This is a genomic window from Allopusillimonas ginsengisoli (assembly GCF_004153455.1).
Lineage (GTDB): Bacteria > Pseudomonadota > Gammaproteobacteria > Burkholderiales > Burkholderiaceae_B > Allopusillimonas > Allopusillimonas ginsengisoli.
On record NZ_SDQE01000009.1, the window covers coordinates 1 to 179601 of the forward strand.

Genomic DNA, 179601 nt, shown 5'->3' on the forward strand with positions numbered 1-179601 from the left:
TATGGATGGAAAGATCAATATCGACGACCTCATTACACACACCCTGGCGCTGGAACAGATCAATGAAGGCTTTGAACTCATGAAGCGCGGTGAATCCATACGCTCGGTTGTCATGTACTGAACACGTCCGGCCAGAATGGCGCATCATTGCGCCGACGCCTGCCCGGTTGTCACGCCGGGCATCAATCCGCCGGCCTTCACGCCGGCAATCTGGAGATCAAGGAATGCTGCAGCAAACTCTGGAACTTGTCAGCGAACACCGCTGCTTCGATGGCGTTCAACGGTTCTACCGTCATACGTCCACCACCATCGGATTACCGATGCAATTCTCGGTATATCTCCCACCCGCTGCCGTGCAGGGGAAACCGTGTCCTGCCGTATTTTTCCTAGCGGGGCTGACATGCACCGAAGAAACGTTCATGATCAAGGCAGGCGCGCAGCGTACGGCTGCACGAGAGGGGCTGATACTGATCACGCCAGACACCAGTCCGCGCAATGCGGGTGTGGCCGGTGAAACAGAGCATTGGGATTTTGGCGCGGGAGCGGGCTTTTATCTCGATGCCACCCAGGCCCCCTGGAACCGGCACTACCGTATGTACAGCTATATCGTGAACGAATTGCATGATCTTGTCAGCGCCTCGCTGCCCGTGCGTGACAACCGAATGGGCATCATGGGGCATTCCATGGGCGGGCACGGCGCGCTGGTGCTTGGTTTGCGCAATCCTGACCGCTTTCGGTCTGTTTCCGCATTTGCACCTATTGCAGCACCCAGCCATTGCCCCTGGGGGAAAAAAGCGTTCAGCGGCTATCTGGGCGACGACAAAAGCGCCTGGCAAGATTACGATGCAACGGCACTGATGCAAGGCATGAACCATGCCCCGTTTCCGGATGGCATTCTGATCGATCAGGGGCTTGCCGATCAGTTTTTGGCTGAGCAGCTTCATCCCGAACGATTCAAGCAGGCCTGCGAGGCGGCAGGCCAACCTTTGATGTTGCGCGAACATGAAGGGTACGACCACGGCTATTACTTTATTTCAACGTTTATCGATGACCATCTGATGCATCATGCCCGGGCATTGAAGCCGGCGAACTGATCGTGGTCGCGCAGTTGCCAAAGACGCAGCGCCATATGCACTTCCAGCGCCCGTCCGGCCTCGCGCCGGGATCCTAGCAGGGTGTCTATTGTCTCGAGCCGTTGCCTGAGCGTGTTGATATGCACAGACAGCGTACGCGCTGTCTGTGCTGCGTTATAGCCGTGGTCAAGATAGGCGAGCAAGGTGTGCGCCAGCGCGACGCGGCGGGCATCACGCGCCTGCGGCCCAGCGTAAAACCGGCCCAGGGTGGCCACGAGAAAATCGTCGATGGCTGTGGCGTCTGCCCGGTTAAGCAACGGCGTATAGAGGGCGAGCTGGTTCTCGCTGAACACTTCGCCATGCCTGTCCAAGGCTTCGAGCAGCGCCAGACATCGCTCGGCCACGTCAAACGACAACAGCAGGCTGTCCGGATTATTTACAGCATTCGTCATCACACCGGAGAATGTGCCGCGATAACGGCGCAGGCAGGCCAAAAGCGTTTCACGTGCCAATGTCATCTGCGTGTCATTGGCCAGCACAAGCAAGGCGTCTCCAATGCAGTCGAACAGCGAGCTGGACGCTCCCAGCCGGTTTTGCAGTTCCCGGCATAAATAGGAACAATAATCTCTGTCGGTTCTGATCAACAGTAGCCGCATGGGCCGGCGTACATCAACGCCATATTGCCCTGCCTGTTCCGCAAGCCGCTCGAAGCGGCCATGAGGACCATGCACAAGGCCACGAAGGATCACCGGCGCGTCGGACATTAACGAAGAGTCCCGCTGCGCCTTAAGCAAAAGCACGACACCGGTCACCATGGCGCCCCGCTCGAAAATCCGCGCGGTGACGTCGTTCAATGGCTCAGCGGTATAAAGTATGAGGCCCCCCAGCAGCCCTTCGCCGCCGACCACAGCACAGACTGTGCATGACGACGAAGGCGCTTCACAACTGGCGGCGCGTCCTGTCCGGCGGCTTTCCGCCAGCGCCGCGTAAACCGCATCGTCTACCCAGCGATCATCTCTTGCGGTGTCCCGAACCCCCTCCTCGACACTGCAGAGCATGATCTCTCTCCCCCCTTCATCGCACACTACAATACGTCCATTCAGTCGTCGAGCCAAGGTTGCACACAAATCGGGCAAATCGCCACCACGCGCCACTAACGCAGTCAGTTGCTCATGCGCTTGCGCCGCGGCCCGGGTATCTGCCGTCTGGCGCAGCAACAATTCATTTGTCGCCTCCGCCCGCGCCAACGCATCCTGAGCCTGTTCAAACAGACGTGCATTGCCGATCGCTACCGAAGCCTGCGCGCCCAGCGTAGAAAGAATGGATTTTTCCCAAGCCGTATAGCTGCGGACGTAGCGATCGCCCACAAACAGCACGCCGGAAACCTCGTTGTCGGTCAACAAGGGCACACCCAGTATGGAGGCAATGTTTTCATCGCGCATAGCGTCATCAATGTAGCGACTGTGATTAAACCGATGATCCCCTGCATAATCAGATGACGAGTAAGGGCTGCGATGCCGCGCCACATATCCGCACACCCCGGTATCCAGGCCGATGCGGATGCTGCGAAAACGCTCTGAAAACGCGCCGTCCGTTGCCCGGACATAGAAATCGCTACGCTCGGCGTCGTAAATGGACAAATAGCCAACATCACAGCCCAGCAGCGCCCTGGCCCGCTGGACGATGGCTTGCAGGACATTATCCGCATCGGTAATGCGCGTGAGATCCTGCGCTGTTTCGATGACGGCCATCAGGCCCCGTTCCCGCTGCTGATGCTGCGCCAGCCTGTCTTTGATCGTTAACCCCATCGATAGGCGCTGCAATAGCTGAGCCTTGCTGTCCCCATCGGGCAGGCGCGCCAGACGATCCTGCAAGGCGGTCCAGTCTTGCCTTCCGGCATCGCGATACAGCAATCGGATGATCTCCGCGTCGAACGGAATCTCGATAAGGTGGGCACGCATAGCCCGGCTTGCGCGGGTGCTGGATTGCTTGTCAACCATGATGTCTGATGATCCGATTATGTGAAAACCATATATAAATAGTAGGCATTAATGTTTTATTAATCCATATATTCTTTGTGTTTTCCTTCCTACACTGCTTCTATCCCTCGATGGCCGCATGCCCATCAAGCCTCTCTTCCCTCCTCCAGGACCCGCTCGCATGGACTCCCGTCTCCCTGATTTCCGCTCCCTCACCCCAGCCCAGCGCCTGGAGAAGATCGCCAGCCTTGCACCGCTGGAACTCGATGACGTCCAACGACTGTCTCAGGCTGGCGCACTTCCCCTGGAAACCGCCAACGGCATGATTGAAAATGTCATCGCCACCTTTGAACTGCCCTACGCGGTGGCGGGTTACTTTCAGATCAATGGAGACGACGTGCTTGTACCCATGGTGGTCGAAGAGCCCTCCGTGGTCGCAGCCGCATCCTATATGGCCAAGATTGCGCGGGCGCATGGTGGATTCCAGACATCAAGCACGGACCCCATCATGCGGGCGCAGATACAGGTCACTGGCGTGCGCGACCCTTACGGCGCCCGATTGGCCATTTTGCAGCACCGCCAGGCCATCATCGATCATGCCAACAGTCGGGACCGCATCCTTGCCGAATTGGGCGGAGGCTGCAAAGATATCGAAGTGCATGTGTTTCCAGCCACTTCGCGCGGCGCCATGGTGGTGGTTCACCTGCTGGTGGACGTGCGTGACGCCATGGGTGCCAATACTGTCAACACGATGGCAGAGGCTGTCGCCGGGCGTATCGAACAGATCACCGGTGGCCGCGTCCGATTGCGCATTCTGTCCAATCTTGCTGATCTGCGCCTTTCTCGCGCCCGTGTGCAAATCCCCGCCCAAGCCTTGGACAGCGCCGACTATCCAGGCCAGGATGTCATCGAAGGGATTGTCGATGCCTATGAATTCGCCGCGGTGGACCCGTATCGCGCCGCGACGCACAACAAAGGCATCATGAACGGCATAGATCCAATCGTGGTTGCCACGGGTAACGACTGGCGCGCCGTCGAGGCGGGCGCCCACGCCTATGCTTGCCGCGGGGGCCGCTACACCTCGCTCTCTACCTGGGAGATCGCCGCAAATGGAGACCTGATCGGTACATTGGAAATGCCCATGCCTGTCGGTTTGGTCGGCGGGGCCACCAAAACCCATCCCCTGGCCCGGCTGTCGCTCAAGATACTTGGCGTCCAGACAGCGCAAGCATTGGGGGAAATTATGGTCGCCGTCGGTCTTGCCCAGAACATGGCAGCCTTGCGCGCCCTTTCCACCGAAGGCATACAGCGGGGACACATGACGCTGCACGCTCGCAATATCGCCCTGACCGCCGGCGCGCAAGGCGACGAAATTGCCTGGGTGGCGAACGAGATGGCTGCAGCGCGGGATGTGCGCACCGATTTCGCTCGCGAACTTTTACAGAAACGGCGCGGCAGCGCCGCACAAAGCACTTAATCATCAATTCCAACAGCAAGCCAGGCCAATGAGCCGGCGCATCCACAATCAGGAGACAATACATGAACGCCAGAATTTCAAGACCCGCCGTCGCCGCCGCCATAGCCGTGCTTGGCTTGACCGCCGGTTCGGCCACGGCGGCGGACGCTGACGCCGTCCGCATCGGGTTCATTACCGACATGTCTGGCCCATACGCGGACACCGACGGCCCCGGAGGCCTGGAAGCGATCAGAATGGCGATACAGGACGCCGGGGGAACTGTGCTTGGCAAAAAGGTAGAGGTCTTGTCGGCGGATCATCAAAACAAACCCGAGATCGCCTCAGCACGCGCACGGGAATGGATAGATCAGCAAGGCCTGAGCATGTTGATTGGCGGCGTGAACTCGGCCGCCGGTCTGGCCATGAACACTATCATCAATCAGAAACGCGTTCCCTATATCAACATCGGGGCTGCCACCGCTCGCCTCACCAATGAAGACTGCACACCCTACACCGTTCACTATGAATACGACACGGTCGCATTGGCCAAAGGCACCGGTTCAGCAGTGATCAAGCAAGGAGGAAAATCCTGGTACTTCCTGGTTGCGGATTATGCGTTCGGACATTCCCTCGAGGCCGACACCAGCGCGGTCATCAAGGCCAACGGCGGAACCGTGGTCGGATCAGTGAGGCATCCCCCCACCTCTTCCGACATGTCCTCGTACATATTGCAGGCCGCCGCGTCCGGCGCGCAGGTGCTCGGCCTGGCCAACGCCGGTTCCGATACCATCAATGCCATCAAAGCCGCCAACGATTTTGGTCTTGCAGACAAGATGAAACTGGTTGGGCTGTTGATGACCATCAATGATATTCACGGCCTGGGCCTGCCTGTCGCCCAAAAACTGCTGATGACTGACAGTTGGTATTGGGACAAGGATGACGCATCGCGTGCCTTCGCCCAGCGTTTCAACAAAACCATGCACAAGATGCCTAGCACCCATCAGGCGGCTGCCTATTCGGCCACGGCGACTTATCTTAAAGCGGTGGAAGCGGCCGGTACCACCGACGCCGACAAAGTCATGACGCAGCTCAAGAGCATGAAGCTGGACGATATGTACAGCAAGGGCTATATCCGTGCTGACGGTCGCTATATCCACGATATGTATCTGATGCAAGTCAAAACGCCCGAAGAATCCACGGGCTCTTGGGACTATATGAAAACCGTGGCCACCATCCCTGGCGAAGAGGCATTTACAAGCCCGCATGACTCAACCTGCCCGCTCATGAAAAAATAGCGCCAGGCCCTGCCAAGCAGGGCTTGGCCTGATAGACTAAAATCAATGGCCCGTTCGCACGGGCTTTTTGTTTATTCACGGTTTATCAGCGAAAAATCAGCAGCCTATGGCCGTTTTTACCCCCGTCAGCGACAGCGATGCACGCGAGCTCCTGGCCCGTTACTCTCTCGGAGACTTCGTTTCCCTGCGCGGCATCACCGCGGGGATCGAGAACACCAATTATTTTCTCAGCACGACGCGGGGAGAATATGTCCTGACGCTGTTCGAAGTGCTTACTCACGCGCAGTTGCCCTTCTATATTGAGCTCATGCACCATCTGGCCACCCGGGGCATCCCCGTGCCAGAGCCGCAGGTGCTGCGTGACGGCGGCCTGATTACCACATTGCACTCAAAGCCTTGCGCAATTGTGTCACGCCTGTCGGGCGGCTATGAGCCGGCGCCCAGCACCACGCATTGTGAGCTGGCAGGCCATACACTGGCCCGCGCGCACCTGGCTGGCCATGATTTTCATATCCAGCAGCCCAATCTGCGCGGCCTGTCCTGGTGGCAGACCACCATGCCTGCCGTGCTACCCTTTCTGGATGCCGCTCAGGCGTCGCTGATCGAACAGGTGCTGGATGAACAGACGCAATTCGCCGCCACCGAAACCTACCAGGCCTTGCCTCGTGGCCCCGCGCATTGCGACTTGTTTCGCGACAACGTTCTGTTCGACGGCACGTTCGAAATGCCACGCATGGGCGGGATCATCGATTTTTACTTCGCCGGCTGCGATACCTGGCTGTTCGATGTCGCGGTCAGCGTCAACGATTGGTGCATCGAACATAGCACGGGCGTACTCGACGAGCCTAAGCTTAATGCCTGGCTGAATGCCTACGCGGCTGTGCGGCCCTTTACCACAGAAGAAAAACAGGCCTGGCCGATGCTATTGCAGGCCGCAGCCTTGCGATTCTGGATATCCCGGCTTTACGATTATTTTCTGCCTCGTCCGGCACAGACACTCAAACCGCACGATCCGCGCCATTTCGAACGCATACTGCGGGAACGCCGCAATACCGCGCCACGCTCACTATAGGGGAAGGCTTACATGCAAGCAGCCAAGCTGCCCATCACCGCCGGATGGGGCTGGATACAGGACGGATTCACATTGTTCCGTCGCCAGCCCATGGCTATGTTTTTCTGGAGCATGGTCACTGGCCTGCTGATCACGCTCAGCTATCTGATTCCCATTTTCGGCCAGATGGCCCTGATCGCCTGCACGCCCCTGCTCACCTTTGTTACCCTATGTGCCTGCCGCAATATTGCCGCAGGCCGTCCCATGCTGCTGCCCATGTGGCTTGCGCCACTGAGTGACAAAGAAACCCGAAAACGTTTGCTGGCATTGGGGCTCAGTTATTTGCTGGTGAGCCTGGCGGCAGGATTCATGGCAACACTGCCCTTTATCAGCCAGTTGACCAGCGCTATCGATCCGCAGGGCGCGATCGACGAGGCCGCCCTGATGACCGCAATGCGAGGCCCTTTTCTGACATTCGCGATGCTGTACATCATTGTGTCCGGGTTTTTCTGGCATGCGCCGGCCCTCATAGGCTGGCATGGCATCCCCATGCGGCAAGCCTTGTTCTATTCCATGGTGGCCTGCTGGCGCAACAAACTGCCCTTTCTTGCCTATGGCATCAGTTGGGCAGCCATATTCTTTCTGATCCAGTTCATTGGCAACTTTATCAGTAACGCGGGTGTATCGGCAGGTGCCGTACAGCTTCTGCTTACACCCGTCAATATTATCGTGGCCGCCGTGCTGTATTGCAGTTTCTATCCTGCCTACATCAGCGTTTTTGGTGCCAACTACCACGCCGAGCGCTAGGAACGATGGTTCAGGCCAAGCGCCTCATGAATCTGGATCAAATAATAGGGATGCGCTGCGCAGTGGCCTGCCGGTAACTCGATCACCAGCCTGGCCTGGCGACACCAGGCCGCTCGCCAGGGTTTCAGTCGCTGTACGCATCTCAGTTCCCGCCCCCTGCCGTCCAGAAACACCACATCGATTTCGGTACGCAGCCAGCAGGTATGTATCGCATTGCAAGGGGCAAGGCACACGCCGTGACCGGGCGCCAGCCTGCCTTTGCCATAAAGGCCGCGCAAGCGACGCCAGAACGTATCGGCGCTATACAGGCTTAGCCTTGTCCCGAATGCTGACCGTGATCCTGTCGCGCCCGACATCAAAAATCCGTGTTGTGAATTACTGCCTCGCCGCTCAGAATCCCGTTTGCAGCAGACGCGTCGCAATAGGAAAAGCAATGATGAGAAAAGAGCAGGGAAAGATGCAGATCACCAACGGAAACAGCATTTTTACCGGCGCTTCAAGCGCCAGCCTCTCTGCGCGCAGAAAACGCGCTGCGCGATGCTGTTGCGCCTGGGCGCGAAACAGAGGCCCCATACTCATGCCCATTTGCTCTGCCTGAGCAATCAGTGACACCAGGCTTTGCAAGGCGGGCAACCCGGCTCGACCACCCATCAACTGCAAGGCCTTGATGCGAGGCACGCCTGCGCGCATGTCCGACAGCGCATGCTGCAACTCGCTGCGCAAAGGCCCCGGTGGACCATGCCAGGCCGCCTGTTGCAGCGCACCTTGCAAATTCTGGCCAGCTTCCACGCATAGCGTTGCCATGTCCAGCATGAAAGGAAGCTCCCGAAGCATGCGGGCCTGACGCTGACGGGCCCGCTCTTGTAGGCGCTGATAGGGTAACCAGCCACCGCTCAATCCGATCAGTGCCGCCACGGCAAGACTTGTTCCCAGGCTGGCCTTCGTTCCGATCAGCATAGTTATCAATGATACGGAAAAAAACACGATCAAACTGAATAACTGCAGCGCAATAACATGCTCGGCCTGCCATCGCTCGCTCGCAAGGCCAGCCGTGGATACTGTGCGCTGAACTATCCGCTTTGCACGATCGGGCAGCAAACGGCGGGAGACAGGCATCAACGCCACAACCCAAGGCCATACCATGCTCAGCAGCCGATTATCGCCTGGACCGACCCCGCCGTTCGTGCGTAACGCCATGCAGCGCCGGCCCACCGCCCACGCAAGCAGGGAGAACGACAAGCCCGTTGCGATGACACTCATCCACCACATAAGCGAACCATCAGATTTCAATGTCTACAATACGCCTGATCAGCAACATCCCTGCAGTCATCAGCAGGAGGATAAACCCGACCATCACCCATCCGCCGGGTGTTTCCCACAAGGGCCGCATGGCGTCCGAGTCGAGCATATACAGTGCCAGCGCCAGCGCAAACGGCATGCAAGCCATAAGCCAGGCCTGCAAACGCCCCTGCGATGTCAAGGCCTGTATACGCGCCGCCATATGAATGCGTTCACGCAATGTCTGGGCCACGCCATCCAGTGTCTGTGCAATAGCGCCACCACTGCGTGATGCAATCACCAGCGCTGATACGACCAGATTGCTGCCTTCTGTAGGCATCCGTTGCCGCAAGCCGAGTAACGCCGCTTCCCAGGAGACGCCCATGCGCTGCTGCCTGAGTATCAATGCGAATTCCTGCGCCAGGGGCGCAGGCGATTGGGATACGATATCCCGCAATGCGGGTTGCAGCGCGGCCCCCGCGCGCAAGGCGGCTGCAAGCGACATGAGCAGATCCGGCAACTGAATCTCGAAGGCCCGCAATCGTCGCCGCCTGGCAAGTGCCACGAGATATCTTGGCGCGGCCAGCGCAAGCACAGCAACGCCAACCGAAAGCGCGACGCTGCGGGTCAAGAGCAATGCGACCAGCCCAAGGCCTGCGCATACTAGGAGATTGGCCACCCACAGGCGCGAAGGATCCAGAAACAGAAAAAAATCCGCCAAACGCGCCGCGACGTCCTGGCCAAACGCTTTGCGATAGGCCCGCCAGGCGCTGAGCATGCCGCGCATCACGTACCATCCCAAGATTGCGCCAGCCGCGGTGGCTCCGGCAATGACTAATGCAATCAAGCTGCTCCCCCTGCCTGCCGCATCCCCTCGGATACGATGGTTAAGCCTTGTTGCGACTGAATCCAGGGGGGAAGCGCCTCATCGGCACCCGATTCGGTGTGCTGAATGAATAAGTCCATAGGCAGGGAAGACACGCCTGTTTCGTCCAGAAAGCATTCGGGCGCCACCCCGCAGCCCGTAAAGGCAGGCAAAGGCCGAGCCTGGTAGCGGAATATCTCCTGCGTCTGAATGCGGCCGCTTTCCAGACCGGTCACCTCGACAATGGAGGAAATCACGCGCCGACCGCCGGCCAGGCGCGCTTGTTGAACAATGAAGTCAATGCTTGCGGCGATATGCTCCCTGACAGCAGCCAGCGGCAAGTCCATGCCCGCCATGAGTATCATGGTTTCAAGCCGAGCGAGCGCATCGCGGGGACTGTTGGCGTGCAAGGTTGTCAAGGAACCTTCATGGCCGGTATTCATGGCCGCGAGCATATCAAAGGCCTCTCCCCCTCGACACTCGCCTATCACAATGCGGTCAGGACGCATGCGCAATGCATTCCTGACCAGATCGCGGATCTCGATACGCCCTTTGCCTTCCGCGTTGGCCGGCCTGGACTCCAGCGATACCAGATGCTCGTGGGCCAGCCTAAGCTCTGCGGCATCCTCAATAGTGATCACTCGCTCATGCTCGCCTATGCAATTGGAGAGGATGTTAAGCAGCGTGGTTTTGCCCGTACCGGTGCCTCCCGATACGACGATGTTTTTTCGGGTGCGCACGCATGCCGCCAGAAATTCTCCCATACGGGCATCGAGCGCGCCAGACCTCAGCAGGTCGCCCATGCCTGGACGCGACTGTGGAAACTTGCGAATGGTCAGGCTGGCGCCGCGCAAGGCCACTGGCGGAATGACGGCGTTGATTCGCGAACCATCCTCGAGGCGCGCATCGACCATGGGCGAGCTTTCGTCTATGCGACGCCCCAGGGGCGAGACAATGCGTTCTATGATGGCGCGCACGGCATCCTCGCTGCTGAAACTGCCTGCATATCGACACAGGCTGCCTTCCTGTTCGACAAAGATTTCATCGTACCGGTTGACCATGATTTCGCTAATGGTCGGATCCGCCAGCAAGGGCTCCAGCGCACCCAGGCCGACGGCTTCGTTTAAGACATCCCGCAGCAGCGCGCGCTTGTCGAGCGTGGCGGGAAGATTGATGTCAGCGTGAATGAGGTCCGACAGCACCTGTGATGCCTCTTCTCTCAGAGCTGCGTCACTCAGCGTGGCGATATCGCGCCGGCGCAGATCAAGCGATTCAAGCAAAACTGTGTGCAATCGCTGCCGATGGCTGGACATGTCATCCATCAATGGTGAATCAAGCACGCACGGCGACACTTGCTCTTGAGGATGGGGGCATTGAAGCCACGACGCATCGCGCCCCACGGCAGAATCAGCAGTGATGTCCAGGACGTCAGGCCCGTTATCGTGGAAGGCCATGGCTGACGGCGAAACATCATCGGCATGAGGCAACAGAATCCGCAGCACGCACGGACCAATGCCAATGTCATCAGTTTCCTTCAAAGGGCCGTAACTTGCGACGCGCTCGCCGTTGACCCGTGTTCCGCCGAGTGATCCGAGATCCTGGATATATAACCCCATATCGCACTGTGTCAGGCAGGCATGGCGCCGCGCCACCCGCCAGGAATCGAGAACCAGCCCGCACGACTTGCCGCGACCTATATGCAGCGGCAACGGCCGACTCAGGCGTTGCTGTGATCCATCCTCAAAACGAACGTCAAGATGCACCATGCTCTACTCCGTGAATAAATATTCGTTGCGCCCCACTACAGACTGTTCCATCGCCGCCTTGCTGTCTGTAAACCATTGTGTGCCCGGCCCTTCCCATGGATTCCAGGCCGATGCCTCTGCGTGTGAGACAACCGCAGGAAGAGACGTATGATCCCCAATGGAAGTATTGAGACGGGGCGGATGCGGAAACATCTCCTGCAGGATGCCCTGGCCATTACGTAGGCGTGCATCCATGCCAGGGTGATCTGCCGAAACCAGTTGCGGCGTTACGAAAATGGCGAGCTCGGTTTCGTTGCGCTGATGACGTGACGAGCCAAAAAGATGCCCCAGCAGCGGTATGCGCGACAGGCCCGGCAGACCATCGCGCTGCATTGCCGCCTCGCGCGACAGAAATCCCGCCAACACCAAAGTCTGCCCCGACCGCACGTTGAACTCTGTTGCCGCTTTCCGGGTTTTAAGCGATGGCCCTGTTGAGACCGACAGGCTTTGATCCACGGCGCTGACCTCGACTTCGATGCGCGCGCGCACGACACCGTTGCGCTCAACTTGTGGCGTGATCCGCAGTGAAACGCCGTAAGGCTTGAAGACTGTGCGGCTATCGCCATCTTTGTCTGTCGTGGCATAGGGCACTTCACCGCCCGCCAGAAATTCGGCTGTCGCCCCACTGCGGGCCAGCAACTGGGGCTGAGCCAATACAACCGCCTCGCCCTGCTGTGCCATGGCCTGTATCCTGGATGTCAGCATGGCATTGATGCCGAAATAGCCTGCCGCCACGCCTGGCTGCAATGGAAAGGACAAAGGATTGTCACCTGGGCGGGCTGACAGACCGCCACTGCCCGCATCCCACGTACCGCCCACATGCATGCCACCTGCAAGTGGCGAAGACCATCGCATCCCGATGTCGCGAAACTGCGATCGCGGGATTTCCACCACCTGAACATCGAACAACACCATGCTTTCCCATCCGACCTGGCCGGTGAGATCGACCAGTTGAGGATAGCGCCTTGCGAGTTCCGCGATTCGAACGCGATCGTCGTCCGTTAAATCATCGCCTTCGACAATCAATTTGTCGCCGGTTACTGTGACCCGTGCCTGGGGTATACGGGACAGCAGGCTGCGCAACTCCTCTTGCGCCTTGCGCGTCCCTTCCGGTGCAACCATCACTTGATAGGTTCGCCGGTGGCCATCCCGGGTCCAGATCTGCAAGGCACTGGATCCTTCATTGCGCGCAAAAACAATGACCTCTTCCTCATCAGTGGCAACAGCGTGCATGACATGCCCATCGCCCACGGCAACCCGGGCCACTTGAGGAACACTCAATACCCTGACCTCACCCACCTGCAAATCCAGGTCATCGGCCCACGCCGGCGCGCACGCCGACACACCGAACACAAACAGAACAGCCACGTAGTGTTTCCATATGGATAGCATTTGTGTATCCCTGCTAGTCTTCCGCCGCGTGTGGAAAAACAGGCCCCGGCACTTCATTCTCTTCCAGCCCTGCGGTAGACGAAACACTTGCCTGCGCTTGCGCGGTGTGCATCCACTGACTGGACAGTGGCGGGACATAGGGCAGCTGGAACAGGCCCTTGTGCTGCGCAGTCTCGGAACGAGGTGCGACCAGGGCAGGCAGATTCCTGACTGCCTGGTTGCCATAGATAACCCTGGCCTTGCCTGAAGCGCTCGCAGACTGCTTGGCCACGCCAAGCAACCCGGCAAGGTCGCCACGCGCCGCCACCTGGGTTGACCCGGTATCCTGCGGAGAACGAAGCACCGCGGTGATGACACCGCTCTCGCGCGCGGCGACAAGCTTGATAGCGTCTTCTGGCGCAGCATCCAGCGTGATCGTGCTGTAGTCTTGTTCAGCCGTATGATCGAGGTTCTGCGCGTCAGTGCTTGAACCCGTCGCAAGCACCATCACTCCCTGCAACAGTGGCGCAGTCAAGCGCCGCCGTTGATAATCAAAGGACACATAAAGATCGATCAGATCGCCGGGCTGCAGCAAACCCGACTGCGAATTGAGCGCATCCACCGGCAAGGTAATCGCGCGACGACCTGTGGATAGTTGCTGTGAGAGCGAAATCATACGGCTTGCTTCCAGGTGAGCGGACAAGACGGCGTCGCCTGCGAGCAAGGGCGCGGCCAATGTCATGCCAACCACATCGTGCAGGCGTTCCATGGGGACACTGTCACTCGCGACGTAATCAACCGGAAAGTTTCTGAAAGCAAGGAGCTCTGGTCTTAATACGGTACCTGCCGGTAAATCCTGGTTGGCGACGATCCGCTCGACCATGGCCACACGCGCCTGCGCTTCTATTGTCGAGACTTGCTGCTGAAGATAACGCTGGGCAGCCCACGCGGCGCACAAGCCAGCCGCCAACGCCACAACGAGCATCGGGAAACTTCGATGAAATACTGACAGACGCATACAATGAATTAATCAATGTGAATATATACAACGGCACCCGCCGCCCTGGCCTGTATGAACAGGAAAAGTTCGTTGCCATGCCGCCGCCAGCGCTGATGGCCCTCTGTACTGCTGCAGCCGGTCTCGCATAGCCATGCCTGTTTGCGCAACGCTGATGCAATGTGCGCGGCCAGCGCGGCCGGCCGCATGTCGATGGCGTAGATGCTTTGGTTCGGCCCCGACGCACCGGCTGGATCTGCAACATGGTGCAGCAAACGTCGAGCGCCGGCAGGCAGCCAGGACAAGGGAGATGGCGCGGGGTGCGGTGAATGCGAGCCCGACGCCGTGGCGTCGGAAATGACCAAGGAGGACACGCGCCCGACGGCACCGCTTGAAACCGGCTCGATCTCGGCCAGCCAATGCGCGTTGCCGGCATAACCCGAAAGACGTATCAGACCGGGGCTGGTCACGATGTGCTGGAACAGATCAATGCGCCCCGACAGCAGGCGTGCCGCCTCGATAGCTGAGTTCCGTGACCGGAACAATTGAACACGCAAGGGAACACCATTCACGGTGGACGCCTGACTGTCATTCCATACAAAACCGGCTGTGGACAAGTTGTCCAGGCTTGCCCAGAGATCGTGCAGTGGTTTCGCGTTTACCCATGTCGACATGCACACGCCGACACACAATAACAGCGCCCATACGCCGTTCATACATGGGGCTCGACGGCGCTCAATCATCATGGCGACCTCTTCGAAGGGACACGCGGCCAGCGTATGAACGAACACCCACATGATCAGCATAGGCACGCCCACGCAACAGGCCAGTGGGCATCCTGCCGGACCACGGCCGCACCCAGTCGAACTGGGGCGCTGGCCGCGACCAGCCCTGATCGATGGTGCCGAGCGCTGATTCAAGGCCACGGCCCACACGCACCGATTGATCTGCTGCGTGCCGCCAGCCCAGGCGAGAGGCGGCCAAGCGATCGGCTGCAATAAAAGCTGATCCTGCATGCCCCGCACCGGACAAGATTGAAGTATGACGAGCCATTATGGGCGGCGCCAGACCTTCGAATACAGCATGTATGCTGCGAGGTAACACGCGCACAGTGAAGATGCCTTCATCCTTGATTTTCCAGTCTGCCCTCAAGGCATCGGCCAGTTCGCTGGAGCCACCGGGCTGCGCATGCGACGGCAGCATTGCGCCCTGATCAAGGACGGCGGCCAGATTGGCCTTATCCGCAGCAGGCGGGCTGGCCAGGTGATGAGGAAGGATGGTGGTTGTGGCAGGCAGCAAGGCGTGGCCCTGGAGATCACGCCATTGATGCGCGGGGCCATCGAAATGCCGCGCGAGCGCCTGTTCCTTGACGGCCTTTTGGTTGTTCAAGGCAGGGCTTCGCGTAAACAGGAATGCCGTCAGACTACTCGCATGTTGAGCGGACAAACCGATATCCTGCAGCCTGCCCAACCACCCCAGCGCCAGCCAGAACGCCGCCAGCACAGTGATGACGACCAACCCTTCGGCCAAGGCCTGGCCGCACTGCAACGCGGCAGGCAATGGTCTGCGCAGTGATTGTTTGCCCTGCGCGTTTGACGACTGAAGGTACAGACTCATGGACGCACGCTCCAAACAGGCGCCAGCCTCGCCTGCCAGTACGGAGTAAATAGATTAGGTAGCTCGGCGCGTCCATCTTTGCGGGGTTCGGGGAGATCAAAGAAGGTTTCCGCAGCGCTGCGGGCATGGACGTGAAGGCCATCCAGGCCCGGGTGCCGGAACGTCAAGCCAAAACGTAGCACCCCAGCCGCACGCGCGGAGTTGACGTCGTAATAGTCTGGTAAGCCTTGCGTCGCCCATCTGTCACGCTGCCTGACCGCTCTGAAATTGGCGCGCCGATTGCCTTGATGCCTGAATAGCCCTGCGGTAATGCCCTGGCTGGCAAAGCGCCAGAAATCTTCGGCCTGGATACTGTCTGCGGGTGGACGTACGGCGGATCCCGCCATAAACCGGGATGTGCCGGCTGCCATCCACGCCCAGCCCATGGGATATTCGCGGTAGTAACAAAATACTTTACGATTGAAGCGCAGAGCGTGAAAGGATTGGGTATCGATGGACTGCCACAGACCTTGCGCAGTCAGCAAGGTAGCGCCGCGCCGGCGAAGCTGATGCCGCAGATGAGGGCAAGCAGGCCACACCTGCCAGGGATTAACGGCAGTGAAATCCCTGCGCCCCAGGAATCGATACAACCCAACGGACTGCATGACCAGGTTGCGCAGGCGCTGAGGCGATCCGGTATTGCCCTGGAGGGCCTGGATGTAGCCCGGCAGGTTGTCGTCATCGAAAGACAGATCAAACTGCGACGGTGGGTACGCTGGATAGTTGCGAGCCAGCACTGCGTTGATGGCCTCGGCGCGCGCCTGGGCAATGCCATTGGCCACACCGTGCTGTACCGCAGACAACAACTGATGTATCGTCTTTTCGTGTGCCGCATAGGCATCTGCCAGTTCGCCATGGCTCTCGGCGTGGCGCTGCAGACCTGCTGCCCGCAACGACGCGCGATAAGCCGCCCCGTGCTCAGGGCCAAACAGCATGGAGATCAGATAGCCTGGCGGGTTTCCGCGCACATGGCTGGATGCCTGCATTCCGCCAAATTTGGCCCAGGAACCGAGGGTGACCAGATGTGCTAGGGCAACCTGGTGCGCAACATAGCTGCGATTGACATAGGCAAGCATGTTCAGGGCCCTGGCTTGCACCAGTGCGCCGCTATAGGCGGCCGCATCCAGCACATGCATTTGGCGGGATCGCGCTGCCGCCGTCTGGCTGACCACGAAGTATCGCGACAGCGCCAGCGCAAGCAGGCCAGCCAGCAACATACCCAGCACAAGCACTTGCCCGCTTTGGCAATCAAGCAGCTTTGGTTCGGGTTTAGCTACGCAATCCTTCATTTGCCGGCACCAGCGTTACCTGTAAAGGACTTGAGCGTTTTGGAGGAAGTCTGGGAGGCAGCGGTTTCTGCCGCGGAACGGGCAGCGCGAGACTGTCGGGCGCCGTCTTCGCCTGCGAGTTCCCGCGCCATGGCGGCTGTCTGGGAGCGCACAACCTGACCGAAGGATTGATAAACAGCAATGGCGGCGACGGCGACCAACGCGACCACGATCACATATTCGGACATGCCTTGTCCGCGTTGAGACTGATGACGAAACGGCATAGCGGGCTCCGGAAAATTGACAGGTGCCCAGTGTGCCGCGAGCCAGGCTGGCTGGCTATTCGCAGATACCGATCTGGCTGAAAAGATCAGGGTGGCAAATGGAACACATCACCATCGAAACCCAGTTCTGCTCCTTTCAGATCGCTAGCGGGATGCGCGATGAGAAAAGCGTCCAGATCATGACCGATATGTGTCAAGACTGCTTGCCTGGGTTGCAGGGCCGCGATCGAATCCAGCGCGCGTGGCAGATCATTATGGTTGCGTGGCGGCTGAGAGGCAGGCGCGTGCGTGCAATCGAGCACCAGCAGGTCCACCTCATGCTGGCGCAGAAACAGCAAGGTGTCCTCGGGCAAGCCCACGGTGTCCGTCAGGTAAGCAATAGACCGGCCCGCCTGCTCCAGCAGAAACCCAAAGGTCAAACGAGAATGCGCCAGTGGCACAGGGGTCAGGCGCAGGTCGCCCAGCACCAGCGGAACAAACGCCCGCAGCGAAGTGGAAAAATCCAGTATGCCCGGATGCTTGTAGAGATCGGCCAGACCCTCCGGGTCGGGCGGCCCCAGCACCGGGATCTTCAGGCCGGTCCCCCAACGCAGGTGCAACAGGCCCTGGGCATGATCGGCATGATAGTGTGTGAGCATGATGCCGCTCAGGCTTCCCGGCGGAAAGCGTTCAGTAAGATCGGTCAGACCGGCATCTATCAGCCATCGCTGCGTACCCGTCTCCACCAATGCCGAACAGGGGCCGCGTCGGTAACGCGCCGTGTGCCGCGCCCGCTGGCAGGCCATGCACGTGCAGTTGTAAACCGGCACCTGGGCGGCACTGCCTGTCCCCAACAACGTGAATGTCATTGACATGTGTTCCCCGCGACAAGACGTGTAGCGTCAGATCTCAGCCTGCCCTTGCTGCAGGCGTCGATACAGCGCATGCACAGCCTCCTCCGGATTGCCCGAATTGTCAATCCACAGCATCGACTTGGCGATAGACTCGGGGAACATGTGGAACGTGCTGTTGCGTTCGAGTCTGGACTGTATTTGCGCCGCCGATTCGCGCCCGCGTCTGAGCAGCCGCTCACGCAACAAGTGTGGGCTGACGTTGAGCAACACGGGCACCAGATCGCGATAGCGCGCCATGGCCGTGGGCAAGTAAGCACGTGAGCCATTGACGAAAACGTCCTGACCTGCCGCCAACCGGTCGTTTACATGGCGCAAGACGCCATAGGCCAGCCCATGCGCGCGCCAGGCCATGGCAAGCAAGCCGGCAGCCTCCATTTGCGCAAACTCGTGCTCCGTCACTGCCAGAGCGCCCGCTTCTGCCAGATGCGCGTCCCGGGTGATAACGCGAGGGGCAAGAAATGCCTGGTTGCCCATCAAACGTAGAACGCCCTGCAGCACCGTATCCTTTCCCGCGCCAGACGGTCCCATGAGATAAACGAGGCGGCCCGGCATCAGAACACGCGTTGTCCGCCGCGCCACACCTGCCCAACCACAAAACCCTTGCCGTGAGGCCGGGTTCGAACAAGATCGGCACGCATGCCGCTGCGGATCTCACCGCGATCCGCCAAGCCCGCGGCGCGCGCAGGCGCCAGGCTAATGGAGGCAACGGCCCTGGGCAGATCGTACCCTGGGACGTCGTGCGCCAGGATGCCTGCCGCCTGCAACAGGCTGGAAGGGTAATAATCGCTGGAAAGGATATCGAGCACGCCTTGCCCTGCAAGGTCTGCCGCGGCGACATTACCCGAATGCGATCCGCCGCGCACAATGTTGGGCGCGCCCATCAGCACCTTGAGCCCCAGTTGATGGCTGGTGCGGGCAGCTTCGACAGTTGTCGGAAACTCGGCAATGCTCATGCCCAGGTCCGCCGATTCACGCGCATGCGCGACGGTTGCGTCGTCATGGCTGGCAATCGATAGCGAGCGCTGACGGCATTCCTGGACAATTGAGCGCCGATAGCGATCACTGTAGCGGCGGGAGTTCTGTTGATGCGTGTCAATGAAGGCATCTATTTCCCGATCCGTCAGGTGATATTTTCCCTGGTAGTACTCACGATACTTTTCGATCTTGACGAACTGGCGCTGGCCGGGTGAATGATCCATGACGGAAACCAGCTGTACCAAGGGAGACTGAACCAGCTCATTGAACAGCGTCAGTGTTTGCTCGTGACTGAGTTCGCAGCGCAGGTGCAAACGATGATCCGCCCGCATATGGCCATCCTCGCCCGCGTGACGGATGGCGCGCAGCATGATGGGCAACTGACGCATGCGGTTGCCGCGAGGGCTGACGTCGCCGATGGACAACGCATCGAAGACCGTTGTGATACCGGCCGCGACCACCTGCGCGTCATGCGCGAGCACCGCAGATTCGGATGGCCAATCCACGCCGGGCCTGGGATTCATGTATTTTTCGAGATTGTCGGTATGCAACTCCACGAGTCCGGGCATCAGGTAATCCCCTTCAACGTCCTGGGCGCCGGGCAGGCTGCTCTGGCTGCTGCATACGTCGTGGATCATGCCATCGCGCACTGCGATGGTGCCCGATATGATCTCTGTCGCCGTGACAATTCGCGCGTTGGTAAAAATCTGCTCAGCAGACATAAGCGTGCTCCCCTGGCGTCATATCCAGATAGCGATCAGCGATCGCCATTCGTGTTCTTTCATCGTGCGAGATGGCAATGAGGGCGGAACCCTGTGCCTTGACTTCATCAATAAGCGCCAGCACAACCCGCCGGTTGGCGTCGTCCAGCGATGCAGTCGGTTCGTCCAGCAGCATGATGGGCCACTCAACCATGAAGCTGCGAGCGATATTCACGCGCTGCTGCTCTCCGCCCGAGAACGTGGAAGGCGCCAACGGCCATAATCGCTCCGGGATACCCAAACGCTGCAACAGCGAGGCGGCACGCTCGCACGCCAACTCCGGCTCGACGCCGCGCGCAAGCGCTGGCTCCATCACCACGTCCAGGCAGGCCACGCGCGGAATCACACGCAGGAACTGGCTGACGTAGCCCAGCGTGCTGCGGCGCAACGCCAAGGTCTGGCGTGGCTCAGCGCCCACCATTTCAATCATGTTGCCCTCGTGCAGTATCCGGATGCTGCCCGAGGCGGGAAGATAGTTGCCATACAGGGTACGCAACAGCGTGGACTTACCGGCCCCCGAACGCCCATGCAGCAGCAGACATTCTCCCGCCTTGACTTCAAATGCCAGGCTATGCAGCACATCGAGCATCGCACCTTGCTGGTGATGCAAGGTAAAAGTCTTGGCCAGGCCGCGAACTTGCAGGACGCTATTCATGTGTATACCTCAAGGTTGCAGGACAGAAGACACCAACAACTGGCTGTAGGCGTGTTGCGGATCATCCAGTATCTGGTCGGTCAGACCGGCTTCGACGACACGCGAGCGACGCATCACCATCAGACGATCCGCCAGCAGCCTGGCGACGGCCAGATCGTGCGTGACAAGGACCACCGCCAGTTGCAGTTCCCTTACCAGGCCACGCAACAAATCCAGCAAATGCGCCTGCACCGACACATCCAGGCCACCGGTAGGTTCGTCCATGAACAGCAACCGCGGGCGCGACACCAGGTTGCGCGCAATTTGCAGGCGCTGCTGCATGCCACCTGAGAATGTGCGCGGCAGATCGTCTATGCGGTGGGGATCTATCTCCACCTGCGCCAGCCAGTCCAGCCCCGCCTGCCGCAACCTGCCGTAGTGACGCATTCCCTGCGCCATCAATCGCTCGCCAATATTCGCGCCGGCAGAAACGCTCATGCGCAGACCATCACGCGGATTCTGTTCAACACATCCCCATTCCGTGCGCAGCAAGGCGCGTCGCTGCGCATCACTAGCCTGGTAAATCTCAAGCTGCTCGCCTGCGGATGTTCTATAGAACACCGATCCGCAGTCCGGCCGTACCTTGCCGGACAACACGCTAAGCAGCGTTGATTTTCCCGAACCAGACTCGCCGACAATGCCCAGCACTTCGCCCGGATAAAGCTCAAAGCTGACAGCCTGACAGCCAGTATCAGGCGCGTAGAGACGCGTTAGATTGCTTACAGACAGCAAGGGTGTCATTGTGCCGCCTCCTGGCGCTGTTGGCGTTGATGGCAGTAATCGGTATCAGAGCAGATAAACACTCTGGTGCCATGGTCATCCACAATGAGTTCATCCAGATAGGATGTGTTGCTTTCGCAATGCGCGCAGGCCTGATTCCAGACAGGCAGTTCAAACGGATGATCTTCGAAATCCAGGCTGACCACGGGACAATAGGGCGGCAGCGCATACAGGCGCTTTTCCCGCCCCGCTCCAAACAACATGAGCGCCGGACTCATATGCAGCTTGGGATTATCGAACTTGGGAATGGGTGAGGGATCCATGACGTAACGTCCATCAACCATGACGGGATAGGCATAGGCTGTGGCAATGTGTCCATACGTCGCAATGTCCTCATAGAGCTTTACATGCATCACGCCATAGTCATTCAGCGCATGCATGTTTCGCGTCTCGGCATCCGAAGGCTCGATGAAACGCAATGGCTCGGGGATAGGCACCTGAAAGACCAGGATCTGCCCTTTGCGCAAAGCTGTCTCAGGAATGCGGTGGCGGGTCTGTATGATGCTGGCCTCCGTCGTTTTTTCTGTCGTTCGCACACCGGCCGTTCGCACAAAGAAGCGACGTATCGACACTGCATTGGTGGTATCGTCTGCGCCCTGGTCTATTACCTTCAGCACGTCCTGGCGGCCGAGCACGGCCGCTGTAACTTGCATGCCGCCCGTGCCCCAGCCATAGGGCAAAGGCATCTCTCGCCCGCCAAAGGGCACTTGGTAACCGGGAACCGCTACCGCCTTGAGCAACCCTCTTCGCAGGCTGCGCTTGGTCTGTTCGTCGAGGTAGGCAAAGTTATAGCCAGCCGCATCGGCGCTATCGCCGTGGGGGTGCATCGTTGTCACGATTGTTCCTCCTGCGTTGAAACAGCGGGGGTTTCGCCCTTCTCTTTCGTTGCCGCAGCGCGTCTGAGCTTGCGTATCAGATCAAGTTCAGATTGAAAGTCTACGTAATGCGGAAGCTTCAGGTGGGAGACAAAACCCGCCGCCTCCACGTTGTCGCAGTGCATCAGCACAAACTCTTCCTGTTGCGCAGGCGATTCAACGTCTTCCTGGTATTCGGAAGCGCGCAGCGCGCGATCAACAAGCGCCATACCCATGGCCTTGCGTTCCGCATTGCCAAAGGCCAGTCCGTAACCACGCGTAAACTGAGGCGGTTGGGTTTTGCTGCCTACGAATTGATTGATCATTTCGCACTCCGTTACCTCAATATCACCGATCGGCACGGCGAATCCGAGTTCTTCGGGCTCGATCCACACTTCGACCTGACCGACGCGTATTTCTCCCGCAAAGGGATGGTTGCGCCCATAGCCGCGTTGGGTGGAATAACCCAATGCCAGCAAAAATCCTTCATCCCCCCGCGCCAGTGCCTGCAGGCGCTGCGGGCGCGTAGTCGGAAAGTCCAAGGGATCGCGTGTGATGTCAGGCACATCACCATGGCTGTCGGACTCACGCCCCAACAGGCCCTCCTTTGCGAGTAATGACGCAACGCGCGGCAGCGCGCTGTCCGTTTCGATGGGCTGTGCCGGTCCGGAGCGCGCCTGCGCCTGAGGCACGCATGGCGTGCTGTCATTCGACCTGAGCAGAGTGAAATCCAACAGGCGATGGGTGTAGTCGAACGTGGGCCCAAGCACTTGCCCGCCCGGCAAATCCTTGAACGTCGCGGAGATGCGTCGCTCGGCCCGCATCGCGCCGGTGTTCAGCGGCACGCTGGCCATGAATCGTGGCAGTGTGGTCCGGTATGCACGCAGAAGGAAAATCGCCTCAAGCATATCGCCCGCGGCCTGCTTGAGCGCGAGCGCCGCCAGCTCGGGATCGAACAAAGACCCTTCACTCATAATGCGCGCCACCGCGAGCGGCATCTGCTCACGCAACTGAGCTACCGATAGCTCAGGCACGGCGGGATCGCCCCGTCTGCGCGCAGCCAATAGCGCGTGCGCATTGTCGATGGCTTTTTCACCGCCTTTAACGGCTACGTACATGTGGACGTCTCCTGGATAGTGTGCAGGACACGCGTGCTGCGTGGCAGCGCCGCCAACTGCCGGCCTGCTGTAAAGAAATAATCCAATCCTCGCGGAAAAGCCTGCGCGCTGCGCTGGGCCCAGAACGCGGCAGGCAACGGAAGGCGCATGCTGCGATTATCGAGAATGCCAGGCCCCTGCCAGGTGGTGGCACGACCATCGTCCAAACTATTCAGTTGAACGATGGCGGTGCAGGAAGTATGAGGATCGCGATCCGTGCCAACTCGGAAATCGCTCAATCGGCCCAGGTCGTCTGGCGTCAACAACGCAAACGCGGCCTGCCCGGGTGTCGCCACAACGGGGCAGCCACAGTGAAATGCCAGATTGGCGCGGACCACCGGGTTATCAAAGGTAGGCGCGAGCCACACGGCCGTCTCGCTGTCGAACAAGGTCAGGCACAGCGCATAACTGGCGGCGCACAGCGGTGCAAGCGCAGGCGCGGCGCCGATATCATGGCAGGTGCCGGGTTCGGACATGGCGCTCAATGCGTGCCGAAAAACCTTTTGCGCCGCATCGACAGGCGCATCAAACGCGGGGGTCAACATGCTGTCGCTCATCAATCCTCCCCTCGTACCAGCGTGGTGAAATCCACCTGGGTGCCGGCTGCTTCCATGGCGCGCTTTGCCGCCAGCGTCTGCTGCTCGGTACGCAACGGTGCGATCAACGCTTCCTGCCAATACTGCGCCTGAGCCCCCTGCAACAAGGCATCGGCCAGCGCGGCCAACTCCGCGCGTAGGTGCGAGCGACCCGCAATATAGCTGTGCCCAGTCGTGCCGTCGTCCAGTTGGACGACACAACGCGTAACCGTCATCTCGCCAAGATTGAACGATGCGCCATCGCCGCCCATGCGTCCACGAACCATCACCATTCCGGTTTCGGGGGTGCGGACATAGCGATGGCCGTGTGCACGCAACGCGACGCTGTGCGCCTCCAGGCTCGCGCCCGCCCGGCTCAGTATCTGCATCCATCGCTGGCGCTGCGTTGTCGGCGCAACGGATGGAAAGGTTGAGTTGGTCATGCAATACTCCGGTCTGGAACCTCATTCATAGACAGCCGCCCTTGTGCTCCAGTGTTTGATCTGAGTGTGGATAAATCATATGAAGTGCTTGCGCAAACGCTGCGACATAATGTCGATGACGCTTACCGCCACAATAATGATCAGAAGAATGGCGCAAGTCTGGGCCAGTTGAAAACCGCGGATTGCTTCCCAGAGCGTGACGCCTATACCGCCTGCCCCCACCATTCCGACGACGGTGGCTGAGCGCACGTTGGATTCAAATCGGTACAAGGAGTAGGAAATCCACAATGGCAGAACCTGCGGTATCACGCCATAGATGACTTCCTGCAGCGCGCTTGATCCGCTGGCCCTGACACCTTCCACCGGCCCATTTTCAATCGCTTCGACCGCTTCAGCGAACAGTTTGGCGAGGACGCCAGTGGTGCCCACAAACAGCGCCATGACGCCAGCGAAAGGTCCCAACCCAACCGCCACGACAAACAACATCGCAAACACCATTTCGTTGATGGACCGGAAGGCATCCATGGCGCGCCGCACGGGCTGGCACAGCCACCACGGCGTAATATTTTCCGAACAGAGTATGCCCAAGGGGATGGAGCAGACGATGGCCAGCGCAGTCCCCCAGATGGCTATTTGCACCGTCACCATCATCTCGGACAGGTATTGCCGCCAGTATCTGAAGTCGGGCGGGAAAAAATCCGCAATGAACTCCTTCATATTGTCAGCATCGCGCCATAGCATGGCGGGATTCATCTCGGCCCCCTTCCAGGCCCAGGCCAGCGCGGCAGCCAGCAGTACCCAGCCCAGCCATGCCATGCGCGAGCGTCTGGGTGGGGCAGGCAACGTCCTGAGCGATAGGTTGCGGTCCCGTGTCGCCGGGACAATCCCATCTTGAAAGTCTGATGTTGTGCTGTGACTAGTCGTCATTAACGTGATTCCAACAGGCATAGCCTGGCGCCCCAGACGCCAGGCTTGCATCCGGTCGCTCAGTGCGCACTGGCCACGTTCTTCTCTACTGCGGCCATCTGACTGGACAAGGTCTCGAGTTGGGCGTCAATCTTTTCGACCTTTGCTTTCTTTTCCTTGTCATCCATCGTGCTGTCGGCAAGCACTTGACTGCGGGACTTGAACAATTCGAGCTGGCGTATTGGCAACAGTTGATCATCGCTGGAGGAACGGAACTTGCCCCACTGCAAACCTGCAAGCACTTTCAGCTCATGCTCGTTGGCGCCATAACTGGCGAAGAAATGACGTAGCTTGTCTTTGGTTTCCTCCGGCAGGTTTTTGCGCCAGACAATGGGATCGGCTGGAATCAGCGGCGATTTCCATATCACTTTGAGTTGCGCCGCCTTGGCCGGATTCGTTTGCTCCAGACGGTCCATGCCCTCGGTATTGAATGTAGCGACATCCACCTGCTTGTTGGCGACGCTCAGCGCATTGACCTCGTGGCTGGCGTTCAGCGTGCGCTTGAAGATCTTGGACGCATCCACATTGTTTTTGGCAAAAACGTAGTAACCAGGAACCAGAAAACCGGAGGTTGAGTTGGGGTCGCCATTGCCAAAGTTCAGCTCACTGGCCTTGGCCAACATGTCTTCAACGGAATTGATGGGGCTGTCCTTGTGCGCAATCAGAATGCTCCAGTATCCGGGCGAGCCATCCGCGGCAACGGTTTGCGCAAACACCTGGCCACCGGCGCGATCGACGGCTTCCATGGCCGATTTATTGCCATACCATGCAATGTCGACCTTATCAAAACGCATGCCCTGAATAATGCCGGCATAGTCTGGCGCAAAAAACGCCTTGATCTCCATACCCGTCTTGTCGCTCATTTCTTTCAGGAATGGCGTCCAGTGTTCCTTCAGGTTCTGTGAAGATTCCGTAGAAATGATGCCGAAATTGAGCGTCTTGAGCGACTCGGCACCAGCCGTGCAGCACAGTGCGGCGCCAGCCAACGCAGAAGCCATCAGCGCCTTGCGCATGTGTTTGAACATAAAATACTCCAGTGAAGAGAAGACCGATCCTTCGGCACGCATTTATAAGAAGCGGACAACCTGAATCAGGCCGCCGCAAGCGTCAGCCCGTGGCGTTCGGATCCTGTCGACCTGGCGGGCGTCAGGAGCGAAGCGGAGGTGTCGCTGCCATATAGTTGATTGAGAAACGAGTGGCTCAGCGCATTCACCGATCCATCAAAATGAATGCGGCCATTCCTTAACGCAACGACACGCTCGCAATAGCGAGTGGCGTAATCCACCTGATGCAACGTGACCACCACGGTCTTGCCATCGGTTTCGTTGATGTCACGCAGAATGTCCATGACCTTGCGTGCAGACTCGGGATCCAGCGATGCGATGGGCTCATCCGCCAGAATCACTTCGGCCTGCTGGGTGAGCGCACGGGCGATGGCAACGCGCTGCTGCTGTCCCCCCGATAATGTCGAGGCTCGCTGCCAGGCATAGTCAGCCATGCCTACGCGCTCAAGCGAGGCCATGGCCAGTGCCTTGTCGTGAACACTGAACCTGCCCAGCGTGCCGCGCCAGCGTGGAATTCGTCCGAGGCGTCCCATCAGCACATTCCCCAGCACACTGACCCGGCCAATGAGATTGAACTGCTGAAAGATGTAGCCGATCTCGGCACGAACACGGCGCACCTGCCGGTCCAGGCGCCCATTGCTTTGAACACTTCGACCCAGCATGGCGACATGGCTGTCTCCGCCCTGATCAGCACATGCCAGCCCGCTCAGGTGACGCAGCAGTGTTGATTTGCCTGATCCCGACGGTCCAATCAACGCCACCATTTCGCCCGCGCACACGTCCAGTTCCAACTCGTGCAGCGCTTGCTTGCCACCAAAACTCTTGATCAGCCTCTCAACGCGAATCACTGTATCCATGCTGCATGCACTCCCGGCCACCAGGCATCATTGCCTCGAATGACTTGCATGGTAGGGAGAACAGATGACCCTCAGATTAACCAGGCGTGAAGATTTGATGACACACTATGACACTTAATCACCTGCATGGCTCATTCCATTTTCGCCAGTGATTCCGTCTGCCTGAATCGTTCAGCGCAGGCACGTTTGCCAGTGAAAGATAAAAACGGAAAACAAAAAAGCCACGGCAAATGCACTGCACCCCAAAAACTGGATGGATGTCCAATTTTTGGGGTGCAGTGTAAAAGCCTGGCTTTTTAGGCCGATGGCCAGCAACGAGCAAGCTTGGAATGCCCGCCCGGTGCGAGCTGAATTTGGCTTATGCGGGACTACCCACCTTGACGTGCAGCTCTCCCAGTCCGGCGATCGCACCCACCATGACGTCTCCTGTCACCACAGGGCCAACGCCTTCTGGTGTGCCGGTAAATATCAAATCACCCGCCTTGAGCTCAAACAGGCTGGACAAATAGGCAATGGCTTCTGGCACGTTCCAGATCATTTGCGACAAGTCGCCGGACTGATGTGCCTGGCCATTGACGCTGAGCGTGATGGCACCTGCATCCAGCGGCCCTGTATGCGCTAGCGCATGCAAAGGACCAATGGGCGCAGACAGATCAAAGGCTTTGCCAACTTCCCAGGGCCTGCCCTGCTTCTTGGCTTCGCCTTGCAAGTCGCGACGCGTCATGTCCAGCCCGATGGCATAGCCCCATATACATTCGGCGGCCTGTTCGACACTGAGATCACGTCCACCCTTGCCCAGCGCAACAACCAGTTCAATCTCGTAATGCAGATTAGTGCTGCGTGGGGGATAAGGCATGACGCCTTGACTGCCGTCGGCCACACTGAGCAACGCATCGGCCGGTTTGCAGAAAAAAAATGGATCTTCACGGCCGGTGAAACCCATTTCCTTGGCGTGTTCAGCGTAGTTTCGTCCCACACAATAAACGCGCCGAACAGGAAAAACCAATTCGCTGCCGGACACCGGCAGCGCCACCGGGGGATGAAAAGGAATCACCGATTCCACTATTTGCTCCCTTGCGCATAACGTGCGGCGCTATCCCGAATCTCCGTCAACGCGGCTTCGGGGCCGTCCCAGCCCTGCACCTTGACCCACTTGCCTTTCTCGAGATCCTTGTAATGCTCGAAAAAATGCTGGATACGCTGGAGCTCCAGCTCGGGAACATCCTGAACCGTCTTGATCTTGCCATAGGGAGGATAGAGCTTGTCCACGGGAACGGCCAGCAACTTGGCATCTCCGCCCGCCTCATCTTCCATCTTGAGCACACCGATGGCACGGGCACGGATGACGCAACCAACCTGTACCGGGAACGGTGCCAGCACCAGAACATCGACAGGGTCGCCATCATCGGAGATGGTCTGGGGGATATAGCCGTAGTTGCATGGGTAATGCATGGCTGTCAGCATGAAGCGATCGACGAATACGGTACCGCTATCTTTATCAACCTCGTACTTGACGGGATCGGCATTCATGGGGATTTCGATAACAACATTGAATTCGTCCGGCAATTTGGCGCCGGCGGGTACTCGATCTAAGCTCATGCTTGGTCTTGCCTTGTGTTAAATATAAAAAATCTTGTGTTTGAAAATCAGTCGCGCCGCTTGCTGCGCCCCGCGAGATCTGTCGCTTCGGAAAGATCCACGCCCGGTATGGGTGCGCTGTCAAAGTATTCGTCCAGCCCGGCGTTATCGCCCGCTGCGGCTACATTGCCAGAGGCAGCAGACGCCGTGGCCGCCGATGCGGGCGGGCCAGCCGATTCTACGCCACCGCCATCCGCATCGAAGAAATCGGCTGCGCTGGCCGCCATGGGAGGCGGCATATCACGCAGAACCTGGGTCTGCTGGACCATGCCGGCATCCACCAGCGTGGGATCATTCCGCACATCGGCCGCGGGCAAGTAACGATTGATGGCAGGCAACACAGGCATCGTACCTGCCACACCCGCAGCCAGACGCCAATGCTTCATGGCGTCGCCAGTGCGACCCAGGCTGTCGTAGAGGCTACCCAGCAGGGCGTGGATACGCAAGTCGCTGCGAAGCTTCATGCTACGCAGCAGATAATGCTCCCCGGGCCCCCAAAGTTCACCCGTCAAGCACAGTTTGCCGAGCGCGGCCAGCAATGCCGGATCGTCGGGATGGGATTTCAGCCACCCTTCGGCCTTGCTTAAACGACGCGCCACCTGCTCGGAAGGACATTGTGCATAGGCGCTCAGCAAACGCGGCTCGAGCTTGACATTGAGCGCCGCCTCCAGGATCTTGGCCGCTTCTTCCTGATTGCCTGCAGCGGTCTGAATAGTTGCGGCAGCCAGGGCAATGTCGGGGAGCGTGCGTTCATCCGACTTGAGATCGCCCCAGATGGCTTTGTAGCCGTCGATACCGGCCAGTTGCAGCCGCGCAGCGGCCGACATCTCTATCAGTTGGCGCGCTTCCGATTTTTCGATGGCGCCTCGCCGCAGCAGCAGTCGGGTGAGCTCGTAGATGCGCTCGTGATTGTGCAATTGACGATGAGCGCGCAACAAAAGGTGAGTGCTCTGCAGATGCGCTGCGCTGGCATCCTGCATGGGTTTGAGCAGTTCAAGCGCCTCCTGCGGGCGATTCTGATCCAAATACATTTCAGCCGCGACAGTGGTTGTCGCTTCGCGCAGGCGCGTATTGTCCTTGGCGCTGGCAGAGGCGAGCGACAAGGCTTCATCGCGACGCGAAAACTCGCCAAGGTGGTGACACGCTCGCGCCGAGGCCAGGCCCGCGAGCACTTTTCGTCCGTCAGAGCGCGTACGCCCGATGAGCTTGGAAAGGTCTTTGTCCGCATCCGCATAACGGCCTTCAAGCACCTTTATCCAACCGTTTTCCAGAAGCTCATGATCCCGTTTCTCGGCACGCAGGGACCGCCACGAACGGAAACGCTCAGGGCCGGCGCCTATCCACGCAAACATCCGCAAAACGATGTAGAGCACGACAAAGCTGGCAACCAGCAACAAAACCGCCAGTGTCAATGACAATTCGATGCGCCAGGGTTGGGCGATGATGAGTACGTTGCCGCTGTGTTCGCGCAACACCAGCGCCAGGCAAACGGCAATGACAAAAACAATGAGGGTCCAGAACCAGGTTTTCATGGGATGCCCTTTACGACCGGTTCAAGGAAAAAACCGTTGCCCGGGCGTGCGCTGCTCCGATTGAAGCCGTGCTGCCCGCCATGACAGGCGATCCAGGCGCGCGTGCGGACGATCCACCCTCCACACGCTCGGGCGCCGAATCAGGCAGTTGCGGCGCAGCGTCGTCAGACTCCGGCACATCCGCCCCTGATTGTGGCACATCGGATTCGGGTTTCGGCGCTTCTGCGTCTGGCTGCGGCGTATCGGCCCCCGATTGCGGCCCGCCCTGTTCTGGCGCGCCGGTATCGGGCAATGCCTCGTCGCTGTTTGGCGTGGGGGCAGCCTCTGGCGAAGCCCCGTTCGTTGCGTCGTCGCCAGACTCGGCAGGTGCCTCGCCGGTTCTGTCGAGCTGGTCGGATTCGCCTTGCGCCTTGCGGTCTCGTGCTTCGCGGAGCACTTCAATGGCCTGGAGGCTATTGTCGACGGTAGGCACGCGGACATCAATGGGCGTGTCCGCAAACTGCCGAGCCAGTTTCAAGGCCTGCCGGGTCTGCGCAGATTTTGGATCGAAGCGACGCTCAACCGCCTGGAGCAGCGCATCGGTCTCGGTTTCCCATATACCGGGCTGATGCATCATGAGCGCGAGTTGCGCGGTCATGGTGCGAAGACGCAGATTGTCGCGGAACCGGGTTGCCTGATCCGGCGACATCAGCAGCGCCGATGCGTCGTCCACCCGGCGCACATCGATGAAATCGCCTAGGTCCTGACGGACCGAACGCCAGGCCTGGGTGGCCCAGGCGCTCGCCGTGTCCAGGCCTTGGCGCCACCAAGGGCTTTGGGCGGTGCTGGCAGGTGCTTCCGTGCCTTGCGATGCGCCGGGCTTGGTCTGGGCATTGGAAGGGGATTGTTCTGGCTCGACAGGCTTGGGCGCCGCTTCGTCTGGCACGAGCAGGGGAGCCTGGCTGACAAGGTTGCTGAACTCTTCAAGCTGAGACGAAATCAGTGCAACGTCGATGGTCGAGGCAGCGCGAAGCCGGTCCAGATCGCCATTGATCGTCTGCTGCAGCGACGCCAGTCCGGGCCGATTGGCGCGTGCCAATTGGGCCTGGGCAGTTTCCAGTGAAATGATGGCGTTGGCGACATTGCCGCCCAGCTGCAACTGTTGCTGTGCGATGGTCAGCAGATGATCTATATCGTTCAGCAGAACCAGTTCGGAGCCGCTATCCGTGATCAACTGAAAGGCTTGCTCCAGGCCATCGATCTGCTCGCGCGAGTCGCGCAGCTCTCGCTGCAATGCAGTGATCTGTTCATGCTGCCGTTGGGCCTGGGCCAGCGCTTCTTGCGCTTGCTGGCTGGCCTGCTGGGCTGCGCTTGCACTATTGCCCGCTTCTTGCCGGAGCTGGGTTGAGAATGCCGTGAACTGCTGCTGCTGATACCAGAGCGCCGCCGCCAGGACGAGCGCGACGACCACGACAACGATCAGCACCATCCCCGCCAGGCCACGGCGTTTCGTGGCAGCTTTGCCGGCCTGTGACGCAGGGCGCGCCGCTGGCTCGGGCCTTGATGTCGCGTTGGATGTCGCGGAAGCCGTTTCCGGCTGCTTGTTTTGCGGGAGCTCGGTGTTTTTATCTGTCATGGCGCGATTGTAATCCTAGGAGCTGGCTGTACACACTGCCGTCTGGAGCATAGCCCGAAAAACAGACTCTTCGCCAGGCTGGCATATTTTTACCCTTGGCGGCTCCACCTTACCAGATGCCGCCAGTACCGATTGTAAGCGTGCCGCGATCCTTTGGTGTATCGCAACAAAGTGCGACCGCTCCCATTCATGCCATAAAGCCAGACGGCGCATGTTGTCGGCCACCGCCTCCACACCCTCGCTGCTGGTCAGCAAGAAAATACCCGTGCATCCTGCCTCGAAGCACTCGCGAAGCGCACTGCTTTGGTCAGGATGCCAGACTGAAGGGCCGCGCCGATATACCGCGAGCCTGTCCACCGCCACGCCCGCCTGCTCCAGGCGCTCGCCCAGCCAGTCCCTGCCGGTTTCTCCCCGTACAATGAGCGCTCGCTTCATTGAGGACGCACGGCCCTCCAGAAGCGCCCAAAGACTTTCCGAATCCTGGCTGGACGATTCATCATCGGGATACAGGATAGCGTGAGCAGGTATATCGCCCATTGCCTGCAGCGCGCATGCGGTCGCTCCGCCCACCGCGGCCGCCAGCGTTGACGAGGGCCAGGTGGCCTTTGTGTACAGACGCCGCCAAGCACGAAGGTAACATCGTACGGCATTGCTGCTTACAAACATCACAAGATCATAACAATCCGGTGTGTGACCGGGCGCCAGAACATCCAGAACGGGAGTGATCAACAAGGCTGGCGCCTGAATGACGCGCATGCCTTCATTCTGCAGGCGCTGGGCCAGCGCGCCATTTTTATCTTGTGGACGCGTCAGTACCGCGCAGATATTGGCCAATGCGTCTGACACAGTAATGCGCCTGCTAGGAAACAGCCCCTGCGGCCGATAATCGGGCGAGGATGGGACGCGCGCCCTGCTCCAGCAGCGTTTGCGCCGCCTGTTCGCCCAATTGTTCCGCGGCAGCGACGGGCCCTTTCGTGGTCGCGGTCAGTACGAGGGAACCATCCGGCTCGCCCACCAGGGCTCTGACCTGAATTTGATCGCCTTCTATCTGGGCATAGGCGGCGAGCGGAACCTGGCAAGACCCTCCAAGCACGCGTGACACCGCGCGCTCGGCCAGTGCGCACGCTGCAGTTTCTGCATGAATAAGCGGGGCCAGCCAACGATGCAGATCTTGACGGGAGGCGAGCACTTCTATGCCCAGCGCACCCTGCCCCGCCGCAGGCAAACTTTGCTCGGGGGATAAATGACTGCGTATGCGATCCTGCAGGCCCAGCCTGCGGAGTCCCGCCGACGCCAGAATAATGGCGGCATAGTCGCCTTTGTCCAGCTTGGAAAGCCGGGTGTCAAGGTTGCCGCGCAGAGGCCTTACCTCGAGTTGGGGATAGCGCTGGCGCAGTTGCGCTTCGCGTCGCAAGCTGGAGGTGCCGACCACGGCTCCCGCAGGCAGTGCGTCGACGCTGCCGTAATCGTTGGAGACGAAGGCATCGCGGGGATCATCCCGTTCCATGACGACCGGGAGCGCAAAAGGGTTTTGCAGATCGATAGGAACATCTTTAAGGGAGTGAACCGCAAGATCTGCACGACCGTCCAGCAAGGCGGTTTCAAGTTCCTTGACGAACAACCCCTTGCCGCCTACCTTGGACAGACTGCGGTCAAGAATCTGGTCGCCGCGCGTGGTCAAGGTGAGCAGGCTGATGTCGCAATCGGGATAGAGCGCGCGCAGCCGATCGCGCACATGCTCGGCCTGCCACATTGCCAACCTGCTCGCGCGGGTCGCAATGACAAGCCTGGAGGGTGCTTCTGACATAGGAATCAAATAAAGTAATTGGCAACGACCGCAGCGACAATGCCGACAATCGCGAGTATCAACAAGCCCTGGAGCAGGGACAAGCCCGACTCATAGGGTTTTTTGCGAGAAGAGGATTTAAACAGACCCATGTGAAATTTCCTTGGACGCCCGACGGCCTGCCAGGATCTTGCCGAGCAGAATGACCAAAAGGGCGCCTACAACTGAGGCTGCGATCTCGACCTTGTGGTCGATCGCATCAAACATCTGGACCACAGCGACATCCGAAATCAGCATGCCGCCCGCAATCCAGCCCAACAGGCCGGCGCCGAAAGTCACAACGAGCGGATAGCGGTCGATAAGCTTCAGCACCAACGTACTGCCCCAGATGATAATGGGCACGCTGACGAGCAGGCCAAAAATAACATAATACAACTGATGGTCCATATGCGTATTCTGGGCGGCCCCGGCAATGGCAATCACGTTATCCAGGCTCATGATGAAATCGGCAATGATAATGGTCTTGACCGCGCTCAACACCGAACTGCTCGCCTTCACGTTGCCATGCTCATCCTGATCGGGGAGCATCAGCTTGACCCCTATCCACAGCAGCAGAATCCCGCCCGCCACCTTTAGATAAGGAATTTCGAGCAGCGTCAGGGCAAAGGCGATGAGCACTACTCGCAAGACAATTGCGCCGGCGGTGCCCCATAAAATCCCCTGCATGCGCTTGCTGGTGTGCAAATTTCGACAGGCCAGCGCAATAACGACGGCATTGTCGCCGCCCAAAAGGATATCGATAAGAATAATCTGGAATACGGCGCCCCAATGAAGCGTCTCGAAAAACTCAAGCATCTGAATTTCCAATAAGCTGGGGCCTCTGGCTTTGCCGGTTGGTCCCTGTCAAGAGAAACCCCGGGGCGGCATACCCGCTCCGGGGCCGATAAGATTCAGCCTATTGTAATTCAGCTACGCGTCAGACGGACGCTCGCGCTCTACAGAGTTTTCCTGTTGCCAAAACAATCACTGCGCCGGCCAGCCCGACCGCCACGGCAAAATGATGCACCGAGGTATGCAGTTGATGGGTAACGTCATTGACGGTGCCTACCAGCGCCGGATCGCTCACCAGCATTTCACCAGCGATATAACCCAGCAATGCAGCGCCCAGCCACACGATCACGGGCAAGCGTTCAATGACTTTCAACAACAGCGTACTGCCGAAGATAACCAGCGGAATGCTGATGGCCAGCCCTATGACCAGCAACACAAAATCGCCGTGCGCCGCGGCGGCAACGGCCACTACATTGTCCAGGCTCATGACCAGGTCAGCCAGCAATATGGTGCGTATGGCGGCCAGCAGACTGCCGTGTTCCCTGGCGTTACCCGTGTCGTCGCCTTCTGGCAGCAACAGGCTGACGCCGATATACAGCAACAGCAGCCCTCCGACCACCTTGAGCCAAGGCAGCAGGAGCAGTTGAGCCGCGACAATGGTAAGAATGATGCGTAAAACAATGGCGCCGGTGGAGCCCAGCGCAATAGCCGTTTTTTGCTGATTGGCGGGCAATGAGCGCGCCGCCAGTGCGATAACGACCGCGTTATCACCCGATAAAAGTATGTTGACCCAGATGATTTCCAGCAAAGCCAGCCAGAATTGTGTCGATCCGACATCCATTTTTCATTTTTCCTATCATGAAGATCCCCCTTCAGAAAAGTCAATGAAACAGGCTGCGTTGTGCTTTTTTTGTACGCGTTGCGCTATCTTGAACCAGTCGACGGCAGCCAGCCGGCCACCCTGGCACAGGCACGGCGAACCCCTGGTAGAGGTTCGCCGTGTCTGGTTACCCACATTCAATGCTTGAGGATTATCACAGCACCGATTTAAGCAGGCGACCCATTTCGGAGGGATCGCGTGTTGTGCGGATACCGCACTCTTCCATGATCTTGAGCTTGGCATCGGCGGTGTCGTCGCCGCCAGAGATCAGGGCGCCCGCATGGCCCATGCGCTTGCCTGCAGGCGCGGTAACGCCTGCGATAAAGCCGACCACAGGTTTTTTCATGTTGTCTTTGGCCCAGCGAGCGGCTTCGACTTCATCCGGTCCGCCGATTTCACCAATCATGACCACCGCATCGGTGTCTGGATCGTCGTTGAACATCTTGAGGATGTCGATGTGCTTCAGACCATTAATGGGATCGCCGCCAATACCCACTGCCGTCGATTGGCCAAGCCCAAGCTCGGTGAGTTGCGCAACCGCTTCGTAGGTGAGCGTGCCGGAGCGGCTTACCACGCCAATGCGACCCTTCTTGGAGATATGGCCCGGCATAATGCCGATCTTGATCTCGTCGGGAGTGATCAGGCCTGGGCAATTGGGCCCGAGCAACAGGGTTTTCTTGTTTTCGTCGCGCATGCGGTTACGGACTTCAAGCATGTCGCGCACGGGAATACCTTCGGTAATGCAGATCACCAGATCAAGATCGGCCTCGGCGGCTTCCCAGATGGCAGCCGCGGCGCCTGCGGGCGGCACATAGATAACCGAAACGGTCGCCCCCGTTGCTGCCTTGGCTTCTTTGACGGTGCCGAAAATGGGCACGCCCTCGAAGTTTTCGCCCGCTTTCTTGGGATGTACGCCAGCCACGAAAGCATTCTTGCCATCGGCGTACTCGCGGCACATATGGGTGTGGAACTGGCCGGTCTTGCCGGTGATCCCTTGTGTGATGACTTTGGTGTCTTTGTTGATCAGAATCGACATTTACAAATCCTCAGAATGCTTATTTCGCGGCGGCCACGACCTTGGTCGCAGCTTCGGCCATTGTGTCGGCGCTGATGATGGGAAGACCCGAGTCAGCCAGCAGCTTCTTGCCCATCTCTTCGTTCGTACCCTTCATGCGCACAACCAGCGGCACGGTGAGGTTGACCGCCTTGCACGCGGCGATCACGCCTTCGGCAATGACGTCGCAGCGCATGATGCCGCCGAAGATATTGACCAGAATGGCTTTGACGCCCTTGTTGGCCAGCATGATCTTGAAGGCTTCGGTAACCTTCTCCGCTGTGGCGCCGCCGCCCACATCCAAAAAGTTGGCAGGTTCGCCGCCGAACAGTTTGATGGTGTCCATGGTGGCCATGGCCAGGCCTGCGCCGTTGACCAGGCAACCGATATTGCCGTCGAGCTGGATATAGGCCAGGCCAAATTTGCTTGCTTCGATTTCAGCTGGATCTTCTTCAGCCAGGTCGCGATATTCGACGATTTCCGGATGGCGATACAAGGCGTTGGAATCGAAATTGAATTTGGCGTCCAGGGCAATGATGTCACCCGAGCCGGTTAGGATCAACGGATTGATTTCGGCCAACGAGGCGTCGGTATCCCAGTATGCCTTGTACAGTTTCTGGAATTCGGCTGCTGCCTTGGCAACCGACGCGTCTGGCACACCGATGCCGCGCGCCAGCTCAGCCGCTTCAGCGTCCGTCAGGCCGGTCTTGGGATCAACGAAGACTTTCAGGATTTTCTCGGGCGACTCTTCCGCAACGACTTCGATTTCCATGCCGCCTTCGCTGGAGGCCATCACGCAAACTCGCTGCGAACCACGGTCGGTCACGATACCCACGTAGTATTCTTTCTTGATGTCGGCGCCCTCTTCGATGAGCAGGCGACCTACCTTCTGGCCTTCCGGGCCTGTCTGGTGGGTAATCAGCTGCATGCCCAGGATTTCCGACGACAACTGGCGAACCTCGTCAATGGAACGCGCAAGCTTTACACCACCGCCCTTGCCTCGCCCACCTGCGTGGATCTGCGCCTTGACGACCCAGACCGGACCGCCCAGCTTTTCTGCCGCAGCCACCGCTTCGTCAACCGAAAAAGCAGGAATCCCGCGCGGCACGGTGACGCCAAACTGCTTCAGCAGTTCCTTGCCTTGATACTCGTGAATTTTCATGTGTTACCTGTCAGAACGTAAAAATAAGAAAGAACGCGCCGATGCCGAAAAACACCGAAGCCCGTATGGGTATTACCTATTCGCATTTTGCCTCTGTGTTCGGTGCGATGTACCATCGGGGATAGAACTCGCGCGCGACTTCGCCATCTATGCGCAAGGCATGACAGCCATCCAGCTGGAAGGGTTTTTTTCCTGAAACGCCCGCTTCCCTATCCTTGCGCCGACGATTGGCCATGCTTTGTATGGCCACCGTGGGCAGCACATAGGAAAGCTCTGTCATGTGCGTACAGCCGGCCGTGCGCCCAAAGCGTGCCTTGACGGCCTCACGGAACTTGCGCAGGAGATTCAGGCCGATCAGATCGCGGTAATCCGGCGCAATGGACATGCAATGCGGTCCGTAGGGCGCAGCGTCATAGGCCGCGACAGCATCAATGATCGTGAACTGGTCATTGATGGTGACGCGCAAGTGCATGTGATGGACGGGGTCGCCGGCACGGTGCAGGGTGCCGGCTCTTTCGGAGAAGTCGTAGGCCTTGACGTCGATGAGTTCGGCCTCAAGGTCCCAGCAGCCGTCCTCCCGGGCGTACGAGTCCACACGTATGGAACGTGTATGCAGAGGCTCGCGCGCGATCTCGGGAGGAGGCAAAGGCATTTGCTGATACAGATTGGGCGGTAAACCCATTAAGTATAGCGCAGTGTCTCCGCTGCTTTGACCATGGCAACCAGCGCGGCCTCTGTTTCGGGCCAGCCACGCGTCTTGAGGCCGCAATCCGGGTTCACCCACAGCCGTTCGGCCGGCAGCCGGGCAGCGGCTTTCTTCATGAGATCCACCATCCATTCCAGTTTGGGTACGTTGGGCGAGTGTATGTCGTACACCCCTGGACCGATATCATTCGGATAATGAAAGTCTTCAAACGCACCCAGAAGCTCCATATTGGACCGGGACGTTTCAATGGTGATCACATCGGCATCCATGGCGGCAATGGCTTCAATGATGTCATTGAATTCCGAATAACACATATGAGTATGTATCTGCGTGTCGTCCCGGATGCTGCTGGTGGACAATCGGAAGCAATCCACCGCCCAATCCAGGTAGGCTTGCCAGTCGCTGCGACGCAGCGGCAGGCCTTCGCGAAACGCGGGCTCATCGATTTGAATAACGGTAATGCCCGCTGCTTCGAGATCGGTTACCTCGTCGCGCAAGGCCAGCGCCAGTTGACGACATGTTGTCTCGCGTGGCTGATCATCGCGCACGAACGACCATTGCAAAATGGTGACCGGGCCGGTCAACATGCCTTTCACCGGACGATTAGTCAGCGATTGAGCGTAGGCTGACCAACCCACGGTCATGGGGGCAGGCCTGGCGACATCGCCAAAAATAATTGGTGGCTTCACGCAGCGCGAACCATAGCTCTGCACCCAGCCATTCTGCGTAAAGGCAAAGCCACCGAGCAGCTCGCCAAAGTATTCAACCATATCGTTACGCTCTGGCTCGCCATGAACCAGCACATCCAGCCCCACTTTTTCCTGAAAGCGGATGACGTGTTCGATCTCGTCCTGCATTGCCTTCTCGTAGGCACTGTCACTCAGTGCGCCCTGCTTCCATTCACGCCGAAGCTTGCGGATTTCGGTGGTCTGGGGAAATGAACCGATCGTAGTCGTCGGAAAGGCCGGCAGGCCAAGTTTTATCTGTTGGAGTGCGATCCGCTCGGTAAACGGCGTACGTTCCCGAGACAGGGTGTTGGACTGCGCCAAGCGCTGCTGCACCACCTTGTTATGAATACGTGCGGAGCGATTGCGGGCTGCCAGCGCATCACGCTGAGCCTGCAGCGATTGTTGCGTCACGGCATCTTCCTTGCCATCGAGCGCGACGGCGAGCAGACGCAACTCGTCCAGTTTCTGGGTAGCAAAGGACAGCCAGCTTTTCAGTTCGGCATCCAGCGTCTGCTCTTCAGCCAGATCCACCGGCACATGCAGCAGCGAGCAGGATGGAGCCAGCCAGAGTCGGTCACCCCGCTGGGCGACGACTGGTGCAAGTTGATCCCGGATGCGGTCGAGATCGGTACGCCAGATGTTGCGACCATCCAGTACGCCCAGAGACAGCACCTGGTCTGGCGCTACGACGGAAAGGATGTCATTCAATTGCTCGGGCGCGCGCACCAAGTCCACATGCAGGCCCTGGACGGGCAGACCCTTGAGCACGTTCAGATTATTGCCCAGTCCACCAAAATAGGTGGCCAGCAACAGCCTGGGCCCGGCCGTGGCCGTGGCCGTGCTGCTGAGCTGTTGATAGGCTTTTGCGTAGGCATTCTGCCAGACATCGGGCAGATCCAGCACCAGGATCGGTTCGTCGATCTGTACCCATTCCACCCCAAGTTCGCCCAGTCGCTGCAGGACCTCGGCATAGACAGGCAGCAAGGCGTCCAGTAACGCCAGCTTGCCCGGATCACCTGCGCCTTGCGAAAACGCATCACCCTTGCCCAGCCACAGCCAGGTCAGCGGGCCAGGAATGACAGGCTTGACCTGATGGCCTGCGGCCTGCGCTTCGCGCACCTGATCAAACAGATAGCTGCGCGCAATGCGATAAGTTTGCTGGGGAACAAGCTCAGGAACGATGTAATGGTAGTTGGTATCAAACCACTTGGTCATTTCGCATGCGGCGGCTGGCGTACCGGTGGGCGCCCGCCCACGGCCCATGCGAAACAGGGTATCCAGGCCCACCTCTTCACCCGAAGGCTGGCCGAAACGGGCGGGCACAGCGCCCAATAGCGCTGTCCATTCAAGAATATGGTCATACCACGCGAAATCACCTACCGGGACATACGCCAGGCCGGCATCGGCCTGCGTTTGCCAATGGCGTAAGCGCAGCGCCCGGCCGGTGGCCTCCAGCTCATCCGCATCCATTTTCTCTGCCCAATAGGCCTCGACAGCACGCTTCAGTTCACGCTGGACGCCAATTCTAGGAAAGCCCAAATTATGAGTAATCGTCATTTTAAAACCATAATAGTTGAATTTTTTTACAGACAGCTATTGTCTACGTATAATCCTTCCAGGCAAAATCAAATGCGACAACCTTAGTATGAGAATTACTCATTTAATTATTGTCTGCGCCACAGAACCCGCTCGCGCCCTGTGCCCACTTATCCTCCATCAAGATAAACCGCCCTATGCTGGAAATTCGTCACCTGGAAACGCTTACCGCCATCCGCGATGGCGGCAGTCTGCAGGAAGCCGCCGAAAGGCTGCATGTCACCCAGTCTGCACTCTCGCATCAATTGCGCGATCTTGAGGTACGCCTTAAAACGCCTTTGCTGAATCGGCGTACGCGCCCGGCCAGATTAACGACGGCGGGTCTGCGCATCCTCGCCGTCGCGGACGAGGTGTTGCCCAGAATCAAATCTGTCGAGCGCGAGCTCCAGCGCCTGGCTGCGGGGCGCAGCGGTCGCTTGCATTTGGCCATCGATTGCCACTCGTGTTTCCAGTGGCTGATGCCGGCGCTTGACGTCTTCCGGCACGACTGGCCAGAAGTCGAGCTGGATCTGTCTGCTGCCTTTTCTTTCGCGCCCTTGCCAGCGCTGGTTCGGGGCGACCTGGACGTGGTGATTACGTCCGATCCACAGCCCATGGACGCCGTGGAATACCTGCCACTGTTTCGTTATGAGCTGGTACTGGCCGTGGCTGCCGCCAACCCGCTTGCCCAGTACAAACATATCGAGCCACAGCAATTAGCCGACCAGGTGTTGATCACGTATCCGGTAGAACGCCAGCGGCTGGACATATTTACCGCTTTTCTGGACGAGGCAGGCGTGGAGCCTGCAGCACTGCGCAAGGCCGAGCTAACGCCAGTGATCATGCAATTGGTGGCGAGCCAGCGGGGCGTGGCCGCCCTGCCCAACTGGGCATTAACGGAATATCTTAGCCAGGGCTGGTTGCGCATTTGCCACCTGGGTGACCAAGGCGTGTGGCGCATGCTGTATGCAACCATACGCGCCGAAGACATGCAGGCTGATTACGTACAGGCATTTGTAAAGCAGGCGCGGGAGACCTGCTTCACCACACTGACAGGCATCAAGGCGGCACGCTAGCAGCTAAGCGCCATAAGGAATATCGCCGAGAATGCGACGTATGACATCAACCGCAAAGCCGCGCGAAGCGAGAAATCGATATTGGCGCGCGTAGTCTTTGGGGTCTGCAGGAAGGTAGCTGAATTTTTTTTCCCAGACAGCCTGCGCCCTGTCCCGTTCGGTTTCGCGTAATTGTTCGCCGATGTCAGAGACCGCGTCATCACCAAGACCATGTTGCCTGAGTTCCTGCATGATGCGACTGGCGCCCTGACGACCCGCGCGACGATGAACCAGGCTCTGTGCAAAACGCTCGTTGGATAACCACTGGCCCTGTTCGAGCTCATCCAGTACGCGTTGAAGCTGGGTGTCGTCGTCTGCATAAGGCGCAAGCTTGCGCTGCAGTTCGAGACGAGAGTGCTCGCGACGGGAAAGATAGCCAATCGCCCGGCCCTTGAGGCTCAGACCGGGCCTTTTTCGGGAGGCTGGCGCAGTATCGCTGCCCTGGGATTCTTCAGGGTCGCTGTCCCGCCCCTGGTCTTGTGTCGACGCCCGACCTGGCTTGTGTGCGTGCGCCGAGGCCCGATTCATCAAGGTGTCGCGAGTGCGGGACACGGGTTCCACTGGCGTGGGCGCCATGGTTTCGAAGCCGTTGTCCCGAGTACTCATGTGTCGTGACGGAAGAGATTATTCTTCCGCCTCTTTGGCAGGCACCGGTTTGGGTGCGGAAGGCGCCACCATGGCGGTAACCCCAAGTTGCTCACGCACGCGGTTTTCGATTTCGAACGCCATCTCGCGGTGTTCCTTGAGATATTCGCGCACATTATCCTTGCCCTGGCCAATGCGGGTGCCGCTGTAGCTGAACCATGCACCCGCCTTGTCGACAATGCCCGCCTGAACGCCGAGATCGATGATTTCACCTTCGCGGGAGATACCAGCGCCATACATGATGTCGAACTCCGCCTGCTTGAAGGGGGGAGCCACCTTGTTCTTGACCACCTTGACGCGGGTTTCGTTGCCGACCACCTCGTCGCCCTTCTTGATCGCCCCAATGCGGCGAATATCCAGACGTACAGAGGAATAGAACTTGAGGGCATTGCCGCCGGTGGTGGTTTCGGGATTGCCGAACATGACACCGATCTTCATCCGGATCTGGTTGATGAAGATAACCATGCAATTGGCGCGCTTGATGGTCGCGGTGAGCTTACGCAAGGCTTGGCTCATGAGACGGGCCTGAAGGCCGGGTAGCGAATCACCCATGTCGCCTTCGATTTCGGCCTTGGGCACCAGCGCGGCGACTGAGTCGATGACAATCAGGTCGACCGAACCGGAGCGCACGAGCGCATCGGTGATCTCCAGGGCCTGCTCACCGGTGTCAGGCTGAGAAATAAGCAGGTCGGCAAGGTTGACCCCCAGCTTGGAGGCGTATTGCACATCAAGCGCATGCTCGGCGTCGATAAACGCGCATGTGCCGCCGATTTTCTGCATTTCGGCGATGACCTGCAGCGTGAGCGTGGTCTTGCCGGAAGACTCGGGGCCGTAGACCTCGATAACGCGACCGCGCGGCAGACCGCCGACGCCCAGTGCGATATCAAGCCCCAGCGAGCCGGTAGACACCACCTGGATGTCGTGTTCGACGGCATTGTCGCCATAGCGCATGACCGAGCCCTTGCCAAACTGTTTTTCAATCTGGGATAAGGCCGCGGCCAGCGCCTTGTTGCGTTCGCCGGCGGTTTTGCTGTTTCTGTCGTCCATGTGATCCTTGACTATATAAGGCGAGAATTTGGAAACGCGCCGGCAGGCGGCGCGGAGTATTGGGTATATCGAAAGGATAGAGCAATTATTGCATCAAATTATACTGTATAAATAAACAGATATCCAGTGTTGCATCGTTAACCCTGACTGGTCAGCGACCGGTACACATGTCAGAATGGGGTATTGCCCCATGGCCATTCGCAGCCATACACAGTACAAGCAAACACAAAAATGCGCATTCTGATCGCTGAGGACGACAGTATTCTTGCTGATGGACTTTCCCGTTCGTTACGATACGACGGCTATGCCGTCGACGTTGTGAACGACGGATCAAGCGCCGACTCCGCCCTCAAGCTGCAAAGCTTCGACCTCCTGATCCTAGACCTGGACTTACCGCTGATGCACGGCCTGTCGGTATTGCGCCAGCTGCGTCACCGAAACACCCCTATCCCGGTATTGATTCTAACGGCAGCCGACTCGGTCGAGCAACGCGTCAAGGGCCTGGATCTTGGCGCCGACGACTACATGGCCAAGCCTTTTGCCCTGTCCGAACTCGAGGCGCGAGTGCGTGCCCTGACACGCCGCAGCGCCGGGCGCTCAAGTACGCTGCTCACCTACAAGCGCCTGAGCTTCGACCTTAATGGACGCATTGCCTGTATCGACGGGCAGCCTCTGGATCTGTCTGCCCGGGAAACCGAGCTGCTCGAAATCCTGCTGTCCCGTTGCGGGCGGATGATCAGCAAGAATCAGTTTGTCGACTTGTTGTGCGAATGGGGCGAAGAGGTCACGCCCAACGCCATCGAGGTCTACATCCACCGCCTGCGCAAAAAAATCGAACCCAGCGGTGCCAAGATCGTTACCGTGCGTGGACTGGGCTATTGCCTGGAACCCGAAAGCCGCAACGAATCGGTGGCAGCCTGACGCGCCCGGTACATATGCTGATCGACCCGCGCATCCTGGAGGAAACCGCCGACCAGGCTGCGGGCAAGGTGCGCTGGTTCAGCAAGCAAAGGCGCCGCAAGCACAACGGCGCCTTGCTGAACAAAATCATCATCTGGATGTTCGGCCCCTTGTTCCTGCTGTGGACTATCGGCCTGGTCATTACTTACTTCATCGCGCAGAACATCGCGGACGCGCCCTACGACCGGGCGCTGTCAGACCATCTTCGCATGCTGCGGCACGAGGTAGAGCAACAATCCATTTTGTCTGGACTGCAGCTTTCGCCCTCTGCCATCACTATCCTGCAAGGCGACCCCGGCCACTTCATACATTGGGAAATTCGTGACGCCAACGGAAACTCCCTGGCCGGGAATCGCGATATTCCGTTGCCGGATAACTGGACCTATGAGCGGGATCAGATTCGCATGCGCAACGAAACGCTGGAGGGGCACAGCATCCGGGTGGCCTATATCTGGGGTGGCCGCGATGCGACCGGCATGCCGTTTCTGACGGTCGTCGCCCAGTCCAACGAAATGCGGGCAACCCTGCAGCAGGAAATTCTGACAGGAATGCTGACGCCTCAACTGATTGTGCTGCCGCTCGCCGCCCTGTTGGCCGGGCTGGGGCTGACACAGGGCCTGGAGCCTTTGAGCATCCTGCAAGAGCGAATACGCGCGCGGCGCGCCAATGACACTTCTCCCATCAGCGCAGAGCTTGCGCCGGCCGAAATCGTTCCGTTGATTGCCGCCATGAACAGCCTGCTGGCGCGGCTGGCGGCGGCCAATGACGCCCAGCGACGGTTCGTCGCCAACGCTGCGCATCAATTGAAGACGCCTCTGGCCGGCATGCGCACCCAAGCCGAATTGGCGCTGCGTGAAAATGCGCCTGAAAAAATGGACGACAGCCTGAAGCAACTGGTGCGCGGCTCCGAACGCGCAACGCGACTCGTCAACCAATTGCTCGCACTGGCCCGGGCCGAGAGCCCCGATACGCCAGTACAGGGCAATATGATGGATGTCGACCTCAATGACCTGGCTGAAACCCAGACGGCGCAATGGGTGCAGTCAGCGCTGGATAAACAGATAGACCTTGGCGTTGAGCGCTCACCCTTTGATATCCACATAGACGGCAACCGCCTGATGCTGGCCGAACTGCTGAACAACTTGATCGAAAACGCGATTCTTTACAGCCCTGAACACGGCCGGATCACGGTACGCGTGGGAGGCGATCCGCTATCCGCCTACCTGGAGGTTCAGGATTCCGGGCCCGGCATTCCCCTTGCGGAGCAACAGCGTGTCTTTGATCGTTTTTACAGAATGCTCGGAACAGACAGCGACGGCAGCGGGCTGGGACTTTCGATCGTCAAGGAAATAGCCGATCTGCACAAAGCCAGCCTCGCGTTTATGCCGACCAACCAAGGCACATGTCTGCGCATAGTTTTCAGCCAGATCGACGGAATCAAACGGCAATGGGCTTAAACACCGATTACCTGCACAGAGAACAGGATATTGACGCGTATCAACGACGGTTCGCCCATGCGCGGAGGCTTGCATGAGTGCCATTATCTCCCCCGTTCCCGGCGACAACCCTCATACGGGTGCCCCGGACGCAACCAACCGTCCCATGACGCCGGAGGAGCGCCGGGTCGTTTTTGCCTCATCGCTGGGAACGGTATTCGAATGGTATGACTTTTATCTTTACGGCTCGCTCGCCGCCGTCGTTGCCGCCCATTTTTTCTCGGGCGTCAATCCCACGGCAGGGTTTGTTTTTGCCCTGCTCGCCTTTGCTGCGGGATTTGCCGTCCGCCCGTTCGGCGCCCTGATATTCGGTCGACTGGGCGATATGGTTGGCCGCAAATATACTTTTCTCATCACCATACTGATCATGGGCATGTCCACCTTTCTGGTGGGCGTGCTGCCTTCCTACGCGTCGATCGGTATTGCCGCCCCGGTGATTCTGGTGGTCTTGCGCCTGCTTCAGGGGCTGGCCCTGGGCGGCGAATATGGCGGCGCGGCAACTTATGTGGCCGAGCACGCGCCCCAGAACCGCCGCGGATTCTACACCAGCTGGATACAAACGACCGCCACCATGGGGTTGTTCCTGTCGCTGATTGTCGTGCTCGGATTTCGTGTCACCTTAGGAGAGGAAGCATTCCTGAAATGGGGCTGGCGGCTGCCCTTTTTGATCTCCTCCGTTCTGTTGCTGATCTCTGTATGGATACGGATGAGGCTCAATGAATCGCCTGCCTTTCGTAAAATGAAAGAAGAAGGCGCAGGATCAAAAGCCCCCATTACGGAGTCATTCGGCAAATGGGGAAACCTAAAAATCGTACTGCTGGCCTTATTCGGACTGGCCGCGGGACAAGCAGTGGTCTGGTACACCGGGCAGTTCTACGCGCTTTTCTTCCTGACCAAAACCCTTGCCATTGAACCCAATACAGCCAACATCATGATAGGGCTGGCCTTATTGCTGGGCACCCCGTTCTTTGTCGTGTTCGGCGCGCTGTCCGATCGTATCGGCCGCAAACCCATCATCATGACCGGTTGCCTGCTCGCTGCGCTGTCATATTTCCCGGCGTTCAAGGCCATCACTCACTTTGCCAACCCGGCGCTGGAAACCGCATTGGCCAACGCCCCCGTTACCGTCATCGCCGACCCCGCGACCTGCTCGTTCCAGTTCAACCCGGTAGGCACCACATCCTTCACCAGTTCCTGTGACATCCTGAAAGCTTTCATGGCCAGCAATGCCGTCAATTACAACAACCAGGCCGCGCCGCCAGGTACGGTTGCACGCGCCAAAATCGGTGAGCATGAGTTCGAGTCATTCGAAGGGCAAAACCTGAACAGAGCGGCATTCTCCGCCCGCTCTACCGAACTGACGCGCTCGTTGACTGACGCCATCCGCAGCCACGGCTATCCAGCCCGGGCCGATCCCAGCCAGATCAACTACATCATGGTGGTATTGCTGCTGACCTTTCTGGTGATACTTGTCACGATGGTATATGGGCCTATCGCAGCCATGCTGGTGGAGATGTTCCCGACCCGGATACGCTATACGTCAATGAGCCTGCCCTATCACATCGGCAATGGATGGTTCGGAGGCTTTTTGCCGCCAGCGGCCTTTGCCATCGTTGCAGCAACAGGCAATATCTATCATGGACTGTGGTATCCCATCGCCATTGCTGCCCTGACATTCGTCGTCGGCTGCCTGTTCGTCAAAGAAACACATAACAACAACATTAACGCCTAGGCAGGTCCGAATTCAGGCGAACGTCAGTGTGGGTCTATAGAATTAATCTCATAGAAAGGGCTTCCGTACGGTGCTTGACGTCTGATCCCCCGGTCAGCTCCAGGCGGTTCTTTTTATCACCTGTATTGCGCCCCCCGCGAGCCTTTTAGCGCAACACAGCGTGCTCCTCTGATGGCCCGGTGCTTCGGCATTCCGGGCCATTTTTTTTTATGGGCTTACAATCGTCCTTTCTCATTTTTCACGGATTGCCTCTCGGGCTTCTCGCATGACCCATCCCAGAGCAGCCGTTTACCAAGATATCAGCATATGTGGTTCAAAAATCTCCGGATCTATCGCCTGTCTCCCTCCTGGAACTGCTCCCTGGACACGCTTGAAGACGCACTGTCCAAGCAGGCCTTCAAGCCTAGTGGCAGCCGCGACATGCAAAGCCTGGGCTGGACGGCGCCCCGAGAAGACAGCGGCCTGGTCTATGCGCTGGACGGACAGTACCTGCTCAATCTGCGCGCTGACAAAAAGCTGTTGCCTACGACCGTCATCAATCAGGTTGCCAAGGCCAAAGCCCAGGAAATCGAAGAGCAGCAAGGCTTCAAGCCTGGTCGCAAGCAAATGAAGGAGATCAAGGAGCAAGTGACGGACGAGTTGTTGCCCAAGGCCTTCAGTATTTACCGCGACACCCGTGTTTGGCTGGATACACGCAATCACTGGCTGGTGATTGATGCGGCCGCGGCGGCAAAAAGCGATGAGGTGCTGGGCCTGCTTGCCAAATCGCTGGAAACCTTCCCTGTCACGCCACTGCATGTAGAGCAATCCCCAGCGGCGGCCATGACAAACTGGCTCATCAGCGACGAGGCGCCCGCAACGTTTTCCATCGATCAGGACACTGAGCTGCGCTCTACCAGCGATAGCGGCGCTGCGGTGCGCTATGTGCGCCAGACGGTCGAGATCGACGACGTGCGCAAGCACGTTCAAGCAGGCAAGCAGTGCACCCGCCTGGCTTTGACATGGGCCGACAGAGTGTCCTTTGTGCTGACGGAAAACCTGGAGATCAAACGTGTTGCGCCGCTTGATGTGCTCAAAGAAGGCCAGGACAGCGCATCACATAATGAAGCGGAACAGTTCGATTCGGACTTTACCTTGATGACTGGCGAACTGAGCAAACTGATCAGCAGCCTGGTGGACGCGCTGGGCGGCGAGCGCAAGCCCGCCTGACCCTGGTCAGCCTCACTCAAGCAAGCGCCCTGCAGGGCGCTTGCTTGGTGTTGCACGTGGCGGCATCTCGCAAGGTGCGAGGGCTCAGTCCAGCCCGTGGAACACGCTGTCGTCAGGCCCGATATGGGACGGAGGGCTCCAGGTGACATCGCGCAGCGAATGCTGAACCAGCCCTTCAACCCCCAGCAGCACGGCGAAAATAGCCATGCGTACCGGGATGCCGTTGTCTGTTTGCCGAAAAATTGCCATGCGGGGGTCGTGATTCAGATCAACGCTCAAATCATTGGCGCCTTCGCGGCTATCGCGCGGCAAGGGGTGCATGACAATGACGTCAGGGCCGCAGCACTTGTCGATGATCGCCTTGTTCACCTGAAAATCAGGGCGATAGCCCTCGAGCTCTTCTGCTGAGAAACGTTCCTTTTGCACGCGTGTTGCGTAGATAACGTCCGCGCCTTGCAAACCCTGCTCCAGCGAATTGGTCTGCTCGATGACATGACCGCGCGTGCTGGTCTGCTCGAGAATATAGTCAGGCATTTCAAGCCCGACGGGTGAAATCAGCGTGAACTTCAGGCCGCGATACAGCGCCAGCAGCTTGATCAATGAATGCACTGTACGGCCGTATTTAAGATCGCCCACCAGCGCAATATGCGCGCCGTCCAACAACTTGCCCAAGCGGGAAAACTCGGTGAGGATGGTATACAGATCCAGCAATGCCTGGCTAGGATGCTCGCCTGGACCGTCTCCGCCATTGACCACCGGAATATTGGTCGCTTGCGCGAATTCGGCCACCGACCCTTTTTCGGGATGGCGGATGACCATGGCATCCACATAGCCGCTCATCACGCGGCTGGTATCGTAGATGGATTCGCCCTTGGCCATGGACGAAAACGTAAACCCGGTGGTATCGCACACCGATCCGCCAAGCCGGCAAAACGCAGCACCAAAGCTGACGCGGGTACGGGTGCTGGCTTCGAAAAACAGGTTGCCCAACACCGCGCCCTCGAGCACGCGCGATACTTTCTGGCGCCTGGCGATGGGCTGCATCTGGTCGGCAATACGGAAAAAATCCTCGACCGATTCGCGCGTGAACTGATCCACCGATAGCAACTGATGCCTGCCCTCGTAGGCGATACGATTGCGCAAAGGACCAGACTGCGTGCGCTGCGCATACTTTTGCAACAAGGCCCCGTTTTCTACGATCTCGGTCACAAACCGGCTGACCACTTCGGGCATGGCTCGAAATTCCTGCGAACCTTCGGGCAAAAGCCACGTATCCAGCGCACGCCGCTTAACGCCGATGCGTCCAGCGAACACATCGCGGGTGAGATTGAGGCGGCGCATGGCGTCACGCAGGAAAACCTGTTGCGATACGGTCATGATGATGTCCCTAAAGAAAATAAAATATACGCAGTGCGTATATTTTATTTTCTTGGAACAAATTCAGCGAGGCTTTTTTCAGACATGGACAAGAAAACAACAAATGCGTCCCGGCCATGGATCAGTATGTCGATTCCATTAAAAGCTGAAAAAACCAGCAGCCCGCGAGAAATCCGAACAGGCTCAGCATGTACGCAATCGTCGTACAGGCCAGTGGCACCCAGTGAGTGCGACGCAGCGTACCTTTGATCGCCTGATGTATCAGACTCACTTGCACGGAATATGACCACATCAAGCCCAGCGCAGCCAAGGCCATGCCTCCCAAAAAAGAAACCAGGGGAAACCTCATCCACAGGGCTGGCAGTCCGATCTCTATGACGCCTATCGAACAGCAGAGAATAAGCAGTACGCCGAGCCCGTTCAACCAGGCCAGAAACTTGAATCCAAGGGTCAACGATCGACCAAGGACAGTGATTGCGTTATCGCCAGGAACAGGCGTTGTGTTCATCTAACGGCTCCGGAAAGCCTTTGTGCCTCCCGGAATCCAGGAAACATTCAGGCATGATTGCCATCATAACCGGACGCTCACTGACCAACTGCGCAAGAGACTTAAAAACCGGCGCCCTATGCAAAAAAAAGGCTTCGCCATGAAAAACACCCCAAAAGTTGGATTGATGTCCAGCTTCTGGGGGTCAGTTCAAAGCGAAACGCCCTTTTCTTGGGTCAATCAGACCCAGGCAACCGGCAGGCTTGTCCTCCGGCACTCACCCAACGCCGCAATGCACGCTGGGCTGTACCCGTTGCTGTGCCGGGCAGTACTACTGCGCGCCCGTAGCGCCCGTCGTTCCGGTACTGGAAGGCGCTGCGCCAGCGGGGGATGCTGCAGCGCCTTCGTCGGCAGATCCGTCCTGAGGAACGCCCGCGATCGCCCGAGCCGCCGCAGTGGCATTTTGCTCTGTGCCCACGGCAAATACCAGATGATCAGAATTGACCGGTGTCGTGTACGCCGGTGCGGCCAACATGGTGCTGCCGACAACCAGCGCCAGCCGTTTGTTGGGATTTTTAGTGGTCGCATCCACAACCTTGGTTTTCCCGGCGTCGTTCAGCTGCAGCGCCAGCAAACCCTCGCCAGATTGGTTGGAGCCCGCCTGGATGCCGCTCAGATCAGCACGCGTAATGATCGGTTGAGGGTTTACGTAAAGCAGGCCCGAGTTGATGTCGACAGGCGTCCAACCGGACTGCACAGCGGTATCGGCCAAAAAGACAGCCACGCGCGCACCCTGCGCTTGCGCTGGCTGCACAGACTCAGGTTGAGCCGTCGCCTGTTGCTGGGTTGTGGTCGCGTCCGGCGCAGGCGATTGCGCCGCCTTTTGCGTAGGCGCGGTTTGGCAAGCTGCCAGTATGACCAGACTAAAAGGCGCAACAATTCGGCCCAATGTTCTCACAGTTTTCATGAAACTTCCCCCAGCTAGGTATGACTGAACAAAAAGTGTACCAGCAACAATCGCTAAACCAAGTCAAAATCTGTCAATTTGTTCTGATACGTAGGGTCAAATTGCACAAAACCTGATCGACGCCTCAAACTGCCTGCAGCTACTCAGTGACTGCCGGCACTGACCAGGCCTCGAACCTCGATACTGACGGCATCCACGATCCGGCCTCGTCCATCCACAAGTTCAATACGATGCCGCCCAGGTCGCGGCAGCCATGGCAATTGCCCTCCGCTGCCCAGCGGCTGCGCGTCGACGCGCCAGGTTACCCCTGCGGCCGGCACGCCGGCAATATCCGTCGCCTGCAGCCAAAGCCTCTGCTTGTCCCACGGGATGTCAGGGTCCAGGGCAAGAATTGCCCCATCTGCCGGACGAGCAATGCGCGGCTGGGTTTGTTCCGGTGTCATGAGCCCTTCAGCCAGGCTGACATGCGTGACCACGGTATCGCCCAGAAAGACATCTTGCCTCGTGGGCTCCAGCATATTGTCGAAACTTACCGTCGCGCTGTGCACCGAGTCTGGCATGGGAGTCTGACGACTGGGCATCTCACGATGCAAGTGTGTCATGACATCGTGCCAGATCGGCCCTGCCCCCGAAACACCTGAAACGTCGTGCATGCTGGCCCCGCCGCTGTTGCCCACCCACACCCCAACGGTGTAACGCGCCGACCACCCCAGACACCAATTGTCACGCATATCCTTGCTGGTGCCCGTCTTGACGGCGGACCAGAAGGGTGTGGACAAAGGACTATCCAAGCCAAATGTACGCGCGCGCGCTTGCCTGTCCGACAGGATGTCACCCACAATCCAGGCTGCGCCGGCCGACATCACCGGCACGCTCTCCGTAACCGCTTTCTGGGCCATATCAATCTCATGCCCAGCGGGCCGGAGAAACGCTGGCTCTGAATAACTGCCCAGATTTGCCAGTGATCGATACGCATTGGTCAACGACAACAGCGTTACGTCCGCGCTACCCAGAGCCAGGCTGTAACCATAAAAGTCTCCACCCTGATCCAGCGGCAGGCCCAAACGAACCAGACGACGGGCAAACACATCCGGCGTGACCATCATCAATGTGCGAACCGCTGGAATATTCAGCGAAGACGCCAACGCTGTACGCACGGTCACCCATCCCGCAAAACGCTCGTCGTAATTTTGAGGGATGTAAAGGCCATTGCCTGTGGCCAGATTGAGCGGCGCATCCTCAAGCAAAGATACCGTCGTGAGGCGTTGCTGCTCAATCGCCTGCGCATAGAGAAAGGGTTTGAGCGAAGAGCCCGCCTGGCGCAAGGACCTGGCATGATCCACGTCGGCCGCAGCAGACAATGTGCCCGATGAGCCTACGTAAGCAAGAATCTCTCCTCTCTCGTTATCGAGCACGACGACTGCGGCGTCCCGGACGTTCTCCATGCCCAGGGCATTCAATCGCCGTTGGACGGACTCAATGACAAAGCGTTGCAGATCCCCGTCCAGCGTTGTGCGCACCCGTCGTCCTGCCCGCGGCGGCACCTTCGCATGCTGCAGGGCAAGCCTTGCATAATGGGGCGCCAGGCTGCGACTGTCGGCCCATGAAGCCGATTTGCGCTGGAGCGCAAGATAAATAAAATCTCCCAGGCCTGCACATTCGCCAGGCGCGCCCATTTCGCGAAGCAAAGCGCAAGCACGCTGCGTAAGCACAGATGGCGAAGCATTTGGCCCGCGCAATAACACGGCGGCCAGCGCCGATTCTCTCAAATCAAGTCCGCTGGCCCGCTTCTGAAACAAGACGCGTGACAACGCATCAACACCCACCAGCTCTCCTCGGAAAGCAGCAAGGTTGAGATAGGCTTCGAGAATCTGCGGCTTGGTCCAATGCCGCTCAAGCGCCAAGGCGTCTAGCGCCTGGTCAATTTTCTGGACAACACTACGCCCTCCGGGGCCGCGCTGGTAGGCATCGTCAACCAAGGCCAGCAACTGCATGCTGATGGTTGACGCGCCGCGCAAGTGCTCATGAAGCACATTGTCCCAGGCCGCGCCCAGCATGGCGCGCCAGTCCACGCCAGCATGGCTGTAAAAGCGCCTGTCCTCCGAAAGAATGACCGCACGCTGCAACGCCACGGATACATCATCAAGCGCTACCCAGTCACCACGCCGGACGGCGAAGTCACGCCGCACCCGCTCAATCAGCCGCCCCTGACGGTCCAGCACCTGAATATCGGATGCCGCGTAGTCATGCTTGACGTGTACATAGTCAGGCAAGGCGAATGCTGGCCCGCACAGGGCCAGCATCAAGGCTGCCAGCCATTGCTTCACGAACCAGCCTCGGGCGCCGGCCGGACGACCACCGCATCCGGATTGGGCAGCTCGCCATAGACATCGGGTTGGTACAAGGCTTCCATCCGTGTTGAGGGCAAGAGGAAGCTGCCAGCCGTGTTGAGCCGCACGGTGTACTCGATCACCGAGTCACCTTCTGGCAAAAAATCGTAATAAGCTCGATACGCCTCAAAACTGCGCTCGACATAGCTTGGCGAGGATCCATAATCGCCCTCTGCCTCACCTGCCGTCCCGATAGCCGAATCACGCCCCAAGCCACTACCCAGAATTGTCGCGCCGGCAGGAATGGGGTCGCTCAGCACAACCCAACTCATGGGGGCATCAGCATGGACGTGGATCCTGACGCGATAAACATCCCCCCGGGACCACTCCCCAGGCGCGGACTGGCTCACTGGCACAACCTGCCGCGTCAGCTTGTAGCCTGCGACCACCGGCTTTGCCGGCGGCACCGCGGCCAACGACCGTATCGAAGCCCAAGGTCTGCCCGTGCCTTCCTGAGACAGGATCAAGCTGTCTTTGCCCGACGTCATCCAGGGCAACAGCACATCGCCCACGCGCACACCCTGCTCATTCTGGACCGTTTTGCTCCACTCTATCCTGTGTTGGTCGCCGGATGCAAAATCAAGACGCACCGTGCCGTCCACAGGCGTGCGTTCAAATTTCGCGGCGAATTTCTCCATCGCCAAGGTACCCAGCAAGTTGGCGCTGGTCGTACTCCACGCGCCTTTGCGCTGCATGGATAACAACCCAGCCGCCAAGCGCGGCATGTCCGCATCCCAGGCTTTGTCATCCATGGCAATGAGCATGAATTTGGCCATATTGGCCTGAGCGCCGAGCATCAGCCACCAACTGTCATTTTGCTCATTATCGGCAAACACAAGCGCTGTACCGCTGCCCGACATACGCGCACGCAGAATGTGGCCAGCCTGCTCATAATGCGCCGAACGTTCAGCAATGCCCGAAACGCGCTGAAGCACGGCCATCCAGTCGATCACTGCGGAAGTTGGCCAACGATCAGGGGCGATGGCGATGCTGTCCAGCATGCGCGGCTTGACCATGTCATAACGCGATAAGGCTTCAAGCGCCATCAGCTTGCGCATGTCCAGATCCTTGCGCGGCGCCCAACGTTGTCGCGACAATTTGCCTTGCACAAACGCCTGCAGGCCGGATGTCATGCGATCAACGGACGACTGCGGTATGGCGAAGTCCAGGCCCAACGCCTGGGCTTCGAAACTGGCGCTGAGCAAGTAAGCCGTCAGTACCTCGCTGCCTTCCCGGGCGCCGGGAAAATAACTTGCCAAGCCATCCGCATCCAGGTAGTCGGGCAGACTACCCATCAAGTCGCGCCAGACAGCCTCCTGCCCAAGGCCTATGGCCTGCGCAGCGCGCTGCTCCAGGCAAGTATAGGGATACGCCTGCAGCCATTCGCGCACACCCGGCAGGCCTCCCGCCAGGGACGACTGCACATGTACCTGCAGCCCCCCCCGCGCACGGCCATTGGTATTTTTCAGCGCGCCTGACGGCACCGATATCGGCAGTTCAACGGCCGGCGCATCGGCATCCAGGGACAACAGCGTTGCCTGGCGGGTGCGTACCGGAACCGCCGGCACCAACTGCTGTTTGAACACCAAGCGGTCCGAGGCAGGCTTCTTGCCCTTGTCAGCGGCATGCCTGCCAGGCGCGGATGCCGTGGGTGACGGACGGTCGGCGTCGCCCGTACCGGCAACTTGCTCACGGCTCGGGGCCGCCATGGCGGCAGTGTTCCCCGTTTCGCTTGCGTCAAGCGTCCACGCCAGCGTCGTGGACTCCGTGAGCAAGTTACTCTGCGGCGCCTGGATATCCCAACGCACGACACGCGCCTCACCGGGCGGCACCGACACCTCTTGCTCAGGCAAAAGGCCCGCCTCAACGCCTTTCCCTGTGTAAGACGCCTTGATGTTCAGCGATAGTTCGCGGGCAGTCGTGTTGCGCAGTGTCGCAAGCGCCTGGTAATGGTCTCCTTCCCGTACCAAGGCGGGCAACCCTGGAATGACTTGCAAGTCTTGCGTGCTCACAATATCCGTTGCGCCAGTCCCGAAACGCTGTTCGCCGAAATCAGCAATCGCGACCAGCCTGAAGCGCGTCAACGAGTCATTCAGTGGAAACGTAAGCGTGGCACGACCATTCTCATCAAGGTCAACAGACGACTCCCAGAGCAGCAGCGTATCGAGCAACTCACGCGTTGGGCTAGCCCCCCCACCGCCTCCAGCAGGCAGTGCCTTGCGCCCGAAGTGTCGGCGGCCGACCACTTGCATTTGCGCGGTGGCGGTGCGCACACCATAGCTTCTTTCCTGCCGCATCGCAGACAGGATGTCCCAGCTGCTATTGGGCGCAAGCTCAAGCAGTGCTTCATCAACCGCAGCGAAAGCGATCGTGCCCCGCGCAGCAGGTTTGCCGTCCGGCGTACGCACCTGGATCGTGGCGGTGACGTTCTCGCGTACCTGGTAGGATTTTTTATCTGTCTTGATATCCACCATCAGTTGATCTTCATCATCCGCAACGCGTATTTCCGCAAGGCCAAACCTGAACGAAGGCTTGGACAAATCCACAAACGGTGTCGGCGCCGCATAGGGTTCGCCCTTGCGTTGAAAGGCGTGGTACCAAGACGTCGGCTCGCGCCAGCCCCAATCGAAGAAACTGCGCCACCCCAGGTCTCTCAAACGCCCCCGCAAAGCCAAAACCGACACGTACACGTTCGGGCCCCATTCAGCCTTGACGGGCAGCTTCACCGTCGGATTGTCGCCATCCAACGCCACAACGTGTGTTTCCAGTACGCCCTCGCGCTCCACTGCTACCAAGGCAGTAGCATGGCGAAAAGGCATGCGCACCTGAAACTCTGCGGTTTCGCCGGGCTTCCACTCCTTGCGCGAGGGAATGATATCGATACGATCATCATTGGCGCCCGCAAACCACAGATCATCTGCGCCGGTAACCCAGATCTTTGTGGACGCCTTGGATTCACGCCCCTGCGCATCTTTGGCGGTGGCGATCAACGCCACCGAACCCACCTGATCCAGCGTGATCTTGCAGGCGAGCTTGCCGTCTGCCCCAGTTTGCCCCTCACACACCTGACCCAAATCGCGCAGCTCGGTATGATTGTCGTAGCTATAGAAGCCCCCCACCATGCGCTTGCGTGTCGAGTACGTGACATGAGCCACGGCGCGCACTGTCATGGGCACATTAGCCTGAGGCTGACCGGTCAATGACACAGCTAACGCATGCACGGTTGCCGGAGCCCCGGCCTCCAGCCAATACCCGGCATTGATGCCCGCTTGCAGCGCTGCCGGCCAAACTTGTGTGACCTGCGTCAACGTCTGCAACGATCCGTTCGGGTCGAAGAAGCTGGCCTCCAGAAGCAGTTCCTGCGGCTTGTTCACCGAAGGAACGCGCTCGATGTTCAGGCGCCCACCGCCTTCTGCGTCCAGGACCACTTGTTTCTTGTCAAGAAACAGGTTCTGCCTGACCTCATCCTGATCGCTTGCGCGCTGATCATCAGCATTTTCAGCGGGTGCAGAAAAGGAAAAATCGTCGTAATCACGAAACCCCACATAGCGATCCCGCACAATCCCCGACAAACTGACCGGCAACTTGCCTGCGGGCCCTCCCGACACGTAATTGATCTGCACATCCGCCATCAGGCTTTGTGGCGCCACCAGCGATGCCCCCTCGCCTTCCTCGCCGGAGGTGACCTTGACGTGCCCCGACAGCAAAGGCAGCTTGAATGCTTCCACGCGAAACTCGCTGCTGCCATACCAGCCATTGTTATCGTCAGTCAACATAACGCTATACGCGCCAAGCTTGGCGGTGCGCGGAATAGCCAGTGCGCTGGTGGCGTACATGCCACCCGTTGCGGTCGGGATCCATGCCACCGGCTGCTCATAGCGTTGATCGGAACCCTGGTGCTGGATCACCAGCTTGGTCGGCAGCATCGTGTGCTCGTCTACCTGAGGCACCTGGAGGCCGTTTCGAACCTGCTGACGGATAAAATGCTTCATGGAAACCGTTTCGCCTGCGCGCAGCAAGGTTCGATCAAAAACGGTATGGGTCAACGTGCTGGGCTGACGGCTCGTATCCGTGGAAACATTAAAACGCCAGGACTCTATGCCGCTGTCCCACTCCGATAGCGCAAAGGAAAAATCTGCCTGCCCACGTGCCAGCGGGTGCCGCGCGTCAATGCGGGCAGATGCATAAATGCCGCTGAGCCCAGTGCTCTCGCAATACCCCGAGGCTTCGGCCAGGTTGGCGCTCTCGTACCAAATCCCTTGGTCGTTTGTTGTTCCCTGCGCCAGCGACCTTCCATCGCAACTCAGCACGGTCACCGCGGCGCCAGGCACAACCTTGCCGTCGTCCAGCGTCGTGACCCACACCAAGGTATCGTCCCTTCCCGTCTTGATGTGTACCGCCAGATTGGTGAGCAACGCAGTTGTACGCACATACATAGGGGCTTTTTTGCCAAGCAGCGACTCACCAAGGCGTGGCGATTCAATCTCCAGCACATGAAAGCCTGGCGCCTGAAACGGGACCCCGATCACTTCGAATGGCCGATCGCCTTGTTTATCCGCGCCCGGCAAGGTCAGCCTGCGCGCACCGGAAACGCCGTCCAGTGCCGATATGCTGCGGGTATCGATCCTGTCGCCCGACGCAGAGCGCATCTTGCGTCCCGCCTTGACATCCTCAATCTGCCCGCGTGTGAGGCTTCTTTCGTCGAGTCGCTGCACACGGGCGTACCAGTTGAGCACTTCGGCATCGTCCTGCGTGTTGTAGTCACTCAAGCTCCCAGCCGAAACGGCCAGATCCCGCGTCATCAGATCTGGGGCTACCTTGCGCACTGTCAGTGCCATGGTGGCAGGATGGTCTGTTTCATCGCCACCAGGAGGAACCGCCGCAAAGCGCTCAATCACGCCAAATGGCGACGCCGAAAACTTGACCAACGGTGGAAACATCGCCGTTTTGAATGAAAGCGGAAATCGTTCCGCATTATCGAGCGTTCTACCCGCATCATCCTTAAGCCCTTCAGGCAGCGCCAGAGAAAAATCCGCGTCGGCGGCAAAAGGCCCTTTAAACGTTATGCGGGTGACGCCACTGCGATCCTCTGCATTTTGCGGATCCACATCAGATGCCACGATCGTGTTGCCCGGCCCTGTCAGCTTGATGCGGGCAGCATCGTCGCGCGAAATCGGCGCAGAGAAAGCCAGGCTGACCGGTGTAACCGGCGTGCAGGGCATACTCGCGTTCTCGCGCTGGCACGTAAAACTAGCCGTGAAAGGTTTGCGCACCCGATAGTCGACATTGACAGCCTGCGTGCTGGCAACCGCTGGCCGTTGCGGCGTGTGCGGGGTTGACACACCCGCCCCAATACTCAAACGGACGCGCGCCTCGGCGGGCAAAAGACGTTTACATTGCGCCAGTTGCGTTGCTGGCGAATCCATGTCGTTGCTGTGCGAATAATAGAGACTCTCGAGCAGGTCTGTACGTGGCTGTCCCGTAATCAGGCGCACGGGTACCGCTTCGCCCAGGCCTTCGACCAGACAATGCGTATGCGCCAGCACCGAAGCGGGATCAACGTCGCCATTGAACGACAAGACGAAAACCTGGTCTTCGGCGATGACGTTGCCATAGGGACGCTCCACCTGCGCAATCGGCCCGCCAGTCCCGAAACTGAATGACGCAGGACCTGTAATGGGCTGGTTGTCAATAGTATGGAATGCCGGATTCAAAACCGCCGAGCAGCTGACGCCTGGGCCCGGCTCCTGCTCGAACACGTACGACCAGCGTCGCGCGTCCAGCCAGCGGCCATGGCCCTTCAAGCTCGGGTCATTGCACGAAACCCTGACCGGCGCCGGCCCTTGTCCCTCGCCAAAGGCCATGACATCGGTATCGAACGACAGGCTCAACTCCTGAATTTGCGCCACGGTACCCTGTGGGGAAAACTGGGCGATACGCGCGGCCCAAACCGGACTCATCAAAAAACTGCATGTCAGTATTGCAGAAGCCAAGCGATACACGGGAACTCCCCAGCCCGACACGTGATCGGGCGCAACATAAATATTGCTGAAGGGGTCGGCATTGCCAAAGACCAGGACTATACGGCGCCCGCCCCCTCAGCCTGGATCTAGCTTTATTCCGACGAATAGTACCCTGTGCGATCAGTTTTACAACAGCCCCAGCCCAGGGGATGTATGCGCACCTGGCGGTTTGTGCGTGATGGTTTACACGTGATATCAGGCACTGCCCAGGCGCCGCGAAGGCAGCGTTGCGAGCAACAACCCGGCAAGCGCCAGGACAAATGCAAGCCACTGCAGGCCAGATAAGGACTCGCCCAGGATCACAACACCCACCAGCGCAGCACTCACGGGGAGCATCACGGTAAACACGCCGGCTCTGGAGGCCGGAACACCCCGCAGGCCAGTCATCCACAGCCACACCGTCCATACACTGGCGGCCAAACCGTAGAACACCAACAACACCCAAATCCCGAGATCGACCGCCAGAAAATCGAAATGCCAGGCCGCATAAAGCCCAGCGGGGGTCGTGAGCACAAATCCCCATAGGTTGATGACTGCACTGATCCGCCGCGGGCTCAGTACTGCGGTCAGCTTCTTGCCTATCACTGCATAAGACGCCTCGCAACATACTGCCCCGAACAGCAGTAGATTGCCCAGCCAGACATGCGATGAAGGTTGCCGTGTGTCGGTGACCACGTGATCCCCGCCCAGGGACAGCAGACCTATGCCTATCACGCCGCAAGCAACCGCCACCCATACTCTGCCGCTGATATCTTCCTTCAGGAAAACGCGGCTCATCAATGCAATGGCGGCTGGAATGAACGACAGAATCACACCTGCTGCAACGGCGCCGGTCAGCCGGACACCACTGATCATGCACAAGGTGAAAAGGAAGTTGCCCAGAAACGACTCTAAGAATATAAGAGTGCGTACGCGGGCTGTCAGCGGTGGTTCGTTGGCCGGCTTGCGCAGCCAGCAGAGCATTGCCAACCCACCTATCCCGAAACGCAGCCAGGCCAGCAGAAACAGGGGAAAAATGACCGCCAGCGGCTTGGTCAAGGCGACGTAACAGCCGACCAGCGACATACTGGTTCCCAAACAGGCGTAAGAGGTCAGACGCGATAAAACGGGCAGTCTTGAAGACCCCACGGCTGCCGATGCGTCGCGATGCCCGCCCATTGAATACCCTTATCCAGCATGATGGCAAACGCCTAGTGTAACGAATGCCAGAAGCTGTCGCATACCATCATCCCTACACCAGCATTGCATCAATAATGCGTTGCCTCAATCGAGGTCCTGGGTACCTGCGCCAAGTGCGGTAAGCCGAATCAGGCTCTTGAGATTAGCACTCATGACTTTTGCTACCGCGCGCGCGGCCTCAGCATCCTGCGGGTGGGCCAGGCAGTCCAGTATTCGTTCTATTTCCCCACCGCTCAGCACGACTTGATGCTTGATATGTTCGCCATTGTCGGGAATATAGGCGGAGACACGTACCGTGATTTTTCCAGACTCGTCGACCTGCACCTCCGGCTGCCCCGGAAACTGAGTGCGCAAGGCGCCAATGACGGGATCTGCTTTTTCATCTGTTTTTACAATTTTCACTACGCTCTCCTGCACCACAGCGGTGCCGATTGCATCATATGCTGCCGGTGCCGCTGTCCGCAATAGCGCTTACCCAAGGTAAACCATGATTACGCTGCTCCTGGCTGCGCCGGTTTCGGCGCCATGCGGGCACCCAAAGAGCGCAACGTCTCAACTGATCGTCCCGAATCAAGGGGACCATCTGTAAAAACGTTGCGCCGCATACAAGCATGAATAGGTGCCGGGAACTCAGGACCGGCTGATCCCATGGCCTCGGCCAAAGCAGTCGAACGAAATTTTGCAAACTATGCGATGCAGCCAGGCGCGCCAGGCCTTGCGCTGTGCTGGCTCGGCACCTGCCACGGCCATAAGCACCAATAGAAAAAGCGCGCCAGCGCCTAGCGTAGCGGCGGTCACCACAAGCAGAGGAACAAGCAATTGGTTCATGTCGCACCCCCTTAGTAATTACCCTGATTCTACGTTAAATCTGCCTGTTTGCGAACTGGGAGATATTCGCGGCCTACAGCAATTTACGCGCCCATTCTCATTACCGCCATTGCCAATCCCATACCAGCAATCGAACACAGGACCGATACGAGCACATATGCCGCCGCATAAATAAACTGCCCCCGATGCATCAGCGTCATGGCTTCCAGGGAAAATGCCGAAAACGTCGTGAATCCCCCGAGCACACCGGTCGCCAGAAACAACTGAAACTGACGTGACATCCCGCCCTTTTGCGCCACATATTCGACTAGGACACCCATGAGGATAGACCCGATGATATTGATCGACATGGTTCCGTATGGAAAACCTCCCAGACTCGCCAGTCTTGCGAAGGCAGTATTCATGGCATGGCGCGCCATGCCGCCAATTCCGGCGCCCAGAAAAACAAGTAGATACCCCATCAGGCCCTCATGCCATGGTTGACAGGCGTTGCCGAACAAAATATCGGCAGGCAAAGGCCGCAGCTTTCCGCAGACGCCGTCATCTGTCAAATAGGAGTCATCAGCCAGCATGGCGGTTATGTGGAGGAACCCCATCTCCGCATGTCAGTTTACTCTCGCACAGCGCTAAAAGCTCTGGCCAAAGAAAAGCCCCTGAGGCGGCGACAAGACCCTCAGGGGCTAACTGCGGTTGATAATGGCCGCAGAACCCATATCTTAGGACAGATTCTGCTTCCAAGCATTTGAAAAAGCACCATAATCATTTGATTATCAAACAGGGAAAACCCTAGATTTTTTCCCTCGTCGCAGATCCGGGCCCAGGCGGCTCCTTCCCCAACAGGGTTGTAGATTAAACGGCCCGTGTTACTCTGGTTTGCATTATCATGCGATGCGCTTTTTACCATCATGCGACGCTTTTACTATCATGCAGCGCACTTTTTACTTATCGTGCGGCGCCCTTTTCTTCTTGCCTGATATCGAGCCTATTTGAACTCCCACATCCAGCACCTCATTACCACAGGGCTACTCCGCCTGCTGTGCGCACTTCCCTATTCATTCGTGGCCTGGCTGGGGGAGCAACTCGGATCCCTGCTTCATTGTATGCCCGGCAAACGTCGACGCATCGTGCAAACAAATCTGAAGCTGTGTTTTCCTGACCAAACCGATCTACAACGCCAATTGCTTGGCAAACAGATTTTTCAGCAAGTCATCCGCAGCTATCTGGAACGTGGCCTGCAATGGTACGGCAGTGCGGCGCGATTGACGGCTCTGACCGAACTACACAGTGCCATTCCTCTGCAGGATACCTATGAGCAGCCTACAATTTTCCTGGGATTTCATTTCGCTGCCATCGAAGCTGTATGCATGTATTACTCCACGTTGCACCCTGTGGCTTCGCTCTATAGCCCGATGTCAGACCAGACAACCAATGGCATCGCCCACCGCCAGAGGGCGCGCTTCGGAACTGAAATGGTGCCGCGCCACAGTAGCGCGCGAAACACCCTAAGGATACTGCGATCCGGAAAACCCATCATGCTCGCCGCAGACATGGATTTTGGATTGCGCGATTCGGTATTCGTCTCATTTTTTGGTGTGCAAGCCTGCACATTGACGTCTGTTTCACGTCTGGCCGCGCTCAGTGGCGCCAGAGTCGTGCCCTTCGTTGCCGAAGTGCGTGACGGATACCAGGGGTATCGGCTGCGTATTTTTGAACCGCTGGCAAACTTCCCGTCGAATGACGTCGCGGCAGATGCGCGCGAAATGAATCGTTTCCTGGAGGCCCAGATCAGACGCATGCCAGACCAGTATTACTGGGTGCATCGCCGATTCAAGCGGCGCCCGAACGGCGAGAAATCCGTGTATTAAAGTCCCAAAGGCGACGTATGCATTGCGGATTCACCAGTGATACGATAGGAGCAGGCAGCCGGTGCAATAACGCAAGAGCAAATACGGCATGCTGGAATATAAGGAAGAGATATGGAGGCGGCGCTTATATTGGGCGTCTACGGTATCGCTTTGATTATCGTGACACTGACACTTCACACCAGGCATGTTGTGTTGATTCCCCTGGCCTACATCTGGAGTGCGGATTTCGGAATCGTGCTATTTGCGGTCCAGGAGTTTCTTGTTGATGCGGACCGAGACATCACGCATATTCTGCTGGCCTTGGCATTCACCGTTTTTGCAGTCTATGTAACCATCAGAAGAAAGTCCGGCAGCTTTGGTCCGCCCTAAGGAGCTCAAAGCAAGCGCTCGCCAGGCGGAGTGTCTGCAAGTGCCCCTGCACAAAAGAAAAAGCCTCTGCGAAGGCGTACCTGCAGAGGCAAAAAACACTAAGCTCAAATCTTACGTACTACACGCGAAGTATAGTGGAATCCATTACGATTGGCTATCGTTTTCGCTCTTTATCCCTATGCCGGAATTAAGTGCTTTGGCCTGTATCGCCACTTCGGTCGAAATATTCACCGCCAGCAGGGATAACAGCAACTCAAGATCGGCTTTCAACCCTGCATACTGCGTCGCGACCTCCTGCGCCTGCCTTGTGAGTGCGTGATCAGCAGCCTTGACTGCAAGATAGCTGGTGGCCTCATAGCGGCCCTCATTAGCCTGATAGGCTTCAATGTAGTCCAGGCGATATTGAACGTAGAGCGCCACATTCATCCGGAACGTTTCTATATCCGCATAAATATCGTGTATGGACTGGCCCAGTGCTGAATCCTCAAGCAACGCCAGTTGATACATGCTCCGTCTATACACTTGGAAGCCATGGCTGCTCAAGGGTATATCGGGAAGACGCTTCCCTTCCGTCAGAGGGTCAAGCAGGTGTTCGAAGGTGACAAGCCTTTTGCTCAAATAAGACTCAAGCTCAGCGTGAATCGATTTTAGTACCCTCTGATCCTGCGCTCGCTTGGTGTCGGCATCATGTTTTCGTTGGGCCTCTACTTTGCGCTCACTCATTGCCGCTTGGTGATGCGCTACGCCGATCGCGGCCAAAATGGCGCCGATTGATCCTATCGCCTGCACCCACGCAGCCGTTACACCACTGGCAACAAATCCACGAAATCCAGGCGACAGCGTGGCAGCGACGCCAATGACAATTATCAGTGCCGATACAATCACCACCCACTCACGCCAGCCCAGTAATCCCCTTTTAGCGTCTACGTAGCGCACGTCACCTTCGCAATGGGCGAATCCGTGCTGCTCTCCCGAAGGAATGATCATGTCCACTCCCCAATGTCCGTTGATGCGGGCTGCCAGACATGACGCAACATTTGTCTGACAGCCTGATGATTTTGGACTTATCGACACGGCACCGTACGCCATAGAGCGCGCGTTCCTGAAACTGCCTGTTTATATTCGCTGATGATCAGCATTTGATTCTAAATGGGATACCCACCCGCAGCCAGAGAGAAAACCCTTTCCGCCAAAACGCGTACCTCGCCCCGGCTCGCTGCCAAGAAGATCAAACGCTGCGGTGTCGGTCATGATTTGCTTTCCAGGTTTGGCCACGGGTTGCCTCAGGCGATGCGCAGCACTGACCGCCGATTCACCGTACGCCATAGACCTTGCGGCCGGCAAAATAGGTCGCCAGTACCTGGGTATCCTTCAAAGACTCAACATCGACATCCAGCACATCGCGGTCAACAACGATGAAGTCCGCCAACTTCCCTTCCACCAGTGAGCCGATTTGGCTCTCCAGGCCGATGGCCTGCGCGGCGTGGCGAGTATAGGCCAGTAGCATGTCGGCTCTATCCATACGTTCGGCCGCATTCAGTCCTCCTCCAGGGCCCTGGCGCGTCATCGCGCGATGCATAGCCTCCCAGGGGTTCGGTGTGGAAATTGGCCAGTCGCTGGCGCCTGCAATGACGGCACCGTGGTCCTGCAAAGACTTGGCGGGGTACTGGCGCATGAATTCCGCTTCACTGATGTAAGGCTTCACCAGGTCAAGCAAGTAGTTGTCTAATTCTGCCCAGTGCAATTGCATCACGGCGATAACGCCCAGCCGCTCGAAACGCGGATAATCCCTGTCATCCACCAACTGAAGATGCGTGATGGAATGGCGGATACCGCTCTCGCGCTTTGTTCGCGCAACCTCAAAGGCATCAAGGGACTCCTGCACCGCGCGATCGCCCAGCGCATGGATGTGCACCAGCAAGCCGCGTGCGTCCGCCGCGTCCACGAGTGCGCGCCAGCCTTCGGTTTGCAGCAGCAACGCTCCCTGCTTGCCGGAATTGCGGTACTTGCCCAGCAAGGCCGCGCTTTGCGCGGGATACTCCAAAACGCCATCGGCAAAGATCTTGATGCCCGGCAACGTCAAATTAGGAATACCGAGAAATTGCTCGCGCACGGAGGCCAAGTCATCAAGATCGGCCGTGTCGCTCTGCGGGCTCGCAACCAGCAAGGCCGCAACATGTGCTGTCAGCGCGCCGGCTTGAGCCAATTCGCGGTACGCGGGGAGAATACCTGTGCCAGTACTGCGTGCCCGACGCGAGAATAATGCCTCGCCCGGGCCTGCGTTGGCCGCCGCATCCATCCAGGCGGTGACGCCATAACGATTGTAGGTTTGCACCGCGAACCTGCCTGCCTCCAACAAGGTGCGTGTATCCGGCTTGGGCAATTGCAGGGTGACCTGATCTATACCCGCATCGATGAGAATGCCATTGGGTTCGCCATCGCTGCCGACGCCTATCGCGTGCCGCAGGTGCTTGGCAAGATCCTGTACGTACCGGGCGTCAATGCTCGCCTTGGCACGCATTGCCCGGTTGGCCCAACCTGTGTGCAAATCGGAGCCCATCAGCAGCAAGGGCTGCGATGCCCACACATCAGTGTCGAACGCCTCACTGAGCGCCTGGGGGTTGTCCAATGTACTCGGGTTCACGCCAAAAACAACCAGGGGTCGTTCCGCTCCGTACTGATCCGCTTTCAGCCAGGCCTGCGCTCGCTGCCTCACCGTTTCAATGTCCAGTTCCGTGTCATTCAGATTTGGCGACTGCGCGGCAAGCCCGGCAATCACCGCATGCGTATGGGCGTCGATCAATCCCGGCAAAACCCGCTTGCCTTCGAGATCCACGACATGCGTGCCCGCCCCTTTGCGCGCCAGCACCTCCTCTTGACGACCAATCGCCACGATACGCCCTTGCTCTACCGCAAATGCTTGCGCAAAAGGCTGAACTTCATCCGCGGTGTACACCTTGGCATTGATGAAAATGCTGTCCGGGGACGCCTGCACCGTGACCGACGATAGTGCCAATAGCACGGCAAGCACTTGCGACAACCGTGGTCTGTATGCAAGCATGAGCGTTCCTCCCGTTATGACGCATTTTTTTTGTAACGCTTGTCACGTTACTGATTTGGGGACGAGTGTATCACCGGGACGCACAGCACTACAGCATGGTTGCCGGGGCTCATCCCCGGGAAACAATCCCGCACTATGTCACCACCACACAGTCCGTGTTGCATGGGCCAGCCACCTACTCACCCGCTGTGGCCACACCGCTCATATTCGATTGCGTGCCAATATTCGTCGAACCCTCCGTCAACGGCAAACAGGCTTGTTGCTGCGCGCCGCCAGGCGCGCTGCTTGCTGGTCATGAACTCCCTTTCATGTAAATTGTTATAGCGAAAGTTGTTATGGCGAAAGCAACAATGCCTGAACGCTTAGCTGGTCGGCATGCCGCAAAAAGGCCCGACTTGCGCTACGGCAACAGACGCCTGACCATACTTTCGTTCCAGGAGAATAGAATGCCCGACCACGACAGCCCTCCCACACCGCCTAAAGCCAAAAATCCTTTCAAGGCAGTCGGAAAAATTGTCGGTCCCTACGACCACGATCAAGTACACCCTGGTCCACACGACCCCAATCGCGAACCGCGTACGCGGAACCAACCGGAAAATGGAGAATCCGAGCAGGAGACTGCCGGCAATCAAAATCCTGGAAGCAAGGTGTAAGGGTTTACAAAAACCCAGCCCGCTGAGCGTGGACTGTCCTTTCGCTCTGGCGCTGACTGAATATCAAGCATGACTAGCTTTAGTTCCATAACCAGTCCATACTGAAAACTACATCAACGCGCTAACACGCTCAGGGCTCCCCGCCGCGTATGACGCTTTCTCCCAGAGCCCTGCCCAATTGCACGCTCAACAGCGTACGGCCTGTATAACTTGTTGCCAAACAAGTGAGGCTCACCGAGGCATCCTTCTCCGACATTCTCACGTCGCTGTGCCTCCAGGCCGAACGCATGGAGATCACTATGACTAGATTTCATCGAATTGAACCATTCGAGCCGCGTGGACTGCAGACAGCAGATAAGAACAGTCGTCCTTCTCCACCCCTTTCACCTGATGAGAAGGTACGCAACAAAAAGCGAGCAGACGAACGACAATATATTCTTCGCCGGCTACGCGAAAGATTTCCTAGTCTGCCTTATTGAGTGCCCACGGCATCCTCCCCAACTGATGCCAATCAGCCGATGAAGAATCACTGCAGTACGCCTTGCGCGCGCCGGCCTGCAAACCTCTACGTTGCCAGCACGTGAGCAATCTCTCCGCTCAACGGTACATATTCCTGGTACTCCGCCACGAATGCTCAGATCCAGTTGAACTTGCGTCGTCGACTCCGACGCAAGGACCAAAAGGCTGGCAGCCACAACGGTTTGTTGGTTCGCGCTGCCACACTTGCGGACCCGCGACGAATTACCTTAGCGCTTTGAATCTTCGGGTTTAGTGGCGGTCAGGCTTTCTTTCGGACTTTCAATCGCATTGTCCTCGTCCACGTTGACATCATCGGCCGTCGAGATATTGGGCCGCGTATCGGGCTTGCGCGGTGAAATGGCCGTAGGTTTCTCAGCCGGGACGGGGTCTTTCTGCTTGCTCATGTGCCACCTGTCGGGTTAATCCGGCGCACCATCGCGCCGCACTGTACTTCGAAGCAAGCCGCGTACCTGCGCCTCATCATCAATGCCGATTGTTGTACTCGTCACGGACAGAGGCGCCTTTTTAATTGATTAACAGCATACATGTACGAAGCGCAGGTCGCATTAGAAACACTCCAAGAGGCCATCATTGAGCAGTTGCTACAAGAAAGAAATTCCGATAAAAACCAAAACTTTTCAGAGAGTTCCGCCAAATCTGATTTGCATGCAAAAAAAACCAGCCCTCATCAGTCTCGTCGCTCAGTCTAGAACGGCATGAGCCGATTCAACCACCCACACGGCAAATGGTCCAGACATACGCGCACCTCTCGCCCCCGCACCTAGCCAGTCACGCAAGAACTGTCATGTTTTGGTCACATCAGCAGACTGACAAAGAAAAAGCCGCGTGAATCGCGGCTTTAATGTCTTGATTTTACTAAGTAATTCTGGTGCCCCCCCGCAGAGTCGAACTGCGCACCAACGGATTATGAGTCCGCTGCTCTAACCAGGCATGAGCTAGAGGGGCGAATCAGGCTGCTGCACAGCAGCTTGATAGCCAGCAATTATTACATAAACACGGAAAACCTGCCTAGACGAAAGGATGCCAGATACAGAATCGTCGGCCGGCGCCGCACAAGAATGAGGGGGCCTTTAGCGTAGAGTCCGCAAGCTGACAGCCACGGCGCAGGCACGCTATTTGCTACCTAGCGTATCAATAACTCAAGAAACGCTACTCCTCAGGAGCACTGGCATGTTTTATGACTTCATTCCTTTCATGCTGTACGGGTTGGCCGTGGGGCTTTTTCTGATTCTCGGACTTGTTTACTGGCTTGACACCGGGAGCCCACGTACAAAGAGCGCCTTATCCAGCACGAGGGCGCTCTATGACATCCCGGTAGGCCAACTGATCTTTCTGCGCATGGGCATTCCCGTGGCAGTTGCCTGACCGAAATGCCTGCATGACGCGAAGCATGAGGGGCGCGCATCAGGCAGACGAAGGGCCCGCCTGATGTTTCCCTTGTTTACTTTACGGGCAATGCGTAGGCGATGACATCATCGCCTATTTTTGTTCCCAGCGAACCATGGCCTCCCGCTACCACCAGCAGATACTGGCGACCATCCTGACCCGTGTAGGTCATGGGCGTTGCCTGCCCACCGGCTGGCAGCCGGCTTTCCCACACCTGCTTGCCCGTAGTGACGTTGTAGGCCCGCACGTAGTTGTCCAAGGTGCCTGACAAGAAGGCTACGCCGCCGGCAGTCATGATCGGCCCGCCCAGCGATGGTACGCCCATGCGGAACCCCAAGGGCAGCGGTGAACTATCCCGAACGGTACCGTTCTTGTGCTTCCATGCGATCTTGCCTGTCGTCAGGTCCGCTCCCGCGACGTACCCCCACGGTGGCGCTTGGCACGGAAGTCCCAGCAGCGAAAGAAATGGATGCAGTTGCACCGCATAAGGCGCGCCAAAATTTTCGTTCAGCGCGGGCAAGCTCCCCTTGGGCGGTGTGCCGCCTTGAACGTACATCGTTTCGTCATCTTGCCGTGGCACAAGACGCGAAACAAAAGCCAGGTAGGCAGGCGTTGTAAAGGCCACCTGACGCTGAGGATCAACAGCAATCCCTCCCCAGTTGAATACACCGAAATTTCCGGGATACACCAAGGTTCCCTGCGTGGAGGGTGGCGTAAACCTTCCTTCGTAGTTCAGGCGCTTGAGCGCAATGCGACAAGCCATTTGATCGAACAGGGTTGCGCCCCACATATCGGCGCCGGTCAGAGGAGGCGGATCAAAGGAAAGTGCTGACACTGGCTGCGTGGGCGCCAATGTTTCTCCCTCTTCGCCAGCCTGTGGCGCGGCTTTTTCGGTTACCGGCAGCAGTGGTACGCCGGTGCGGCGGTCCAGCACAAACAGCTCGCCCTGCTTGGTCGCCTGCACCAGCGCTGGAACAGTTTTACCGTTAATGCTCAAATCAATCAGACTGGGCTGTGCTGGTACGTCGTAATCCCATAAATCATGGTGCACCGTCTGGAAGACCCATCGGACCTTACCGGTATTGACATCTAAGGCCACGACCGAGGATGAGTACTGCTCATCGTAATCACTGCGGTCGGCTCCCCATTGATCCGGCGGTACATTGCCCATGGGCACATAGACAAGCCCCAGTTTCTCGTCGACACTGGATATCGACCAACTGTTGGGAGAATTGGCGGTGTAGGTTTGGTCAGGCGCCAGCGGCGCGGTTGCATCGGGATTGCCGGCATCCCAGTTCCAGACCAGGCCACCGGTATGTGCATCATAAGCACGAATCACGCCGGAGGTTTCTTTGGTCGAAGCATTGTCCAGCACGGTACCGCCAACGATAATCAACGAACGTGTCACCACCACGGGCGAGGTCGAATAATAGCCTCCCGGTCGTACATTCGGCATATTGGCCCACAGGTTGATTTGACCCGTGCCCCCGCCAAAATCCTTGCATATCGCACCATCGTCGGGATTCAGGGCGATGATGCGACCGTCGGCCGTCGGCATGAACAACATGCTGCGACATTCAGTTGAAACCGGCCCATTCTGCGCCGCAATAGGCTGCCCTTTGGAGGCAGGCGCTGGTTGCAGGGGCGTCATGGCATCGCCCCCGGTGCCGGACTGATCCGAATAACCTGGCTCTACGAACCGGGGCGCACCCTCAAAATACGATAGGCCGCGGCAGGTCAAGTGCTGCAAAGCCAATTCGCCCTGAATCTTGGTGTTATAGCGCCATATTTCTTTACCTGTGGTGGCATCAAGCGCTATGACAGACTGATGGGGTGTGCACAGATACAGACGCTCACCGATCTTGAGAGGCGTTACCTCAAAGGTGGTCTCTACAGGATCTGTTTCGGTACGCTGTGTATCACCTGTATGAAAATGCCAGGCAACCTCAAGCTTGCCCACATTATCAGGCGTAATCTGTGTGAGCGGCGAATAGCGCTGCCCTGCCCCGGTGCGACCATATGCGTACCACTCGCCGCCTGTCATCGTGCCAGCAGTAGAAGCGACCTCGGCCCGGGGACCCGGCAACTCGCCATCGATACGATGGGGATCCACAAACCACGAGATAACGGACACTAAAAGAAAGAGCCCAAGCGCCACGACAAGTGGGGAACGGGCTCGCCATTCGGCAGACAGGAATCCCGTCACTGCATCCGGATCCTGCGACCTGTCTGTCAGCAACGGACGCAATACCCACGGCGTCAGAAGCAGCAATCCCAAGACGAACAGCACATTGCCGCGTGCCGCCAAAGGCCACCAGTCCAGCCCTGTTTCCCATAGCGCCCATATCAGCGTCGCCAATACAAGCGCTGCGTATAACCACAATGCCCACACACGGCGCTGATAGAGCAAACCGCCCGTGAACATGAGCGCCATCCCGGCGAGAAGGTAATACCACGACCCTCCGAGCGCTGCCAACCAGATGCCTCCGATCAGCAGAGCTACCCCAAAAACGAGGCACACTACAGCCAAGACGGTAAGCGTGATACTGCGCCGGATACTCCGCATGATTGACCTCCAGGATGCATTGCAATCAAAATTGATAAGTCAATGGATTTCGGATTGCATCAGCAAGTAATGTTCCTGGAGGCCGCGCGGCAATAGAGCCGTATCAGTATTCCATGCGCATGCCAAGCATCACCCGGCGGCCCGGCAACGGTGCCGCTCGAGAGACAAATGAAGCGTGGTTGTAGGCAAGTGTGTTGAGCAAATTGGTCGCGCGCAGATAAATCGAATAATCCATGGCCCCTAAGGTACCGTCGTAGCCCAAGCCTAGATTGACCATGTTGTAGGCAGAGGTTTCGGCCTCGAAATCAGCAACGCGATTCTGGCGAAATACACGATAGGCTTCGATATTGCCAGTCCATTGATTCCAGCGCGTATTGACCCTGACACCCGCCCGGGCAGCGGGAATGCGCGGCAGATCTGCACCACTGAACAATTTGCCATGCACCAGATCGCCGAACACGCCAGCTGTCAGATGTCGATTGAAACGGTAGCTGGCTTCACCTTCGACCCCAGTGAACCGTGCGTTGCGCTGTGTGTATTCAATGAGGCGGAAATCTTCGTAACGATCCAGTGTATTGGCAAAGATGTAGTTTTTGATGCGATTATGAAAGACTGTTAATGAAAACCTTGCATCGCCCTCCTGCTTGCGCAGGGTGAGATCGATATTACGGGAGGTTTCTGCCGCCAGGCCTGGGTTGCCCAGCTCGTACGTATTGGTAGCCATATGCAGGCCATTGGCATAGAGTTCCTGGGCGCTTGGCAGGCGCTGCGAGCGTGAGAGCGACACTGCCAACGCATACTGAGGCGCAAAGTCCCACACCGCGCCTGCGGAGAAGGACGTGCCGCGCAATCGGGAAGCGGGCTGAGACGAATCTGGGCTGACATTTTGCCAATCTTGCCGCGCGCCCAGTTCAAAACGCCAATCGTCCAGATGGTATTGCTCGAGCAAAAATATACCGTTGCTGCGGGTAACCGTTTTGGGCACAAAACGCTCTTCACCCAGGGCACTGAACGTACTGCGCGCACTTTGCAGACCCAGCACGCCGTGCCAACCCGCAACAGGACGATGTTCCAGTTCGAGCCTGGCGTCGTAGCCACGGTTCTTGAACGTTGTGGCGACCGTTGTGCCTTCTATTTCGTCATGTTTGTAGTCTGTATATCCGCCACGGAACCTGACGTTGCTGAATCCGGCGAATGGATCGCGATACTCGCTGCGCAGATCCAGGCGGCGGGAATCCAGACGGACAAATGGAACGGCATGATCATCATGATCGTGATCGCCATGCGCGTGATCATGATGATCATGCTCGTCGTGCTCGTCGTCATGATCGTGACCGCCGCAATGCAGATGTGTGCCATGCGGATGGCAACCTTCGTATTCGTGACTGTGTCCAGGCAGGCCATATTTGCTGTGTGTCTGGGTGTAGGCAATGCCTGTATAACCGCGGCTGCCTATCCATGAAATCCCGACGCTGCCCGTGTTGCCTTCTTCGTAGGAACCAGCTACACGGCTGTGTGTCCATCCCGGAACACGATAATCGCCTGAGCGCCGCTTGACGCCTTCGACATGCACCGCCACATTGCCTTCGCCAGCCGTGACTCCGACGGCGCCGGCGCGCTCACGTGAGCCCGTTGCGCCACGAACCTCGGCAAACCCCTCCACACCCTTTTCTGGAATGGCCTGAGGTATTTTATTGTCGACGACATTGACAACACCGCCTATGGCCCCCCCGCCATACAGCAATGTAGATGGGCCGCGAAGGACTTCGATTCGCTGCGCCAGCATGGGCTCGCTGGTGATGGCATGATCGGGAGATACACCGGAAGCGTCCATCAGTTCTGATCCGCCGGAAAGTACTTTGACGCGTGGCGCTGTTTGCCCGCGTATCGCGGGGCGGCTGGCACCTGCCCCAAAAGTATCTGCATGCACACCTGGCAGGCTGGACAGCGTGGCGCCCAGCGTGGCCTCACGCGCGACGACCAGCGCAGAACCATCCAGCGTTTCCACGGGTACGCTCAACGTGGAAGGCGTCGCGGAAAGCGGATAGGCATTAATCGTGATGGTTTCAAGCCTGGTGACTGCGCTGGCATCAGGCGACGACGCCGCGTGGGCGACTCCGCCAGCACCAAAGGCAAAAGCCAGAGCGGCCGTCAATGCATTTACTTTGATAAGCACTTGCTTCCCCTTGTTTGAACACAATTTACAAAAACGTAATGTTATAACATCACATTCCCTTTTTTCAAACAAGGACAAACATGTCCGTGCTAGGATAGCCCCCTCTCGATAATTGCCAGAAGAATCGGAACTCACGTGAGCAACTGGTTAAAGATTTCGCACATTTCTGCCGGCTTCATCGCGGTGCTGGTTGGCTACTCAAGTTCTGTCGCTATTATTTTCCAGGCGGCCAATGCGGCCGGCGCAACACCATCGCAACTGAATTCATGGATGTGGGCGCTTGGCATAGGAATGGGACTTAGCTGCATAGGCCTCTCGCTTCGCTACCGCAGCCCCGTCCTGACAGCGTGGTCTACGCCGGGCGCTGCGCTGCTTGCCACCAGCCTCACTGGGCTCACCATGGGTCAAGCCACGGGCGTATTCCTGTTTTCCTCGGTACTGATTCTGCTCAGTGGCATAACCGGCTGGTTTCAGAAGCTGATGCAATATATGCCGCGGCACATTGCAGCCGCGATGCTGGCAGGTATCCTGCTGCGCTTTGGCATGGACTTGTTCTCCGCCATGCAGACCCAACTCACATTGGTACTCATTATGTTCGCCACGTTCCTGGTGGGGCGCGTCATGTTGCCTCGCTATACCGTACCTCTGGCTCTGGCGACCGGCATTGTCAGCGCAGGGCTGCTTGGCCTGCTCCATCTTGAGCAACTGTCGTGGGCGCCCGCAATGCCTGTGTTCATGAAGCCGGAGTTTTCCCTATCCGCCATGATCGGCGTGGGCATTCCCTTATTCATTGTCACCATGACATCGCAGAACGTCCCAGGTCTTGCTGTATTGCGCGCAAATGGATATCAGACACCCGCCTCTCCGCTTATTGGCTGGACGGGCGCCCTCGGTGTGGTGCTGGCGCCGTTCGGCGGGTTCGCCTTTAATCTGGCTGCCATTACGGCAGCCATCTGCATGAGTCGCGACGCTGATGCCGATCCCGCACAGCGCTACAAAGCATCTGTATGGGCGGGGATGTTCTACCTGCTCACAGGTATATTCGGGGCGGCGGTCGTCGCCCTGTTCGCAGCCTTTCCTTCCGAGTTGATTGCCGCTATCGCGGGTCTGGCCTTGATCGGCACCATTGGCAACAGCTTGAGCGCAGCCCTGGAAGACGCAAATGGCCGCGAGGCGGCACTGGTTACGTTTTTATGCACCACATCAGGTGTCACCATCCTTGGCGTAGGCAGCGCCTTCTGGGGGCTGGTGTTCGGCATGGCGGTTCACGCACTGATACGGCGTAAACAATAGCCGCCGAAGGCTGGCCATGCCGTCCGCCACCCTTGCCTGTGCTCCGGCTGAGCACAGCAAGCAGTTATCCACCAACTGTCTTGACCTCCACGCCTGCTTCTGCAAGCGCTCGTCTTAGGGTGCGAGCAAAATCCACAGCGCCCGGTTGATCACCGTGTATACAGAGCGTGTCCGGGTTGACTTCGATGTCGTCACCTTGCATTGTCTTTACCCGCCCTTCCGTTACCATGCGCAATACCTGGCGAACAGACTCGTCAACGTCTTCTATCATTGCACCGGGCTGCGTGCGCGGAGTCAGGCTGCCATCTTGCTGGTAACTGCGATCTGCGAATACCTCCTGCGCAACGGCAAGGCCCGCGGCACGCCCTGCTTCGACCTGAACACTGGCTGCCAGCGCATACAGTATCAATGATGGATCGACGTCATGAACAGCCTGCGCAATCGCGGCGGCAAGCGCCTTGTCTTTGGCGGCCATGTTATACAGTGCGCCGTGCGCCTTGACATGATGCAACCTGGCGCCCTGACTGGCAGCCACCGCCGCCAGGGCGCCGACCTGGACAACCACAATATCGTAGGCTTCATCGGGCCGTAAGCTGAGATTGCGACGCCCAAAACCCGCCAGATCCGCCAGGCCGGGATGCGCACCAAGCGCAACACCATGCTTTAGCGCTGCGGCGACTGTCGTACGCATAATGGCGGGGTCGCCCGCATGAAATCCACAGGCAATATTGGCGGATGTAACGTGAGGCAATACTTCTGCATCATGCCCCATGGTCCATGCGCCAAAGCTTTCGCCCATGTCGCAATTGAGATCTATTGTCCAGGCCATGGTCTTGTTCTCCAGTAATCGCCCGTTGGCAAGCGCGACAGAGCAATTCCCCGTGTTTACTTGCCCTGTAGTTTATCTCATGCGGAAAATCGGGCCGATACGAAACGCCGGCCTTCCAACGTTAGAATCGCCGCACCCATTGCGCATAGGCGCTGATGAATTTTTCAAGCAGCGCCTGGCCTGTTTCCAGTAGATCGCCAGCGGGATCAAAAAGCTTGTCTGCCTGCCCCAGATAGGCCTCGGGATTGGGCATGCAATAAACGTTCAGGCAGGCCAGCGACTGTCGCACTTGTGCGCTCGCGGCGAAGCCACCCACCATGGACGGCGATGCACTGATGATTGCACTGGGCTTGCCGGACCATACACTTTTGCCATAAGGGCGTGATCCAATATCGATCGCATTTTTCAGGGCGGCGGGCATCGCCCGGTTGTGTTCTGGCGTCACGAACAATACGCCGTCCGCCGACTTGATGCGCTCCCGAAAGGCCGTGTAGGCAGTCGGCGACTCTTCATCGTAATCCTGGTTATACAGGGGCAGTTGGCCAATTTCGATGATATCAAGGGACAGGCCAGACGGCGCAAGCGTCTGCAGATTGATTGCAATCTTCCGGTTGATCGAATCTTTGCGCAAGCTTCCCACCAGCACAGCGATATTACGAATCTGATCCATGTTCTGCTTTCCTTTGAGACAACGAAAAAATACGCCCATACCGTCCGATGTGCGGCTTCGCTGACTGAATCCGCGCAACCACTATAGCCCGTTATGTCACATCGCCGGAGATACCCGCAAAAACGGCGACCTGAGTCGCCGTTTTGCTTATCGCCAAGCCAGGCCCGCATGGAAAGCGAGCCCGCCAGAACACGCAGCGCTATTGGCCTTCGAGAAAGCTCTTGAGCTTGTCGGCCCTGCTGGGGTGGCGCAGCTTGCGCAAAGCCTTGGCTTCTATTTGACGAATGCGCTCACGCGTTACATCAAACTGCTTGCCAACTTCTTCGAGGGTTTGGTCTGTGCTCATTTCGATACCAAAACGCATGCGCAATACCTTGGCCTCGCGCGGCGTGAGCGAATCCAGCACCTCCTTGACCACATCCCGCATGGAACCATGCAATGCCCATTCGGAAGGCGACAACGTGCCTGTATCCTCGATGAAGTCGCCCAGGTGCGAATCGTCGTCATCACCGATCGGCGTTTCCATCGAAATGGGTTCCTTGGCGATCTTGAGGATCTTGCGAACCTTATCTTCAGGCATGTCCATCTTCTGGGCCAGCGTTGCCGGATCAGGTTCGGCGCCTGTTTCCTGCAGGATCTGGCGATTGATACGATTCATCTTGTTGATGGTTTCGATCATATGCACCGGAATCCGGATGGTGCGCGCCTGATCAGCAATGGACCGTGTAATGGCCTGGCGTATCCACCATGTTGCATAGGTGGAAAACTTGTAGCCACGACGGTACTCGAACTTGTCCACCGCCTTCATCAAGCCGATATTGCCTTCCTGGATGAGATCCAGAAACTGCAGGCCCCGATTGGTGTACTTCTTGGCAATCGAAATGACCAAGCGCAGATTGGCCTCGGTCATTTCGCGCTTGGCCTTGCGAGCCTTGGCCTCGCCAGTGGCCATGCGCTTGTTGACGTCTTTCAGGTCTTTGAGCGGAAGCACGACGCTAGTTTGCAGATCGATGAGCTTTTGCTGCAGCTCCTGCACGGCTGGCACGTGGCGCTCAAGCGTTTCCGAATAAGGGTGGCCTGCGGAGACTTCGGTCAGCACCCACTCAAGATTGGTTTCGTTGCCGGGAAACACCTTGATGAAATGGGCGCGCGGCATGCCCGCGCGGTCTACGCAGGTATGCAGTACCGCGCGCTCGAGTGCGCGCACCTGACCCACTTGCTCACGCAGCGTATCAGCGAGCTTCTCGACCATTTTTGCGGTAAAACGGACGCCCATCAGTTCGTTGAGAATCGCTTCTTGAGCCTGGATGTACTCCTGCGCCTGGTAGCCGTCCTGCTCGAAGGACTTGCGCATTCTGTCGAACCATTGGCCAATCACCTCGAATTTCTTGAGCGAAGTGGTACGCAAATATTCGAGCTGCTTGCTGCTCATCCCGCCAGCAGGGCCATCCTCGTTTTCGTCATTGTCGACCGACACGCCAGCGCCGGCATACTCCTCGCCTTCCTGGTCGATAAGGCCATCGACGATCTCGTCTATCTGCGCCTGACCGTCACGAACACGCTGCACATACTGCAGGATTTCGTTGACGGTGGTCGGGCAGGCGGCGATCGCCATGACCATATGCTTCAAGCCGTCTTCGATGCGCTTGGCAATTTCAATTTCGCCTTCCCGCGTGAGCAGCTCGACCGTTCCCATTTCCCGCATGTACATGCGGACGGGATCAGTCGTCCGGCCAAAGTCGGAATCAACCGTCGTCAGCGCAGCTTCGGCTTCGTCCTCGACATCGTCATCGCTGGACGCTACCGGCGCGTTATCGCTCATGAGCAGCGTTTCGGCATCTGGCGCCTGGTCATAGACCGAGATGCCCATATCGCTAAACGTACTGATGATGCCGTCTATGGCTTCTGCATCGACCAGATCGTCTGGCAAGTGGTCGTTGATTTCGCCGTACGTGAGGTAACCGCGATCCTTGCCCAGCTTGATAAGTACTTTTAGCCGGTTGCGGCGCGCTTCCTGCTCTTCAGGCGTCATCTGGTTGCGCGAGGGCACATCCTTGTCGCCTTTTGCCCGCTTGCCGCGCTTGGGCAAAGGCTTGAGATCAGGAATGACTTCCGCGTTGTCGTTGTCATCATCGTTAAAATCAGCGGCGTCGTTGTTGGCATTCTTGGCTGGGCGGCCAGGACGGCGGCCCGTGGAACCGGCGCGCGGCTTGGCCGGCCCCTTGGCCTTGGCCGTTTGGGCGCTGCTTGCCTTGGCCGACTTGCGTGCCGGCTTGACCGCCGCTTCAGTAGCCACTTTTTTGGCGGCGCGCTTGGCCGGCGCCTTGGGTGCATCGGTTCCCCCTGCCTGCACGGCCGTCTTGTCGGCGCCTTTAGCCGCCGCGAGCGTTTTGGCTTTCGGTGCAGCCTGCTCGGCTGCCTTGGAGGTTTTACCAGTCACTTTGGTCATAGTCGCTTCCGTAGACACAGATACGCGCTGCAGGCCATTCAACCTGGCGCACACTGCAGGGCAAACTTATTTCACGCTACTGACAAGCCTTCATGTGAAGCACCGACACCGACCCTCGCCTCCCCTATGCTGGATAACCCATCCTTGGCTTATTGATATATGCAAGGCAAATGGGGCTGGCGGGGCCGCGCACCCGAGAACACCGTTATGGCATATCGTTACCGCGCGAAAACTCTCTATTTTACCGCACTTGAGACGTAGAGGCATTAGAAAGCAATGCAATCCGTCTCGTCAATTCTTGATACCGCTTTTGGGAGGGCAGGTCACTCAAGCCAGTCTGTATCAACGCCGACTGCTCGGCTTTGATGGCTTCAAGCTCTATGCGCCGCAAAGCGTCGTTCCATTCCGATTGAGGGTCAGGCAATTCCTCCTGGGCGAGCAATTCAGGCGTCAGGGACGCCAAAACGCCGGCAAGGTCTGTGCCTGGATCTGCAGCCTGCAGCAAAGCACCTGCGTGACGCGCACCGCTCATATTTGCCAATGTAATCAAGTCTCTTACCAGGACAAGATGGGGGCCATGGTGCAGAATTTCAAGCTGCTGATCTCCCAGGGTGCCCACCAACTCGGGATGCGCCAGCAAAAGCCTCAACAGACGCTTGGCCATGGGTGTCACGGCCCGTGCAGCGCCGCTTCGACGCCCGCTGCTTTCCTGTCCGCCCGCGCGATGGCGCCCTCCCGAGCTGTATCCGCCTCCCTTTGCCGGCCTTCGACCTCCGGTTTCGGGAAACGCAGGCGCAAACCCTTCCGCGGGCGCCATATCGGGTGCGGAAGAATAGTCCCCCACGCCAAAATCAGGCGCATCGTCCATGAAACCCGGCGGCTCATCGTAAAAGCGCTCGCCTGTACTTCCAGGCGCAGATTGCGGCGCATCAAAACCTTGCTTGCGCGCGATAGGCACCAGCCCGTCCGACGCCGGCTCGGAAGGCGCTGCCGGCATCGGCATCTCGGCCAGCATTCTGCCCAGCTCTTCGGGCGTGAGCATGACCATGCGCGCAAACTCGCGCTCGATCTGCAGCCTGAGATTACCTTCCGGCATCAAGGCCAGCAAAGGCTTGGCTTCATGCACGCAGGCGGCACGCCCCTCAGCCTCATCCATTGCATGATGGGAGGCCAGCTCTTCAAGCATAAAGCGGGAAAGCGGTACCGCTTCGGATGCGGTTGCCTTGAAAGCCTCTGCCCCAAACTCACGGATATAGGAATCGGGATCGTGATCCGCAGGCAAAAACAGAAACCGCATGGAGATGTCGTCGCGCACCAGCGGCAGACAGGTTGTCAGTGCTCGCCACGCAGCGCGTCTTCCTGCTTTGTCTCCGTCAAAACTGAAAACGATCTTGTCGCTGGCCCTCAGCAATTTCTGAATATGAAACGGCGTCGTGGCAGTGCCAAGCGTGGCGACTGCATTCGCCACGCCATGCTGCGCCAAGCCCACCACATCCATATAGCCTTCGACCACCAGCACGAAGCCTTCGCTTCGTATACCGGCCCGCCCCTCCCACAGCCCGTAGAGCTCGTGCCCTTTGGAGAACAGATTTGTTTCAGGCGAGTTCAGGTATTTAGGCTCGCCCTTGCCGATAATCCGCCCGCCAAACCCGATGAGGTTCCCGCGCGTATTGCGTATGGGGAACATGATCCGTTCACGAAACCGATCGTAACGGCGCCCTTCCTCAGATTCGATCACCAGTCCGGACTCTACCAGGACGGGGTCTTCGTACTGCGGGAAAACGGCAGCCAGGCCCCGCCTATCGTTGCCGGACCATCCCAGGCCAAACCGGGCTGCGGTCTCGCCCGACAAGCCGCGTTGCTTGAGGTAGCGTATGGCGCTTTGCGATTCCTTGAGCTGTCGAACGTAATGGGCCTGGGTCATATCCAGCACCTGCTGATGGCGAGAGACCTCTTCCTTGCGACGCTTGTCCGCGGCTCTTTGCCGAGGAGAGCGAGGCTCTTCGGGCACAGACATCCCTGTGCTGGCGGCCAGCGAACGGACGGCTTCAGGAAAACTGGCGCCGGTATGCTCCATCAAAAACGTGATGGCGCTGCCGTGCGCACCACATCCAAAGCAGTGATAGAACTGCTTGGTGGGGCTTACGGTGAAAGAAGGGCTTTTTTCGTTGTGAAAGGGGCAAAGGCCAAGTAAATTGGCCCCACCCTTGCGTAGCTGTACATAGCGTCCGACAACGTCGACCACGTCGACACGGGCGAGCAGCTCTTGGACAAAGGACTCAGGTATCATTGAAGCCCTCGCCGTAGCGTAAGACAGGATTCCTGGAATCTGGCGATGGCGTCATGCCATTTACCTAGGCACTTTAGACTTGATGCTGCGGATGGCGGTGTTATGGCATCGCTCGATCCGCAGTCAGCCCGGGCGTACCTCGCCCTAGCGTAAATCAATACAGGCGTGGAGGCAGTTGCTGGCTGCGAATACGCTTGTAATGGCGCTTGACGGCGGCAGCATGCTTGCGCTTGCGCTCAGCCGTTGGCTTTTCGTAGAACTCGCGCGAACGCAGTTCAGTCAGGAGGCCATTTTTTTCAATGGTGCGCTTGAAGCGGCGCAGAGCAGCTTCAAACGGCTCGTTTTCTTTCAGACGAACAATAGGCATGTAATCCAGAGCCTTGCAGGTTAAAAATTAGTAGGTAATACGTCAACCGATGATTTTATCATGAATAAGCCTGCCTTTAAACAGGCAATCCACGCGATCCAGCCTGGACACTACTGGTTTTCAGCAAATAACAACAAATCAAGCACTATCAGCCCCGCTCGCCCTTGCGCACCCAGGATTCGAGTTGATGCGGGCGCAGACTATCATAATCCTCGAAAGGCTGGTGTATCCAGGGATTGGTGGGCAGCTTCTCGACAAAGTAATCGGGCGTTGCGTGCGAATGGCCCTTCCACCACAGAACGGCGGTACGCAGTTCTGTAATGGCGGGAAACTGTGTAATCAAATGGTCTCGCACCCGATTGAAGGTCATTCCGGTATCCACCATGTCGTCTACCAGCAACACCTTACCGTCTAGCGTACCACGGGTAATGGTAATGAACTGGGCAATATCGAGTTGCCCTTGCTGGGTGCCGGCAGCCTCGCGATAGCTGCTGGTGGCCAGAATACCCAAAGGCATATCGTAAATGCGCGACAGGACGTCTCCTACGCGTACGCCGCCGCGCGCCAGACAGAGGATTTTGTCGAACTGCCAGCCCGATTCGTGAACGGCAAGCGCCAGCTTTTCGATCAGGCGATGATATTGATCCCAACTGACCCAGAGGTCGCGTTCAGTGCTTGACGGCACATTCATGAGGCTGTCATCCCAGTATGTTTGCAAGGGCGTAATAATAAACCCGTACGCCGCTGGAGGAAAGCCGGCGTATCATGCAAGCACCTTTGGGATCACCCGTTTATCCGTTGAACGGGTGTCGGAGCACGATGGTCTCCATACGATCGGGGCCAGTGGAGACCATATCGATGGCTACATCGCACACCTCGGCGATACGCTCCAGGTAGCGCCGCGCGTTGACGGGCAGCTTGTCGTATTCGGTGATGCCCACAGTGGATTCCGACCAGCCGGCCATTTCTTCGAGAACGGGCTCGGCTTCCGCCGCCGCGTGCGCACCGTAAGGCAGCACATCGAGGAATTCGCCCTTGTAGCGATACCCTACCCCGATCTTGATCTGCTCTACGCCATCCAGCACATCGAGCTTGGTAATGCACAGCCCCGAAATCCCGTTGATCATGACAGACCGTTTCATGGCTGCGGCGTCGAACCATCCGCAGCGGCGTGGCCGGCCCGTAACAGACCCGAATTCCTTGCCAACCGTCGCAAGCCGCGCACCCGTGTCGTCCAGGAGTTCGGTCGGGAATGGGCCTGAGCCCACGCGCGTGGTATAGGCTTTTGCAATACCCAGTACGTAGTCCAGTGACTGTGGGCCAATGCCGGCGCCAGCGGATGCGGCGCCCGCCACGCAATTGCTGCTGGTGACAAACGGGTATGTACCGTGATCGATATCCAGCAAGGCGCCCTGCGCGCCTTCGAACAACAGCTTGTGGCCTGCCTTGCTGGCATGGTGGAGGCTGCTGGATACATCGGCAACCATGGGTTCGATCTGTGGCGCGAGCGCCATGGCCTTGTCGCGGACTTCATCCATTGAAACCGCTGGCGCATCCAGATACTGGGTGAGCACGAAATTGTGATAATCCAGCACCTCGGCCAGCTTTTCATCGAATATCGCGGGATCGTAGAGGTCTTGAACGCGTAATGCGCGGCGCGCAACCTTGTCTTCGTAGGCGGGGCCGATACCGCGGCCAGTTGTGCCGATCTTGCCTTCGCCCTTGCGCGCTTCGCGGCCCTGATCCACTGCAATGTGATAAGGCAGAATAAGCGGACAAGCGGGAGAAATCTGCAGGCGCGAACGCACATCAAGCCCCGCCTTTTCAAGCTCGGCGATTTCTTGCAACAAGGCTTCGGGCGACAGCACTACGCCATTGCCGATGTAGCAGGTGACATGCGAATGCATGATGCCCGAGGGAATAAGGCGCAGAATGGTTTTTTTGCCATTGATCCACAAGGTATGGCCGGCATTGTGGCCGCCCTGAAAGCGAATAACGCCTTGTGCCGATTCTGCCAGCCAGTCGACAATCTTGCCTTTGCCTTCATCACCCCACTGGGTGCCGATTACAACGATATTCTTGCTCATGTTACGTATCAATAAAATGCTGGCCCCACATGCTTGAGCCAAAGCAGGATTAATCCATACGATACAACGCCCGGCAGGCCGGAGCTAGTGTATCCCTTTTACTGTCCATGCACCGTCGACCTGCACCAGCTCACGATCGACGATGAATTCGTCCAGCCGGTGTGGTTGCCCTGGAAGCATTTGCACCACGATTTCGCCTTGCGCGCGCAGGGAGCGCAAAGCCTGTACAAGTTTGGCATCGGTGCCCCAGGGGGCACGTATAGCCTTGGCTGCGTGAGCCGGTGGCAGACCTGAAGACAGTTTGCGCAGGTCCAGACTGAAACCCGTTGCCGGACGGGCGCGACCAAATGCCCGGCCCACCCCGTCGTAACGACCGCCGCGCACCAGTGCGTCGTGCCAACCTTGGGCATAGATGGAAAACATGACCCCCGAATGGTACCCATAGCCGCTGGACACATCAGCAAGGTCTATGGAGAAATCATGATCTGGCAACGCCGACACCAAGGCATCAAGTTCATCCAGTGCATGGTGCAGCGCCGGCAATCCTGGCAAAACCTTGCGGGCTCTGGCGGTAACGTCGGCGTTGCCGTAGAGTGCGGCCAGCGCAAGCAGCGCATCGATGCTGTCGGGCTTGGCCTCGGGGCAACGCTCCGAAAGTGCGGTCAATCCGGGAACATCCTTGGCACCGAGCAAATCGAAGATGTCTTCTGCGAAGTTGGCCAGCGCGGGATCTGCATCGATAATGGCGCGCGGCACGCCAGGATGGTTGAGGTCGACACGCGCGGTGGACAGCCCGGCCCGATGCACGCTTTCGAGCGCCAGCTCTATGGCTTCGATGTCGGCTTCAAAACCCGCATGACCGAATACCTCGACCCCAATCTGCAGGAGCTCGCGGTCGGACAACAGGCCGTTGGGGCGGGCATGGAATACCGGACCACAATAGCAAAGGCGGGTGACGCCTTCACGATTGAGCAGGTGCGCATCAATACGCGACACTTGAGGCGTCATGTCAGCCCGCACACCCAAGGTGCGGCCGGAAAGCTGATCGACCAGCTTGCAGGTGCGCAGATTGAGATCGGCCCCGCCAGCGGACAGCAGCGAATCCAGGTACTCGACCAAAGGAGGGGCAACCAGCTCATAACCATAAGTACGGTAGAGATCCAGCAGGACGCGTCGCAACTCTTCAATGCGGCGCGCCTCGGCAGGCAAGATATCTGCCAGGTGCTCTGGCAACAACCATGTGGACATCATGCAGTCCCGATAAAAACTAGGCGGACTAAGCCAAACAAAAAGCGACCTGGGGCGTAAGCCCGCCAAGTCGCTTGCGGAAAAGGTAATCAAAACTTACGCGTTAGTATAAACGAATAAGCGATGAGAGTGAAAGGGCGGGCCCGCCGGCATTCGCCGGCATAGCGGCCTGTCATGCCGCGCGCCGTATAAGACGTGCGGCATGACCGCAACATCAGGGCGTTGCCGGGGCCGTGTCGTCGCCCTGCCCTGTTGCCGAATTCCAGAATTTGAAGAACTCGGACTTGGGACTGAGGACCATGGTTCCCTTGCCATCGGCAAACGCCGATTCGTAGGCATCCAGGCTCTTGTACAGCCTGAAGAACTCGGGATTCTTGCCATAGGCTGCCGAATAGACCGATGCCGCCTTGGCATCGCCTTCGCCTCGAACCTGCTGGGCCTGGACATACGCCTTGGCGAGAATTTCCTGGCGTTCACGATCAGCCTGAGCGCGGATGCGCTCGCTGTCCGCCGTCCCGGATGCGCGCAGGCGGTTGGCCTCCTGCTTGCGCTCTGCCTCCATGCGGCGGTAAACCGACTCGGAAATCTCAGGGGCAAAGTCGATACGGCGCAGGCGTACGTCGATGACCTCCACGCCCAGCGGTTTGGCGCGCACCGCCACATTTTCCAACACCTCGCGCATGATGGTGTCACGCTCGTTGGCCACGACTTCCTTGACGGTACGGACGTTGACCGAGGCATTCAGCGCATCCCGGATCTGTGCAGTGAGGCGTTCGACGGCAGCACGATCGTTTGCACCGAACGTGACATAGAACAGGCGTGGATCGGAAATGCGCCATTTCACGAAAGAATCGATCAGGAGGTTTTTCTTTTCTGCTGTCTGGATACGCTCAGGATCGTTGTTTTCGATGGTTTGGAGACGCTTGTCGAGCCGGACCACGTTCTCGAAGGGAGGAGGAAACTTGAAATAAAGGCCGGGCTCGGTGATGGTTTCGCGCACCTCGCCCAAGGCAAACACGAGGGCAGCGTCGCGCTCTCGCACGATAAAAACGCAGGACGAAAGCACCGCCAGCACGATGACAAGGCCAATTAACACTGGAAAGAAACGTTGCATCTGGACCTCTTAACGCGAATACGGATTCACAGCCAGGGATGGCGTCTGGGAAGCACCGGCCTGAGAGGCGGGACGACTTGCGGCGGGCCTGGATGTTGAATTCGAAGAAGACTGGCTTGCGGCTGCGGCCGCTGTGGCAGCGGTATTGGTATCAGACCCATTGCCGGACCCGACAGTATCCTTTGCTGCCTGGTTCATGATTTTGTCCAGCGGCAGATACAGCATATTGTTGCTGGCATCGGTATCGATCATGACCTTGCCGGCATCCTTGAGGATTTCCTGCATGGTCGCGAGGTACATGCGCTGACGCGTGATCTCGGGCGCCTTGGCATACTCGGTTTCGACACTGGTGAAACGCGCGGTATCACCCTCGGCGCCACCCACGATACGGGCGCGATAACCTTCGGCATCCTGGATCATGCGCGCGACCTGCCCCTGAGCCTCAGGAAGCACTTTGCTGGCATAGGCGTTACCCTCGTTGATCAGGCGTTCGCGATCCTGGCCTGCCTTGACCGCATCGTCAAACGCCGCTTGCACCTGCTCGGGCGGCTGCACGTTCTGGATCGCAACCGTGCTGATCTGAATACCGGTTTCGTAGCGATCGAGAATGCTTTGCGCCAGCTTCTGCACTTCGGTGGCGACTTCCGTACGCCCGGAATACAGCACAAAATCCATGGGCTTCTTGCCGACGATTTCGCGCATGGCGGTTTCGGCCGCCTGGCGGACGGATTCATCCGGCTGACTGGTCTTGAAGAGGTAGTCGGGCGCGCCCGTGGGCATCAGCCGGTACTGCACAACAAATTGCAAATCAACAATGTTTTCGTCTGTTGTCAGCATGAGCGACTCGGGGAGCACTTTATTGCGCGACGTGCCGCGGAAGCCCACCTCGAAAGTACGCAGTTGCGAGATATTGACCATCTGATGGCTTTCGACGGGATACGGCAGGCGCCATTGCAGGCCGGGATTGAGCGTTTTGGTGTATTGACCAAAACGGGTCACCACTGCAACCTGGCCTTCCTGCACGATCATGAAGCCACTGGCTAGCCAAAGCGCAACAACAATGGCGATAATGACGCCAACAGCCTTGGGCGACCCTTTGGGAAACTGCACACCGCCCCCGCCGGGGCCATTATCGCCGCCGCCGAAACGATTGCCGCCACGCTTGGGCTTGCGCCCAAACAGGGAGGACAGGCGATTGTTGAAATCGCGCCAGACTTCGTCCAGATCTGGAGGGCCATCGTTCTGATTCGGGCGGCGAGGTGGTTCCGAACCGTTGTTGTTGCTGCCGCCACGGCCCCAGCCAGGATCATTCAGATTGAAGATTTTCGATAGTAAACGCATTATTTCCCGCGATTTGACCTGATTCGACGATTGCCCCACGCAAACCGTCCAAACCCAGGCGCCCCAAGGCGCCCACAAAAACTCGTGCAATCGTACCATGTTCGTTACGTTCTACACGCGGCTCATATCCGGCCTGGTCTATTTTGTTGTAGACCAAAATGCGCGGAATTTCGTCGGCGCCGATATCGGCCAGCACCTTGTTGACTTCGGCAACCTGCTCGTCGCGTTGGGGGCTCGATGCATCCACGACATGTAACAACAGATCAGCTTGAACCGTTTCCTCTAGCGTAGCTCGGAAAGCGGCGATTAATGTTGGCGGCAGATCGCGAATAAAACCTACCGTATCGGAAACGACCACCTGTCCGGCCCCTTCTATCCAGACCCGACGGGTGGTGGTATCCAGCGTAGCAAAGAGTTGGTCCGCCGCATAGGCGTCGGCGCGCGTAAGCGCGTTGAACAAGGTGGACTTGCCCGCGTTGGTATAGCCTACCAGGGATACGGACAGTGTGCTGCCCCTGGATCGCGCGCGCCGTTGGGTGGCACGCTGACGCTGCACCCTGGCCAGACGCGAACGCAGCAGGCGCACCTTGTCCCCGATCATGCGGCGATCCATCTCGAGCTGAGATTCCCCCGGCCCCCGCATGCCTATGCCACCCCGCTGCCGCTCAAGGTGACTCCACATGCGTGTTAAGCGCGTGGACAAGTGCTGCAGCTGGGCCAGTTCGACTTGCAGCTTACCTTCGTGGCTCTTGGCGCGCAAAGCAAAAATATCAAGAATCAGCGCTACCCGATCTACGACACGGCGCTCGAGCCGTCTTTCGAGGTTGCGCTGTTGAGCCGGGCTGAGCGGCTGGTCGAACAACACGATTTCGGCATCGGCTTCGTCCGCCAGCAGCACGGCTTCCTCAACCTTGCCGGAACCGATGAAATACGCAGCATCGGGGCGCGATCGACGCACGTTCATCATGGCGGCGATATCCGCCCCCGCCCCTCTGGCAAGCATGACGAACTCTTCGGCGTGAGCCGCGTAATCGGGCTCGCCCTGGTCGACACTGATGACTAGGACCTTCATGCCCATGCATGGCCCTCAAACGAAAGACCCGCCGGCGCGAAGCGCACGGCGGGCGTTTCGGCGGACTGATCGCAAGTATTAATCAGCAGATTCATCCACCTGAAAATTGACGGGACGTGCTGGAACAACGGTGGAAATGGCGTGCTTGTACACCATTTGCGTGACGGTGTTGCGCAGCAAAACGACATATTGATCGAATGACTCTACCTGACCTTGCAGCTTGATCCCGTTCACCAGGTAGATGGAAACGGGTACGTGGTCTTTGCGCAGGGCGTTTAGGAATGGATCTTGTAGTGTTTGCCCTTTGTTGCTCATTGGCTAGGCTCCAATTGTTTGTTTTTAAGGTGGTTTGGTGAAAGTATGTACTTTACAGGGTTTTCCCGATGATCGCACGATGATTGGGCAAAAATATCTCCCGATACCGAAAAAAACAAAGCACTTATTTCACAATACCGGACAGCACTTTACATAGACGCGCACAGTCGTCAGGAGTTCCCACCGTAATGCGTAAAAACTGATCTATTCTGGGCTGTCTGAAATGTCGCACCAGAATACGCTGATCCCGCAAGGCGCGAGAGAGGTCGGCCGCATCGTGTCGCGGGTGGCGGGCAAACACAAAATTGGTCTTGCTGGGCAAAACTTCGAAGCCAAGCGCTGTGAGATTGTGCGTCAAGGTCTCGCGTGTCGCGACGACAGCCTGGCACGTCTGGTTGAAATAGTCGGTATCTTCAATGGCAGCAATGGCACCTGCCTGAGCCAGCGTGTCCAGGGGATAGGAGTTGAAGCTGTCCTTGACCCTCACCAGCCCTTCGACAATCTCCGGACTGGCCATGGCGTAACCTACGCGCAAGCCTGCAAGCGAGCGCGATTTGGACAGAGTGTGAACCACAACCAGATTGGGGCAGGTTTTGAGCAGGCTAACGCTGGATTCGCAACCGAAATCCACATAAGCCTCGTCGACCACGACGGGGGTATCCGGATTGGCACGAGCGATGGACTCGACGTCAGATAAGGAAATGGCAATCCCTGTTGGCGCGTTGGGATTGGAAAAAATGATGCCGGCCGGCGGCTTGGCGTGCGGCCCGGTGTAATCTGCCGGATTCAGTGCGTAATCGTCGGCCAGGGGCACCAATTGCACAGGGATGCGAAACAGCGCGCAAAAGCTGCGATAAAAGCTGTAGGTTATGTCAGGCAGCCACAGGCTGCGCCCTTCGTGCCGGAACAAGCCATTGAAGACGTGGGCAAGCACCTCGTCGGAACCATTACCCACAAACACCTGATTGCGATCCAGTCCATAAAGGCGGGCAATGGCGTCCCGGAGCGCGATACTTTCGTTATCCGGGTACAGCTTGAGCCTGTCCCCCGCCGCCGCCCGTATCGCTTCGATCGCCTTGGGCGACGGACCATACGGGTTTTCGTTGGTATTGAGCTTGAGCAGATCGGCGATCTTGGGTTGCTCACCTGCGACGTAAGGTGACAGATCGGATACAAGGTCGCTCCAGTAACGGCTCACTACGCCCCCTGAATGTAAGGATTGTGGGATGACTTGAACTCTATGCGCAAGGGCGTGCCATCCAGTTTGAATGCGCTGCGAAAACGGGTTTCAAGATAGCGCCGATAGGAATCCGGCACGGCATCCAGCGCGTTGCCATGAACGATGATGAGTGGCGGATTCTGCCCACCCTGGTGGGCGTAACGCATCTTGGGCCGGAATATGCCCTTGCGTGGCGGCGGCTGCTGCTCGACCGAGGCCTGCAGCTCCCGGGTGAGGCGCGGGGTGGAGAGTTTGGAAAAAGCAGCGGCGTGTGCAGCCTTGACAGACTTGATGAGGGCGTTCACGCCCTGGCCCTTGATGGCGGAGACGGTGTGCATCCGCGCAAACGACAGAAACCGGAGTTTGCGCTCGAAGTCGCGCAGTACCATCTCGCGCTGGTGGGCGTCGACGTTATCCCATTTGTTGATGGCGACAACCAGCGCCCTGCCCGTTTCCAGCACAAATCCGGCAATGTGGGCATCCTGGTCGGAAATTCCGTTTTCCGCATCCAGCATCAAGAGCACGACATTGCAGGCTTCGATGGCCTGCAAGGTCTTGATCACCGAAAACTTTTCTATGGCCTCAAATACCTTGCCGCGGCGCCGGAGACCGGCCGTGTCGATCAGGGTAAAGGCTGTGCCGCCCCGGTCGAATTCGATCTCGATCGCGTCTCGCGTCGTACCCGGCAGGTCGAATGCAATAACGCGTTCCTCGCCCAGCAGTGTATTGATGAGCGTTGATTTGCCTACATTGGGCCGCCCGACGATGGCCAGCTTGATGCGATGCGTGACCGCAGCCCCCCCTTCGCCTGGAACGTCGCTGGCGTCAGCCGCCGCGTCATCGCCATCAGGCTGTTCGACGGACTCGGGCAACTGCGAATCGGGCACGAAGGCGTCAGCATCCGCCTCGATATCCTGGTCGCCCTCTTCAGGCTTGTCGAGAAAAGACAGGGCGTCTGTGATCAGATCCACCACGCCATCACCGTGAGAAGCGGAAATGGGAACCGGCTCGCCCAGGCCAAGCTCGTAGAACTCGGCCATCGACGTACCGTAACGCATGCCCTCAGCCTTGTTGACGGCCAGTACGACTCTCTGCCCGCTTTTTCGGAGCAACTGGGCGATCTCGTGATCGTGCGCGTTGACGCCTGCCCGGGCATCCACCAGAAAAATGACGACATCGGACTCGGCGATTGCCTGCCGTGTTTGTCTGGCCATTTCGAGCAGGATACCGTCTTTGGCCACCGGCTCGAAACCGCCCGTGTCAACGGCAATGAATGGGTGGTCGCCCACCCGGCCTTCGCCATAATGACGATCGCGGGTCAGGCCAGAGAAATCCGCCACCAGCGCAGCACGCGAGCGCGTGATGCGGTTGAACAGGGTGGATTTACCCACATTGGCCCGCCCTACCAGGGCAACGACCGGTTTGAATGCAAGATTGCTCAATTGACACCAACCAAAACCAGATTACCGTTGCCCGTCTGAATCAGCACACCGCGCGTGGTACCGATCAGCGGCGAAACGATAGGCCCGCCGCCCACGTTGACGCGCCCCAAAAGGCGGCCGTCCTCGCGCGACAGGAAATGTACATAACCATCCAGGTCGCCGACCGCCACAGCCTGCACAACGACGGCAGGTTGCGACAGCTTGCGATTGCGCAGGGCGTCCTGCTTCCAGACCGGTTGCCCGTCGACCAGGTTGAAGGCATGAACAACGTCATGCCTGTCCGACGCATACACGTGCACGTTATCGCTGGCCAATCCAGTATGGCTTGAGAAAGGCTGCTCCCACACCGGCCGGCCGCCCTGCGAAACATCGAAACACACGATGCGCCCTTGATAGGCAGCCCCGCACAGCAGCGGCCCCTGTACCTGAGGCGTACCAACCACATCGCGGATGCGCTCCAGATCGGTAGCGCCCTGGGAATTGGACACGGCGCCTTCCCATCGAACCCCACCATCGGCGCTATCAATAAGCATCAAGCGTCCATTGGGCAAGCCAGAAATAACCATACCCTGGAAAACCAGCATCTGCATATTGGTTTTGAGCGCCAGCGCAGGGCCTGGGCGCTGGACTTCCCAGCGAGGCTCACCGGTGGCGGCATCAAACGCCTGGATGCGGTAATCGCTGCTGCGAACGACGACCACGCCATCGCCGACGGCAGGCGGAATATTGACCGCGCTGGTCGCTTTGGCACGCCACCTTTCAGCGCCCTGGTCATCAAACGCGATAACGGTGCCATCGGACGCTGCGACGGCCGTGATGATGCCATCTGAACCGACGCCGGCCGAAAGCTTCATTCCGGCATCTGAACGCCACTGAATGGCGCCGGTGCCAAGATCGAGCTTGGCCACGCTTCCGTTGGGCGTGGCGGTGTAGACAGCATCGCCAACCACGGTTGGCGCAAAGCCATAGCCCCCGCCGCTGCCGACCGAAACGTTCCAGGCAACCGTCGCGGAAACGCCCGGCGCGTATTCTGTGAGTTCGGCGGGCTCGTAACGATCATCCGAACTGGAAAACATGGAACAACCGGCAAGGGCTGTCAGGCTCAGCACCAGGACAGCTGCCCGCAATACACGACGAGATACAGTTGTTTGCATAAATCAGGTTCCACTTAAAGCATCAATTTTCAGCTGAATGATCTGGGCAGCGGCGTTGCCATCCAGGGCTTTCAGCGCGCTTTCCCATGCAGCCTTGGCCTCATCGCGCTTGCCCTGGGCAAGCAGGATGTCGCCACGCCTGTCATCGTAAAGACCGGCAAAGGGCTGCGGCGGATTGCCCAGCTGAGCCAAGGCCTGGTCGTATTGTTGCTGTTGAAGCAGAACGCCAGCCAGTCTCAGCCTGGCAAGAGGCGCCAACGCCGGATCCGCGCCATGCTGCACCAGCCATTCCAGCTGCTCGCGAGCGCCATCGAGATCGCCACGCTTTTCGAGAGCCTCCGCAGCAACCAGCACGCCACGCGAGGTATAACCGGAACCGGAAAAATCATTGCGCAAGGTGGTGCTGGCGGCCTTGATGCGCGCAACGGCATCATCCCCTTGCTGGCTGGAGGCATTTTCCAGCGCCTCGAAGTAGCCCATGGCCTGGTTGCTTTTGTGACCTTCGTACCATTGCCAGCCGCGCCATCCCAGCACGCCGGCCACTACGATGAACACCAGCACCACGCACAAGGTTCCATAGCGCTCCCACCATGCGCGCAAGGCGTCCAGTTTTTCCTGTTCTTCTAAATCGTATGCCATGCTTCAAACCCTGTTTTTCAACTCTGTTACCAAACTATCGAGGCGTATTGTTTCCTGCTGAGGCTGCTCTTCTCCCGCAGGTTCACGCAGCCATTTAATGCTGGCGCTGGCCGACGCAAGCTCATCATCGCCCAAAATCACCGCTACCCGGGCACCACTGGCATCAGCACGCTTGAACTGCGCCTTGAAGCTGCTTCCCGGACCGGCATGAACGATGACACGCAATCCAGCATCGCGCAAGGCCTCGGCCAGCAAGGCGGCACGCCGCTGCGCGGGTTCGCCCTGATGCACCATGTAGACGTCACATTCGGGCCGCACCGTTTCGCCGGCAACCTGAGAGCACAAGTCCAGCAGACGCTCAATGCCTATGGCAAAGCCGATGGCGGGGGCGGACTTGCCGCCAAGCAACTCAATCAGCCCATCATAACGCCCGCCACCGCACACCGTGCCCTGGGCACCCAGACGGTCGGTCACCCACTCGAAAACCGTAAGATTGTAGTAATCGAGTCCGCGAACCAGCCTGGGGTTCAGCGTATAGGAAATACCGGCATCGCGCAGGCGCTCGCAGACACCCTCGAAGTGCGCCCGCGATTGCTCGCCCAGGAAGTCAAAGAGCTTGGGCGCGTTATTGGCCATTTCCTGCATCGCCGGATTCTTGGTGTCGAGTACACGTAGCGGATTCGTGTGCATGCGCCGTTGCGCCTCTTCGTCCAGAATGCTCCGGTGTTTCTCCAGATGTTCGATCAACGCTGCGCGGTGCGCGGCGCGTTCGTCGGCCTGCCCGAGAGAATTGAGTTCGAGCCGGATGTCGGTCAGCCCCAGTATTTTCCATAAGCGGGCCAGCATCACAATCAGTTCCGCATCGATGTCCGGGCCCGCAAACCCCAAGGCCTCGACATCGATCTGATGGAACTGCCGGTAACGGCCGCGTTGCGGTTTTTCGTGGCGGAACACAGGCCCCATCGCGTATACGCGATGGGCGCGATCGTAGAGCAGATTGTGCTCGATGGTGGCCCGCACCATGCCAGCGGTGAATTCGGGCCGCATGGTGAGCTGCTCGTCGTTCAGCGCATCCGTAAAGGAATACATTTCTTTTTCGACGATATCGGTGACCTCGCCGATACCGCGCGTAAACAAACGCGTTTGCTCCAGCACCGGAGTGCGCATAGTGCGGTAACCGTAGGAAGCCAGCCACTCGCGAACGGTAGCTTCGAGGTTTTCCCAGGAGGCGCCCCCATCCGGGAGCACATCTTTCATGCCTGTAAGGGCTCGGACCTTCTTGAACGATGATGTCATAGTGATAATAGGTGTTGCGCGCGGCTAGCCGCGACCCGAGTATTTTTGCGCGCCAGACCCGTAACGTCTTTCGACGTAGTCTTCGACGATAGCCTGAAACTCAACGGCAATGTGATCGCCTTTGAGGGTGACCGTGCGCTCGCCATCAACGAATACGGGCGCGGAAGGTATTTCGCCTGTGCCTGGCAGGCTGATGCCAATATCGGCATGCCGGCTTTCGCCCGGGCCGTTGACCACGCAGCCCATGACCGCCACATTCATGGTTTCCACCCCGGGATAACGTGTTTTCCAGATGGGCATCTGGTCTCGCAAAAACGTCTGAATATCGTTGGCCAGCTCCTGAAACACCGTGCTGCTGGTTCTCCCGCAACCGGGACACGCCACGACGAGCGGCGTGAAGGCACGCAAGCCCATGCTTTGCAGGATTTCCTGCGCCACGATGACCTCACGGCGGCGATCGCCGCCCGGCTCGGGCGTGAGCGAAATGCGTATGGTGTCGCCAATGCCCTGCTGGAGCAGGACCGCGAGCGCCGCCGTGGACGCCACGATACCCTTGCTGCCCATGCCAGCCTCGGTCAAGCCCAGGTGCAAGGGATAGTCGCAGCGTGCAGAGAGGTCTTTATAGACGGTGATCAAGTCCTGCACATGGCTGACCTTGCAGGACAGAACAATGGCGTTGGGGTCCAGCCCAAGCTCCTCCGCCCGACGGGCATTGGTAATGGCAGACACCACCAGTGCATCGCGCATGACAGCCTGCGCTTCCCAGGGCTCGGCACGCTTGTTGTTGTCATCCATCATGCGTGCCATCAGCTCATGATCAAGACTGCCCCAGTTCACGCCTATGCGCACAGGTTTCTCGTAGCGGCAGGCCACCTCGATCATCTGCGCGAAATTATCATCTCTTTTTTTGCCGCCACCCATGTTGCCGGGATTGATCCGGTACTTGGACAAGGCCTGGGCGCATTCCGGGAATTGCGCCAACAGCTTGTGGCCGTTGTAATGAAAATCGCCAACCAATGGCACGGCCACGTTCATGCGATCCAATTGCTCGCGGATCGCCGGCACTTCTCGCGCGGCCTCGGGGGTATTGACGGTGATGCGCACCAGTTCGGAACCCGCCTGCGCCAGTTCCTTGACCTGTATCGCTGTCGCAATGGCATCGGCAGTATCGGTGTTGGTCATGGACTGAACCACGACAGGCGCCCCCCCGCCAACCCGTACCTTGTGATCGCCCCAGCGCACGATCGCCGCGCGCGTGTGCCGCCTTGCGGCGGCTCCAACGGATAAGGGATTGCCCGCGGGAAACGGGCCTGTAGTATCAGTCATTTTTCAGAGATTTGAGCCAATCAAATACCAGCCATGAGTCCGGTATCCAGCCACGCTCGACAGCATAAAAACCGGCAACGAACAACAGGATCAGAATGATGACGAGCCAGCCCCAGGGCCGTGAGACGGGCTCCCCATGCAAGGGAACGTCGGAAGTGCTGAGTGATGCCGCACTGGTTACAGATGCTTCGCGGGGGTTGGTATCACCGACCTGATGGTCCAGCATCGACAACAGCGCCGGAACATCCGCTTCGAGGAAACGGGCATAGTTTTTCACGAACCCGCGCAGCGAAACACCCCTGGGAAGGCGATCCCACTGCTCCGTCTCGAGCGCTTCGATCTGGCGAGATGAAAATTTGAGCCGGCTTGAGACCTCGCCCCGACTGATGCCGCGCGCCTCGCGCATGGATCGGAGGGCCGCGCCAATGCCGGCCGACTCAGGATGGCCGGCAGCCTGGGCTGACTGCCGGGCTAGAGAGGGATCTTCTGCCGCCTCGGGCAGCGGTGCTTGGGGTTTGGCTTCTTCTCTAAGCAAAGGCTGATTCATCCGCGCTCCTGATTGATGGTGATGACGGCACGATCCGGCAGACGCTCGCTGATACGCGTGCGATCCTTGACCTCGCCCGCCAACTGTCCACAGGCCGCGGCAATATCGTCGCCCCGCGTCTTGCGTACTGTTGTGACGACGCCGCCGTCCATCAGGCGCTGGGCGAACAGGCGAACGCGCGTAGCCGGAGAACGTGTCAACCCCGACTGCGGGAAGGGATTAAATGGTATCAGGTTGAACTTGCATCGCACCTGACGGGCGATGTCCAGCAGCTCTTTGGCATGCTGATCACTGTCGTTCACGCCATCGAGCATAATGTACTCGAAAGTGATGAAATCTCGCGGCGCATGCTCAAGATAGCGATTGCACGCATCAAGCAATTCGGCCAATGGGTACTTTTTGTTCAGGGGCACCAGCCTGTCCCGCAGCGCGTCGTTGGGCGCATGCAATGATACGGCCAGCGCTACGGGGCAGTCGCGGCCCAGCCTGTCCATCATGGGTACGACACCAGAGGTGGAAACCGTGACGCGGCGCCGCGAAAGCCCATAGGCATTGTCATCCAGCATGAGCCGCAATGCACCCAGCACCTGATCGTAGTTCAGCAGCGGCTCGCCCATGCCCATCATGACCACGTTGCTGATCACACGATCGGGCGCGGCGGCTGCGCCAGCCTCGCCTATCCGGGCGTGCTCGCGATCTGCCTCGATCGCGCGCCGTGCATACCATAACTGGCCGATGATCTCGGCGGTGGTGAGGTTCCGATTGAAACCCTGGTAACCCGTGGAACAGAAGGGGCAGGCCACCGTGCACCCAGCCTGGCTGGAAATGCACAGGGTGCCTCGATCATCTTCGGGAATGAACACGGCTTCGACCGCATTGTTGCGACCTACATCGAACAGCCACTTGCGCGTACCGTCCGTGGAGCGCTGCTCTGTTGCCACGGCAGGCGCCTTAATGGCGCAATGCCCGGCAAGCTGCTCGCGAAACACACGGGCGAGGTCGGTCATTTCGTCGAAGGAATCGGCACCGCGCTGGTGTATCCAGCGTTGCAATTGCCTGGCACGAAAAGGCTTGCCGCCCCACTGGCCGACCAGCTCGGCCAGCGCGGCGCTATCCATGCCAAGAAGATTGACCGGTTCGGCCGATGCCGTGACGGTAGGACGTTGCATAATGGCTGTTCGCACCGGTTAGCGGCTGTGGATGTTGCTTTCGGGGAAGAAGAACGCGATTTCCACGGCGGCAGTTTCGGCGGCATCCGAGCCATGAACGGCGTTGGCGTCGATGCTGTCGGCGAAATCAGCGCGGATGGTGCCTGCGTCAGCTTTCTTGGGGTCTGTGGCGCCCATCAGATCACGGTTTGTCTGGATCGCGCTTTCGCCTTCGAGCACTTGCACAAAAACGGGGCCCGACACCATGAAATCGACCAGATCCTTGAAAAAAGGACGTTCTTTATGAACGGCGTAGAAACGCTCGGCCTCGTCGCGAGACAGCTGCTGCATGCGAGCGGCGATGACTTTCAAACCAGCCTGCTCGAAGCGGGCGACGATCTGGCCGATGACATTCTTGGCAACGGCGTCGGGTTTAATGATGGAAAGGGTGCGTTCAATAGCCATGGATAATCCAAAAGAGAGAGTATGTGCCTGCCTTGGGTTTTCGTTGCGCGAGCCGACGAAAATGCCGCCCGCACCCCGAAAAAAGGCTCAGACCGTGGGTTGCTAAAATGGTTTCTTCAATAAAAACAATAACTTTGACAAAGTTTATGTTAACCGGGCATTTTAACATGCCCTAGCCTGGCAACTCCATCATAAAATAACGGGTTCATGTTTCATATATAGTCGGGCTTTCTCCGCCCGGCAACCGCTCGCTTCCATTCGTACACCATGACTTCCAATTCTGCTACAAGCCACCCCGACCAACTCTCCAAAAGCTTTGAACCACAAGATCTCGAATCGCGCTGGTACGCCGAATGGGAGGCGCGCGGCTATTTTCGTGGCGGAAAGCATGTCAACGCTTCGGCGCATGATGGCGGCCAGCCCTTCGTGATCCAGTTCCCACCCCCCAATGTCACGGGCACGCTGCATATGGGCCATGCCTTCAATCAGACGGTGATGGACGGGTTGGTGCGCTATCACCGCATGCGCGGAGACGACACCGTGTTTATCCCGGGCACGGACCATGCCGGGATCGCTACCCAGATCGTGGTGGAGCGCCAGCTCGACGCGCAGAACGTATCGCGCCATGATCTGGGCCGGGAAAAATTCATCGAAAAAGTCTGGGACTGGAAACAGCAGTCCGGCAGCGCCATTACCGAACAGTTCCGGCGGCTCGGCTCCTCCTGCGACTGGGAGCGCGAATACTTCACCATGGACAGCAACCTGTCGCGCGGCGTGGTCGAAACCTTTGTACGCCTGCATGAACAGGGCCTCATCTATCGGGGCAAGCGCCTGGTCAACTGGGATCCTGTGCTGGGCACTGCCGTCTCCGATCTCGAGGTTGTCAGCGAAGAAGAAGATGGCTTCATGTGGGAAATCCGTTACCCGCTGACCACGCCTAGCGGCGATCTCCAGCACCTGGTGGTGGCCACGACCCGCCCCGAAACCATGCTGGGCGACGTGGCCGTCATGGTGCACCCCCAAGACGAGCGCTATGCGCATCTGATCGGCCAGTCTGTCACCTTGCCACTGGTCGGGCGCGAAATTCCCGTCATTGCAGATGATTATGTCGACCGCGAATTCGGAACCGGCGTCGTCAAGGTCACACCCGCCCACGACTTCAATGACTACGCCGTGGGTCAGCGGCATGGCCTGGACATGATCAGCATCCTGACACTGGATGCAAAAGTATCTGACAACGCGCCGCAGGCCTATCGCGGCCTTGACCGTTTCGAAGCCCGCAAGCAGATCGTGGCCGATCTGGAAGCCCAGGGCGCGCTGCAAAGCGTCAAGCCTCACAAATTGATGGTGCCCCGTGGCGACCGCACCAGTACTGTCATTGAGCCGATGCTGACCGATCAGTGGTTTGTCGCCATGAGCAAGCCGGCACCCGCCGGCACCGAGCATCCCGGCAAAAGCATCACCGATGTTGCGCTCGAGGTGGTGGCAGATGGCCGCATCAAGTTCTACCCCGAAAATTGGACCACGACCTACAACCAGTGGCTGGAAAAAATTCAGGACTGGTGCATTTCGCGGCAACTATGGTGGGGTCACCAAATCCCTGCCTGGTACGCTGAAGACGGCCAGATATTCGTAGCCCGCAACGAGGCCGAAGCGCGAGAAAAAGCTGCGCAGGCGGGCGTTACCGGCCCACTGACCCGCGATCCGGATGTTCTGGATACCTGGTTCTCGTCTGCACTAGTGCCTTTTACCGACCTGGGCTGGCCCGAGCAAACGCCAGATCTGGCCCGATACCTGCCCTCCAGCGTGCTGGTGACTGGCTTTGACATCATTTTCTTCTGGGTTGCACGCATGGTCATGATGAGCATGCACATGACAGGCCAGGTGCCTTTCCATACTGTTTATGTGCATGGCCTGGTCTGCGACATGGACGGCAAGAAAATGAGCAAGTCCAAAGGCAATACCATCGATCCGGTCGACCTCATCGAAGGCATCAGCCTGGACGCGCTGCTCGAAAAACGGACCACCGGGCTGATGAACCCCAAGCAGGCGGCCAGCATACGCAAAAAGACCAGCAAGGATTACCCCGAGGGATTTCCGGCCTACGGCACTGACGCCCTGCGTTTCACCATGGCTGCCTATGCCACGCTGGGCCGCAACATCAACTTCGACCTGAAGCGCTGCGAAGGCTATCGCAACTTCTGCAACAAGCTCTGGAACGCGACCCGTTTTGTGCTGATGAACACCGAGGGCCATGCCCTGAGCTCGGACACCGCGGTTATTGACGGCCAGCCGGTTGCCGCCGAGCTGAGCGTTGCCGATCGCTGGATCTTCAGCCAATTGCAACGCCTGGAGTCAGACGTAGAAAAAGGCTTCGCAGACTATCGCTTCGACAACATCGCCAATGCCATCTACCATTTCGTGTGGGACGAGTACTGCGACTGGTATGTGGAACTGGCCAAGGTTCAGATCCAGCATGGCACGCCTGCCCAGCAACTTGGCACGCGACGCACGCTGATCCGCGTACTGGAATCGGTATTGCGCCTGGCTCACCCCATCATACCGTTCATCACTGAAGAACTTTGGCAAAAGGTGTCGCTGGTTGCGGGGGCGCGCCATGAATCCGACATCACCAGCATTTGCGTGCAGCCCTACCCTAAATCGAACAGCGACTACCTGGACGAGGATGCAGAAGCCCGCATCGCAGAGCTCAAGGCCCAGGTCGATGCCGTTCGCGCACTGCGCGGCGAGATGGGGCTGTCTCCCGCTCAGCGCGTTCCGCTTGTCGCTCAGGGCGACGCAATCACCCTGTCCAGCAACAGCATGTACCTGACTGCCCTGGCCAAACTGGAAGGCGTGGAAGTTGTTTCGCAACTGCCGGATGTCGGCGCGCCCGTCCAGATCGTGGGCACCACACAGTTGATGCTGCATGTAGAAATCGATGTCGAGGCCGAACGTGCACGCTTGGGCAAGGAAATCGAGCGGCTGGAGAAAGAAATCGCCAAGGCCCAGGGCAAGCTGGCCAATGCCAGCTTTGTTCAGCGTGCCCCGGCGGCCGTCGTCGAGCAGGAAAAAATCCGTATGGCCCAGTTTGGCGAAACACTGTCCAAGGTGCAGGCGCAAGTGGCCCGTCTGGGGTAATGGCAAGCGGCGCGGAAATCACATGGCGCCCGAGTTGTCCGGATACAGCCTCTGGTAGTGCCTGTTCAGCCATTGGCCTTGCTCGGCCACCGTTCAACCAACAGCCTCTCGGGGTGTCTTTCAGCCCTTCGCGCCGGACGCTACCACACTCATTGGTCAGCCTGTGGCGGCAGGTCGGCCAAAGACTGCAGGAATTGTTCGTCGGCCTTTGAAAGTTGCCCGGTCTCGCGGGCACTCTGAATCAAATCAGGCCGTCGCGCGGCCGTCAGCCTCAATGATTGCCGACGACGCCAGACAGCGATATTGGCGTGATGCCCCGACAATAATTCGGGCGGCACCGGCATGCCGTGATACACCTCGGGGCGCGTGTAATGCGGACTATCGAGCAAGCCGGTCAGCGCGGTATTGAACGAATCCTGGGCCGCCGAGCCAGCGTCGTTGAGCGCACCCGGCAGTAATCGTACAGCCGCATCCATCATGGCCAATGCAGCGACCTCCCCGCCAGAGAGGACAAAATCGCCCAGCGATACCTCATGCGTTACACACCGGTCAACAAAGCGCTGGTCGATGCCTTCGTAACGGCCGCAAATGAGTATGGCGCCCTGGCCTTCGGCCAGGCCTTGCGCCATGCGCTGATCAAATCGCTTGCCAGTGGGGCTCATCAGCATGACAGGCGTGCCGTCTTGCTGCCGCCTGTTCGCCAAGGCAAGATCTGGTTCAGAAGCATCCCCCATTACAGCCAGGCCATTGCTGGCCCTATCCTGAAGCACAGCCGTGACGGCCTGCTCCAGCGGGTCTGCCAGCATAACCATGCCGGGCCCACCACCATAAGGGCGATCATCCACCGTGCGATGCGCATCGTGCGTGAAGTCGCGCGGATTCCAGGTTTTTAATGACCACAGGGCTTGTTTGTGAGCGCGACCTGAGATGCCGAGATCTCGGAGTATGGAAAACATATCCGGGAAAAGCGTAATGACATCGAAACGCATGGGACATCCTGGCTTAAATGGCACCCGGGCGGGCAGCCCTTGTTAAACGAGCTCATCAGGCCGGTTCCAACCATGCCAACGCCAAGGGAATTGCCCGCGAGGTTAGAGATCCACTGGCCAATTGCTGTAAAGGCGCTTATTGGAAAGATCGACAGTATGCACATGTGCAGCAACAAAAGGCACCAGTTCTTCGAGCGGCCTGCCCTTGGCGCTGAGCAGCGGCTGCAGAACCCCACTGTCATCAGCCTTGTGCCGCACCACACGCAAAATACCGTGCGCGCCATTGTCAACGACGTCTTGCACAATACCGATCAATGCGGGCTGGCCCTCGTGTTCGCCGAACACGCTGCAGCCAATCAAGTCTATCCAATAGTATTCATCTTCGTCGGACGACGGAAAATCGGCGCGGGACACCCAGACCGTGTAGGCTTTGAAAGCCTCGGCGACATCCCGGTCGGTATTGGCGTCGAGCTGCGCAACCACCGTCGCGCCCTGGGGGCGGCTGGCTGTGACCCGCATGGGTCGGGCAAGCGGCAAAGCGCCCGTACTCCCGGGGGGGACGGGCGCTCTGAGCCACCAGATATCACCAGAGAGCAAGGCCTCGCCACCAGGCGAATGCGGTTGAACCTTGACCCAACCACGCACCCCATAGGCGGACACAATCCGCCCCAGCTCTACCAGATCTGCTGGCGCCTTGTCGGACACTGAGGCTGCGCTTGCCATGGGAACCGTAACGGCACGGATTGGCTCACGCTGGGCGCACGAGCCTATCAGTGCCGCAACCTTGCCGTTCAGGCAGCGGCGTTGGCCGAGAATTGCTTGACCAGACGGGCAACGGCCGGCGACAGCTGGGCGCCGTTTTCGGTCCAGTATTGAACACGATCAAGCGCAAGGCGCAGGTTTTCGGTGCCTTCGGTAGCGACAGGGTTGTAAAAGCCCACGCGCTCGATAAAGCGGCCATCGCGGCGGTTACGCGAATCGGCTGCCACAACGTTGTAAAACGGACGCTTCTTCGAGCCGCCACGGGCCAGACGAATCACAACCATGGTAATCCTTTGAAAATACGGTGAAAAACAAGAGATTCTAGCATTGTTTTGCGAGGCATCGCAAACCCTTTACCCATATGTGACCAGCCAACAGGCAAAAAGCAACATACTCGCAACACACCCACGAATCAATACGATAAAAACCTAACGGCGTCGAAGAAAATGAAGAGCACTGTCGCCTTGATCCAACTGCGCCTCCAGGACGTTGCCGGTTTGGCGGGAAAACGCTTCAAAATCACGAACGGCATGTGGATCCGTGGTGATGACCTTGAGGATCTGGCCGCTGTGCAATTGGGCCAGCGCTTTTTTTGCCCTCAAGATAGGCAGCGGACACTTCAATCCTGAAGCATCTACTTCCAGATCAAAATCGGGCATTGCATCAGAGGAAGAGATTGTCATGACACTCGCTCTCAGGCCAGACGCTCGCGCACCCAGGGCTCGACGCTGGCAGTGGCCCCAGGCAACGCCGCAGCGTCGGTGCCGCCACCCATGGCCATCTCTGGCCGGCCGCCGCCCTTGCCACCCACCTGCGCCGCTACCATGCCAACCAGATCGCCCGCCTTGACTTTACCGGCGAGATCGCCAGTGACCCCTGCGACCAGGCTGATCTTGTCATCGGCCACTGTTGCCAGCAGCACTACGGCAGATTTGAGCTTGTCCTTGAGCTGATCCACCATGCCCCGCAATGCTTTTGGATCCGCGCCGTTGACGTTGGCCACCAACAGCCGTGCATCGCCTGGCAGGACAATCGCCTTTGCGGCAAGATCACTACCCGCCGAGGCGGCAAGCTTCGATTTGGCTTGTTCGAGTTCCCGCTCAAGCGTCTTAACCTGGTTTTGCATGAAGACGATGCGATCAGGCAGCTCGGCTGGCTGCGTGCGCAGCAGGCCTGCTACGCGCAGAAGCGTGTCGTTGGTTTGCTGAACCCATTTGACGGCGTTTTCACCCGTAATGGCCTCTATGCGCCGAACGCCCGCTGCCACCCCCCCTTCGGAAATAATCTTAAACAGGCCGATATCGCCTGTTCGAGCCACGTGCGTGCCACCGCAGAGTTCGCGCGAGAAACCGATATCCAGCACACGCACGGTATCGCCATATTTTTCGCCAAACAGTGCCATGGCGCCGCCCTGAACGGCTTCGTCGTAGGGCATGACGCGTGCCGCCGTAGCACGGTTGGCCAGCACTTCATCGTTGACGATACGCTCGACCTCTGCAATTTGCTCTGCGCTCATGGGCGCATCATGCGCGAAGTCGAAACGTGTTTTATCCGCATCAACCAGTGAGCCTCGCTGCTGCACATGCCCGCCCAGCACTTCGCGCAAGGCCTTGTGCATCAGATGCGTGGCGGAGTGATTACGCACGATGCGCGCACGCTGCGCCGCATCCACACGCGCATCGACGGTATCTCCCACCGACAGCGACCCTTCCAGCAAGCCGCCATGGTGACCGAATACGCCATTCTGTATTTTTTGCGTGTCATCGACCCGAAAACGCACGCCGCCGGATTCAAGTACGCCTGTATCACCCACCTGGCCGCCCGATTCAGCGTAGAACGGCGTGGCGTCAAGCACAACAATGGCGTTCTGACCCGCCTGGATTGTTCCAACGGATGTGCCCTCTACATACAGGGCGGTGACTTTGCCCAGCCCCTGCAAATGTTCATAACCATCGAAACGTGTTTCGGCGCCGGTATATACGAGGTTGCCCGCTGCCTTGAACTTGCCCGCCGCGCGCGCCTGCTGGCGTTGATGGTCCATGGCGGTTTCAAATCCGTCGTGATCGACCTGAACATTACGCTCCCGGCAGATGTCCGCAGTGAGATCCACAGGAAAACCATAAGTGTCGTACAGCGTGAACAGGGTTTGACCATCCAGCACGCCATTCTCGGGAACCGTCGCCAGGGCGGCATCGAGTATCTTGATGCCGTGCTCAAGCGTTTCACTGAAACGTTCTTCTTCTTGACGCAATACCTGTTCGACCCGCGCCTGCTGCCCATTCAATTCGGGGTAGGCGTCCCCCATCTGCAAGACCAGATCGGCCACAAGCCGATGAAAAAACAGCCCCGACTGGCCCAACTTGTGGCCATGGCGCAACGCGCGACGGATAATGCGGCGAAGCACATAGCCACGACCCTCGTTGCTCGGAATAACCCCATCTACGATCAGAAAGCTGCAGGCGCGAATATGGTCGGCGATGACCTTGAGGGAATTATTGCTCAGGTCGGTGGTGGCCGTTTCGCGCGCGGCCGCCTTGATCAGCGCCTGAAACAGATCAATTTCGTAGTTGGAGTGCACATGCTGCAGAACAGCGGCAATCCGCTCCAGCCCCATGCCCGTATCCACGCACGGGCGGGGCAAAGGCGTCATGTTGCCTTGCGCGTCGCGCTCGAACTGCATGAACACAAGGTTCCAGATCTCGATAAAGCGGTCGCCGTCTTCTTCCGGAGATCCGGGGGGACCGCCCCAGATTTCGGGGCCATGGTCGTAAAAGACTTCGGAACAGGGACCACAAGGCCCTGTATCAGCCATCTGCCAGAAGTTGTCCGAGGCATAACGAGCCCCCTTGTTGTCGCCGATACGGATGATACGCTCACGCGGCACACCGATTTCGTTGGCCCAGATGTCGTAAGCCTCATCGTCTTCTTGATAAACAGTGACAGTGAGCTTGTCTGCCGGCAGCTTATAGACGGTGGTAAGCAGCTCCCACGCGTAATGGATCGCATCGCGCTTGAAATAATCGCCAAAGCTGAAATTACCCAGCATTTCGAAAAAAGTGTGGTGGCGGGCCGTATAGCCGACATTTTCAAGGTCGTTATGCTTGCCGCCTGCGCGCACACAGCGCTGCGAGCTGGTCGCGCGTTCATAAGACCGGGTTTCCTTGCCCGTGAATACGTCCTTGAACTGCACCATTCCTGCGTTGGTAAACAGCAAGGTGGGATCGTTGCCTGGCACCAGCGACGAAGATGGTACCTGCTGATGCCCCTTCGATTCGAAGAAAGACAGAAACTTCTGACGTATTTCGGAGGTTTTCATTGGAGAAAAACGAACATTTAAAGGTAACCGTTAATTATAGAGGGTGTTTACGCAGTCGCAACAAACACCTCAATTCAGGCACAGATAGCGTCGGGTGATGCCCAGGGAGAACAGTTGTGGCCCAGACTCCGCGACCTGAAAGGCATGTGACCAGGGCGGGCACGCACATCTGCCCGTATATTTGTTGGCTGTCGTGCCGGGCCCCGTGCAATTCGTAATGCTGTTGTGCACATAGCCACCCGCCACGCCTTGCACCGCAGGCTGCCATACCCCATCGACGCAGCCAAGCAATCCCGCATGAGTTTGAAACGCAAGTGCCCCTTCCTTGTCGCATCGAACGCCCGCCACACTGCGCGCATGCAGACGGATATGCCCTTCAACCTGTATATCCGACCTCGCAAGCACATTATCCTGGACCGTCAATGGGCCCTGAAAGTCCGGATCACGGGTATCCCGCACGCGAAGGAAATCGCCTGCCGCGTCGTGCCTCACACTCAATGCGACCGTACCTGGCAATAAGGCCGGCCCATGCCACGAAGGATTGCGCAGCGTAAATGCTGATCCCCGCAGCAGATTGGAATGCCTGGAGCTGACCCACCCGCCCAGGCCTTCAGCCGCCATCAGCCATTGCGCGACGCTCTGCTCATCCACACGTCCCGAACGCGCATCGACCAAGGGACGTTCGCTGTGAACAATCGCCTCTAGCCTGCAATCGGCTCCAGGGCACACGCCATCGCGCAGGACACGCACGACAGCAGCCCCCTGCCCTGTCTGCAATGGGAAAGACGCTGGCAAAAAGCCATAGGCCTTGAGCTCCGCCAGCGTGGGGGTTGACCAGTCTGCGAAACCCGCCGGGACAAGCGCTGTTGTCATCTCGGCGTGGCGAATGGCTTCGCCATAGCGCTTCAGGTATTGCCTGGCGCCATCGCGTACCATCAGCATCCACTTTGCGTTGGCCTGTAGACCTGTATCCCTGACGGCAGTGGCCAGCGCGTGGGCACCCCACACGGCCAACAAGGTGGCAATCAGCGCCGCGACGGTGAGCTCCAACAGAACGAACCCCTTCTGGGCAGGCATGATTCGAAACGCCATCATCCAATGCCGAATATAAAAGTGTTGCTATTGCCCCGGCCGCAATGCGCCCGGGCTGCCATTGCGTTGAAAGGGACCTGCTCTGCCTTGACCACCTTTGCTGCCCTTCCTTCCGCCTCAATGGATATGGTGTCAGCCACCCTTTGCATCACCGAGGCAATCGAAGGGCATGCAGCATCATTGACACGTGTGAGCGTAATGGCAAATGCGCCACCGCCAACGCGTTCCGCTACCCGGACTTCGCCCTTATCGCCCAAGCCGTGCAATATGCGCATCCCTGCGCCGGTACCGAGTACTGAAAACACGCTGGAATCACGGACCGAGTGGGCGAACAGTGCTGTGTCAATGCCTCGATAAGGCGCGGGATCAACACCCATGGCGTTAACCTTGGCTTGAACGATAAAGCGTGCCAGCCCCTCCCCTACTTTGGGGACTTTGCTTTCGATCACGTAATGACCGATAGCGGGAATTCCAGTAATGGCGAGCAGCAGGATGACGGCCATTGCCACGGAAATCTCCAGTAACGAAAAACCACGTTGAAACGCTTTGCCAATAGACTGCATGCAGACTCCCAATAAGTAATGTTCCAGCGCTATTGGCTGGCATAAAAAAGCATGAGCGCGTGCCGCATCTCATCGATGACGGCGTAGTGCCAAAGCCCCAACCCCAGGATGCAGATCAGGACCCCAAGCAACAAGAGCCAACGCAACGCCTGCGCCTGGCGTTCAGCCACATCCAGCGCCTGCCGCCTGAGCCGGTCGGTGCCCAGCGACAGCCCGGCATGCAAACCGCGAGCGCAGATCATGTCCGCCAGGAACCAATATTGGTCACGATCGAGCATCCCTGTATCGAAACTGCTCGCCCCTGTCTGGCCGGCATCGACTCGCGCACGGATGGCAGCAAGGCGAGAGGCGATCCACGGCGACGCACCGAAAGACAAGGAGCTGAGCGCCGAACGCAGACGAGTTGGGGCCACATCATCATCGCCAAGCAAGATGGCGAGCAGCGCCAGCAAGCGCAAGCCGTGCACATGCCGGTACAGACGCCAACAGCCGTGGCGATCAAGCCAGTTGCGAAGTCTTCCCGTCAGGCTGGGAAGAGACCACAGGCACCATGCCCATCCGGACATGGCCAGCGTCATCACGATCATCCAGTTGTTGTGCACCTGCCGGGCCAAAGCCAGCAGCCCCAGCGTCAACCTGCCATAGTCCTCCGGCGGCAAGACAGCAAAAGCCTGTACCAGTCGGGGCGCTGTCCACCACGGTACGGCCAGCAACGTGCACCACAGCAAAGCCATGGCCACAGCGGCTGACCAGAGCGCAGTGGAGAAAATACGACGCATCCGCCCCGTAAGCCTGCTCGCCTGCGATAGTGCTGCGAGCACCCGAACCAGCGCATTATTCCCCGCGGCCTGGGCGCTGCGTATCACCACGAGCTCATCGTCGGGAAAGCAGTGGCGCCAAGTCACGTACAGATCACCGCCACTAGCCTGGTAGACCTGCAGCCAATGCGCGGACAACCGTCCTCTGCATGTTTTCTGGCTATAGCGAGCGGCATCCTGGGCGAAGATTTCTCTCAGCGTTCGACTGCCTTTCATCCCCGACAGCAAGGCGCTGAGATAATCGCAGTAATCTCCGCGCATACGGCGAAATCGACGGCAGTCAAGAATATGCTGAACACGACGGGCGTACGCAAGATAATTCATCATGAGTACCCCTCGTCGCATGGCCGGACCGCGGGTGGGGCCGCAACCCGCGGCATTGGCTGGCGCGGCTGCTGAACAATGCTACGTTGGTTCATCGCATCAACGAGGCCACGTGTTTCAAACGCATGAAAGCGTAACTCGATGTCGCGTGGATCGACCAAGCCCAGGAAGGCCTTGGCAACGGCACAATCCATGGCTGTCTGAACTGCGTGCGGGGATAGCGCCGGCTCGATGATCTCGGCGACGAGTACCCGCCCTGCATAGCCGTAGAGATCGGGAATTCCGCTCTGGCGGCATTCAGGACAACCTTCCGTGTTCCGGATGCGCAAGGCATCAAGCCCGCCCCCATACAGGCGCTGAACGAGAGTCAGCCATGTACGCCACTGCGCAGCGCTGCGCCACGCGCCTCCGGGATGACGGCCACCCTTGTCCTGCAGGATGCTGGCAGGTTGAGCGCAGTGCCCGCACAGGGCAGGCAGCAAGGCTTGGTAAACCAGTAGCTTGAGCACCCCGTGCATGGCAAGAAAATCAGAAGGTACGCCGATGAAATCAGACGCAAGGCGTGCGGGAATCAATGCCGCAGAAGGAGCATGAACAGTGGTGTAAACATTGACACCGGATGCGGCCAGATCAACGAAGGCCCGCCCAGTTTCCCGGTCTCTTATTTCGCCCAGCAACACGTCGCTCATGGCGGATCTTTTCAGGGCCCTGAGTTTGCTGCCATAAGCAGTGTGGGCCGTTTCATCCAGATTGCGCAGGATGGAGCTTTGTATGGCGCCAGGAATTGAATATTCAACGGGATCTTCCAGCGTAAGTACCTTGCGGTGCGGCGCCAGTGTACATATCAGGGCGGCAAGCGAGGTTGACTTGCCTGAACCCACAGTGCCGGCGAATATGACAGCACCACCCTGCGATAGCAGCACCCGCTGAATTTGATCCAATTGATCGGGCAGGTAACCCAACCCGGCAAGCCCGGCCCGCAGCCGCGTGGTATCTCGTGGCAACACCCTCAGGCAGACACTGGGACCGGCATCTGCTGCCACGGATGCCCAGCGCAATACATGGCGTTTGCCGTCCAGGCTGACTTCAAGATTGCCTTGCTGTTCGCGGAACGGGTCGAATACAGCGCCGTTGCCGCCACGAACGTCCATCCATGCGACAGCCAGCATATCCATGAGGGTACGGGTGGGCATATGGAGGAATCTGTGTGGCGCCACATAGCGTCCCGATACCGTGTATTTAATTTCGGATTCGTCTTCTGTCAGGCGCACATTGAGATGGATGTCGCTTGCGTGATGTCGCACAGCCCAGGCGACCAAATCATGAAAGGCCGCAACCAGCGCGGTTCTCGTTTGCTCCGGACGTTGCGTCAACGCGGAACCGGCAACGATCTGCTGGTGCTCGTGGCGGCTGATCGCCAACAGCAGTGGGGCTGGTACCACATAGCGGGCCGGCGTAGCCGCTGCATACCCCGCCTGCACAATGCGCTGAGCGAGTTCGTCGGCCTGGTCGCTGCCCACATGTTCTGCCAGGGCAAAGATGGCGACGCAGGTATCTTCCATCAGTACCGGCACCATGCGTCCGGTAAGCGCGACAACATTCAGTTCACTCGCCAGGGAGCGCACAACCGCGTTCGGCAGGAGCGCAAGCTCTTGCGTGCTGCTTACCACCCGGGCCTGCGCGGTATCGAAACGTGCCGCGGAACGCGATTGCCTGGTACGCCCCGGGCCGCGTGCGAGTATCCTGAAGATCATCGAGGCTCCCGAAAATCCGGATGCAGGCACAAAGTGTGCGGTGTTTCGGCGTTCATCAACCGAACGCACGACTTGCTGATGCCTTCCAGAACATAGGCCACCTCTGGATTGCGGCGACCCATGGCCTGGGGCTGGCCTTGCATGTACAGGTAGTGGTTGCCGTCTATGTCAACCTGTGCCACCAGACGATGACCTGTTCCGTAGATCGCCACCAACCTTGGGCCTGACGTCTGCGTGGATACGACGCGGGCCACCTCGCTGTGGCTCGCACCCTGTATTGTGGCGAATCCTGTGGTGGAGGCGGCGCCAGCCTGAATTGCTTCCCGCCGCATGAGTTCGCGCACCGACAATTGATCTTCAATGATTTGCTCATGCAAGGCCTCGGTCGCTGCGGCAAGCACTGACACGGGTATCAGGCAAAGCAGAAAAGCCATGCACCGCTGCACCCACTTAGCGGCTTTCAATCGCGTGTTTTGATTCATAAAGCTCTCCTTCGAGCGTGAGAAGAAAACGGCTCCGTTTCGTATCGGGCGCATCTATTGCCTGCACACGAAGCATGGCGGTGGACCACCCCATGAAGGCCGCGTGATCCACCAGCAGGCTGGCGGATCGCAATGGCCCTTCTATCCTTATCGCGCGTTGCCGAAACTGCGATGCAAGGTCACCCGCGGCTTGTGCCGGAGAGGAATGCGTGGACACCGAGGCCACCGGCATCGGTTGCCCGACCTGTAAGTGCGTGAATAGGGCCTGCAGTCCTTGCAGAGCGCTCAGCAGATGGCGATCGTTATGCACCGGCGACATCGGCCTGGCGTGCTGCAGCAGTATGCCGGGCGCATCGGTTTGCCAATCGGCCGTGGCTTCGTCCAGAGACACAAACGAGATGCGCCATGCTGACGGCGCATGTTGCAACAAGGCTTCGTTAGTTGCCTCGGCGCGTTCTCGCCGATACCGCGCGACACAATGCCAGCTCAACGCATGTGCCTGGCACTGAGACCATGTCAGGGCCCATCCACCGGGATTGGTCGGCAATGCGTGGAAGATGCCCAGCAGGGACTGTAGGCCGGTGATGCCGTGCACCACTGGGGATGCCGTGGGCAGCATGGCGTCTGAGGAAGGTGTCAGCCATGATGTGGCCGGTTCTTTGTGGCTGAGCGGATCCATCTGATAACTGCCCGCATTGAGTCTGGCGGCGCAGAACACCAGGATAAACATGAGCCCAAGGCCAAGTTGTGTGCTGATACTCATCTGGCGCCAGTTGGACAAATAGAGCAACTGACTGTGCGCCCCCGTGTGCTGCGTGAGCGCATCCAGGCCAGGGACGGCCGGTACGGCGCCCTCCCCCGGTGTGACCAGATGCGGATATGCCAGCTTGAGTTCGGCCATTGCAGCCAGGGCAGCTGCGGCATCGACGTACAACCTGTCTGTGCGAGCGACCACGACACCTTCGTGCACGGCGATCAGCCATAACAAGCCAGGCGAAACCTCGATGAGTGCGGCAACTGTCCCTGTCGGAAATTGGCGGGCGAACAGCATGGCCGCCGAATGCAAGATGCTGTCTGATGGTGCAGGCGCGGGCTTGGCATTGCGGGACACGCGCGTATGGTTTCTGCCCCGATGTTGCGGCAGCGTGACCACGCCGACCGCGCCGGCGGCATGCCCGATTGCAATCATATGAGTAGCCCGATGGCGGCGCGCCAGACGCCTGGCTGCGCGCGCCCCGCCCTCATCCAGCAGTGCAAACCATTCCAGGCCTAAGACAAGGCTGACTTTGCCTACCTGTAGAACAAGCGCTTCTGTCATACTGACCTCAGAACCCTTCTTCGACCTGAGCCGTCACGATGATGACTGTAGTCAGCTGTTGACTGGACACCTTGTCGCTTCCGCCCAGGGCAAGCGGCATGCCGGGATTCAGCCGACGATTAGTGGTTTCGTGGCGCATATGATCGAAGCCTGAAATCAGGACCGGCTGCCCAGGCTGCAGCGCAAGCTGCTGCACGATGCCATTGCCGTCTATCGTTATTTGCTGTAGCTGCAAGGGGTTGCCTTTATCGCCGAAGGTAACCGAGCGCAACGGCTGGGCAACGGTATTGTCATACGCAACCGAGAGCAGTATTAAGCCGTTTTCCTGCGCATCAGGGATGAGCGTGAGCAGGGACCCGACGGTTTGCTCTCGCTGCCCCACCGACACACTGGGCATCGCCATGGGAGTAGCCGGTGGGAGCGACACGGTTTCGACTTTATCGATGTAGGAGAACGTGGTGCGCACTGCGTGCGTAACTGGCCGGCGGTTGAGCGTGAGAACAGGAACCCTGCTGTGCCGCACAACCTGCCCGATCTCGCCCAATGCCTTGATAATGGCTTCTGAGCCAGAGAATCGGCCAAACGTCGCGCTTGCGCCAAGACTTGAAGCGCCAGCTGCCAGGCCTGAGGAAGAACCTGCCATCACGGCACTTCTGGCGCTGTTGAAGATGAGTTCCCAGTTAAGACCGGCTTCGGCATTATCGTGCGCCTGGACGACAAGCTCTTCGAACACGAGGCGTACGCGGCGCGTCAGTGCACGGTTTTCTTGCTCCAGATACACGGCAATCCGGTTCAGGACTTCGGGCGTATCGGTGACAACAATGCTGGCACTGGTATCCGGCGCGATGGACATCACGCCTGCCCTGGATAGAAACGCCTCGATCCGCGCACGCAGCGAAGCCATGACATTGCTTTCGCCGCTGTCCAGTTGTGTGCGAGACGTGCCAACAAACCCCTCGACCTGATCGCCGCCCTGCTGTCCGAGCGAAGCCTGAACATTGGCGTTGAGCGTGAGTGCGCGAACGTTGAACACACGCGTTTCCGTCCGGTAAAACTCGATGCGGCCATGCTCATAGCGCCACAACACGCCAAGACGAGCGCATAGCCTGTCCAGCAACCTGGGCAAGGGCTCCGGGTCGCCATCAAGATCGGCATGCCGAGGAGCCGCCACGACACCTTCCGCATCGCCGGTAGCAGACAGCCTGGGCAGAAAGGCTTCGAGTGGCAGCAAGGCATCTGGCCTGACGTGGACGGGAATAGCAGTGATGGCGGTAATACGGCGCGCAATGGCAGGCAGATCCAGGGGCCCATCCCCGAACAGCAAGGTAGTGTGAACGTCAGCCCGCAACACTGCCGGCAGGGTCACGTCGCGTGAGAGCGCCTGTGCGCGTCCGACCAGCCATGGACGGGCAACTTCCTGTGCCGCCCGCCGGGCGGCTGGATCAGCCGCCGCGTCTTCGAAAGCCTTGTGTCCGGCCTGGACGCTGGACTGCGAGGCACGAAACAGCGAGGATGCAAGCCTTGAGCGATCAGCCAACGCGCAAGCGCCAAGGTTGCCAGACAGTAGGACGACGATGAACATCCTGAGAATGGGCGAACCACTGCGCCAGGTTCCGGAAGCAGAAAGTGTCATAGAAGGGACTGCGCCATGCATGAGGGTGAACAGATAGGAAGCCGCCATCACGACGCCCTGACTGGACTGGCATTGCGATCGCACGCTTGGGCATAGGGAACGATGCGCAATACCTTGTTTGAATAGAAGCAGGGTTGCAGCGGACGATCTGCCAGCTCTGTGGCGGCGACCAATTCCTGGACTGCAGTTTTGAAATCTGGTTCGAACACCGCGGAAGCTGTAAGCGGGATATCAACATCGACGGCCCAATGCTCGGGGGCGAATACCCATCCGGCCAGTTGCGCCCAACGGGCGAGTGCGAGCCGCATATTGGTATCGGAGGGATTGACCGAATAAGTCGGCGTTGCTTCTGCATTCAGTGCCGGAAAGCTGGCTGCCGTCAGCGCCGTGGCGAGGCCATGGGCCGGTGCTGGGGGATGTGCCAGCGTTGACGCGGCTGACCCGGTTGGCGGGGCCGCGTGGGCGGAAGCTGCTGCCCGGACAGAGGGCGTTGCCGATGACGGGGCGATCGCCTGCGGCGCATCTGGTTCGGGCAAGGCCCCGCCTGCTGCTGCAGGCACGACGGCGTCTGAAACGCCTTGCGCTGCGACGGGAACGCCCCCCTTGCGCCTGATATGGCTTTGCAGATGGCCGCCACGCAGAACGAGTTCAGGCCATACGCCGGGGAGCACAAGATAAGCGCCTTCGCGGCGGTAATGCACCGGTCTGTCGCCGGCCGATGTACGTTCGAAAATGGCAGGAATCGCCTGGCCATGGTTGAACTGCAGCCACGTGCGCCGGCCGTCGTCGAATACCTGCAGCGGCGCTACAGCTCTGCTGCCGGACAACTGCCAATCGAAACTGAACGTGGCTGCGGGCGAGACGGAGGGCAAGAACGGCAGCGGCCGCAAAGCGGACATGCCGGGCGACAAGGCGCAGGCAGGCAACAAGGAAACAAGCAACAAGACAAACAACAAGCGAGGCATGATACGTATCCAGAAAGACAAACGCGTCGTCGATCAACGTGGACCGTTATCCTGCCTGCACCCAACTCCTCGTGCCAGACTGGCTTATACGAACGGAGCTTTTTATCTCTGCGCTTCAGCAGCCGCGGAGGGCCCGGACCCCACAGATGCGCCCGGCACAGCAGATAGGTGAGCACAGGGGTGATAGACCGCCGGCTCACCGCTCCATGGTGAGCACACGCGCATCGGGATCATGCAAAAAAACGCTTCGCAGGCGGCCGCCCAAGAAGCGTTTGTCTTTCTGAGGCGGCGCGCCCGGATTGAATCGGTCGCGCATTGCCTCAGGCAATCAAGTATTGATCCTGCTATTTTGCGCCAATCAATTGGCTGGCTTGCGCCGCTGCGGTCTTGAGCGCCGTGACAGCCGGCTCCTTACCGTTTAGCGCGTTATCGAGCGTATCGCGAAACATGGCGCGAATACGAGGGTAGTTGTCGATGCGAAAGCCGCGACTGCTGTCGCTGGGCGACTTTTCGTAGGCAGCGACCAGGTTTTTCCAGTCTCCCAGGTTCTTGTAGTAACTGTTATCTGTTTGCTGGAAAGCCTGCTGCGTCAGTGGAAGATAACCTGTCTCCTGGTACCAGCGCGCTGCCTGCTCGGGCTGTGCCAGCCAGGCCAGAAAGGCTGCACTGGCCGCATCGCTGTCCTTGGCGTGGCCCGAGGTGGCCCACAGCGCAGAGCCGCCCACAAACGGGTTGCCCGGATTGCTGGTGACCTGCGGGTAATACGGCAAGCCAGTGACAGCAAAATCAAGTACGCGGGTGCTCCGGAACCAGCCCAGATTGCTGGACGTGGACATCAATACAGCGCATTCGTTATTGGCAAACCGCTTGGTGGCGACCTGATCGAACTCCGGCTTGACCATGAGTTCGCTACGCACCCAGCTAATCATCATGGAAAGGTGGCGTATGTACATGACATCGAAACTGAAGGCAGGCTTGCCCTTGCCTTTCAGGCCGTTGCTATTGCTGACAAAAAGCTGGTTATTGACGGCGGCCAGGTTCTCCAGATTAATGGAAACCGGCTGATCGGAGGTCAGCGGGCATTTGCGCGAGCCGTTGTTGGCCAGCGTAACCAACTGGGCCTGCAATTCGTTCCAGGCGCGCGAGGGCGCCGTGGACTGCAGGCCCGCCTTTTTGAACGAAGACAGGTTGTAGAACATGACGGGCACATCCACCATGTAAGGGAAGGCAACCAATCGCCCGCTGTTGTCGCGCGCGAAGGTGTTTTTCTCTGACAGGAACCACTTGGCGTTCTTGATGGGATGCTTGGCCAGCAACGAATACATCGGCAAGATGTCTTTGCGCTTGGCCATTTCGTCAGGCGTACGGTCGTCGTCCAGTTGCACCAGTTGCGGACGATCGGAAGCCTTCTTGATACCGGCCAGAGCAGACTCTATGGCGGTTTCGCTGTCATAGGATTTGAGGCGGACGTCGACGTCTTTCTGGCTGCGATTGAAATCCTTGACCAGCTTTTCGAATACCCCTTGGTTATGGCCGCTGAGCGTATGCCAAACCTGGATGTCGGTGGCGGCCGATACGACGCCAGATGAACAGAGGAGCACACCCGCCCCCAACCATGCGAGCCTGCGACCAGCGCCAGGCGCACCGCACAACCGATGTTGCTTCATAGACATGTCAACCTAAAAAAGGAAATTCGGGTTCGGGCAGGCGACCGGAAATGAGATCGGCCAAAGCGCGGCCAGAACCCGCGCCCATAGTCCAACCCAAGGCACCATGCCCGGTGTTCAGGTAAAGGTTACGGATTTTAGTCCTACCAATGAGCGGTACACTGGAAGGTGTAGAAGGACGTAGGCCCGACCAGAATCGTACATTAGCAAAATCAAGGCCGGTTGGGAACAAATCCCGAGCCTGGCGCAACATATTATCGCAACGGATTGTATTCAGGTTGCGGGAATACCCCGCCAGTTCAGCGGTGCCGGCCATTCGAATATGGTTGCCCAGGCGGGTGTACACGACCTTATTGCGGCTGTCGGTAAGGCTGACGGTCGGTGCGGCGGAATTGTCAACAATATCAAACGTAGCCGAATAGCCCTTGGTGGGGTATACCCGGCAGGCAATGCCAAGTGGCCTGAGAAAGTGTGGCGTATAAGCGCCCAGGGCTGCCACATAGGCGTCGCCCGTCACACGCTGATACAAGCCATCCGCGTCAATGACCTCTGCCCCTGTTACGGCACCGCCTTGCGACAGCAGCCGGCTGAGCCGGGTGTTGTAACGGAATTCGACGCCCGCCTGCGCAGCTCGGGCGGCCAGCTCGAGAGTGAACAAGTGAGCGTCGCCTGTTTCGTCTCCCGCCGTGAAGTCACCCCCGACAATGCGGCTGCGGGCAGGCGCCAGCGCGGGTTCCAGCGCAACGATTTCATCCGGCGAGACGATCCGGCGATCAATGCCGAAATCCCGCAATATGCCTGTCATATCCTGAGACGATTCGAATTCTTCTTGATCGCGATAGAAGCTGAGGATGCCGGATTCGGAATGCTGGTACTCGATACCCAGTTCCCGCCGCATGGCCTGCAAAGTGGCGCGGCTGTATTCAGACAGGCGCAGCATGGAGCGGGTGTTGGCCAGGGTGCGGCCTGGCAGGCACTCTCTCAGAAACAATAGACTCCATATCCATTGCTGAGGATCCAGGCGCGGCCTGAACAATAGGGGTGCATCTTCGCGGGTTAGCCAGCGCAGCAGGCGTAGCGGCGCATGCGGATTGGCCCAGGGCTGCGAGTAGGACACGCAGATCTGTCCACCATTGGCCCGGCTGGTCCCCTGGGCGGGACCACTGGCGCGATCGATAACAACGACATCATGACCAGCCTGATTAAGCCACCATGCGGTGCATACGCCTATGATTCCGCTGCCCAGTACCACTACTTTCATGGTCTACCCCTTTTGTCGCTGATTGGTCGCTTCGCGCGCGGGCCTGTCGAACGGCCACTGCCTGCCCTACTAGACCGCATCGGCCTCGGTCGTGAAGGCGTCGGCGTAGAACTCGTCTTCGGACAACCCAGCCTGCGCGCAAAAATCGCGCCGGGCACTGTCCACCATGACCGGTGCGCCACAGGCATATACCTGATGGCCCGACAGGTCTGGGATGTCCTTCAACACGGCAAGATGGACAAAACCATTGCGGCCGCTCCATGCGTCCTCGGGAAGAGCCTCGGAAATCACAGGGACATAGCTGAAGTTCGGCATGGTCTCGGCCCACTGCCTGGCTATCGCGTCCATGTAAAGATCGGCGGGCCGGCGCCCCCCCCAATAGAGGACAGCCTGGCGCTGCGAGCCTGTCGCGATCATGCGTTCGACAATGGCTTTGATGGGCGCGAAACCCGTACCGCTGGCCAGAAACACCACCGGCTTGTCGCTGTCTTCTCGCAGGAAGAAGGAGCCAAACGGCCCTTCGACACGCTGGATTTCGCGCACCTTCATCTGCGTTTCGCCCGCACCGAATACATGGTCGGTGAATGCCCCGCCAGCCATGTGACGGATGTGGAGTTCGACAAGATTGTTGTCCGCGGGCGGACTGGCCATCGAATAGCTGCGGCGACGCCCGTCGCGCATGATGAATTCAAGATACTGTCCGGCGTAGTAGCGAAAAGGGTCTGCCGCAGGCAGTTGCAGCTTGATGACCATGACATCGTCTGCGACCTTATCCAGCGCCATGACGCGAGCGGGCATTTTGCGTATCTGGATGTCGCTGGCCATACGGATTTCGTGCGCTTCGATCTGCAGATCGGACGTGGGCCTGGCCTGGCAGAACAGCGTGTAGCCCTGATCCAGGTCTTCCGGCGGCAGGATATGGGCGGGATTAGGCCCCGCTTCGTACGAGCCCGAAAGCACTTTGCCCTTGCAAGTGGAGCACGCGCCATTGCGACAGCTGTAAGGCAGGACGATATCTGCGGCCAGGGCGGCATCCAGCACGGTTTGGCCCTCTTCGACCTGGAACTCGTGCTTGCTTGGGAAAACGGTTACCTTGAAACTCATAAGCCTGCTTTATTGAAGTACGACAGAAAAATAGGGCCATTTTAAGCTGATCGGCAAAAGCGGGGAGCCGCGAGCGCCCCCCGTCGCGCCGTGCCCGGCTATGCGCGATGCAATCTTGCGCCCTTGACCTTGACGTCGAGCAGTTTGCCCTTGCGCGCACGCTTGCCGATATACTCGCCCAGCGCCTGCAACTCCAGCGCGATGACAGTGTGCTTGTTGCGATAGATGCCATGCACCTGCATGCCCTGCGGCCCTGCCGCTACCCATTGGTCAAGGCTGTCGCCTGCATCCAGTCCCATGAGTATGGTGCCGCGCCCACCCCCAGACAATTTCTTGAGCTCGACCAGCTCCACCACCAGGAAGCGGCCTTTTTTCGCCATCATGGCCAAATGGGTATCCGCTTGCTGCAGCAACAGCGGCTTGAGCATCACATCGCCTTTTTCAAGACTGATGAACTGCTTGCCAGCGCGCTGCCGTGTGGTGAGATCCTTGAGCATCGTGATGAAGCCATAGCCTGACCGCGTGCCGAGCACATAGCGGCGCTGTGCATCGCCCGCCACCATATGCACAATGTGCGCGCCAGGCTCGAGTTCTATCATGGACGTGACTGGCTGACCGTCTCCGCGCGCCGAAGGCAGGCTCGCCACAGCCACCGTGTAGACCCGGCCGCGATCCGAAATCGCCACGAGATCATCCGTGCTCCGACACTCAATCGCGTCGTAGAGCGCATCGCCGGTCTTGAAGCCGAACTGCGACGCATCGTGCCCATGGCCCTGACGCGACCGCAGCCAACCCTTTTGGGAAATAATGACGGTGACAGGCTCTTCGACCACTTTGACTTCCATGACGGCGCGCTCGGCCTCTTCGATCAGCGTGCGGCGGTCATCGCCATAGGTTTTTGCGTCGGACTCGATTTCCTTGATCATCAGACGCTTGAAAGCGCGCGGATTATCCAGCAGCTCCTGCAGGCCCGCCTGCTCATCGCGCCGGGTGGCCAGCTCTTTCTCGATCTTGAAGCCTTCGAGCCTTGCCAACTGACGCAGTCGCATTTCGAGAATATCCTCGGCCTGCCGCTCGGACAGCTCGAAACGCGCCATCAACGCGGGGCCAGGCTCGTCGGATTCGCGTATGGTCTGGATCACCTCGTCGACGTTGAGATAGACCACCATCCGCCCTTCCAGCACATGGATGCGGTCGGTGACCTTGTCCAGGCGGAAACGGGTGCGACGCGTCATGGTGTGTGCCCGGAATTCCAACCACTCGGTCAGTACCCGGCGCAGCGCGCGCTGGCCCGGACGGCCGTCGGTGCCGATGCAAACCAGATTGATCGGCACGCTGCTTTCCATGCTGGTTTGCGTCAGCAGCATATTGACGAACTCGTTGCGATCGATACGGCTGGTCTTGGGCTCGAACACCAGACGCACGGCCGCCTCTTTGCCCGATTCGTCGCGCACGGCATCGAGCATGCCCAGCACCAGCGCCTTGGTTTGCTGCTGGTCGGCACTCAGGCTCTTCTTGCCGGCTTTGATCTTGGGATTGCTGCGGTCCTCGATCTCTTCGAGAATTTTCTGTGCGGACGCGCCAGGCGGCAGCTCGGTCACGACCAGCTGCCATTGTCCTCGCGCCAGTTCTTCGAACTTCCAGCGTGCCCTCGCCTTGATCGAGCCGCGGCCTGTATCGTAGATACTGGCGATATCTTCGGCAGGCGAAATGATCTGTCCGCCGCCGGCGAAGTCAGGCCCGGGCACCATCTGGTAGAGATCTTCGTCTGACAGGCGCGGGTCGCGAATGAGGGCCACGCAGGCCTGGGCGACTTCGCGCAGATTGTGCGAGGGTATCTCGGTTGCCATGCCGACCGCGATCCCGGATGCGCCATTGAGCAGCATGATGGGCAAGCGGGCCGGCAACTGCAACGGCTCTTGCTGGCTGCCGTCATAGTTGGCGGCAAAATCCACCGTGCCTTCGTCCAGCTCGTCGAGCAGCAAACGAGCGAAAGGCGTCAACCGCGCTTCGGTATACCGCATCGCGGCGGCGTTGTCGCCATCGCGCGAGCCGAAATTGCCGTGCCCGTCGACCAGCGGGTACCGCAGCGTAAAGCTCTGCGCCATCCGCACCATGGCATCGTAGGCGGCCTGGTCGCCATGGGGATGATATTTACCCAGCACATCGCCGACCACGCGCGCCGACTTGACCGGTTTGGCGCCCGCCGCCAGCCCCATCGCCTGCATCGCGTACAGAATGCGGCGCTGCACTGGCTTTTGCCCGTCGGTTACGTCCGGGAGCGCCCGGCCGCGGACAACGGATACCGCGTAATCCAGGTAAGCCTGCTCGGCGTAATGGGCAAGGGTAATGCCTTCGCCGCCATCGCCGGCGTCGCCCTGGTCAAAAAGACCTGGTTGTGTACTATCCATGATTCATATTCCGGTTTTAAACGTCGACGTCGGCAAGGTTGCCTTTTTCTTCGAGCCACGAACGGCGCTGGGCTGACTCGCCCTTGCCCATCAGCATGTCGAACATGCGTGTGGTGGCTTCAATGCCCGGCTCGCCGTAAACCACGGGCATCAGGCGCCGTGTGTCGGGATTCATGGTGGTATCCCACAGCTGTTCGGCGCTCATTTCACCCAGCCCCTTGAATCGGCTGATGCTCCAGGCGCCTTCGCGCACGCCTTCGCTGCGCAGCTTTTCCTGCGCCGCTTCGAGCTCGGCCTGATCCAGGCAATAAAGCTTGCGAGCCGGCCGCTTGCCTGCCGCCGGCACATCGACACGGAACAACGGCGGACGCGCGACATACACATTGCCGGCTTCGACCAGCTTGGGAAAATGCCGGAAAAACAGCGTGAGGAGCAATACCTGAATATGCGAGCCATCGACGTCGGCATCGGACAGAATGCAGACACGCCCATAGCGCAGGCTGGAAAGATCGGGATTATCGCCAGGGCCGTGCGGATCCACGCCAATGGCCACAGCAATATCATGGATTTCGTTGTTGGCAAAGAGACGGTCGCGATCCACCTCCCAGGAGTTCAACACCTTGCCGCGCAAAGGCAGGATGGCCTGAAACTCCTTGTCGCGCCCCATTTTCGCCGAGCCGCCGGCAGAATCGCCCTCGACCAGAAAAATCTCGGTCATGGCGGGATCGCTGGATTCGCAGTCGGTCAGCTTGCCTGGCAACACGGCCACGCCGGAGCTTTTGCGTTTCTCGACCTTCTGGGCGGAGCGAGCCCGGGCCTGGGCCTGCCGAATGGCAATCTCGGCCAGCTTGCGCCCGTACTCGACATTGGCATTGAGCCACAGGTCCAGGGCATTCTTGACATAGCCGCTGACCAGCCTGACGGCATCCCGGCTGTTGAGTTTTTCCTTGATCTGGCCCTGGAACTGCGGATCAAGCACTTTGGCCGACAACACAAAGCTGGCCCGGGCAAAGACATCGTCGGCCAGCAGCTTCACCCCTTTGGGCACCAGCGAATGCAGCTCGGCGAAAGCTTTGACCGCGCTGAACAGGCCGTCGCGCAGGCCGGCCTCATGGGTACCGCCCGCCGTGGTGGATATGAGGTTGACATAGGATTCGCGCAGCACCTGGCCATCCGCCGTCCAGGCAACCACCCACTGCGCGCCCTCGCCTGCCGCGAATGACTCGTCGTCGTCACCCGCGTACTGCTTGCCCTCGAAAACCGGAATGATTTTCTCGGTGCCATCAAGCGCTTCGTCGAGATAGCCTCGCAAGCCCTCTTGATAGTGCCATTCGCGCACTTCGCCGGTCTTTTCCAGCGTCAGCGAGACTTTGATGCCATTGAGCAACACGGCTTTGCTGCGCAGGGCATGCACCAACTCTGGCACAGGGATGGCCGCACTGTCGAAATATTTTGGATCTGGCCAAACGCGCACCACCGTGCCGGACTTTCGGCGCGGCGCCGTATCCACTTGCTGCAGCGGTGTCTGGACATCGCCCCCGGCAAACACCAGCTCGTGCACGGCCCCATCGCGCCAGACGCGAACCTCGAGGCGACGCGAAAGCGCGTTGGTTACCGACACGCCCACGCCGTGCAGGCCGCCGGAAAATGCATAGGCGCCCCCTTGCTTCTTGTCAAACTTGCCGCCTGCGTGCAGCCGGGTAAAGACCAGCTCCACCACCGGGGCATGCTCTTCGGGATGCAGGCCGACAGGAATGCCCCGCCCGTCATCCTGCACCGAGACGCTGCCATCGGTGTGCAGCGTGACGCCAATCTGGCTGCCGAAGCCAGCCAGCGCCTCGTCTGCCGCGTTGTCAATGACCTCCTGAATGATATGAAGAGGATTGTCGGTACGGGTATACATGCCAGGCCGTTGCCGGACAGGCTCCAGGCCCTTGAGTACCCGTATGGATGCTTCGTCGTAACGTGGTATAGCCAATTTGTTCCCAGAATTCGTGTGATTGAATGCGCTATTTTACGGAGTATGCGAACCGGCGCAGTCTGCGCGACTAAGCGCAGAGTGGTATGCTTGTCGAAAAACAGCAACGCAACAGGGGCAGTCACTGCCCAAACAGGCCGCATTGCATACGATACATTGTGCAATTGCCCTGCCATCACGTATAGTTTTCTTATACCACCCCATTCTTTTTTCTTTTTATCATGAGCGAATCCATCAAACACGTGAGCGATGCCTCGTTTGAGGCAGACGTCATCAACTCAGACCTTCCCGTCCTGGTCGACTACTGGGCATCCTGGTGTGGCCCCTGCAAAATGATTGCGCCACTGCTGGACGAAGCCGCCAAACAATACGCTGGCCGTGTTATCATTGCCAAGGTCAATGTCGACGACAACCCCGACACCGCAGCCAACTTTGGTGTCCGTGGCATCCCCACCCTCATGCTATTCAAAAACGGCAAAGCAGCCGCGACAAAGGTGGGCGCATTGTCTAAATCGCAACTCAACGCGTTCCTGGACGAATCCCTGTAAAAACATGTTGTTTTTTGCGCGCGACCCTTTTCTGGGCTCGCCACCACTTGCAAATACCCCGCCTCCTCTTCTCACATGCATCTCAACGAATTAAAAACACAGCACGTCTCCAAGCTGCTGGAACTCGCCGCCGAACTGGAGATCGACAACGCCAGCCGGCTGCGCAAGCAGGAGCTCATGTTTGCCATCATGAAGCGGCGCGCCAAACAAGGCGAGCAGATCTTCGGTGACGGGGTGCTGGAAGTACTCCCCGATGGCTTTGGCTTCTTGCGCTCGCCCGAAACCTCCTACCTGGCCAGTACGGACGACATCTACATCTCGCCCTCGCAGATCCGGCGCTTCAATTTGCATACCGGCGACTCGATCGAGGGTGAAGTCCGTACGCCCAAGGATGGCGAACGCTATTTTGCACTGGTCAAGGTTGACAAGGTCAACGGCATGCAGCCCGAAGCGATCAAGCATCGGATCATGTTCGAAAACCTGACGCCTCTGCATCCAGATGAAGTCATGACGCTCGAGCGCAGCATCAAGAGCGAAGAAAACATCACCGGCCGCATCCTGGATATCTTTGCGCCGCTGGGCAAAGGCCAGCGCGCGCTGATCGTCGCCAGCCCGAAATCGGGCAAAACGGTCATGATGCAGCATATCGCGCACGCCATCACCACCAATTATCCGGACGCCTTCATGATCGTCCTGCTGGTCGACGAGCGCCCTGAAGAGGTCACAGAAATGCAGCGCACGGTGCGCGGCGAAGTCGTCGCCTCCACCTTCGACGAACCCGCCACGCGCCATGTCCAGGTGGCGGAAATGGTCATCGAAAAAGCCAAGCGCCTGGTCGAGCTCAAGAAAGACGTCATCATTCTGCTTGACTCCATCACCCGGCTTGCGCGCGCCTACAACACGGTTGTGCCGGCGTCGGGCAAGGTGCTCACCGGCGGCGTCGACGCCAATGCCCTGCAGCGGCCAAAACGCTTCTTCGGTGCCGCCCGCAATCTTGAAGAAGGCGGTTCGCTCACCATCATCGGCACTGCGCTGGTCGAAACCGGCAGCCGCATGGATGAAGTCATCTACGAAGAATTCAAGGGAACCGGCAACTCCGAAGTCCACCTTGAGCGCCGCCTGGCCGAAAAACGCGTGTACCCGGCCATCAACCTGAACAAATCCGGCACCCGCCGCGAAGAATTGCTCATCAAGCCAGATCTTCTGCAGAAAGTCTGGGTCCTGCGCAAGTTTATCCACGACATGGACGAAATCGAAGCGATGGAGTTCATTCTGGACAAGATCCGTGCGACCAAGTCCAATGCCGAGTTTTTCGACATGATGAAAAAATAAACCCTTACTGAAACCTCTACAGAGCAGCCTTGATGAAACTATCTACACTCGATCACTTTCTTGACCAGATTCGGGCCCGCGATCCGAACCAGCCGGAGTTCATGCAGGCAGTCAAGGAAGTGATGACCAGTTTGTGGCCGTTCATTGAGCAAAACCCCCGCTATGCCGAACAAGGCATCCTGGAGCGCCTGGTGGAACCCGAGCGCGTCGTGCAGTTTCGCATTTCCTGGGTGGATGACCAGGGCCAGACCCAAATAAACCGGGGGTTTCGCATTCAGCACAATTCAGCCATCGGCCCATTCAAGGGCGGCATGCGCTTTCATCCCTCCGTCAATCTCTCCATTCTGAAGTTCCTGGCGTTCGAGCAAACCTTCAAGAACGCGCTGACCACGCTGCCCATGGGCGGCGGCAAGGGCGGCTCTGACTTTGACCCCAAGGGCAAGTCCGACGCCGAAGTCATGCGCTTTTGCCAGGCGCTCATCCTCGAGCTGCATCGCCACCTCGGCCCCGACACCGATGTGCCGGCAGGCGACATCGGCGTTGGTGCGCGCGAAGTCGGCTTCATGGCCGGCATGATGAAAAAGCTTTCAAATTCAGCCGCCTGCGTCTTCACGGGCAAGGGCCTGAGCTTCGGGGGGAGCCTGATCCGGCCCGAAGCCACCGGCTACGGCACGGTCTACTTTGCCGAAGAAATGCTCAAGAACGTCGGCCAGTCCATCGAAGGCCTGACTGTCTCGGTATCCGGGTCCGGCAATGTCGCGCAGTACGCCATCGAGAAATGCATGCAGTTGGGCGCCAAGGTCATTACGGTTTCCGACTCGCACGGCGCAGTCATCGACAAGGCCGGCTTCACGCCCCAGAAGCTGGCTGAGCTGGCGCACATCAAGAACAAGGAACGTGGCCGCATCGAAACCTATGCGCAGCGCCTGGGCTTGGTCTACGAACCTGGCAAACGCCCCTGGCATGTGCCCGTCGATGTTGCCCTGCCGTGCGCCACCCAGAACGAACTTGAGCTCGAAGACGCGAAAATGCTGATTCGCAATGGTGTCCGCTGCGTTGCAGAAGGCGCCAACATGCCAACCAGCCTGGAGGCTGTCGAGGCTTTCGTCGAGGCAGGCATTCTATATGCGCCCGGCAAGGCGTCGAACGCGGGCGGCGTGGCGGTTTCCGGGCTCGAAATGAGCCAGAACGCCCAGCGCCTGCAATGGACGCGCGAACAGGTGGATAACAAGCTGCACGCCATTATGCGCAGCATTCACGACAACTGCGTGCAGCACGGACGGAATGCCGACGGCAGCGTGAATTACGTCAACGGCGCCAACATAGCCGGCTTCGTCAAGGTAGCCGACGCCATGTTGCAACAAGGTCTGTATTAATCTTTGCCCGCCGGCCTGATCCTGCTCTGAGCCTACGCATCAGGGCGTAGGCTCCTCCCTTGCCGCAGGCCGCTTGCTGGCGGGCGACGGTGTCACATCCTGAATGTCGGGATTATCCCAACTTCCAGTGATGTGATACTGCGCTGCCATCGCCTGCGACAGCGGCGCCTGCAACAGCCATTGCGCCAGAAAGGCCCCTACCCCCACGATGGGATTAAGCACAATGCCTGCTGCGATCGCAGCCCCGCTGACATCCAGATTCGGCACAACAACAGCCTGAAGATCCAGGCTTTCATCGACAAGATTCGTGTTTCCTTCGAGAACAATCGTGCCAGCGGGTCCGACGATACGATAATCATCGGTGTGCAGAATACCGTCCTGGGCGATAGCGCTGCCGCGCAGCGTATCAAATGGAAACCCTTCACGGGCCAGGCTGCCTGGATCAAAATCCAGCTTCGCCAGACGCTTCACCGACTGCAGGGAGAGCAGCTCAAGCAATCTTGCCGAATGGGAATTCATGCCGCTGAAGCGCCCTTTCGCCAAGTCGAATTTCAGGGCGCCGCCGACGTCCGATCTGCTGAAAGCCCAGGGCATATTGCGCCATTCAATCTGGCCATCCATCGTGCCCCTGCCATCAATCAATATATCGTGATAGCCTGCGTCATTCAGATAATTGCCCAGATTGTTGACATCCGCGTGCGCGTTGAGCATCAGGCCGCGCTGCGGCCCCGATAACCGCCAGCGACCCGAACCACTCATCTTGGCGTGCGGACTGGTCAGTTGGAATTGCTCCAGCCCCCATGACTGGCCATGGGACTCATTCACTCCCGTCAGCGAAAGTTCCCCGACGTGGTGGCCATACAGCCGCAGACGCTTGATGTGCAAATTGACGGCAGGCAGGTCGAGCGCTTCGTCGAGCGCCAATGGATTGTCTTCTTCGGAGGCCGTGTCTACGCCATCCGTTGCAGACTCGTCGGACGCCCGCCGCGCGGCATCATCGGGCTGGACCGAACCCAAGTCGAGACGATCGAAAGCGGCGTCGACAGGCCCCTGGATCCGGCCTCCGGATTCCGTCCAGCGCACGGTGCCGGCAGTCTGGGTGGAGCTTATATCCGCTCGCCATTGTCCGGGTTCCGTTTGCTGGGCGGTGAGCGTGGCTTTGTCCAGTGTCATGCCATGCAGGGTTACCGTTCTGGCCTGCAAGCGAAATTGCGCCAAAGGGGGAAACACGCCCGCCGATTGACGCTTTGCAGGCGGAGCCGTTGGCCGATTTGCCGCGTCCGTCTGCTGGCCAGCCGCGTTGTCAAGAGGCTTGTCGAACTCCCGCTTGACCTGTCTCCATGCATCGATCGCGATAGAGGGGTAACGAACGTCCAGACTGATGCCGGCATCCGGGACGCGCGCCGGCTCATTGATGCCCACCGCGCCCGCATAAAAGAATGGCGTGCTCCCATTCTTCCGGTCGCGGTGCAGCAATTGGGCGTGAATGCCACGGCCCACTTCGACCTCCAGACGGCGCTGATCCGGCTGCGCCCCTGTTTTCCAGACCGCGCTGAGCGGCACGAGGGCATCGGCCGATTTTCCCAACGGTTCCGGCAAGTCGGCTGCCAGACCTTTCAGGTCTGAGGTCAATGTCAGGGTGAAACCTTTGGATTGCGTGCGCTCAAGCACGGCGGTATAGGGCGCATGCCCCGTCAGCCGCTTCATCCCCTGCGCATCGGTGACGTGGGCCAGGGCATCGGCCGATAACCGGCCCTGCAGGCGCAGGCTTTGGCCTGGCGCCCCCACCTGGCCTGTGATCGACATGGGGCCGTCCAGAAAACGCCCTTTGATACCCTTGGCTATAGCGGAATGATGAGAGAAATCCAGTGCACCCTGGGTATCGGACAGCGCAGGCATCTCGGGCGCAAGCCTGACCATGTTGCCGGCAAAACGAATGGTCCCGTCCACCTCGGTATCTTCGCCGCGCGTCAAAGGAATCGTGAGCGATAAAGGCACCTCCCATTGGCCGCTGGCGCGCGCCTGATCGAACACATGGTCCAGCATTCCGCCCAGCGGCGTATGCGTCATCAAAGACAGATAGGTATCCGCGGCGCCATGGGTAGCGCCTTTGACATCCAGCACGGGATCGTGCTCCAGGTTGGCAATACGCGCCCGTACATCGCGAAGCTGAATCACTTTACCTGGCGTGGTCTGCATGATCGCCTCATCGGCGGTCACCGATAAATCCGCCCTGCGCAATATGGCGTTTCCCCGCATGGCTTCGAGGCGAGGCCAACCCAACTCGCCACCCCGGGCGGGCAGGTAGTCGATAATGGCACCGTCATAATTCCCCGATACCATGAAATCCCCAGCCTGAGGATGCTCCTGGAAGGGAAAATGCATCAAATCACCGCGCAGGACGAGCTGGGCTTGATGCAGATCACCGGCGACCAGACCGTGCTCGAGCCAGGCGCTGGCATCGGCGTCGACCCGCTGCGGTAAATAACTGGCAATGGACGCAATGCGTGCGTGATCAACCAGGCCTTTCAGATCGATCACGCCTGCAGCGCTGGATCCGCCCTCGCGCCAGGACCCTTGTACGCGGGCACGCGCATCCGCGTTGGCAATGAAAGCTTCGTCTGCGCCTATGCTCAAGCCTCCGCCGCGTTCACGCGCCGCTACCCCGCGCGCCGCGACGTTGCCCAGGGACAAAGGGTGGTCAAATACATAGTCGGCGGTGACTTGCAGGCCGCGCGTCAATAGACGATAAGACAGCCCCGATTGCGTGGCGGCGGTGTCAAGGCGCTGTGCACCTGGGGCAAACAGGCGCAGATAGTCATCCAGCGGCCCATCCAGATAGAGCTGCAAGCGCTGCGCAGCGAGCTGAACCCCATGTCCAGGGTGCCAGTTCCCGTCGCTGAGCACCACGTCTGTCGTCAGTGCCTGGACCCTGCCGTCGTCGATCTCTACCCGCGCCTGGCCCGAGACCTGCCCGGCCGCCATGGTGGCAGGCAGATCCACCCAGGGCGACCAGGCCCCGGGCCGCAACCTGTCGACGCTGACATATACCTGCGCATCCATGTCTGGCAATGACAGCCCCAGCGTTTTCTGCGTTACCCGACGGCGGTCATCCAGAGCGGTGATCAAGCCCGTTGCGGTCAGCGCACCGCCGAGTCGCGAAGGCGGCATTGCGGATAAAGAAAACTCATGCACATCGCCGTCGTTGACGAAGGCCAGCGTGAGATGATCAAGCTGCAGCGGGGCCGCAGCCCGCGAATCATCAGTCCAGCGCACCGTCGAGTCGTTCAGGGCGATGCGGTTTTGTGTTGCCAGCCACCCAACAAGCTTGCCGAAAAAATCATCTGAAGTCGATGCAGCGCCAGGGTCGAACATACGCCCCAAGGCGTGCAACCTGCCCTGAGTATCGCGGCGCAAATCGATATTGACGCCTGACGCCTCCAGATTCACGAATACCGGCTTGAGCTGAAACAGACTGCGCCAGTCCAGTCGGGCATACAGTGAGGGAATATGTAAGGCACCACCCTGTCCGAGCTGTGACGGGGACAGCCCAGGTTCAGTATGCTCGAGGGGCTGCGCGATAGACGCGGTGCCTGTATTCGCCGCCGTCAGCCCTGGCGACGACAACGATACGTCCGTGAGCGCAATATGCGGGTTCAGGCCTTTCCAGCCCGCGGCGATATGCCCGGCGTGGATATCAACGCCGAGTCGCGAGGACAAGTACTGGGCGATCTGCGGCCGCCAGGCATCAATATTGGGCAGTATCCAGTACCGTGCGCCCAGCACCACGCCGCAGCCGGCAAAGTAAGCCAGCAGCAAGACGATGCCAAACAGCCTGAGAAGAAAGCGAAAAGTTCGAAACACGTAGAGGGATTAGCCAGAGCAGTAGTATTTGCAGTATCGTCCTGAGTCTTGTAGCGCCGCTTTTTTTAATGGATTTTCAAGCCTCTTCGCCCCTATAGCCCTATGACCCAGACCATTATATTAGAGTCGGCCACCCGCTGGTCAGGCGCGTTGCGCCGCAAGCTCAATGCCAACGAAGCCTTCGGCCGCTGGCTGGCGCAGGCGGCGCAATACGAGGTCACGCGCAAGACCATACAGGATTGGCTGACCGAACTCAGAGGCGCATCGGGTGACGCTGCCTTGCCGGTCGATCAGGTGCGCCGTGTTCTGCGCCAACTGCGGGCGCGGGTGTTTTTTACCTTGCTGGTCAGAGACATCAATGCGGCAGCGTCGCTGCAGGAGGTCGTTATCGCCATGTCCACGCTGGCGGATCTCGCGGTTGCTGAGGCCTATAAAAGCGTGGCCGTCAGCCTGGCGGAGATCCATGGCGTGCCCCTGGATCCCGTCACGGGACGGCCCCAGGAAATGCTGATCGTTGGCATGGGAAAACTGGGTGGCCGGGAGCTGAACGTATCATCCGACATCGATCTGATCATGCTGTATGGCGAAGAAGGTGAAACCGGAGGCCGACGCAAAATCAGTCATCACGAGTTTTACGGTCGCGTCACACAGCGCATGATGCCTGTGCTCTCGGAACCGGACGCCGACGGACAAGTGTTTCGCAGCGACTTGCGGCTGCGCCCGGATGGCGACGCCGGCCCGCTGGCATGGAGCCTGGATGCGTTGGAAAATTATCTGGTGGCCCAGGGACGCGAATGGGAGCGATATGCCTGGCTCAAGGGGCGCATTATTCCCTGCAGGGCTTTTGCGGACAGTGACGCCAGCGCACAGCGCGAACAACTCGAGCGCTTGCGTCGGCCCTTTGTCTATCGCAAGTATTTCGACTTTGACGCGCTGGCAGCGCTTCGGGGGCTGCGTGAAAGAATACGGCTGGACTGGGTACGTCGTGCCTCCGTCCGCAATGGTGTCGATACGATACACAATATCAAGCTGGGAGAAGGCGGCATACGCGAAATCGAATTCGTCGTGCAGTTGAACCAGCTCATACGAGGCGGGCGCACGCCTTCGCTTCAGCAACGTGGCCTGCTGACGGCACTGCACAAACAGGACAAGGCTGGCGTCATTGCGGATGACGTCGCCGCGCAACTGGCCAAGGCTTACGAATTTCTGCGGCGCGTAGAACATATGTTGCAGTATCGCGAGGATGAACAAACGCACCTGTTGCCTCGCGACCCCGCGCAATGCGAAGGGCTGGCCGAAGCCATGGGCATGACACGCGCGCAATTCGATGAAACCCTGACCGCACATCGCGCCTTTGTCTCGCAGACATTCCGGGACGCCTTCCGCATCGCAGGCATGGGCGGCGAAGAAACTGAGCACCACGATAGTGCCACACCCCAGGCCCAGGCGGAGCCGCCGTGTGCTGACCTGTCCGACCATATCCAGCAAACGCTTGGCGAGAGTGCGGAACGAATCAGCCAACGGGTAGACGCCTTGCTGGACAGCCATCGCATACGCAGCCTGTCGGGCAACAGCCGCCGGCGTGTCGAGGCGTTGCTGCCCGCCATTGCCACCGTGGCGGCCCGCACAACGCAGCCGGAAATCACCGCTGTACGGCTGCTGGACCTGGTTGAGCACATCGCCCAGCGCAGCGCCTACCTTGCCCTGCTGGCCGAGTATCCCGACACCCTGGCACGGGTCGCGCGCATGATCAGCGCCAGCCCGTGGGCCTCTCAATACCTGCTGCGCCACCCCATCCTGCTGGACAGCCTGATCGAATGGCGTTCCTTGCTGGAGCCGCCAGATTTTGATGCCATTTCCACGCAGTTGCGTGCCGAGCTGGATGCCTGCGTGCTGGCGGATGGGCAGCCGGACATCGAGCAACAAATGAATATCATGCGAGATACCCAACACCAGATCAGCTTCCAGCTGCTGGCGCAGGATCTTGAAGGCGTACTGACGGTTGAGCAGTTGGCAGACCAATTGTCGGCGCTGGCCGATATGCTGTTGGCGGAAACGATCAACCGCGTCTGGCCGCTGGTTCAGCCGCGCGGCAAGCGCGACAACCTTGCACCTCCTCATTTTGCCATCATCGCCTATGGCAAGCTGGGCGGCAAGGAAATCGGCTACGCCTCGGATCTGGACCTGGTGTTTCTGTATCAAGACCCCACGGATGAGGCGAGTGAACTCTATGCGAAGCTGGGCCGCCGCACGGCATCCTGGCTGTCCACCATGACGTCTTCCGGACGCCTGTACGAAATCGACCTGCGGCTAAGGCCCGACGGGGACGCCGGACTGCTGGCCGTATCACTGGACGCATTCGATCAATACCAGGTCAATCATGCCTGGGCCTGGGAGCACCAGGCCATCACGCGTGCCCGTTTTGTGGCTGGCGACCCCGCCATCGGTGAGCGTTTTGAAGCAATACGGTGCCAGGTTCTGTTGCTGCCGCGTGATCCTGACAAACTACGTGAAGAGGTGTGTGCCATGCGCGAGAAAATCAGCGCCGGCCACCCCAATCCAACTTCGGACTTCGACCTCAAACATGACCGGGGAGGCATGGTTGACGTTGAATTTGTGACGCAGTATTTGGTCCTTTGCCACGCGAAAAACCACCCCGCCCTCCTGGGCAACCTGGGCAACATCGCCCTGCTGGGTCTGGCTGCCGCCGCCGGATTGATCCCCGATGCACTGGCCGCGCAGGTTGCCGATGCCTATCGCAGTTTCCGCAAGCATCAACATGCGCTGCGCCTGCAAGGCGCAGAAAAGGCCCGAGTGCCGAGCAGTGAACTCACGCAGGAACGCGCCGCCGTCATGCAGTTGTGGAATACCGTGATGGGCGGATCCACTTAGGCGGCTTGGGAATATGGCGCCGGGCGACTAAAATGGTGCTATTAACGTTTACACAGGGTGCCGACACGCGCCCAGCATAGCCATGACCCAGATCAAACGCCCCAAGCTCGTACTGCCCGACAACCGCAAAAAGGTGTTGCTGCACTCCTGTTGCGCGCCGTGCTCGGGCGAAGTCATGGAAGCCATGACAGCATCGGGCATCGACTATGCAATCTACTTTTACAATCCGAATATTCATCCGGATAAAGAGTACGAAATCCGCAAGAACGAAAACATTCGTTTTGCGCAGGAACACAACATTCCTTTTATCGATGCCGACTATGATCGCGACAACTGGTTCGAACGCGTAAAAGGTCTGGAAAACGAACCGGAGCGGGGCCAGCGCTGCACGGTGTGCTTCGACATGCGTTTCGAACGCACGGCGCTGTATGCGCATGAGCATGGCTATGACACCATCAGCAGTTCACTGGGCATATCGCGCTGGAAAGACATGAACCAGATCAACGGCTGCGGCGAACGCGCAGCGGCCCGCTATCCTGACTTGATCTACTGGACCTACAACTGGCGAAAAGGCGGCGGTTCGGCCCGCATGATAGAAATCAGCAAGCGCGAAAATTTTTATCAGCAAGAATACTGCGGCTGCGTCTATTCGCTACGCGACACGAACCGGCACCGCCGCGCTCAGGGGCGCGAGCGCATCAAGATCGGGATCAAGTTCTACGGCAAAGACGAGCTGGAGTTCAATCCCCCACCAGAGGCCTGAAACCCGGGCTGCTTCATCGCCGACGCGTAGCTGCCGGGTGAAAAACGCAGGGTGACCAGCAACATCAAGGTGACGGTTGCCGCCAACAATATCCAGGAAGCCTGAAAGTTTCCGGTGATATCACGCAGCCATCCCGTGATATAGGGAATAATGCCCGTAATGATGAAGCCTGTGCCTTGAACAAAAGCCGCCAGATTGCCGGCGGCACGTGGCTCATGCAAATGATCCAGCGTCAACGTCAGGCTGAGTGCAAAGCAGGCGCCCAACCCATATCCGATCAGCGCTATCCACAGCAGCGGGAAGCTGAGCGGGGCTGACAACAGTCCGGCGAATCCAGCCAACTGTGCGAGCAAGGCAAGCATCAGCCACGGGCGGCGGTCCAGCCTTCCCCGCGCAAATATCGGCACGCTGAGTGCAGCCGCCACCTGGAATATCGTCATGACGCCGATCAATCCACCACTGGCTTCCGCGCTCCAGCCCAACTGGCGATAGGATACGGGCAGCCAGGCCACCATGCTGGTATAGCCACCATTGATCAACCCGAAGTAGAAAGCAAGCAGCCATGCACGGCGATTGGCAAAGAAATGCTGGATGGGGCCTCGTTCAGGCAGAGGGACCGCTTCAGCCGGCCTGGCCAGAAACCACAACAGCAGTGCCAGGATGGCAGGCAAGGCCCAGACGCCGAGCCCTGCCTGCCAACTGTCGAAATACACCGCAGCATGCGGGCTGAGCACTGCGGCCGCGCCGCCGCCTGCCATCAAGGACGCAGAATAAAGACCCAACGCGACCGGAACACGCTGAGGAAACCAGCGCTTGATGATGCCAGGCATCACGGCCTGGATGATGGCCACGCCCATGCCGGCCAGCGCGGCACTGGCAATCAACGATACACCACTGTCCAATAAAAGACGCCAACCGCAGGCGACTGCAATCGCCAGTAGACCGCCCACAACGCCATGTCGCTCGCTCACACACCGGCTGATCCAGGGAAGAAACAAGGCAATCACGCCCATACAGACCACGGGCAGCACCGTCAGCCATGAAACAGCCTGAAAGCCCAGTCCGGTGGCGCCTCGTATTTCGGTCAGCAAGGGCCCAATCGCAGTCAGGATGGGACGCAGATTCAACCCGAGGGCAATGACCACCATCATCGGCAGCCAGACGGCTTTCACTCGGCCCTGCCTAATCCGAGCGGGTGTCCCGCCCGAAGACGGACAGGTCGCAGGCCTCGAAGCACTCAAGCGTCAAGCTCCTTATGTCGCAACCATGCTTCGTATAAGCCTTCCTCGCCTGCCGGGCGCAGCGGTTGGAGCGGAATGGACTGGGACTGTGGCGCCTGGGTCATCTCGGCATACAGAGCAGCCGTGGACAGCGCGTAAGGTTCGCCATCCTCGTTCGAGTAGGCAAAAAAGGCTGACTGAATCCCCGACAAATGCATCGCAGCCATGCACATGGGACAGGGATGCCCACTGGCGTAGATAACACAGCCAACCAGCCGGGGGCTACCAAATACACGGCCTGCCTCGCGTATCGCCAGCAATTCAGCATGCGCCGTGGGATCCTGGGTGCGGTGGGTTTCGTTGACGGCACGAACGACAACCGTGCCATCGCGCACCAGCACAGCGCCAAAGGGGCGCCCGCCCGCCTCGATATTGGCACGCGCTAGCGCAATGGCTTCGCGCATATAGGTTTCATGGGGCATATCGGATGTCTGCTTAAATAGGCAACCAGGTTCCGCCTGCTCGAAGGTGCAAGCTGGGCTTCCTGGCCGTGGATACGACTTAGCTGGCTACTATAGCCTCGATAGCGCATATCGCAAAATTAAATGATTGGATGTGCTTCAGTGAGAATCTCAATACCAATTGTTAAATTTCGTCGGGCGGATTCCGATTAAATAGATGCTAAATGATTCGTCCGCCTGGTCGAACGACCCCGGGAGCGGTCTGGCCCGCAGAAGCTGCGCTGGCAATGGCTGCCGGCATTGCCAGCCTGATCCCAAGGCACAACTGCCAGGATCAATGCTAGCGTGCACAGGTAAAACACAAGCAGTCGCGCGATCGTTGCACGAAAGGCCTGCTTGACGGCGCGTTCTGGATCTTCGGTCTCCGCAGCGGCGACTGCGATCATCTCGACGCTCAGGTAGCTAAAAATGGAGATGATGACTGCCACCCATGTGCCCCACCAGCCGTTCGGAAAGAAGCCGCCATGTGAGGTGTAGGTTGAAAAACCGTACATGGCTGAGGTCCACGCTGTGGTGGACCGCTGTATTGCGTCAGGTCACGGCTGTTCTTTCCTTGAATTCGGGCCGATCCCAGGAACGGGTATCCAGAATGTCCTTGAGGGCGTCGACCGCATCCCAGACGTCGGCGTAGCCGAGATACAGCGGGGTCAGGCCAAAGCGCAACACTTCTGGCTCGCGATAATCGCCAATCACGCCGCGCTTGATGAGTGCCTGCATCACTTCAAATCCATTGGGATGCCTGAAGCTGACATGGCTACCGCGGGTGGCATGGTTCCGGGGTGTAACCAGCGCCAAGGGGTGGGAGGCGCAGCGGTGCTGCACAAGATCGATGAACAGATCACCCAGTGCCAAGGACTTGCGGCGCACCTCAGCCATGCCAGCGTCCAGCGCAATGTCCAGGCCGCATTCAATCAGCGACATCGAGATGATGGGTTGCGTGCCGCACAGATAGCGACGCGCACCCTCGGCGGGCTCGTAGGCCACGGCCATATCGAAGGGGCGGTTATGGCCCCACCAGCCAGAAAGCGGTTGGCGAAAATCATTGCTGAGTCGGGGCGACACCCAGATGAAGGCGGGAGAACCTGGCCCCCCATTCAGGTATTTATAGGTGCATCCCACGGCGAAATCAGCGTCAGCCTCTGTGAGATTAACCGGCACCGCGCCGGCGGCGTGTGCCAGATCCCAGATTGTCAGCACACCGTGCTCGTGCGCAAGCGTCGTTACGCCGTTCATATCGTACATTTCGCCGCTGCGATAATTGACATGAGACAACAGTAGCACCGCTACGGTCTCATCAAGGGCCTGTTCCAGCGGTAGATCGTCATCGATCAAACGCATTTCATAGCCCTGCTGCAACAGGTCTATCATCCCCTGGATCATGTATAGGTCGGTCGGGAAGTTATCACGCTCCGACAGAATCACGCGACGTGACGGCGCACGCTGCTGCTGAATACGCAGCGCAGCGGCCAATGCCTTGAAAATATTCAGTGACGTGGTGTCGGTAATGACAAGCTCGCCTTCTTGTGCGCCAAGCAGGCTTCCCAGCTTGTTGCCCAAGCGTGCTGGCAAATCGAACCAGCCAGCCGTGTTCCAACTTCGGATAAGCCCTGCGCCCCACTCGTGTTTGATTACATCCAGGGCCCGATCCTGGGCGCTGCGCGGAAGCACTCCCAGCGAGTTTCCATCCAAATAAATAATGCCGGGGGGAAGATCAAACTGCTGCTTGAAGGGAGCAAGGGGATCCTGACGGTCTGCGGCCAAGCAGTCTTCGCGAGTTTGCATAGGAAACGCCTCCTGAGTGAACGTATCGAGTCCCATCATGATAAAGGCGCGGTATTGGTGATAAATTGCAAATTCATGCGTCGAGCGAAACTATTTTCGTTATAAGTTGCGCAATAAACTTAATATTGGAATATCGCCATGCAACCCGATGCAATAGATCATAAAATCCTTGCCCGGCTCCAGGAGAATAGCCAGCTCAGCAACCAGGATTTGGCGGAACAGGTTTCGCTGTCGCCATCCGCCTGCCTGCGCCGTGTGCGTGCCCTGGAAGAAAATGGCTTTATACGCTGCTATCGCGCCGTACTGGACGCTGACAAGCTAGGCTTTGAACTGGAAGCCATTGTGCACGTGTCGTTGGATCAGTCTCGTGCCCAGTGGAACGAAGAGTTCCAGGCGAGCATCGCCATGTACGACGAAATTACTGAGGCTTGCATTGTGACAGGCGCCTCCAACTACATTCTGCGCGTGCATACCCGCAACCTCGCGGCCTTCTCCCGGTTTGCGGAAGATAAACTCAGCAAAATCCCGGGCGTGCGCGATCTGTGCTCTCACATCATCATGCGCAAGGTAAAAACCCGCGAAGGCATGCTGCCGTTGGCCAACTGGCGCTAACGGTACAGCGCCCTGCCATAAGACTGTCGCACAAAGTGTCGCGCTTCAAGAAGAACGTGCCGCGTGAGCCGCGCCCGACATACTGGGAAAACGGTAGATGGCGCAGGCAAAGGGGGGCGCCCCCCTTTGCCTGCCGTCGTCATTGCAAGGTGCGGGAAAACACGAACTCGTCCTGATCCCAGTCTACCGGCACCACATCGCGTGGGCCGAACTTGCCTTCGAGGATGAGCCGTGCGATGGGATTCTCGATGTACTGCTGGATGGCACGCTTGAGCGGCCGGGCGCCAAACACGGGGTCGAAGCCGCTGCGCGCAAGCTGCGCCAGCGCAGCATCCGAGACTTCGAGGCGCATTTCCTTCTGGGCCAGGCGAGCGCCCAGGCGTTGCAGCTGAATACGCGCGATCGACTCGATATGCTTGGCCTCAAGGCTGTGGAACACGACCACCTCGTCGATACGGTTGAGAAACTCCGGCCGGAACGATTGCTTGAGTTCGCCCCAGATGACTTCCTTGACCACATCGTAAGGCTGGCCCACCATGCTCTGGATATGATGAGATCCCAGGTTGGACGTCATGATAATCACCGTATTGCGGAAATCCACCGTACGGCCCTGCCCGTCCGTCAGCCGGCCATCGTCGAGCACCTGCAGAAGAATGTTGAACACATCGGGGTGCGCTTTTTCGATCTCGTCCAGCAGAATCACGCTATAAGGCTTGCGGCGCACCGCTTCGGTGAGGTAGCCGCCCTCCTCGTAGCCCACATAGCCAGGGGGCGCGCCGATCAGCCGGGCGACGGAGTGCTTTTCCATGAATTCGCTCATGTCGATACGAATGAGATGATCCTCGGAATCGAACAGAAAGCTTGCCAGTGCCTTGGTAAGCTCCGTCTTGCCAACGCCGGTCGGCCCCAGGAACAGGAAAGAACCATAGGGACGGGAAGGATCGGAAAGCCCCGCGCGCGAACGGCGGATGGCGTCTGATACCAGCATGACGGCTTCGTCCTGGCCCACCACCCGCTTGTGCAGATAGTCTTCCATTTGCAGCAGCTTGTCGCGCTCGCCCTGCATCATCTTGGACACAGGAATGCCGGTGGCGCGCGAAACCACCTCGGCGATTTCCTCGGCGCCGACTTCTGTGCGCAGCAGACGCGGCTTATCGCCTTTGTCGACATCCTGCTTGCCAATCTCGGCGGCCGCCAGACGGTTTTCGAGCTCGGGCAGCTTTCCGTACTGCAGCTCTGCCAGCTTGTCGAATTGACCCTTGCGCTGCAATTCCGCCATGTCGGCGCGCGTACGCTCGATTTCTTCCTTGATGGCCTGGGAACCCTGTACAGCGGCTTTCTCGGCTTTCCAGACCTCTTCGTAGTCGTTGTATTCACGCTGCAGCGAGACGAGCTCGTCTTCGATGGCCTTGAGGCGGCGCTGCGACGATTCGTCGGTGTCTTTGTTGACCGCTTCGCGTTCGATCTTGAGCTGGATAATGCGGCGGTCCAGGCGATCCATGACTTCCGGCTTGGAGTCGATTTCCATGCGGATGCGGGCAGCGGCCTCGTCGATGAGGTCGATGGCCTTGTCGGGCAGGAAGCGATCGGTGATGTAGCGGTTGGACAGCTCAGCCGCCGCCACGATGGCGGGGTCGGTAATGGCAACCCCATGGTGGAGTTCATAGCGTTCCTGCAATCCGCGCAGAATGGCGATGGTCGATTCGACGTCAGGTTCATTCACGAAGACTTTCTGGAACCGGCGCTCCAGCGCGGCATCCTTTTCGATGTACTTGCGGTATTCGTCCAGCGTCGTCGCGCCGATGCAGTGCAGCTCGCCGCGCGCTAGCGCCGGCTTGAGCATGTTGCCTGCGTCCATGGCGCCTTCGGCCTTGCCTGCGCCCACCATGGTGTGCATCTCGTCGATGAAGACAATGTTCTGGCCTTCGTCGTGGGAGAGTTCCTTGAGCACGGCTTTGAGGCGTTCCTCGAATTCGCCCCGGTACTTGGCGCCCGCCAGTAGCGAAGCCATGTCCAGCGACAGAACGCGCTTGCCCTTGAGTGTTTCGGGTACTTCGTTGTTGATGATGCGTTGCGCAAGCCCTTCCACAATGGCCGTCTTGCCGACACCAGGCTCACCGATCAGTACGGGATTGTTCTTGGTGCGACGCTGCAATATTTGTATGGCGCGTCGGATTTCGTCGTCTCGACCGATGACCGGGTCCAACTTGCCCTGCGAGGCAAGTTCCGTGACATCGGTTGTGTATTTGCTGAGCGCCTCGCGATTGGATTCGCCTTCGGAGTCCGACACGGATGCACCGCCACGAACCGCATCGATGGCCGCTTCGAGCGCCGGACGCTGCAACCCTGCGTCGCGCAGAATGCGGCCCGCTTCGCCTTTGTCATCGACCAGGGCAAGCAGAAAAAGCTCGCTGGCGATATAGGTGTCGCCACGCTGGGCAGCTTCTTTTTCGGTGCGTGCCAATACGGCCTGCAATTCGCGGCTGACCTGCAGATTGCCCTCCGCCCCCTGTACTTGCGGCAGCGCTTTGATCTGGGCGTGGACCGCCGGCAAAACCCGATTGGCGGCGACGCCGGCACGCGCCAGCAGGCTGGCGGCCCCGCTGTCGCTATCGGACAGGAGCGCCGACAGCACGTGTGCAGGCTCTATGTAAGGATTGTCGTTTGTTACAGCCAGGCTTTGCGCATCTGCGACCGCCCGCTGAAACTTCGTTGTAAGTTTGTCGAATCGCATAATGATTTCACAGTTATGAAGGTGGAGCCACAGGCTCGGATACAGCTTATGTGTGGACGGCAGGCCATTATTTCAAGGGATGGATGGCTGCTCCGCCCACCTTGGACACTGACACCGGCAACCGCAGCGCCAGGCAAAATACCACTATATTTGTTACTATTCCGGGCGTGCGCCAAACTGACGGCGCGCACGCTACAGGCCCGTTCCAAGCTTCAGAACACCTACCTACAATACGCCTAGGGCAAGCATCCTGTGCCCCACCATTCATTATTCGCCCGCGGGGCGATATTATGCAAAGACGAATATCCATCACCCCGGACGCCACCCGTTGCTCCACCTGCATGCTGAGCGAGCTATGTCTTCCCATCGGCATGTCTCGCGACGACGTCGAAAAACTGGATGAGCTCGTGCAAGAACGTGTGCGACTGAGCAAGGGCAATACCCTGTTCAACCTGGGCGACGCCGCCGATGCCGTTTACGGCATTCGTTTTGGCTCGCTCAAGACCCAGCTCGAAGATGCCTCAGGCCATATGCAGATTACGAGCTTCCTATTGCCGGGCGAGATTATCGGCCTGGACGGACTGCTGACCAATACGCATGTTTCCAATGCCGTTGCGCTGGAAGACAGCGAGGTCTGCGTGATCCGCATACAAGAGATGGACAAGCTGTCGCGCCACCTGCCCGTCTTGCAGCAACAGTTCCGCCGGCTCATGAGCAAGGAAATCAACCGCTCTCACCAGATGGTGATGTCGCTGGGCGCCTTGCGCTCGGAACAGCGTCTGGCCGCCTTTCTGGTGAATCTGTCGCAGCGACTGACCATACTGGGCTATTCTTCGACGGAGTTCATCCTGCGCATGAGCCGCGACGAAATCGGCAACTATCTGGGGCTGACACTCGAAACCGTCAGCAGGCTGTTCTCGCGTTTTGCGCGCGAAAACCTGATTCGCATCCATCAGCGCGAAGTACGTTTGCTGGATCTGCCCGCCTTGCAGGCGCTTTCAGGCGCCGACTGCAACTAGGCCAGGCTGGATGGCATACGGGGCTAGCCTGACGCAGTCTCGCCAAACTCGTCCTGCGCGGGCGCCCTGGGCGCCATATGCAGGGTAAGCGCGCTCGATAGCGCCGACATCAGCCAGAATAAAAAGAAGCCGCCAGCATATACTTGCTGCCGGCTGGCCTGTATATGGCCTAAGAACACGACGTCCAGCGGATCGATCAGTGCGAATACCGTGGCGCTGGCGGCCGCTCCGACCAGGAACGATGGCCATAACACCCACATCCAGGAACGATTACGCATAGTGTCTCCCCTTGAGCAAAAGCTGACGTAGTGTATCCAATCTCTTCGAGCCCGCCGCTTCGGGTCAGGGTTGCCGTGCGCCTGCAGCCAAGTCCGGCGCCTCTCTGGCCACGACCAGGCCGCGCTTGATGCCGCCGTCGCTAATCCCCTGGTCCGAAAAATTCTGCACCGCCAGGGCAATGGTGATCATGCACCCCACCACCGCCAGGGCTGGTCCGGCCATCAGTATCCAGGGCCAGGGCTCACGCCACCACGGTCTGGACTGGTCTGCCCGGTCGGCCGCTATCTCTGCAGACTGGCCTGCATGAGCGGCCAGCTCAGACGCTGCCTGCGGCACATTATCGGCCGGTGAGTTGTCGGACATCGATATTCTCCTGCTCGCCCCTATCGGGGCACATAGAAACTGGATTTTTCAGTCACCGCAATGTCACGTCCGTGATCGTAGTGGCCGATGGTTCGGATCTGAATGTCATGCAAACCTGGCTGCGACTGGCCAGCGGGTGCCCTGACGACCACCGGCACCAATCGGTTGGACGTTGCGCCGACGTGGACGGTGTCTGCCCCGCTATCCGTGGTTTCGATGGACACGCCTGACAGTCCTTCAACCTCCAGCGTGAGGGTGACAGGCTGTTCGGACGCGTTGATGAACTGCAGCCTATAAACGTTTTCTATCATACCGCCGGGGACTTCTCGCCCTAACGCCCCTCTATCCCGTATGACGTCCATGCGCAAGGTTGTACGCGTGCTGAGCGACACGACAAACGCAATGGCAATGGCAAGCAAGATCGCCCAGTAGATCAATACCCGCGGACGCAGCACCCGCTTGCGAACCTCATTCTGGGTCAGACCCTCGGAAATGGCGCTTCCGGACGTATAACGAATCAGCCCAGACTCGTACCCCATCTTGTCCATGACCTGGTCACAGACATCGACACAGGCGCCACAGCCTATGCACATGTACTGCAGCCCGTCACGGATATCGATGCCGGTGGGACAGACCTGCACACAGAGACTGCAATCCACGCAGTCGCCCATGCCCGCTTCTTTGTGATCGATCCGGCGCGAACGTCCTCCGCGCGGTTCTCCCCGCACATGATCATAGGTAACCACAAAGGTATCATCATCCACCATGACACTCTGGAAGCGCGCATAGGGGCACATGTGTTTGCAGACTGTTTCACGCATGAAGCCTGCATTGCCCCAAGTGGCAAAAGCGTAAAACGCCATCCAGAACCATTGCCAGGGGCCCAGCGTCAACGTCAGCAGACCCATGCCCAGTTCGCGAATGGGCGCAAAATAGCCGATGAAGGTCGATCCCGTCCACCACGCAATCGCCAACCAGACAAAATGCTTGGTCGCTTTAAGGCGCACCTTGCGCCAGCTCCAGGACGCCTCGTCGAGCCGGATGCGCGCAAGACGATCACCCTCGATCTTGCGCTCCACCCACATGAAGATTTCGGTGTAAACCGTCTGCGGACAGGCGTAACCACAGAACAGCCTTCCGGCCATGGCTGTGAACAGGAAAAGCGCCAGCGCAGAAAGCACCAGCAATACCGCCAGATAAATCACATCTTGCGGCCAGAGCACCATGCCGAAAATATAGAACTTGCGCGCCCCCAGATCAAACAGCACCGCCTGGCGGCCATTCCATTGCAACCATGGCAGACCATAGAAGATCACCTGGGTGATGATCACCATGGCAATACGCCAACGCGCAAACACGCCAGAAACAGAACGAGGGTAGATTTTGCTGCGCACATCGGATAGCGCCCGCTCCACCTGCGGCGAAGCGCCTCCGGCCCGCTGGAGCCTGGGCGGCGGCCATGCCGGCGCTGCGCCTTCTTTATCCCCGGCGGCAGGTCTTGCTGCGGATTCGCTATCCATGATGCGCTATCCCTGTCTGTTTACCTGGCTGTGCCAGCGTCGCGATTGGTCAGCCCCCACACCCACGCCGTCAGCATGCGGATCTGATCGTCAGTCAGGATGCCTTCCTGCGCCGGCATGATGTTCTCGCGCCCCTTCAGAATGGTTTCCACAATCGCCGCTTCAGAGCTGCCGTACAGCCAGATGCCATCGGTAAGATTGGGCGCTCCGACAGCAGTATTGCCTTTGCCATCGATGCCGTGGCACGCTACGCAATAAGTCTCGAATCCGCGTTTGCCGGGCACAACGCGCAGCGCATCGCTGGCCAGGCCCGAGAGCGATCGCACATACTGTGCAATATCCGATGCCTGTGCCGGGCTGACCGCCGAGGCCCATGGCGGCATCATGCCGTGTCGACCCTTGGCAATGGTGTGCAGAATCTGTTCAGGCTCGCCACCGTGCAGCCAGTCGCCATCCGCCAGGTTGGGAAAATTGCCCGCGCCACGCGCATCGGAGCCATGGCACTGCGCACAGTTGTTCAAAAACAGACGCTGGCCGATCTGACGCGCGTTCTCGTCGGCGGCGATTGCCGTCAATGGCATGTCGCGATAGCGGCTGTATACCGGCTCGATCTGTTCGCGCAACGCTTCCTGCTGTGCCTTGACCTGGTTGGCGGCCGTATAGCCCAGCGTACCCTTATATTCTCCCAGACCGGGGTAGAAAAACAGGATGGCCAGCGCGACAATGCACAGCCCAAGATAGAACACGGTCCACCATCGCGGCACCGGGTTGTTCAGCTCAGTGAGGTCGCCATCCCAGACATGGCCTGTATCCTGCGCAACAGGCACTGTTTTGCCGAGCCAGGCACGCTGCGAGAACAGCAGCCATAGGCAAAATGCGATGCCGCCCAGCGTGATGATGGCAATAAAATAGCTCCAGAAGCCGCTGACGAAATCACTCATGATGCGTTCCTTTCTTCATGTTGGGTTGCCGACTCGTCAGGCACGGCGAACGGCAGCAACGACGCCTCCCGGTTGGCGTGCGCCCGTCCCGCGGAAAACGCCCACCACACAATGCCCAGAAAAGTGATCGTGGCCAGGATGGTGGCCAGCCCATTGATGATCGCCATCATTTACAGCCCCCCGTCCACGACCGCCTTGGCGGCGGCCTCGCGTCCCACTACGCCCAGGCCTTGGAGATAGGCGATCAGTGCGTCTTCTTCCGTCTTCCCCTTTAACGCCTCGGGCGCTTTCTCGATCTGCTCATCCGTGTACGGCACACCGATCTTGCGCAGCGCGCGCATGCGCTCCTGCACGTTCTCCTTTTCTACCGACTGGTGCTGCAGCCAGGGATAAGCCGGCATATTCGACTCCTTTACAACATCACGCGGATTGCGCAGATGCAGACGGTGCCAGTCATCGGAGTAGCGCTTGCCCACCCGCGCCAGATCTGGGCCGGTACGTTTGGATCCCCAAAGAAAGGGATAGTCGTAGGTGGATTCCCCTGCCAGCGAATACGGGCCGTAGCGCTGCACCTCGAAGCTGAGCATGCGAATCTGCTGGGAATGGCAGCCCACACAACCTTCGCGGATATAGACATCACGTCCGATGAGATGCAACGGCTCATAGGGCTGCACGCCTTCGATCGGTTGCGTGGTCGAGTGCTGAAAGAACAGCGGCACGATCTGCACCAGGCCGGCAAAGGAGATCACGGCGATACTCAGGATAATCAGCAAGCCCACGTTGGTTTCAATAAGCTTGTGGGAGAAGCCGGAAGATTTTTGATTGGCCATTTTTTCTCTCCTCAAGCGGCAACGGTGGCGGGGCCGCGCAGGGCCGGGTCGCGTGCGTCCGGGTTGAACAATGGCACTGCCGGGTTGACTTTGGCCTGGCCGCGCACGGTGAGCCATGTGTTCCAGCCCATGATGCAAACACCACACAGAAACATCAGTCCACCCAAAAGACGAATCGCATAGAAGGGATAGGTCGCCTTCACGGCCTCGACAAAGCTGTAAGTCAGCGTGCCATCGGCTTCGGTGGCGCGCCACATCAGGCCCTGCATTACCCCGGCAATCCACATGGAGCTGATGTAGAGCACCACGCCGAGCGTTGCGATCCAGAAATGCAGTTCAACCAGCTTCATGTTGGCCATGGATGTGCGGCCATACAGGCGAGGAATCATGTAATACAGAGAGCCAAAGGTAATCATCGCCACCCAGCCGAGCGCGCCAGAGTGCACGTGACCCACAGTCCAGTCTGTGTAATGCGACAGCGCATTGACGGTGCGGATGGACATCATTGAGCCTTCGAACGTGGACATCCCGTAGAAGGACAATGCCACGACCAGAAACTTGAGAATGGGATCCGTGCGCAGTTTGTGCCAGGCGCCAGAGAGCGTCATGATGCCGTTGATCATTCCGCCCCAGGACGGTGCCAGCAGGATCAGCGATAGCGCCATTCCCAGAGACTGCGTCCAGTCCGGCAGCGAGGTATACAAGAGATGATGCGGACCCGCCCACATATAGGTAAAGGCCAGCGCCCAAAAATGGACGATGGACAGTCTGTAAGAGTAAATGGGCCGCTCGGCCTGCTTGGGCACGAAGTAATACATCATGCCCAGAAAACTGGTGGTCAGGAAGAAGCCCACGGCATTGTGCCCATACCACCATTGCACCATCGCATCCTGCACGCCGCCATACACGGAATAGGACTTCCATAGCGACACGGGCATCTCCAGGTTATTGAAGATGTGCAGGACCGCAATGGTCAGGATGTAGGAACCAAAAAACCAGTTGGCCACGTAGATATGCCTGACGCGGCGCTTGGCGATCGTTCCAAAAAAGACGACGGCGTAAGCTACCCAGACCAATGTGATCAGGATGTCGAGCGGCCATTCGAGTTCCGCATATTCCTTGGTGCTGGTGTAGCCCATGGGGAGCGTGATGACGGCGCCCAGAAGTACCAGTTGCCAACCCCAAAAGGTGAAGGCAGCGAGCTTGTCGCTGAAAAGCCGCACCTGACAGGTGCGCTGCACCACATAGTAGGAGGTTGCAAACAGCGCCGAGCCTCCAAAAGCGAAAATGACGCCGTTGGTGTGCAGCGGCCGCAGCCGGCCATAGCTGAGCCAGGGCGTGTTGAAGTTCAGTTCCGGCCAGATCAGTTGCGCGGCAATCAATACCCCAACGCCCATGCCGACGATGCCCCAGAATACGGCGGCAATAGTGAACTGCCTCACCACGCCATAATTGAAGACTTCGACCTGCCGGCCAGCAGTATCGGAAGCGCTCATGAGTTTCCCCTCAAGACAAGTAAATAACAAAAATCAATCTTTATGCGCATCGCGCGATATCGCCGGCGTGTCGTCGTCGTCCAGAATGGACTGCCCCGCCGTGCCCGCCTCGTCGAACTGACCGGCAAAGATCGCCCACCAGAACGCAAGGCCAATCAACACCGCCATCAGCAGCGAAATCGGAAGCAGCAGTAACAGCGACGACATGGCTTATCCTTGCGCCGCCGCAGGCAGCCAGGCGCGGGTCGGTCGACGGACTGCCCGGCGGTAGATACGCCATGAATTGGCGGCGACCGCCAGAGAGGACAACAGCATGGTGATGGCTGCCACCCACGGCGCCATCAGGCCACCCGCGGCGAGCGGCGTCATGAGCAAGTGCCATGCGACGGAACAGAATAAGTTCTGGCGGGCAACTCGCTGCGTCGCCTTGGCCAGCAACCGTTGATCCGCAGGCGAGATGGGCTTGGCACATAGCGCAGCATGGGCCGCTGCAACAGCCGTTGGCACAGCCATGGCCATGGCACAGGGGCAGCTCATGACGAACAACGCAACCATGACACCGATAGCACGCTCAGGAGCATGAAACAGCCAAACACCACCAACCAGAAATGCCAGGCCCAGCTGGACCAGCACGAACCAGAAAGCGACCCGATTGGCCCGGACGGATAGTGTGCTGCGCAACTGTTCGATCAACGCATGCCCTTCGCCTGCCTCGACGGACTGCCGCGCGCAGAGCTCAAGGTAGCGCGCAGTCAACAGAAAGGCGACGAACATGACAACGGAATCAAAGTAGACTTCGCCCTGCCCTGCCAGCGTGGCATAGGCACTGGGTGCAAAGGCCGCGGCAATGCCAAGTGCCACCGGCACGTCCATGCCTATCTGCCATTGCCTGATCTGTGCCCAGGCGCCGCGCCAGACCGGCGAGGCGCAATACAGCGCAACAGGTACCGTCAGCACAAGGCTGATCCAGTTCATCAGATAGATAGCCTGATCCAGCAGCGCCAGATTGTCAGGCGCCATACGCTCCGAGCGAAGGTAGCCCGGAAAGGCGAACATCATGACCTGCATCATGCCCAGCCAAGCCAGGCCCATACGGGCAAGAAGGCGCCGCCGGGCCAACCGATCCTCATCGGAGAGCACCTGCGGTGTGGAAAAAATGGAATAAGGGCGCATGCCAGAAACTATAGGTTTGGCACGTTTTCCTTGTATTGATTTATATCAAAGCAAGAGGCCGGCTCCTGTTCCGGAACCGGCCTCTTGTTCGTCCCTTGCCTGACTGCACCGCCGCCCGCCCCTGGAGCGGTGGGCCGGACGGCGATGCGGCGCAGACATCGTTACGGCGCGCCTATCAGGCGGCGGCGTGCAAGCCCCCCTTTGGCGCTTCCTCGAATTGTGCTTCTTCGGTCGACCCGGTGAGTGCGGTCGTGGATGATTGACCACCTTCGATGGTCTGCGTGACCGCGTCGAAATAGCCGGTACCCACTTCGCGCTGGTGCTTGACGGCGGTAAAGCCCAGATCGGCTGCAGCGAATTCCTTTTGCTGCAATTCCACGAACGCGCTCATCTGACGGCGAGCGTATCCATGAGCCAGCTCGAACATACCGTAGTTCAGCGCATGGAAGCCGGCCAGCGTGATGAACTGGAATTTGTAGCCCATGGCGCCAAGCTCGCGCTGGAATTTGGCCACGGTGGCGTCGTCCAGGTTCTTCTTCCAGTTAAAGGACGGCGAGCAGTTGTAGGCCAGCAGCTTGCCAGGGAACTGGCGATGAATGGCTTCCGCAAATTTGCGTGCATACTCCAGGTTGGGCGTGGAAGTTTCGCACCAGATCAGGTCAGCGTAAGGCGCATAGGCCAGGCCGCGCGAAATCGCCTGATCGATGCCGGCACGCGTACGATAGAAGCCTTCAACGGTGCGTTCACCGGTAATGAAGGGATGATCCGTCGGATCGATATCGCTGGTGACGAGGTCCGCGGCATCCGCGTCGGTACGCGCCAGCAGAATCGTGGGCGTACCCATGACGTCTGCAGCAAGACGGGCGGAAACCAGCTTGGCGACGGCTTCACGGGTAGGCACGAGCACCTTGCCGCCCATATGACCGCATTTTTTCACCGAGGCCAGTTGGTCTTCGAAGTGCACGCCCGAAGCACCTGCTTCGATCATGGCTTTCATCAATTCGAACGCATTCAACACGCCACCAAAGCCTGCTTCAGCATCGGCTACGATAGGCGCGAAGTAATCGATGTAGTCCTCATCATCAGGATTCTTGCCTTCCATCCACTGGATCTGGTCGCAGCGTGTCAGGGCGTTGTTGATGCGACGAACCACCTGGGGCACCGAATTGGCGGGGTACAGCGACTGATCCGGGTACATTTCACCTGCGCCGTTGGCATCGCCAGCCACTTGCCAACCGGAAAGATAAATCGCTTTCAGCCCGGCCTTGACCTGCTGCATGGCCTGGTTGCCTGTCAAGGCGCCCAGGGAATTCACGAAGTCTTCTTTATGCAAAAGATCCCATAGCTTTTCGGAACCCCGCTTGGCAAGCGTATGCTCAACAGCAAGGGAGCCACGCAGACGAATAACTTCCTCGGCGCCATAGCCGCGTTTGATGCCCTGCCAGCGAGGCTCTTCGGCCCATGTGCGTTGTAATGCGCGGATTTCGTTTTCCCGTGTGCTCATGATGACTTCCTTTCGAAGATAAAACAAAGATAAAAAAGCATTTGCGTTGAGTGAAAGTCTACCGGGATGTTGCGCAGCAAAACAGCGCCAACTCTTATATAAGACAAAAAATCTTTACCTATAAAATCATACAGTTATATAATTCATACCGCATTGTGAAATGATTTTTTTGTTAATGAAATAGAATTGAATGCGGCGCAGCATTGATTTTTCATAATACGAAGCGGGCATTTCACCATGCGGTAAGTTGAAGATTCAGGCATTACAATGACAGCTGTTTCTTTCTGACTGGCCAGGTGCAGAATCCCTGCAAGCCTTGTGCTTTCGTATAACCATGCAAACCCCTCTTTCTCACGCGCCGCTGGGCCGCGATGTTGTCTACCCAAGCGCCTATGATGCTTCCCTGCTCTTCCCAGTGGCGCGCGCCATCAATCGCCAGGCCCTGAATCTGCCGGCCGTCTGGCATGGTGCTGATATCTGGAATGCCTACGAGCTCTCCTGGCTTACCCCCAAGGGCAAGCCAGTGGTAGCCATTGGACGTTTTACCTTCCCCTGGACCAGCCCCAATCTGGTGGAGTCCAAATCGTTCAAGCTGTATCTGAACGCGTTCAGCGAAGAGCGATTCGACAACACGTCAGCGCTCGCCCGGATCATGGCGCGCGATCTCAGCGCCGCAGCCGGCGCCTCCGTTCAGGTCGAACTGCAGCCGTTATGCGGTACCGATACACTGCTGTGCCGCCCGCTGGAAGGCATCAATATAGACGGAGCCGATATCGAGATCAGCCAGTATGAGCCCCAGCCTGATCTATTGCACTGCGCGCCGGGCAACGACCTGGTCACTGAAACCCTGGTTTCAGACCTGCTCAAGTCGAACTGCCCGGTGACCGGGCAACCAGACTGGGGCAGTGTGCAGATTCGGTACACAGGGCCACGCATAGACCGAGAGGCTCTGTTGCGCTATGTGGTGTCCTTGCGCAGGCATACCGAATTTCATGAACACTGTGTCGAGAAAATGTATTGCGACATCCTGGCAGCCTGCAAACCGCAAGCGCTGCTTGTGCATGCACGCTACACGCGTCGTGGTGGGCTGGATATCAACCCGTGGCGCAGCAGCCTGCCCCACGGCCCGCAGGAAATCCGCACGCTAAGACAATAGGCGCGCGGGCCGGGCAGGCGCGAGGTCACATCAGGTGACCAGCGACATTCATGGCCGCGACGAGGCAGGTTTTGTGCGCTGCCGGATCAGGCGGGCTGGCCGGCCCGCACCTGTGCTCGTCCGGCCGTTTTCGCTATCCACACAGCCAGGACCGCGGCAATCACATATCCCGACGCGGCGCCATACCACGGCCCCTGCCCGATTCCGGCATCCAGCAACAGGCCAAAGCTGACCGGGGCCAGTGACGACCCGACATCCATCCCTGAATACACCAGACCGTACACGGTGCCCGTCGCGCCCTTGGGGGCGACCCGACGTATCAGCATGTCGCGCGACGGTGCTGAGACACCCGAGCAGAAGCCGGCCAGGCCCACCAGGGCGATAGCAAACGTACCCGGCACAATCCCCGAACCCAGTACGACAAGCAGCATACCGGCAAGGATCAGGGAAACAGCGACCGTCAGTTCTGTTTTGGCCGTGGCGCCTACCAGAAACCCTCCTGCGGCCATGCCGATGGCGGCAGCCACCATGTATGCGGAAAGCGCCGTGCCGGCCAATACCTTGTCGATGCCGTACACGTCACCAAGCATGGGAATGGTGTAATTCTGGACGGCAGACAGCGCCATGGAGGTGCAGGCAAAGAACAGGAACGCGCCCCATAAGGCGGGCTGGACCAGCAAGGCTGCCAGCGTCTGCCCCACCGATTTGCGCGCCAGATCGGGGCCGCCCGAAGCGGTTTCGTGGGCCTGCGGCACCGCCACCTCGCTGCGCTCACCCGATAGGAGCGCTCTGCCCAACCAGGTGAACAACAGCACGATCGCCACCAATGCCGCAGCGGCAAAGGCCGCCACACGCCAGTTGGCCAAGTGAATGAACACGGCCATGTACACAGGCGTCAATGCCCACCCCAGATTTCCAGTGAGACCGTGCGTGCTGAATGCATGCCCCAGGCGCTGCGGACTGACGCGGTGATTGATGATGGAATAGTCAACCGGATGAAAAACTGAATTGCCCGCGCCGCCCAGCACGGCAGCCAGCATCAGCATGGCGTATCCGTTCGACAGGCCAATGAGGACACCGGCGGCCACGAAGCACGCCAAGCCAAAGCGCAGGACTTGGCCCGGCCCGATGCGGTCCACGATGAATCCCGAACTTGCCTGCCCGATACAGGACACCAGAAAAAAAATCGAAGCCAGCAGACCCAGCTTGACGAAATCGTAGCCATACTCGTGCGCGAGCGACAAGTACAGCGTTGGGAACACCAATTGAAAAAAGTGCGAGCAAGCGTGCGCCGCCCCCACAAGACTGATGATTTTCCAGTCCTGGCGCTTCAGGGCGCGGGTATCGGGCACGGCATCGAGAGCTGCGGTTGTCATCATGTTTCGGCGTGTCAGGACGGGCTTACTGCTTGGGACCCTGTTTGGGGGCATCCGCCCTGCTGCGGATTTCCGGCCAGGCGCGATTCAGGTAATAGCACATGGACCACACCGTCAGGATGGCAGCAATAACAATTAGAATCTGGCCTATCCATTGTGTGGGCAGGCCATACAGCGGCTGCCAATACAACAGGCAGGGAATCGCGATCATCTGTGCCGCCGTCTTGAACTTGCCCAGCCTGTGGACGGCCACGCTCCCGCTGGCGCCTATTTTGGCCATCCATTCGCGCAGGGCAGAAATTGTGATTTCGCGCCCGATGATGATCAAGGCGATAAAGGCATCGACCCGGCCCAGATCGAGCAGGATGAGCAGTGCCGCGCAGACCATGAGCTTGTCCGCGACGGGGTCGAGAAAAGCGCCAAAGGAAGACGTTTGATTCCAGCGACGGGCCAGCCAGCCATCGAACCAGTCGGTAAGTGCAGCAATGATGAAGGCCAGCGCGGCGACCGCATCCCGGACAGGCATGGACAGCCAGCTTCCGGGAATATAGAACAGCCCCACAACCAGCGGAATCATGGCGATACGCAACCAGGTCAGGGCAATGGGCAAATTGATAGGCATAAGCTGAATACTACCCTATCGGAGCGCATGATAGATGCGTTCGGCCAATTCATCGGAAATCCCCGCCACCGAACGCAGGTCGTCGATGCTGGCATCCACAACACCTGAAAAGCCGCCAAAACGCGCCAGCAAGCGTTGCCGGCGGCGCGCGCCGACGCCCTCTATTTCCTCCAGCCGCGATACCGTCCGCGCCTTGGCGCGTTTGGCCCGCATACCGGTAATGGCAAACCGGTGCGCCTCGTCGCGAATCTGGGCCACCAGCATCAGCGCAGCCGATTCGATACCCAGGGCGACTGGCGGCCGCTCGTCAGCGAACACCAGCGTTTCCAGCCCAACCTTGCGCCCCTCTCCCTTGGCCACACCCACAATACTGTGGATATCCAGTCCAAGCTCTGCGAAAACCTGACGTGCGATCTCAACCTGCCCTTTGCCGCCGTCTATCAGGACGACGCCCGGCATATCGGCCTGGCCATCCGCTACCCTGCTGAAACGGCGCGTCAACACTTGACGCATGGCGGCATAGTCATCCCCCGGCGTGATGCCCGCAATGTTGTATCGCCGGTATAACGTGGGCTGCATATCGTGATGCTCATAAACAACACAGGATGCCTGCGTTGCTTCACCCGCTGTATGGCTGATGTCGAAACACTCAATGTGCAACGCATCCAATGCGGCTTCGTCTACGTCCAGATCCAGGGCGGTGGCAAGCGCCAGGGTGCGCTCCACACGGGCGGTCGACTCCGTCAACAGACGGGCCAGGGCCATGTCGGCATTGCGCACCGCCTGCTCCAGCCAGGTTTTGCGTATTCCTTGCGGCCTGACCACTACCCGCGCTTTTTTGCCGGTCTGCTCGGCCAGCAAGCTCATCAGCCCAGCATCCGGCAGGGAATGGGAACAGACCAGGACCGGTGGAAGGACACTCTCGATGTAGTGCTGGGCAACAAACGCTGCCAGCACATCCCCCGCACTGTTCTCCACGGAAATATTGCTGGGGAAAAAAGGCTTGTCCCCCAGGTGACGCCCGCCGCGCACCATGGCCAGGTTGACGCACACACGCCCGCCCGCGGTCGAAATGGCAATGATATCCACATCGTCATCGCCGACTTTTTCCATGGATTGCTGCTGCAGCACTTTGGCCAGCGCGCCCATCTGGTCGCGCAGCGCTGCGGCCTGCTCGAACGCCAGCGCCTGGGAGGCCTGATGCATGCGCGCTTCGATATCCTTAAGGACTTTGCCGGCCTGGCCATCGAGAAAGCGCACTGCGCGGCGCACGTCGTCCTGATAGTCGTCGGGCGAAATCAATTTGACGCACGGGGCGGAACAGCGCCCAATCTGGTGCAGCAGACAGGGGCGGGAACGATTGGCGTACACGCTGTCTTCACAAGTACGCAAGCGAAAAACCCGCTGCAGAATCTGGATGGTTTCGCGCACTGCCCAGGCATTGGGGTAAGGACCAAAATAGCGTCCCTTCCCGCTGGTGCTGCCGCGGTAATAGGCAATGCGGGGCACCTCGTGACCGCTGAACATCAGATAGGGATAAGACTTGTCATCCCGAAACAGTATGTTGTAGCGCGGCTTGAGGCGCTTGATGAGATTGTTTTCCAGCAGCAGCGCTTCGGCCTCGGAGCGCGTCACCGTGACTTCCAGCCGCGCCACCCGCGCCACCATGTGACTGATGCGCGGGCTGGCGAGATTCTTCTGAAAGTAAGAGCTGACGCGCTTTTTCAGGTCTCGCGCCTTGCCTACATACAGCACCTCGCCGCGCTCATCGATATGCCGGTAAACACCCGGCAGATGCGGAAGGTCAGCCAGGAACGATTTGAGATTGAAGTCGTCGGGCATATTGGTAACGTTCTTCTGCTTGCAGGGTATCCCAGTCCGGCGCGGGCACGCGAGGCATCAATCGCCGTATGCGAGCCACCGAATCCTGGCCATGGGCAAAATCCAGCCGCGCCAGCAGATCATCGGCCAGGTCTGGCCGATTGCATACAAGCACCATATCGCAGCCCGCGCGCAGCGCGGCCAGGGCACGCGCCAGGATATCGCCGGCAACGGTGGCGCCCTCCATGGTGAGGTCGTCCGAGAACACTACCCCATCATAGCCCAAGTCCTGACGCAGTACTTTCTGTATCCAGTGCTGCGAAAAACCAGCAGGCTGAGGATCCACCTGGCGGTAAATGACATGCGCGGGCATCACGGACGGCAGAACCATATCGCCCAGCCAACCATAAGGCGCCGCGTCCTCCTGCATGATCTCATCGAAGGTACGCAGATCAACAGGGATTTCGTGATGAGAGTCAGCCTCGACAGCGCCGTGGCCCGGAAAATGCTTGCCGCAGGCCGCCATGCCGGACAACATCAGCCCCTGTATCAGGGCCCGCGCGAGCATGGCCACAACACGCGGATCGCGATGAAAGGCGCGATTGCCGATGACCTTGCTCACGCCGTAGTCCAGGTCCAGCACGGGCGTAAAACTCAAATCCACGCCGCAGGCACGCAGCTCCGCACCCAGCACATAACCTGTTTCGGTCGCCAGTCGCATTGCGGCCAGCGAATCTTCCGACCAGCGTTGCCCCAGGGCACTCATGGCAGGCAAGGCCGTAAAGCCGTCGTCGCGAAAACGCTGCACGCGTCCTCCTTCGTGATCGACAGCAATCAAAAGCGGTTCATCCCGCTCGGCATGAATTTCGCGACACAAACTGGTCAGTTGGGCGCGATGCTCGAAATTGCGCGTAAAGAGAATGACCCCGCCCACCAGCGGATGGCGCAAGCGTTCTCGCTCGGCAGCCGTCAAGGTGCAGCCTTGCACGTCCACCATTACAGGACCAGGCGCCTGGCGCGCAGGCGTATCATCAAATGACATGAGTGTTAGTCTTCCGTGGGATTGTCGATTGCATGCAGCAAGGTCTCGACCACGACAAACGCCGTGACCGTATCGGTTTCATCCGTAATTGAAACATGAGCCGCCCCGAAGCGCTGGGCGTACCAACTGACAAGCGGTTCGGCCAGTTGTACACGCGGCTTTCCGCTGGGCTCATTGAGTGTCTGCATGCGATGCCAGGCCATGGGGCTGTGCATGCCCAGGCCAATGGCCTTGGAGAAGGCTTCTTTGGCCGCGAAGCGTGTCGCCAGAAAACGCAATCCGCGCATGGGATCGCGCGCATAGCGGGCGCGGAATTTGGTGATTTCCTGCGGGCCCAGAATGCGCTGCACGAATTTGTCGCCCCGCCGGGCAAAGGCCTGCTCGATACGTTCGAGACGCAGCAAATCAACACCGATGCCCGCAATCGACGACGGGCCTGCCTGCTTGTTCATTCCAGCTCCAGATGACCTAAGCTGGAATGATACCCCGCCCCTACTTCGGCCGCTTGTCGATCACCCGGCGAGCCTTGCCCGTCAGGGTACGCTCTACCTGGCCGCTATTGCATATCGTCACCTGGGACGACACGCCGATACGGTTTTTGACGGCATGCTTGACCTTGCCGGCCAATGCCTCGCGGTCGGCGCTGCCAAGATAATCGAACTCGGGGCGCACTTCGGCCACGATTTCCAGCTGATCCATATTGCCGTCGCGCGTGACGATCAGTTGGTACTGCGCCCCCAATTCCCCCACATTGAGCACGATTTCCTCGACCTGGGTGGGAAACAGATTGACGCCCCGGATGATCAGCATATCGTCGCTGCGACCCGTGATTTTGTCCATGCGCCGCATGCTGCGCGCAGTAGGCGGCAGCAGACGCGTCAGGTCGCGGGTGCGATACCGAACAACCGGCATGGCTTCACGCGTCAGCGACGTGAAGACAAGTTCTCCCTCTTGGCCATCGGGCACAGGTTCACCAGTCACTGGATCGATGATCTCGGGATAGAAATGGTCCTCCCAAATCACCGGGCCATCCTTGGCCTCCACACACTCCATCGCCACCCCGGGGCCCATCACCTCAGACAAACCATAGATATCGACCGCGTCCATGCCGGCGCGTTTTTCGATATCCTCGCGCATGCGGCCCGTCCAGGGTTCGGCGCCAAATATCCCGATGCGCAGCGTGCTCTCGCGCGGATCCATCCCCTGGCGTTCCATCTCTTCGATGATGTTGCAGAAGTAAGACGGCGTCACCATGATGACGCGGGGACCAAAGTCATGGATGAGCTGCACCTGCTTTTCTGTCTGGCCGCCGGACATCGGCACCACCGCACACCCCAGCCGCTCCGCGCCGTAATGCGCACCCAACCCGCCCGTGAACAGCCCATAACCATAGGCGACGTGCACGATATCGCCCGGTCGCGCGCCACCGGCCCACATCGACCGCGCAACCAGATCCGCCCAGTTATCAATATCCTTTAGGGTGTAGCCAACAACCGTAGGCCGCCCCGTCGTTCCGCTGGACGCATGGATGCGGGCGATCTGATCACGCGGCACGGCAAACATGTCAAAGGGATAGTTTTCACGCAAATCCTGCTTGGTCGTCATCGGAAAGCGGGACAGGTCTGACAGCGTTTTCAGATCATCCGGATGCACGCCTGCGGCATCAAAGGCCTTGTGATAATGCGGAACGTTGTCGTAGGCGTGCTTCAGGGACCACTTCAGCCGTTCTAGCTGCAGGTTCTGCAGTTCGTCAAGGCTGGCGTGTTCGATGGGGTCGCGCCCTGCTTTTGTGGGCTGTTGTACTGGCATGGAGGTCTCCTGCTATCTTGTGTCGCTGTCGTATTGATACGGTGTTCTTGCTGATGCGGTCTTGTTGCTGTGTTCTGCCTGGTCTTGCGTGATTGAGCCGCCTGTGTATCGCCCAGTCCGGCGACTCACGCTCCAACCACTTGTCCCTTGATGCGGTAAGAGCGCCCCCGGAACAGTGCGATACGCTTGCCTTCCTGGTTAACCACCTCGACATCGTAGAGTCCGGTCCGTCCGGCAAGCGCGCTTTCGCATGCCGTTGCCGTCAGCACATCGCCTTCGTAGGCAGGCGCGAGAAAATCGATGCTTGCGCCCGAGGCCACCGTCACGGCATTGCGCGCATTGCAGGCAAATGCAAATGTGCTGTCGGCCAATGCAAAAATGAAACCACCATGACAGGTCTTGTGGCCATTGAGCATGTCTGGCCTGACCGTCATCGTCATGGCGGACGCACCGGGCCCGACCGATTCAATGCGCGCGCCCAGCGCCTTGGATGCCGCATCGTTTTCATACATGACGCGCGCCGTCAACTCTGCCAGCGCCTGCGGATCCTCCGGCAGCCCGGCGGCCGCCGCTGCGTCGCGCCCAGGTAATGAACTCATTATTTCCCCTTGAATACGGGTTGGCGTTTTTCCAGGAATGCGGCAACCCCTTCGGCATAGTCCTGGCTCGATCCAAGCTCGCGCATCATGTCGCGCTCAAGGTCCAGTTGTTCATCCAGCGTGTTGCCCAGGCTTTGATTGATCGCCTGTTTTGTACGCGCCAACCCGGTGGTGGGCGCCGCCGCAAAATGCTGCACAAGTTCCTCAAGGCGCTGCTCGAACATCTCATCAGGCACGCATGCCCAGATCAGCCCCCATTGCGCGGCCTGCTCCGCACTGAGCTTATCGCCCAGCATGGCCAACCCCATTGCGCGCGCATGCCCCACCAGACGCGGCAAGACATAGCTGCCGCCCGTGTCGGGAATCAATCCCAACTTGCAAAAGGACTGTATGAAACTCGCAGACTGGCTGGCTATGACGATATCGCCAGCCAGCGCCAGATTGGCACCTGCGCCCGCCGCCACGCCCTTGACCCCCACAACCACAGGGGCGGGCAAAGCGCGAAGCCGCCGCACCAGCGGTGCGTAATATTTTTCAATCGTGTCGCCCAAATCTACCGCCTTTCCGGCGCCCGGCAGAATGTCCGCCAGATCCTGCCCAGCACAAAAGCCTCGGCCATTGCCGGTGAGCGCCAGCACCCTGACAGGCTGCTGTTCGATCTGGCTCAGCGCATCCGCCAACTCGTCGTGCATGGCTGCGGTAAAGCTGTTCAGCTTTTCAGGACGGTTGAGCGCAATGCGCGCCACGCCGTCCCGGAGATCAAACTCAATATTCTCGTACGTCATGAATGGCTCTCGATAAGGCCGGGCACCCAACCCGGCGCAACATTAAACATGCCAGCGTGTCTGAACCACACGAAAACGGTTGGCCACATAGGCGGTATCGGACAAGGCGGCATTGGCCGCCGGGTTGGCGCCGGTGCCATGAAAATCACTATAGGCAGCCGTCTGGTTGACGAACACCGCACCACACAGGTTCAGCGATAATGCCACGCCAGCGCGCTCCGCTACCTTGCGCGCTTGCTCTGCAATCGCATCGTCAGTGCTGTAGCACGACAAAGATAGCGCGCCATGATCCCGTACGGTATCGCCCGCGAGCATCAGGCTGGCCCGGGTCGAATCCGTCGCCACCACGAATATGATAGGGCCGAACCATTCACGCATAATGATATCGCGGTCGGTGTTGGCATCTGCCTTGAGCATCAATGGCGTCCTCACGCGTGCCTGGGCAAACAGGGGATGTGCCAGCGCCTGACTCTCGCACAGCACCGGCAGGCCGGTGGCCCGCGCTGCGTCGATACGAGCCACCACCCCCTCATTCTGAATTGCCCCGGTGATCTCCACGGCACGGGCGGGATCAGACACCAGTTTTTCCAGCGCCTGCGCCAGCGCCTGAGCCACCTCGTCAAAGCTCATATGCCCATCAGCGGTCTCGATGCCATCGCGTGGCACATAAATGTTCTGGGGCGCCGTACACATTTGGCCCGAGTACAGCGCAAAGGAAAACGCCAGGTTGCGGGCAACAGATTTGAAATCGGCGGCGGAATCGATCACGACTTGGTTCACGCCAGCCTTTTCGGTATAGACCTGAGCTTGCCGCGCATTGTTTTCCAGCCAATTGCCGTGCTCGCTACTGCCTGTGAAATCAATCAGTCGAACGGCCTTGTCCAGCGCCAGTGCCTGAGGCATGGGCTCATCCGCCGCATGGGCCGCCAACTGCACGATATTCGGATTCTGACCGGCCTCGGCCAGCACCTCGCGCGCTACCTGTACGGTAATCGCCAGTGGCAGGATGGCGCCGGGATGCGGCTTGACGATCACCGTATTGCCCGTTGCCAGACTGGCGAACAGACCGGGGTAGCTGTTCCAGGTGGGAAACGTCGCGCATCCGATCACCAGCGCAACGCCGCGCGGCACGATGGTGAAGCGTTTGCCCATGCGTATGGGATCATGCTTGCCCTGCGGCTTTTCCCAGGTGACTTCGCCAGGTATGCGTTTCATTTCCTGCCAGGCATAGGCCACAGCTTCCAGTCCGCGATCCTGAGCGTGCGGCCCGCCCGCCTGAAAGGCCATCATGTAGCCCTGTCCGGTGGTGTGCTGCACGGCATAAGCCATTTCGAAGCTGCGCTGGTTCAGGCGGCGCAGAATTTCCAGCGACACGCCTACCCAGGCCTCAGGGCCCGCCTCGCGCCAGCTGTCCAGCGCCTGCTCGGCGCGTTCGATCAGTGTTGTGGCCTCCAGCCGGGGATAGCGTATGCCTAAGGGAAAGCCAAAAGGGCTTGCCTCGCCATCGACGGCGCCCGCAGCCGGGTTCTGATCAAGCGGAAAATCACCGCCCTTATACGCCTCGAAGACAGCGCGCCCGTCATCATTCGCAGTTTCGCCGTAGGCACGAGGACTGGGCGATTCGGCAAAAGGACTCCAGTAGGTACGGTCGGCAATGGCCTGAACCGCCCGCTCCAGCATTTCCTGATTGGCCGTAAAAAAATCGGTAGACACGTGTCTTGCTCCTGTATCGTAATCTTGCACACTAGGTCTCCTGGTCGTAGTCGATCACCAGGCGGTCACTGACGGGAAAACTCTGGCAGCTCAGGATGAACCCTCGCGCCACTTCATAATCCTCAAGCGCGAAATTCGCGTCCATGTCGACTTCGCCCTCCACTACTTTACAGCGGCAGGTTGAACAGACCCCGCCCTTGCAGGAATAGGGAAGCTCTATGCCTTGGGCAAGCGCCTCATCGAGCACACTGTCGCGATTCTTGTCTATGGTCAATGTGCGGGTCAGGCCATCCTGAACAATGGTCAGCTCGCACTGCTGGCTACCGGGCGCCTTGCGCGCCTCTTGCCCGGTACGAAGCGCACGAGGGCCGGGCGGCGAACCGAACAGCTCGAACTTGATGCGAGACCCGTCCAGACCCAAGTCCTTCAGTGCCTGTATGACAGACTCGCTCATGTCCTGAGGCCCACACACAAACGCCGCATCAACCTCCGCCCGGCCCATCCAGGATTTCATTAATTGTGTGGCTTTAGGCCCATCCAGCCGGCCATTGAACAGCTCGATCTCCTGATGCTCGCGGCTCATCACATACACAACGGAGAACCGCTGCATGTAAAGATTCTTCAAGTCCTCGATCTCTTCGCGAAACAGAACGGCCGACGAAGCACGATTGCCGAAGAACAGGGTGAAGTGACTGTGCGGCTCGGCGCTCAGCGCCGTCTTGATCAGCGAAAGAATGGGCGTAATGCCGCTGCCCACGGCAAAGGCGACATAATTGCGCGCCTTGTCGACTTCAAACGCATACGTAAAATGACCATCCGGCGGCATCACATCAATCACCTGGCCAGTCTTCAAGAACGCGTTGGCCCACGACGAAAACAGACCGTCATTCATGCGCTTGATGGCCACCCGCAGCAGCCTGTCGCCCGGCGCTGCGCAAATCGAATAAGAACGTCGCAGCTCCTGGCCTTCTACCTGCGTGCGCAATGTCAGGTACTGACCGGGCCGGAACGTGAACGTGTCGCGCAACGCATCGGGCACGTCGAATGTGACCACCACGGCATCCCGCGTATTCTTGGCAACGTCTGCAACCTTGAGAGGATAAAACGAAGTCGTCACGCTATTGCACCTCACGCGAAAATCGCACGGTCGACAGCTGGCCGGCCTGCACGGAACAGCACATCATTTTGACAAAATACATGCTCAATGCGCCTTGAAATAATCAAAAGGCTCGCCACAGTCCAGACAACGATAGAGCGCCTTGCACGACGTGGAGCCAAAATCACTGATCAAACGCGTGCGGGCTGAACGGCATTGGGGACACGCCACACTCACCGCGGACCGCCGCGTAATCCCCGACACGTCTATCGCTTTTTCCTGCGGCGGCGCAATACCATATTGTCTGAGCGCTTCCCGCCCGCGCGCGCTCATCCAGTCTGTGGTCCAGGCCGGCGCAAGCCGGGTAGCGACCCTTACGCGCTCGATGCCACGCGCGCCCAACAAACCTGTAATGTCTTCGGTAATTGCCTGCATCGCCGGACAGCCGGAATAAGTCGGGGTAATCGTGACAACGCACTCGTCACCTTCCCAGGCGACCTCGCGCACGATGCCCAGGTCAACAATCGAGATCACGGGAATCTCGGGATCCGGCACCGACTGCAGCCATTGCATGACCTGCGCCGCCTCCGCGTGCGCAGCGGTACGACAGTCCGGATGCCTCAGTGTATTGGTCGAACTCATCATCCTGGCCTCCTTGGCTTGATAGCCCTGCGCGCGAAGCATCGTCACCAGCTTGCGCCTGGATAGCTGCGCTGCAAATGCTGCATCTCTGCCAACAGATAGCCCAGCGCTTCGGTATGGCGTCCCGCCATGCCTCCTTGATAGGCGGAATGGCGTGCGTCTTCAATCGCCGGGAGATTCAGCGTGGCTTCCTTGAGCACTGCCTGCACGTGCGTCAACCAGTCCTGCTCCAGCGTTTCATGGAGCGTAATGACCCCGCGCTGTGCAAGCGCTGTGTGGATGCTGTCGTCGACGAATAGCTCGCCGGTATATCGCCACAAATCGTCCAGCGCGCTTTGCATGCGCTGATGGCTTTCAGCCGTCCCATCCCCCAGACGCACCACAATGTCCGCCGAACGGCGCGCATGATAGGTGACTTCCTTGAGGGCCTTGGCAGCAATATCCGCAATGCGTGCATCCGGCGACAGGCTCAACCTCTGTAGCAGGAAGTAATGCCAGCTATCGAAAAAAAACTGTCTTAACATGGTGTGGCCGTAGTCGCCATTGCCGCGCTCGACCAGCAGATAATTCCGGTAATCCGGCGCATCGCGCAGATACGCCAGCTGATCTTCGTCACGAGACAGGCCTTCGACCTCCCCCGCCAACGTCAACCACATTCTGGCCTGCCCCAGCAAATCAAGCGCGGTATTGGTCAACGCCAGATCCTCCTCAAGAGCCGGGCCGTGGCCGGTCCATTCCGACAGGCGCTGGGACAGCACAAGCGTCGAGTCTCCCAGACGCAACAGGTATTGAAACAATGCATGGTCCATGCCAGCTCCTACATGTGCTTGACTTCGTCAGGCATGGGAAAAAAGGTAGGGTGGCGATAGACCTTGCTGCGCGCTGCGTCGAACAACGCTTCCTTGTCTCCCGGCACACTGGCCACGATATCGCCCGATTTGACCACCCAAATGCTCACGCCCTCATTGCGGCGCGTGTAGACATCGCGCGCATTGTTGATGGCCATCTCGGCATCGCTCGCCCGCAGGCTGCCAACATGCTTGTGGGCCAGGCCGTGCTGGCTGCGGATAAAGACCTCCCAGAGAGGCCATTCTGTCTTGTCCATAATCATTGTTTCCTAGATGCGGTAACGGCCGGTCGCGGCCCCCGATGCCTCGCACGCGGCCTCAGGCCACCTGGCGCGCGTCCTGTTTGGCCGCATACGCGCTGAATGCCTCGCGCACCCAGGCGCCGCTGTTGTGGGCATCCACGCGCGCCTGCAGACGTTCGCGATTGCAGGGCCCATTGCCCTTGAGCACGGCGTAAAATTCGCTCCAGTCGATTTCCCCGAAGTCGTAATGGCCGCGCTCTTCATTCCAGCGCAGGTCAGGATCAGGCAGTGTCAGACCCAGGTACTCGGCCTGAGGCACCGACTGATCCACCATTTTCTGGCGCAGCTCATCATTGGAAAACAGCTTGATACGCCATTGCATGGATTGCGCGCTGTTGGGCGAATCCGCATCAGGCGGGCCAAACATCATCAATGCCGGCCACCACCAACGGTTGAGCGCGTCCTGACACATGTCTTTCTGAGCGGGCGTGCCATGCCGGCACATCTGTATGAGCAGGTCGTACCCCTGGCGCTGATGAAAGGACTCCTCCTTACAGACCCGGACCATGGCTCGGGCGTAAGGCCCATAGGAGCACCGGCACAGGGGAATCTGGTTGATGATGGCCGAGCCATCCACCAGCCAACCTATCATGCCGATATCCGCCCAGGTGAGCGTCGGGTAATTGAAAATGCTGGAATACTTGGCCTTGCCCGCGAGCAAGTCGTCGACCAACTGGTCACGCGATACACCCAATGTTTCGGCCGCGCTGTACAAGTACAGACCGTGGCCCGCCTCGTCCTGCACCTTCGCCATGAGAATGGCCTTGCGCTTGAGCGTAGGCGCGCGCGTAATCCAGTTCCCCTCGGGCAGCATGCCCACAATTTCAGAGTGCGCATGCTGAGAGATCTGCCGTACCAGGGTCTTGCGGTAGGCATCGGGCATCCAGTCTTTGGCTTCTATACGCACGCCTTCGTCGATGCGTTGCTGAAACTCGCGTTCCGGACCACTGAGCTGATCTGCCGAGCGAACCCGGCTTACACCGGTATCAACGAGTTGGGCATACATAATAGTCTCCTGTCTTCTGGCGGCCTGGCTTTTGCGCACAGACACGCCACCACCTTGGCCGCTTACTAATACTTCATTATTTAATACAAAAATATTGATGTCAATCAGATTTTAGTATCAAATTAGAAAGCACACCCATTCAGGTAACATGACGGCTTCCACCGGACACACTTATTCATGGAAGATTCTTCCTCTACGCTTCAATCCCTCCTCGAGGTGCTACTCCAGCAGGATCCACCCAGGGCCAAGTCGCTGTGCGTCACCTTGCTGGGCGATGCGATCGAGCCTCACGGCGGCAGCCTCTGGCTGAGCGACCTGATCGAGCTGGTTACGCCGCTCGGCATCAATGAACGATTGCTGCGCACCAGCGTATTTCGCCTGGTCGCCCAGGACTGGCTTCAGTCCGAGCGCCACGGGCGGCGCAGCTTGTATCGTCTCAGTGCTCAGGGTTTGGCCCTGACACACCAGGCCTCTGCGCGGATTTATCACGGGTCGCCTACAGACTGGGCCGGGAACTGGACACTGGTCATCCTGCCGCGCTTCGGCAACGGCAGCCTGGACAGGCGCGGCGAACTGCGACGGCAGCTGGTCTGGGCAGGTTTTGGAGTGATTGCGCCCGGCGTATTTGCCCTGCCTCGGGACCACGCCGCCGCCGCGCGCAAAGTGCTGGCTCAACTCAAATTGAGTGACCATGCGCTGGTACTGAACGCCCACGACCTGAACGACAGCCAAGCTTCATCCGGGCGAATCTCACCCGCATCATCGGGGCTGCAAATCCGCGCGCTGATATCGCAATGCTGGGATATGGAGGGGGTTGCCAGACAGTATGAAAACTTTATCGCCACATTTGCCCCCATGCTGAACGCAGTCAATGACGCGCTACGGCCAGATCAGGCTTTTGCTGTGCGTGCGCTGACGCTGCATGAATGGCGGCGCATCGTGCTGCACGACCCACAACTACCCCAGCAAATGCTGCCGGCGGACTGGCCTGGCCTGGCTGCCCGGAAAGTGTGCGGGCAACTGTACTGGGCTGTGTTTGACCGGGCCGAAGCCCATCTTGAAGCGATACTCGGCAAGGATCGGAACCATTACCTGCCGCTCAAGTCCTATGTATATGCCCGGTTCAATCGCCCGGCAGCGCCCGCGCCAGCCAGTTCGGACACGCATGACGCGCTTAAAGCTTGATGAAGTACTCGCGATAATGCTTGAGTTCGTCGATGGACTCGTAAATGTCCGCCAGGGCCTCATGCTTGCTCTGTTTGACAAAGCTGCGATAGACCTCGGGTTTCCAGCGCAGCGCAAGCTCTTTGAGCGTGCTGACATCCAGATTGCGATAATGAAAATATCCTTCCAGCCGTGGCATATACTTGACCATGAAGCGCCGATCCTGGCTGATGGTATTACCGCAAAGTGGAGACTTGCCCGAGGGTACATGGGCAGACAGGAAATCCAGTAATTGTTCTTCGGCCTGGGCCTCGGTGAGTGTGGACGCGCGAACCTTGTCAATCAGCCCGCTTTTTCCGTGAGTGGATTGATTCCACTTATCCATAGCGTTCAATAGCTCGTCGCTCTGATGGACCACCAGAACAGGCCCTTCAGCGACAAAAGACAGATCGGCCTCTGTAATGACTACCGCCACTTCAATAATGCGCTCTTTTTCAGGATCCAGCCCAGTCATTTCCATATCGAGCCACACCAGACGCTGGTCATTCGCCGCCATATAATCCTTCCTAAAAAGAGTCATTTTCGCACACCGCCGCCGCTTATGCTGTTTACCCTACTCTTTTCCGTTTTCCTGATCGTCGACGTGCTGCTGCGCTTCTGGCTGAGCGCCAGGCAAATCCGTCATGTACACCAGCATCGCAATGCCGTTCCTCCGGAGTTCGCTGATCGCATAAGGCTGTTCAGCCACCAACGCGCCGCCGACTACACCATGGACAAAGTCAAATTGTCCATGGTTGAGCGCGTCGTCGAGGCCGCCGTCCTGGTCGGATTTACTTTGCTGGGCGGGCTGCAGTTCCTAGACTTCAATCTGGGGCGATTGATCGATAACGAGATGCTTCGCCAGCTCGCCCTGCTGGGCGCTGTGCTTGTCATCATGGGCGTTATCGGCCTGCCATTCTCCATATGGCGCAAATTCAAGCTCGAAGCGCGCTACGGCTTCAACCGCGTCACGCCCAGGCTTTTTGCCCAGGATACCGTCAAGACGCTGGCGCTGTCTCTGGTCTTTGGTACCCCACTGGCCGCCTGTGTATTGTGGATCATGGGCAATACCGGCCCGAACTGGATCTGGTGGGCCTGGGGTCTGTGGGTGGCATTCAATTTTCTGTTGCTGTGGCTGTTCCCTACCGTCATCGCACCGCTGTTCAATTCCTTCAAACCATTGGATAACGCTGAAATCAACGCGCGCATCCAAAGCCTGGCCAAGCGCTGCGGGTTCGCACTGAACGGCCTTTTTGTCATGGATGGTTCAAAGCGCTCGGCACACGGCAATGCGTATTTCACGGGCGTGGGCAAGGCGCGGCGTATTGTCTTTTTCGATACCCTGCTCTCCCGTTTGAATGTCGATGAGATCGAAGCCGTGCTGGCGCATGAGCTTGGCCATTTCATTCATCACCATATCCTCAAGCGCATGATACTGAGCTTTGGCGGCGCGCTGGTTTTCTTTCTGTTGCTCGGATGGCTCTCGCAACAAGTCTGGTTCTACACTGGCCTGGGCGTAATACCGCAACTGGGCAGGCCTAATGACGCGTTGGCGCTTATTCTGATGTTTCTCGCGATCCCGGTATTTACCTTCTGGATCACGCCGCTTGCAAGCTGGCTTTCGCGGCGCGATGAGTTTCAGGCAGATCGTTACGCTGCCAAACAATGCCCGCCCGAAAAACTGATTTCGGCGCTGGTCAAACTGTACGACGATAATGCCGCCACGCTGACGCCCGATCCAGTACACTCGGCGTTTTACGACAGCCACCCGTCGGCAGTGCGACGCATACAGCAACTCAAGCATGGATAACCGTCCGCCCTTACAGGGGCGTATCATCGCCGCCCATGGTCGCCACTTTACGGTAGAGCTCCCCGACGGCGCCATACGAAAATGTTTTCCCCGAGGCAAAAAATCCGAGGCCGCCGTCGGCGACCAGGTTGAGATCAGTCCGCAAGGCACCGAAGAAGGATCCATAGATCGCATTCTCGAGCGCCGCAATCTGCTGTACCGCTCAGACGACATGAGAACCAAGCAGTTTGCCGCCAATGTCGACCAACTGCTGATCGTGATTGCGCCAGAGCCTGCTTTTTCTGAAGACCTGCTCGGGCGTGCGCTGGTGGCTGCTCATGCGGCAGACATGGACGCCACCATCATCCTGAACAAGTCCGACCTTACCGACAGTTTGCCCCAGGCACGGCAGCGACTGCAGAAACTGCGGGATTGCGGTGTACCGGTAGTGGAAGTCAGTGCCCTGGAACAAGACGAGGCCATCGCCACCCTGATACCTTTGCTGCGCAGCCGCTGCAGCCTGCTGCTGGGCCAAAGCGCCATGGGCAAATCCACTCTGCTTAATGCGCTAGTACCGGATGCTGAAGCCAGAACACAAGCGCATTCGGTTGCCCTGGGCGCCGGTCGCCACACCACTACCAGTACGCGCCTGTATCACTTGCCGGACAATTCCGGAGACATCATTGATTCACCCGGTTTCCAGGCTTTTGGGCTGTTTCATCTAGGCCCGGGGGAAATTGAACGCGGTTTTCCGGAATTTGCCCAAGCCGTCAAGCAATGCCGATTCTATAACTGCACGCATCGGCATGAACCAGGGTGCGGCGTGCTGGCGGCGCTGACGCGGGGCGAGATCTCTGCGGAACGTCACGATCTCTACAAGCGCATCCTCGCAGAAAACGAAGCACTGCAACGCTACTGACAGAAGGCGACACAACGCAAGCCTTGCCGCCACTGGGCGTCAGGGCTTTATCACCAACTGCGCCGCGGCCAGATAGTGATAAAAATTGCGGATCAGCGCAGCCGTGGCACCCCAGATGAAATAGGACTGCCAGGTAATCGAGAAGTAGAATCGATGCCCGCCGCCCGGAAGGTTGGCGCGATGCAGGCGATGCAGGCGGGTATCCATTAATACCGATAACGGTACCTCGAATACTTCAGCAACTTCCGACATATTGGGGGTGATCGTAAAGCCCGGCAAAATCTGCCCGATAATAGGCTTCATGGTGAACCGGGTAGACGTCAAAAAACCAGGCTGAGTGCCGATGAGCCGGATATGCTCGAGCCCCACGCCGATTTCTTCGTAGGTTTCACGCAGCGCGGCGGCCACCTCGTCTTTGTCCTGGGCGTCGATACGGCCGCCAGGAAAGCTGATCTGCCCCGCGTGGTCATGCAGGTGTGAAGCACGACGGGTAAACAGCACCTGCAGGCCGGAGGGCCTTTCGATCAGCGGAAAAAATACGGCTGCCTGGCGGACATCCGGGCCCTTGAGCTGATCCACTTTGAACGAACTGGTAAAAACAGGCTCGACTTTCCAGTCTATGGGCCGTTCAAATGCGGATTGGATGAAATCAAGCCGGATACAAGACGGTGAAAGAGGAGGCAGTGTTTCGGAGGAGACAACAGGTTGGCTCCGGGGATCGAAACTCGGCGCTACGATTACTCGACTGCGTCGAGGGGGAGAGGTGCTTTCCGACATGTATTCCGTGATACGACAAAGGCACCCTGCGGGTGCCTTTGGTGCCTAAGCGAGCAAACCGCTTTAAGCGGCGGCTTTTGCCGACTTGCGAACCAGTTTTTCCTTGATGCGAGCGGCTTTACCCGAACGGCTACGCAGATAGTACAGTTTAGCACGACGGACATCGCCACGACGCTTGACTTCAATGCTGGCGATTTGGGGAGAATACAGTTGGAATGTACGCTCGACGGCTTCGCCCGACGAGATCTTGCGCACGATAAAAGCCGAATTAAGGCCGCGGTTGCGCTTGGCAATGACAACGCCTTCATATGCCTGAACACGCTTGCGGGTGCCTTCGACAACGTTCACGTTTACAACAACAGTATCGCCAGGGCCAAATTCAGGCTTGGGGCTATCGCCGGTAAGACGAGCGATTTCCTCTTGTTCGAGGGTTTCGATAAGGTTCACGGTAGTGACTCCAGATTTCATCTTGCGCTGGCCATTTTGCTTTGAGTTGCCCGCTATACGCGGCAAGCCAGACAGAGGATGAGTTAGCAAAGCCAACTATTGTACAACGAAGCACGTACATTTAAAAGTACGGGAGGTGGTAGTGTTAGAACCCGCTAGCTACGCCCAACCACATCAGCCCCGGAATGGTAGCGCCCCAGGCAAGGACCAGACATACATCAACAAGCATGGAACCGCGTGTGAGCCGGGACGACGTGCGACCCCGCACTGGCCGGGAGGGTTGGCTGTCCTGCCCCTGGCGGGAGGGAAACGGCCATTTGGCAGGAACATGTCGAGTAGGAGTAGACATATGCATTGTAGCCTCGCAAAGATAGTTGTTGACAGCGCTAACACAGACCTGATCAGCGCAGGGCTGGGCAGCCGAATACTGTTTAACAAAACAGTGAATCAATAACCAGTACTGTATAAACAAACAGCTATCGTTGCAAGCTCTTTTTTGACGTCTTGACCAGGGTGTCGCGAATCCGCACTTTGCCCTCCATGCCTGACGCTGCGAAAGCGCCGGTGGCGCAAAGGCCTGTATCTTCACGACAAAAACCCCGCAAGACCAGGCATGACGCCATCTTGCGGGGTTGCAGGAAGTGGTTGGCAGAAACCAGCCCCGCACGGATGCAGGCATCTGCTCTGATGGTTTTATTTGTTGGGCTGGGGCGTGATACGCAGATACGGACGCACGACCTTGTAGCCCTTGGGGAACTTGGCTTTCAACTCTTCTTCGTCCTTGATGGAAGGAACAATGATGACATCTTCGCCTTCCTTCCAGTTGACGGGCGTGGCAACACTGTAGTTGTCGGTAAGCTGCAGGGAATCCAGAACGCGCAGGATTTCGTCGAAATTGCGGCCCGTGCTGGCCGGATACGTGATGGTGAGCCGGATTTTGCGGGAGGGATCGATGATGAATACCGAGCGAACCGTGGCGGTGCTGCTGGCGTTCGGATGGATCATGTCGTACAGGTTGGCCACCTTGTGGTCGGCATCGGCCAGGATAGGGTATTCGACCTTGGTGTTCTGAGTGTCGTTGATATCGTCAATCCACTTGCGGTGGGAGTCGGCGTCATCCACGGAGACGGCGATCACTTTCGCGTTGCGCTTGGCGAACTCGCCCGACACGATCGCGGTATATCCGAGCTCGGTGGTGCAAACCGGTGTGAAGTCGGCTGGGTGCGAAAAAAGCACGCCCCAGCTGTCTCCGAGGTAATCGTAGAAACGGATTTTCCCGATGGAAGAATCCTGTTCAAAATCAGGGGCGGTATCGCCCAAACGTAAAGTCGTCATGGCATGTCTCTCTGCAAACGGGTGGACAAAAGTGATATGTCATATATTGTGTCAGCATAAGTACCCGGAAGGAAATAAGCTTTATGTATAACCTTATGTCCTGAGCGCGGCTTCCGCATACCGGCTTATCACCCCGCCCTGCTCAATGCTTTCCGCATACGCAGCTGCCCTGGGCAGAATGTATCCCGCATAAAACACGCTTGTCGCAAGTTTCTGGCGGTAAAAATCCGCGGCGCCGGGTTGCGCAAGATATTTGCGGCAGGCCAGGGCCGCCCGCGCCATCTGCCATCCGGCGTGAACGACACCCGCCAACATCAGAAGGGTGACGCTGCCCATGAAAACGCCGCGCAGCCCTTCTTTGGCATGCGTCAGCACATAGCGCATCGCACGCTCGTAGGCATCCACCGCGGCGTCAAGCTGCACCGCGATCAGAGTCATGCCTTCCGCATCATCGCCCGCATCAACCGCCGCAGCCTTGACCTCGGCGACTGTCTGACGCATAGCGTCGGTCAACGCCTTGACTACCGCCCCGCCGTCACGCAGCACTTTACGGCCAACAAAATCATTTGCCTGGATAGCCGTCGTCCCTTCATAAATGGGCAGAATGCGGGCATCGCGGTAATACTGGGCGGCGCCGGTCTCTTCGATGAAGCCCATGCCGCCGTGAACCTGGATGCCGAGCGAGGCGACCTCCACCGAAAGTTCCGTGGAAAACGCCTTGACGACAGGCACGAAATACTCATAAATGGATTTGCTGCGGGCCTGCTCGGCAGGGTCCGGATGGTGGCGCGCCGTATCGTTGGCGGCCGCGGCAACATACGCCACCGCCCGCGCGCCCTCGGTCAGGGCTTTCATGGTCAGGAGCATGCGCTGCACATCGGGATGATTCACGATCGCAACAGGCCCGCTGGACCCTTCGAGCGCCTGGCCCTGCACGCGTTCACTGGCATATTCGGTGGCATGCTGCAGCGCCCGCTCGGCCAGCGCGATGCCCTGAGTGCCCACGGCGAAGCGCGCTGCATTCATCATGATGAACATGTACTCCAGCCCGCGGTTCTCCTCGCCAACCAGATATCCGACCGCGCCCTCTCCGACTTCGCCCTTGCCAGACCCGTACAGCAGCACTGCCGTCGGACTGCCGTGTATGCCCAGCTTGTGTTCCAGCGATGCACACCAGACATCGTTGCGCGCCCCCAGCGAACCATCCGGGTTGACGAGAAACTTGGGCACAATAAACAGTGATATGCCCTTGACGCCTTTAGGCGCGTCGGGCGTGCGTGCCAGCACGAGGTGCACGATATTCTCGGCCAGATCGTGCTCACCGTAGGTAATGAATATTTTCTGGCCGGACACGCGATAGCTGCCGTCGTCCTGCCTTACGGCCCTGGACGCCACTTGAGCCAGATCGGAACCGGCTTGCGGCTCGGTCAGGTTCATGGTCCCGGTCCAGCGGCCCTCTAGCATGGGCGGGATATACAGATCCTGCTGCGCCTGGGTGCCCGCTGCGGTCAGGGCTTCTATGACGCCATCCGTCAGCAAAGGGCATAGCGCAAACGCCAGGTTGGCGGCATTCAGGTTTTCGCTGGTGCTGGCCCCAACCAGCTTGGGCAAGCCTTGACCTCCCCATTTTCCCTCATGCAGCAAACCCTGCCAACCGCCCTGCGCAAACTCGCTGAAGGCTTGCTGAAACCCGGGGGAAGTCTGCACTTCGCCATCCGACCATTTGGCCGGCGTCGTATCGCCATTGCGATTGAGCGGAGCAATGGCCTGCTCCACAAAGCGGGCGTTTTCATCCAGAATGGCATCGACCAAATCGTCTGAGACTTCTTCGAAGCCTGGCAGCGCCAGCACTTGGTCCAGGCCTGCCAGTTCTTTCATGACGAAACGGATATCTTCCAGGGGGGCGCGGTAAGTCACTTGTTCTCCACAATCTTGAGGTATTCTTGGGCCACAATCCGAAGCGCACACAAAACCAATGCTTCCGGCGTGATACAGCGTGCAGGCCTGTCTCGGCGCTTGTTATTTATTCAAGCTGCTGGAAAAACATTTTGCCACACTCACGGCACTATCGTCCTGGATGCGCCATGGTCAATTTGCGCTGGATGTGCTTTCCTTTGCCAGTCTCAAGCCTTTTGCGCCTTCTTGATGGGCAAAGGTTTCGAACGCCGCGGTGGATTGGGAGGGCGTCACCTCTTCATAGCCGGCTTCCAGGCTTTTTTGAACTTCTTTATCGCTCAGCACTTGATTCGTTGCCTTGAACAGAACCTCAATAGCGGTCTTTGGCGTTCCTTTGGGCGCATAAATACCCCACCAGTTCGACAGGTCGTAGCCGGGCACTGTCTGCGCAATCGGCGGATACGCCACCAGCTTGGAAGGCTGGGCAGAGGTTACGGCCAGCCCTACCACCTTCCCGGTATCAATCACCGCACGCGCGGAAGGCGCCGTGGCAAAGGAAATATCGGTGTCGCCCGCAGCCACCGACTGGGTAGCGGCCGCGCCACCCTTAAAAGGGATGTGCATAAAATCAACCTTGGCCAGACCCATGAACTCCACGGCGGCAAGATGCGTGATGACGCCGTTGCCGGATGAGGCGACATTGAATTTTCCAGGATCCTTGCGTGCCCTGTCTATCAAATCCTGCACGCTTTTGAGGCCCAGGCTGGCATTGGCGATCAACACCATGGGGCCTGTGGTCAGTTGCGCAATCGGAACAAAATCATCCGGCGTGTAATCGACCTTGTATAGGACGCTGTCGCTACCCATGACACTGGAATTGCCAAGATAAAGCGTGTAGCCGTCTGGTGCCGCTCTTGCGACCTGATTGGCGCCTATCGTCGATCCGGCGCCAGGCCTGTTTTCCACGACCACTGGCTGCTTTAGCAATTTGGACAGGCTGTTCGCATACACACGGCCAACGTGGTCTGCGCCGCCTCCAGGCGGAAAGCCTATGACCAGCGTAATGGGCTTGGCCGGATAGGACTCACTGGCCTGCGCGCCTGCGGCGACAGCGCCAAAGAGAACGCCAGCCAGACATAAAGCCTTGAATGTGTTCATTTTTGTCTCCATTAATCATTGTTGGTGTTGAATACGGCGTTGTTAATGCCCGACGAATAGCGGGCGACGCTTTTCCTTCCAGGCAAGTGCCCCTTCAGCCATATCGGCCGACTGCTCCGACGCCCGCACCGCCTGTTCTATTTCCCGCACGTTGCACTGACCGCGCGCAATCAGATTGAGATGTTTTTTCACCCCAACCAGCGCCAGCGGCGCCATACCCGCAAGCTGATCCGTCAGTGCGTCGACCCTGGCAGCCAATGCTGTCTCGGCCACCATCTCCGTCAAGAATCCGATGCGCAACATGTCAGGCGCGTCGATCTTCTCGGCAGTCAGGAACAGCCGTTTGGCCTGGTCCACGCCAAGCCGGGTCACATAGCGAACCATGCCTCCGGGGTAAAAATGCAGTCCCAGGCGCACCGCAGGCATGAACATGTTTGATTGCGGCGTTCCAATGCGAAAATCGCAGGCCAGGCAGAGATCTGTACCACCGCCATACACCCCGCCGTGTACGACGGCAATGGTCACGGGCCGCGCGGACTCGATCAGGTCCATGGTTTCGCCGAAATAGGTGGAGCTGGGCGCATGCTGCGCGCCAAAAGACGATATGTCGTAGCCGCTGCAAAAGTATTTGCCCTGCGCAACAAAACGCAGTACCAGCACACGCGCATCCTGATTTACCGTTTCGATATGCCGGCGCAGGGTGTCCAGATCTTCGGGCGCCAGGCGATTGGCATGTGCTGGGCGGCAAAAACTCACCGTGGCTACGCGCCCTTCTATCTGCAAGCTCGGTGCCCCGGACTTCGGCGCTGCCGGCGCGCGGTCTGCGAGTGTCATGCCTTTCCTCCCGCCTGCGCCGTTGGATGGTCCTCAGCCAGCAGCGCGTCGCCTTCGGCCTGAAAGACGATTTTCCGCGCCAGCATGCGCTCGATGTCCTCTGGCGAAAAACCGTAATCCCGGAATACCTCTTTTGTATGCTGGCCGAATACTGGCGGCGCTGTACGTACGGACGTGCCGTCTTCAACGTGTGTCATGCTCAACGGCAGGCCGACCTGCCTGAGTTCGCCCACAACAGGGTGATGTACGGATTGCACCAACTTGCACGCTGCAACCTGAGGATCGGCGAATACATCGGCCAGCGTATTGATCGGTCCAGCAGGGATGCCGTGCTCTATCATCAGCGACGTCCACGCCATGCGCGTCTTGCGAACAAGGCTGGACTCAAGCTCAAGCTTGAGCGCATGGCGGTGCTGCATGCGATCTGCATTTGTCAGAAATCGCGGGTCAGACACCAAGTGGTCCATTTCCAGCAGCTTGCACAGCTTCACCCACATCGCCTGGGTCGCCGGCGCCAGATTCAACGGCCCATCGGCGGTATCGAACGTGCCATAGGGGGCGATCACGGGATGCACATTGCCGCAAGGTTGAGGAATCTCGTTCACGCTGAGATAGCGTTGCCCCTGCACACTGAGCAGACTCATCAGCCCTGCCAGCAAGGACGTTTCCACATGTTGACCCCGCCCCGTGTTCCTGCGGGCCACTACAGCCGACAAGATGCCGATCACAATCCACATGCCGGCCGTCAAATCGCCGATGGCCGTACCCACGCGCATAGGACCCGACTCGGGCGTGCCCGTCAGGCTCATGAAGCCAGAATAGCCCTGGGCAATTTGATCAAAGCCTGCCCACTGACTGGCAGGCCCCTTGCTGCCAAAACCCGATATGGATGCCATGATGAGCTCAGGCTTTTCTGCGGACAGGGCCTGATAGCCCAGACCCATTTTTTCCATCGTGCCGACCTTGAAATTCTCGACGACGATGTCAGATGCCAAAGCCATTTTCCTGATCAAGGCCAGCCCTTCCGGCTGCCGGAAGTCCACACCTATGCCTTTTTTATTGCGATTGGCACTCAAATAATAAACACTTATGTCTTCGTCGAAAGGCCCCCACTGCCGTACCATTTCTCCCGCAGGCGCCGGCTCCACCTTGATCACCTCTGCGCCAAGATCACCCAGAATCATTGTGCTGAAAGGCCCTGATAACGCCCTGGTAAGATCCAGCACTTTCAGCCCTGCTAATGGCAAGCTCATGGTTTTCGTCTCCGTGAATACAAAAACCATTCTAGGCAAGCATTTCAGATGATAAAAATACTATTTAATGATTCAGTCATAAGATAAACTTATTTCTTTACAGCCTCTCGCCCGATGCACGCCATGAACCTGCGTCAGCTTAAATATTTTGCGCGCGTCGTCGAAATGCAAAACATGACACGCGCAGCAGAAACACTGCACGTCGCTCAACCTGCCCTCAGCCAGCAAATATCTCTGCTGGAAGGGGACCTGGGTGTTTCCCTGCTCGTTCGGGGTTCTAAAGGTGTACAGCCTACCGCCGAAGGCTTGCTTCTTTATCGCCATGCGCAAACCATTTTGCGACAAGTCGACAGCACCCGCAGCCTGCTGACCCGAACAGGCAGCCAGATCACCGGCACCGTTTCCATCGGGTTGGCGTCCAGTACAGCCAGAATGCTGTCCTTGCCTTTGATGCGGCGCGTGAAGGCTGAACTGCCCTCCGTTGTGCTGGAGATCGTGGACATTCCCAGTGCCGACCTCACCAAGCTGGTGCTGCAAGGGCGTGTGGATTTTTCTCTGTCGCCAGACCAACAGGCCATTCAGGGCATATCGCTGACACCGCTGCTGCACGAGCGCTTGTTTCTGCTCACGCATGCCAGTGTCTCCCTGCCCCGGCGCCAACTGTGCATCCGGGATTTTGCCCATCTTCCGCTCATCCTGCCCAGCCTGCCCAATACCTTGCGTGCACGTGTCGATCACGCCTTCCTGACCGCCAGACTCAATAGCAAGCTCTACGCCGAAGCCAGCACTTCCGCCATTCTCATTCCTGCTGTGCGTGATGGCGCCGCGGCAACCATTCTGCCCTACTCGGCTGCACAGCCGGAAGTGACCAGCGGCCTCATCAAGGCGCATGGCTTGGGGCTGGCGCTATCGCGCGAACTGGTGCTGTGTGCGAGCGAAAGCCTGCCCCTCTCGCCGGCCGTGAAACGCGTCATGAGTATTTGCCAGGATGAGATCAGGCGGTTGGTCAAGGACAAGACCTGGCAGGGCTGCAAAATACTGTTCTAACAGGCAACGCCAGAAACACAAAGCCCACGATAAACATCGTGGGCTTTGTGCTGAGCGCAGTGCCGGCCTTGCCGACCTGCTGCCAGGATGCTGTAGCTGCTGGTCTTCGATACCAGCACGTACGCCAGTTTGCCGAAAAACTGAACGATTACAGCGCCTGAACCAACTCGGGAACGGCCGTGAACAGATCGGCGACCAGGCCGTAGTCGGCGACCCCGAAGATGGGTGCTTCGGCATCCTTGTTGATGGCCACGATGACCTTGGAGTCCTTCATGCCGGCCAGATGCTGGATGGCCCCGGAGATACCCACCGCCACATACAGCTGGGGCGCCACAATCTTGCCGGTTTGGCCAACCTGCCAATCGTTGGGGGCATAGCCGGCATCGACCGCCGCGCGCGATGCGCCCAGCGCCGCACCCAGCTTGTCTGCCAGCGGCTCGAGCAGCTTGAAGTTCTCGGCGCTGCCCATGCCGCGGCCACCGGAGACCACCACCGCCGCGCCGGCCAGTTCGGGCCGGTCGCTCTTGGCCACTTCGCGCCCAACAAACGAGGACAGGCCCGAATTGGCCACTGCCGTGATCGACTCAACGGCCGCGCTACCGCCTTCGCCCGCCACCGCATCAAAACCGGTGGTACGCACCGTGATCACCTTGATCGCATCGGCCGACTGCACCGTGGCAATGGCA

The 179601-nt window shown here is 58.7% G+C and carries 158 protein-coding genes, 1 tRNA gene, 2 pseudogenes and 1 riboswitch; of the genes and pseudogenes, 29 read left to right on the plus strand and 132 right to left on the minus strand.

Annotation, left to right across the window (positions count from 1 at the left end):
* Both ERE07_RS21730 and fghA read left to right on the plus strand, forming a co-directional pair.
* Nucleotides 1–121: pseudogene (locus tag ERE07_RS21730) on the plus strand (zinc-binding dehydrogenase); the annotation flags it as partial.
* A gap of 103 nt (nt 122–224) precedes the next feature.
* Nucleotides 225–1094, plus strand: a complete 870-nt coding sequence (gene fghA / locus ERE07_RS14975; RefSeq protein WP_130009850.1) for an S-formylglutathione hydrolase — start codon at nt 225–227, stop codon at nt 1092–1094.
* On the opposite strand, the gene ERE07_RS14980 is transcribed toward fghA, so the two are convergent.
* Complete coding sequence (locus ERE07_RS14980; protein ID WP_130009851.1) at nt 1064–3073, minus strand: helix-turn-helix domain-containing protein; 2010 nt, start codon at nt 3071–3073, stop codon at nt 1064–1066. The two genes, fghA and ERE07_RS14980, sit on opposite strands and share 31 nt — an antisense overlap.
* A gap of 160 nt (nt 3074–3233) precedes the next feature.
* On the opposite strand from ERE07_RS14980, the gene ERE07_RS14985 reads away from it, so the two are divergent.
* From ERE07_RS14985 to ERE07_RS15000, 4 genes are all read left to right on the plus strand, one after another.
* A complete protein-coding gene (locus tag ERE07_RS14985; protein ID WP_130009852.1) occupies nt 3234–4529 on the plus strand; it encodes a hydroxymethylglutaryl-CoA reductase, degradative in 1296 nt (431 codons plus the stop codon).
* Between the two features lie 62 nt (nt 4530–4591).
* Nucleotides 4592–5803, plus strand: coding sequence for an ABC transporter substrate-binding protein (locus ERE07_RS14990; RefSeq protein WP_130009853.1), 1212 nt, complete (start codon nt 4592–4594; stop codon nt 5801–5803).
* A 106-nt stretch (nt 5804–5909) separates the two neighbouring features.
* The gene (locus tag ERE07_RS14995) at nt 5910–6875 is read left to right on the plus strand and encodes a homoserine kinase (RefSeq protein ID WP_130009854.1); all 966 of its coding nucleotides are present in this window, start codon (nt 5910–5912) and stop codon (nt 6873–6875) included.
* Nucleotides 6876–6887: 12 nt separating this feature from the next.
* Entirely contained in the window at nt 6888–7661 is a 774-nt protein-coding gene (locus ERE07_RS15000; RefSeq protein WP_130009855.1) for a BPSS1780 family membrane protein, read from the plus strand.
* Here ERE07_RS15000 and ERE07_RS15005 read toward each other — a convergent pair.
* The 35 genes from ERE07_RS15005 to metE all read right to left on the minus strand — a co-directional run bounded on the left by ERE07_RS15005 (nt 7658) and on the right by metE (nt 40693).
* Nucleotides 7658–8017: a DUF192 domain-containing protein gene (locus tag ERE07_RS15005; protein WP_130009856.1), complete on the minus strand. Its 360-nt coding sequence runs from the start codon at nt 8015–8017 to the stop codon at nt 7658–7660. The two genes, ERE07_RS15000 and ERE07_RS15005, sit on opposite strands and share 4 nt — an antisense overlap.
* Nucleotides 8018–8051: 34 nt before the next feature.
* The gene (locus ERE07_RS15010) at nt 8052–8921 is read right to left on the minus strand and encodes a type II secretion system F family protein (RefSeq protein ID WP_245153735.1); all 870 of its coding nucleotides are present in this window, start codon (nt 8919–8921) and stop codon (nt 8052–8054) included.
* Between the two features lie 19 nt (nt 8922–8940).
* On the minus strand, nt 8941–9786 hold the full coding sequence (locus tag ERE07_RS15015) for a type II secretion system F family protein (RefSeq protein ID WP_245153736.1): 846 nt from the start codon (nt 9784–9786) through the stop codon (nt 8941–8943).
* Complete coding sequence (locus ERE07_RS15020; RefSeq protein WP_130009858.1) at nt 9783–11570, minus strand: TadA family conjugal transfer-associated ATPase; 1788 nt, start codon at nt 11568–11570, stop codon at nt 9783–9785. Before ERE07_RS15020 ends, ERE07_RS15015 begins: the two co-directional genes overlap by 4 nt.
* Nucleotides 11571–11573: 3 nt before the next feature.
* Nucleotides 11574–13001, minus strand: coding sequence for a type II and III secretion system protein family protein (locus ERE07_RS15025; protein ID WP_130009859.1), 1428 nt, complete (start codon nt 12999–13001; stop codon nt 11574–11576).
* A 13-nt stretch (nt 13002–13014) separates the two neighbouring features.
* A complete protein-coding gene (gene cpaB / locus ERE07_RS15030; RefSeq protein ID WP_130009860.1) occupies nt 13015–13998 on the minus strand; it encodes a Flp pilus assembly protein CpaB in 984 nt (327 codons plus the stop codon).
* An 8-nt stretch (nt 13999–14006) separates the two neighbouring features.
* Nucleotides 14007–14651, minus strand: a complete 645-nt coding sequence (locus ERE07_RS15035; protein ID WP_130009861.1) for a hypothetical protein — start codon at nt 14649–14651, stop codon at nt 14007–14009.
* A 61-nt stretch (nt 14652–14712) separates the two neighbouring features.
* Entirely contained in the window at nt 14713–15594 is an 882-nt protein-coding gene (locus ERE07_RS15040) for a hypothetical protein (RefSeq protein ID WP_130009862.1), read from the minus strand.
* Nucleotides 15591–16922, minus strand: coding sequence for a hypothetical protein (locus ERE07_RS15045; RefSeq protein ID WP_130009863.1), 1332 nt, complete (start codon nt 16920–16922; stop codon nt 15591–15593). Before ERE07_RS15045 ends, ERE07_RS15040 begins: the two co-directional genes overlap by 4 nt.
* Nucleotides 16919–17185, minus strand: coding sequence for a hypothetical protein (locus ERE07_RS15050; RefSeq protein WP_130009864.1), 267 nt, complete (start codon nt 17183–17185; stop codon nt 16919–16921). Before ERE07_RS15050 ends, ERE07_RS15045 begins: the two co-directional genes overlap by 4 nt.
* A gap of 86 nt (nt 17186–17271) precedes the next feature.
* Nucleotides 17272–18039 (minus strand): phosphonate metabolism protein PhnP, encoded by a 768-nt coding sequence (gene phnP / locus ERE07_RS15055; protein ID WP_245153738.1) that lies wholly within the window; start codon nt 18037–18039, stop codon nt 17272–17274.
* Between the two features lie 27 nt (nt 18040–18066).
* Complete coding sequence (gene phnN / locus ERE07_RS15060) at nt 18067–18630, minus strand: phosphonate metabolism protein/1,5-bisphosphokinase (PRPP-forming) PhnN (RefSeq protein ID WP_130009865.1); 564 nt, start codon at nt 18628–18630, stop codon at nt 18067–18069.
* Entirely contained in the window at nt 18630–19775 is a 1146-nt protein-coding gene (locus ERE07_RS15065) for an alpha-D-ribose 1-methylphosphonate 5-triphosphate diphosphatase (protein WP_130009866.1), read from the minus strand. The genes phnN and ERE07_RS15065 overlap by 1 nt, the downstream gene beginning before the upstream one ends.
* Nucleotides 19765–20469 (minus strand): phosphonate C-P lyase system protein PhnL, encoded by a 705-nt coding sequence (gene phnL, locus ERE07_RS15070; RefSeq protein ID WP_130009867.1) that lies wholly within the window; start codon nt 20467–20469, stop codon nt 19765–19767. Before phnL ends, ERE07_RS15065 begins: the two co-directional genes overlap by 11 nt.
* A 9-nt stretch (nt 20470–20478) precedes the next feature.
* Nucleotides 20479–21249, minus strand: a complete 771-nt coding sequence (gene phnK / locus ERE07_RS15075; RefSeq protein WP_130009868.1) for a phosphonate C-P lyase system protein PhnK — start codon at nt 21247–21249, stop codon at nt 20479–20481.
* Nucleotides 21246–22115: an alpha-D-ribose 1-methylphosphonate 5-phosphate C-P-lyase PhnJ gene (locus ERE07_RS15080; RefSeq protein WP_130009990.1), complete on the minus strand. Its 870-nt coding sequence runs from the start codon at nt 22113–22115 to the stop codon at nt 21246–21248. The genes phnK and ERE07_RS15080 overlap by 4 nt, the downstream gene beginning before the upstream one ends.
* Before the next feature lie 5 nt (nt 22116–22120).
* Entirely contained in the window at nt 22121–23260 is a 1140-nt protein-coding gene (locus ERE07_RS15085) for a carbon-phosphorus lyase complex subunit (protein ID WP_130009869.1), read from the minus strand.
* Complete coding sequence (phnH, locus tag ERE07_RS15090; RefSeq protein ID WP_130009870.1) at nt 23251–23856, minus strand: phosphonate C-P lyase system protein PhnH; 606 nt, start codon at nt 23854–23856, stop codon at nt 23251–23253. Before phnH ends, ERE07_RS15085 begins: the two co-directional genes overlap by 10 nt.
* Complete coding sequence (phnG, locus tag ERE07_RS15095) at nt 23856–24317, minus strand: phosphonate C-P lyase system protein PhnG (protein WP_130009871.1); 462 nt, start codon at nt 24315–24317, stop codon at nt 23856–23858. Before phnG ends, phnH begins: the two co-directional genes overlap by 1 nt.
* A gap of 75 nt (nt 24318–24392) precedes the next feature.
* The gene (gene phnE / locus ERE07_RS15100) at nt 24393–25133 is read right to left on the minus strand and encodes a phosphonate ABC transporter, permease protein PhnE (protein WP_130009991.1); all 741 of its coding nucleotides are present in this window, start codon (nt 25131–25133) and stop codon (nt 24393–24395) included.
* Between the two features lie 170 nt (nt 25134–25303).
* Nucleotides 25304–26308 carry a phosphonate ABC transporter substrate-binding protein gene (phnD, locus tag ERE07_RS15105; protein WP_130009872.1) on the minus strand — a complete coding sequence of 335 codons (1005 nt, stop codon included), beginning with the start codon at nt 26306–26308 and terminating at the stop codon, nt 25304–25306.
* Nucleotides 26309–26373: 65 nt separating this feature from the next.
* Complete coding sequence (gene phnC / locus ERE07_RS15110; RefSeq protein WP_130009873.1) at nt 26374–27204, minus strand: phosphonate ABC transporter ATP-binding protein; 831 nt, start codon at nt 27202–27204, stop codon at nt 26374–26376.
* Nucleotides 27205–27562: 358 nt separating this feature from the next.
* On the minus strand, nt 27563–28267 hold the full coding sequence (locus ERE07_RS15115; protein ID WP_130009874.1) for a fumarylacetoacetate hydrolase family protein: 705 nt from the start codon (nt 28265–28267) through the stop codon (nt 27563–27565).
* Entirely contained in the window at nt 28267–28803 is a 537-nt protein-coding gene (gene ppa, locus ERE07_RS15120) for an inorganic diphosphatase (RefSeq protein WP_130009875.1), read from the minus strand. Before ppa ends, ERE07_RS15115 begins: the two co-directional genes overlap by 1 nt.
* A gap of 47 nt (nt 28804–28850) precedes the next feature.
* Nucleotides 28851–30374 carry a heme biosynthesis HemY N-terminal domain-containing protein gene (locus ERE07_RS15125; protein ID WP_130009876.1) on the minus strand — a complete coding sequence of 508 codons (1524 nt, stop codon included), beginning with the start codon at nt 30372–30374 and terminating at the stop codon, nt 28851–28853.
* 10 nt (nt 30375–30384) lie between these two features.
* Nucleotides 30385–31989 carry a uroporphyrinogen-III C-methyltransferase gene (locus ERE07_RS15130; protein ID WP_130009877.1) on the minus strand — a complete coding sequence of 535 codons (1605 nt, stop codon included), beginning with the start codon at nt 31987–31989 and terminating at the stop codon, nt 30385–30387.
* 15 nt (nt 31990–32004) lie between these two features.
* On the minus strand, nt 32005–32835 hold the full coding sequence (locus ERE07_RS15135; RefSeq protein WP_130009878.1) for a uroporphyrinogen-III synthase: 831 nt from the start codon (nt 32833–32835) through the stop codon (nt 32005–32007).
* Nucleotides 32836–32848: 13 nt separating this feature from the next.
* Entirely contained in the window at nt 32849–33796 is a 948-nt protein-coding gene (gene hemC, locus ERE07_RS15140; RefSeq protein WP_130009879.1) for a hydroxymethylbilane synthase, read from the minus strand.
* A 5-nt stretch (nt 33797–33801) separates the two neighbouring features.
* The gene (locus ERE07_RS22185) at nt 33802–33927 is read right to left on the minus strand and encodes a hypothetical protein (protein WP_280634375.1); all 126 of its coding nucleotides are present in this window, start codon (nt 33925–33927) and stop codon (nt 33802–33804) included.
* Nucleotides 33914–34630: a TerC family protein gene (locus ERE07_RS15145; RefSeq protein WP_130009880.1), complete on the minus strand. Its 717-nt coding sequence runs from the start codon at nt 34628–34630 to the stop codon at nt 33914–33916. The genes ERE07_RS22185 and ERE07_RS15145 overlap by 14 nt, the downstream gene beginning before the upstream one ends.
* A 121-nt stretch (nt 34631–34751) precedes the next feature.
* A complete protein-coding gene (locus ERE07_RS15150; protein WP_130009881.1) occupies nt 34752–35447 on the minus strand; it encodes a TerC family protein in 696 nt (231 codons plus the stop codon).
* Nucleotides 35448–35640: 193 nt separating this feature from the next.
* Complete coding sequence (sucD, locus tag ERE07_RS15155) at nt 35641–36522, minus strand: succinate--CoA ligase subunit alpha (protein WP_130009882.1); 882 nt, start codon at nt 36520–36522, stop codon at nt 35641–35643.
* 19 nt (nt 36523–36541) lie between these two features.
* Nucleotides 36542–37702: an ADP-forming succinate--CoA ligase subunit beta gene (gene sucC, locus ERE07_RS15160; protein ID WP_130009883.1), complete on the minus strand. Its 1161-nt coding sequence runs from the start codon at nt 37700–37702 to the stop codon at nt 36542–36544.
* Between the two features lie 76 nt (nt 37703–37778).
* Nucleotides 37779–38354: a DUF2889 domain-containing protein gene (locus ERE07_RS15165; protein WP_130009884.1), complete on the minus strand. Its 576-nt coding sequence runs from the start codon at nt 38352–38354 to the stop codon at nt 37779–37781.
* Nucleotides 38355–38383: 29 nt separating this feature from the next.
* Nucleotides 38384–40693 carry a 5-methyltetrahydropteroyltriglutamate--homocysteine S-methyltransferase gene (metE, locus tag ERE07_RS15170; RefSeq protein ID WP_130009885.1) on the minus strand — a complete coding sequence of 770 codons (2310 nt, stop codon included), beginning with the start codon at nt 40691–40693 and terminating at the stop codon, nt 38384–38386.
* A 176-nt stretch (nt 40694–40869) separates the two neighbouring features.
* Between metE and ERE07_RS15175 the strand changes: the two genes are divergently transcribed.
* Entirely contained in the window at nt 40870–41787 is a 918-nt protein-coding gene (locus ERE07_RS15175) for a LysR family transcriptional regulator (protein WP_130009886.1), read from the plus strand.
* Nucleotides 41788–41790: 3 nt separating this feature from the next.
* On the opposite strand, the gene recX is transcribed toward ERE07_RS15175, so the two are convergent.
* A complete protein-coding gene (gene recX, locus ERE07_RS15180) occupies nt 41791–42354 on the minus strand; it encodes a recombination regulator RecX (protein ID WP_130009992.1) in 564 nt (187 codons plus the stop codon).
* A 96-nt stretch (nt 42355–42450) separates the two neighbouring features.
* A complete protein-coding gene (recA, locus tag ERE07_RS15185) occupies nt 42451–43518 on the minus strand; it encodes a recombinase RecA (RefSeq protein WP_130009887.1) in 1068 nt (355 codons plus the stop codon).
* A 231-nt stretch (nt 43519–43749) separates the two neighbouring features.
* Between recA and ERE07_RS15190 the strand changes: the two genes are divergently transcribed.
* From ERE07_RS15190 to ERE07_RS15205, 4 genes are all read left to right on the plus strand, one after another.
* Nucleotides 43750–44439: a response regulator transcription factor gene (locus tag ERE07_RS15190; RefSeq protein ID WP_130009888.1), complete on the plus strand. Its 690-nt coding sequence runs from the start codon at nt 43750–43752 to the stop codon at nt 44437–44439.
* The gene (locus ERE07_RS15195) at nt 44397–45935 is read left to right on the plus strand and encodes a sensor histidine kinase (protein WP_245153740.1); all 1539 of its coding nucleotides are present in this window, start codon (nt 44397–44399) and stop codon (nt 45933–45935) included. The genes ERE07_RS15190 and ERE07_RS15195 overlap by 43 nt, the downstream gene beginning before the upstream one ends.
* Before the next feature lie 145 nt (nt 45936–46080).
* Nucleotides 46081–47706: an MFS transporter gene (locus tag ERE07_RS15200; protein WP_167670933.1), complete on the plus strand. Its 1626-nt coding sequence runs from the start codon at nt 46081–46083 to the stop codon at nt 47704–47706.
* Between the two features lie 306 nt (nt 47707–48012).
* Nucleotides 48013–48915: a recombination-associated protein RdgC gene (locus ERE07_RS15205; protein WP_130009890.1), complete on the plus strand. Its 903-nt coding sequence runs from the start codon at nt 48013–48015 to the stop codon at nt 48913–48915.
* 84 nt (nt 48916–48999) lie between these two features.
* Here the strand turns inward: ERE07_RS15205 and ERE07_RS15210 are convergent, their stop codons facing one another.
* The 9 genes from ERE07_RS15210 to crcB form a co-directional block, all read right to left on the minus strand.
* Nucleotides 49000–50292 carry an aspartate carbamoyltransferase gene (locus tag ERE07_RS15210; protein ID WP_130009891.1) on the minus strand — a complete coding sequence of 431 codons (1293 nt, stop codon included), beginning with the start codon at nt 50290–50292 and terminating at the stop codon, nt 49000–49002.
* Between the two features lie 121 nt (nt 50293–50413).
* Entirely contained in the window at nt 50414–50800 is a 387-nt protein-coding gene (locus tag ERE07_RS15215) for a hypothetical protein (protein WP_130009892.1), read from the minus strand.
* A 310-nt stretch (nt 50801–51110) separates the two neighbouring features.
* Nucleotides 51111–51746 (minus strand): SecDF P1 head subdomain-containing protein, encoded by a 636-nt coding sequence (locus ERE07_RS15220; RefSeq protein WP_245153741.1) that lies wholly within the window; start codon nt 51744–51746, stop codon nt 51111–51113.
* A gap of 143 nt (nt 51747–51889) precedes the next feature.
* Complete coding sequence (gene pbpC / locus ERE07_RS15225; protein ID WP_130009995.1) at nt 51890–54049, minus strand: penicillin-binding protein 1C; 2160 nt, start codon at nt 54047–54049, stop codon at nt 51890–51892.
* Nucleotides 54050–54069: 20 nt separating this feature from the next.
* Nucleotides 54070–60096: an alpha-2-macroglobulin family protein gene (locus ERE07_RS15230; RefSeq protein ID WP_130009893.1), complete on the minus strand. Its 6027-nt coding sequence runs from the start codon at nt 60094–60096 to the stop codon at nt 54070–54072.
* A gap of 258 nt (nt 60097–60354) precedes the next feature.
* Nucleotides 60355–61224 (minus strand): DMT family transporter, encoded by an 870-nt coding sequence (locus tag ERE07_RS15235; protein WP_130009894.1) that lies wholly within the window; start codon nt 61222–61224, stop codon nt 60355–60357.
* Nucleotides 61225–61422: 198 nt separating this feature from the next.
* The gene (locus tag ERE07_RS15240) at nt 61423–61740 is read right to left on the minus strand and encodes a hypothetical protein (RefSeq protein ID WP_130009895.1); all 318 of its coding nucleotides are present in this window, start codon (nt 61738–61740) and stop codon (nt 61423–61425) included.
* Nucleotides 61741–61968: 228 nt separating this feature from the next.
* Nucleotides 61969–62166, minus strand: a complete 198-nt coding sequence (locus tag ERE07_RS15245) for a hypothetical protein (RefSeq protein WP_130009896.1) — start codon at nt 62164–62166, stop codon at nt 61969–61971.
* 83 nt (nt 62167–62249) lie between these two features.
* Entirely contained in the window at nt 62250–62666 is a 417-nt protein-coding gene (gene crcB, locus ERE07_RS15250; RefSeq protein WP_209021157.1) for a fluoride efflux transporter CrcB, read from the minus strand.
* 45 nt (nt 62667–62711) lie between these two features.
* Nucleotides 62712–62775: riboswitch (Fluoride riboswitch) on the minus strand.
* Between the two features lie 377 nt (nt 62776–63152).
* Between crcB and ERE07_RS15255 the strand changes: the two genes are divergently transcribed.
* Nucleotides 63153–64031 (plus strand): lipid A biosynthesis lauroyl acyltransferase, encoded by an 879-nt coding sequence (locus tag ERE07_RS15255; protein ID WP_130009897.1) that lies wholly within the window; start codon nt 63153–63155, stop codon nt 64029–64031.
* A gap of 111 nt (nt 64032–64142) precedes the next feature.
* Nucleotides 64143–64400, plus strand: coding sequence for a hypothetical protein (locus tag ERE07_RS15260; RefSeq protein WP_130009898.1), 258 nt, complete (start codon nt 64143–64145; stop codon nt 64398–64400).
* Between the two features lie 144 nt (nt 64401–64544).
* Here the strand turns inward: ERE07_RS15260 and ERE07_RS15265 are convergent, their stop codons facing one another.
* Nucleotides 64545–65387 (minus strand): hypothetical protein, encoded by an 843-nt coding sequence (locus ERE07_RS15265; protein WP_130009899.1) that lies wholly within the window; start codon nt 65385–65387, stop codon nt 64545–64547.
* Between the two features lie 325 nt (nt 65388–65712).
* Nucleotides 65713–67461, minus strand: a complete 1749-nt coding sequence (locus ERE07_RS15270; protein ID WP_130009900.1) for an amidohydrolase — start codon at nt 67459–67461, stop codon at nt 65713–65715.
* A gap of 446 nt (nt 67462–67907) precedes the next feature.
* On the opposite strand from ERE07_RS15270, the gene ERE07_RS15275 reads away from it, so the two are divergent.
* Nucleotides 67908–68114, plus strand: coding sequence for a hypothetical protein (locus tag ERE07_RS15275; RefSeq protein ID WP_130009901.1), 207 nt, complete (start codon nt 67908–67910; stop codon nt 68112–68114).
* Nucleotides 68115–68860: 746 nt separating this feature from the next.
* Here the strand turns inward: ERE07_RS15275 and ERE07_RS21735 are convergent.
* Nucleotides 68861–69037, minus strand: coding sequence for a hypothetical protein (locus tag ERE07_RS21735; protein ID WP_167670925.1), 177 nt, complete (start codon nt 69035–69037; stop codon nt 68861–68863).
* A gap of 483 nt (nt 69038–69520) precedes the next feature.
* Nucleotides 69521–69599, minus strand: a tRNA-Ile gene (locus ERE07_RS15280).
* A gap of 225 nt (nt 69600–69824) precedes the next feature.
* Between ERE07_RS15280 and ERE07_RS15285 the strand changes: the two genes are divergently transcribed.
* A complete protein-coding gene (locus tag ERE07_RS15285; RefSeq protein ID WP_130009902.1) occupies nt 69825–70019 on the plus strand; it encodes a hypothetical protein in 195 nt (64 codons plus the stop codon).
* Between the two features lie 76 nt (nt 70020–70095).
* Here the strand turns inward: ERE07_RS15285 and ERE07_RS15290 are convergent, their stop codons facing one another.
* Nucleotides 70096–72606: a glucose/quinate/shikimate family membrane-bound PQQ-dependent dehydrogenase gene (locus ERE07_RS15290; protein WP_130009903.1), complete on the minus strand. Its 2511-nt coding sequence runs from the start codon at nt 72604–72606 to the stop codon at nt 70096–70098.
* Between the two features lie 103 nt (nt 72607–72709).
* Nucleotides 72710–74782 carry a TonB-dependent receptor domain-containing protein gene (locus tag ERE07_RS15295; protein ID WP_245153742.1) on the minus strand — a complete coding sequence of 691 codons (2073 nt, stop codon included), beginning with the start codon at nt 74780–74782 and terminating at the stop codon, nt 72710–72712.
* A 135-nt stretch (nt 74783–74917) separates the two neighbouring features.
* On the opposite strand from ERE07_RS15295, the gene ERE07_RS15300 reads away from it, so the two are divergent.
* On the plus strand, nt 74918–76075 hold the full coding sequence (locus ERE07_RS15300; RefSeq protein ID WP_130009904.1) for a benzoate/H(+) symporter BenE family transporter: 1158 nt from the start codon (nt 74918–74920) through the stop codon (nt 76073–76075).
* 64 nt (nt 76076–76139) lie between these two features.
* Here the strand turns inward: ERE07_RS15300 and ERE07_RS15305 are convergent, their stop codons facing one another.
* The 21 genes from ERE07_RS15305 to ndk all read right to left on the minus strand — a co-directional run bounded on the left by ERE07_RS15305 (nt 76140) and on the right by ndk (nt 99093).
* Nucleotides 76140–76904: a LamB/YcsF family protein gene (locus ERE07_RS15305; protein ID WP_130009905.1), complete on the minus strand. Its 765-nt coding sequence runs from the start codon at nt 76902–76904 to the stop codon at nt 76140–76142.
* A 121-nt stretch (nt 76905–77025) separates the two neighbouring features.
* A complete protein-coding gene (locus ERE07_RS15310; RefSeq protein ID WP_130009906.1) occupies nt 77026–77574 on the minus strand; it encodes an NADPH-dependent FMN reductase in 549 nt (182 codons plus the stop codon).
* A gap of 199 nt (nt 77575–77773) precedes the next feature.
* Nucleotides 77774–80023, minus strand: coding sequence for an RNA polymerase sigma factor RpoD (gene rpoD, locus ERE07_RS15315; protein WP_130009907.1), 2250 nt, complete (start codon nt 80021–80023; stop codon nt 77774–77776).
* 241 nt (nt 80024–80264) lie between these two features.
* The gene (gene dnaG, locus ERE07_RS15320) at nt 80265–82313 is read right to left on the minus strand and encodes a DNA primase (RefSeq protein ID WP_130009908.1); all 2049 of its coding nucleotides are present in this window, start codon (nt 82311–82313) and stop codon (nt 80265–80267) included.
* Between the two features lie 154 nt (nt 82314–82467).
* On the minus strand, nt 82468–82680 hold the full coding sequence (gene rpsU / locus ERE07_RS15325; RefSeq protein WP_129968890.1) for a 30S ribosomal protein S21: 213 nt from the start codon (nt 82678–82680) through the stop codon (nt 82468–82470).
* Nucleotides 82681–82828: 148 nt separating this feature from the next.
* Nucleotides 82829–83371, minus strand: a complete 543-nt coding sequence (locus tag ERE07_RS15330) for a phosphoribosyltransferase (protein WP_130009909.1) — start codon at nt 83369–83371, stop codon at nt 82829–82831.
* A gap of 100 nt (nt 83372–83471) precedes the next feature.
* Nucleotides 83472–84767, minus strand: coding sequence for an adenylosuccinate synthase (locus ERE07_RS15335; protein ID WP_167670927.1), 1296 nt, complete (start codon nt 84765–84767; stop codon nt 83472–83474).
* 84 nt (nt 84768–84851) lie between these two features.
* Complete coding sequence (locus ERE07_RS15340) at nt 84852–86015, minus strand: ATP phosphoribosyltransferase regulatory subunit (protein WP_130009998.1); 1164 nt, start codon at nt 86013–86015, stop codon at nt 84852–84854.
* A 214-nt stretch (nt 86016–86229) separates the two neighbouring features.
* Entirely contained in the window at nt 86230–87129 is a 900-nt protein-coding gene (gene hflC, locus ERE07_RS15345; RefSeq protein ID WP_130009911.1) for a protease modulator HflC, read from the minus strand.
* Between the two features lie 9 nt (nt 87130–87138).
* Nucleotides 87139–88470, minus strand: a complete 1332-nt coding sequence (gene hflK, locus ERE07_RS15350) for an FtsH protease activity modulator HflK (RefSeq protein ID WP_130009912.1) — start codon at nt 88468–88470, stop codon at nt 87139–87141.
* Nucleotides 88436–89542, minus strand: a complete 1107-nt coding sequence (gene hflX / locus ERE07_RS15355) for a GTPase HflX (protein WP_130009913.1) — start codon at nt 89540–89542, stop codon at nt 88436–88438. Before hflX ends, hflK begins: the two co-directional genes overlap by 35 nt.
* Before the next feature lie 78 nt (nt 89543–89620).
* Entirely contained in the window at nt 89621–89857 is a 237-nt protein-coding gene (hfq, locus tag ERE07_RS15360) for an RNA chaperone Hfq (protein WP_130009914.1), read from the minus strand.
* Nucleotides 89858–89981: 124 nt separating this feature from the next.
* Entirely contained in the window at nt 89982–91055 is a 1074-nt protein-coding gene (gene hisC / locus ERE07_RS15365) for a histidinol-phosphate transaminase (protein WP_130009915.1), read from the minus strand.
* On the minus strand, nt 91055–92518 hold the full coding sequence (gene der, locus ERE07_RS15370; RefSeq protein ID WP_130009916.1) for a ribosome biogenesis GTPase Der: 1464 nt from the start codon (nt 92516–92518) through the stop codon (nt 91055–91057). Before der ends, hisC begins: the two co-directional genes overlap by 1 nt.
* Entirely contained in the window at nt 92515–93672 is a 1158-nt protein-coding gene (bamB, locus tag ERE07_RS15375) for an outer membrane protein assembly factor BamB (RefSeq protein ID WP_130009917.1), read from the minus strand. The genes der and bamB overlap by 4 nt, the downstream gene beginning before the upstream one ends.
* 3 nt (nt 93673–93675) lie before the next feature.
* Nucleotides 93676–94311: a YfgM family protein gene (locus ERE07_RS15380; protein WP_130009918.1), complete on the minus strand. Its 636-nt coding sequence runs from the start codon at nt 94309–94311 to the stop codon at nt 93676–93678.
* Between the two features lie 3 nt (nt 94312–94314).
* Nucleotides 94315–95607 (minus strand): histidine--tRNA ligase, encoded by a 1293-nt coding sequence (gene hisS, locus ERE07_RS15385; RefSeq protein WP_209021158.1) that lies wholly within the window; start codon nt 95605–95607, stop codon nt 94315–94317.
* A 24-nt stretch (nt 95608–95631) separates the two neighbouring features.
* Nucleotides 95632–96933: a flavodoxin-dependent (E)-4-hydroxy-3-methylbut-2-enyl-diphosphate synthase gene (ispG, locus tag ERE07_RS15390; RefSeq protein WP_130009920.1), complete on the minus strand. Its 1302-nt coding sequence runs from the start codon at nt 96931–96933 to the stop codon at nt 95632–95634.
* On the minus strand, nt 96926–97480 hold the full coding sequence (locus tag ERE07_RS15395; RefSeq protein ID WP_130009921.1) for a helix-turn-helix domain-containing protein: 555 nt from the start codon (nt 97478–97480) through the stop codon (nt 96926–96928). Before ERE07_RS15395 ends, ispG begins: the two co-directional genes overlap by 8 nt.
* The gene (gene rlmN, locus ERE07_RS15400; protein ID WP_130009922.1) at nt 97477–98649 is read right to left on the minus strand and encodes a dual-specificity RNA methyltransferase RlmN; all 1173 of its coding nucleotides are present in this window, start codon (nt 98647–98649) and stop codon (nt 97477–97479) included. Before rlmN ends, ERE07_RS15395 begins: the two co-directional genes overlap by 4 nt.
* 18 nt (nt 98650–98667) lie before the next feature.
* Nucleotides 98668–99093, minus strand: coding sequence for a nucleoside-diphosphate kinase (gene ndk / locus ERE07_RS15405; protein ID WP_130009923.1), 426 nt, complete (start codon nt 99091–99093; stop codon nt 98668–98670).
* Between the two features lie 267 nt (nt 99094–99360).
* Between ndk and ERE07_RS15410 the strand changes: the two genes are divergently transcribed.
* Complete coding sequence (locus ERE07_RS15410; RefSeq protein WP_130009924.1) at nt 99361–102234, plus strand: valine--tRNA ligase; 2874 nt, start codon at nt 99361–99363, stop codon at nt 102232–102234.
* 149 nt (nt 102235–102383) lie between these two features.
* Here the strand turns inward: ERE07_RS15410 and trmD are convergent, their stop codons facing one another.
* From trmD to ERE07_RS15500, 18 genes are all read right to left on the minus strand, one after another.
* Nucleotides 102384–103223: a tRNA (guanosine(37)-N1)-methyltransferase TrmD gene (gene trmD / locus ERE07_RS15415; protein ID WP_130009925.1), complete on the minus strand. Its 840-nt coding sequence runs from the start codon at nt 103221–103223 to the stop codon at nt 102384–102386.
* A gap of 102 nt (nt 103224–103325) precedes the next feature.
* Entirely contained in the window at nt 103326–103946 is a 621-nt protein-coding gene (gene rimM, locus ERE07_RS15420) for a ribosome maturation factor RimM (RefSeq protein WP_130009926.1), read from the minus strand.
* 68 nt (nt 103947–104014) lie between these two features.
* Nucleotides 104015–104269, minus strand: a complete 255-nt coding sequence (gene rpsP, locus ERE07_RS15425) for a 30S ribosomal protein S16 (RefSeq protein ID WP_130009927.1) — start codon at nt 104267–104269, stop codon at nt 104015–104017.
* A 144-nt stretch (nt 104270–104413) separates the two neighbouring features.
* Nucleotides 104414–104668: a sulfurtransferase TusA family protein gene (locus tag ERE07_RS15430; RefSeq protein ID WP_130009928.1), complete on the minus strand. Its 255-nt coding sequence runs from the start codon at nt 104666–104668 to the stop codon at nt 104414–104416.
* An 11-nt stretch (nt 104669–104679) separates the two neighbouring features.
* Nucleotides 104680–107301: an alanine--tRNA ligase gene (gene alaS / locus ERE07_RS15435; RefSeq protein ID WP_130009929.1), complete on the minus strand. Its 2622-nt coding sequence runs from the start codon at nt 107299–107301 to the stop codon at nt 104680–104682.
* 69 nt (nt 107302–107370) lie between these two features.
* Complete coding sequence (locus tag ERE07_RS15440) at nt 107371–108378, minus strand: hypothetical protein (RefSeq protein ID WP_130009930.1); 1008 nt, start codon at nt 108376–108378, stop codon at nt 107371–107373.
* Between the two features lie 14 nt (nt 108379–108392).
* Nucleotides 108393–108956, minus strand: coding sequence for a type 4 pilus major pilin (locus tag ERE07_RS15445; protein WP_130009931.1), 564 nt, complete (start codon nt 108954–108956; stop codon nt 108393–108395).
* A gap of 29 nt (nt 108957–108985) precedes the next feature.
* On the minus strand, nt 108986–110101 hold the full coding sequence (locus tag ERE07_RS15450; RefSeq protein WP_130009932.1) for a general secretion pathway protein: 1116 nt from the start codon (nt 110099–110101) through the stop codon (nt 108986–108988).
* Nucleotides 110098–111852, minus strand: a complete 1755-nt coding sequence (locus tag ERE07_RS15455; protein WP_130009933.1) for a GspE/PulE family protein — start codon at nt 111850–111852, stop codon at nt 110098–110100. Before ERE07_RS15455 ends, ERE07_RS15450 begins: the two co-directional genes overlap by 4 nt.
* Nucleotides 111849–112334 (minus strand): hypothetical protein, encoded by a 486-nt coding sequence (locus tag ERE07_RS15460; RefSeq protein ID WP_130009934.1) that lies wholly within the window; start codon nt 112332–112334, stop codon nt 111849–111851. The genes ERE07_RS15455 and ERE07_RS15460 overlap by 4 nt, the downstream gene beginning before the upstream one ends.
* Complete coding sequence (locus ERE07_RS15465; protein ID WP_130009935.1) at nt 112303–113652, minus strand: hypothetical protein; 1350 nt, start codon at nt 113650–113652, stop codon at nt 112303–112305. The genes ERE07_RS15460 and ERE07_RS15465 overlap by 32 nt, the downstream gene beginning before the upstream one ends.
* Before the next feature lie 7 nt (nt 113653–113659).
* Nucleotides 113660–115285: a hypothetical protein gene (locus ERE07_RS15470; RefSeq protein ID WP_245153743.1), complete on the minus strand. Its 1626-nt coding sequence runs from the start codon at nt 115283–115285 to the stop codon at nt 113660–113662.
* 47 nt (nt 115286–115332) lie between these two features.
* Nucleotides 115333–116250 (minus strand): TrbG/VirB9 family P-type conjugative transfer protein, encoded by a 918-nt coding sequence (locus ERE07_RS15475; RefSeq protein ID WP_130009936.1) that lies wholly within the window; start codon nt 116248–116250, stop codon nt 115333–115335.
* A 344-nt stretch (nt 116251–116594) separates the two neighbouring features.
* Nucleotides 116595–117917, minus strand: coding sequence for an extracellular solute-binding protein (locus tag ERE07_RS15480; RefSeq protein ID WP_130009937.1), 1323 nt, complete (start codon nt 117915–117917; stop codon nt 116595–116597).
* A 7-nt stretch (nt 117918–117924) separates the two neighbouring features.
* The gene (locus ERE07_RS15485) at nt 117925–119178 is read right to left on the minus strand and encodes a D-amino acid dehydrogenase (RefSeq protein ID WP_130009938.1); all 1254 of its coding nucleotides are present in this window, start codon (nt 119176–119178) and stop codon (nt 117925–117927) included.
* Between the two features lie 69 nt (nt 119179–119247).
* Nucleotides 119248–120282 (minus strand): CDP-6-deoxy-delta-3,4-glucoseen reductase, encoded by a 1035-nt coding sequence (locus tag ERE07_RS15490; RefSeq protein WP_130009939.1) that lies wholly within the window; start codon nt 120280–120282, stop codon nt 119248–119250.
* Nucleotides 120283–120380: 98 nt separating this feature from the next.
* Nucleotides 120381–122696 carry a DNA topoisomerase IV subunit A gene (parC, locus tag ERE07_RS15495; protein ID WP_130009940.1) on the minus strand — a complete coding sequence of 772 codons (2316 nt, stop codon included), beginning with the start codon at nt 122694–122696 and terminating at the stop codon, nt 120381–120383.
* A gap of 13 nt (nt 122697–122709) precedes the next feature.
* The gene (locus tag ERE07_RS15500; RefSeq protein ID WP_130009941.1) at nt 122710–124671 is read right to left on the minus strand and encodes a DNA topoisomerase IV subunit B; all 1962 of its coding nucleotides are present in this window, start codon (nt 124669–124671) and stop codon (nt 122710–122712) included.
* Between the two features lie 221 nt (nt 124672–124892).
* Here ERE07_RS15500 and trxA point away from each other — a divergent pair, with 221 nt between their 5' ends.
* From trxA to gdhA, 3 genes are all read left to right on the plus strand, one after another.
* On the plus strand, nt 124893–125219 hold the full coding sequence (gene trxA, locus ERE07_RS15505; RefSeq protein ID WP_130009942.1) for a thioredoxin TrxA: 327 nt from the start codon (nt 124893–124895) through the stop codon (nt 125217–125219).
* Between the two features lie 75 nt (nt 125220–125294).
* Nucleotides 125295–126551, plus strand: coding sequence for a transcription termination factor Rho (gene rho, locus ERE07_RS15510; protein ID WP_130009943.1), 1257 nt, complete (start codon nt 125295–125297; stop codon nt 126549–126551).
* Nucleotides 126552–126583: 32 nt separating this feature from the next.
* Nucleotides 126584–127927, plus strand: coding sequence for an NADP-specific glutamate dehydrogenase (gene gdhA / locus ERE07_RS15515; protein WP_130009944.1), 1344 nt, complete (start codon nt 126584–126586; stop codon nt 127925–127927).
* Nucleotides 127928–127966: 39 nt separating this feature from the next.
* Here the strand turns inward: gdhA and ERE07_RS15520 are convergent, their stop codons facing one another.
* Complete coding sequence (locus tag ERE07_RS15520) at nt 127967–131791, minus strand: YhdP family protein (protein WP_130009945.1); 3825 nt, start codon at nt 131789–131791, stop codon at nt 127967–127969.
* Between the two features lie 102 nt (nt 131792–131893).
* Here ERE07_RS15520 and glnE point away from each other — a divergent pair, with 102 nt between their 5' ends.
* Both glnE and ERE07_RS15530 read left to right on the plus strand, forming a co-directional pair.
* Nucleotides 131894–134683: a bifunctional [glutamate--ammonia ligase]-adenylyl-L-tyrosine phosphorylase/[glutamate--ammonia-ligase] adenylyltransferase gene (gene glnE / locus ERE07_RS15525; protein ID WP_130009946.1), complete on the plus strand. Its 2790-nt coding sequence runs from the start codon at nt 131894–131896 to the stop codon at nt 134681–134683.
* Nucleotides 134684–134765: 82 nt separating this feature from the next.
* Nucleotides 134766–135446: an epoxyqueuosine reductase QueH gene (locus ERE07_RS15530; RefSeq protein ID WP_130009947.1), complete on the plus strand. Its 681-nt coding sequence runs from the start codon at nt 134766–134768 to the stop codon at nt 135444–135446.
* Here the strand turns inward: ERE07_RS15530 and ERE07_RS15535 are convergent.
* The 4 genes and pseudogenes from ERE07_RS15535 to kynU all read right to left on the minus strand — a co-directional run bounded on the left by ERE07_RS15535 (nt 135401) and on the right by kynU (nt 138969).
* Nucleotides 135401–136618 (minus strand): CynX/NimT family MFS transporter, encoded by a 1218-nt coding sequence (locus ERE07_RS15535; RefSeq protein WP_209021159.1) that lies wholly within the window; start codon nt 136616–136618, stop codon nt 135401–135403. The genes ERE07_RS15530 and ERE07_RS15535 overlap by 46 nt on opposite strands.
* A gap of 65 nt (nt 136619–136683) precedes the next feature.
* Entirely contained in the window at nt 136684–137148 is a 465-nt protein-coding gene (locus tag ERE07_RS15540; protein WP_130009948.1) for a nucleoside deaminase, read from the minus strand.
* Nucleotides 137149–137417: 269 nt separating this feature from the next.
* Nucleotides 137418–137684: pseudogene (locus tag ERE07_RS15545) on the minus strand (amino acid permease); the annotation flags it as partial.
* 34 nt (nt 137685–137718) lie between these two features.
* Nucleotides 137719–138969 (minus strand): kynureninase, encoded by a 1251-nt coding sequence (kynU, locus tag ERE07_RS15550; RefSeq protein ID WP_130009949.1) that lies wholly within the window; start codon nt 138967–138969, stop codon nt 137719–137721.
* A 138-nt stretch (nt 138970–139107) separates the two neighbouring features.
* On the opposite strand from kynU, the gene ERE07_RS15555 reads away from it, so the two are divergent.
* Nucleotides 139108–139581: an Lrp/AsnC family transcriptional regulator gene (locus ERE07_RS15555; protein WP_130009950.1), complete on the plus strand. Its 474-nt coding sequence runs from the start codon at nt 139108–139110 to the stop codon at nt 139579–139581.
* A gap of 139 nt (nt 139582–139720) precedes the next feature.
* On the opposite strand, the gene clpB is transcribed toward ERE07_RS15555, so the two are convergent.
* Nucleotides 139721–142315, minus strand: coding sequence for an ATP-dependent chaperone ClpB (gene clpB, locus ERE07_RS15560; protein ID WP_130009951.1), 2595 nt, complete (start codon nt 142313–142315; stop codon nt 139721–139723).
* A 290-nt stretch (nt 142316–142605) separates the two neighbouring features.
* Here clpB and ERE07_RS15565 point away from each other — a divergent pair, with 290 nt between their 5' ends.
* Nucleotides 142606–143334, plus strand: a complete 729-nt coding sequence (locus tag ERE07_RS15565) for a helix-turn-helix domain-containing protein (RefSeq protein WP_130009952.1) — start codon at nt 142606–142608, stop codon at nt 143332–143334.
* A gap of 23 nt (nt 143335–143357) precedes the next feature.
* Here the strand turns inward: ERE07_RS15565 and ERE07_RS15570 are convergent, their stop codons facing one another.
* The 10 genes from ERE07_RS15570 to aceA form a co-directional block, all read right to left on the minus strand.
* On the minus strand, nt 143358–143612 hold the full coding sequence (locus ERE07_RS15570; RefSeq protein WP_167670929.1) for a hypothetical protein: 255 nt from the start codon (nt 143610–143612) through the stop codon (nt 143358–143360).
* A 64-nt stretch (nt 143613–143676) separates the two neighbouring features.
* Nucleotides 143677–143898: a FixH family protein gene (locus ERE07_RS22060; RefSeq protein WP_280634376.1), complete on the minus strand. Its 222-nt coding sequence runs from the start codon at nt 143896–143898 to the stop codon at nt 143677–143679.
* A 98-nt stretch (nt 143899–143996) separates the two neighbouring features.
* Nucleotides 143997–145496, minus strand: a complete 1500-nt coding sequence (gene ccoG / locus ERE07_RS15580) for a cytochrome c oxidase accessory protein CcoG (protein WP_130009954.1) — start codon at nt 145494–145496, stop codon at nt 143997–143999.
* Between the two features lie 20 nt (nt 145497–145516).
* Nucleotides 145517–146437, minus strand: coding sequence for a cytochrome-c oxidase, cbb3-type subunit III (gene ccoP / locus ERE07_RS15585; RefSeq protein WP_130009955.1), 921 nt, complete (start codon nt 146435–146437; stop codon nt 145517–145519).
* On the minus strand, nt 146434–146607 hold the full coding sequence (locus tag ERE07_RS15590) for a cbb3-type cytochrome oxidase subunit 3 (protein ID WP_130009956.1): 174 nt from the start codon (nt 146605–146607) through the stop codon (nt 146434–146436). The genes ccoP and ERE07_RS15590 overlap by 4 nt, the downstream gene beginning before the upstream one ends.
* A complete protein-coding gene (gene ccoO, locus ERE07_RS15595; RefSeq protein ID WP_130009957.1) occupies nt 146608–147267 on the minus strand; it encodes a cytochrome-c oxidase, cbb3-type subunit II in 660 nt (219 codons plus the stop codon). It abuts the gene before it with no gap.
* 11 nt (nt 147268–147278) lie between these two features.
* Nucleotides 147279–148763, minus strand: a complete 1485-nt coding sequence (gene ccoN, locus ERE07_RS15600) for a cytochrome-c oxidase, cbb3-type subunit I (protein WP_130009958.1) — start codon at nt 148761–148763, stop codon at nt 147279–147281.
* 33 nt (nt 148764–148796) lie between these two features.
* On the minus strand, nt 148797–148970 hold the full coding sequence (gene ccoS / locus ERE07_RS15605; RefSeq protein WP_130009959.1) for a cbb3-type cytochrome oxidase assembly protein CcoS: 174 nt from the start codon (nt 148968–148970) through the stop codon (nt 148797–148799).
* Between the two features lie 3 nt (nt 148971–148973).
* Nucleotides 148974–149936, minus strand: coding sequence for a P-type ATPase actuator domain-containing protein (locus ERE07_RS15610; protein WP_130009960.1), 963 nt, complete (start codon nt 149934–149936; stop codon nt 148974–148976).
* 175 nt (nt 149937–150111) lie between these two features.
* The gene (gene aceA, locus ERE07_RS15615) at nt 150112–151440 is read right to left on the minus strand and encodes an isocitrate lyase (RefSeq protein WP_130009961.1); all 1329 of its coding nucleotides are present in this window, start codon (nt 151438–151440) and stop codon (nt 150112–150114) included.
* Between the two features lie 334 nt (nt 151441–151774).
* Here aceA and queF point away from each other — a divergent pair, with 334 nt between their 5' ends.
* Nucleotides 151775–152596 (plus strand): NADPH-dependent 7-cyano-7-deazaguanine reductase QueF, encoded by an 822-nt coding sequence (queF, locus tag ERE07_RS15620; protein WP_130009962.1) that lies wholly within the window; start codon nt 151775–151777, stop codon nt 152594–152596.
* An 86-nt stretch (nt 152597–152682) separates the two neighbouring features.
* Here queF and ERE07_RS15625 read toward each other — a convergent pair whose 3' ends face one another.
* From ERE07_RS15625 to paaA, 14 genes are all read right to left on the minus strand, one after another.
* Nucleotides 152683–153972, minus strand: a complete 1290-nt coding sequence (locus ERE07_RS15625) for an MFS transporter (protein WP_130010002.1) — start codon at nt 153970–153972, stop codon at nt 152683–152685.
* A 25-nt stretch (nt 153973–153997) separates the two neighbouring features.
* Nucleotides 153998–154594: a CDP-diacylglycerol--glycerol-3-phosphate 3-phosphatidyltransferase gene (gene pgsA, locus ERE07_RS15630; protein WP_130009963.1), complete on the minus strand. Its 597-nt coding sequence runs from the start codon at nt 154592–154594 to the stop codon at nt 153998–154000.
* 15 nt (nt 154595–154609) lie between these two features.
* Nucleotides 154610–156436: an excinuclease ABC subunit UvrC gene (gene uvrC, locus ERE07_RS15635; RefSeq protein WP_130009964.1), complete on the minus strand. Its 1827-nt coding sequence runs from the start codon at nt 156434–156436 to the stop codon at nt 154610–154612.
* Nucleotides 156399–157457, minus strand: coding sequence for a beta-N-acetylhexosaminidase (nagZ, locus tag ERE07_RS15640; protein WP_130009965.1), 1059 nt, complete (start codon nt 157455–157457; stop codon nt 156399–156401). Before nagZ ends, uvrC begins: the two co-directional genes overlap by 38 nt.
* Before the next feature lie 5 nt (nt 157458–157462).
* Nucleotides 157463–157909 (minus strand): holo-ACP synthase, encoded by a 447-nt coding sequence (acpS, locus tag ERE07_RS15645; protein WP_130009966.1) that lies wholly within the window; start codon nt 157907–157909, stop codon nt 157463–157465.
* A gap of 40 nt (nt 157910–157949) precedes the next feature.
* Nucleotides 157950–159266: a phenylacetate--CoA ligase PaaK gene (gene paaK, locus ERE07_RS15650; protein WP_130009967.1), complete on the minus strand. Its 1317-nt coding sequence runs from the start codon at nt 159264–159266 to the stop codon at nt 157950–157952.
* A gap of 125 nt (nt 159267–159391) precedes the next feature.
* A complete protein-coding gene (paaI, locus tag ERE07_RS15655; RefSeq protein ID WP_130009968.1) occupies nt 159392–159865 on the minus strand; it encodes a hydroxyphenylacetyl-CoA thioesterase PaaI in 474 nt (157 codons plus the stop codon).
* Nucleotides 159865–160650, minus strand: a complete 786-nt coding sequence (gene paaG / locus ERE07_RS15660) for a 2-(1,2-epoxy-1,2-dihydrophenyl)acetyl-CoA isomerase PaaG (protein ID WP_130009969.1) — start codon at nt 160648–160650, stop codon at nt 159865–159867. Before paaG ends, paaI begins: the two co-directional genes overlap by 1 nt.
* A gap of 42 nt (nt 160651–160692) precedes the next feature.
* Complete coding sequence (gene paaN / locus ERE07_RS15665) at nt 160693–162363, minus strand: phenylacetic acid degradation protein PaaN (RefSeq protein ID WP_130009970.1); 1671 nt, start codon at nt 162361–162363, stop codon at nt 160693–160695.
* Nucleotides 162364–162394: 31 nt separating this feature from the next.
* Nucleotides 162395–163480, minus strand: coding sequence for a 1,2-phenylacetyl-CoA epoxidase subunit PaaE (gene paaE, locus ERE07_RS15670; RefSeq protein ID WP_130009971.1), 1086 nt, complete (start codon nt 163478–163480; stop codon nt 162395–162397).
* Between the two features lie 84 nt (nt 163481–163564).
* Nucleotides 163565–164104 carry a 1,2-phenylacetyl-CoA epoxidase subunit PaaD gene (gene paaD / locus ERE07_RS15675; protein WP_130010003.1) on the minus strand — a complete coding sequence of 180 codons (540 nt, stop codon included), beginning with the start codon at nt 164102–164104 and terminating at the stop codon, nt 163565–163567.
* Nucleotides 164105–164145: 41 nt separating this feature from the next.
* Nucleotides 164146–164910: a 1,2-phenylacetyl-CoA epoxidase subunit PaaC gene (paaC, locus tag ERE07_RS15680; protein ID WP_130009972.1), complete on the minus strand. Its 765-nt coding sequence runs from the start codon at nt 164908–164910 to the stop codon at nt 164146–164148.
* Nucleotides 164911–164918: 8 nt separating this feature from the next.
* Nucleotides 164919–165206 carry a 1,2-phenylacetyl-CoA epoxidase subunit PaaB gene (gene paaB / locus ERE07_RS15685; RefSeq protein WP_130009973.1) on the minus strand — a complete coding sequence of 96 codons (288 nt, stop codon included), beginning with the start codon at nt 165204–165206 and terminating at the stop codon, nt 164919–164921.
* Between the two features lie 61 nt (nt 165207–165267).
* Nucleotides 165268–166257, minus strand: coding sequence for a 1,2-phenylacetyl-CoA epoxidase subunit PaaA (gene paaA, locus ERE07_RS15690; RefSeq protein WP_130009974.1), 990 nt, complete (start codon nt 166255–166257; stop codon nt 165268–165270).
* Nucleotides 166258–166434: 177 nt separating this feature from the next.
* On the opposite strand from paaA, the gene paaX reads away from it, so the two are divergent.
* Nucleotides 166435–167442, plus strand: coding sequence for a phenylacetic acid degradation operon negative regulatory protein PaaX (gene paaX, locus ERE07_RS15695; RefSeq protein WP_130009975.1), 1008 nt, complete (start codon nt 166435–166437; stop codon nt 167440–167442).
* On the opposite strand, the gene orn is transcribed toward paaX, so the two are convergent.
* Nucleotides 167432–167977 (minus strand): oligoribonuclease, encoded by a 546-nt coding sequence (gene orn, locus ERE07_RS15700; RefSeq protein ID WP_130009976.1) that lies wholly within the window; start codon nt 167975–167977, stop codon nt 167432–167434. The genes paaX and orn overlap by 11 nt on opposite strands.
* A 45-nt stretch (nt 167978–168022) precedes the next feature.
* Between orn and ERE07_RS15705 the strand changes: the two genes are divergently transcribed.
* Together ERE07_RS15705 and rsgA are read left to right on the plus strand one after the other, a co-directional pair.
* Nucleotides 168023–169270: a M48 family metallopeptidase gene (locus ERE07_RS15705; RefSeq protein WP_130009977.1), complete on the plus strand. Its 1248-nt coding sequence runs from the start codon at nt 168023–168025 to the stop codon at nt 169268–169270.
* Complete coding sequence (gene rsgA / locus ERE07_RS15710) at nt 169263–170168, plus strand: ribosome small subunit-dependent GTPase A (protein WP_130009978.1); 906 nt, start codon at nt 169263–169265, stop codon at nt 170166–170168. The genes ERE07_RS15705 and rsgA overlap by 8 nt, the downstream gene beginning before the upstream one ends.
* Before the next feature lie 39 nt (nt 170169–170207).
* Here the strand turns inward: rsgA and ERE07_RS15715 are convergent, their stop codons facing one another.
* The 8 genes from ERE07_RS15715 to ERE07_RS15750 all read right to left on the minus strand — a co-directional run bounded on the left by ERE07_RS15715 (nt 170208) and on the right by ERE07_RS15750 (nt 177868).
* Nucleotides 170208–170945: a CoA pyrophosphatase gene (locus tag ERE07_RS15715; protein WP_130009979.1), complete on the minus strand. Its 738-nt coding sequence runs from the start codon at nt 170943–170945 to the stop codon at nt 170208–170210.
* 63 nt (nt 170946–171008) lie between these two features.
* Nucleotides 171009–171392: a 50S ribosomal protein L19 gene (gene rplS / locus ERE07_RS15720; RefSeq protein WP_130009980.1), complete on the minus strand. Its 384-nt coding sequence runs from the start codon at nt 171390–171392 to the stop codon at nt 171009–171011.
* A 145-nt stretch (nt 171393–171537) separates the two neighbouring features.
* Entirely contained in the window at nt 171538–171741 is a 204-nt protein-coding gene (locus tag ERE07_RS15725; protein WP_130009981.1) for a hypothetical protein, read from the minus strand.
* 344 nt (nt 171742–172085) lie between these two features.
* Nucleotides 172086–172727: a peroxiredoxin gene (locus ERE07_RS15730; protein ID WP_130009982.1), complete on the minus strand. Its 642-nt coding sequence runs from the start codon at nt 172725–172727 to the stop codon at nt 172086–172088.
* Nucleotides 172728–172820: 93 nt separating this feature from the next.
* Nucleotides 172821–174644 (minus strand): acyl-CoA dehydrogenase, encoded by a 1824-nt coding sequence (locus ERE07_RS15735; RefSeq protein ID WP_130009983.1) that lies wholly within the window; start codon nt 174642–174644, stop codon nt 172821–172823.
* Nucleotides 174645–174815: 171 nt separating this feature from the next.
* A complete protein-coding gene (locus tag ERE07_RS15740; protein ID WP_167670931.1) occupies nt 174816–175781 on the minus strand; it encodes a Bug family tripartite tricarboxylate transporter substrate binding protein in 966 nt (321 codons plus the stop codon).
* Nucleotides 175782–175823: 42 nt separating this feature from the next.
* On the minus strand, nt 175824–176615 hold the full coding sequence (locus ERE07_RS15745; RefSeq protein ID WP_130009985.1) for an enoyl-CoA hydratase/isomerase family protein: 792 nt from the start codon (nt 176613–176615) through the stop codon (nt 175824–175826).
* Nucleotides 176612–177868 carry a CaiB/BaiF CoA transferase family protein gene (locus ERE07_RS15750; RefSeq protein WP_130009986.1) on the minus strand — a complete coding sequence of 419 codons (1257 nt, stop codon included), beginning with the start codon at nt 177866–177868 and terminating at the stop codon, nt 176612–176614. Before ERE07_RS15750 ends, ERE07_RS15745 begins: the two co-directional genes overlap by 4 nt.
* Before the next feature lie 123 nt (nt 177869–177991).
* On the opposite strand from ERE07_RS15750, the gene ERE07_RS15755 reads away from it, so the two are divergent.
* On the plus strand, nt 177992–178915 hold the full coding sequence (locus tag ERE07_RS15755; protein WP_130009987.1) for a LysR substrate-binding domain-containing protein: 924 nt from the start codon (nt 177992–177994) through the stop codon (nt 178913–178915).
* Nucleotides 178916–179063: 148 nt separating this feature from the next.
* On the opposite strand, the gene ERE07_RS15760 is transcribed toward ERE07_RS15755, so the two are convergent.
* Nucleotides 179064–179601: electron transfer flavoprotein subunit alpha/FixB family protein (locus ERE07_RS15760; RefSeq protein WP_209021160.1), on the minus strand; the 538-nt coding region annotated here is incomplete at its 5' end.

Coding starts and splice junctions, on each gene's coding strand:
- rimM (WP_130009926.1), bottom strand. CDS start 103,946: ATGGCAAGCGCAGCCTCAGTGTCCGACAAGGCGCCAGCAGATCTGGTA.
- ERE07_RS15310 (WP_130009906.1), bottom strand. CDS start 77,574: ATGGATCAGATTCGTAATATCGCTGTGCTGGTGGGAAGCTTGCGCAAA.
- ERE07_RS15130 (WP_130009877.1), bottom strand. CDS start 31,989: ATGACAGATAAAAACACCGAGCTCCCGCAAAACAAGCAGCCGGAAACG.
- aceA (WP_130009961.1), bottom strand. CDS start 151,440: ATGAGCACACGGGAAAACGAAATCCGCGCATTACAACGCACATGGGCC.
- ERE07_RS15005 (WP_130009856.1), bottom strand. CDS start 8,017: ATGTCGGGCGCGACAGGATCACGGTCAGCATTCGGGACAAGGCTAAGC.
- ERE07_RS15455 (WP_130009933.1), bottom strand. CDS start 111,852: ATGATCTTCAGGATACTCGCACGCGGCCCGGGGCGTACCAGGCAATCG.
- phnL (WP_130009867.1), bottom strand. CDS start 20,469: ATGAATAGCGTCCTGCAAGTTCGCGGCCTGGCCAAGACTTTTACCTTG.
- ERE07_RS15430 (WP_130009928.1), bottom strand. CDS start 104,668: ATGACAATCTCTTCCTCTGATGCAATGCCCGATTTTGATCTGGAAGTA.
- phnE (WP_130009991.1), bottom strand. CDS start 25,133: ATGGCATGGCTGGGCTGGGTACTGCTGGCTGCCGCGCTGGCCTGGGCC.
- ERE07_RS15740 (WP_167670931.1), bottom strand. CDS start 175,781: ATGAACACATTCAAGGCTTTATGTCTGGCTGGCGTTCTCTTTGGCGCT.
- ERE07_RS15260 (WP_130009898.1), top strand. CDS start 64,143: ATGGAGGCGGCGCTTATATTGGGCGTCTACGGTATCGCTTTGATTATC.
- ERE07_RS15745 (WP_130009985.1), bottom strand. CDS start 176,615: ATGACACTCGCAGACCGCGCGCCGGCAGCGCCGAAGTCCGGGGCACCG.
- ERE07_RS15165 (WP_130009884.1), bottom strand. CDS start 38,354: ATGCCTTTGCCTCCTCCCGAGATCGCGCGCGAGCCTCTGCATACACGT.
- trxA (WP_130009942.1), top strand. CDS start 124,893: ATGAGCGAATCCATCAAACACGTGAGCGATGCCTCGTTTGAGGCAGAC.
- hemC (WP_130009879.1), bottom strand. CDS start 33,796: ATGTCAGAAGCACCCTCCAGGCTTGTCATTGCGACCCGCGCGAGCAGG.
- ERE07_RS15485 (WP_130009938.1), bottom strand. CDS start 119,178: ATGAAAGTAGTGGTACTGGGCAGCGGAATCATAGGCGTATGCACCGCA.
- ERE07_RS15590 (WP_130009956.1), bottom strand. CDS start 146,607: ATGATGGCGATCATCAATGGGCTGGCCACCATCCTGGCCACGATCACT.
- phnN (WP_130009865.1), bottom strand. CDS start 18,630: ATGCCGGGCCGCCTCGTTTATCTCATGGGACCGTCTGGCGCGGGAAAG.
- ERE07_RS15220 (WP_245153741.1), bottom strand. CDS start 51,746: ATGAAAACTGTGAGAACATTGGGCCGAATTGTTGCGCCTTTTAGTCTG.
- ppa (WP_130009875.1), bottom strand. CDS start 28,803: ATGAGCTTAGATCGAGTACCCGCCGGCGCCAAATTGCCGGACGAATTC.
- ERE07_RS15080 (WP_130009990.1), bottom strand. CDS start 22,115: ATGCACCCCCACGGCGATAGCGCCGATGCGGCTGGCTATAACTTTGCC.
- ERE07_RS15020 (WP_130009858.1), bottom strand. CDS start 11,570: ATGGTGCATCTTGACGTTCGTTTTGAGGATGGATCACAGCAACGCCTG.
- ERE07_RS15035 (WP_130009861.1), bottom strand. CDS start 14,651: ATGTCGACATGGGTAAACGCGAAACCACTGCACGATCTCTGGGCAAGC.
- cpaB (WP_130009860.1), bottom strand. CDS start 13,998: ATGCGTCTGTCAGTATTTCATCGAAGTTTCCCGATGCTCGTTGTGGCG.
- ERE07_RS15290 (WP_130009903.1), bottom strand. CDS start 72,606: ATGCGGAGTATCCGGCGCAGTATCACGCTTACCGTCTTGGCTGTAGTG.
- ERE07_RS15205 (WP_130009890.1), top strand. CDS start 48,013: ATGTGGTTCAAAAATCTCCGGATCTATCGCCTGTCTCCCTCCTGGAAC.
- rpoD (WP_130009907.1), bottom strand. CDS start 80,023: ATGACCAAAGTGACTGGTAAAACCTCCAAGGCAGCCGAGCAGGCTGCA.
- paaX (WP_130009975.1), top strand. CDS start 166,435: ATGGAAGATTCTTCCTCTACGCTTCAATCCCTCCTCGAGGTGCTACTC.
- ERE07_RS15150 (WP_130009881.1), bottom strand. CDS start 35,447: ATGGATGTCGGATCGACACAATTCTGGCTGGCTTTGCTGGAAATCATC.
- phnD (WP_130009872.1), bottom strand. CDS start 26,308: ATGTTCAAACACATGCGCAAGGCGCTGATGGCTTCTGCGTTGGCTGGC.
- trmD (WP_130009925.1), bottom strand. CDS start 103,223: ATGCGTTTCGATGTCATTACGCTTTTCCCGGATATGTTTTCCATACTC.
- ERE07_RS15730 (WP_130009982.1), bottom strand. CDS start 172,727: ATGACGACTTTACGTTTGGGCGATACCGCCCCTGATTTTGAACAGGAT.
- ERE07_RS15265 (WP_130009899.1), bottom strand. CDS start 65,387: ATGATCATTCCTTCGGGAGAGCAGCACGGATTCGCCCATTGCGAAGGT.
- dnaG (WP_130009908.1), bottom strand. CDS start 82,313: ATGATACCTGAGTCCTTTGTCCAAGAGCTGCTCGCCCGTGTCGACGTG.
- ERE07_RS15490 (WP_130009939.1), bottom strand. CDS start 120,282: ATGAGTTTCAAGGTAACCGTTTTCCCAAGCAAGCACGAGTTCCAGGTC.
- phnH (WP_130009870.1), bottom strand. CDS start 23,856: ATGAGCGACAGCATGTTGACCCCCGCGTTTGATGCGCCTGTCGATGCG.
- nagZ (WP_130009965.1), bottom strand. CDS start 157,457: ATGTCATTTGATGATACGCCTGCGCGCCAGGCGCCTGGTCCTGTAATG.
- alaS (WP_130009929.1), bottom strand. CDS start 107,301: ATGAAAACCTCCGAAATACGTCAGAAGTTTCTGTCTTTCTTCGAATCG.
- ERE07_RS15235 (WP_130009894.1), bottom strand. CDS start 61,224: ATGTCGCTGGTCGGCTGTTACGTCGCCTTGACCAAGCCGCTGGCGGTC.
- ERE07_RS22185 (WP_280634375.1), bottom strand. CDS start 33,927: ATGGGTCTGTTTAAATCCTCTTCTCGCAAAAAACCCTATGAGTCGGGC.
- ERE07_RS15450 (WP_130009932.1), bottom strand. CDS start 110,101: ATGATGAATTATCTTGCGTACGCCCGTCGTGTTCAGCATATTCTTGAC.
- ERE07_RS14985 (WP_130009852.1), top strand. CDS start 3,234: ATGGACTCCCGTCTCCCTGATTTCCGCTCCCTCACCCCAGCCCAGCGC.
- ERE07_RS15175 (WP_130009886.1), top strand. CDS start 40,870: ATGCTGGAAATTCGTCACCTGGAAACGCTTACCGCCATCCGCGATGGC.
- paaB (WP_130009973.1), bottom strand. CDS start 165,206: ATGGACAAGACAGAATGGCCTCTCTGGGAGGTCTTTATCCGCAGCCAG.
- ERE07_RS15380 (WP_130009918.1), bottom strand. CDS start 94,311: ATGGCATACGATTTAGAAGAACAGGAAAAACTGGACGCCTTGCGCGCA.
- rho (WP_130009943.1), top strand. CDS start 125,295: ATGCATCTCAACGAATTAAAAACACAGCACGTCTCCAAGCTGCTGGAA.
- ERE07_RS15305 (WP_130009905.1), bottom strand. CDS start 76,904: ATGGCCTGGACAATAGATCTCAATTGCGACATGGGCGAAAGCTTTGGC.
- ccoO (WP_130009957.1), bottom strand. CDS start 147,267: ATGGCCAATCAAAAATCTTCCGGCTTCTCCCACAAGCTTATTGAAACC.
- hflX (WP_130009913.1), bottom strand. CDS start 89,542: ATGAAGGTCCTAGTCATCAGTGTCGACCAGGGCGAGCCCGATTACGCG.
- ccoG (WP_130009954.1), bottom strand. CDS start 145,496: ATGGATAGCGAATCCGCAGCAAGACCTGCCGCCGGGGATAAAGAAGGC.
- ERE07_RS14990 (WP_130009853.1), top strand. CDS start 4,592: ATGAACGCCAGAATTTCAAGACCCGCCGTCGCCGCCGCCATAGCCGTG.
- ERE07_RS15230 (WP_130009893.1), bottom strand. CDS start 60,096: ATGAGTCCGGTTTGGGCCGCGCGTATCGCCCAGTTTTCCCCACAGGGT.
- ndk (WP_130009923.1), bottom strand. CDS start 99,093: ATGGCTATTGAACGCACCCTTTCCATCATTAAACCCGACGCCGTTGCC.
- ERE07_RS15190 (WP_130009888.1), top strand. CDS start 43,750: ATGCGCATTCTGATCGCTGAGGACGACAGTATTCTTGCTGATGGACTT.
- ERE07_RS15270 (WP_130009900.1), bottom strand. CDS start 67,461: ATGCTTGCATACAGACCACGGTTGTCGCAAGTGCTTGCCGTGCTATTG.
- ERE07_RS15200 (WP_167670933.1), top strand. CDS start 46,081: ATGACGCCGGAGGAGCGCCGGGTCGTTTTTGCCTCATCGCTGGGAACG.
- ERE07_RS15065 (WP_130009866.1), bottom strand. CDS start 19,775: ATGTCTGCTGAGCAGATTTTTACCAACGCGCGAATTGTCACGGCGACA.
- ERE07_RS15725 (WP_130009981.1), bottom strand. CDS start 171,741: ATGTCTACTCCTACTCGACATGTTCCTGCCAAATGGCCGTTTCCCTCC.
- ERE07_RS15050 (WP_130009864.1), bottom strand. CDS start 17,185: ATGCCGTTTCGTCATCAGTCTCAACGCGGACAAGGCATGTCCGAATAT.
- ERE07_RS15625 (WP_130010002.1), bottom strand. CDS start 153,972: ATGACAACCGCAGCTCTCGATGCCGTGCCCGATACCCGCGCCCTGAAG.
- ERE07_RS14995 (WP_130009854.1), top strand. CDS start 5,910: ATGGCCGTTTTTACCCCCGTCAGCGACAGCGATGCACGCGAGCTCCTG.
- ERE07_RS15275 (WP_130009901.1), top strand. CDS start 67,908: ATGCCCGACCACGACAGCCCTCCCACACCGCCTAAAGCCAAAAATCCT.
- paaK (WP_130009967.1), bottom strand. CDS start 159,266: ATGCCAGTACAACAGCCCACAAAAGCAGGGCGCGACCCCATCGAACAC.
- ERE07_RS15565 (WP_130009952.1), top strand. CDS start 142,606: ATGCAAAGACGAATATCCATCACCCCGGACGCCACCCGTTGCTCCACC.
- hflK (WP_130009912.1), bottom strand. CDS start 88,470: ATGCGTTTACTATCGAAAATCTTCAATCTGAATGATCCTGGCTGGGGC.
- ERE07_RS15555 (WP_130009950.1), top strand. CDS start 139,108: ATGCAACCCGATGCAATAGATCATAAAATCCTTGCCCGGCTCCAGGAG.
- clpB (WP_130009951.1), bottom strand. CDS start 142,315: ATGCGATTCGACAAACTTACAACGAAGTTTCAGCGGGCGGTCGCAGAT.
- glnE (WP_130009946.1), top strand. CDS start 131,894: ATGACCCAGACCATTATATTAGAGTCGGCCACCCGCTGGTCAGGCGCG.
- phnP (WP_245153738.1), bottom strand. CDS start 18,039: ATGTCAATGACATTCACGTTGTTGGGGACAGGCAGTGCCGCCCAGGTG.
- sucC (WP_130009883.1), bottom strand. CDS start 37,702: ATGAAAATTCACGAGTATCAAGGCAAGGAACTGCTGAAGCAGTTTGGC.
- ERE07_RS15040 (WP_130009862.1), bottom strand. CDS start 15,594: ATGAGTCTGTACCTTCAGTCGTCAAACGCGCAGGGCAAACAATCACTG.
- acpS (WP_130009966.1), bottom strand. CDS start 157,909: ATGAACAAGCAGGCAGGCCCGTCGTCGATTGCGGGCATCGGTGTTGAT.
- paaI (WP_130009968.1), bottom strand. CDS start 159,865: ATGAGTTCATTACCTGGGCGCGACGCAGCGGCGGCCGCCGGGCTGCCG.
- ERE07_RS15475 (WP_130009936.1), bottom strand. CDS start 116,250: ATGCCTCGCTTGTTGTTTGTCTTGTTGCTTGTTTCCTTGTTGCCTGCC.
- recX (WP_130009992.1), bottom strand. CDS start 42,354: ATGAATCGGGCCTCGGCGCACGCACACAAGCCAGGTCGGGCGTCGACA.
- ERE07_RS15715 (WP_130009979.1), bottom strand. CDS start 170,945: ATGTCGGAAAGCACCTCTCCCCCTCGACGCAGTCGAGTAATCGTAGCG.
- ERE07_RS15025 (WP_130009859.1), bottom strand. CDS start 13,001: ATGCTATCCATATGGAAACACTACGTGGCTGTTCTGTTTGTGTTCGGT.
- bamB (WP_130009917.1), bottom strand. CDS start 93,672: ATGCAAACAACTGTATCTCGTCGTGTATTGCGGGCAGCTGTCCTGGTG.
- ccoN (WP_130009958.1), bottom strand. CDS start 148,763: ATGAGCGCTTCCGATACTGCTGGCCGGCAGGTCGAAGTCTTCAATTAT.
- rpsU (WP_129968890.1), bottom strand. CDS start 82,680: ATGCCTATTGTTCGTCTGAAAGAAAACGAGCCGTTTGAAGCTGCTCTG.
- ERE07_RS15470 (WP_245153743.1), bottom strand. CDS start 115,285: ATGACACTTTCTGCTTCCGGAACCTGGCGCAGTGGTTCGCCCATTCTC.
- rlmN (WP_130009922.1), bottom strand. CDS start 98,649: ATGCAACGTCCTACCGTCACGGCATCGGCCGAACCGGTCAATCTTCTT.
- ERE07_RS15440 (WP_130009930.1), bottom strand. CDS start 108,378: ATGCCTGCCCAGAAGGGGTTCGTTCTGTTGGAGCTCACCGTCGCGGCG.
- ERE07_RS15340 (WP_130009998.1), bottom strand. CDS start 86,015: ATGTCCACATGGTTGTTGCCAGAGCACCTGGCAGATATCTTGCCTGCC.
- ERE07_RS15530 (WP_130009947.1), top strand. CDS start 134,766: ATGACCCAGATCAAACGCCCCAAGCTCGTACTGCCCGACAACCGCAAA.
- ccoS (WP_130009959.1), bottom strand. CDS start 148,970: ATGTCGTCGCTGTTACTGCTGCTTCCGATTTCGCTGCTGATGGCGGTG.
- ERE07_RS15705 (WP_130009977.1), top strand. CDS start 168,023: ATGCTGTTTACCCTACTCTTTTCCGTTTTCCTGATCGTCGACGTGCTG.
- sucD (WP_130009882.1), bottom strand. CDS start 36,522: ATGTCGATTCTGATCAACAAAGACACCAAAGTCATCACACAAGGGATC.
- uvrC (WP_130009964.1), bottom strand. CDS start 156,436: ATGCCCGACGACTTCAATCTCAAATCGTTCCTGGCTGACCTTCCGCAT.
- ERE07_RS15570 (WP_167670929.1), bottom strand. CDS start 143,612: ATGCGTAATCGTTCCTGGATGTGGGTGTTATGGCCATCGTTCCTGGTC.
- ERE07_RS15045 (WP_130009863.1), bottom strand. CDS start 16,922: ATGAAGGATTGCGTAGCTAAACCCGAACCAAAGCTGCTTGATTGCCAA.
- phnG (WP_130009871.1), bottom strand. CDS start 24,317: ATGACCAACTCAACCTTTCCATCCGTTGCGCCGACAACGCAGCGCCAG.
- hisS (WP_209021158.1), bottom strand. CDS start 95,607: ATGACATCATCGTTCAAGAAGGTCCGAGCCCTTACAGGCATGAAAGAT.
- orn (WP_130009976.1), bottom strand. CDS start 167,977: ATGGCGGCGAATGACCAGCGTCTGGTGTGGCTCGATATGGAAATGACT.
- ERE07_RS15245 (WP_130009896.1), bottom strand. CDS start 62,166: ATGAACCAATTGCTTGTTCCTCTGCTTGTGGTGACCGCCGCTACGCTA.
- paaC (WP_130009972.1), bottom strand. CDS start 164,910: ATGGACCATGCATTGTTTCAATACCTGTTGCGTCTGGGAGACTCGACG.
- ERE07_RS15335 (WP_167670927.1), bottom strand. CDS start 84,767: ATGAGCAAGAATATCGTTGTAATCGGCACCCAGTGGGGTGATGAAGGC.
- rsgA (WP_130009978.1), top strand. CDS start 169,263: ATGGATAACCGTCCGCCCTTACAGGGGCGTATCATCGCCGCCCATGGT.
- ERE07_RS15145 (WP_130009880.1), bottom strand. CDS start 34,630: ATGCTTGAGTTTTTCGAGACGCTTCATTGGGGCGCCGTATTCCAGATT.
- ERE07_RS15410 (WP_130009924.1), top strand. CDS start 99,361: ATGACTTCCAATTCTGCTACAAGCCACCCCGACCAACTCTCCAAAAGC.
- ERE07_RS15460 (WP_130009934.1), bottom strand. CDS start 112,334: ATGAATCAAAACACGCGATTGAAAGCCGCTAAGTGGGTGCAGCGGTGC.
- phnK (WP_130009868.1), bottom strand. CDS start 21,249: ATGACACCCTTGCTGTCTGTAAGCAATCTAACGCGTCTCTACGCGCCT.
- gdhA (WP_130009944.1), top strand. CDS start 126,584: ATGAAACTATCTACACTCGATCACTTTCTTGACCAGATTCGGGCCCGC.
- ERE07_RS15480 (WP_130009937.1), bottom strand. CDS start 117,917: ATGAAGCAACATCGGTTGTGCGGTGCGCCTGGCGCTGGTCGCAGGCTC.
- recA (WP_130009887.1), bottom strand. CDS start 43,518: ATGGACGACAGAAACAGCAAAACCGCCGGCGAACGCAACAAGGCGCTG.
- pbpC (WP_130009995.1), bottom strand. CDS start 54,049: ATGCTGGCCCTGTGCGGGCCAGCATTCGCCTTGCCTGACTATGTACAC.
- hflC (WP_130009911.1), bottom strand. CDS start 87,129: ATGCAACGTTTCTTTCCAGTGTTAATTGGCCTTGTCATCGTGCTGGCG.
- ERE07_RS15750 (WP_130009986.1), bottom strand. CDS start 177,868: ATGAGCTTGCCATTAGCAGGGCTGAAAGTGCTGGATCTTACCAGGGCG.
- ERE07_RS15210 (WP_130009891.1), bottom strand. CDS start 50,292: ATGACCGTATCGCAACAGGTTTTCCTGCGTGACGCCATGCGCCGCCTC.
- hfq (WP_130009914.1), bottom strand. CDS start 89,857: ATGAGCAACAAAGGGCAAACACTACAAGATCCATTCCTAAACGCCCTG.
- queF (WP_130009962.1), top strand. CDS start 151,775: ATGCAAACCCCTCTTTCTCACGCGCCGCTGGGCCGCGATGTTGTCTAC.
- ERE07_RS15330 (WP_130009909.1), bottom strand. CDS start 83,371: ATGAATGTGCCGTCAAGCACTGAACGCGACCTCTGGGTCAGTTGGGAT.
- ERE07_RS15755 (WP_130009987.1), top strand. CDS start 177,992: ATGAACCTGCGTCAGCTTAAATATTTTGCGCGCGTCGTCGAAATGCAA.
- ERE07_RS21735 (WP_167670925.1), bottom strand. CDS start 69,037: ATGAGCAAGCAGAAAGACCCCGTCCCGGCTGAGAAACCTACGGCCATT.
- ERE07_RS15010 (WP_245153735.1), bottom strand. CDS start 8,921: ATGAGTGTCATCGCAACGGGCTTGTCGTTCTCCCTGCTTGCGTGGGCG.
- paaD (WP_130010003.1), bottom strand. CDS start 164,104: ATGATGAGTTCGACCAATACACTGAGGCATCCGGACTGTCGTACCGCT.
- ERE07_RS15125 (WP_130009876.1), bottom strand. CDS start 30,374: ATGAAAACCTGGTTCTGGACCCTCATTGTTTTTGTCATTGCCGTTTGC.
- metE (WP_130009885.1), bottom strand. CDS start 40,693: ATGACGATTACTCATAATTTGGGCTTTCCTAGAATTGGCGTCCAGCGT.
- paaG (WP_130009969.1), bottom strand. CDS start 160,650: ATGACGTACGAGAATATTGAGTTTGATCTCCGGGACGGCGTGGCGCGC.
- paaA (WP_130009974.1), bottom strand. CDS start 166,257: ATGTATGCCCAACTCGTTGATACCGGTGTAAGCCGGGTTCGCTCGGCA.
- ccoP (WP_130009955.1), bottom strand. CDS start 146,437: ATGAGTGATTTCGTCAGCGGCTTCTGGAGCTATTTTATTGCCATCATC.
- ispG (WP_130009920.1), bottom strand. CDS start 96,933: ATGACTGATACTACAGGCCCGTTTCCCGCGGGCAATCCCTTATCCGTT.
- ERE07_RS15215 (WP_130009892.1), bottom strand. CDS start 50,800: ATGAACACAACGCCTGTTCCTGGCGATAACGCAATCACTGTCCTTGGT.
- ERE07_RS15445 (WP_130009931.1), bottom strand. CDS start 108,956: ATGCAGTCTATTGGCAAAGCGTTTCAACGTGGTTTTTCGTTACTGGAG.
- ERE07_RS15395 (WP_130009921.1), bottom strand. CDS start 97,480: ATGAATCAGCCTTTGCTTAGAGAAGAAGCCAAACCCCAAGCACCGCTG.
- ERE07_RS15285 (WP_130009902.1), top strand. CDS start 69,825: ATGTTTTATGACTTCATTCCTTTCATGCTGTACGGGTTGGCCGTGGGG.
- phnC (WP_130009873.1), bottom strand. CDS start 27,204: ATGGATACAGTGATTCGCGTTGAGAGGCTGATCAAGAGTTTTGGTGGC.
- fghA (WP_130009850.1), top strand. CDS start 225: ATGCTGCAGCAAACTCTGGAACTTGTCAGCGAACACCGCTGCTTCGAT.
- ERE07_RS14980 (WP_130009851.1), bottom strand. CDS start 3,073: ATGGTTGACAAGCAATCCAGCACCCGCGCAAGCCGGGCTATGCGTGCC.
- ERE07_RS15000 (WP_130009855.1), top strand. CDS start 6,888: ATGCAAGCAGCCAAGCTGCCCATCACCGCCGGATGGGGCTGGATACAG.
- ERE07_RS15540 (WP_130009948.1), bottom strand. CDS start 137,148: ATGCCCCATGAAACCTATATGCGCGAAGCCATTGCGCTAGCGCGTGCC.
- ERE07_RS15465 (WP_130009935.1), bottom strand. CDS start 113,652: ATGACAGAAGCGCTTGTTCTACAGGTAGGCAAAGTCAGCCTTGTCTTA.
- pgsA (WP_130009963.1), bottom strand. CDS start 154,594: ATGCCTATCAATTTGCCCATTGCCCTGACCTGGTTGCGTATCGCCATG.
- rpsP (WP_130009927.1), bottom strand. CDS start 104,269: ATGGTTGTGATTCGTCTGGCCCGTGGCGGCTCGAAGAAGCGTCCGTTT.
- kynU (WP_130009949.1), bottom strand. CDS start 138,969: ATGCAAACTCGCGAAGACTGCTTGGCCGCAGACCGTCAGGATCCCCTT.
- ERE07_RS15610 (WP_130009960.1), bottom strand. CDS start 149,936: ATGCGCCCTTATTCCATTTTTTCCACACCGCAGGTGCTCTCCGATGAG.
- ERE07_RS15085 (WP_130009869.1), bottom strand. CDS start 23,260: ATGTACGTAGCCGTTAAAGGCGGTGAAAAAGCCATCGACAATGCGCAC.